The organism is Sphingomonas desiccabilis, assembly GCF_004135605.1.
GTDB lineage: Bacteria > Pseudomonadota > Alphaproteobacteria > Sphingomonadales > Sphingomonadaceae > Sphingomonas > Sphingomonas desiccabilis.
Genome location: NZ_SDPT01000001.1, coordinates 1,127,947 through 1,352,850 on the forward strand (window position 1 = coordinate 1,127,947; position 224,904 = coordinate 1,352,850).

The 224,904-nt window shown below is 67.4% G+C and carries 214 protein-coding genes, 3 tRNA genes and 2 riboswitches (2 of these 219 cut by a window edge); of the genes, 108 read left to right on the forward strand and 109 right to left on the reverse strand.

Annotation, left to right across the window (positions count from 1 at the left end):
- The 7 genes from nuoN to EO081_RS05455 form a co-directional block, all read left to right on the forward strand.
- Positions 1-1,400, forward strand: the 3' portion of a protein-coding gene (gene nuoN / locus EO081_RS05425; RefSeq protein ID WP_129340861.1) for an NADH-quinone oxidoreductase subunit NuoN. Its footprint begins 58 nt before the window's first position; only the last 1,400 of its 1,458 coding nucleotides appear in the window; the start codon falls outside the window, past its left edge; the stop codon is at positions 1,398-1,400.
- Positions 1,397-2,110, forward strand: a complete 714-nt coding sequence (locus tag EO081_RS05430) for a biotin--[acetyl-CoA-carboxylase] ligase (RefSeq protein ID WP_221215019.1) — start codon at positions 1,397-1,399, stop codon at positions 2,108-2,110. Before nuoN ends, EO081_RS05430 begins: the two co-directional genes overlap by 4 nt.
- Positions 2,111-2,150: 40 nt before the next feature.
- The gene (locus EO081_RS05435) at positions 2,151-2,939 is read left to right on the forward strand and encodes a type III pantothenate kinase (protein ID WP_129340863.1); all 789 of its coding nucleotides are present in this window, start codon (positions 2,151-2,153) and stop codon (positions 2,937-2,939) included.
- A 79-nt stretch (positions 2,940-3,018) separates the two neighbouring features.
- Positions 3,019-4,656, forward strand: coding sequence for a ribonuclease J (locus EO081_RS05440; RefSeq protein ID WP_129340864.1), 1,638 nt, complete (start codon positions 3,019-3,021; stop codon positions 4,654-4,656).
- A 5-nt stretch (positions 4,657-4,661) separates the two neighbouring features.
- Positions 4,662-4,922: a DUF1467 family protein gene (locus tag EO081_RS05445; protein ID WP_129340865.1), complete on the forward strand. Its 261-nt coding sequence runs from the start codon at positions 4,662-4,664 to the stop codon at positions 4,920-4,922.
- 330 nt (positions 4,923-5,252) lie between these two features.
- Positions 5,253-5,939, forward strand: a complete 687-nt coding sequence (locus tag EO081_RS05450) for a GNAT family N-acetyltransferase (protein WP_129340866.1) — start codon at positions 5,253-5,255, stop codon at positions 5,937-5,939.
- A gap of 56 nt (positions 5,940-5,995) precedes the next feature.
- A complete protein-coding gene (locus EO081_RS05455; RefSeq protein WP_129340867.1) occupies positions 5,996-7,240 on the forward strand; it encodes a S41 family peptidase in 1,245 nt (414 codons plus the stop codon).
- Position 7,241: 1 nt separating this feature from the next.
- Here EO081_RS05455 and EO081_RS05460 read toward each other — a convergent pair whose 3' ends face one another.
- The 8 genes from EO081_RS05460 to EO081_RS05495 all read right to left on the reverse strand — a co-directional run bounded on the left by EO081_RS05460 (position 7,242) and on the right by EO081_RS05495 (position 18,823).
- Positions 7,242-8,897, reverse strand: coding sequence for an MFS transporter (locus tag EO081_RS05460; RefSeq protein ID WP_240697603.1), 1,656 nt, complete (start codon positions 8,895-8,897; stop codon positions 7,242-7,244).
- Positions 8,898-9,157: 260 nt separating this feature from the next.
- Positions 9,158-11,449 (reverse strand): coiled-coil domain-containing protein, encoded by a 2,292-nt coding sequence (locus tag EO081_RS05465; protein WP_129340869.1) that lies wholly within the window; start codon positions 11,447-11,449, stop codon positions 9,158-9,160.
- A gap of 56 nt (positions 11,450-11,505) precedes the next feature.
- Complete coding sequence (locus tag EO081_RS05470; RefSeq protein ID WP_129340870.1) at positions 11,506-12,891, reverse strand: hypothetical protein; 1,386 nt, start codon at positions 12,889-12,891, stop codon at positions 11,506-11,508.
- 33 nt (positions 12,892-12,924) lie between these two features.
- On the reverse strand, positions 12,925-13,467 hold the full coding sequence (locus tag EO081_RS05475; RefSeq protein WP_129340871.1) for a CHAP domain-containing protein: 543 nt from the start codon (positions 13,465-13,467) through the stop codon (positions 12,925-12,927).
- Positions 13,468-13,540: 73 nt separating this feature from the next.
- Positions 13,541-14,197: a DUF6975 family protein gene (locus EO081_RS05480; protein WP_240697546.1), complete on the reverse strand. Its 657-nt coding sequence runs from the start codon at positions 14,195-14,197 to the stop codon at positions 13,541-13,543.
- Positions 14,198-14,356: 159 nt separating this feature from the next.
- On the reverse strand, positions 14,357-16,381 hold the full coding sequence (gene rpoD, locus EO081_RS05485; protein ID WP_129340872.1) for an RNA polymerase sigma factor RpoD: 2,025 nt from the start codon (positions 16,379-16,381) through the stop codon (positions 14,357-14,359).
- Positions 16,382-16,422: 41 nt separating this feature from the next.
- Positions 16,423-18,318: a DNA primase gene (dnaG, locus tag EO081_RS05490; protein ID WP_129340873.1), complete on the reverse strand. Its 1,896-nt coding sequence runs from the start codon at positions 18,316-18,318 to the stop codon at positions 16,423-16,425.
- Between the two features lie 49 nt (positions 18,319-18,367).
- Positions 18,368-18,823 (reverse strand): GatB/YqeY domain-containing protein, encoded by a 456-nt coding sequence (locus tag EO081_RS05495; RefSeq protein WP_129340874.1) that lies wholly within the window; start codon positions 18,821-18,823, stop codon positions 18,368-18,370.
- 141 nt (positions 18,824-18,964) lie between these two features.
- On the opposite strand from EO081_RS05495, the gene carA reads away from it, so the two are divergent.
- From carA to EO081_RS05530, 7 genes are all read left to right on the forward strand, one after another.
- Positions 18,965-20,161: a glutamine-hydrolyzing carbamoyl-phosphate synthase small subunit gene (gene carA / locus EO081_RS05500; RefSeq protein ID WP_129340875.1), complete on the forward strand. Its 1,197-nt coding sequence runs from the start codon at positions 18,965-18,967 to the stop codon at positions 20,159-20,161.
- The gene (locus EO081_RS05505) at positions 20,158-20,445 is read left to right on the forward strand and encodes a hypothetical protein (RefSeq protein WP_129340876.1); all 288 of its coding nucleotides are present in this window, start codon (positions 20,158-20,160) and stop codon (positions 20,443-20,445) included. Before carA ends, EO081_RS05505 begins: the two co-directional genes overlap by 4 nt.
- Positions 20,445-23,777: a carbamoyl-phosphate synthase large subunit gene (gene carB, locus EO081_RS05510; RefSeq protein ID WP_129340877.1), complete on the forward strand. Its 3,333-nt coding sequence runs from the start codon at positions 20,445-20,447 to the stop codon at positions 23,775-23,777. Before EO081_RS05505 ends, carB begins: the two co-directional genes overlap by 1 nt.
- 81 nt (positions 23,778-23,858) lie before the next feature.
- Positions 23,859-24,335, forward strand: coding sequence for a transcription elongation factor GreA (greA, locus tag EO081_RS05515; RefSeq protein WP_129340878.1), 477 nt, complete (start codon positions 23,859-23,861; stop codon positions 24,333-24,335).
- A 71-nt stretch (positions 24,336-24,406) separates the two neighbouring features.
- On the forward strand, positions 24,407-25,369 hold the full coding sequence (locus tag EO081_RS05520) for a glutathione S-transferase family protein (RefSeq protein ID WP_129340879.1): 963 nt from the start codon (positions 24,407-24,409) through the stop codon (positions 25,367-25,369).
- The gene (locus tag EO081_RS05525) at positions 25,366-26,232 is read left to right on the forward strand and encodes a pirin family protein (RefSeq protein ID WP_129340880.1); all 867 of its coding nucleotides are present in this window, start codon (positions 25,366-25,368) and stop codon (positions 26,230-26,232) included. The genes EO081_RS05520 and EO081_RS05525 overlap by 4 nt, the downstream gene beginning before the upstream one ends.
- 14 nt (positions 26,233-26,246) lie before the next feature.
- Entirely contained in the window at positions 26,247-27,257 is a 1,011-nt protein-coding gene (locus tag EO081_RS05530; RefSeq protein WP_129340881.1) for a 2-hydroxyacid dehydrogenase, read from the forward strand.
- A gap of 136 nt (positions 27,258-27,393) precedes the next feature.
- Here EO081_RS05530 and EO081_RS05535 read toward each other — a convergent pair whose 3' ends face one another.
- Entirely contained in the window at positions 27,394-27,636 is a 243-nt protein-coding gene (locus tag EO081_RS05535; RefSeq protein WP_129340882.1) for a hypothetical protein, read from the reverse strand.
- Between the two features lie 130 nt (positions 27,637-27,766).
- Between EO081_RS05535 and EO081_RS05540 the strand changes: the two genes are divergently transcribed.
- Positions 27,767-28,456, forward strand: coding sequence for an OmpW/AlkL family protein (locus EO081_RS05540; protein WP_240697547.1), 690 nt, complete (start codon positions 27,767-27,769; stop codon positions 28,454-28,456).
- A gap of 144 nt (positions 28,457-28,600) precedes the next feature.
- Here EO081_RS05540 and chrA read toward each other — a convergent pair whose 3' ends face one another.
- On the reverse strand, positions 28,601-29,791 hold the full coding sequence (gene chrA / locus EO081_RS05545) for a chromate efflux transporter (protein WP_129340883.1): 1,191 nt from the start codon (positions 29,789-29,791) through the stop codon (positions 28,601-28,603).
- 653 nt (positions 29,792-30,444) lie between these two features.
- Between chrA and EO081_RS05550 the strand changes: the two genes are divergently transcribed.
- The 4 genes from EO081_RS05550 (at position 30,445) to EO081_RS05565 (ending at position 32,483) form a co-directional block, all read left to right on the forward strand.
- Positions 30,445-30,651: a hypothetical protein gene (locus tag EO081_RS05550; RefSeq protein ID WP_129340884.1), complete on the forward strand. Its 207-nt coding sequence runs from the start codon at positions 30,445-30,447 to the stop codon at positions 30,649-30,651.
- 88 nt (positions 30,652-30,739) lie between these two features.
- Positions 30,740-31,465 (forward strand): hypothetical protein, encoded by a 726-nt coding sequence (locus EO081_RS05555; protein ID WP_129340885.1) that lies wholly within the window; start codon positions 30,740-30,742, stop codon positions 31,463-31,465.
- Between the two features lie 275 nt (positions 31,466-31,740).
- A complete protein-coding gene (locus EO081_RS05560; RefSeq protein ID WP_129340886.1) occupies positions 31,741-31,980 on the forward strand; it encodes a helix-turn-helix transcriptional regulator in 240 nt (79 codons plus the stop codon).
- Positions 31,977-32,483, forward strand: a complete 507-nt coding sequence (locus EO081_RS05565; RefSeq protein ID WP_129340887.1) for a hypothetical protein — start codon at positions 31,977-31,979, stop codon at positions 32,481-32,483. The genes EO081_RS05560 and EO081_RS05565 overlap by 4 nt, the downstream gene beginning before the upstream one ends.
- Positions 32,484-32,800: 317 nt before the next feature.
- Here EO081_RS05565 and ccoS read toward each other — a convergent pair whose 3' ends face one another.
- From ccoS to EO081_RS05610, 9 genes are all read right to left on the reverse strand, one after another.
- A complete protein-coding gene (ccoS, locus tag EO081_RS05570) occupies positions 32,801-32,989 on the reverse strand; it encodes a cbb3-type cytochrome oxidase assembly protein CcoS (RefSeq protein ID WP_129340888.1) in 189 nt (62 codons plus the stop codon).
- Entirely contained in the window at positions 32,986-35,133 is a 2,148-nt protein-coding gene (locus EO081_RS05575; RefSeq protein ID WP_129340889.1) for a heavy metal translocating P-type ATPase, read from the reverse strand. Before EO081_RS05575 ends, ccoS begins: the two co-directional genes overlap by 4 nt.
- On the reverse strand, positions 35,130-35,609 hold the full coding sequence (locus EO081_RS05580; protein WP_311720425.1) for a FixH family protein: 480 nt from the start codon (positions 35,607-35,609) through the stop codon (positions 35,130-35,132). The genes EO081_RS05575 and EO081_RS05580 overlap by 4 nt, the downstream gene beginning before the upstream one ends.
- Complete coding sequence (locus tag EO081_RS05585; RefSeq protein WP_129340890.1) at positions 35,606-37,153, reverse strand: 4Fe-4S dicluster domain-containing protein; 1,548 nt, start codon at positions 37,151-37,153, stop codon at positions 35,606-35,608. Before EO081_RS05585 ends, EO081_RS05580 begins: the two co-directional genes overlap by 4 nt.
- Positions 37,140-38,105, reverse strand: a complete 966-nt coding sequence (gene ccoP, locus EO081_RS05590) for a cytochrome-c oxidase, cbb3-type subunit III (protein WP_129340891.1) — start codon at positions 38,103-38,105, stop codon at positions 37,140-37,142. The genes EO081_RS05585 and ccoP overlap by 14 nt, the downstream gene beginning before the upstream one ends.
- Positions 38,098-38,262 (reverse strand): cbb3-type cytochrome oxidase subunit 3, encoded by a 165-nt coding sequence (locus EO081_RS05595; protein ID WP_129340892.1) that lies wholly within the window; start codon positions 38,260-38,262, stop codon positions 38,098-38,100. Before EO081_RS05595 ends, ccoP begins: the two co-directional genes overlap by 8 nt.
- Positions 38,259-38,993, reverse strand: coding sequence for a cytochrome-c oxidase, cbb3-type subunit II (ccoO, locus tag EO081_RS05600; RefSeq protein ID WP_129340893.1), 735 nt, complete (start codon positions 38,991-38,993; stop codon positions 38,259-38,261). Before ccoO ends, EO081_RS05595 begins: the two co-directional genes overlap by 4 nt.
- Positions 38,994-39,004: 11 nt before the next feature.
- The gene (gene ccoN / locus EO081_RS05605; protein WP_129340894.1) at positions 39,005-40,690 is read right to left on the reverse strand and encodes a cytochrome-c oxidase, cbb3-type subunit I; all 1,686 of its coding nucleotides are present in this window, start codon (positions 40,688-40,690) and stop codon (positions 39,005-39,007) included.
- Between the two features lie 98 nt (positions 40,691-40,788).
- A complete protein-coding gene (locus EO081_RS05610) occupies positions 40,789-41,088 on the reverse strand; it encodes a hypothetical protein (protein ID WP_129340895.1) in 300 nt (99 codons plus the stop codon).
- Between the two features lie 302 nt (positions 41,089-41,390).
- On the opposite strand from EO081_RS05610, the gene EO081_RS05615 reads away from it, so the two are divergent.
- On the forward strand, positions 41,391-42,002 hold the full coding sequence (locus tag EO081_RS05615) for a Crp/Fnr family transcriptional regulator (RefSeq protein WP_165284518.1): 612 nt from the start codon (positions 41,391-41,393) through the stop codon (positions 42,000-42,002).
- A 15-nt stretch (positions 42,003-42,017) separates the two neighbouring features.
- Here EO081_RS05615 and EO081_RS05620 read toward each other — a convergent pair whose 3' ends face one another.
- Positions 42,018-42,800 (reverse strand): TetR/AcrR family transcriptional regulator, encoded by a 783-nt coding sequence (locus tag EO081_RS05620; protein ID WP_129340897.1) that lies wholly within the window; start codon positions 42,798-42,800, stop codon positions 42,018-42,020.
- Between EO081_RS05620 and EO081_RS05625 the strand changes: the two genes are divergently transcribed.
- The 4 genes from EO081_RS05625 to EO081_RS05640 all read left to right on the forward strand — a co-directional run bounded on the left by EO081_RS05625 (position 42,793) and on the right by EO081_RS05640 (position 49,823).
- Positions 42,793-44,073 carry an efflux RND transporter periplasmic adaptor subunit gene (locus tag EO081_RS05625; RefSeq protein ID WP_240697548.1) on the forward strand — a complete coding sequence of 427 codons (1,281 nt, stop codon included), beginning with the start codon at positions 42,793-42,795 and terminating at the stop codon, positions 44,071-44,073. The genes EO081_RS05620 and EO081_RS05625 overlap by 8 nt on opposite strands.
- 3 nt (positions 44,074-44,076) lie before the next feature.
- Positions 44,077-47,307, forward strand: coding sequence for an efflux RND transporter permease subunit (locus EO081_RS05630; protein ID WP_129340898.1), 3,231 nt, complete (start codon positions 44,077-44,079; stop codon positions 47,305-47,307).
- A complete protein-coding gene (locus tag EO081_RS05635; RefSeq protein WP_129340899.1) occupies positions 47,300-48,748 on the forward strand; it encodes an efflux transporter outer membrane subunit in 1,449 nt (482 codons plus the stop codon). The genes EO081_RS05630 and EO081_RS05635 overlap by 8 nt, the downstream gene beginning before the upstream one ends.
- Before the next feature lie 94 nt (positions 48,749-48,842).
- Positions 48,843-49,823 carry an aldo/keto reductase gene (locus tag EO081_RS05640; RefSeq protein ID WP_129340900.1) on the forward strand — a complete coding sequence of 327 codons (981 nt, stop codon included), beginning with the start codon at positions 48,843-48,845 and terminating at the stop codon, positions 49,821-49,823.
- 75 nt (positions 49,824-49,898) lie between these two features.
- Here the strand turns inward: EO081_RS05640 and EO081_RS05645 are convergent, their stop codons facing one another.
- Positions 49,899-51,227 (reverse strand): MFS transporter, encoded by a 1,329-nt coding sequence (locus EO081_RS05645; protein WP_129340901.1) that lies wholly within the window; start codon positions 51,225-51,227, stop codon positions 49,899-49,901.
- A 111-nt stretch (positions 51,228-51,338) separates the two neighbouring features.
- Between EO081_RS05645 and cyoA the strand changes: the two genes are divergently transcribed.
- The 14 genes from cyoA (at position 51,339) to cobS (ending at position 64,226) form a co-directional block, all read left to right on the forward strand.
- A complete protein-coding gene (gene cyoA / locus EO081_RS05650; protein WP_206364347.1) occupies positions 51,339-52,463 on the forward strand; it encodes a ubiquinol oxidase subunit II in 1,125 nt (374 codons plus the stop codon).
- Between the two features lie 10 nt (positions 52,464-52,473).
- Positions 52,474-54,477 carry a cytochrome o ubiquinol oxidase subunit I gene (gene cyoB, locus EO081_RS05655; protein WP_129340902.1) on the forward strand — a complete coding sequence of 668 codons (2,004 nt, stop codon included), beginning with the start codon at positions 52,474-52,476 and terminating at the stop codon, positions 54,475-54,477.
- A gap of 2 nt (positions 54,478-54,479) precedes the next feature.
- The gene (cyoC, locus tag EO081_RS05660) at positions 54,480-55,109 is read left to right on the forward strand and encodes a cytochrome o ubiquinol oxidase subunit III (RefSeq protein ID WP_129340903.1); all 630 of its coding nucleotides are present in this window, start codon (positions 54,480-54,482) and stop codon (positions 55,107-55,109) included.
- Positions 55,106-55,474 carry a cytochrome o ubiquinol oxidase subunit IV gene (gene cyoD / locus EO081_RS05665; RefSeq protein WP_125959995.1) on the forward strand — a complete coding sequence of 123 codons (369 nt, stop codon included), beginning with the start codon at positions 55,106-55,108 and terminating at the stop codon, positions 55,472-55,474. The genes cyoC and cyoD overlap by 4 nt, the downstream gene beginning before the upstream one ends.
- The gene (locus EO081_RS05670) at positions 55,471-56,184 is read left to right on the forward strand and encodes an SURF1 family protein (protein ID WP_183947824.1); all 714 of its coding nucleotides are present in this window, start codon (positions 55,471-55,473) and stop codon (positions 56,182-56,184) included. Before cyoD ends, EO081_RS05670 begins: the two co-directional genes overlap by 4 nt.
- Entirely contained in the window at positions 56,174-57,451 is a 1,278-nt protein-coding gene (locus tag EO081_RS05675) for an ATP-binding protein (protein WP_129340904.1), read from the forward strand. The genes EO081_RS05670 and EO081_RS05675 overlap by 11 nt, the downstream gene beginning before the upstream one ends.
- Positions 57,448-57,978 (forward strand): response regulator transcription factor, encoded by a 531-nt coding sequence (locus tag EO081_RS05680; protein ID WP_125959992.1) that lies wholly within the window; start codon positions 57,448-57,450, stop codon positions 57,976-57,978. Before EO081_RS05675 ends, EO081_RS05680 begins: the two co-directional genes overlap by 4 nt.
- A 75-nt stretch (positions 57,979-58,053) precedes the next feature.
- Positions 58,054-58,659: a cob(I)yrinic acid a,c-diamide adenosyltransferase gene (cobO, locus tag EO081_RS05685; protein WP_129340905.1), complete on the forward strand. Its 606-nt coding sequence runs from the start codon at positions 58,054-58,056 to the stop codon at positions 58,657-58,659.
- Positions 58,660-58,714: 55 nt separating this feature from the next.
- A riboswitch (cobalamin riboswitch) is annotated at positions 58,715-58,899 on the forward strand.
- Positions 58,900-59,028: 129 nt separating this feature from the next.
- Positions 59,029-60,969 carry a TonB-dependent receptor plug domain-containing protein gene (locus EO081_RS05690; RefSeq protein WP_129340906.1) on the forward strand — a complete coding sequence of 647 codons (1,941 nt, stop codon included), beginning with the start codon at positions 59,029-59,031 and terminating at the stop codon, positions 60,967-60,969.
- 12 nt (positions 60,970-60,981) lie between these two features.
- Positions 60,982-61,527, forward strand: coding sequence for a hypothetical protein (locus EO081_RS05695; protein ID WP_129340907.1), 546 nt, complete (start codon positions 60,982-60,984; stop codon positions 61,525-61,527).
- Complete coding sequence (locus tag EO081_RS05700) at positions 61,524-61,934, forward strand: DUF1636 family protein (protein WP_183947825.1); 411 nt, start codon at positions 61,524-61,526, stop codon at positions 61,932-61,934. The genes EO081_RS05695 and EO081_RS05700 overlap by 4 nt, the downstream gene beginning before the upstream one ends.
- Positions 61,931-62,947 (forward strand): nicotinate-nucleotide--dimethylbenzimidazole phosphoribosyltransferase, encoded by a 1,017-nt coding sequence (cobT, locus tag EO081_RS05705; RefSeq protein ID WP_129340908.1) that lies wholly within the window; start codon positions 61,931-61,933, stop codon positions 62,945-62,947. Before EO081_RS05700 ends, cobT begins: the two co-directional genes overlap by 4 nt.
- 23 nt (positions 62,948-62,970) lie before the next feature.
- A complete protein-coding gene (locus tag EO081_RS05710) occupies positions 62,971-63,513 on the forward strand; it encodes a histidine phosphatase family protein (RefSeq protein WP_129340909.1) in 543 nt (180 codons plus the stop codon).
- Positions 63,510-64,226 (forward strand): adenosylcobinamide-GDP ribazoletransferase, encoded by a 717-nt coding sequence (gene cobS / locus EO081_RS05715; protein ID WP_129340910.1) that lies wholly within the window; start codon positions 63,510-63,512, stop codon positions 64,224-64,226. Before EO081_RS05710 ends, cobS begins: the two co-directional genes overlap by 4 nt.
- On the opposite strand, the gene EO081_RS05720 is transcribed toward cobS, so the two are convergent.
- From EO081_RS05720 to EO081_RS05730, 3 genes are read right to left on the reverse strand one after another with little or no spacing between them, the layout of a single operon-like run.
- Positions 64,203-65,666: a cobyric acid synthase gene (locus EO081_RS05720; RefSeq protein WP_129340911.1), complete on the reverse strand. Its 1,464-nt coding sequence runs from the start codon at positions 65,664-65,666 to the stop codon at positions 64,203-64,205. The two genes, cobS and EO081_RS05720, sit on opposite strands and share 24 nt — an antisense overlap.
- Positions 65,654-66,592, reverse strand: a complete 939-nt coding sequence (gene cbiB / locus EO081_RS05725; protein WP_129340912.1) for an adenosylcobinamide-phosphate synthase CbiB — start codon at positions 66,590-66,592, stop codon at positions 65,654-65,656. The genes EO081_RS05720 and cbiB overlap by 13 nt, the downstream gene beginning before the upstream one ends.
- Complete coding sequence (locus EO081_RS05730) at positions 66,585-67,352, reverse strand: aminotransferase class I/II-fold pyridoxal phosphate-dependent enzyme (RefSeq protein ID WP_311720439.1); 768 nt, start codon at positions 67,350-67,352, stop codon at positions 66,585-66,587. The genes cbiB and EO081_RS05730 overlap by 8 nt, the downstream gene beginning before the upstream one ends.
- A 287-nt stretch (positions 67,353-67,639) precedes the next feature.
- Between EO081_RS05730 and cobU the strand changes: the two genes are divergently transcribed.
- The 7 genes from cobU (at position 67,640) to EO081_RS05765 (ending at position 72,957) form a co-directional block, all read left to right on the forward strand.
- Positions 67,640-68,164: a bifunctional adenosylcobinamide kinase/adenosylcobinamide-phosphate guanylyltransferase gene (gene cobU, locus EO081_RS05735; protein ID WP_206364348.1), complete on the forward strand. Its 525-nt coding sequence runs from the start codon at positions 67,640-67,642 to the stop codon at positions 68,162-68,164.
- Positions 68,165-68,210: 46 nt separating this feature from the next.
- Positions 68,211-68,298, forward strand: a riboswitch (glycine riboswitch).
- A 101-nt stretch (positions 68,299-68,399) separates the two neighbouring features.
- Positions 68,400-69,785 carry an L-serine ammonia-lyase gene (locus tag EO081_RS05740; RefSeq protein WP_129340913.1) on the forward strand — a complete coding sequence of 462 codons (1,386 nt, stop codon included), beginning with the start codon at positions 68,400-68,402 and terminating at the stop codon, positions 69,783-69,785.
- Positions 69,786-69,825: 40 nt separating this feature from the next.
- The gene (locus tag EO081_RS05745; RefSeq protein ID WP_129340914.1) at positions 69,826-70,581 is read left to right on the forward strand and encodes a TlyA family RNA methyltransferase; all 756 of its coding nucleotides are present in this window, start codon (positions 69,826-69,828) and stop codon (positions 70,579-70,581) included.
- An 84-nt stretch (positions 70,582-70,665) separates the two neighbouring features.
- Positions 70,666-71,220, forward strand: a complete 555-nt coding sequence (locus EO081_RS05750; RefSeq protein WP_165284520.1) for a TspO/MBR family protein — start codon at positions 70,666-70,668, stop codon at positions 71,218-71,220.
- A gap of 20 nt (positions 71,221-71,240) precedes the next feature.
- Positions 71,241-71,540, forward strand: coding sequence for an accessory factor UbiK family protein (locus EO081_RS05755; RefSeq protein WP_129340915.1), 300 nt, complete (start codon positions 71,241-71,243; stop codon positions 71,538-71,540).
- A gap of 107 nt (positions 71,541-71,647) precedes the next feature.
- A complete protein-coding gene (locus EO081_RS05760; RefSeq protein ID WP_129340916.1) occupies positions 71,648-72,148 on the forward strand; it encodes a type III secretion system chaperone family protein in 501 nt (166 codons plus the stop codon).
- Positions 72,145-72,957, forward strand: a complete 813-nt coding sequence (locus tag EO081_RS05765; protein WP_129340917.1) for a pyrroline-5-carboxylate reductase family protein — start codon at positions 72,145-72,147, stop codon at positions 72,955-72,957. Before EO081_RS05760 ends, EO081_RS05765 begins: the two co-directional genes overlap by 4 nt.
- Here EO081_RS05765 and EO081_RS05770 read toward each other — a convergent pair whose 3' ends face one another.
- Entirely contained in the window at positions 72,958-73,449 is a 492-nt protein-coding gene (locus tag EO081_RS05770) for a MarR family winged helix-turn-helix transcriptional regulator (RefSeq protein WP_129340918.1), read from the reverse strand.
- 76 nt (positions 73,450-73,525) lie between these two features.
- On the opposite strand from EO081_RS05770, the gene EO081_RS05775 reads away from it, so the two are divergent.
- Positions 73,526-74,626 carry a branched-chain amino acid aminotransferase gene (locus EO081_RS05775; protein ID WP_129340919.1) on the forward strand — a complete coding sequence of 367 codons (1,101 nt, stop codon included), beginning with the start codon at positions 73,526-73,528 and terminating at the stop codon, positions 74,624-74,626.
- A 46-nt stretch (positions 74,627-74,672) separates the two neighbouring features.
- A tRNA-Gln gene (locus tag EO081_RS05780) sits at positions 74,673-74,747 on the forward strand.
- Positions 74,748-74,754: 7 nt separating this feature from the next.
- Here the strand turns inward: EO081_RS05780 and EO081_RS05785 are convergent.
- The 8 genes from EO081_RS05785 to EO081_RS17270 form a co-directional block, all read right to left on the reverse strand.
- A complete protein-coding gene (locus EO081_RS05785) occupies positions 74,755-75,861 on the reverse strand; it encodes a tyrosine-type recombinase/integrase (protein ID WP_129340920.1) in 1,107 nt (368 codons plus the stop codon).
- Entirely contained in the window at positions 75,845-76,099 is a 255-nt protein-coding gene (locus EO081_RS05790; RefSeq protein ID WP_129340921.1) for a hypothetical protein, read from the reverse strand. Before EO081_RS05790 ends, EO081_RS05785 begins: the two co-directional genes overlap by 17 nt.
- Entirely contained in the window at positions 76,096-76,389 is a 294-nt protein-coding gene (locus EO081_RS05795; RefSeq protein WP_129340922.1) for a hypothetical protein, read from the reverse strand. Before EO081_RS05795 ends, EO081_RS05790 begins: the two co-directional genes overlap by 4 nt.
- Complete coding sequence (locus EO081_RS16785; protein WP_165284522.1) at positions 76,389-76,535, reverse strand: hypothetical protein; 147 nt, start codon at positions 76,533-76,535, stop codon at positions 76,389-76,391. The genes EO081_RS05795 and EO081_RS16785 overlap by 1 nt, the downstream gene beginning before the upstream one ends.
- Positions 76,532-76,993: a hypothetical protein gene (locus EO081_RS05800; protein ID WP_129340923.1), complete on the reverse strand. Its 462-nt coding sequence runs from the start codon at positions 76,991-76,993 to the stop codon at positions 76,532-76,534. Before EO081_RS05800 ends, EO081_RS16785 begins: the two co-directional genes overlap by 4 nt.
- Before the next feature lie 113 nt (positions 76,994-77,106).
- Positions 77,107-77,442, reverse strand: a complete 336-nt coding sequence (locus EO081_RS05805; RefSeq protein ID WP_129340924.1) for an Ogr/Delta-like zinc finger protein — start codon at positions 77,440-77,442, stop codon at positions 77,107-77,109.
- Positions 77,439-77,930, reverse strand: a complete 492-nt coding sequence (locus EO081_RS05810) for a hypothetical protein (RefSeq protein WP_129340925.1) — start codon at positions 77,928-77,930, stop codon at positions 77,439-77,441. The genes EO081_RS05805 and EO081_RS05810 overlap by 4 nt, the downstream gene beginning before the upstream one ends.
- Positions 77,930-78,235: a transcriptional regulator gene (locus EO081_RS17270; RefSeq protein ID WP_129340926.1), complete on the reverse strand. Its 306-nt coding sequence runs from the start codon at positions 78,233-78,235 to the stop codon at positions 77,930-77,932. The genes EO081_RS05810 and EO081_RS17270 overlap by 1 nt, the downstream gene beginning before the upstream one ends.
- Positions 78,236-79,029: 794 nt before the next feature.
- On the opposite strand from EO081_RS17270, the gene EO081_RS05820 reads away from it, so the two are divergent.
- The 5 genes from EO081_RS05820 to EO081_RS05840 all read left to right on the forward strand — a co-directional run bounded on the left by EO081_RS05820 (position 79,030) and on the right by EO081_RS05840 (position 82,066).
- Positions 79,030-79,833: a tellurite resistance TerB family protein gene (locus EO081_RS05820; RefSeq protein WP_129340927.1), complete on the forward strand. Its 804-nt coding sequence runs from the start codon at positions 79,030-79,032 to the stop codon at positions 79,831-79,833.
- Between the two features lie 62 nt (positions 79,834-79,895).
- Positions 79,896-80,084 (forward strand): DUF6771 family protein, encoded by a 189-nt coding sequence (locus EO081_RS17005; protein ID WP_311720693.1) that lies wholly within the window; start codon positions 79,896-79,898, stop codon positions 80,082-80,084.
- 379 nt (positions 80,085-80,463) lie between these two features.
- The gene (locus EO081_RS05830; protein WP_129340929.1) at positions 80,464-81,177 is read left to right on the forward strand and encodes a hypothetical protein; all 714 of its coding nucleotides are present in this window, start codon (positions 80,464-80,466) and stop codon (positions 81,175-81,177) included.
- 402 nt (positions 81,178-81,579) lie between these two features.
- Positions 81,580-81,831, forward strand: coding sequence for a hypothetical protein (locus EO081_RS05835; protein WP_129340930.1), 252 nt, complete (start codon positions 81,580-81,582; stop codon positions 81,829-81,831).
- A gap of 31 nt (positions 81,832-81,862) precedes the next feature.
- Positions 81,863-82,066 (forward strand): hypothetical protein, encoded by a 204-nt coding sequence (locus tag EO081_RS05840; protein ID WP_129340931.1) that lies wholly within the window; start codon positions 81,863-81,865, stop codon positions 82,064-82,066.
- Between the two features lie 255 nt (positions 82,067-82,321).
- Here EO081_RS05840 and EO081_RS05845 read toward each other — a convergent pair whose 3' ends face one another.
- On the reverse strand, positions 82,322-82,618 hold the full coding sequence (locus EO081_RS05845) for a DUF6894 family protein (protein WP_129340932.1): 297 nt from the start codon (positions 82,616-82,618) through the stop codon (positions 82,322-82,324).
- Between the two features lie 438 nt (positions 82,619-83,056).
- On the opposite strand from EO081_RS05845, the gene EO081_RS05850 reads away from it, so the two are divergent.
- Positions 83,057-83,437 (forward strand): lysozyme inhibitor LprI family protein, encoded by a 381-nt coding sequence (locus tag EO081_RS05850; protein ID WP_129340933.1) that lies wholly within the window; start codon positions 83,057-83,059, stop codon positions 83,435-83,437.
- A 104-nt stretch (positions 83,438-83,541) separates the two neighbouring features.
- Here the strand turns inward: EO081_RS05850 and EO081_RS05855 are convergent, their stop codons facing one another.
- The 29 genes from EO081_RS05855 to EO081_RS05995 all read right to left on the reverse strand — a co-directional run bounded on the left by EO081_RS05855 (position 83,542) and on the right by EO081_RS05995 (position 105,514).
- Entirely contained in the window at positions 83,542-84,570 is a 1,029-nt protein-coding gene (locus tag EO081_RS05855; protein ID WP_129340934.1) for a contractile injection system protein, VgrG/Pvc8 family, read from the reverse strand.
- Positions 84,567-84,956 carry a phage tail protein gene (locus EO081_RS05860; protein ID WP_129340935.1) on the reverse strand — a complete coding sequence of 130 codons (390 nt, stop codon included), beginning with the start codon at positions 84,954-84,956 and terminating at the stop codon, positions 84,567-84,569. Before EO081_RS05860 ends, EO081_RS05855 begins: the two co-directional genes overlap by 4 nt.
- Entirely contained in the window at positions 84,956-87,556 is a 2,601-nt protein-coding gene (locus EO081_RS05865) for a phage tail tape measure protein (RefSeq protein WP_240697549.1), read from the reverse strand. Before EO081_RS05865 ends, EO081_RS05860 begins: the two co-directional genes overlap by 1 nt.
- Position 87,557: 1 nt before the next feature.
- Positions 87,558-87,683, reverse strand: coding sequence for a GpE family phage tail protein (locus tag EO081_RS17170; protein ID WP_129340936.1), 126 nt, complete (start codon positions 87,681-87,683; stop codon positions 87,558-87,560).
- Positions 87,684-87,691: 8 nt separating this feature from the next.
- Positions 87,692-88,003 carry a phage tail assembly protein gene (locus tag EO081_RS05875; RefSeq protein ID WP_129340937.1) on the reverse strand — a complete coding sequence of 104 codons (312 nt, stop codon included), beginning with the start codon at positions 88,001-88,003 and terminating at the stop codon, positions 87,692-87,694.
- 59 nt (positions 88,004-88,062) lie between these two features.
- Entirely contained in the window at positions 88,063-88,572 is a 510-nt protein-coding gene (locus tag EO081_RS05880) for a phage major tail tube protein (protein WP_129340938.1), read from the reverse strand.
- Positions 88,573-88,610: 38 nt separating this feature from the next.
- A complete protein-coding gene (locus EO081_RS05885; RefSeq protein ID WP_129340939.1) occupies positions 88,611-89,795 on the reverse strand; it encodes a phage tail sheath subtilisin-like domain-containing protein in 1,185 nt (394 codons plus the stop codon).
- Positions 89,796-89,806: 11 nt separating this feature from the next.
- Positions 89,807-90,160, reverse strand: coding sequence for a GPW/gp25 family protein (locus EO081_RS05890; RefSeq protein WP_240697550.1), 354 nt, complete (start codon positions 90,158-90,160; stop codon positions 89,807-89,809).
- Positions 90,161-90,165: 5 nt separating this feature from the next.
- The gene (locus EO081_RS05895) at positions 90,166-90,687 is read right to left on the reverse strand and encodes a phage baseplate assembly protein V (protein ID WP_129340941.1); all 522 of its coding nucleotides are present in this window, start codon (positions 90,685-90,687) and stop codon (positions 90,166-90,168) included.
- Between the two features lie 90 nt (positions 90,688-90,777).
- Positions 90,778-92,895 carry a hypothetical protein gene (locus EO081_RS05900; protein WP_129340942.1) on the reverse strand — a complete coding sequence of 706 codons (2,118 nt, stop codon included), beginning with the start codon at positions 92,893-92,895 and terminating at the stop codon, positions 90,778-90,780.
- A 1-nt stretch (position 92,896) separates the two neighbouring features.
- The gene (locus EO081_RS05905; protein ID WP_129340943.1) at positions 92,897-94,081 is read right to left on the reverse strand and encodes a gp53-like domain-containing protein; all 1,185 of its coding nucleotides are present in this window, start codon (positions 94,079-94,081) and stop codon (positions 92,897-92,899) included.
- On the reverse strand, positions 94,078-94,728 hold the full coding sequence (locus tag EO081_RS05910) for a phage tail protein I (protein WP_129340944.1): 651 nt from the start codon (positions 94,726-94,728) through the stop codon (positions 94,078-94,080). Before EO081_RS05910 ends, EO081_RS05905 begins: the two co-directional genes overlap by 4 nt.
- Positions 94,718-95,581 (reverse strand): baseplate assembly protein, encoded by an 864-nt coding sequence (locus EO081_RS05915; RefSeq protein ID WP_129340945.1) that lies wholly within the window; start codon positions 95,579-95,581, stop codon positions 94,718-94,720. The genes EO081_RS05910 and EO081_RS05915 overlap by 11 nt, the downstream gene beginning before the upstream one ends.
- Before the next feature lie 160 nt (positions 95,582-95,741).
- Complete coding sequence (gene arsH, locus EO081_RS05920; RefSeq protein WP_129340946.1) at positions 95,742-96,494, reverse strand: arsenical resistance protein ArsH; 753 nt, start codon at positions 96,492-96,494, stop codon at positions 95,742-95,744.
- A 40-nt stretch (positions 96,495-96,534) separates the two neighbouring features.
- Complete coding sequence (locus EO081_RS05925) at positions 96,535-97,821, reverse strand: arsenic transporter (RefSeq protein WP_129340947.1); 1,287 nt, start codon at positions 97,819-97,821, stop codon at positions 96,535-96,537.
- Positions 97,821-98,249 carry an arsenate reductase (glutaredoxin) gene (gene arsC, locus EO081_RS05930; protein WP_129340948.1) on the reverse strand — a complete coding sequence of 143 codons (429 nt, stop codon included), beginning with the start codon at positions 98,247-98,249 and terminating at the stop codon, positions 97,821-97,823. Before arsC ends, EO081_RS05925 begins: the two co-directional genes overlap by 1 nt.
- Before the next feature lie 11 nt (positions 98,250-98,260).
- Positions 98,261-98,593 (reverse strand): ArsR/SmtB family transcription factor, encoded by a 333-nt coding sequence (locus tag EO081_RS05935; RefSeq protein ID WP_129340949.1) that lies wholly within the window; start codon positions 98,591-98,593, stop codon positions 98,261-98,263.
- A gap of 113 nt (positions 98,594-98,706) precedes the next feature.
- Positions 98,707-99,375, reverse strand: coding sequence for a phage virion morphogenesis protein (locus tag EO081_RS05940; protein WP_129340950.1), 669 nt, complete (start codon positions 99,373-99,375; stop codon positions 98,707-98,709).
- Entirely contained in the window at positions 99,372-99,839 is a 468-nt protein-coding gene (locus EO081_RS05945) for a phage tail protein (RefSeq protein WP_129340951.1), read from the reverse strand. Before EO081_RS05945 ends, EO081_RS05940 begins: the two co-directional genes overlap by 4 nt.
- On the reverse strand, positions 99,836-100,054 hold the full coding sequence (locus EO081_RS05950) for a hypothetical protein (protein WP_240697551.1): 219 nt from the start codon (positions 100,052-100,054) through the stop codon (positions 99,836-99,838). The genes EO081_RS05945 and EO081_RS05950 overlap by 4 nt, the downstream gene beginning before the upstream one ends.
- A gap of 7 nt (positions 100,055-100,061) precedes the next feature.
- Positions 100,062-100,580 (reverse strand): hypothetical protein, encoded by a 519-nt coding sequence (locus tag EO081_RS05955; RefSeq protein WP_129340952.1) that lies wholly within the window; start codon positions 100,578-100,580, stop codon positions 100,062-100,064.
- Positions 100,580-101,164: a lysozyme gene (locus EO081_RS05960; protein WP_129340953.1), complete on the reverse strand. Its 585-nt coding sequence runs from the start codon at positions 101,162-101,164 to the stop codon at positions 100,580-100,582. Before EO081_RS05960 ends, EO081_RS05955 begins: the two co-directional genes overlap by 1 nt.
- Entirely contained in the window at positions 101,161-101,505 is a 345-nt protein-coding gene (locus EO081_RS05965) for a hypothetical protein (RefSeq protein WP_129340954.1), read from the reverse strand. The genes EO081_RS05960 and EO081_RS05965 overlap by 4 nt, the downstream gene beginning before the upstream one ends.
- Positions 101,506-101,507: 2 nt before the next feature.
- Positions 101,508-101,723: a tail protein X gene (locus EO081_RS05970; RefSeq protein WP_129340955.1), complete on the reverse strand. Its 216-nt coding sequence runs from the start codon at positions 101,721-101,723 to the stop codon at positions 101,508-101,510.
- On the reverse strand, positions 101,723-102,208 hold the full coding sequence (locus EO081_RS05975; protein WP_129340956.1) for a head completion/stabilization protein: 486 nt from the start codon (positions 102,206-102,208) through the stop codon (positions 101,723-101,725). Before EO081_RS05975 ends, EO081_RS05970 begins: the two co-directional genes overlap by 1 nt.
- Positions 102,205-102,414: a hypothetical protein gene (locus EO081_RS05980; RefSeq protein WP_129340957.1), complete on the reverse strand. Its 210-nt coding sequence runs from the start codon at positions 102,412-102,414 to the stop codon at positions 102,205-102,207. Before EO081_RS05980 ends, EO081_RS05975 begins: the two co-directional genes overlap by 4 nt.
- Before the next feature lie 265 nt (positions 102,415-102,679).
- Positions 102,680-103,444 carry a phage terminase small subunit gene (gene gpM / locus EO081_RS05985; protein WP_129340958.1) on the reverse strand — a complete coding sequence of 255 codons (765 nt, stop codon included), beginning with the start codon at positions 103,442-103,444 and terminating at the stop codon, positions 102,680-102,682.
- Positions 103,445-103,491: 47 nt separating this feature from the next.
- Entirely contained in the window at positions 103,492-104,589 is a 1,098-nt protein-coding gene (locus EO081_RS05990; protein ID WP_129340959.1) for a phage major capsid protein, P2 family, read from the reverse strand.
- Positions 104,590-104,647: 58 nt separating this feature from the next.
- Positions 104,648-105,514: a GPO family capsid scaffolding protein gene (locus tag EO081_RS05995; RefSeq protein WP_129340960.1), complete on the reverse strand. Its 867-nt coding sequence runs from the start codon at positions 105,512-105,514 to the stop codon at positions 104,648-104,650.
- Between the two features lie 173 nt (positions 105,515-105,687).
- On the opposite strand from EO081_RS05995, the gene EO081_RS06000 reads away from it, so the two are divergent.
- The 3 genes from EO081_RS06000 (at position 105,688) to EO081_RS06010 (ending at position 109,546) form a co-directional block, all read left to right on the forward strand.
- Entirely contained in the window at positions 105,688-107,517 is a 1,830-nt protein-coding gene (locus EO081_RS06000) for a terminase large subunit domain-containing protein (protein ID WP_129340961.1), read from the forward strand.
- Entirely contained in the window at positions 107,514-108,560 is a 1,047-nt protein-coding gene (locus EO081_RS06005) for a phage portal protein (protein WP_129340962.1), read from the forward strand. Before EO081_RS06000 ends, EO081_RS06005 begins: the two co-directional genes overlap by 4 nt.
- A 146-nt stretch (positions 108,561-108,706) precedes the next feature.
- Positions 108,707-109,546 carry a DNA adenine methylase gene (locus EO081_RS06010; RefSeq protein WP_129340963.1) on the forward strand — a complete coding sequence of 280 codons (840 nt, stop codon included), beginning with the start codon at positions 108,707-108,709 and terminating at the stop codon, positions 109,544-109,546.
- An 803-nt stretch (positions 109,547-110,349) separates the two neighbouring features.
- On the opposite strand, the gene EO081_RS06015 is transcribed toward EO081_RS06010, so the two are convergent.
- The 3 genes from EO081_RS06015 to EO081_RS06025 all read right to left on the reverse strand — a co-directional run bounded on the left by EO081_RS06015 (position 110,350) and on the right by EO081_RS06025 (position 112,047).
- Positions 110,350-110,604, reverse strand: coding sequence for a hypothetical protein (locus EO081_RS06015; RefSeq protein ID WP_129340964.1), 255 nt, complete (start codon positions 110,602-110,604; stop codon positions 110,350-110,352).
- Positions 110,605-110,914: 310 nt separating this feature from the next.
- The gene (locus EO081_RS06020; protein WP_240697552.1) at positions 110,915-111,628 is read right to left on the reverse strand and encodes a spermidine synthase family protein; all 714 of its coding nucleotides are present in this window, start codon (positions 111,626-111,628) and stop codon (positions 110,915-110,917) included.
- Between the two features lie 212 nt (positions 111,629-111,840).
- Positions 111,841-112,047 (reverse strand): cold-shock protein, encoded by a 207-nt coding sequence (locus tag EO081_RS06025; protein ID WP_129340965.1) that lies wholly within the window; start codon positions 112,045-112,047, stop codon positions 111,841-111,843.
- A 321-nt stretch (positions 112,048-112,368) separates the two neighbouring features.
- Here EO081_RS06025 and EO081_RS06030 point away from each other — a divergent pair, with 321 nt between their 5' ends.
- On the forward strand, positions 112,369-113,529 hold the full coding sequence (locus tag EO081_RS06030; protein ID WP_129340966.1) for an extracellular catalytic domain type 1 short-chain-length polyhydroxyalkanoate depolymerase: 1,161 nt from the start codon (positions 112,369-112,371) through the stop codon (positions 113,527-113,529).
- 452 nt (positions 113,530-113,981) lie between these two features.
- On the opposite strand, the gene EO081_RS06035 is transcribed toward EO081_RS06030, so the two are convergent.
- Entirely contained in the window at positions 113,982-114,731 is a 750-nt protein-coding gene (locus EO081_RS06035) for a helix-turn-helix domain-containing protein (RefSeq protein ID WP_129340967.1), read from the reverse strand.
- Between the two features lie 79 nt (positions 114,732-114,810).
- On the opposite strand from EO081_RS06035, the gene EO081_RS16790 reads away from it, so the two are divergent.
- The 6 genes from EO081_RS16790 to EO081_RS06060 all read left to right on the forward strand — a co-directional run bounded on the left by EO081_RS16790 (position 114,811) and on the right by EO081_RS06060 (position 126,410).
- Positions 114,811-114,885 (forward strand) — tRNA-Gln (locus EO081_RS16790).
- 674 nt (positions 114,886-115,559) lie between these two features.
- Complete coding sequence (locus EO081_RS06040; protein WP_240697553.1) at positions 115,560-118,994, forward strand: TonB-dependent receptor; 3,435 nt, start codon at positions 115,560-115,562, stop codon at positions 118,992-118,994.
- Between the two features lie 124 nt (positions 118,995-119,118).
- On the forward strand, positions 119,119-120,189 hold the full coding sequence (locus EO081_RS06045; protein WP_240697554.1) for a glycoside hydrolase family 43 protein: 1,071 nt from the start codon (positions 119,119-119,121) through the stop codon (positions 120,187-120,189).
- Between the two features lie 58 nt (positions 120,190-120,247).
- A complete protein-coding gene (locus tag EO081_RS06050) occupies positions 120,248-122,611 on the forward strand; it encodes a GH92 family glycosyl hydrolase (RefSeq protein WP_183947829.1) in 2,364 nt (787 codons plus the stop codon).
- A 22-nt stretch (positions 122,612-122,633) separates the two neighbouring features.
- Positions 122,634-124,064, forward strand: coding sequence for a glycoside hydrolase family 125 protein (locus EO081_RS06055; protein WP_129340969.1), 1,431 nt, complete (start codon positions 122,634-122,636; stop codon positions 124,062-124,064).
- Positions 124,065-124,082: 18 nt separating this feature from the next.
- Positions 124,083-126,410 (forward strand): GH92 family glycosyl hydrolase, encoded by a 2,328-nt coding sequence (locus EO081_RS06060; RefSeq protein ID WP_129340970.1) that lies wholly within the window; start codon positions 124,083-124,085, stop codon positions 126,408-126,410.
- Between the two features lie 81 nt (positions 126,411-126,491).
- Here the strand turns inward: EO081_RS06060 and EO081_RS06065 are convergent, their stop codons facing one another.
- Entirely contained in the window at positions 126,492-128,861 is a 2,370-nt protein-coding gene (locus EO081_RS06065; protein ID WP_129340971.1) for a GH92 family glycosyl hydrolase, read from the reverse strand.
- 329 nt (positions 128,862-129,190) lie between these two features.
- On the opposite strand from EO081_RS06065, the gene EO081_RS06070 reads away from it, so the two are divergent.
- From EO081_RS06070 to EO081_RS06085, 4 genes are all read left to right on the forward strand, one after another.
- The gene (locus tag EO081_RS06070; RefSeq protein ID WP_129340972.1) at positions 129,191-131,644 is read left to right on the forward strand and encodes a TonB-dependent receptor plug domain-containing protein; all 2,454 of its coding nucleotides are present in this window, start codon (positions 129,191-129,193) and stop codon (positions 131,642-131,644) included.
- An 89-nt stretch (positions 131,645-131,733) separates the two neighbouring features.
- Positions 131,734-131,979, forward strand: a complete 246-nt coding sequence (locus tag EO081_RS06075) for a DUF6356 family protein (protein ID WP_129340973.1) — start codon at positions 131,734-131,736, stop codon at positions 131,977-131,979.
- Between the two features lie 4 nt (positions 131,980-131,983).
- Positions 131,984-133,333 (forward strand): FAD/NAD(P)-binding protein, encoded by a 1,350-nt coding sequence (locus EO081_RS06080; RefSeq protein WP_129340974.1) that lies wholly within the window; start codon positions 131,984-131,986, stop codon positions 133,331-133,333.
- Between the two features lie 97 nt (positions 133,334-133,430).
- The gene (locus EO081_RS06085; RefSeq protein WP_129340975.1) at positions 133,431-134,681 is read left to right on the forward strand and encodes a DUF763 domain-containing protein; all 1,251 of its coding nucleotides are present in this window, start codon (positions 133,431-133,433) and stop codon (positions 134,679-134,681) included.
- Here EO081_RS06085 and EO081_RS06090 read toward each other — a convergent pair.
- The gene (locus EO081_RS06090) at positions 134,678-136,183 is read right to left on the reverse strand and encodes an ABC1 kinase family protein (protein ID WP_129340976.1); all 1,506 of its coding nucleotides are present in this window, start codon (positions 136,181-136,183) and stop codon (positions 134,678-134,680) included. The genes EO081_RS06085 and EO081_RS06090 overlap by 4 nt on opposite strands.
- A gap of 18 nt (positions 136,184-136,201) precedes the next feature.
- Positions 136,202-137,038, reverse strand: coding sequence for an endonuclease/exonuclease/phosphatase family protein (locus tag EO081_RS06095; protein ID WP_129340977.1), 837 nt, complete (start codon positions 137,036-137,038; stop codon positions 136,202-136,204).
- 62 nt (positions 137,039-137,100) lie between these two features.
- Between EO081_RS06095 and EO081_RS06100 the strand changes: the two genes are divergently transcribed.
- The 6 genes from EO081_RS06100 (at position 137,101) to EO081_RS06125 (ending at position 144,387) form a co-directional block, all read left to right on the forward strand.
- Entirely contained in the window at positions 137,101-137,682 is a 582-nt protein-coding gene (locus EO081_RS06100; protein ID WP_206364349.1) for a MarR family winged helix-turn-helix transcriptional regulator, read from the forward strand.
- Entirely contained in the window at positions 137,679-139,712 is a 2,034-nt protein-coding gene (locus EO081_RS06105; RefSeq protein ID WP_165284524.1) for an FUSC family protein, read from the forward strand. Before EO081_RS06100 ends, EO081_RS06105 begins: the two co-directional genes overlap by 4 nt.
- The gene (locus EO081_RS06110; RefSeq protein ID WP_129340979.1) at positions 139,709-139,933 is read left to right on the forward strand and encodes a DUF1656 domain-containing protein; all 225 of its coding nucleotides are present in this window, start codon (positions 139,709-139,711) and stop codon (positions 139,931-139,933) included. Before EO081_RS06105 ends, EO081_RS06110 begins: the two co-directional genes overlap by 4 nt.
- Positions 139,934-139,940: 7 nt before the next feature.
- A complete protein-coding gene (locus tag EO081_RS06115) occupies positions 139,941-140,876 on the forward strand; it encodes an efflux RND transporter periplasmic adaptor subunit (RefSeq protein ID WP_129340980.1) in 936 nt (311 codons plus the stop codon).
- Positions 140,873-142,315: an efflux transporter outer membrane subunit gene (locus EO081_RS06120; protein WP_129340981.1), complete on the forward strand. Its 1,443-nt coding sequence runs from the start codon at positions 140,873-140,875 to the stop codon at positions 142,313-142,315. The genes EO081_RS06115 and EO081_RS06120 overlap by 4 nt, the downstream gene beginning before the upstream one ends.
- A 95-nt stretch (positions 142,316-142,410) precedes the next feature.
- Positions 142,411-144,387, forward strand: a complete 1,977-nt coding sequence (locus tag EO081_RS06125; RefSeq protein ID WP_183947833.1) for a glycoside hydrolase family 2 protein — start codon at positions 142,411-142,413, stop codon at positions 144,385-144,387.
- A gap of 233 nt (positions 144,388-144,620) precedes the next feature.
- On the opposite strand, the gene EO081_RS06130 is transcribed toward EO081_RS06125, so the two are convergent.
- Positions 144,621-146,810, reverse strand: coding sequence for a family 1 glycosylhydrolase (locus EO081_RS06130; protein ID WP_129340982.1), 2,190 nt, complete (start codon positions 146,808-146,810; stop codon positions 144,621-144,623).
- Between the two features lie 157 nt (positions 146,811-146,967).
- On the opposite strand from EO081_RS06130, the gene glf reads away from it, so the two are divergent.
- Complete coding sequence (gene glf, locus EO081_RS06135; protein WP_240697555.1) at positions 146,968-149,340, forward strand: UDP-galactopyranose mutase; 2,373 nt, start codon at positions 146,968-146,970, stop codon at positions 149,338-149,340.
- Positions 149,341-149,389: 49 nt separating this feature from the next.
- On the opposite strand, the gene EO081_RS06140 is transcribed toward glf, so the two are convergent.
- A complete protein-coding gene (locus tag EO081_RS06140) occupies positions 149,390-149,701 on the reverse strand; it encodes a hypothetical protein (protein WP_129340983.1) in 312 nt (103 codons plus the stop codon).
- Positions 149,702-149,864: 163 nt separating this feature from the next.
- On the opposite strand from EO081_RS06140, the gene EO081_RS06145 reads away from it, so the two are divergent.
- Complete coding sequence (locus tag EO081_RS06145; protein WP_129341467.1) at positions 149,865-151,064, forward strand: multidrug effflux MFS transporter; 1,200 nt, start codon at positions 149,865-149,867, stop codon at positions 151,062-151,064.
- A 14-nt stretch (positions 151,065-151,078) separates the two neighbouring features.
- Here EO081_RS06145 and EO081_RS06150 read toward each other — a convergent pair whose 3' ends face one another.
- Positions 151,079-152,083 (reverse strand): lactonase family protein, encoded by a 1,005-nt coding sequence (locus EO081_RS06150; RefSeq protein WP_240697605.1) that lies wholly within the window; start codon positions 152,081-152,083, stop codon positions 151,079-151,081.
- A 175-nt stretch (positions 152,084-152,258) separates the two neighbouring features.
- Between EO081_RS06150 and EO081_RS06155 the strand changes: the two genes are divergently transcribed.
- The 7 genes from EO081_RS06155 to EO081_RS16795 all read left to right on the forward strand — a co-directional run bounded on the left by EO081_RS06155 (position 152,259) and on the right by EO081_RS16795 (position 162,017).
- Positions 152,259-152,864 (forward strand): TetR/AcrR family transcriptional regulator, encoded by a 606-nt coding sequence (locus EO081_RS06155; protein ID WP_129340985.1) that lies wholly within the window; start codon positions 152,259-152,261, stop codon positions 152,862-152,864.
- Between the two features lie 304 nt (positions 152,865-153,168).
- A complete protein-coding gene (locus EO081_RS06160) occupies positions 153,169-153,567 on the forward strand; it encodes an NADPH-dependent FMN reductase family protein (protein WP_129340986.1) in 399 nt (132 codons plus the stop codon).
- Positions 153,564-154,835 carry an efflux RND transporter periplasmic adaptor subunit gene (locus tag EO081_RS06165; protein WP_129340987.1) on the forward strand — a complete coding sequence of 424 codons (1,272 nt, stop codon included), beginning with the start codon at positions 153,564-153,566 and terminating at the stop codon, positions 154,833-154,835. The genes EO081_RS06160 and EO081_RS06165 overlap by 4 nt, the downstream gene beginning before the upstream one ends.
- A 79-nt stretch (positions 154,836-154,914) precedes the next feature.
- A complete protein-coding gene (locus EO081_RS06170) occupies positions 154,915-158,103 on the forward strand; it encodes an efflux RND transporter permease subunit (RefSeq protein ID WP_129340988.1) in 3,189 nt (1,062 codons plus the stop codon).
- 10 nt (positions 158,104-158,113) lie between these two features.
- A complete protein-coding gene (locus EO081_RS06175) occupies positions 158,114-159,505 on the forward strand; it encodes an efflux transporter outer membrane subunit (RefSeq protein ID WP_129340989.1) in 1,392 nt (463 codons plus the stop codon).
- 399 nt (positions 159,506-159,904) lie between these two features.
- Positions 159,905-161,815, forward strand: coding sequence for a hybrid sensor histidine kinase/response regulator (locus EO081_RS06180; RefSeq protein ID WP_129340990.1), 1,911 nt, complete (start codon positions 159,905-159,907; stop codon positions 161,813-161,815).
- A gap of 52 nt (positions 161,816-161,867) precedes the next feature.
- Positions 161,868-162,017, forward strand: a complete 150-nt coding sequence (locus tag EO081_RS16795) for a hypothetical protein (RefSeq protein ID WP_165284528.1) — start codon at positions 161,868-161,870, stop codon at positions 162,015-162,017.
- Positions 162,018-162,383: 366 nt separating this feature from the next.
- Here EO081_RS16795 and EO081_RS06185 read toward each other — a convergent pair.
- From EO081_RS06185 to EO081_RS06205, 5 genes are all read right to left on the reverse strand, one after another.
- Positions 162,384-162,459 (reverse strand) — tRNA-Glu (locus EO081_RS06185).
- Positions 162,460-162,885: 426 nt separating this feature from the next.
- Positions 162,886-163,479: a 50S ribosomal protein L9 gene (gene rplI, locus EO081_RS06190; protein ID WP_129340991.1), complete on the reverse strand. Its 594-nt coding sequence runs from the start codon at positions 163,477-163,479 to the stop codon at positions 162,886-162,888.
- Between the two features lie 12 nt (positions 163,480-163,491).
- Positions 163,492-163,716, reverse strand: coding sequence for a 30S ribosomal protein S18 (rpsR, locus tag EO081_RS06195; RefSeq protein ID WP_125959570.1), 225 nt, complete (start codon positions 163,714-163,716; stop codon positions 163,492-163,494).
- Between the two features lie 12 nt (positions 163,717-163,728).
- Entirely contained in the window at positions 163,729-164,145 is a 417-nt protein-coding gene (rpsF, locus tag EO081_RS06200; RefSeq protein WP_129340992.1) for a 30S ribosomal protein S6, read from the reverse strand.
- A gap of 148 nt (positions 164,146-164,293) precedes the next feature.
- Entirely contained in the window at positions 164,294-164,677 is a 384-nt protein-coding gene (locus EO081_RS06205) for an RcnB family protein (RefSeq protein WP_129340993.1), read from the reverse strand.
- Between the two features lie 171 nt (positions 164,678-164,848).
- Here EO081_RS06205 and fabD point away from each other — a divergent pair, with 171 nt between their 5' ends.
- The 5 genes from fabD to mltG all read left to right on the forward strand — a co-directional run bounded on the left by fabD (position 164,849) and on the right by mltG (position 169,296).
- The gene (gene fabD / locus EO081_RS06210) at positions 164,849-165,808 is read left to right on the forward strand and encodes an ACP S-malonyltransferase (RefSeq protein ID WP_129340994.1); all 960 of its coding nucleotides are present in this window, start codon (positions 164,849-164,851) and stop codon (positions 165,806-165,808) included.
- A gap of 14 nt (positions 165,809-165,822) precedes the next feature.
- The gene (fabG, locus tag EO081_RS06215; RefSeq protein ID WP_129340995.1) at positions 165,823-166,560 is read left to right on the forward strand and encodes a 3-oxoacyl-[acyl-carrier-protein] reductase; all 738 of its coding nucleotides are present in this window, start codon (positions 165,823-165,825) and stop codon (positions 166,558-166,560) included.
- A 102-nt stretch (positions 166,561-166,662) separates the two neighbouring features.
- Positions 166,663-166,899 carry an acyl carrier protein gene (locus EO081_RS06220; protein WP_125959575.1) on the forward strand — a complete coding sequence of 79 codons (237 nt, stop codon included), beginning with the start codon at positions 166,663-166,665 and terminating at the stop codon, positions 166,897-166,899.
- 131 nt (positions 166,900-167,030) lie between these two features.
- Positions 167,031-168,290, forward strand: coding sequence for a beta-ketoacyl-ACP synthase II (gene fabF / locus EO081_RS06225; protein WP_129340996.1), 1,260 nt, complete (start codon positions 167,031-167,033; stop codon positions 168,288-168,290).
- 37 nt (positions 168,291-168,327) lie between these two features.
- Positions 168,328-169,296 carry an endolytic transglycosylase MltG gene (gene mltG / locus EO081_RS06230; protein ID WP_129340997.1) on the forward strand — a complete coding sequence of 323 codons (969 nt, stop codon included), beginning with the start codon at positions 168,328-168,330 and terminating at the stop codon, positions 169,294-169,296.
- A 5-nt stretch (positions 169,297-169,301) separates the two neighbouring features.
- On the opposite strand, the gene EO081_RS06235 is transcribed toward mltG, so the two are convergent.
- From EO081_RS06235 to EO081_RS06275, 9 genes are all read right to left on the reverse strand, one after another.
- Positions 169,302-169,853 carry a nucleoside 2-deoxyribosyltransferase domain-containing protein gene (locus EO081_RS06235; RefSeq protein WP_240697557.1) on the reverse strand — a complete coding sequence of 184 codons (552 nt, stop codon included), beginning with the start codon at positions 169,851-169,853 and terminating at the stop codon, positions 169,302-169,304.
- Between the two features lie 8 nt (positions 169,854-169,861).
- A complete protein-coding gene (eda, locus tag EO081_RS06240; RefSeq protein ID WP_183947835.1) occupies positions 169,862-170,473 on the reverse strand; it encodes a bifunctional 4-hydroxy-2-oxoglutarate aldolase/2-dehydro-3-deoxy-phosphogluconate aldolase in 612 nt (203 codons plus the stop codon).
- A complete protein-coding gene (locus EO081_RS06245; RefSeq protein ID WP_129340998.1) occupies positions 170,470-171,438 on the reverse strand; it encodes a glucokinase in 969 nt (322 codons plus the stop codon). Before EO081_RS06245 ends, eda begins: the two co-directional genes overlap by 4 nt.
- Positions 171,439-171,479: 41 nt before the next feature.
- Positions 171,480-173,300, reverse strand: coding sequence for a phosphogluconate dehydratase (gene edd / locus EO081_RS06250; protein ID WP_129340999.1), 1,821 nt, complete (start codon positions 173,298-173,300; stop codon positions 171,480-171,482).
- The gene (gene pgl, locus EO081_RS06255) at positions 173,297-174,004 is read right to left on the reverse strand and encodes a 6-phosphogluconolactonase (RefSeq protein ID WP_129341000.1); all 708 of its coding nucleotides are present in this window, start codon (positions 174,002-174,004) and stop codon (positions 173,297-173,299) included. The genes edd and pgl overlap by 4 nt, the downstream gene beginning before the upstream one ends.
- 87 nt (positions 174,005-174,091) lie before the next feature.
- Positions 174,092-175,549, reverse strand: coding sequence for a glucose-6-phosphate dehydrogenase (gene zwf, locus EO081_RS06260; protein ID WP_129341001.1), 1,458 nt, complete (start codon positions 175,547-175,549; stop codon positions 174,092-174,094).
- 84 nt (positions 175,550-175,633) lie between these two features.
- Complete coding sequence (gene argC, locus EO081_RS06265; RefSeq protein WP_129341002.1) at positions 175,634-176,560, reverse strand: N-acetyl-gamma-glutamyl-phosphate reductase; 927 nt, start codon at positions 176,558-176,560, stop codon at positions 175,634-175,636.
- The gene (locus tag EO081_RS06270) at positions 176,557-177,414 is read right to left on the reverse strand and encodes an NlpC/P60 family protein (protein ID WP_129341003.1); all 858 of its coding nucleotides are present in this window, start codon (positions 177,412-177,414) and stop codon (positions 176,557-176,559) included. The genes argC and EO081_RS06270 overlap by 4 nt, the downstream gene beginning before the upstream one ends.
- The gene (locus tag EO081_RS06275) at positions 177,392-177,718 is read right to left on the reverse strand and encodes a MarR family transcriptional regulator (protein ID WP_125959725.1); all 327 of its coding nucleotides are present in this window, start codon (positions 177,716-177,718) and stop codon (positions 177,392-177,394) included. The genes EO081_RS06270 and EO081_RS06275 overlap by 23 nt, the downstream gene beginning before the upstream one ends.
- Positions 177,719-177,939: 221 nt before the next feature.
- On the opposite strand from EO081_RS06275, the gene secG reads away from it, so the two are divergent.
- Together secG and EO081_RS06285 are read left to right on the forward strand one after the other, a co-directional pair.
- Positions 177,940-178,308 (forward strand): preprotein translocase subunit SecG, encoded by a 369-nt coding sequence (gene secG / locus EO081_RS06280; protein ID WP_129341004.1) that lies wholly within the window; start codon positions 177,940-177,942, stop codon positions 178,306-178,308.
- Between the two features lie 94 nt (positions 178,309-178,402).
- The gene (locus EO081_RS06285) at positions 178,403-180,034 is read left to right on the forward strand and encodes a CTP synthase (protein WP_129341005.1); all 1,632 of its coding nucleotides are present in this window, start codon (positions 178,403-178,405) and stop codon (positions 180,032-180,034) included.
- A 114-nt stretch (positions 180,035-180,148) separates the two neighbouring features.
- Here EO081_RS06285 and EO081_RS06290 read toward each other — a convergent pair whose 3' ends face one another.
- Positions 180,149-180,634: an Hsp20 family protein gene (locus EO081_RS06290; RefSeq protein ID WP_129341006.1), complete on the reverse strand. Its 486-nt coding sequence runs from the start codon at positions 180,632-180,634 to the stop codon at positions 180,149-180,151.
- Between the two features lie 451 nt (positions 180,635-181,085).
- On the opposite strand from EO081_RS06290, the gene EO081_RS06295 reads away from it, so the two are divergent.
- The 3 genes from EO081_RS06295 to EO081_RS06305 are packed head-to-tail and all read left to right on the forward strand — an operon-like array spanning position 181,086 to position 183,502.
- Positions 181,086-182,336 (forward strand): lipoprotein-releasing ABC transporter permease subunit, encoded by a 1,251-nt coding sequence (locus EO081_RS06295; protein ID WP_129341007.1) that lies wholly within the window; start codon positions 181,086-181,088, stop codon positions 182,334-182,336.
- On the forward strand, positions 182,329-183,003 hold the full coding sequence (locus EO081_RS06300) for an ABC transporter ATP-binding protein (protein WP_129341008.1): 675 nt from the start codon (positions 182,329-182,331) through the stop codon (positions 183,001-183,003). The genes EO081_RS06295 and EO081_RS06300 overlap by 8 nt, the downstream gene beginning before the upstream one ends.
- A gap of 13 nt (positions 183,004-183,016) precedes the next feature.
- Complete coding sequence (locus EO081_RS06305) at positions 183,017-183,502, forward strand: glutathione peroxidase (RefSeq protein WP_129341009.1); 486 nt, start codon at positions 183,017-183,019, stop codon at positions 183,500-183,502.
- 6 nt (positions 183,503-183,508) lie between these two features.
- Here the strand turns inward: EO081_RS06305 and EO081_RS06310 are convergent, their stop codons facing one another.
- Positions 183,509-184,093: an HdeD family acid-resistance protein gene (locus EO081_RS06310; protein WP_129341010.1), complete on the reverse strand. Its 585-nt coding sequence runs from the start codon at positions 184,091-184,093 to the stop codon at positions 183,509-183,511.
- 104 nt (positions 184,094-184,197) lie between these two features.
- On the opposite strand from EO081_RS06310, the gene dnaE reads away from it, so the two are divergent.
- Positions 184,198-187,713, forward strand: coding sequence for a DNA polymerase III subunit alpha (gene dnaE, locus EO081_RS06315; RefSeq protein WP_129341011.1), 3,516 nt, complete (start codon positions 184,198-184,200; stop codon positions 187,711-187,713).
- Between the two features lie 3 nt (positions 187,714-187,716).
- On the opposite strand, the gene EO081_RS06320 is transcribed toward dnaE, so the two are convergent.
- From EO081_RS06320 to EO081_RS06340, 5 genes are read right to left on the reverse strand one after another with little or no spacing between them, the layout of a single operon-like run.
- The gene (locus EO081_RS06320) at positions 187,717-189,153 is read right to left on the reverse strand and encodes a M48 family metalloprotease (protein WP_129341012.1); all 1,437 of its coding nucleotides are present in this window, start codon (positions 189,151-189,153) and stop codon (positions 187,717-187,719) included.
- A 52-nt stretch (positions 189,154-189,205) separates the two neighbouring features.
- Positions 189,206-190,273 carry a PA0069 family radical SAM protein gene (locus EO081_RS06325; protein WP_129341013.1) on the reverse strand — a complete coding sequence of 356 codons (1,068 nt, stop codon included), beginning with the start codon at positions 190,271-190,273 and terminating at the stop codon, positions 189,206-189,208.
- 46 nt (positions 190,274-190,319) lie between these two features.
- On the reverse strand, positions 190,320-190,847 hold the full coding sequence (gene moaB / locus EO081_RS06330) for a molybdenum cofactor biosynthesis protein B (protein ID WP_129341014.1): 528 nt from the start codon (positions 190,845-190,847) through the stop codon (positions 190,320-190,322).
- A complete protein-coding gene (locus EO081_RS06335; RefSeq protein ID WP_129341470.1) occupies positions 190,837-192,570 on the reverse strand; it encodes a lytic transglycosylase domain-containing protein in 1,734 nt (577 codons plus the stop codon). Before EO081_RS06335 ends, moaB begins: the two co-directional genes overlap by 11 nt.
- A gap of 41 nt (positions 192,571-192,611) precedes the next feature.
- The gene (locus EO081_RS06340; RefSeq protein WP_129341015.1) at positions 192,612-193,346 is read right to left on the reverse strand and encodes a uracil-DNA glycosylase family protein; all 735 of its coding nucleotides are present in this window, start codon (positions 193,344-193,346) and stop codon (positions 192,612-192,614) included.
- 117 nt (positions 193,347-193,463) lie between these two features.
- Between EO081_RS06340 and EO081_RS06345 the strand changes: the two genes are divergently transcribed.
- From EO081_RS06345 to EO081_RS06375, 7 genes are all read left to right on the forward strand, one after another.
- Entirely contained in the window at positions 193,464-195,125 is a 1,662-nt protein-coding gene (locus EO081_RS06345) for an electron transfer flavoprotein-ubiquinone oxidoreductase (protein WP_129341016.1), read from the forward strand.
- 85 nt (positions 195,126-195,210) lie between these two features.
- Positions 195,211-196,743: a tetratricopeptide repeat protein gene (locus EO081_RS06350; protein WP_129341017.1), complete on the forward strand. Its 1,533-nt coding sequence runs from the start codon at positions 195,211-195,213 to the stop codon at positions 196,741-196,743.
- Positions 196,740-197,570 (forward strand): 4-(cytidine 5'-diphospho)-2-C-methyl-D-erythritol kinase, encoded by an 831-nt coding sequence (locus tag EO081_RS06355; RefSeq protein WP_129341018.1) that lies wholly within the window; start codon positions 196,740-196,742, stop codon positions 197,568-197,570. Before EO081_RS06350 ends, EO081_RS06355 begins: the two co-directional genes overlap by 4 nt.
- Positions 197,571-197,767: 197 nt before the next feature.
- Entirely contained in the window at positions 197,768-198,526 is a 759-nt protein-coding gene (locus tag EO081_RS06360) for an N-formylglutamate amidohydrolase (RefSeq protein WP_129341019.1), read from the forward strand.
- Entirely contained in the window at positions 198,523-198,891 is a 369-nt protein-coding gene (locus tag EO081_RS06365) for a hypothetical protein (RefSeq protein ID WP_129341020.1), read from the forward strand. The genes EO081_RS06360 and EO081_RS06365 overlap by 4 nt, the downstream gene beginning before the upstream one ends.
- The gene (locus EO081_RS06370) at positions 198,888-200,285 is read left to right on the forward strand and encodes an NAD(P)H-hydrate dehydratase (RefSeq protein WP_206364350.1); all 1,398 of its coding nucleotides are present in this window, start codon (positions 198,888-198,890) and stop codon (positions 200,283-200,285) included. The genes EO081_RS06365 and EO081_RS06370 overlap by 4 nt, the downstream gene beginning before the upstream one ends.
- Positions 200,276-201,472 (forward strand): class I SAM-dependent RNA methyltransferase, encoded by a 1,197-nt coding sequence (locus tag EO081_RS06375; RefSeq protein WP_129341021.1) that lies wholly within the window; start codon positions 200,276-200,278, stop codon positions 201,470-201,472. The genes EO081_RS06370 and EO081_RS06375 overlap by 10 nt, the downstream gene beginning before the upstream one ends.
- Here the strand turns inward: EO081_RS06375 and truA are convergent.
- Positions 201,462-202,211, reverse strand: a complete 750-nt coding sequence (gene truA, locus EO081_RS06380) for a tRNA pseudouridine(38-40) synthase TruA (protein ID WP_129341022.1) — start codon at positions 202,209-202,211, stop codon at positions 201,462-201,464. The two genes, EO081_RS06375 and truA, sit on opposite strands and share 11 nt — an antisense overlap.
- Positions 202,208-203,110: a methionyl-tRNA formyltransferase gene (fmt, locus tag EO081_RS06385; RefSeq protein ID WP_129341023.1), complete on the reverse strand. Its 903-nt coding sequence runs from the start codon at positions 203,108-203,110 to the stop codon at positions 202,208-202,210. Before fmt ends, truA begins: the two co-directional genes overlap by 4 nt.
- Before the next feature lie 54 nt (positions 203,111-203,164).
- Between fmt and recR the strand changes: the two genes are divergently transcribed.
- Together recR and def are read left to right on the forward strand one after the other, a co-directional pair.
- Positions 203,165-203,761, forward strand: coding sequence for a recombination mediator RecR (gene recR, locus EO081_RS06390; RefSeq protein ID WP_129341024.1), 597 nt, complete (start codon positions 203,165-203,167; stop codon positions 203,759-203,761).
- Between the two features lie 44 nt (positions 203,762-203,805).
- Positions 203,806-204,330 carry a peptide deformylase gene (def, locus tag EO081_RS06395; protein WP_129341025.1) on the forward strand — a complete coding sequence of 175 codons (525 nt, stop codon included), beginning with the start codon at positions 203,806-203,808 and terminating at the stop codon, positions 204,328-204,330.
- Positions 204,331-204,366: 36 nt separating this feature from the next.
- On the opposite strand, the gene EO081_RS06400 is transcribed toward def, so the two are convergent.
- Entirely contained in the window at positions 204,367-206,031 is a 1,665-nt protein-coding gene (locus tag EO081_RS06400; RefSeq protein ID WP_129341026.1) for a formate--tetrahydrofolate ligase, read from the reverse strand.
- Between the two features lie 149 nt (positions 206,032-206,180).
- Between EO081_RS06400 and EO081_RS06405 the strand changes: the two genes are divergently transcribed.
- Positions 206,181-207,575, forward strand: a complete 1,395-nt coding sequence (locus tag EO081_RS06405) for a DNA recombination protein RmuC (RefSeq protein ID WP_129341027.1) — start codon at positions 206,181-206,183, stop codon at positions 207,573-207,575.
- A gap of 49 nt (positions 207,576-207,624) precedes the next feature.
- Here the strand turns inward: EO081_RS06405 and EO081_RS06410 are convergent, their stop codons facing one another.
- From EO081_RS06410 to EO081_RS06445, 8 genes are all read right to left on the reverse strand, one after another.
- Positions 207,625-208,437, reverse strand: a complete 813-nt coding sequence (locus tag EO081_RS06410; RefSeq protein WP_129341028.1) for a TrmH family RNA methyltransferase — start codon at positions 208,435-208,437, stop codon at positions 207,625-207,627.
- A 17-nt stretch (positions 208,438-208,454) separates the two neighbouring features.
- Positions 208,455-208,727, reverse strand: a complete 273-nt coding sequence (locus EO081_RS06415) for an HPr family phosphocarrier protein (RefSeq protein WP_129341029.1) — start codon at positions 208,725-208,727, stop codon at positions 208,455-208,457.
- Positions 208,724-209,131 (reverse strand): PTS sugar transporter subunit IIA, encoded by a 408-nt coding sequence (locus tag EO081_RS06420; protein WP_125959611.1) that lies wholly within the window; start codon positions 209,129-209,131, stop codon positions 208,724-208,726. The genes EO081_RS06415 and EO081_RS06420 overlap by 4 nt, the downstream gene beginning before the upstream one ends.
- A gap of 22 nt (positions 209,132-209,153) precedes the next feature.
- Entirely contained in the window at positions 209,154-210,077 is a 924-nt protein-coding gene (gene rapZ, locus EO081_RS06425; RefSeq protein WP_129341030.1) for an RNase adapter RapZ, read from the reverse strand.
- Positions 210,074-210,502 carry an HPr kinase/phosphorylase gene (locus tag EO081_RS06430; RefSeq protein WP_129341031.1) on the reverse strand — a complete coding sequence of 143 codons (429 nt, stop codon included), beginning with the start codon at positions 210,500-210,502 and terminating at the stop codon, positions 210,074-210,076. The genes rapZ and EO081_RS06430 overlap by 4 nt, the downstream gene beginning before the upstream one ends.
- Positions 210,502-212,073 carry a sensor histidine kinase gene (locus tag EO081_RS06435; RefSeq protein WP_129341032.1) on the reverse strand — a complete coding sequence of 524 codons (1,572 nt, stop codon included), beginning with the start codon at positions 212,071-212,073 and terminating at the stop codon, positions 210,502-210,504. Before EO081_RS06435 ends, EO081_RS06430 begins: the two co-directional genes overlap by 1 nt.
- On the reverse strand, positions 212,042-212,749 hold the full coding sequence (locus tag EO081_RS06440; RefSeq protein WP_129341033.1) for a response regulator transcription factor: 708 nt from the start codon (positions 212,747-212,749) through the stop codon (positions 212,042-212,044). The genes EO081_RS06435 and EO081_RS06440 overlap by 32 nt, the downstream gene beginning before the upstream one ends.
- A gap of 97 nt (positions 212,750-212,846) precedes the next feature.
- Positions 212,847-214,664, reverse strand: coding sequence for a DUF885 domain-containing protein (locus tag EO081_RS06445; RefSeq protein WP_129341034.1), 1,818 nt, complete (start codon positions 214,662-214,664; stop codon positions 212,847-212,849).
- A gap of 124 nt (positions 214,665-214,788) precedes the next feature.
- On the opposite strand from EO081_RS06445, the gene EO081_RS06450 reads away from it, so the two are divergent.
- The 4 genes from EO081_RS06450 (at position 214,789) to EO081_RS06465 (ending at position 218,847) form a co-directional block, all read left to right on the forward strand.
- The gene (locus EO081_RS06450; RefSeq protein WP_129341035.1) at positions 214,789-215,565 is read left to right on the forward strand and encodes an ATP-grasp domain-containing protein; all 777 of its coding nucleotides are present in this window, start codon (positions 214,789-214,791) and stop codon (positions 215,563-215,565) included.
- Positions 215,566-215,630: 65 nt separating this feature from the next.
- A complete protein-coding gene (gene guaB, locus EO081_RS06455) occupies positions 215,631-217,088 on the forward strand; it encodes an IMP dehydrogenase (protein ID WP_129341036.1) in 1,458 nt (485 codons plus the stop codon).
- Between the two features lie 21 nt (positions 217,089-217,109).
- Positions 217,110-218,291: an RsmB/NOP family class I SAM-dependent RNA methyltransferase gene (locus EO081_RS06460; protein WP_129341037.1), complete on the forward strand. Its 1,182-nt coding sequence runs from the start codon at positions 217,110-217,112 to the stop codon at positions 218,289-218,291.
- Between the two features lie 34 nt (positions 218,292-218,325).
- Positions 218,326-218,847, forward strand: coding sequence for a tetratricopeptide repeat protein (locus EO081_RS06465; protein ID WP_129341038.1), 522 nt, complete (start codon positions 218,326-218,328; stop codon positions 218,845-218,847).
- A 6-nt stretch (positions 218,848-218,853) separates the two neighbouring features.
- On the opposite strand, the gene rsmA is transcribed toward EO081_RS06465, so the two are convergent.
- The 4 genes from rsmA to EO081_RS06485 all read right to left on the reverse strand — a co-directional run bounded on the left by rsmA (position 218,854) and on the right by EO081_RS06485 (position 224,413).
- Positions 218,854-219,681: a 16S rRNA (adenine(1518)-N(6)/adenine(1519)-N(6))-dimethyltransferase RsmA gene (gene rsmA / locus EO081_RS06470; protein WP_129341039.1), complete on the reverse strand. Its 828-nt coding sequence runs from the start codon at positions 219,679-219,681 to the stop codon at positions 218,854-218,856.
- Positions 219,682-219,687: 6 nt separating this feature from the next.
- The gene (pdxA, locus tag EO081_RS06475) at positions 219,688-220,710 is read right to left on the reverse strand and encodes a 4-hydroxythreonine-4-phosphate dehydrogenase PdxA (RefSeq protein WP_276319825.1); all 1,023 of its coding nucleotides are present in this window, start codon (positions 220,708-220,710) and stop codon (positions 219,688-219,690) included.
- Between the two features lie 11 nt (positions 220,711-220,721).
- Positions 220,722-222,086: a peptidylprolyl isomerase gene (locus tag EO081_RS06480; RefSeq protein WP_240697558.1), complete on the reverse strand. Its 1,365-nt coding sequence runs from the start codon at positions 222,084-222,086 to the stop codon at positions 220,722-220,724.
- An 83-nt stretch (positions 222,087-222,169) separates the two neighbouring features.
- Positions 222,170-224,413: an LPS-assembly protein LptD gene (locus EO081_RS06485; protein WP_129341042.1), complete on the reverse strand. Its 2,244-nt coding sequence runs from the start codon at positions 224,411-224,413 to the stop codon at positions 222,170-222,172.
- 176 nt (positions 224,414-224,589) lie between these two features.
- On the opposite strand from EO081_RS06485, the gene EO081_RS06490 reads away from it, so the two are divergent.
- On the forward strand, positions 224,590-224,904 hold the 5' portion of the coding sequence (locus tag EO081_RS06490) for a leucyl aminopeptidase (protein WP_129341043.1). It continues 1,161 nt past the right edge of the window; 315 of the gene's 1,476 nt are visible here — the first part of the coding sequence; its start codon is at positions 224,590-224,592; its stop codon lies beyond the right edge, outside the window.

The following is a 224,904-nucleotide window of genomic DNA, read 5'->3' on the forward strand; positions in this document are numbered from 1 at the left end:
CGATCGTGCTGATGCTCGTCGCCGCCTGGGGCGGGCAGCGCTCGACCCGCGCGGTCAGCATCGCCTCCGTCTTCGTCTTGGTGGGCGCGGGCATCGCGCTCATCGGTCCGGCCTCGTCGGGTGCGACCGCATTCGGCGGCATGTATCGTGCCGACGCCTTCGCAGCCTATGCGAAGGTGCTGATCTACGCCGCCTCGGCGATCGCGATCATGGTCGCCCCGCGCTTCTTCGCGCAGACGGCCGGCGATAACCTGAAGCCCGAATATCCGATCCTTATCCTGCTCTCGTGCACCGGCATGGGCATGATGGTGTCGGCGGGCGACATGCTGCTGCTCTACGTCGGCCTCGAGCTGCAGAGCCTTGCCGCCTATGTCCTCGCCAGCTTCATGCGCCGCGACACGCGCTCGGCCGAAGCGGGCCTGAAGTATTTCGTCCTCGGCGCGCTGGCCTCGGGCATCCTGCTCTACGGCATCAGCCTGGTGTACGGCTTCAGCGGCACGACCTTGTTCGTCGACATTGCCCAGGCCTATGCCGGCGACCTCGGCGGCGAGCGGTCGCTCGGCCTGCTCTTTGGCCTGGTGTTCGTGTTCGCGGGCATCGCCTTCAAGATGTCGGCCGTGCCGTTCCACATGTGGACGCCGGACGTGTACGAGGGCGCGCCGACCCCGGTCACCGCGTTCTTCGCCTCGGCGCCCAAGGTGGCGGCGATCGGCCTCGGCATGCGCGTCGCGATCGAGGCGATGGGCCCGGCGACCGCCGATTGGCGCCAGATCGTGATCTTCGCCTCGCTCGCGTCGATCGTGCTCGGTGCGGTCGCGGCGATCGGCCAGACCAACATCAAGCGCCTGCTCGCCTATTCGTCGATCAACAACGTCGGCTTCGCGCTGGTCGGCCTGGCGGCCGGCACGCCGGAGGGCGTCGCCTCGGTACTGTTCTACATGGCGATCTACATCGTCATGACGCTCGGCTCCTTCCTGGTGGTGCTGCAGATGCGCGACGTCGCGGGTCGCCCGATCGAGACGATCGCCGGCTTCTCCGGTCTCTCGCGTTCGCATCCGGGCCTCGCCGCGGCGCTCGCGATCATGATGTTCTCGCTTGCAGGCATCCCGCCGCTGCTCGGCTTTAATGCAAAGCTGGAGGTGTTCAACGCCGCGGTCCAGGCCGACCTGTTCGTGCTGGCGGTGGTTGCGGTGATCGGCTCGGTGCCGGGCGCCTATTACTACCTCCGCATCGTTAAGACGCTCTACTTCGATGCACCGGCAGAGGGCGTCGCCGTCCGCACCGATCGCTTCGAGGGCGGTCTGCTCGCGGCGACCGCCGTGTTCATCTCGCCGGTGGGCTGGTTCCTGCTCGCCCCGCTCGGCGCCTGGACCATGACGGCGGCACGGTCGCTGTTCTGACGACCATCCGCGTCGTCGCGGAGACCGGCTCCACCAACGCCGATCTGTCGGCGCTGGTCGGGGCCGGTCTCGCATCCGAAGGCCTGTGGCTGCGCGCCGAGCGCCAGACCGCCGGCCGCGGTCGGCTCGGCCGGCCCTGGGTCTCGCCTCCCGGCAACTGCTACGCCAGCACCGTCGTGTGTCTGCGCCCCACCGATCCGCCCGCCCCCACGCTCGCCTTCGTGGCGGCCGTTGCGCTGGACGATGCGGTGCGCGTCTATCTTCCGCAAGCGGCGGGGCTCGCACTCAAATGGCCCAACGACCTGCTGGTCGACGGCGCCAAGCTTTCGGGCATGTTGCTGGAGCGGGCAGGGGACGCGGTCGTGATCGGCATCGGCGTCAATATCGCCCACCATCCCGATCTCGCGGACCGCGCCACCACCAGCCTCGCCGCGCACGGTGCCCCGGTGGCGCCCGACGCGTTCCTGGAGACGCTGGCGGAAGGCTTCGCGCGCTGGCTCGGCCGGTGGCGCGGGGAGGGGCTCGCGCCCATCCGCCAGCGCTGGCTCGATCGCGCCCATCCGCTCGGCACTGCGCTCACCGCGCGCCTGCCCGACGGCGGCAGCGTCACCGGGCTGTTCGACGGGCTCGATTCCGACGGGGCGTTGCTGCTGCGCTTGGCCGATGGCACGCGCCATGCCATGCACGCAGGCGACGTGCTGCTGGCCTGACGCCCGCACGCCCGCCACGAACCAAAGGGTAGAAGCCGCCATGCTGCTCGCGATCGACGCCGGCAACACCAACATCGTGTTCGCGCTGATGGAGGGCGAGGCCATCCATGCGCGCTGGCGCATCGCGACCGATCCCCGGCGGACCGCCGACGAATATGCCGTGTGGCTGAGCCAGCTGCTCGCGCTGGAGGGCCACCAGCGTTCCGATGTCGACGGCGTGATGATCGGCACCGTGGTCCCGCGCGCGCTCCACAACCTCCAGGTGCTCGCCCGCAAATATTTCGGCACGGAGCCGGTGATCGCCGGCAGCGCCGCCGCGCCCTGGGGCTTCCCGCTCGATGTGGACGAGCCGCAGAACCTGGGCGCCGACCGCGCGCTCAACGTCATCGCCGCCCATGCCGAGCATCCCGGCGACCTGATCGTCATCGACTTCGGCACCGCCACCACCTTCGACGTGGTCGACTTCCGAGGTGCCTACAAGGGCGGCATCATCGCCCCCGGCATCAATCTCTCGCTCGACGCGCTGGTGACCGCGGCCGCCAAGCTGCCCCGCATCGCGATCGAGGCGCCGGCCGATTCCACCGTGATCGGCCGCAACACGGTCAGCCAGATGCACATCGGCATCTATTGGGGCTATGTCGCGATGATCGAGGGGCTGGTCGCCCGGCTGAAGCAGGAGATCGGCCGCCCCGTGAAGGTGATCGCGACCGGCGGCCTCGCCATCCTGTTCGAACAGCGCACGGCGGTGTTCGACGTGGTGGAGGCGGACCTCACCTTGCGAGGGCTGGCGATGCTGTGGGCAAGAACCCATATAGCCGCCGAAGCCTGAAGAGATTTTGCAAAGTGGCACCGGCACGGTCGGGCCCCTCGTCGCGGGATGGCGGCGAGTTACCTGAAGAAAGAACCCAGTGACTCCCGGAAACGAACTTTTATTTGTCGCGCTCGGCGGATCGGGCGAGATCGGCATGAACGTCAATCTCTACGGAACCCAGGGCAAGTGGGTGATGGTCGATTGCGGCATCACCTTTGCCGATCCGGCCTATCCCGGCATCGACGTGATGCTGCCAGACCTCCAGTTCATCGAGGATCGCCTGGACGACCTCGTCGGCATCGTCATCACCCACGGGCATGAGGATCACATCGGCGGGCTGCCCTACCTCGCCGCCGACCTCGACGTGCCGATCTACGCCACGCCGTTCACGGCCGGCCTGATCCGCGGCAAGCTCGAGGAAGAGGGCATCGCCGACACCGTCGAGCTCAAGGTGATCGAGCGCGCCGGCAGCTTCCGCGCGGGCCCGTTCGGCTTCCGCTTCGTGCCGCTCGCCCACTCGATCCCGGAGGCGAACGCGCTCCTGATCGACACGCCGCACGGCCGCGTGTTCCACACCGGCGACTGGAAGCTGGACAAGACCACCCTGGTCGGCGCAGCCTCTACCCCGGCCGAGCTGGAAGCGATCGGCGACGAAGGCGTGTTCGCGCTGGTCTGCGATTCCACCAACGTCCTCAACGACACCGCCTCGGGTTCCGAGGATGATGTCTATGCCGGGCTGCTCGACACGGTCGCCAGCGCGCGCGGCCGCGTCATGGTCACCACCTTCGCCTCCAACGCCGCACGCCTCTCGACGCTGGGCAAGGTCGCGCAGGAAACCGGCCGCGCCGTCTGCGTCGCCGGTCGCTCGCTCGATCGCATTCTGCGCGTCGCCCGTGCCACCGGCTATCTGACGGACTTCCCGGCGACTGTCGACTTCGACACCGCCATGTCGATGCCCCGCAACGAGGTGCTGATCATCGCCACCGGCGGCCAGGGCGAACCGCGCGCGGCCCTCGCCCGCGTGGCGGACGGCAGCCATCAGATCAGCCTGGAGCAGGGCGACCGCGTCGTCTTCTCCTCCAAGCAGATCCCCGGCAACGAGGTCGCGATCGGCCGCATCATGAACGCGCTTGCGTTGAAGGGTGTGGAGATGATCACCGATCGCCAGGCGCACGTCCACGTGTCGGGCCATCCCGGCCGGCCGGAGCTCGCGGCCATGTACAAGTGGATCCGCCCGGATCTGGTCGTGCCCGTCCACGGCGAGGCCCGCCACCTGGCCGAGCACACCCGCTTCGCGCTGGCGCAGGGCGTGCCGGATGCGATCACGCAGCAGAACGGCGACATCCTGCGTCTGGCACCGGGCAACCCGCGCCGCATCGGCCACGCCGTGGTCGGGCGGCTCGCACTCGATGGCGACGTGATCCTGCCGGCGGACGGCAACACCATCAACGAGCGCCGCCGTATCTCGCAATATGGCCAGATGTCGGTCGCCGTCGCGATCGACCGCCGCGGCAACCTGGTCGGCAACGCCGTGGTGCGCGCCCAGGGCGTGCCGGTCGAGGACGAGCGCGATCCCTTCCTGGAGGAAGCCGCCGACGCCGCCGAGGCGGCGGTGCGCAAGGGTGGCCGCGACCGTGAGAAGCTGCGCGAGCAGCTTCGCCTCGCCGTCCGTCGCGTGGCGACCCGCTGGACCGGCAAGAAGCCGATCGTGGACGTGCTGCTCATCGAGGCTTGAGGATTATGCGCTGGCAGTCGGCATTGGCGATCTACCTGCTGTTCTGGGTGCTCAGCGCATTCCTTGTCCTGCCGTTCGGCATGCGCACGGCGGAGGAGGCGGGCCAGCCGCATGTCCCCGGCCAAGCCGAAAGCGCGCCCGTCCAGTTCGCGCCGGGCAGGATCGCGCTGCGCACCACGATCGTCTCGGTGGTGCTGTTCGGGGTGTTCTACCTCAACTACATCTATGGCTGGCTGACGCCGGAGAACCTCGACTTCTTCAGCTAGGGGCGGTGCGCGGCGGCCCCCGCATACCGGCAGCCAACCGTGCTCCTGCCTACGCAGGAGCACGGTGTGACGCGAACGAGGGGGTAATGCTGCAGCACATTTCGCCGCAACCGGCCCCCACCTGGACCCCGGCCTCCGCCGGGGTACGATCACGGGCTAGGGCCGCGGCCAGATTCCGATCCCCGCAACTGGCCACCCGCTCAACCCCAAAGCCTAACCCGTACCCCGGCGAAGGCCGGGGCCCAGTTGCGATGCCGCCCGAAATTCGCGCCACGCCGGCCCCACGAGCCCGCTACCGACGCACCCCCCAGTGCGACTAAGCTCCGCCCCATGACGGCATCGCACCCCCTCGACCTTCCAGCCCTCTCCGCGCTCAACGGCCGCCACGCGCGCTTCGCCGTCCTCTACGGCGCAGTCCGCCGCTACCATCCCGACTATGGCGTCTTCGCCGCGCTCGCGGACGATGCGGAGCCGAGCCTCGCCAGCCTGGCCGCGCTGGTGATCGAGCACGGCGACGTGGCCCTGCTCCAGCCGGACGCGCCTCCACCGATCTCCGGCCTCGCGGTCGTGTCCCAGGACGTCGGCGTCCAGATGGTGGCAACGCAACTTACCGATGCGAGCGCCCCAGACGCCGCGCCCATCCCGCTCGGCGACGCCGACGCGCCCGAGATGCTCGCGCTCGCCACCCTCACCGAGCCGGGCCCCTTCTTCGAAAAGACCCACCAGCTCGGCCGCTTCGTCGGCATCCGCCAGGACGGCCGCCTCGTCGCCATGGCCGGCGAGCGGATGCAGCCCGACGGCTTCACCGAGGTGAGCGGCGTCTGCACCCATCCGGACCATCGGGGCCGCGGATACGCCGCGGCACTGATGCGCCGCGTCGCCACCGGCATCCTGGAACGCGGGGACACGCCGTTCCTGCACGCCTATGCCAGCAACCAGGCCGCCATCGCCCTCTACGAACGCCTGGGCTTCCGCCACCGCCGCGAAATCCTGATGACGCGCCTCACCGCGGCCTGAACCGCCCACTGACGCCGAGCTTGCCATTCCGCCGCCCCATGTCGGATGATCGCCCGATGGCCCATCTTCGCGCGACCGTTCCGCTGGCAGTCCTGCTGCTGCTTTCCGCTCCAACGGCCCGCGCGCAAACGACGCCCGCGGCAAAGCCGTTCGACGCCACGGCCGCCTGGGCCTCGTTCGAAACGCTGCTGCGGGAGCGCTACGGCTATTTCGACCGGCCCGGTATAGACGGCAACGCCATCCTCTCCGCCTTCGCCGAACAGGCCCGCCGGGCACCGGACGACAAGGCCTTCATCGACACGCTCCAGCTCGTCGCGCACAATTTCGCCGACCCGCATTTCGTCGTCGGGCCGCTCGATCTCGAGGACCGGGCGGTCATCCCCACCGCCTCGGACCTGTTCGGCAGCTATGACGGCACTACGTTCCGAATCCTCGAGGTGCGGGCCGACAGCGACGCACTCGCCAAGGACCTGAAGCCCGGCATGATCGTGCGGGCGCTGGACGGCCGCTCACCGAGCGCGGCGATCGAGGCCATCACCGGCCGCCCCTTCGCGACGCTCGCCCCGACCCAGATCGACTTCGCCTTCAACATGGCGCTAGCCGGCACTCGCCGGCGCCCGCGCACGCTGGAGGTAACCGACGGGCACCGCCGCCGCAGCGTCGCACTGGCGGCGACCACCGATCAGGCCAGGCGTGTCCAGGAAGGCCCGCTGCTGAGCGTGGAGCGGCAAGGCACGCTCGGCATCCTGCGCATCCACAACTCGCTCGGCGATCAAGCCTTGATCGCACAATTTGCGCAGGCGCTGGCGAGCCTCGCCGACACGACCACGCTGCTGATCGACCTGCGCAACACGCCCAGCGGCGGCAACACCAGCGTCGCGCGCGGCATCCTCGGCCATTTCGTCGATCACGAGCGGCCCTATCAGGTGCACGTCATCCCCTATGAGTCCCGCGTGCTCGGGCCGCCGCGCCGGTTCGCGGAATATGTCGCCCCGTTCGGGGCGCGCTACGCCGGCAAGGTCTATGTCGCCGGCGGCCGATGGACCGGCAGCATGGGGGAGGGGCTGATGATCGGCTTCGACGCGATCGGCGCCACCACCGTGGGCAGCGACCTCGGCGACCTGCTCGGCGCGCTGAGCAACGAGACGATCGATGGCTCCACCGCCAAGGTCGACCTCGGCACCGAGCAGCTCTTCACGGTCGACGGTCTCCCCCGCGAAGCCTATCGCCCCCGCCTGTACCTTCCCCGTGCCGAGCGCGACGGCAGCCACGATCCCGTGCTGGCGGCCATCCCGCGATAGGCTAGTCCCGCCCCGGCTGCGCGTCGAGCTTGCGGACCAGCGCGTCGAACATGTCGTCCGCGGGCGGCTCGAACGCGGCGTCCAGCATGGTGCCGACCGCCTCCTGGGCGACCTCCGGCGCGCGCGTGTCGCGGTGGCGCTCGAACAGCGCCTCGACCAGGAAGCGCGTCCCCTCCCGCGACTTGATCAGCGCGTCGGCGGGAAAGGCGAGCGCCTGGCGCACGCCCGCAACCGAGGAGGCGTTGCGCAGGTTGTAGCGCGCCGACTGGACGATGTGCTGGATCACCTCGCGCCGCTCGACCGAGCCGAGCTCCGTCACCACCGACAGCCGGTGGAGGGCATAGAGACCCAGCACCGCGGACAGGAGGAAGAAGAACTCCCAATGCACGATGCCCACGCCGAACAGTTCGGCGGTGCCGCTCGGGCTCGTCCACTCCATCGACAGGTGCAGCTTGCGCGCGGCGAAGAACTCCGTCAGCCAGCCGCCGACGATCGGCGCGGCGCCGGATGCCAGCGCCCCCACCAGCGCGTTGGTCGCCATGAAGCTGGTGGCCGCGCCCGCCGGGCTCAGCTTGATGACGATGTTGCCGGCCGCGAGCCCGACGCCGGCCTGGGCGGCACCCATCACCAGGTGCAGCGCCAGCAGATAGGCCGGTCGGGACAGCTCGCCGGTGAAGTCGTCGGCAAAGATCATCCCGGCGATGCACAGCAGGTAGAGGGGGGAGGCGACCGTCAGCACCGACTTGTTGGTGAACCGGTCCGACAGGCTGCCCCAGCCGCGCACCACCGCCGCATTGGCCAGCTGGCTCGCCACCGTCAGGGTAAGGACGAAGCCCACCGAAAAGCCCAGCTCGCGGACGAAATAGACGGTGAAGAACGGCGTCGCCAGGTTCACCGCGAATTGCCAGCTGGCCAAGTAGCGCAGCACCGAGCGGAAGTTGCGATCGCGCAGTGGCCGCAGCAACAACCGGCGCAGCGACGGCCGCCCGCGCCGTCGCCCCATCCACGGCTCGGGCACCTGCGCCAGCGCCGCGGTGCTCGCCAGCCCGCACAGGAAGCCGATCAGGTACAGCGCCACATAGACGCGATCGCCGCCCGGGTCCGATCGCCCCGCGCGCTGCAGCGCGAACGCCGCCAGCAGCGTCGCCACCGCGCCCACGACCGTTCCATAGAGGTTGCGGCGCGCGAAGAACGCCCCCAGCTGCTCTTCGGGCAGCAGGTCCCGCATCCAGCTGTTCCAGCTGCACGCACCCACCGCGTTCAGGCCGTAGTGAAGCAGCGCTGCGGCGACGAGCACGTCGACGGCGATGTTCCGGTCGGGGATCAGCGGAACCGCCGCATAGACCGGCAGCGCCAGCCGCGCGCCGAACACACAGGCGACCGAGATCAGCCGCCGCCGCCGCACCCGCTCCACCAGGGTCACGGCCGGCGCCTGGAGCATCTGGGTCAGCAGCGGGATGGCCGCGATCACGCCGATCTCGATCTCGCTCGCCCCGATGTGCAGCGCCAGCGCCAGCAGCACCACGCCGCTGTTGAGCGCGCCGATCGCGGTGGCGAAGGCGGCGTCGATCAGCAGGAAGCGCAAGCCGCGCTCGCGCGCTTCCGGCGAGATCGTCGCGCGGGGAACCAGAATGGTACGCAGCACCGCAGAAGGCATCGGCAACACCCCGCCGGCTTTGACTTGCAGACCCGGCTAGAGCGGAGGGCGGCCCCAGAAGTTGCATCGCGGCCGCGATATCGGCCACCGGCTGAGCGGCAAAACTGCCGCCGGAACGCGAGCAGGGGCTTTCCTACAGCGCCCGGCTCTGATCTGACTCGGCGGGCACAGGTCCCGGCGGCGGCCTTCCGGGGCCGTCCGCCGGAGATGTGGGGAGGGCGGTTCTTGGGCTAACTTTCGACTAACTTTCCGCGGCCGGCTCAGCCGCGCAGCCGCTCGATCGCCTGGGCGAGCGCGACGTAGAGCTTGCCCATGTCCGACGACAGCAGCGTCACGCCCAGCGGCGATCCGTCGCGCAGCGTCAGGATCTGGCGCAGCATCGCCTCGAAGTCGTGGATGTAGCGGTTCACCTGCTCGCGGAAGCCCGCATCCTCGTCATAGAATTGAGCGATCTCGCGCGCCTGGGCGGAGTCGATCAGCTTGACGGCGCGGCGGGTGAAGACGCCGCGGTCGCCCTTCAGATACGCGGCCCAGGCGGCGTCGGTCACTTCCTGCGAGAAGGCGCGGGTGATGTCGATCGAGGCCGAATGCATCGCCTCGATGAGCAGCGACACCCGGCGCGCCAGCGTGTCCGTGTCGGATGCCTCACGCTCCGCCTCATGCTCGGCGAGGCGCGCTTCCATGGCGGCGCTGGTCTCCGCGATCTGGCCGAGCTGCTGCGCCAGCCGGTCGGAGGCGCGGTGGGCAGCCTCGACCGCCTTGGTCGCAGCTTCGCCGAGCGCCGCGACCTGCTGCACCACCGCCCGGTCGATCGCGCGCGAAAGCGCTGCGGCGCTCTCGGTCTGGAGCCGCTTGGCTGCGGTCGGCACGATCCGGTCGAACGCGTTCTGCGCGTCCTCCGCAGTGCCGGTCGCGGTCGCGCGGATCTGCTCCAGCGCCTCGATCAGCTGGGGTGCCGCCTCCTCGGCGAAGCGCCGGGTGGTCGCAACCGTTGCGTCGACGATGACGTGAACGCCGTCCACGCGCTCGCGCCCCGTGTCCAGCGTCTCGGCCATGGTGCGTGCCGCGTCGTTCAGTGCCACGCGCTGGCCCTCGATCAGCGCGCCGACCCTTTCCACCGCCTGCTGCGTCGCCTCGGCGTCCTGCACCAGCGCGCGCACTTCCGGCGTGGTGCCGGCAACCGCGCCGCGCGTGACGGCGAGCCGCTCGTCCAGCCGCCCGAGCGCCGCCGGCAGCGTCTCGTCCAGCTCGCGCGCCGATGCGTCGAGCGCGGTCAGCAGCCGCTCGGCCGTGGCGATAACCTCCTGCGCGGTCGCGTCGCCGTTGCGCATCGCCGCAGTGGTCGAGCCCACCAGGTTGCGCAGCGCGTCGATCGCGCCCGCCAGCGCCTGGGCGCGCTCGGTGCCGGTCGCATGCAGCGTGGCGAAGCGCGCGTCGACGTCGTCGATGCCGTCGGCCAGGGTGCGCACCAGCGCATCGCTTTCGCGGTGCCGCTCGGTCAGCGTCGCGCCGATCCGCGCCAGCCCGTCCTCGATGCGGGCGATGCGCGCCTCCAGCGCCTCGCCGCCCTCGCGCGCCGTGCGCTCGATCGCCAGATGCTCGCGCTGGAGCCGCTCGATCGCCGCATCGCCTTCGGCGGCAAGCGCCGAGCGGGCGTTCTCGACGGCGCTGCCGGTCCGCTCCAGCACCGCCTCGATCATGTCGACCATGCTCCCCGCGACCGTCTCCAGCCGTGCGCCGGCAAAGTCGCCCGACGCCTCGATCCGCGCGAGATGCTGCGCCAGCCGTTCGGTTGCTGCCCCAGCTTCGGTGCCGGCGACGCGTCCGTGCTCCGCCAGCTGGACCAGCCGGGCGTCGAGCTCGCCCGCGGAACGGGCCGCGGCCGTCCCCGCACGCTCGACCGCCTCGGCGATCTCGCTGATCTCGGTCCGGGCATCCGGCAGCGCCTGCACCAGCCGCTGCAATCGCTGCTCGGCCTCGCGCGCGGTGCCGCCCAAAAGGTCGGTGTGCCGCTTCAGCGCCTCGCTCTCCTGCGCCATGCCGCTGCGGATCACTGCCAGCCGCTCGCTCGCATTGCCGGCGAGCGCCAGCAGCGTGTTCGCCTGTTCCGCCAGTTCGGCGCGATTCGCTGCCAGCCGCTCGGTCAGCGCCGCCACCGATTGCTCCAGGCGCTCGGCCTCGGCGCGCAGGCCGCTCGCCACGTCGCCGAACCGCCGCGCTTCCGCGGCGCTGTTGCGCTGGAAGACCAGCCACAGGATCGCCAGCAGCATCGGCGGGACGCACAGCGCCGCCACGAAGCTCGCGACCTGCGGCGGGAAGGGGCCGCTTCCCAGCCACGGTCCCGCCAGCGACACCATCAGCACCACCCACCCGAGTGCGAGCACCAGCACGACCGCCGGCACCAGCCAGCGCCGTGCCGACGGGGCTTCCGCCTCGGCCTCCTGCTGCACGGGGTCGAACGAGCGGTGCGTCTCGCCCGCATATGCCTGTACGTCTGGCGCCTGTTCGCCCGCGGTGCTGAAGCCGGAATCCATGGGGCGGGGCTGTAGCATTTATTGCGCCTGCGCAACACCAGCCCGGCCCTCGCCTCGGCGCGGTCGCAGGCGGATCAGTCGCGCCGCCGCAGCAGCTGCCAGTGGAGGCCGGAGAGCCCCCGGGCACGGCGCTCCGCCACCACCGCATAGGGCTGGCCGCACGCGCGGACATGGGCGGGAAAGGGGTGGTCGCCGTCACGGTCCACCAGCACGAACGGCGCGGCCGGGCAGGGCGCGACCCGCACCTCCAGCGGGTAGCCGCGTGCGGCCGCTGCGGCGTCCAGCACCGCCGTCTCCCGGTCGCGGTGCACCACCACCGTCGTGCCCTTGGGCGCGAGTGCTGCCATGGCGGCGATCGCCTGCCCGGGATCGCCACGCTGGTCCGCGATCAGCAGCCGGTCGGTCGCGAGCATCGCCATCGCTCCGGCGAGCAGCGCCACGCCGACCGCCGCCCGCGCGCGGGCACCCCGCCCGGCAAGCCGCGCCAGCCCCTCGCCCAGCCACAGCAGCAGCCCGACGCTGCCGACCAGATAATAGCGGGGCATCATGCTGTTGGGCAGCGCGAGCAGCGCCAGCATCAGCGGAAACGCGATCGCGCTCCAGAGGGCCAGGTCGCGCAGCGGGCTGCGGGGTGCGCGCAACAGCATCAGGGGGACGACCGCGCCCACCAGCGGTGGCAGCCCCAGCGTATAGTGGAGCAGCTGCGACAGCGCATGTGCCCAGCCGGCCCAGCTGTGCGGCTGTACCCCGCCCACGGCAAAGCCGGCCGCACTCCTGTGCGCGGCGAGCCACATCAGCGCGACGACGCCCGCCATCGTCAGCAGGGCAGGGCCGAAGACGCGCAGCATTTCGCGTGCCACAGTGCCGGGGCCGACGACGCGCCGCCGCTCGACCGCCGCCCAGCCGAGCAGCGCCGCCAGCCCGAAGACGATCGTCGCCTGGGCGAGCAGCCCCAGGCCCAGCGCCATCGCGAGGCTTGCGGCCTTCGGCGGTCGTTCGGGGGCGGCGAGCCAGCGGTCGACCAGCAGCACCGCGGTCACGAAGGCCAGCAGCATCGGCGCGTAGCCGCGAGCCTCCGAACCGTAGCAGACCAGCGCGGGCGAAAGCGCGAACAGCCCCGCCGTGATCGCCCCGGCCACGGGGCTGCGCCGCCAGCCGATCGCCGCCGCCACGCCGATGGTGAGCGTGCCCGACGCGATCGCCAGCGCCCGCTGGAGAAGCGGGGGCGCATCGAACCCCACCAGCTGCATCCACAGCGTGTTGAGATGGTGGTTGTTGTCGTGGTTGATGAGCCACAGGACGCCGAGCGGGGTTCCGGCGTCGCGCGCGAACACCGCCGACCAGGCCTCGTCCAGCCACAGCGCGCCGGTGCCCGCCGCGATGCGCAGCGCCAGGCCTGCCGCGATCGCTGTCGCGACGGCCGCAAGCGCCCAACGCGCATCCCGCTTCCACGCCCCCATTCGCGCCCCCCGGCTCAGGCTAGCGGGCAGCGGTCAGCGCGCATAGGCGTCGATCAGCGATCCTACGTAATCAGGGCTCTTGCCGCTCAGCTCGGCCACCGGCTTGTCCCCATAGATGAAGCCGTGGGCGGGATAGATGCTGCCGCCCAGCCCGTCGCTGTCGCGGTACCAGACCTTTACCTGCGTCCAGTCGTTTTCCGGGGAGACGTCGAACAGCGTCACGTCCTGCTCCACCTGTCCGCGCGTGCCACCGATTCGCGACCAGTTGGCGTGGGTGACCATCAGCACGCGCTTGTCGACGATCCGGCTGACCACCGCGACATGGCCGAGCCGCAGCCGCTCGGACTTGGCCATCGCCAGCACCGCGCCGACCTTGGGTACGTGGCCGCGTTCGTACTTGCCCTTCGCCTGGTCCCACCAGGTCCAGGCATCGCCGTAGATCTGCACGCCGGACGCGCTGCGGGCAAAGGGCACGCACTCGCCCGTATAGTCGAGCAGGGTTCGCGCGCCGGCGGGCAGCGTCGCGGTGACAGCAAGGGAGAGGCAGAGCGCGCCCCTGAGCATCGAAGCGAACATGGGGCCGTGGTAGCCCGGCTTCCTAACCTGTCGGTTAACGCGGGCGCAGGGACTCGCGCAAAAGCGCCCGCGGTCAGCCGGCGCGCGCTTCCGATCGGGCCTCCATCAGGTCCCAGAGCCCGCGGTGCTGGGCAAGCAGCTGTTCCACCCCGAACAGCATCGCGCGCTCGGTCGCCCGGTTGGCCGCGAGCATGGCGACGAGATCGGCGGTCGTGGCCGAGTCGGGGAGGGCAAGCGGCACCGGGTCCAGCCCCTGGCGGATTGCCGCCGCATCCAGCCCGGTCCGGATCGCCGGCCAGTCCAGCACCAGCGCGATCGCGGCGCCCAGCGCACAGCCACGCCGTTCGGACTGCGAAAGCATGTCGATCGCGTGGCGCTGCGCCGCAATCGCCGCTTCGGTATTGGCCTGGCCCGGCGTGCTCGGCATCGGCCCCGCCGCGGCGGCCAAGGCCACCAGATGGCCGCGTTCCTGTGCGAAGCCCGCCGCCGCCTCGATCAGCCAGTCGCGCGCGAAGTCGAAGTCGCTATGGGCCGCCGCATGTTCGATGACGCCGGGCTGGCGGCCGTGGAGGATGCAGAGGTGATGGGCGGCATCGGCGACGTCGCGCGGGTCGCACGCGTCCTGGGCGAGCGCCGCAAGTTGCGGCTGCCCGGCACTGCCGTCGCGCTTCGCCAGCGACGACACCATGGACCATGCGTCCGGCGCCGTCGCGTTGATCACCCCACCCACGGACCGGCCTCCTCCGTCGCGTCCACTGCCCCGGGGCCCGCCATGGCACCCGCTCATGCGACCGCCTAGCAGAAGGGCGTAAACAGACCGTGCATGTGGCGTCGGGCCGCCCCAAAAGAAAGACCCCGAAAAGCGCTGCTTTCCGGGGCCTTGTGGTGCTTACTGGTCGAGGAAGCTGCGCATCTTGCGAGACCGGCTCGGATGCTTGAGCTTCCGGAGCGCCTTTGCCTCGATCTGGCGGATGCGTTCGCGGGTGACCGAGAACTGCTGGCCGACTTCCTCTAGCGTGTGATCGGTGTTCATGCCGATGCCGAAGCGCATGCGCAGCACGCGCTCCTCACGCGGGGTGAGCGAGGCGAGGACGCGGGTGACCGTTTCCTTCAGGTTCGCCTGGATCGCGGCGTCCACCGGGATGATCGCGTTCTTGTCCTCGATGAAGTCGCCCAGGTGGCTGTCCTCCTCGTCGCCGATCGGCGTTTCGAGGGAGATCGGCTCCTTGGCGATCTTCATCACCTTGCGCACCTTCTCCAGCGGCATGGAGAGGCGCTCCGCCATTTCCTCGGGCGTAGGCTCGCGGCCCTGCTCGTGGAGGAACTGGCGGCTGGTGCGCACCAGCTTGTTGATCGTCTCGATCATGTGGACCGGGATGCGGATGGTCCGCGCCTGGTCCGCGATCGAGCGGGTGATCGCCTGCCGGATCCACCACGTCGCATAGGTCGAGAACTTGTAGCCGCGGCGATACTCGAACTTGTCCACCGCCTTCATCAGGCCGATGTTGCCCTCCTGGATCAGATCCAGGAACTGCAGGCCGCGGTTGGTGTACTTTTTGGCGATCGAGATCACGAGGCGCAGGTTCGCCTCGACCATCTCCTTCTTGGCGATGCGCGCCTCGCGCTCCGCCTTCTGCACCATGTTCACGATGCGGCGGAATTCGCTCAGCGCCATGCCGGTCTGCTGCGAGATCTCGGCGACCTCACTGCGGATGCGGTCCACCGACGCCGCCTCGTTCTCGGCGAACGCCTTCCACTTCTTGTCGAGGCTGGCGACCGAGGTCAGCCACTGCTCGTCCATCTCATGGTCGACATACTGCTCCAGGAACGACTTGCGCGGCACCTTATGGCGCTCGGCAAGGCGCAGCATCTGGCCGCCCAGCGCCGTCAGGCGCCGGTTGAAGGCATAGAGCTGGTCGACGAGATACTCGATCTTCGCCTGGTGGAACTGGACGCTCTCGACCTCGGCGGTCAGGTCCTCGCGCAGCTTCTGGTAGGTCGCCTCGTCGGCGGCCGTCAGCTCGGCACCCGTGCCCATCGCGTCGAGCCGGCGCGCCTGCATGCGCGAGAACTGCTCGTAGATCGCGGTGATGTTGGCGAACTTCTCCAGCGCCTGCGGCTTGAGCGTCTCCTCCATCTGCGCGAGGCTGAGGGTGTTGTCCTCCTCCTCGTCGTCGGAGTTGCGCGGGCCCCGGCGCTCGCCGTCCTCGTCGTCCGAAGACTCCTCTTCCGGCTCTTCCTCTTCCTTGAAGGACGGGCCGGTGCTCTTCTCGTTGATCTCGTCGCCTTCGTCGTCCTCGGCGGCTTCGACCTGCTCGGCAGACGGACCCTTCGACAGCATCGCGTCGAGATCCAGGATCTCGCGCAGCTGCATCGTGCCTTCGTTCAGCGCCTCGGACCAGCCGATGATCGCGTTGAAGGTGATCGGGCTTTCGCACAGCCCCAGGATCATCGTGTCCCGGCCGGCCTCGATGCGCTTGGCGATCGCGATCTCGCCCTCGCGGCTGAGCAGCTCGACGGCGCCCATCTCGCGCAGGTACATGCGGACGGGATCGTCGGTGCGATCGACCGTCTCCTTCTTCTTCGCCGCCTCGAACGCAGGCGCGGAATCGTCCTGCTGGTCGCCCGAATCCTCGTCGCCGTCGTCGGCGGCCTGCTCGGTCTCGCCTTCCTCGCCGGCTTCCTCGTTCTCGACGACGTTCACGCCCATTTCATTGAGCGCGGCCATGATGTCCTCGATCTGCTCCGAGGACATCTGGTCCTGCGGCAGCATCTCGTTGAGCTGATCGACCGTGATGTAGCCGCGCTTCTTTGCGCGCGCGATCAGCTTCTTGATCGATCCCTCGTTCAGATCGATCAGCGGCGCGTCGCCCGTCTCCATCGTGTCGTCGCCGCCACCGTTCGCCTTCGCCATCAATTGCCCTCGAAAAACCCGGACTGAAATCCGGCCTGATTCTAATCGTCTTCGTCTGCCAGCACCAGATTTGCAAGACGCGCCTTGAGCGCTTCCTGTTCCTGCACCAGCGCCACCTGACGCTCGAATGCGGTCTCATCGAGCCCGGCCTGCAACGCTGCCGTCGCCTCCGCCAATGCCGCATCCACCGCGGGACGCGTCACCAGAACGGCGATCGCCTCGTCCAGGTCCGCCACCGCCCGCGCTTCGTCGTCCCCGTCATGACGAGTGAACGAAAAGGGCAGGGTATCCGCCCTCAGCAGTTCGTTTGCGATGTCGTTGAAACCAGACTTCGCCAATATGGTACGAACTCCGCCGCTATCAAGTTGCCGGTCGGCAAGTGCCACATCGACGACTGCTTCGAACAACCGCCCGAGCGCGCCGTCGGCCAGGCGAAGCGATCCCAGCACCTCCAGGTGCCGGGCGATCTGCGCGGGGTGTCGGATCAGTCCGGCGACCACCGCCTTGGCGAGCACCGGGTCGATCCCTTGCGCGATCTGGCGCGCGGTGTCGGAGGGCGGGGGCTCGGGCGGACGCCAGCCGCCACGCTGCCCCGGCCGGTTGCCGCCGCGCGGCTGGCCGCCGCTGCCGCGCTGCCACGAACCCCCGCCGCCGCCCTGCCACTGCCGGTTCCGCTCGGGCGGCGCGAACGCCTCGTCGCAGCGGTTGCGGAACTCGGACAGATATTCGTCCCGCACCATCGGGTCGCCGATCGTGCGGGCAAGCTCGCCCAGCCGGCGCTTCAGGCCCGCGCGGTTCTCCGGCGTCGTCAGCGGTTCTGCGGCAAGCTCCTGCTTCCACAGCCGCTCGACCAGCGGCTCGGGTTCGCGCAGCAGCGTCTCGAACGCGCCCGGTCCTTTGCTGCGGACCAGGTCGTCCGGATCCTGTCCCTGCGGCAGCGTCACGAAGGAGAGGCTGCGGCCGGGCCCCAGCAGCGGCAGCGCGCGATGCGCCGCGCGGATCGCCGCCTTCTGCCCCGCGGCATCGCCGTCGAAGCACAGGATCGGCACGTCCGACATCCGCCACAGCCGTTCCAGCTGCGCCTCGGTCATCGCGGTCCCGAGCGGCGCCACCGCCTCCCCGAATCCAGCCTGGGCGAGGGCGATCACGTCCATATAGCCCTCGACCGCGATCACTCTGCCGGCCTTGCGCGCGGCGGCCTGCGCACGGTCGAGGTTGAACAGCGTGCGCCCCTTGTCGAACAGCGGCGTCTCGGGGGAGTTGAGGTACTTGGGTTCGCCGTCGCCGATCACGCGGCCGCCGAATGCGATCACCCGCCCGCGCGCATCGCGGATCGGGATCATCAGCCGCCCGCGGAACCGGTCATAGGGCGCCTTGTCCTCGACCTGGATCAGCAAGCCGGCCTCGACCAGCATCGGGTCGCCGAAACTTGCGAGCGCTTCCTTCAGCTTGCCCCTCGAATCGGGGGAGTAGCCCAGCCCGAAGCTGCGCGCCGTGCCGGCCGAGATGCCGCGCCGCTCCAGCGCCGCCCGCGCCTCGGCACCGGCGAGCCCGTGCAACTGCTCGGTGAACCAGCGCGACGCCTCTTCCATCGCGTCATGGAGGCCCTTGGCGCGCTCCGCCCGCTCGGCGGAGCGGCGGTCCTGCGCCGGCACCTCCAGGCCCGCCGCCTGCGCCAGTTCCTTGACCGCATCGATGAAGGGCAGGCCCTGCTGGTCGGTCATCCAGCGGATGGCATCGCCATGCGCCGAACAGCCGAAGCAGTGGTAGAAGCCCTTGTCGTCGTTGACGTAGAAGCTGGGCGTCTTCTCGTTGTGGAAGGGGCAGCAGGCGCGCCACTCCCGCCCCGCACGCTGGAGCTTCACGCTCTTGCCGATCAGCGCCGACAGCACCGTGCGGGCGCGCAGCTCGTCGAGGAACTGGGGGGAGAGGCTCATCGGTACGCGCCGCCGGCGCCCCCGCCGCCAGGCAGGGGCGCGCTTGGGCTCAGCCCGCCAGCGCCGCCTTCACCGCGCCCGACGCCTTGCTCATGTCGAGGTTCGCGGCATGGCGCGCCTTCAGCTCGGCCATCACGCGGCCCATGTCCTTCATGCCCGTCGCACCCAGCTCGGCCTTGATCGCCTCGATCGCCGCCGCCGTCTCGGCCTCGTCCATCTGGGCGGGCAGGAAGCGCTCGATCACCTCGACCTCGGCGGCCTCGGTCGCGGCGAGCTCCGGGCGGTTGCCCTGCTCGTACATGGCGATCGATTCGCGGCGCTGCTTCACCATCTTCTGCAGCACCTCGACCACCAGCGCGTCGTCGTCGGCGGGGGCGCCGCCGGTGCGCACCTCGATGTCGCGGTTCTTGATCGCGGACTGGATCAGGCGGATCGTGGCCGTGGTCTGCTTGTCGCCGCCCTTCATGGCGGAAACCAGCGCAGCCTTGATGGTGTCGCGAATCATCGGTTCTCTCGGTTCGTCGGAAAGCCGGGGAGGGTAGCCGGAACTCGCCTTCTTTAACAGATTGACGCGAGCGCCAGTGGGCCTTAGCCGGCAGCGCTTAGCGACATCGCCAGCACAACCTTTTTCAGGAGGATCGCCCTAGTGGCCGACGCCAAACCCATGCCCGCGCCCGAAGGAGCCACCGGCGTACTCGTTCTGGCGTCCGGTGACGTGTTGTGGGGCCGCGGCTTCGGGGCCGAGGGCGACGCCGTTGGCGAAGTCTGCTTCCACACCGCGATGACCGGCTATCAGGAGATCATGACCGATCCGTCCTTTGCCGGCCAGATCATCACCTTCACCTTCCCGCACATCGGCAACGTCGGCGCCAACCCCGACGACATCGAGGCGAACGATCCCCATGCGCTCGGCATGATCGTGCGCGAGGATCCGACCGCGCCGAGCAACTTCCGCTCGGCCGAGCCGCTGATCGCCTGGATGCGCCAGCACGGTCGCATCGGCCTCGCCGGCATCGACACCCGCGCGCTCACCCGCCGCATCCGCGTCGGCGGCGCCCCCAACGGCGTCATCGCCCATTCGCCGATTGGCGAGTTCGACATCGACGCCCTGCTCGAAAAGGCGCGCGGCTGGCCGGGGCTGGAGGGCATGGACCTCGCCAAGGACGTCAGCTGCGAGTCGCACTACGGCTGGCAGGGCGGCATCTGGCGCCTGGGCGCCGGCTACGACACCAGCGAGAACCCGGCCGACGAGGCGCAGGCGCGCGCCGTGCAGGCAAGCGCCGCACCGCACGTCGTCGCGATCGACTATGGTTCGAAGCGCAACATCTTCCGCAACCTGGTCCAGGCCGGCGCGCGCGTGTCCGTACTGCCCGCCACCGCCACCTTCGACGAGGTGATGGCGCAGAACCCGGACGGCATCTTCCTGTCGAACGGCCCGGGCGACCCGGCCGCGACCGGCGAATACGCCGTGCCGGTGATCCGCCAGCTGCTCGACACCGGCAAGCCGCTGTTCGGCATCTGCTTGGGCCACCAGCTGCTCGGCCTGGCGGTCGGCGCCACCACGACCAAGATGTTCCAGGGCCACCGCGGCGCCAACCATCCGGTCAAGCGGCTGGAGGACGGCGCGGTCGAGATCACCTCGATGAACCACGGCTTCGCCGTCGAGCGCGACAGCCTGCCCGCCAACGTCCGCGAGACCCACGTCTCGCTGTTCGACGGCAGCAACGCCGGCCTGGAGCTCACCGACAAGCCCGCCTTCAGCGTCCAGTACCACCCCGAAGCCAGCCCCGGCCCGCAGGACAGTTTCTATCTGTTCGAGCGGTTTGTGGGCATGCTGCGGTGACATCCATCGCTGCCCTTCTGCTCCTGCAAGTTGCGTTTTCGTCCGCGCCTCAGGCGGGTGGCGCAGCGCTGTCGCAAAAGCAGTTGGACGCTATGACTGATGTTTGCCGTGCGCCGCGTGGCTGGCTCAGGCACAAGGGGGGAAACGAGGTACGCTTCCTTCCTGATCCGGATGCCGAATACGACAAAGTAGATTGCGTGCTGAAGCAGCTCCGCGAGAGCCGCATCCCGATGAACCTAGGCTTCGTCGGGAACGAAGCGCTGCCCGAGACCGAGAAGAAATAATGCCAAAACGCACCGACATCTCCTCCATCCTCGTCATCGGCGCGGGGCCGATCGTCATTGGCCAGGCCTGTGAGTTCGACTATTCGGGCGTGCAGGCGATCAAGGCGCTGAAGGAAGAGGGCTTCCGCATCGTCCTGGTCAATTCGAACCCGGCGACGATCATGACCGATCCCGAGCTGGCCGACGCCACCTATGTCGAGCCGATCACGCCGGCGGTGGTCGCCAAGATCATCGAGAAGGAGCGCCCCGACGCGGTGCTCCCGACGATGGGCGGGCAGACCGCGCTCAACACCGCGCTCGCGCTGTTCCGCGACGGCACGCTCGACAAGTTCGGCGTGAAGATGATCGGTGCCGACGCCGACGCGATCGACAAGGCCGAGGACCGGCTGAAGTTCCGCGACGCGATGGACAAGATCGGCCTTGAAAGCGCGCGCTCGGCGATCGCGCATACCGAGGCGGAGGCGCTGGAGGGCCTGGAAAAGGTCGGCCTGCCCGCGATCATCCGCCCGAGCTTCACGCTCGGCGGCACCGGTGGCGGCGTCGCCTACAACAAGGACGAGTTCCTCAAGATCGTCCGCGCCGGCCTCGACGCCTCGCCGACGACCGAGGTGCTGATCGAGGAGTCGCTGCTCGGCTGGAAGGAATATGAGATGGAGGTGGTCCGCGACCGCGCGGACAATTGCATCATCGTCTGCTCGATCGAGAATATCGATCCGATGGGCGTCCACACCGGCGACTCCATCACGGTCGCCCCGGCGCTGACGCTGACCGACAAGGAATACCAGATCATGCGCAACGCATCGATCGCGGTCCTGCGGGAAATCGGCGTCGAAACAGGCGGTTCCAACGTCCAGTTCGCAGTCAATCCGAAGGACGGTCGCCTGATCGTCATCGAGATGAACCCGCGCGTGTCGCGCTCCTCGGCGCTCGCATCCAAGGCGACCGGCTTCCCGATCGCCAAGGTCGCGGCCAAGCTCGCGGTCGGCTACACGCTGGACGAGATCACCAACGACATCACCGGCGCGACCCCGGCCTCGTTCGAGCCGACCATCGATTACGTGGTCACCAAGATCCCGCGCTTCGCGTTCGAGAAGTTCAAGGGCTCCGAGGCCGTGCTCTCCACCGCGATGAAGTCGGTGGGCGAGGTGATGGCGATCGGCCGCAACATCCACGAGAGCCTGCAAAAGGCGCTGCGCGGCCTGGAGACCGGTCTCTCCGGCTTCAACGAGGTCGAGCGGCTGGTGGGGGCGCGTCGCGACCTGATCGAGGCCGCACTCGCCGTCGCCACCCCGGACCGGCTGCTCGTCGCCGCCCAGGCGCTGCGCGAAGGCTTCACCGTCGCCGAGGTCCACGCGATCGCCAAGTACGACCCCTGGTTCCTCGAGCGCATCGCCGAGATCATCGCTGCCGAGGACGAGGTGAAGCGCAACGGCCTGCCGATCGACACGGCCGGCATGCGCCGCCTCAAGGCGATGGGCTTTTCCGACAAGCGGCTGGCCAAGCTCGCGCTGGACTCGGTCCACCTGCGCGGCATGCAGCGCGGCATCGCGCAAGGCTCCGGCCTGATCCACGAGGTGGTGAAGGCGATGTCGGGCGGCGTGACCGAGGCGGAGGTGCGTGAGCATCGCCTGAAGCTGGGCGTCCGCCCGGTGTTCAAGCGCATCGACACCTGCGCGGCCGAGTTCGAGGCGAAGACGCCGTACATGTACTCGACCTACGAGGCGCCGACCTTCGGCGACCCGGAGGACGAGAGCCAGCCGTCGGAGCGCACCAAGGTCGTGATCCTGGGCGGCGGTCCCAACCGCATCGGCCAGGGCATCGAGTTCGACTATTGCTGCTGCCACGCCTGCTTCGCGCTGTCGGACGCGGGCTATGAGACGATCATGGTCAACTGCAACCCGGAGACGGTGAGCACCGACTATGACACCTCCGACCGCCTCTATTTCGAGCCGCTGACGGCCGAGGACGTGCTGGAGATCCTGCACGTCGAGCAGCAGAAGGGCACGCTCCTGGGCGTCATCGTTCAGTTCGGCGGCCAGACCCCGCTCAACCTCGCCAAGGCGCTGGAGGACGCAGGGATCCCGATCCTCGGCACCAGCCCCGATGCGATAGATCTGGCCGAGGACCGCGAGCGCTTCGCCGCGCTCGTCTCCAAGCTCGGCCTGCTCCAGCCCGCGAACGGCATCGCCCGCAGCCGCGACGAGGCGGTCGCGGTGGCCGAGCGCATCGGCTACCCGGTGCTGATGCGCCCCAGCTATGTGCTGGGCGGCCGCGCGATGGAGATCGTCGACAGCCAGCGCCAGCTCGACGATTATATCCAGACGGCGGTGCAGGTGTCGGGGGACTCGCCGGTCCTGATCGACCAGTATCTGCGCGATGCGATCGAGGTCGACGTCGACGCGATCAGCGACGGCACGGACGTGACGGTCGCGGGCGTGCTGCAGCACATCGAAGAGGCGGGCGTCCACTCGGGCGACAGCGCCTGCTCGATCCCGCCCTACAGCCTCTCGGCCGAGCTGATCGCCGAGATCGAGCGCCAGACGGTGGCACTCGCCAAGGCGCTGTCGGTCAAGGGGCTGATGAACATCCAGTTCGCGGTCAAGGATGGGCAGGTCTACCTCATCGAGGTGAACCCGCGCGCGTCGCGCACCGTGCCGTTCGTCGCCAAGGCGATCGGCGTGCCGGTCGCCAAGATCGCCAGCCGGGTGATGGCGGGCGAGATGCTCGCCGACCTGCCGCCGATCGACCGCAACATCGACCATATCGCCGTCAAGGAGGCCGTGTTCCCGTGGGGCCGCTTCCCCGGCGTCGATCCGGTGCTCAGCCCGGAGATGAAGTCCACGGGCGAAGTGATGGGAATTGATAGCGATTTCGCCACCGCCTTCGCCAAGTCGCAGCTCGGCGCCGGCATCACCCTGCCGGAACGCGGCACGGTGTTCGTGTCGGTCAAGGACAGCGACAAGCCGGTGATCCTGCCGGGCGCCCGGCTGCTGGTGGAGATGGGGTTCGCCATCGTCGCCACCGCCGGCACCGCCGACTATCTCGAAGCGGCCGGCGTGCCGGTCGAGCGCGTGAACAAGGTGGCGCAGGGCCGGCCGCACATCGTCGACCGGATCCTGGACGGCGACATCGCGTTGATCTTCAACACGACGGAGGGTTGGCAGTCGCTGCGTGACTCCGAGTCGATCCGCGCGTCCGCGGTCGCGCAGAAGGTGCCGTATTTCACCACCGCTTCGGCGAGCGTGGCGACGGCACAGGCCATCGCGGCGCTTTCGCGGCGCTCCCTTGAAGTGCGGCCGCTCCAGGCCTATTATTCGCAGCCGCACAACTGATCCCCAGAACAACAAGACAGCGTGCGGGCGGACCATTCGGGTCCGCTCGCGGGCAGGGGGCGTGAACGAAGGACCGCAACGATGGCGACCGTCGAAAAGATGCCGATGCTCCAGGAGGGCTATGAAAAGCTCATCCAGGACCTGAAGCGTCTCAAAGAAGAACGGCCGCAGATCGTCGATGCGATCGAGGAAGCGCGCGCGCACGGCGATCTGTCGGAAAACGCCGAATATCACGCCGCCAAGGAGCGCCAGGGCCAGGTCGAGGCATCGATCTCCGACATCGAGGACAAGCTCAGCCGCGCGCAGGTGATCGACCCGCGCGACCTGTCGGGCGACAAGATCGTGTTCGGCGCCACCGTCACGCTGCTCGACGACGACGACAAGCCGGTGAAGTACCAGATCGTCGGCCAGACCGAGGCGGATGCGAAGACCGGCCGCATCTCGTACAACTCGCCGCTCGGCCGCGCGCTGATCGGCCGCAAGGTCGAGGACGAGGTCGAGGTGTCGGTGCCCGCCGGCGACCGCTATTACGTGGTGTCCAAGATCGAGTTCATCTGATCAACCGGCCCGGCGGGCGGAGACGTTCGCCGGGCTCGCGCGTTCCGCCGGGGCAACCAGGAAGGAAACGCATGGGACTGCTCGTCGACGGCATCTGGCACGACCGCTGGTACGACACCGGCAAGACGGGCGGGCGGTTCGAACGCTCCAAGAGCCAGTTCCGCAATTGGGTGACGCCCGACGGCGCACCCGGCCCGACCGGCGAGGGCGGCTTCGCGGCGGAGCCCGGCCGCTATCACCTCTACGTCAGCCTTGCCTGCCCCTGGGCCCACCGCACGCTGATCGCGCGCCGGCTGAAGGGGCTGGAGGAGTTGGTTCCGATCTCGGTCGTGCACTGGCTGATGCAGGAGAACGGCTGGACGTTCGCCGCCGGCCCCTGCGTCACCGGCGATCCGCTCCACGGCGCCGACTATCTCCACCAAGTCTATACCGCCGCCGACCCGAGCTACAGCGGCCGCGTCACGGTGCCGGTGCTGTGGGACAAGCAGCGCGGCACCATCGTCAGCAACGAATCCGCCGACATCCTGCGCATGTTCGGCAGCGCCTTCGACGGCGCGGGCGCACGGCCGGGCGACTTCTATCCCGAACCGCTGCGGGCCGAGATCGATGCGCTCAACGAGCGCATCTACCACGACGTCAACAACGGCGTGTACCGCGCCGGCTTCGCGACCACGCAGGAGGCCTATGAGGAAGCGGTCGTCCCGCTGTTCGCCGCGCTCGATGCACTGGAGGCGCGGCTCGGGCAGGGGCGATACCTGTTCGGCGATACGCTGACGGAAGCCGATATCCGGCTCTTCACCACCCTCATCCGCTTCGACCCGGTCTATCACGGGCACTTCAAGTGCAACCTGCGCCGGATCGCCGACTATCCCGCGCTCTCCCGCTTCGTGCGCGATCTCTACCGGCTGCCGGGGGTGGCCGAGACGACCAACTTCGATCACATCAAGCGGCACTATTATCAGAGCCACGCGACCATCAACCCGACCGGCATCGTGCCCGTCGGGCCGGACATGACCCTGGAGCTTGGCGCATGACTGACCGCAGCCTGATCGCCGCGCACCTGGCGCACCGCGACGACATCGCCGATCTCGTCACCCGCCGCCCGTTGCCCGGACCCGGCCTGCCGCAGATCGATCCGTTCCTGTTCCTCAACCACCACGGCCCGCAGACCTACGCGCCCGGGAACCACGGCCTTCCGTTCGGTCCGCACCCGCATCGCGGGTTCGAGACGGTGACCTTCATCCTGGAGGGAAGCCTCGCGCATCACGACACCGGCGGCCATGCCTATGTGGTGGACGCAGGCGGCGTGCAGTGGATGACGGCCGGATCCGGCCTCATCCACGCCGAACTCTCCCCGCCGGAGTTCAAGCGGGACGGCGGCCCGATGGAGATCCTGCAGCTCTGGGTGAACCTGCCCGGCCGCCTCAAGATGACCGAGCCGCGCTACACCGGCGTCCAGGCGGACGCGATCCCGGTGCTGCCGCTCGGCGAAGGCAGCGACCTGCGCCTCGTCTCCGGCAGCTTCGCCGATGCGCAGGGCCCGGTGGACTCGCTCACCGGCGTCTTCATGTCCGTCGTATCGCTCGCCCCCGGAGCCGAGGTCCGCGTGCCCGCACCCGCCGACCGCAGCGTCTTCCTCTACGCCGTGCGCGGTGCCGTCACGATCGGCGGAACGCCGCTCCCGCAGTGGCATCTGGCAGAACTCTCCCACGACGGGGACACGCTTGCGCTCGCAAGCGAAGCCGGAGCGCTGCTCCTCTTCGGCCACGCCGACCCGATCGGTGAGCCGGTTGTCGCGCACGGCCCGTTCGTGATGAACACGCGCGAGGAAATCGTCCGGGCGATCCACGATTACCAGGCCGGCCGCTTCGGCGATCCCGCCGGCCTTCGCATCTGACAGGGGAGACAAGCATGCGCGTCGCGGTGTTCAGTACCAAGGGCTACGACCGCCGGTTCCTGGAGGCCGCGAACGAGAAGTTCGGCCATTCGCTGAGCTTCTTCGAGGCGCGCCTGGACGAGCAGACTGCGGTGCTGGCGGAGGGCCACGACGCGGTCTGCGTCTTCGTGAACGACCGCGTCGACCGCCCCGTGCTGGAGGCGCTGGCGAATGCCGGCATCCGCATCATTGCTCTCCGCTGCGCAGGCTTCAACAACGTCGATCTGCGCGCCGCCGACGCGCTGGAGATCACGGTCGTGCGCGTGCCCGCCTATTCGCCGCATGCGGTGTCGGAGTTCACGGTCGCGCTGCTGATGGCGCTCGACCGCAGGATCCATCGCGCCTGGGCGCGGGTGCGCGAGAACAACTTCGCGCTGGACGGGCTGATCGGCCGCAACCTCCACGGGCGCACGGTGGGCATCATCGGCACCGGCCGCATCGGCGCGCTCGTCGCGCGCGCCTTTCGCCTCGGCTTCGGCTGCGAGGTGCTGGCAAGCGACGTGACCCGCGATCCCGAGCTGGAAGCGATCGGCGTCCGCTACGCCGAGCCGGCCGAGCTGCTGCGCCAGGTCGACATCGTCAGCCTCCACTGCCCGCTCACGCCGGAGACGCGCCACATCCTGAACGCCGCCGCGATCGAGGCGGCGCGCCCCGGCCTCATCGTGGTGAACACCAGCCGCGGCGGCCTCATCGACACGTCGGCGCTGATCGAGGGCCTGAAGTCCCGCAAGCTCGGCGGCGTCGCCCTCGACGTCTATGAGCAGGAGGCCGACCTGTTCTTCGAGGATCTCTCCGACGAGATCATCCAGGACGACGTGTTCCAGCGCCTGCTGACCTTCCCCAACGTGCTGGTCACCGGCCACCAGGCCTTCTTGACCGAGGAGGCGCTGGAGGCGATCGCCACCACCACCCTCGACAGCCTCACCCGCGCGGAGGCCGGCGAACCCCTCCCGCTACGCCTGAGCGCAGAACTGGTCCGCGCCTAGCGTCGCCACGCCCGCCGTCCCGGCTCGGGCGAAGGGCGGGGCCGGGTGGGAGACGTCGCGCCGGTATCGACAGCCGCCGCAACCGGACCCCGGCCCTTGCCGGGGGGCGGCCGCTGCGCCGCAGCCTGCCCGGGTCTCACTCCGCGCCCTCGTCGTCCGCCCGCTTGCGCGTGCACGCTGCATGGCACGCGCCGGGGCATTGCTTGTTCGGCTCCGGCCGCTCGTCCCCGATCGGGATCGACACCGGTCCGCCATGACACATCGCCACCACCAGCACCCGGGCCGGCAGCACGCCTGCCGGCACCGCCAGCACCAGCGCGCTCGCGGCCGACAGCGTCGTGCAGGCAAAGCGGGCAAGGGGCGGGGCGCTGGTCAGCATCGCCCCTTCTCAATGCTCCCGCCTCCCGATGCCCACGTTGACGCCGCGCAAACACCGCTTTGGGCTGGATCAAAGCTGGCGGTCGGCAGCACTCCTAATCCGCCCTCACCCAATTTGAAGGAGACGGGGGATGAACAAGACGATGAAGGGCGCGATCCTCGCCGCTCTTGCAGCCGGTGTGGCGGCAACGCCCGCGGCAGCCCAGGACACCGGTCGCGTCGGGGTCGCGGCAGGCGACGTCCTGGTCCGCCTGCGCGGCATCGTCGTGGCGCCGAACGAGAAGTCGGGCAGCGTGCTTCCGGCGTTCCCGGGTGAAAAGGTCAGCGTCAACAACAGCTTCATGCCCGAAGTTGACGTCACCTACATGGCGACCGACAACATCGGCTTCGAACTGATCGCGTCCACCACCAAGCACAAGGCGTCCGGCCGGACCGGCATCACCGGCTCCCTCGGCAAGCTCGCCAGCACCTGGGTGCTCCCCCCGACGCTGACGGCCCAGTACCACCTCAACCCGACCGGCACCGTGCGTCCCTATGTCGGCGCGGGCGTCAACTACACGATCTTCTGGAACGAGAAGGCGTCGGGTTCGCTCGAGGCCGCGGTCGGCGAGACCCGGGTCAAGATGGACGACAGCTTCGGCTGGGCCGCCCAGGCCGGCGTCGACATCGACCTCACGCCCAAGGTCTTCCTGAACCTCGACGTGAAGTACATCGACATCGACACCACCGCCAAGCTCTACACCACCGCGGCCGGCCGCCAGAGCGTCAAGCTCAGCATCGATCCGCTGGTGTTCGGCATCGGCATCGGCACCCGCTTCTAAGGCTCTCCGCCCAGAGCGAGGGAACCCTGTTCCTCCACCTCAACCGACTGCCCGCGCAGGACGGAGAGGCGGAGGGGCAGGGTTTTTCCGGGTGCGACAACGCTGGAGTGGAAGACGAACCCCGCCGCAAGCGGCAGCACGGCGTCAGGAAAGCGCCAGCCAACCCGCCGCGCCGCCAAAGCCCACAAGTGCGAGCGGCAGCCAACGCCGCTTCAGCCGCCAGCTGACCAGCGCCGCGACCACGAAGATCGCCACTACCGGCAGCAGCCGGGGCGCTCGCTCCAGCGTGCTCGCGCCGAGTTCCAGGAAGGTCGCGGCGATGATGCCGACCACCGTCGCGGCGACGCTGTCGAGCACGCGGTGCAGGGTCGGGTTGTCGACCAGCGCCTCCAGCCGCTCGAATAAGAGGAGCGAAAAGGCAAAGGCTGGCAGGAACATGCCCGCCGTGATCGCCAGCGCGCCCGCCAGGCCTCCAGCGAGATAGCCCGCAAAGGTCGCAAAGATCACCAGCGGTGCCGGCAACAGTCCTGCCAGCGCCACCCCGTCGAGGAATGCGCCGTCCGCAAGCCAGCCGCGGCCAACCGTATCCTCGCGCACATAGGGAATGGCGGTATAGGCGCCCCCGAAGGTCAGGAGCCCGCCCTTCAGCCCCGCGACGAAGAGGGCGAGGACTCCGGCCGGGACGGCCGCGCGCGCGACTAGGGCGCCTTCGGGCGTCGCGCCCGAGTGGAGCACGATCCCTGCCGCGAGCGCCGCCAGCAGCACCGAGCCCAGGATCGCAACCGGCCGCCGGAGAAAGCCATGGGCAGCCCCCGCCGCCGCCAGCAGGATCCAGAAGGGCACGCCCGCAAGCGTGCCGACGAGGCCCAGGATCGCCAGCCCCATCAGCGTCCGGTCCACCAGGATATGGCTGCCGATCCGGTGCACGGCCCGCAGGATGATCGCCAACACCGCCGCCTGCACGCCCAGCAGCACCCCGGCGAGCTGCGCATCGCCCGCGATGAAGGCGGCATAGGCCCAGGCGCACAGCAGCATCAGCAGGAACCCCGGCAGCATGAAGCCCAGGCCGGCGAGCACCCCGCCGATGCGGCCGCGCGCGATCATGCCCATGTGCACGCACAATTCGTGCGCTTCCGGCCCGGGCAGCACCTGCATCACCGCCAGCAGGCGGTTGAAGCGGCTGCTCGAAATCCAGCCTTCTTCCTCCACCAACGCCTGGCGGATCATGGCGATCTGCGCGACCGGCCCGCCGAAGGCCAGCATCCCGAAGCGCAGGAACTTGGCGAACAGCTGGGGAAGGGTGATGGCGGGCGGCTGGGAGGATGGGGCGTGCATCGTATCGGCTCCTGGTCGCACGGGCGCGACTCCGGGAGCGGACTTGGACGACAACCGTCTGAACGGGCGTCCGCGAAAAAAGCCCGTGGCCCCATCTATGCACGATCGCGGCTGCAAAACAACAGCGGCTCCGGCGCGCGACTGCCGCATCCGCCGCAGCATCAGCCGGGGGGCGGGCGCCGAACCAGGCGGCAGGCGGATGAACGCCGACCAGCATCCGCCCAGTAGCCGAACCCGCGGAAGACGCGCTACACGGACGCCATGGCGGACGCGGGCGACCCAATCGTACGATATGTGGATCCTTCCGACGGGATGCGTTACTCGGTCCGGCGCCGGTCCGACGGGGCGTTCCAGGTCGTCCATGACGGAGCAACCCTGGAAGACGGGTCCCAGCCCTATTGGCTGGAAGATCGCGTACTCAGCGGGATCTACGGGACAGCCGAACTTGCCGAAGCCGAATTGATCCGCGTGACCGGCGGCCAATGGGAGCGAGAGGAAGGACCGGAAGCGCCCAAATAGCGGGCCGTCGTGCGGCATCGCTCTGAGGCCGATACTAGCCGATGACCTGCTTTGTGGAAGTCGCGGCCTCGGGATTCGTCGCCTTGGGAAGACAGGCACTGGACGATCGAGAGTTTTCGGGGAACGTAGGGGGCATGAAGACGCTCGCGCTGATATTCGGCATCCTGCTCGTCATCGCCACCTTCGTGTGGTTCTTCTATTTCGTGCCGCTGGGGTGTGGGATGAACCCGACCGGCTGCCGCGAGCGGTTCGAGGTCCTGAGTTCCATCGGCCTGCTCCACTTCTGGATGCCGCTGGCGGTGGCCAGCGGCGCGATCCTATACGGCGTCAGCCGCCGCTGATATGGCGCGCCTACGCTGGCTTGCGCTCCTGGCGGCCTTTCTGCCGTGGCCAATGGCGCCTGCGCCTGCCGGGGCACCTCCCACGCATATGGCCGCGACGGCCTGCGCCGCGGTCGATGACGTGGACAGCTGCTGGAAGGATGGGGTTCTCGCCGAACGGCGCGGCGATGCGGCGGCGGCGTTCGCCGCCTACGATCGCTCTTGCTCGGCCGGCTTGACGATCTACGGCTGCTACGAGGCCGGGAAGATCGCGTTTCTCAATCCCGCCTTGCGCGACTATCGGCTTGCGCGGAAGCGGATGGCGCGCGTGTGTGCCTCCCGCGATGTCGGGATGGGCCCCTATGGCTGCACCTATCTCGGAATCATGCAGCGCGACGGGCTCGGCGGCGAGCGACTGGCCGGGGAAAGCGCCTATTCCTTCGTACGCGCGTGCTTCACCCACAATGCCGACCATAATCTCGACGGCCGGGGCTGCGCTGCGCTTGGCGACGGTCTGCCCACTGCGCGTGTGATGGGCCGAAGCGACGCGCAATGGCCGCACGAGTATCTTCGCTACCTCGCCTATGCGATGGGCTGCACCGACGGGATGCCCGCGCTATGCGCGAAAGCGGGGGAGATCTACCGGGCGGGCGAGGCTGCGTCCGCGGACTGGCTGGTCTTGTGTGAGGACCCGTCGGCGCCACGAGCACCGGCGGGGACCTGTCAGATGCTCGCCGACCCCGCGCTCTCTGCCGAGAATGGCCAGCGGCAAATTCTGCGGCGCACCTTAGCGGGCCGCTTCGTGACCGTAACAGGACTGCCGGCCGTTCGATGAGCCGCCTCGCCCCGTGCCCCGGTGGCACGTCGGAAGCGGAGGCCGATCCACAATGGCAGCTGGTACCATCGCCCGCCCAGAAGCCGCCGTTGCGCTATCCACCCACAGTCGGCCGTTCCGCGCTCGAACCGGAGGCAGTCGTTGACGGGTTCGCGATCTGGTCCGGCGGGCCTGCCCGGGCCGGGGCCGAGCGACAGACGGAGACTATTGACCGTCCCCCCAATCTGTTGTGTAAAGACAACGACTCGTAACGGGGTCGGTGTTTAGGGAAGGCCATGCACAACAGGATCGCCGTCTTTCGGGCAGAACATGGGTTGTCGCGCCGACAGCTCGCGGAGGCGGTCGACGTGAACCCCCAGACGATCGGCTACCTCGAGCGCGGCGATTACAAGCCGAGCCTCGAACTGGCGCTCAAGGTCGCTGCGGTATTCGACGTCCCTGTCGAGCTGATCTTCTCGCTCACCCCGTTCGAAGCGATCGGGGCCAGCCTGCGGCGGATAGGAGTGGAGCAATGAGCGATCGGCAGCATCGTTTTCTGGCTTGGCTGGATCGGTCGGTCATGTGGACGGGCGTTCCCGACCTGGCGACGGGAACGCCCCGCAAGAGGCACCTCCGCTGGCCGCCGCTGCTTGCGCTGCTGGTCTCCAGCGGGGGACTGCTCTGGTGCCTTTTGCATCCCGGCCGCAGCTACTGGATTGGCTACACCCTGATCATGGTCGGCTTCTTCATCGCCAACCTGATGCCGATCTGGGGACCGCTGCGGCGCTTCAGCGAGCGCGCGGACGAGTTCGAGCGGCAGCAGCGGCGCGACTCGCTGCTCGTCGGCCTGGCGGCGGCGGCCGCGGCGGGCATCGGGGGCATATGGCTGACGGTCGGGATGTTGGCGATGGAGCGATGGCCGGCCACCGTTGCGCAGCAGGAACTGACCGCGCTCGCCTTCTACATGATGGCGCTGTTCAGCGCGGTGCCGACCCTGCACGCGAGTTGGCGCACCCGGCCGCTTGGCGAGGAGGAGTAGCCGCCAGCACAGGATGGCAGCCGGAAGAAGACCGGCTGCCTGCCACCCACCGGTAGCCGCCAGCACACGAACGGTCGTTCGAGGGTGCGCGACCTTGGTCCGGGACGGGCCCGTCGGGTTCGGCTCTGTCCTACAGCAGCGACGACGAGCTACGCTCCGCTCCCCCTGATCCGAAGGTCGGAGCGTTGCCGGAGCATGATCGCCATGAGGTGTGCGAAGAATACAGTCCGGGCCGGCGAGATGTCGCCTGGAAACGCTGCGCAGCATCGGCAAACGTGCCTTCCGCACCGGACGACAGGCGCGTTCTTGGACTAACCTTAGCCTAACTTTCCGCGGTCCGATCGCGCGTCGGGCGCCTCTGCGGGGGCTTCGTCGTCGATCAGAACCCGCATGGCGGCGCCGTCCATGTCCTCGAACTGGCCCGACTTCACCGACCAGAAGAACGCGCCCAGGCCCGCCAGGCCGAGCAGTAGCGCGATGGGGATCAACAGGGCCAGCCCGTTCATCGCGCAGCACTCCGCAACCGCAGCGCATTGGCGACCACGATCAGCGAGGATCCGGACATGGCGAGCGCCGCGATCAAGGGCGTCACATAGCCCGCGATCGCGAGCGGCACGGCCAGCACGTTATAGCCGATCGCCAGCGCGAAGTTCTGCCGCACCACCGCCATCGTGCGCCGCGCGGCGGCGACCGCCACCGGCACCGGCATCAGCCGGTCGCCCAGGAACAGCAGGTCCGCCGCGGTCTGGCCGACGTCGCTGGCGGAGGAGGGGGCGATCGAGACATGCGCCGCCTTCAGCGCAGGGCCGTCGTTGAGGCCGTCGCCGACCATCAGCACGCGGCGTCCGGATGCCGACAGCCGCTCGATCGCGGCGAACTTGTCGGCCGGCGACAACTCGGCCGTCGCATCGACCGCAAGCTGCCGGCCGATCGCCGCCACGGCCTGCATCCGGTCTCCGGACAGGATCGCCGGCGCGAGGCCCTGTCTCCGCAGCCGCGCGACCGCCGCCTCGGAATCGGGTCGCAAGGCGTCCTCGAAGCGGAGCAGCCGCGCCTGCGCGCTGCCCAGCACGAAGCCGGTGCTGAGCGCCGCACCCTCGGCCGGCTGCTCCGCGCCGACCCAGTCCGCCCGGCCCAGCCGTGCGCGCACCCCATCGACGTGCCCCTCGATCCCCAGCCCGGGCTGCTCGATCATGTCCGCGAGCGGCGCTGCCTCGACGCCCTCCGCCTCCAGCGCTGCAGTCAGCGCGCGCGACAGCGGGTGGCGGCTCGCGCGCGCCAGCGCCAGCGCGACCGGCTTCTCCTCGGCGGTGAGCGGCAGGGCGCCGAGCGGAGTGGGCCGACCCAGGGTCAGCGTGCCGGTCTTGTCGAACAGCGCGACGTCGGCTTCGGCGAGGCGCTCCAGGGCCGAGCCGTCCTTGATCAGCACGCCGGCCCGCATCAGCGCGCCGGACGCGACGACCTGCGCCACCGGCACCGCCAGCCCCAGCGCGCACGGGCAGGTGATGATCAGCACGGCGACCGCGATCAGCACCGCCTGGTGCACGCCGGCTCCGGCGAGCATCCAGCCCAGGAAGCTCAGCGCCGCCAGGCTGTGTACCGCCGGCGCGTAGAGCCGCGCCGCGCGATCGGCGATGCGGACGTAGCGCGACTTGGTGCCGCCCGCCGCCTCCATCAGCCGGGCGATGTCCGCGATCGCCGTGTTCTCGCCCGCAGCCGTCACCTTCACGATCAGCGGCCCGTCCATGTTGATCGTGCCGGCGAGCACCCGGCTGCCGGGTGCCACCGTCTCCGGCACGCTCTCGCCGGTGATCAGCGACCGGTCGACGCTGCTGGTGCCGCTCTCCACGACGCCGTCCGCTGCCAGCCGATCGCCGGCCGCCACCAGCATCCGCATGTTGGGGGCAAGCTCCTCGGCCGCGCGCCACTGCGGGACGTTCTGCTTGTCGAGCACCTGTGCCCCCGGTGCCGTCTGGCGCAGGAGCGCGCCCGCGCTGTCCTGCGCCCGTGCCCGCATCACGCTGTCTAGGAAGCGCCCCGCGAGCAGGAAGAAAAGCAGCATCACCGCGCCGTCGAAATAGGCGTCGTGGCCGCCGGTCGCGGTCTCGTAGAGGCTCAGCCCGCAGGCAAGGACCACTCCGATCGAGATCGGCACGTCCATGTTGGTGCGGCCATGGCGCAGCGCCGCCCAGGCGCTTCGGAAGAACGGGCGGCCGGCATAGGCGACCGCCGGCAGCGCGATCATCGCCGACAGCCAGTGGAACAGCTGCCGGGTCGCCCCTTCCGCGCCGGACCAGACCGACACCGACAGCAGCATGACGTTCATGGCGGCGAAGCCTGCGACGGCCAGCGCCTTCACCAGCGCGCGGCTCTCGCGGCTGGCGGCGCCGTCCGCTTCGCCCAGGAACGGCTCGGCCGGAAAGCCGATGCGGGCGATCGCCTCGCGCACCGCGCCGGTGTCGAGTTCGGGCAAGTGGGTGACGCGCACCCGCCTGGTGGTGAAGTTCACGCGCGCGTCGATCACGCCGGGCGTGGCGGCGAGCCCGCCCTCCAGCTTCGCGATGCAGCCGGCACAGTGCAGCGTCGGCACGCTGAACTGGCTCGTGGCGCAGCGCTCGGCCGCAAGCGCGGCGGGGGCCGGCGCGTTCATGCGCCGACCTGGTCGTCGAAGCGGGCGGTGTTGCGGCCTTCCCGAACCTCGATCCGGAGCAGCCAGCGCCCTTCCGGCAGCGGCTGTTGCGATGCGAAGGTGCCGCCACCGGCGTTCACGAAGTGGAGCTTCCGCTCGGGCGCGCGGCCCAGCGGGTGGATCGCCACCGCGTCCATGGTGGCGGCGTACAGCGGCCCCATCGGCGAACTGGTCGTGATGCGCAGGATCCGCCCCTCGTCGACCCTGGTCTGGAGCTTCCAGCCAAGGGCCTCCTGCGCCCGTGCCTCGGCAAGCCAATGGTTGAACTTCTGGCTCGCCACATAGCTGTTGTCGACCACCGTGCCTCCGAACGTGCCCACCGCAAAGCGAGCCATGACGACGTTCACCGCGATGATCGTGCCGAACATGCCCAGCAGGATCGCCAGCATGTGCCAGCCCGTGAAGCGGCGGGCGGGGGCGGGGCGGGGGCTGATCACTGTCCGGTCTCCGGGCGCTCGAAGAAGTTCTGGTCCATGTCCTGCCCGCCTTCCTGGTCCAGGGCGCGGACGGTGAAGGTCACGTCCTGGCGGACGGGTCCTTGAGCGGGCGCGGCCACGAAGACGCGGGTCCGCGTGACCTGGTCGGCCGGAACCTTCAGCCGGACGGCCGGGCCTGCGGTCTCACGGCTGCCGCCGTCGTTCCACATGGCGGCGCCCGTCAGCCCGGAGAGGCCGATCTCCACCTCGCGCGGGCGGTTCTCCATGTTGCGGACCTTGATCGTGTAGGTGTTGCGGATGCTGCCGTCCGACAGGCGGACGTAGAGCGGGTTGCGCGTCTGGCTGACCGACAGGTCGATCCGCGTGCGAGTCCCCAGGGCGAACAGCATGCCCATGCCGATCCCCGCCCACACCAGCGTGTAGAGGATGGTGCGCAGCCGCAGCAGCCGGCGCAGCGGATGCATCGGCTCGCCGCCTTCGCCCGCGATCCTCTCGTCCTCGGTGGTGCTGTAGCCGATCAGCCGCGGCGGCCGGCCGATCCTGGCCATGATCTGGTCGCACGCATCGATGCACAGCCCGCAGGTAATGCAGCCGATCTGGCTGCCGTTGCGGATGTCGATGCCGGTCGGGCACACCGCCACGCAGGCGTTGCAGTCAATGCAGTCGCCGATCCGCGGCGTCTTTTCCGGGTTGGCGGCGAGCGCCACCAGCGAGGGGATGCCGCCTTGCGGCTCGGCGCCCTGGTCCTGCACCTCCGGACGGCGCGGGGCAGGGCCGGCGCGCTTCAGGCCATGGGTGCGCGGCTCGCCCCGCCAGTATTTGTAGGTGACCAGCAGCGACTTCTCGTCGAGCATCGCGCCCTGGATGCGCGGCCACGGGCACATGTAGACGCACACCTGCTCGCGCATCAGCCCGCCCAGCACATAGGTGGTGCCCGTCAGGATCGCGATGGTCGCATAGGCGGCGATCGGCGCCTCACCGCGGACCACCTCGCCGAACAGCGTCGGCGCATCGTCGAAGTAGAAGATCCAGGCACCGCCGGTCGCAACCGCGATCAGCAGCCAGATGCCGTGCTTGGTGACGCGCTTGGCGATCTTGGCCGAACCCCAGGGCGCCTTTTGCAGGCGGATCTGGGCGTTGCGATCGCCTTCGATCGCGCGTTCGACATGGACGAACAGGTCGGTCCAAACCGTCTGCGGGCAGGCATAGCCGCACCAGGCGCGCCCCACTGCAGAGGTCACCAAGAACAGCCCGATCCCGGCCATGATGAGGAGGCCGGCCACATAGTAGAACTCGTGCGGCCAGATCTCGATCGAGAACAGGAAGAAGCGGCGGTGGGCGATGTCCACCAGCACCGCCTGGTCGGGGGCGTACGGCCCCCGGTCCCACCGCAGCCAGGGCGTGACATAATAGATGGCCAGGGTGACGGCCATCAGCGCCCACTTCAGCCGGCGGAAGCTGCCGTCGACTGCCTTGGGGAAGATCTTGGTGCGGGCCTCGAACAGCTTCTGCTTGGGGCCCGCGAGGTCGTCAGGGCTGGACATTTCGCGGTTGCGCGACCGGTGTGGCCGCCTCCGGGTTGGACGTGGCGGCAGCGACGGCTGCCGGGGTCTCGGGTACGAACGCCTCGCCGCCGCCCAGCGAATGGACATAGGCTGCGAGCATCTTGATGGTCACCGGATCGAGGCGATGACCCCAGGCGGGCATCACGCCATAGCGCGAGTTGGTGACGGTCTCCGTCAGCGTGTCGCGATCGCCGCCGTACAGCCAGATGCCGTCGGTCAGGTTAGGGGCACCGAAGTCGCGCATGCCCTTGCCCTGCGGCCCGTGGCAGGCGACGCAGTTGTTGGCGAACAGCGTGGCGCCGCGGCGGGCGGCTTCGCTCGGCTTCTCCTGATGGGAGAGGAGCCGAACGTAGCTCACCACGTCCTGCACCTCGGCGGGCTGGAGGATAGCGTCGCGGCCAAAGGCGGGCATCACCGACATGCGGGTCGCGTCGTTGCCGGGCTGGCGAATGCCGTTGGCGAGCGTCTGCTGGATGGTCTTGAGGTCGCCACCCCACAGCCAGTCGTCATCGTTGAGGTTGGGATAGCCCTTGGTGCCCGCAGCGCCCGCACCGTGGCACTGGACGCAATAAACCTTGAACGCGGCGCTGCCGCCGGCGACCGCCGCCTGGAAGAGTTCGCTGTTCTCCGGCAGGCGCTCGATCGGAATGCGGGCCAAGGCCTGCTCGATCGGCGCCTTGCGGGTGCCTTCGGTCGCCACCTCCTTGGCGAGCTGGCCGCGGCTGGACCAGCCCAGCACGCCCGCGGTGGCGCTGTGGACCAGCGGCCAGGCGGGGTAGAGCACGACGTATACCGCCGCGAAGACTATCGTCGCGAAGAAGGTGACCAGCCACCAGCGCGGCATCGGGGTGTCGAGTTCCTCGATCCCGTCCCATTCGTGTCCGACCGTGCTGGTGCCGGTCTTGTCGTCGATCCGCTTGCGCTCAACCATCGGAGCGGTCCTCTTCCTCGAAGATGCTGTGGGCGGCCTGGTCGTGGTGCTTCCCGGCGTTGCGGCGGAACGTCCACCCAACCAGCACGAGGAAGACCACGCTCATGAAGACCAGGCCGTAGCTGTCTGCGAAATGCCGCAGAGCGCTGTAGTTCACCGGGGCTGCTCCTGTGCCTCCGCCGACCGAAGATCGACGGTGGTGCCGAGCATCTGGAGATAGGCGACCAGCGCATCCATCTCGGTCAGCCGGTTGGGATCGCCGTCGAAGTCCCGGGCTTGCGCTTTGGGATAGCGGCGGGCGAGGTCGGCGGCGTCGCCGTCTGCGAGCGCCTGCTGCTGCAGGTCCTGCTGGGCCTTCTGGATGTCCTCGTCCGTGTAGGGGACGCCGACCCGGCGCATTGCGGTCAGGTGCTTGGCCATGTCGCCGGCGTCCAGGTCGCGCTCTGCCATGAAGGCATAGGGCGGCATGATCGACTCCGGGACGACGGAGCGGGGGTCTTTGAGGTGCTGGACGTGCCACTCGTCCGAGTAGCGACCGCCGACGCGGGCCAGGTCAGGACCCGTGCGCTTGGAGCCCCACTGGAACGGATGGTCGTACATGCTCTCGGCCGCCAGGCTGTAGTGGCCATAGCGCTCGACCTCGTCCCGGAAGGGGCGGATCTGCTGGCTGTGGCAATTGTAGCAGCCCTCGCGGATGTAGATGTTGCGGCCCGCCAGCTCGAGCGGGGTGTAGGGGCGCACCCCCTCCACCTTCTCGACCGTGGAGTCGATCCAGAACAGGGGCGCGATCTCCACGATGCCGCCGACGATCACCGCCAGGAAGGCGAGGACGCCCAGGATCGTGACGTTGCGTTCGATCTTCTTGTGATCGAGGAACTTGGAAGCCATCGTCCTTGTCCTTACTCGGCCGGAGCGGGCTGGGGGGTGCCGGCGGCGGGTGCCCGCACGACCGGGCGGTCCGCCTCGGGATCGAAGGCGGCGTCCGTCATCGGCGCCTCTTGGCGGAGGTCGCCCTTGATCGTCTTGTAGATGTTCCAGGCCATCACTAGCGAACCGGTCAGGTAGAACAGGCCGCCGACCATGCGGATCACGTAGTAGGGCTTCACGGCGGACACGACTTCGGCGAAGGCGTAGACGAGGTACCCGTCCTCTCCATACTCGCGCCACATCAGGCCCTGGGTGATGCCCGCCACCCACATGGAGGAGGCGTAGAGAACGATCCCCAGCGTCGCGAGCCAGAAGTGCCAGTTGACCATCCGGAGCGAGTAGAGCCGTTCACGACCCCACAGGCGCGGCGCCATGTAGTAGATCGCCGAGAAGGTGATCATGCCGTTCCATCCGAGCGCGCCGGAGTGGACGTGGCCGATGGTCCATTCGGTATAGTGGCTGAGCGAGTTGACCGACTTGATCGACATCATCGGGCCTTCGAACGTCGCCATGCCGTAGAAGGCCAGCGCGAAGACCATCATGCGGATGATCGGGTCGGTGCGGATCTTGTCCCAGGCGCCGTTGAGCGTCATCAGGCCGTTGATCATGCCGCCCCAGCTGGGCATCCACAGCATTACCGAGAACACCATGCCCAGCGTCTGCGCCCAGTCGGGCAGCGCGGTGTAGTGGAGGTGGTGCGGACCCGCCCAGATGTAGAGGAAGATCAGCGACCAGAAGTGGATGATCGACAGCCGGTAGCTGTAGACCGGGCGCTCGGCCTGCTTCGGCACGAAATAGTACATCATGCCCAGGAAGCCGGCAGTCAGGAAGAAACCGACCGCGTTGTGGCCGTACCACCATTGGGTCAGCGCATCCTGCACGCCGGCGAAGGCGGCATAGGACTTGGAGCCCAGCAGCGACACCGGCATCGACAGGTTGTTGACGATGTGCAGCATCGCGATGGTGATGATGAAGGACAGGTAGAACCAGTTGGCCACATAGATGTGGGGTTCGGACCGCTTCACGATCGTGCCGACGAAGACCGCCAGATAGCAGACCCAGACGATGGTCAGCCAAAGGTCGACATACCATTCGGGTTCGGCATATTCCTTGCCCTCGGTGATGCCGAGGATGTAGCCGGTCGCCGCCAGCACGATGAACAGCTGATAGCCCCAGAAGACGAAGTTCGCGAGCTTGGGCGCGAACAGCCGCGCGCGGCAGGTGCGCTGCACGACATAGAAGCTCGTCGCCAGCAGCGCGTTACCGCCGAACGCGAAGATCACCGCAGAGGTATGCAGCGGCCGCAGGCGGCCGAAGGTCGTGAACTCGTTGTTGAGGTTCAAGGCCGGGAAGGGGAGCTGGAGCGCAATGACCACCCCGACCAGGAACCCGACGACGCCCCAGAAGACGGTTGCGATCACACCCCAGCGGATTACGTCGTCGTAATAGCGGCTCCGCAGTGCCGAAGGCCCGGCGAACCGGCCGGGCAGAGCGTTGAAGTCCCCCTTGGCCATGGTGAGGAACGACGCGGCCAGCGCCGCGATCGCCATGATCCCCATGTGCACGGCGAAGCCGGCGTCGGCGGCGAGCGCCGCGCCGAACAGCGCCAGGATGGCCAGGAGCAACCAGGCCCCCGCATTTGTGATGATATTGTCCATGAGCCCCTCGCTCGAGCAGCCGATCCAGCTAACGGGGGCCCTCGGCTGCTCGGCCCCCTGCAACATTGATTTCCGTCAAGACCTGCGGCGCGGCTCGGCTAGGGCCGCTGCACCGTCACGTCCTGGGACTTGACCAGCGTGGAGAGCGTGCCGCTCGCGTGCAGGCCGATCAGAACCATCAGGCCGATCCAGGCCAGGTGGAAGATGATCACCGCCAGGATCGAACGGCGTGCTCGTCCCCGGCGGCCGACGGGACGGCTTCGGCCGGCGACGACGTCGTTGTCCAGCGTCTGTGACTCCCGCGCGAGCGTGTTGGCGTGCAGGAACGCGAAATAGCCCGACACTAGCGTCACCAGGATCAACAGGCCGTAGGTACCGGTGATAACTCCGATCGGCATGCGCAACTTCCTCCCTGCGCCAACAGTCCTGACGCAATCCGGGCGCCGGGAATCAGGGGTCCCGAATGGCACGGCCGAGAAGAGCGGGATTTGATGGCGGTCAAACAACGGGGTTTGACCCGTATCAAAGAAGCATTGCGTGCGGCTTTCTAGTTGCCGGACCGTCGGGAACGCCGCGGACAGATTGCGGCTGCTTGCAACGGGCGCGTCGTTTGGCCGCGCGGAGAAACGGAACCGCTGTGCCGAAATCTATGCCCAACTGCCGCTTGTTTGACGGGCTTTCGTACGAACTGGAGGCACTGTTGCGCCGTACTGCCACGCCGCGGAGCTACCGGGCCGGGCAGGTCCTGATGTTCGAGGAGGATGAGGCCGACCAGTTCCTGCTGCTGACGGACGGACGGGTGCGGGTGTGGCGGACGTCGACGGGGGGCACGGCCATGACCGTGCACATGATGGGTCCGGGAACGATGCCGGGCTGCGTCGCCGGGTTGCGCCAGATCCCCTATCCGGCGACCGTTACCGCATTGACGGACATCCGCGCGTTAAGCTGGCCGTCCGACCGGATGCGCCAACTTGTCGCCGCGCACCCGGCGCTGGCCGGCAACTTCCTTCAGATGATCGCCGAGCGCAACGAGGAGATGCTCCAGCGCCTTCACGAGGTGTCTACGCTGCCGGTCGCGCAGCGCGTGGCACGGGCGCTCCTGCGGCTCGCGGCGGACGGGGCGTCTGGCGGACAGGGGGTGCAGGTGGCGCTATCGCGTCAGGACCTTGCCGAACTCACCGCCACGACGCTCCACAGCGTCAGCCGGTTGGTAAGCCGCTGGCAGCGCGCCGGTATCGTCGCGGCCGGCCGCAAGCGGGTCCGCATTCTCGATCCCGAGCGCCTGGTTGCCGAGGGCGGAACGGTCGACTAGCCGCGCCGGCACGCTCTAGCAGGACTGGAGCATCGCCCGCGCGAAGATGCTCCAGCGCTCTTCGAAGCGCTCTCCGGACCCGCCGCTTCCTCCATCGGGCGAGGAGGACCTGCGGGCACCGCCGTCGATCAGATCGACCAGAACCTCGCAGATCCTGACGGAATCGCCCGGGCGGATGCAGCCGGCGGCCTGCGCTTCCTCTATCCGTTCGCGCAACGGCGCGTTCGCGACCTGCTCCCATTCCGTCAGCTTGCGACGCATGTCTTCCGAAAAGGCGCCTTCGGCCTGGAGGAAGGAGATGAAGGCGACGTCTTCGGGCGTCACGCAGCACTGGAAGAAGCGCTTGGTCGCGAGCTTCAGCGCTTGCACAGGGTCGTCCCCTTCGGCTCCGCCCTGATCGCCCCCGGCCTGCATTTGTCCTGCAAAGCGGGAGAGATCGCGCTGCACCACGGCGTCGAGCAACGCAGCCTTGCTGGGATAGCGGCGATAGATGGTGTGCTTCGTCACGCCGACCGCGCTGGCGATCTCATCCATCGAGGCGCCCGAGATGCCCTGGCGACAAAAGGCCGTGCGGGCGCCGTCCAGGACCCGGTCGTTGATCGCGGCCGCTTCCTCGCGCGTCGGGCGGCCGGCGCCCCGGCGTTCACCACATTTCAATTCAGTAGCTCCACGCTTTCCTCCGAACGATGTACACTGGTCAGCAAAAAAATACACGGCGCAGTTGATTTGTCGTTTTTGAGCGGTACAGAAATCCGCGCCTGCACGGGCTCGCCCTCTTGGAGAAACGTTTGTGATCATCGCCCCCTCCTTCGGCCGGCCCGGCCGGACGCTGGTCGTCGTCGCTGGTGCGCTTGCCCTCGCCTCTTGCGGCGGCGGTGCGGAGCAAGCGCCCGCGCCCCCGCCGCCGCTCGTGTCGGTGGTGACGATCCAGGCGCAGACCGTGCCCAACATCATCGAACTGCCCGGCCGCATCGAGGCGGTCCGCTCGGCCGAGGTTCGCGCGCGCACCGACGGCATCATCGAGCGGCGGCTGTATCAGGAAGGGACCGACGTGCGCGAAGGCACGCCGCTGTTCCTGATCGACCCGCGCGACAAGCGGGCGGCGGTGCAGCAGGCGCGGGCTGCGGTGCAGCGGGCGGAGGCGTCGCGCCTCAACGCCCGCCAGGTAGTGGATCGCTATCGGCCGCTCATCAACGAGCGCGCGGTGAGCGCACAGGAATATGAGGCAGCCCAGGCCACGCTCCGCCAGGCGGAAGCCGGCGTCGCCGACGCCCGTGCGGCGCTCACGCGTGCGGAGCTGGAGCTGAGTTACGCGACCGTGCGTGCGCCGATCAGTGGCCGCGTCGGTCGCGCCCAGGTGACTGAGGGTGCGCTTGCAAGCGCCACCCAGGCAACGCCGCTCACGACCATCGAGCAGTTGTCGCCGGTCTACGCCGTCTTCGCCCAGTCGAGCACCGAACTGCAGACGCTGCTGACCCGCGCGCGTAACGGTGAACTGAAGCTACCGACCCTCACGGGCGTGGAAGTCCGGTTGATCCTGGAGAGCGGCGAGGATTATGGGCCGGTCGGCCGGCTGAACTTCGCCGACCTGAGCGTCGATCCCGCCACCGGCAGCCAGGTGCTGCGGGCAAGCTTCGTGAACCCCGACCGCCGGCTGCTGCCGGGGCAGTTCGTGCGCGGCCGCCTGTCTGCGGGCACCGTCAACGGCTTCATGGTCCCGCAGCGCGCGGTTCAGATCGCCGGCAGCAACGCGAGTGTCTCGGTCGTTGCCCAGGACGGAAGCGTGAGCACGCGTCCGGTGCAGCTGGGCGGGCAGAGCGGCGCCAACTGGATCATCCGATCGGGCCTGAAGGCGGGTGACCGCGTGATCACCGAAGGCTGGCAGAAGGTACAGCCGGGCGGCAAGGTGCGGGTGCAGGGCGAGCAGCCCGCCGCAGCCGGCGCCCCTGGCGCCGCGGGGCCGGCCGGACAGGGCGGCGCTGCTGGACAGCCGGGCCAGGGCGGCACTGCCGCGCAGTCGGGGCAGCCCGGCCAACCGGGTGCCGCAAACGGCCCGGCATCGGGGCGCTGATCCATGGACCGCTTTTTCGTCTACAAGCCTGTTTTCGCATGGGTCATTGCGGCGTTCATCGCCCTGGCCGGCGTGATAGGGTTGATCGGCCTGCCGATCGAGCAGTATCCGCAGGTCGCGCCGCCGGCGCTGAACCTGGCCTTCACCTATAATGGTGCCGACGCCGAGACGCTCGACCGCAACGTGACTTCGGTCATCGAGCGCGAGATGAACGGCATCGACGGGTTCCTGTACATGAACTCGACCAGCCGATCGAACGGTACGGCACAGATCACGCTGACGTTCGAGAGCGGCACCGATCTGAACACCGCCCGCGTCGAGGTCCAGGACCGCCTCAACCGGGCCGAGCCGCGGTTGCCCGAAGACGTGCGGCGCCTAGGCATCCAGATCACCGACAACACCTCCGGCTTCCTGATGGTGGTCGCGCTGACCTCGAAGAACGGCACCATGCCGGTCGTCGAGCTCGGCAACTACGCCGCGAACAACGTCGTCAACGAATTGCGCCGCGTCGAGGGCGTGGGCGACGTGCAGCTGTTCGGCTCGCAATATGCGATGCGCATCTGGCTCGATCCGGAGAAGCTCGCCGGCTATGGCATCTCGCCGGCCGAGGCGCTGGCGGCGGTTCAGGAGCAGAACAGCCAGACGGCCGGTGGCGGCCTGGGCGAGCAGCCGATCACGCGCGAGACCGAGTTCAACGCGAAGATCGTCACGCAGAACCGCTTCAGCGACCCCGAGCAGTTCCGGAACATCATCGTCCGTTCCGACCCGAGCGGCGCGACCATCCGCCTGGGCGACGTTGCGCGCGTCGAACTCGGCGCCGAAAGCTATGGCTTCAAGGCGACCCTGAACGGCAGCGAGATCGCCGGCATGGGCGTGCAGCTGGCGGCCGGCGCGAACGCGGTCGCGACGGCAGAGGCCGTGCGCACCCGCATGCAGGAGCTCGAGGCGAACTTCCCGCCCCAGATGACGTGGCGGGTGCCGTTCGACACGACGCCCTTCATCAACGCCTCGATCGACAGCGTCATCCATACGCTGGTCGAAGCGATGGTGCTGGTGTTCATCGTCATGTTCCTGTTCCTGCAGAACTGGCGGGCGACGCTGATCCCGGCGATCGTGGTCCCGATCGCGCTCGCGGGCGCGTGCCTGGGGCTCTACCTCTTCGGCTTCTCCATCAATACGCTGTCGCTGTTCGGCATGGTGGTGGCGATCGGCATCCTCGTCGACGACGCGATCGTGGTCGTCGAGAACGTCGAGCGCATCATGGCGGAGGAGGGGCTCAGCCCCCGCCGCGCGACGGTGAAGGCGATGGGGCAGATCCGGGGCGCTATCATCGGCATAACGCTGGTGCTGATCGCCGTGTTCATCCCGATGGCGTTCTTCCCCGGTTCGACCGGCGGCATCTATCGCCAGTTTTCGGTCACGCTCGCCGTTTCGATCTTCTTCTCGGCCGTGCTCGCGCTCACGCTCACGCCTGCGCTTTGCGGGCAGCTGCTGAAGCGGGATCAGGCGCATCTGCCGGGCGAGCACCCGCCCGAGCCGAAGCCGGGCTGGCGGGGCATCCCGCAGCGCTTCTTCAACTGGTTCAACAACCGGTTCGGTCGCGCGACCAACCGCTACGGACGGACTGTCGGATCGATGCTGTCGCGTCCGGTGCGTTGGCTCGCCGTGTTCGCGGTCGTGCTCGTCATCACCGTGCTGATGTTCATGCGCCTGCCCGGCGGCTTCCTGCCGAACGAGGACCAGGGCTATTTCATGGTCAACTATGACGCAGCGCCCGGTTCCACGATGCAGCGGACCGAGGCGGCGGTGAAGACGACCGAAGCGTTCCTGAAGGAGCAGCCGCAGGTCCGCAACATCGTGTCCATCGTCGGCTTCAACTTCTTCGGCCAGGGTCAGTCGGCCGCGTTGTCGTTCGTCGATCTCCACCCTTGGGAGGAGCGCCCCGGCAAGGAGAACAGCGTCGACACCATCATCGGCAAGACGTTCGGCTTCGTGTCCGGCATCGCCTCTGCGACCGTGTTCCCGCTGAACCCGCCGCCGATCCAGTCGCTCGGCAACGCCACGGGCTTCTCGATGAAGATCGAGGACCGCAGCGGCACCGATCGCGCCGGCCTGCTCGCAGCACGCAACGCCATTCTCGGCCGCGCGATGCAGAGCAAGGTGCTGGCCGGCGTCCGGCCGGAAGGGCAGGGCGAGGCGCCGCAGCTCTACGTGGACATCGACCGGGTCCAGGCGCGCGCGCTTGGCCTCTCGATCGCGGACGTGAACGCGACGCTCGCGATCAGCTTCGGCTCGGCCTATGCCAACGACTTCAGCCGCGACGGCAACGTGCTGCGCGTCTATCTGCAGGCGGATGCTCCGCAGCGGATGAAGCCGGAGGATGTGCTGAACCTGCGGGTCCGCAATGCGACGACCGGCACGATGGTGCCGTTCTCCGCCTTCACGACCGTGCGCTGGACTTCCGGCCCGACCCAGCTGGAGCGCTACAACGGCTATCCCTCGATGACGATCTCGGGCCAGGCGGCTCCGGGCCAGTCGAGCGGGACCGCGTTGGAGGAGATGGAGAAGATCGCGGGCGAGGTGCTCAAGGGCAGCCAGGCCTATGAGTGGACCGGCACCGCTTACGAAGAGAAGCAGGCGGGTGGTCAGATCGGCCTTCTGCTCGGTCTCTCGATGGTGGTCGTCTTCCTGCTGCTGGCAGCGCTCTACAACAGCTGGCCGATCCCGTTGGCGGTGCTGCTAGTGGTGCCGTTCGGCGTGCTGGGCGCGGTGGTCTTCACCTCGCTGCGCGGGCTGTCGGCAGACGTCTACTTCAACGTCGGCCTGATCACGATCATCGGTCTGGCCGCAAAGAACGCGATCCTGATCGTCGAGTTCGCGATCGAGGACGAACAGGGCGACAAGACTGCCCAGGCTGCCACCGTAGAGGCGGCACGCCAGCGCCTGCGGCCGATCCTGATGACCAGCCTTGCGTTCATTCTGGGCATGGTCCCGCTGGTGATCGCGACCGGCCCGGGTGCGGCAAGCCGCCATGCGGTGGGTACGGGCGTGATGGGTGGCATGATCACCGCCACGCTGCTCGGCATCTTCTTCACGCCGGTGTTCTACATCGCGGCGAAGAAGTGGCTTGCCCGCGACCACGACTATGAGGCGATGGATGCGCGCGAGGAGGCGGAGGATGCCCGACGCCTTGCCGAGCGCAACGGCCGCGCCGGGGAGCCCCAGAATGCGTAAGCTCGTCACCGCCCTTGCGGCGACCACCATGCTCGCGGGGTGCAACTTCGCGCCCCAGTATCGCCAGCCGGTGGCACCCGTGTCCGGAACGTTCCCGGAGGCGGTCGCCGCCCCGGGAAGCCGCCTCGCGACTGAAATCGGCTGGCGCGAGTTCTTCGGGGACGCGCGGCTGGAATCCTATATTGCTGCGGCGCTGGCCAACAACCGAGACCTGGCGCAGTCGGTCGCGCGGATCGAGCAGGCCCGGGCGCAGTATCGGATCACCGATGCGCAGCGCTTGCCAGAGCTGGGGCTGCAGGCCCGCGGCACCCGCACGCGCACGCCGCTCAACTCGCTGGGGTTCGGCGACGCGTTGGGCGGAGGCGACGGCGAGGCGGCGGAGTCGCCCGACGCGATCGAAGTCACCCAGCTCAACGTGGGCGTGGCGGTCACTTCGTTCGAGCTCGATTTCTGGGGGCGCGTGCGCAACCTCAGCGAAGCGGCACGGGCGCGCTACCTGGCGACGATCGAGGCGGAGCGCGCCTTCCGCTTGTCGCTGGTGAGCCAGGTCGCCGCCACTTACCTGTCGATCCGCGCGGGTGAGGAGCGCATCGCGCTCGCCGAGCGCACGCTTGAGGCCCGTCGCGAAGGCTTGCGTATCGCGCGGCTTCGCATGGAGCGTGGCGTCACCTCGTCGGTGGACTTCGACCAGTCCACCTTGCTCGTGACCCAGGCGGAAGCGGAACTCGCCGAGCTGCGGCGGACCACTGCCCAGTCGGAGAACCTGCTGACGGTGTTGATCGGCGGGCCGCTGACGGGGCCGCTGCCGGAGGCGCTGCCGCTCAGCCAATCCGCGCAGTTCAGCGCGCTCGACCCGGGCCTTCCTTCCGCGCTCCTTGCCAACCGACCGGACATCCTCGGCGCGGAACTGCAGCTTCGTGCGGCGAATGCCGACATCGGCGCGGCGCGGGCTGCCTTCTTCCCGAACATCTCGCTCACCGGCAACTATGGCTTCGCGTCGCCGGATCTGGGAAGCCTGTTCAGCGGGAGCTCGCAGAGCTGGTCCTTCGGCGGTGCGCTCAACCTGCCGATCTTCGACTGGGGGCGCCGCGAGGCCAATCTCCAACTGACCCGGGCACAGGCGGACGAACTCGTCGCGGCCTATCAGCGGACGGTTCAGGAGGCATTCCGCGAGGTCGCGGACGCCCTCGTCGCGCGTCGACGCTACGCCGAGCAGATCGACGCGCAGACGCGCGCGGTGGCGGCGCAGCGCAGCCTCGCCCGTACGGCGCGGCTGCGGTACCAGAACGGCATCTCGATCTATCTCGAGGTGCTGGACGCGGAGCGCAACCTGTTCGCCGCCGAGCAGCAGTTGCTCGCGCTTCGCGCCGCGGAGCTCCAGAACGGCGTGTCGCTCTATGTCGCGCTGGGCGGCGGCCTTCGTGAGGTTTCCGCCCAGTAACATCGGGCGGGCTGCGGCCGGTCGACCATCCTGATTGCGGCCGGTGCGGGATCAGCCTCCCGCGCCGGCCGTTTTGTGTCCGGAGGAGATCAGCATGGAATATCGGAAGCTCGGCAGCACCGGCCTGGACGTGTCCCGCCTGTGCCTTGGCTGCATGACCTACGGCGTCCCCGACCGCGGAGCCCATCCGTGGACGCTGGACGAGGAACGTAGCCGCCCGCTGCTGCGTCAGGCGGTGGAGGCCGGGATCAACTTCTTCGACACCGCCAACGTCTATTCGGATGGCACGTCGGAGGAGATCGTGGGGCGGGCGCTCAAGGAGTTCACGCGGCGGGATGAGGTGGTGATCGCCACCAAGGTCCACGGTCGCATGCATGCGGGGCCGAATGGCGCCGGTCTCAGCCGCAAGGCCATCCTGCAGGAGATCGACGCATCGCTTCGCCGCCTGGGCACAGACTATGTGGACCTCTACCAGATCCACCGGTTCGATCCCGAAACCCCGATCGAAGAAACGCTGGAGGCGCTGCACGACGTCGTGAAGGCGGGCAAGGCCCGATACATCGGCGCTTCCTCGATGTATGCCTGGCAGTTCGCCACCATGCTCCACGTCGCCGAGGCGAACGGCTGGACGCGCTTCGCCACCATGCAGAACTACGTGAACCTGCTCTATCGAGAGGAGGAGCGCGAGATGCTGCCGCTCTGCGAGGCGGAGGGAGTCGGCGTGATCCCGTGGAGCCCGCTTGCCCGCGGGCGGCTGACGCGCCCCTGGAACGCGGAGACGGAGCGGACGCAGAGCGACGCTTTTGGCAGGAGCCTCTACGCGCACACTGCCGATGCCGACCGAAAGGTCATCGAGGCGGTGGCAGAGGTGGCCGCGGGCAGGGGCGTGCCGCCCGCGCAGATCGCGCTCGCCTGGGTGCTGGCGAAGCCGATGGTGAGTGCGCCGATCGTGGGTGCCTCCAAGCCGGGGCACCTGCAGGACGCGGTCGCGGCACTGGATTTTGTCTTGAGCGAAGACGAAGTCGAGCGGCTGGAGGCACCCTATGTGCCCCATGCCGTCGTCGGGTTTGCTTGATCGGGGACGAGAGACAAAGAAAAAGGCGGCGAGGACCGGGGCCCCGCCGCCTTTCTTTTGGTCCGGAGCACGGCCTCAGTCGAGGCGGCGAGCCAGTTCGCGGTTCAGGAGCAGTGCGATCAGCGTCGCGACGGCACCCGACAGCAGATAACCGCCGGCGGCGATCAGGCCGAAGGTCTCTGCCAGCCACAGTGCCGCGAACGGAGCGAAGCCCGCACCGAACAGCCACGCCAGATCCGACGTCAGGGCCGCACCCGTGTAGCGTGCGCGCTTCGGGAAGTTGCTGGTCACGGCACCCGACGACTGGCCGAACGACAGGCCGAGCAGGATGAAGCCCACGATCATGAACGCGGTCTCACCGGCTTCGCCACCGTTCAGCAGCATCGGTGCGACGCAGGCGAAGATCGCGATGGCGGCGGCGGTGTAGCCGAGCACCGAGCGGCGCCCGATCCGATCCGCCAGCAGGCCGGAGCAGACGATCGCCACCACGCCGAAGACGGCGCCGACCATCTCGATCACGAGGAAGCGGGTGACGCTCTCCTGCGTGAACACCGCGACCCACGAAAGCGGGAACACGGTGACCATGTGGAACAGCGCGAAGCTCGCCAGCGGCGCGAACGCGCCGATAATGATGTTCCGCCACTGGTTCTTGAGCGTCGCCGGAACCGGAGACGCGGTCAGTTCGCGCGACTTGAACAGCTCGGAATATTCCGGCGATGCGACCATGCGAAGCCGGGCGAACAGCGCCACGACGTTTAGCGCGAACGCCACGAAGAACGGATAGCGCCAGCCCCAGCTGAGGAAGTCCTCGCCCCCCAGGGTGCCGAGGAAGAAGGCGAACAGGGCGCTCGCCACGATCAGGCCGATCGGGGCACCGAGCTGCGGAACCATGGCGTACCAGCCACGCTTGTGCGGCGGCGCGTTGAGCGCGAGCAGCGAGGCGAGGCCGTCCCAGCTACCACCCAGCGCGAGACCCTGGCCGATGCGGAAGATGGCCAGCAGAACCGCCGACGCGGCGCCGACCTGCGCATAGCTGGGGAGGAAGGCCACCGACACCGTGGACGTGCCGAGCAGGAACAGCGCGATCGTCAGCTTGACGCTGCGACCATAGCGCCGGTCGATCGCCATGAAGATCTGGCTGCCGACCGGGCGGGCGATGAACGCCAGCGCGAAAAGGGCGAAGGAGGCGAGGGTCGCCGCGACCGGTTCCAGGTACGGGAACACGAATCGCGGGAAGACGAGCACCGAAGCGATCGCGTAGACGAAAAAGTCGAAGAATTCCGACGTGCGCCCGATGATCACACCGACGGCGATCTCTCCCGGGTGCACGTCATCATGGCCGCGGGAATTCACGACGCGGGCATCGCGCTCCAAGGGCGCGGACGAGGCATGGGCCTGAGCCATTACGTATTCAACTCTCCGAACGTTCGGCGTCCCGATAGGCTCCGGGGCGCCGAACGGGGATAGGACAAATTGTCCTATTCCGCATGTGCGAACGGAGGTCTAGGCGCGCCGATGATGTCCCGCCTATCGTCTTCCTTCGCCGCGCGATGCGGCCTGAGCCTGCCGCTTGCCGCACTCCTCGGAGGGTGCGACCTGGTGGTGCTGAACCCCTCCGGTGACGTGGCGCGTCAGCAGGGCGACCTGATTCTCTGGTCGACCGGTCTGATGCTGCTGATCATCGTACCGGTGATGGTGCTCACCGTCCTGTTCGCCTGGCGCTACCGCGCGAGCAACAAGGATGCCGAGTACAAGCCGGACTGGGATCACTCGATCATGCTCGAGCTGGTGATCTGGTCGGCGCCGCTGCTGATCATCATCGCGCTCGGCGCGCTGACCTGGACCTCGACGCACCTCCTCGATCCCTATCGTCCGCTGGGTCGCCTCTCGCCGACGCAGGCGGTGAAGGCGAGCGAGCGGCCGCTGGAGGTCGAAGTAGTGTCGCTCGACTGGAAGTGGCTGTTCATCTACCCGGAACAGGGGGTCGCGACGGTGAACGAACTGGTGGTGCCGGTCGGACGCCAGGTCCGGTTCCGCCTGACGTCCTCCAGCGTCATGAACGCGTTCTACGTGCCGGCGATGGCGGGTATGATCTACACCATGCCGGGCATGGAGACGAAGCTTCACGCCGTCCTGAACCGCCCCGGCCAGTTCCCGGGCATCTCCTCGAACTACAGTGGCGCGGGCTACAGCCACATGCGCTTCACCACCCACTCGGTGGACGATGCGGGCTTCGCGCGCTGGGTGTCGGAGGCAAGGGCGGCCAAGACGCCGCTCGACGCGGCAACCTATCTCAAGCTTGAGAAGCCGTCCGAGAAGGTGCCGGTGATGCGCTTCGGCGGCGTCGACAAGGGCCTGTTCGACCGCATCGTGCAGATGTGCCCGGATCCCAAGCGCCCCTGTGATACCCACAACATGGGGCATGGGGGCCAGCCGGGCGTGAATAACCGCCACGCGATGCCGGGCGAGCCGGAAGGCGCGCTCTTCAAGGGCAATGAGGAAAAGCACGGCGGTGACCACCAGTCGAAGCCGAGTGGCCCCGCCGAGGGTACGCAGAACCCCGGATCCGAGGCCAACCGCAATATGACCCAGCTCCTCCGCCCCCGCGTGCCGGGTGCGAGCGCGGCCGACCGCGCATAAAGGCCGAACCATGTCAGACAGCATTCTCAAGACAATCTTCGGGCGACTGACGCTCGAGAGCTTCCCGATCCACGAGCCGATCCTGCTGGTCACCTTCGCGGGGGTCATGCTGGGTGGTCTCGCGGTGGTGGGGGCGCTCACCTACTTCCGGCTGTGGGGCTATCTCTGGAAGGAGTGGTTCACCACGGTCGATCACAAGCGCATCGGGATCATGTACATCATCCTGGCGCTGATCATGTTCCTGCGCGGGTTCGCCGACGCGGTGATGATGCGTCTGCAGCAGGCGTTGGCATTCGGCGGGAGCGAGGGCTATCTGAACGCCCATCACTTCGACCAGGTGTTCACCGCCCACGGCGTGATCATGATCTTCTTCGTGGCGATGCCGTTCGTCACGGGCCTCATGAACCTCGTGGTACCGCTCCAAATCGGCGCGCGCGACGTGTCGTTCCCGTTCCTGAACAACTTCAGCTTCTGGATGACCGCATTCGGTGCGGCGCTCGTGATGGTCAGCCTGTTCGTGGGCGAGTTCGCGCGGACCGGCTGGCTGGCGATGGCGCCGCTGTCGGGGCTCGACTATTCGCCGGACGTCGGCGTGGACTATTACATCTGGGCCTTGCAGGTGGCCGGCGTCGGCACCTTGCTATCGGGCGTCAACCTGATCGCGACCATCGTCAAGATGCGCGCGCCGGGCATGACCATGATGAAGATGCCGGTGTTCGTCTGGACGTCGCTGGCGACCAACGTGCTGATCGTCGCGGCCTTCCCGGTGCTGACCGCGGTGCTCGCGCTCCTGTCGCTCGACCGCTACGCAGGAACCAACTTCTTCACGAACACCCTCGGCGGCAACCCGATGATGTACGTGAACATGATCTGGATCTGGGGCCACCCGGAGGTGTACATCCTGATCCTGCCGGCATTCGGCATCTTCTCCGAGGTGACCTCCACCTTCTCGAGCAAGCGCCTGTTCGGCTATACGTCGATGGTCTACGCTACCCTCGTCATCACGATCCTGTCGTACCTCGTCTGGCTCCATCACTTCTTCACGATGGGCTCGGGCGCGAGCGTGAACTCCTTCTTCGGCATCACGACGATGATCATCTCGATCCCGACGGGCGCGAAGATCTTCAACTGGCTGTTCACCATGTACAAGGGGCGCGTGCGCTTCGAACTGCCGATGATGTGGACGGTCGCGTTCATGCTGACCTTCGTGATCGGCGGCATGACGGGCGTCATCCTCGCGGTGCCGCCGGCGGACTTCGTCCTCCACAACTCGCTGTTCCTGGTCGCCCACTTCCACAACGTGATCATCGGCGGCGTGCTGTTCGGCCTGTTCGCAGGCGTGAACTACTGGTGGCCCAAGGCGCTGGGCTTCCGCCTCGACCCGTTCTGGGGGAAGGTCAGCTTCTGGTGCTGGGTCGTCGGTTTCTGGGTCGCGTTTGCACCGGTCTACATCCTGGGCCTGATGGGCGTCACCCGTCGCCTGCGCGTGTTCGAGGACCCGTCGCTCCAGATCTGGTTCATCATCGCAGGCTTCGGTGCAGCGCTGATCGCGGTGGGCATCCTCGCCATGCTGATCCAGTTCGGGGTGAGCATCCTGCGTCGTGACCAGCTGCGCGACCTGACCGGCGATCCGTGGGGTGGCCGTACGCTGGAGTGGGCGACCTCGTCGCCGCCGCCGGCCTACAACTTCGCGTTCACGCCGATCGTCCACGATCTGGACGCCTGGTACGACATGAAGAACCGTCAGGCGGCTCGTCCGACCGGTGGCTATCGCGACATCCACATGCCCAAGAACACGGGCGCAGGCATCATCATCGCCGCGTTCTCGGCGGTCTGTGCCTTCGGCCTGATCTGGTACATGTGGTGGCTGGCAGCACTTGGCCTGATCGGCGTCATCGCAGCGACGATCATCCACAGCTTCAACTATGACCGGGACTTCTACATCCCGGCCGAAGAAGTCACCGCGACCGAGGAGGCCTATGGCCGCCAGCTCGCCGCGGCAGGAGCAGCATAACGATGGCCGAGGCCACCATTCCGCCCGGCGCCGAGGCGCCGATGTTCTACGAGCTCGACGAGCATCATCACGACGCCGGGTCCAGCACCATGCTGGGCTTCTGGATGTACCTGATGAGCGACTGCCTCATCTTCGCGATGCTGTTCGCCTGCTACGGCGTGTACAGCGGCAGCCTGGCTGGCGGTCCCGGACCGCAGGAGCTGTTCGACCTGAAGCTGGTCGCGGTGAACACCGCGATGCTGCTGCTGTCGTCGATCACCTATGGCTTCGCGATGATCGCAGCCGGCGAGCAGAACAAGGGCGCCACCCTCGGCTGGCTGGCCGCGACCGGCCTGTTCGGCCTCGCGTTCCTGGGCATCGAGCTCTACGAGTTCTCGCACCTGATCCATGAAGGCGCGGGTCCGTGGCGCAGTGCGTTCCTGTCGGGCTTCTTCACGCTCGTCGGCACGCACGGTCTGCACGTCACCTTCGGCATCATCTGGCTGGTGGTGCTGATGGTTCAGGTGAGCCGCGGCGGCCTGATCGCGGCGAACCAGCGCCGGTTGCAGTGCCTCTCGCTGTTCTGGCACTTTCTGGATGTCGTCTGGATCGGCGTCTTCACCTTTGTCTATCTGTTGGGAGTGCTGCGATGAGCGCGGAACCCGTCGCCCATCACGCCAGCGGCGAAGCACATGGCTCGCGCCGCGACTATGTGATCGGCTTTCTCCTGTCGGTCGTGCTGACGGCGATTCCCTTCGCGCTAGTCATGACCAACGCCTTTTCGGATCCGCGGGTGACCGCGGGCATCGTGACGGCGATGGCGATGGTGCAGATCGTCGTCCACATGATCTACTTCCTGCACATGAACACCAAGTCGGAGAGCGGCTGGACGCTGATGGCGCTGATCTTCACGATCATCATTGTCGTCATCGTGGTCGCCGGCTCGCTGTGGGTCATGTACCACATGAACCTCAACATGATGCCCGAGATGGCGTCCGAGGCCATGGAAGCGATGTGAAGCAGCGTGTCGCCCGGCTTGCGCTGGGCACGCTGATCTGCCTGGTCTTCGCGGCGCTGGTGGCGCTGGGGATCTGGCAGCTGGAACGCCGCAGCTGGAAGCTGGCGTTGATCGCACAGGTGGAGCAGCGACTGCACGCTCCACCTGTCGCGGCTCCGGGGCCGGAGGCCTGGAGCACCATCGGCGACGGGGACGTGTATACCCGCCTGGTGGCAAGCGGCCGGTATCGACCCGGCGCAGACACCTTCGTGCAGGCCAGCACAACGCTTGGTCCGGGCTACTGGGTGCTGACGCCGCTCGACACGGGCAAGTTCACGCTCATGGTCAACCGGGGCTTCGTACCGCCGGAACAGCGCGGCAAGGTGGCCGCGCCCCAGGGGCAGGTCGCCGTGGAGGGGCTGTTGCGGGCGACGGAGCCCGGCGGGGGCTTTCTGCGCAGCAACGACCCGGCGCAGGACCGCTGGTACTCCCGCGACATCTCAGCGATCGCCGCGAAGCGCGGGCTGGAGAACGTCGCTCCCTATTTCATCGACGCCACCGAACCCCGATCCGGATGGCCACGGGGCGGCCTGACGGTGGTGCGTTTCCGGAACAATCACCTGGGCTATGCCTTCACATGGTTTGGCCTTGCCGCCGGCCTGCTCATCATGGTGGGCGTCGCCCGCCGCTGGGGGCGGGAGGTCCAGGAGGCGCCGCCCCATGACGCGTAGTATCGCCTTTCGCGCCGACGCCGACGCGGCAAGCCGGAACCAGCGGCTGCTGATACAGCTTCGCTGGATCGCGATCGGCGGGCAGCTGACGGCCATCCTCGCCGTGCACTTCGGCTTCGGGATCGCGCTTCCGCTGAAGCCCATGCTGGTCACCCTCGGGCTGCTTCTCGGCCTCAACCTGTTCGCCCTGTTCCGCCGGGGCAGGGCGACGACCAACCTCCAGATGTTCGGCGCGCTGCTGGTCGATGTCGGGGCGCTCACGGTCCAGCTCTACCTGTCGGGCGGCTCCACCAACCCGTTCGTGACCCTCTACCTGTTGCAGGTGGTCATCGGCGCGGTGCTGCTGTCCGCCTGGTCGAGTTGGGCGCTGGTGGCGATGACCAGCGTCGCGTTTGCGGCGCTTGCGGTGGTGCACCGGCCTCTGCCGCTCCCAGCGGCTCTGGCGAGCGACCTGTCGCCGGCGTTCATGACGGCGAACTGGTTCAACTTCACGCTGACCTCGATCCTGCTGGTGGCGTTCGTGACCCGCATGGCGCGCAACGTCCGCGATCGGGATGCCCACCTGGCCGCCATCCGCCAGCGAGCAGCCGAAGAAGACCACATTGTTCGCATGGGGTTGCTTGCGAGCGGCGCCGCGCACGAGCTCGGGACGCCGCTCGCGTCGCTTTCTGTAGCGCTCGGCGACTGGAGGCAGGAACCCGCGATCGCCGAAAGCCCGCGTCTCGCGGCGGAGGTGGACGAGATGCGCGACGAGATCGCGCGCTGTAAGAAGATCCTGGGCGGCGTCCTGTTCGCCGCGGGCGAGGTCACCGGCGAGGCGCCGGTACGCACGAGCTTGCGTCGCTTCCTGGAAGGCGTCGTTGCGGATTGGCGCGGGAAAGGCCCGGTGCCGCTTCGTTTCGAGAGCCATCTGGGTCCAGACCGACCGATCGTCGCCGATCGTGCGTTGGCACAGGCACTCACCAATCTCTTCGACAATGCCGCCGAGGCTGGCGCGGGGTCGATCACGCTGGCAGCCGTGATGGACGGCCCCATATTGGTGCTGGCGGTCCGCGACGACGGCCGTGGCTTTCGGGAAGATATGTTGGGCACCGTCGGACAGCCGTATCGCAGCAGCAAGGAAGCGGGCGGCCTGGGGCTGTTCCTCGCCACCAACGTACTGCGCACGCTCGGCGGTACGCTGGAAGCACAGAACCGGCCCGGCGGCGGCGCGGAGGTGGTGCTGGCGCTGCCGATCGCTTCGCTTGCGCTGGAGGACACCGAATGACCGACCGCAGGCTCCTGATCGTTGAGGACGACGCCGTCTTCGCGCGCACGCTCGCCCGATCCTTCGAGCGGCGTGGCTATCAGGTGGAGGTCACGGCGGACCTGGAAGATCTGGCGGGCATCGTCGATCGGTTCGCGCCCGAGTTCGCCGTCGTGGACCTGCGTCTCGGCGGGGCATCGGGCCTTGCCTGCGTCGAGCAGCTCCATGCAGCGGACCCGGAGATGCGGATCGTGGTGCTGACGGGCTTTGCGAGCATCGCCACGGCGGTGGAGGCGATCAAGCTGGGTGCCACCAACTATCTGACGAAGCCCTCCCACACCGACGAGATCGAGGCGGCGTTCGACCGGCCCGGTGGCGACGCTCAGGTCGAGGTTTCCGCTACTCCCACGACGATCAAGACGCTGGAGTGGGAGCATATCCACCAGACGCTGGCCGCCAGCGACTTCAACGTGTCGGAGGCCGCGCGGCGGCTCGGCATGCATCGGCGCACCCTCGCTCGTAAGCTGGAGAAGCGCCACCTTTCCTGATCCGGCCGCCTCGTCGCCTTGACGATCGCGGTGCGCAGCGCGACGGCGGGCGCGAGTTGCTGTCAGGAGAGTGGGTTGGAGCAGGACAAGGACGCGCGCCACAACGCCAGGATGCGCAAGGTACAGCTTGCGCGCCAGGCGATGATGGCGACCAAGACGATCGAGAAGGGGCTGCTGATCGTCCACACCGGGCCGGGCAAGGGGAAGACCACTGCGGCGCTCGGCATGGCGGTGCGGGCGATCGGACACGGCATGAAGGTGGGCGTGATTCAGTTCGTGAAAGGCGCGATGGACACCGGCGAGAAGGCGGTATTCGACGCGCTTTCCGATCACATCGAGTTCCGCCAGATGGGCGAGGGCTTCACCTGGGACACCCAGGACCGCGCCCGCGACATCGCCGTGACCCGCACCGCCTGGGAAGAGGTGAAGCGGATGCTGGAGAATCCGGCTTACGATATGGTGATCGCCGACGAGCTCAACATCGTTCTGCGCTACGACTATCTGCCGGTGGAGGAGGTGCTGGAGGCCGCTGCGGCACGGGGGCCTCGGCAGCATTTCGTCGTCACCGGGCGCAACGCGCCACAGGCGCTGATCGACATGGCCGACCTGGTCACCGAGATGACGCAGGTCAAGCATCCGTTCCGCGACGGGGTGAAGGCGCAGGCCGGGATCGAATTCTAACCGCGCAGCCAACGCCGGGCGCGGAGCGCGATTGACCGCGCCCGGTGGCGGAGCTACCGGGCGGCTTGCGACAGGTTCCCCGGTAACGGGGATGAAAAGGGAACGGGAAAACCCCGGCTGCCCCTGCAACTGTACGCGGCGAGCCACCGCGCCATACGCCATTGGGAGTGATCCTGAGAAGGCGGCGAGGACCGGCTGAGACCCGCGAGCCAGGAGACCTGCCTGACGCAGTCGTCCTTCGATCGGTCAGGGTGCGCCGAACGGACGGGGAAACCCGAGCGACGACATCGTCAGCCTGCATGCTTGCGGGGGCGAGGGCGTGCGCCCTCTCCCGGCAAGCAGCGGGCGTTGCATGTTGAAGGGGGTTTCATGATCCGAGTTCTTGCGCCGTTGCCGCTGCTGTTTTCGCTTCCCGCTTTTGCGCAGGAGGCGCCGATCCCGGATGCCGCCACTGCTCCGGCGTCCGACGAGGTCGTCGTCACCGCGACCCGCACTCCGGTCGCTGCCGATCGGGTCGCCGCATCGATCACGGTGCTCGACAAGGAAGCGATCGACCAGGCTCAGGACCTGACCGTGGCAGGGCTGCTGCTCCGCACCCCGGGCGTCAGCCTGTCGAGCAACGGCGGCTTTGGTACCGCCACCTCGGTCCGCATCCGCGGTGCCGAGGGCGACCAGACCGTCGTCGTGATCGACGGCGTCAAGCTGAACGATCCGTCGTCCACCGGCGGCGGCTATAACTTCGCGAACCTGTTGGTGGGTGACGCTTCACGCATCGAGGTGCTGCGCGGTGTCCAGTCGATCCTGTGGGGCAGTCAGGCGATCGGCGGCGTGGTCAATGTCGTCACCCCGCTGCCGCAGAGTGATTTGGAAGGCAGCTTCGACGTAGAGGCGGGGTCGCGCGACACCGTGAGCGCCCGAGCGGCGCTGGGCGGGCAGACCGGCCCGCTGGCGTGGCGGGTCGGTGGCCAGACGTTCACCACCGACGGTGTCTCGGCAGTAGCGCCGGACTTCGGAGGCCGCGAGGCGGACGGCTATACGAACCAAAGCGCGCAGGGCCGCGCCCGGCTCGAGCTGGCGACCGGCGTCAGCGCGGAGGTGCGGGGCTATTATGCCAATGGACGCGTGGAGATCGACGGGTTCGCCGGCGACAGCCTGGAATATTCGCGCAACCGCGAGTTCGTGGGATATGCGGGCCTGAACGTCGACCTTCTGGGTGGCCGTCTGCGCAACCGCTTCGGCTACGGCTATACCGACACCAACCGCGACAACTACGATCCGGCGCGCGACCGGCCCAAGACGTTTGACGCGGCAGGCCGGAACGAGCGGCTCGAGTATCAGGGCAGCCTTGCGATCGCGACCGGATGGAACGCCGTGTTCGGGATCGAGAACGAGAAGTCGCGCTTCCGTTCCGTTTCGCCTTCCGGCGCTTTGTCGGACCCGGTGCCGGAGCCGGCACGCGGCACGGCGGAGCTCACCGGCGTCTTCGGGCAGGTCAACGGCGTGGTGGTCGACGGCCTCACCCTGACTGCGGGGCTGCGGCAGGATGACCACAACCGCTACGGCAGCAAGACGCTGTTCGCCGGAGGCGGTGCCTGGGCACTTCCGGGGGGCACCGTTGTTCGCGCCAGCTACTCCGAAGGCTTCAAGGCGCCGACGCTCTACCAGCTGTTCTCCGAATACGGGAACCAAGCCCTCAACCCCGAGCGCGCGCGAAGCTGGGAGGCGGGGGTCGAGCAGCGCCTGCTCGACCGGGCGGTGACGCTTTCGGCGACGTATTTCGAGCGCCGGACCCGCGATCTGGTCGAATATATCGGCTGCGGCGCCACGCCGGACCCGCTCTGCGTCATCCCCGGCACCGACATCGCGCGCTGGGGCTATTACGACAACATCGCCCGCGCGTTCGCCCGCGGGGTGGAAGCGACCATTGCTGCCCGCCTGGGGTCGCGAGTGACGGCCGACGCCAACTACAGCTGGACCGAGGCCGAGAACCGCTCGGCCGGCAGCGCCTACGGCAACTGGTTGCCGCGGCGACCCCGCCACACGGCCAATGCGTCCGTGACCTACAGCCTGCCGAGTGGCGCGTCTCTGGGCGCGGCGCTGCGGTGGGCCGGCAAGAGCTTCGACAATGCGGCGAATACAACGCGACTGGACGACTATACGCTGGTCGATGTTCGGGGCGAGGTGCCGCTGAGCCCGAAGGTGCGGCTCTTCGCCCGGGTGGAGAACCTGTTCGACGAGAACTATGCCACCGTCTACCGGTACGGCACGCTCGGCCGCAGCGTCTATGCAGGCCTGCGCGGCCGCTTCTGAGGGAAATGATCGATGACGACACCCCGTTCTTCGCAAGCTGCATCGGCGCTCTGGATCCTGTTGCTGACGCTGGCGAGCGTTGCGACCACCCTGGTGTTCAAGTGCGCGACTCCGTTCCCGGCGCTTGCCGCCGTGGCGGCGGTGCACATGCGGGCGAAGGACGGGGTCTCGCTCGCGCTGCTGGCGTGGGCGACGAGCCAGCTCGTCGGCTTCTGCTGGCTTGATTACCCTCTCACCGCCAACAGCCTCGGCTGGGGTGCGGTAATGGGGGTGGCGGCGATCGCCGGCGCGCTTGCAGCCCATCGGACCGCCGCGGCGTCGGGGGCGGGGTTCCCCACCCGGCTCGCGCTGAGCTTCGTTGCCTCCTTTGTCGCCTTCAAGGGGATGATCCTTCTCGGGACCGTGGTGCTGGATGGCGGAACCGCAGCCTTCGCCCCAGACGTGCTGCTGCGCCAGCTGGCGCGCAATGCCGCGGTGCTCGGGGGCTTGTTGGTTCTCCATCGTCTGCTCACCGGCCTGGGCGTGCCGCCCGCGCGGACGGAGCGTGCGCTCGCATGATCCTGAAGCCCGCGGCCACGGGGCCGGCGATCGTGGCGTGCAACACCTGCCGCATTTCCGGCGAGGAGCAGGCCGGCGGAAGCGACAAGCGAAGCGGCGCCCGCCTGGTCGAGGCACTGAGGGCCGTGCAGGCGAGCGACCCGGTCTATGAAGCCGTGGCAGTCGAGGAGATGCCTTGCCTCTTCGCCTGCGGGGACTCCTGCACGGTGCATCTGCGCGCGCCGGACAAGGTCGGTTACGTGCTCGGGCGCTTCACCCCGGACGAGAGCGCGGCACGCGCAATCCTGGACTATGCGGTCCTGTATGCCGGCAGCGATGGCGGCCAGGTGCCCTATCGTGATTGGCCGGAGGGCGTGAAAGGACATTTCCTCACGCGCATGCCGCCCGCCGGCTTCGTGGTGGCATGAGCGGCTTCTTCGCTTCGGTCGCGGCGTTCGAAGCGGCGCTGGAAAGCTTGCGGGGCATCGATGCGGCGGCGCGCGACGCTGCCGCCGCCCGGCAGGACGTCCTCACCAAGCCACCCGGATCGCTGGGCAGGCTGGAGGAGATCGCGCTGTTTCTCGCCGGGTGGCAGGGGCGCGAGCGTCCTCGGATCGAGCGGGCGCGGGTAGCGATCTTCGCGGGCAATCATGGCGTGGCGGCGCGGGGCGTGAGTGCCTTCCCGTCCGAAGTCACGGCGCAGATGGTCGCCAACTTCGAAGCCGGAGGCGCTGCCATCAACGCCTTGGCCCATGCGGCCGGGCTGGAACTGGTCGTCGTCCCGATCGATCTCGACCGCCCGACAAAGGACTTCGTCGAAGTTCCCGCCATGTCGGCCGAGGAGTGCCTCGCGGCGCTCAACCTGGGCGCAGCCGTGGTCGAGCCGGGTCTCGACATGCTGGTGCTGGGCGAGATGGGGATCGCCAACTCGACCGCGGCGGCCGCGCTGGCGGCGGCGAGCTTCGGCGGCGGTGCCCGCGAATGGGTCGGTCCAGGTACCGGCGTCCATGGCAGCGCGTTCGAAGCCAAGGTTGCGGCCGTGGACGCGGCCCTAACCCGCCACGCAAAGGCAGCATCGGGTGCCTTCGACATTCTTCGGCGACTGGGCGGGCGGGAAATCGCCGCCATTGCCGGGGCGGTGCTCGCTGCGCGACAGGCAGGCGTTCCCGTGCTGCTGGACGGCTTCATCTGTTGTTCCGGGGTGGCCCCGCTTGCGGCGACCAACCCGGACATCGTCGGACACTGCCTCGCCGGACATTGCTCGGCCGAGCCCGGCCATGGGCGGCTCCTCGATCGACTGGGGCTCGACCCGATTTTGTCCTTGGGGATGCGGTTGGGCGAGGGGAGCGGGGCTGCGGTTGCGGCGGGCGTGGTGCGCGCCGCCATCGCCAGCCACGACCAGATGGCGAGCTTTGCCGAGGCAGGCGTCTCCGAGGCGTGACGGCCCCGATCGATCTTCACCTGATGCGCCACGGCGAGCCGGCGCTTGCCGGCCGGCTTCTCGGCAGCACGGATTGTGACGTTCTTCCGGCCGGAGTGCGGGCGTGCCGTTCGGCTGCGGCCGGGCTGGCGTTTAGCCGGGTGATCGCGTCCGACCTGCGTCGCTCGGCAGACTGCGCCGCGGCGATCGCAGCGGATAAAGACGTTGCGCTGCGCCTCGACAGCCGCTGGCGGGAGCTTGATTTCGGACGCTGGGATGGGCGGAGCCCGGAAGACGTGGACGCTACCGCGCTGCGCGGGTTCTGGGACGATCCGGATGGGGCGTCGCCGCCTGGCGGAGAGCGTTGGTCGACGCTCCTCGCGCGCGTCGCCCAGGCCCTGGAAGAGGTCGAGGATGCCAGCCTGATTGTGACCCATGCGGGTGCCATGCGGGCGGCTTTGGTCGCTGCGTGCGGCTTCGATCGGCGCCAGAGCTGGGCCTTCGACCTGCCTTATGCCTGTGTACTCTCGCTCCGCCTCTGGCGTGGCGAGGCACCAACGGCACAGATCCTGGCGCTGCGCCCGTGAAGGGGCTGCTGCTGGCGCTCGGCTTCCTTACCCGGCTTCCCGTTCCATCCGGGGCCGCCAGTCCCGAAGCGTTCGCGGCGGCGATCCGCTGTTATCCGCTCGTGGGGCTGGTGGTGGGGGCGTTCGTTGCCGGAGCAGGGTGGCTCGGGAATCTCGCGGACCCGTGGGTCGGCGCGCTGGCGGCGCTTGTCTGCTGGGTCGCCGTCACGGGCGCGCTGCATCTCGATGGTCTGGCGGACGTCGCCGACGGCGTCGGCGCAGCGCACGGCGACCGTAGCCGCCTGGTCGCGGTCATGGCCGACCCTCATGTCGGCAGCTTCGGGGTGGCGGCGATCGTGTTGCAACTGCTGGCCAAGCTGATTCTGCTCCATGGCGCAGCGAGCGCTGGGGGGCTTCCCCTGCTTCTGGTGCCGTTTGCCGCCCGCCTGGGCCCGCTCGCCTGGGCGCGCTGGCTCCGACCGCTCAAGCGGGCTGGCTTGGGCGCAACCGTGGCGTCGGCGGTCCGCCCGCGCGATCTCTGGGGCTGGGGAGCCGTGTTGGCGGCCGCATGCGTCGGGGCGCCTTTCCTGGTCGTCACGCCGCTGCTGATCGCGCTTGCCGCGGCCTGGTTCCGGGCGCGCCTGGGCGGGATCACCGGCGACGCTCACGGTGCAGGAATCGAACTGGTCGAGACCGGATTGCTGGTGGCGCTAGTGGCGATCGGCCAGGCCTGACAGCGCGATCAGCGCATCGACGTCCACGTGCTGCTCCAACTGCGCTGCGATGCTGTCGAGCGCGCGATCGACGGAAGCGCTGTGGTCCGGGCCGCTGCCTGCCACGCCGACCCGCGCGAGCCACGCCCGCCGTTGCGCGGCGACCCCCAGCAGACCATGCACATAGCTTCCGGTCACCAGACCGTCCGCGCTCACTGCGCCGTCCGGCCGCCCGTCGTCGAAGCGTACCGCCGGTCGCTCCCGGTCGGGCCCAAAAGTCCTGCCGAGATGCATCTCGTAACCCTCGAACGCGGCCCCGTTGGCGATCCCGCGCACTATGGCCAGCGCCTTTTCGCCGCCGAGCACGGTATCGACGGCCAGCAATCCCAGTCCCTCCACCGTCTCCGGCGGGCCCTCGATCCCGTCCGGATCGGCGATGCTGCGGCCAAGCATCTGGTAGCCGCCACAGAGCCCCAGGACCGGGCGCCCACGCCGATGATGCGCGCGTATGTCGATGTCCCACCCTTGCGCGCGCACGAAGCGGAGGTCGGCGATTGTTGCCTTGGAGCCCGGGAGGACGATCAGCGCCGCCTCTGCCGGGATCGGCATGCCCGGGGGCACCATAATCAGTTCGACGTCCGGTTCGAGACGCAGGGGATCGAGGTCGTCGAAGTTGGCGATGTGCGCCGTGATCGGGCAGGCGATCACCACGCGACCCGCGCCCGGTGCGTGGGATTGCTGGAGGACAACCGCATCCTCGCTCGGCAGCTTGGCCGCATCCGCGAGCCAAGGGACCACGCCGAAACCGCGCCACCCCGTCCGCTCCGCGATCGCACGATAGCCATCGGCGAAGAGAGCCGGGTCACCGCGGAACTTGTTGACCAGGAAGCCCTGGATCATCGCGGCATCCTCCGGGTCGATCACCGCACACGTCCCGACCAGCGATGCGATCACGCCCCCACGGTCGATGTCGCCGACGAGCACCACCGGGACCCCGGCGGCACGCGCGAAGCCCATGTTGGCGATGTCGCCTGCGCGCAGGTTGATCTCTGCAGGCGAGCCGGCGCCCTCGATCACGACGATGTCCGCCTCTGCCTGCAACCGACGATAGCTCGCCAATACCGCGTCGAGCAGGCCGTCGCGTCCCTGGCGCCACTGTGCGGCCCTGAGAATGCCGCGAACCTGTCCGCGCACCACCAGCTGCGAGGTGCGATCTCCCTGGGGTTTGAGCAGCACCGGGTTCATGTCGACGCTTGCCGGAACGCGTGCGGCCAGTGCCTGGGTGGCCTGGGCACGGCCGATTTCGCCGCCTTCTGCCGTGACCGCGGCGTTGTTGGACATGTTCTGCGGCTTGAAGGGGCGCACGCGCAGTCCCCGATTGGCGAGTGCCCGGCAGAGGCCCGCCACCAGCACCGACTTTCCGACGTCGGAGCCGGTCCCTTGCAGCATCACGGCACCCATGCAACGGCTCCTGCAACGACCCAGAGAAACAGACAGGCGCGGCGATAGACGTGAAGCGCGCGCCGGAGGTCGCGGGGTTGCGGGTCGGGGAAGGCGCCGCCGATCCATGGCTTCGTGGCGACAACGCCGTCATAGGCGATCGGTCCCGCGAGGCGTACCCGCAAGACGCCGGCCATGGCCGCTTCCGTCCACCCGGCGTTGGGCGAGGCGTGACGGTGCGCGTCGCGCAGCATGGTCCGCCACCCACGCCCCCCCACGATACAGAGAGCGACGCCCCCCAGCCGCGCCGGCACGAGGTTCGCGATGTCGTCGGCCCGCGCCGAGGCCCAGCCGAACGCGCGCCATCGCGGCTCCCGATGGCCGATCAAGCTATCCGCGGTGTTGAGCGCCTTGTAAGCCCAAAGCCCGGGCAGCCCCAGCAGCAGAAGCCAGAAGAGCGGTGCGGCGACGCCGTCGCAGAAACTCTCCGACAGGCTCTCGATCGCTGCGCGCGTGATGCCCGGCTCGTCGAGCGCCGCTGTGTCACGCCCGACGATCCGTCCCACGGCGGACCGGGCACCCGGCAGATCACCCCGAAGAAGGGCAGCGGCCACCGACCGGACGTGATCGTCCAGGCTTCGCTGGGCGAGGCCGGGTGCCGCGATCAGGGCGATGCCGACCCAGGCATATGGGCCTAGAAGCGTCCGGATCAGAGCCTCGGCGGCCCATGCGCCCCCCGCTGCGGCCACAATGAGCACGCCGGCCGTCACAACGCCTGCAAGCCGCTTGTCGCGCTCCGATCGCTCGGGCTCGTTCCACCGCGTTTCGCACGCACCGATCAGACGTGCGAAGCCGCCGACCGGGTGACCGACGCGCGCATAGAGCCACTGCGGCCACCCGACGGCAGCGTCGATGGCAAGGGCGAGCAGGGCGACGGGCTCAGCGATCGGTCAGTGCCCGATCGAGCCGGGTCACAGCCTCTGCATTCGCGGGCAAGCCGATCCGCAACCAGTCGGGAGCATAGTCGAAGGGCCGGGTTAGGATGCCACGCTGCGCCAGGTGCTCGAAGATCACCGGTGCGGCAGGGGTTTCGATCAGGCGGAACAACGGGCACGAGCCTTTAGGATAGAGGCGGTGTCGCCGAAGCGTCTCGTCGAGTTCCTCGCACCGGGCCGCCAGTCGTCTACGCGTCCCCAGGATCCAGTCGGTATCGGCGTAGGCCGCCGTGCCCAGCGCGATCGCGGGAGCGGATACGGGCCAGCTTCCGAGCTGCTCGCGCATTTCGCCGATGAGGTCGGCGGCCCCGGACACGAACCCCAGACGTAGCCCGGCCAGGCCGAAGAATTTCCCGAAGGATCGGAACACCAGGACCCGGTCTTCCGGTGCGAGACGAGGCAGCACGCTTGCTTCCGGCGCGGCATCGGCGAAGGCCTCGTCGATCAGCAGGACGCCGCCCGCCCTGCCGAGGCGGCGGGCGAGATCCAGCAGCCGATCGGGAGGCACGAGGCGGCCGTCCGGGTTGTTGGGGTTCGCCAGGAGCAGGGTACCGCCGCCAACCTCGTCGATCCTGTCCGGAGAGATAGCGGTCGAGCCGGGCAGCGCTGCCGCATGGGTCCGATAACCGGGCGCGACGTGACGGTAAGGGCGCGGCAATCCGAGACGGCCGAGCAGTCGTAGCCCGAGCTCGGTTCCGGGGAGCGCCGCCACCGGCAGGTGCCTGGCACCAAATGCCGTTCCGGCGGTCGCTTCCAGCCTTGCGAGCGCCTGGGCGGAAGGAAGCGCTCTCAAGTCGATGGTCGAAGCGCTCGGCGCCTCCCAGGCATCCGGATTGATCCCGGTCGAGAGGTCGAGCCATGGCCGCGGCGCATCCGGAAAATATCGCGCCGCCGCATCGAGGCAGCCGCCGTGGAACATCAGTGCGCGCAAAGCGAGGCCTCGACTTGGAATGCGGCGGCCTCCATCAGCATTGGCGAGGCAACAGGCAAGGGGGAACGATGCCCATCGACCAGACCTATCGCATCATGCTGGTGCTGGGCGGTGCGCGCTCGGGCAAGAGCCGCTATGCCCAGGCCGTGGCAGAGGCTGCCGGCGGCCGGCTGGTGTTCGTTGCGACCGCTCAGGCGTTCGATGCCGAGATGACCGATCGCATCCGCCGCCATCAAGCCGATCGCGACCATCGCTGGACAACGGTGGACGCACCGGTCGACCTTGCCGGTGCCATCTCTGCGGTGGATGCCGAGGACACGGTCGTGTTGATCGACTGCCTGACGCTCTGGGCCTCCAACCTGCTGCTCGGCGACGAGGATGGCGATGCGAGGCTGGCGGAGCTAGCCGAGGTTCTGGGCAAGATGCGCGCGAAGGTATTGCTGGTCGCGAACGAGGTCGGGCTCGGCATCGTGCCGGACAATGCGCTCGCCCGCCGCTTTCGTGACCTTGCGGGAACCATCAACCAGCGGATCGCCGCGATCGCCGACCGCGTCCACATGACCGTGGCAGGCATCCCGATCGTTGTGAAGTAAGGGCGATCCCCGCTTGACTTGCGTCGGGCGCCAGCGGAAGCATCGGTGCGACGACATGGGAGAGACCGGGTGCATCCCGGCGCCGAAGGAGCAACCGCCCCGGAAACTTTCAGGCAGAAGGACCGGTCGTCATCAACATCTGGAGAGAGGCGCGCTGGCGTCCGCCGACGGGATAGCATTCTCAGGCAGGAAGGACAGAGGGGGCATGGAACCGCCATGAGGCGGGGAGTTCATCATGCCCGAAGCCGCCTCCCAGGATACCCCCAGTGACCTGCGCCGTTCTATCAGCGTCACCGAATTGTTCACGATCGGGATCGGACCGTCGAGCTCGCACACCGTTGGTCCGATGCGCGCGGCGCACGCCTTCGCAGAGGCGGCTCTGGAGGCCCAATCTCCGGTGCGCGTGCGGTGTGAATTGTTCGGCTCGCTGTCGCTGACGGGGCGGGGGCACGCGACGGACAATGCGGTAGTCCTGGGTTTGGCCGGGCACTTGCCAGACGCGGTGGATCCCGACGCAGTGCCGCAGATCCTGCATTCGGTACATGCGGACGGGCGGTTGAAGCTGGGCGGGCGCGTCCCGATCGCGTTCAGCATGGAGGATGTCCTCTTCTCCCACGCCTTTCTCCCGGGGCACCCAAACGCGGTGCGCTTCACCGCTGTCGGAAGCGATGGCTCCGAGTTCACCCGGACGTATTTCTCCATCGGCGGCGGGGTCGTGGTGGAGGAGGGCGCGGGTTTGCAGATCGCCAATGCCGCGGTCGCGCACCCCTTTGCGTCGGGTGCCGAACTGCTCGAACTCGGACAGGAGACCGGGTTGTCGATCGGCGAGATCGTCCTTCGCAACGAGTGCGCCTGGCGGAGCCACGCGGAGACGGACGCGTTTCTGGACGCCGTCCGAGGGGCAATGCTTGCCTCCATCGAACGCGGTTGTGCCACGGATGGCATTCTTCCCGGGGGCCTGAACGTCCGCCGCCGCGCCAAGGGGCTGCACGGGACGCTGACGGCACGGAGCGACCGCGCTGCTCCTGCTTCGGTGATGGAGTGGATCAGTCTCTGGGCGCTCGCGGTCAACGAGGAGAATGCCGCCGGCGGGCGGGTCGTGACCGCGCCCACCAATGGGGCGGCGGGCGTGATCCCGGCCGTGCTCAAATATTATGAGAGCTTCGTCGAAGGAGCGACGCCGGAGGGCTCGCGGATGCTGCTCGCCACGGCTGCGGCGATCGGCTTTCTCTACAAGAAGCGGGCTTCGATCTCCGCGGCCGAAATGGGCTGCCAGGGTGAGGTCGGGGTCGCCTGCTCGATGGCGGCGGCCGGACTTGCGGCAGTGCTCGGGGGGACGAACCAGCAGATCGAGAATGCCGCCGAGATCGGGATGGAGCACAACCTGGGGCTCACCTGCGACCCGATCGGCGGCCTGGTGCAGGTGCCCTGCATCGAGCGCAACACGATGGGTGCGGTGAAGGCGGTCAACGCCGCCTATCTCGCGCTTCATGGCGACGGCAGCCATATCGTGCCCCTCGACGCGGTGATCGAGACGATGCGGCAAACGGGCGACCACATGCGCTTCGAGTATAAGGAGACGAGCCTGGGAGGCCTGGCGGTGAACGTCGTCGCCTGCTGACGGCTTGCCTGCGGAGGCCGTTCCGGTCCATTCGGCCGCCATGTCCAAGATCCGCGCCGACCAGTTGCTCGTCGACCGAGGCCTCGCCGAAAGCCGTACGCGCGCGCAGGCGCTGGTGATGGCAGGCCTGGTGTTCGTCGGCGATCGAAAGATCGACAAGCCGGGGCAGCAACTCGCGGACGATGCCGTGCTGGACGTGCGCGGGCGCGACCATCCCTGGGTGTCCCGTGGCGGCGTGAAGCTCGCCCATGGCCTCGACCACTTCGGCTGGGCGGTCGACGGCGCGGTTGCGATCGACGTCGGCTCGTCGACCGGCGGCTTCACCGACGTGCTCCTGACCCGCGGGGCGGCGCGCGTCTATGCCGTCGACAGCGGTACCAACCAGCTCGCCTGGAAGCTCCGCCAGGATCCGAGGGTCATCGTGCACGAGCAGACGAGTGCGCGGCTCCTCACGGACGCCCATGTCCCGGAGCCGGTGGACCTGATCGTCTGCGACGCGAGCTTCATCGCGCTTGCCAAGGTTCTGGACGTGCCGATGGGTTTCGCCAGGCCGGGGGCCCGGCTGCTCGCGCTGATCAAACCGCAGTTCGAGGCCGGACGCAGCGAAGTCGGCAAGGGCGGTGTGGTGCGAGACCCTTCCGTGCACGCACGCGTGTGCGACGAGGTGGCGGGCTGGCTGACCGGTCGCGGCTGGCGTGTCGAGGGGGTGACGCGGAGCCCGATCACCGGGCCCGAGGGCAATATCGAGTTCCTCATCGCTGCCCACGCGCCGGAGGAGGCGGGCGGTCCCGAATAGGGACACGGCCTGGGTGACGGCTCCGGCTTGCATTGCATCCGGCCGCACCGCAGACAACGCCACCGGATGAACAGGATTGAGCGCGTGAACGAGATCGCTTCCAGAGCGCAACTGCGTGCGGGCTTCCTGCGGTGGGCGATCGTGACCGTGCCGCTCGTCCTCCTGCTGGGGCTAGCCGCGGGCAGCCTGGTGCCGGCCGGATCCAAAAACGGCTGGTACGCCGCCCTGGCGAAGCCTTGGTTCACGCCCCCGGACTGGGCTTTCCCAGCCGCCTGGACGCTGATCTACGTGCTGCTGGGCGTGGCTTTGGCCATGGTGCTCGACGCGCGCGGCGCGCGCGGGCGTGGGATCGCCGTCAGCGTCTTTGTGGTGCAACTGGTGCTCAACCTAGCGTGGATGCCGCTGTTCTTCGGAGCGCATCGGGTGTCCGCGGCCCTGGCGTTGATCCTGGCGCTGCTTGTTCTGGTGGTGCTTACGGCCTGGCTGTTCGCCCGGATCCGCCGCCGTGCGGCGCTGCTGTTCGTCCCCTATCTGGCCTGGCTGGTCCTGGCGACGGCCCTCACCTGGGAGATCGATCGTCGCAATCCGGGTGCCGAAACCCTTGTGCCGGCGACCTCGTCTGCCCAAATGGCGATCTAGACGCGGGAAGGACCTGACACATGCAATCCGAAAACCGGATCTTCGACGATTTCGCCAAGTTCGTGAACGGTGCTGCCGGTACGCTGGCTGGCATGGCGCGCGAGGGCGAAAGCGCTGCGCGCGAGCGGGTGCGTGAGTTCGTCGGCGGTCTCGACTTCGTCAGCCGCGACGAGTTCGAGGTCGTGAAGGCCATGGCCGTGGCCGCGCGTGACGAGGCGGATGTCCTCAAAGCACGGCTGGAAGCGCTGGAGGCGAAGCTCGCCGCTGGAAGCAACCCGTCGGCGGCGGCTGAGCCGCTTGCCGGCGACAGCATCGGCTAACGGGTTTTCCCCAGCTTTCTGGGCCAAGCGGCGCGTGTCGACCTTGTGTCGATGCGCGCCGCTTGGCATTTCCGAACCATGACGACTGCCCATCCGGAAAGGACCTGATGCTCGACGAAGCCGAGGATGATCGCGACGCTGCCGCTCCGATCGACATGTTGGAGCGCTACTTCGCCGCGCACGGCTGGTCGCACCAGCGCGACGAGGACGAGATCGTCGCGAAGGTCAAGGGAAGCTGGACCGAGTTCGAGCTGCGCGCGATCTGGCGTGCGGACGACGGGGTGCTCCAGTTCCTTGCCTTTCCCGACGTGCGCGTGGCGGACGACCGTCGCGGCGCGATCTACGAGGCGATCGGGCTCATCAACGAGCAGCTGTGGATCGGCCACTTCGAACTGTGGTCGTCGAGCGGCATCCTGCTGTTCCGCCACGCGGCGATGATCGACGTCGAGGAAGCCGCGCTCTCGCTGGAGCAGGCAGAGGTTCTGGTCGACACCGCGATCGACGAGTGCGAGCGCTTCTATCCGGTGTTCCAGTTCGTGCTGTGGGGCGGCAAGTCCCCGCGGGAGGCGATCGCCGCCTCCATGATCGAGACGCGGGGCGAGGCATGAGCACGCCGCTCGCCGGACCCTTGTGGCTGGTCGGGTGCGGCAACATGGCGGGCGCGATGCTCCGCCGTTGGCTGGATACCGGCCATGTTTCTGCCGCCGACGTGACCGTCATCAATCGCAGCGGCTCGCTTCCGATCGATGGCATCCGCGTGGTGACGGAGGTGCCTGCGGGTGCACCCGCGCCGGCGACGGTCATGCTGGGCGTGAAGCCGCAGCAGATCGACATCATCGCCCGGACGGCACTTGCCCAGGTGCGCCCGCAGCTCCTGCTCTCGATCCTGGCGGGCGTCGAGAATGCTGCGCTTGCCGCACGGTTCCAGGCCGACGCCATCGTGCGCGCGATGCCGAACCTGCCGGTCTCGATCGGCAAGGGGGTGGTGGCGCTTCACAGCGATAGCACCGATGAGGTGCTGCGGGGTGCGGCGACGGCGCTGATGGCACCGCTCGGCACGGTGGAATGGATCGGCGAGGAAGGGCTCTTCGACGCGGTGACCGCGCTGTCGGGATGCGGCCCCGGCTTCGTCTTTCGCTTCATCGATGCGATGGGTGCGGCCGGCGCGGCGCTTGGGCTTCCGGACGACCAGGCGCGTCGCCTGGCGATCGCGACCGTCGAAGGGGCAGGCGCCCTGGCCGGCGGAGCGGATGCTTCGCCCGGAGCGCTGGCGGACCGCGTGGCAAGCCCCGGCGGCTCGACCCGGGAAGGCCTCAACGTGCTCGATCGCGAGGAGGCCCTCCGTCGGCTGATGCAGGAAACCCTGGCCGCCTCGGCGCGGCGAAATGCCGAGATGGCGGCCGCGGCGCGCGGCTGATCAGCGGTCGCCGAGCGCCCGAATGATGGGACGGTCGCTCTCGGGGATGAGGCTTTCGAGGACGGTCCAGAAGCCTGCAACCGCTTCGGGGCCGGCCGTCTGATAGGCCTTGGCCAGCCGCTCGCGGACGAGTTGATATAACCGGCTCTCCAGCGCCGCGCCCGCAGGCGTCAGCTTCAGCAGCCGCCTGCGCGCGTCGCGATCGTCGCTTCGGCTTTCCACCAGGCCACGTTCGGAGAGCTCCCCCAGCACGCGCCCCAGCGATTGCTTCGTGATCGCGAGCAGCCGCAGCAGTTCGCTCACCGACAGGCTGGGCTTGCGGGCGATGAAATACAGGGCCCGGTAATGCGCGCGCCCGAGCTTGTGTGCTTCCAGCTCGGCATCGGTCACGCGGGTCAGATTGGAATGCCCGAAATAGAGCAGTTCGAAGCCGCGGCGGATTTCCGTTTCGCGGAGGAACTGGGCCGAGGCTGCACGATTTGGGACAGTCATGTTGACCTGTTCTGCCAGTGGGCTTAGGCCACCGCAAGCCGGAACGGCACCGCGCCGTCCGATTGCGGAGCAGATCATGACCGACCAGTCCGAAACGCGCTTTCCTCTTACGCCGAACGCCTCGCCGCTCCCGGCCAGCGAGCGCGCGGAAAAGCTGGTGAGCCCGGGCTTCGGTCGCGTGTTCACCGATCATATGGCGATTGCACGCTGGTCCGACGAGAAGGGCTGGCACGACATGCGGATCGTGGCGCGCGGTCCCGTGCAGATGGATCCGGCCGCCGCCGTGCTCCACTATGCGCAGGAAATCTTCGAGGGTTTGAAGGCGTATCGGCTCGAGGATGGCGGCGTCGGCCTTTTCCGTCCGGAAGAGAATGCGAAGCGTTTCCGTCGTTCGGCACGCCGCATGGCGATGCCGGAGCTGCCGGAGGAGTTGTTCCTCGCGTCGTGCCGAGAACTCTCGCTGGTCGAGCGGGACTGGATCCCCGAGGGTGAGGGCGGAGCGCTCTACCTGCGCCCGTTCATGTTCGCGAGCGAGGTGTTCCTGGGGGTGAAGCCGTCCGCCGAATATCTCTACATCGTGCTCGCATCCTCGGTCGGCGCCTATTTCAAGGGTGGCGCGCCGAGCGTGTCGCTGTGGGTCTCCCAGGAGTACACGCGCGCGGCGCCGGGCGGCACCGGTGACGCCAAGTGCGGCGGCAACTATGCCGCCAGTCTGGTGGCGCAGGCGGAGGCGATCCGCCAGGGGTGCGACCAGGTCGTCTTCCTCGATGCAGCCGAGCGCCGCTGGGTCGAGGAACTCGGCGGGATGAACATCTTCTTCGTCTTCGACGACGGCAGCATGCTGACGCCGCCGCTGACCGGCACGATCTTGCCCGGTATCACCCGCGACTCGATCCTGCGCCTCGCCCGCAACCAGGGGATCGCCGTGCGCGAGGAGCGCTATGGGATCGACCAGTGGGAAGCCGATGCCCGCAGCGGCCGGCTTCGCGAAGCGTTCGCCTGCGGTACCGCAGCGGTGGTCACGCCGATCGGCAAGGTATCCTCTCCGCAGGGCAGCTTCTCGATCGGAAACGGCGGCCCGGGCGAGCGCACGATCGCGCTGCGCGACACGTTGGTGAATCTCCAGCGGGGCCGCGCTGAGGATCCGTACGGCTGGCTCGAGCGGATCGGCGCATAACCCTCTTTCCACCACGCCCGGGGCCGGTATAAGGCCCCGCGGCTGCTGGGGCGTCGCCAAGCGGTAAGGCAACGGTTTTTGGTACCGTCATACGCAGGTTCGAATCCTGCCGCCCCAGCCATCTGTTTTTATTCACTTTCTTCCCCTTTTTCGGTGTGCGCTTCGGGCGTGTTCCGCACCTCGTTCCGCAATTGCGCGTTGCGCGCTTCGAGTTTTGCGACCGCCGAATCGCTCAGCGACGCGGTCATCGCCTGGTAGAGATCGAGCATCCGGGCGACGGTGGAGACGGTCCAACCCAGCATCGCGGCGATTTCCGATGGCGTGGCACCGGCCTGCGCCAGGATCGTGCAGGCGGTGCCGCGCAGATCGTGGAAGTGGAGCCCGTCGCGGCCGGCCTTCACGACTGTCTCTCGCCAGCGATGATCGAAGTTGACCTTGCCCCACGGCTTGCCGTTGCGCGTCAGGATCGTCTTGGCGGTGCGCGGCTGCGCGTCGAGGAGCGCCTTCAGCGACTGAGTGACCGGCATGTCGATCATGCGCTTGCGCTTGGCTTGGCGCAGCCGGATGCGCTGGCCGTCGTACGCCGTCCAGGGCAGTTCCAGGAGGTCGCCCTTGCGCTGGCCGGTGCCGAGCGCCAGCTCGAACGCGAGCCTGATTTCAGGCTCGGCGACTTCCCGTAGTGCCGCGATGTCGGGCGGGAGCCACAGCTTGTCGGCGCGGTCTGCCTTGTAGACCTTCTTCGGGCGCGTCGCGTGGTTGTGCATCAGCAGGCCGCGGTCACGACCCCATTCGATGACGATGCGAAGCACACCCAGGAGGGCATCCGCCTGGCGGGCCGATGTCTTGGCGCGATCGTCGCGCCACTGGAGGAAACGCACCCGGATCTTCGGATCCTCGATCACCGCCAGCGGGTGATCGCCGAACCGCTCGCCGATGCGGAGCAGCGCGGCGTCGTAGTCGCGCTTCGTCCGCGGAGCGAGCTTCAGGTACTGCGGCGACCGCTGGTAGCCGTCGATGATAGCCTGGAGCGTGCCGTGCGTGCGGGCGATGCGGGGCGCCTGGATCGCGGCGTGGTAGGCGCGCATGAACGCGGGGGTGCCGGGCGCAAACTCCGCCGCCTCGTCGCCATCCTGCGGCTTCAGCGCGCCGAACCCGCGCAGGAAGTAGTAGGTCCGGCGGGTGCCGTCGGCGAGCTTCTTCCTGCTGGCGTAGACCCCCCTAAGCGGCACGCGCATGTTCCGCCTCCCACTGTTCGAGCGGTGAGAGGCTGTTCGTGCCGGTGTTCAGGCCAGCGTGACGATCGAGCAGCTGGTCGTGCGCGCGCACGTCGTAGCGGTTGGTGCCGCGCACGGGACCGGGCACCAGGCCCTTCTGCGCCCAGATGTCGTAGGTCGCGGCGCTGATGTGGCCGAGGTAGGCGCAGATGCCGGCTTTGCTCTGCAAGCGCGCCTGCGGGTCGAATTCCGCACTCATGCGGCATCCTTTCGATCTGCCAGATTGTCGCGGATGGTGGCGGCGTGCGCGGTGGCAGCGGCGGCATGACGATCGAGCGCATCGGCCATGGCGTGCAGGTCGGCGACGGCAACGCTGCGCGTGGCTTCGAGCTTGGCGCGGAAGGAGCGTTGCTCGATACCCAGTGCAGCGGCAGCGCGGGCGGTGCCGAACAGGTCGGCGGCGCCACGCAGCAGCGTGATCCGGCGGGCGCGGTCGCCCATGCCGAGCCTGTTTTTAGGCTCGGTCTGTCCCGCGACGTGCGGCGACATCACCGCACACCCTTTGCGTCGACGAACGTCTTCGCGATCAGCACCGGGATGCAGAGCATCGCCACCACGATGCCGCCGGCGATGACCAGGGCGCGCAGGGTGCGGCGGGTCATCTCCCGCCGCTTGAGCACGCGGCGGGCGGTCACAGGCCGTCTCCCGCGGGATCGCAGCGGGTGCAGCTGGTCGCCGTCGCCCAGCGGGGCATGTCGTGATCGTGGGTCGAGGTGCCGCAGCCGCGACACACGCGCGGATGGCGACGCGGGTCTGCATCAGCGAGCTGCTGGTAGACGTCGGCATCGAACGGCATCACCGCGGCGATCGCGTCGAGCGTTTCCCGCATGCGGGCGCGGACGCCCGGCGCCTCGAGCATGACCAGGACCGAGACGATGTCACCGCCGTCGGCCAGCATGCCGGCGGGCAATTCGCCGGCTTCCCACAACGCTGCGCGCAGACCGGTCAGGCGGACGGCGAGGTCACGGATCTCCAGACCGGCGGCCTTGCGGCGCAGGCGCAGATAGCCTTCTGGCGTCAGCGGTCGCGCGTCAGGGATGCGGGGCAGGAACCGCTTGCGCGGCGGCGTGGCGAATGCGTGACGGTGCAGCATGGGGCATCCTTTCGGGAACAGGGCAAAGCGGGGGCGATGCCGGCAGCGGGGTGCAAAGCCGGGGGAGCAGGTCAGTCGGGGAGGAGCGGGAGCGCGGCGGGTGCCGCGGCGGATCAGCCGCTCATGGGATCGGGCGCCTGGGCGGCGCTGGGGCCGTCCTCATTCGCCGGTTCGCGGGTGTCGTCGTTGGCCGGGACCGGCAGGCGCTTCGGCCCCAGGTTGCGGTTGCCGAAGGGCAGGTGGACGGCTGCGCTCGGCATTGCGCTGGGCACGATGGTGCGAACCGCCTCCAGCTGGGCGACGAAGGTGTGGCCGCAGCGGTGGTTGGTGCAGGCATAGTCCAGCTCACGCACCAGGCTGGTGACCTGCGCGCTGCTGCGGACGATCGCGCGCGATCGGCAGTGTGGGCAGTCGAAGGAAGGCTGGCGCGGACGCGCGGTACGACTCATCGGTGGGAACCCCCGGCTTTCCCGACCGGCCCCGCGCCGGTCTTAAGGAAACTGAACAGCCGGCGCTTGATGGCTGCGACGGCAGTCTCGGCCTCGTCGGCTTCGAGCAATGCGCGCTGCACATCGTTGGGGCTGTGACCGGCCTGGCAGACCGACAAACTGGCGGCGATCAGGTCACCGCATTCGCGGGCGGCGGTGGCCACCTCGCTGGAGAGCGCGCGAGCGCAGGCGGTGCGATCCTCGACCGTAATCTTGAGCTGCGCCGCATAGGCATCGTGCAGCGGCGCGTTCTCGCCGCCGGCAGCGATGTATGCAGCGTCAAGGGCGATTGCCTGGACGAAGCTGGGGCAGGAGGTCGTCGCCTCGTTCGTCCAGTCGCGGATACACGCGACCGAGCGGCCAGCGACCGCCGCCGCCGCCGGATAGCCGATGCGGCCGGCGATCTGCAGCACGGCGTCCGCGGCCGTGTCGGGGATACGCGGTGCCATCAGGGGCGCTTCCCATAGAAAGCGGCGTCTGCTTTCGACGCGACGACCGGTCCGCTTGGCTTTACGGCTGGAGCGTCAGAGGCGGAAACAGGGTCGGTGGGGTAGATGTCCGGACGCAGCGCATGACGAGGAACGCCGAAGGCAGCCTCCGCCTTGAGGACGTACTTCGCGGATAGGGGGCGCTTCCGCTTCAGCAAGTAAGAGATCAGCTGCTGAGAGGCGCCAGTTGCCTTCGCGAAGGCAGTTTGGCTGCCCGCCAAACCGACCGCACGCTTAAAAGCTTGGATGCTAGCGTCATGTTCCATGGCAATCGGCGTACAAACGATACAAGCAGAATACAAGCCGTTTGTACGACGCTTGTACAAATTTGTTTGTAAGCTCTAGCTGTGAGCACGGTTGAGGAAGAAGGCGCGTGGCTTCGCGCTCAGCGCCAGCGGCGTGGCTGGACCGCGGCTGATGTGGCTCGCGTAGCCGTTGAGCAGGCTGCCGAAGCGGGCGTTCCGATCTCGCTGACCCAACAAGCGGTGTCAGCTTTCGAGAATGGACGCCTTAAGACGGTACCCATGTGGGTCTCTTGGGTCCGGCGGGCCGTTGATGACGTGCCGGCAGGCGCGGCACCCGCAGCCGCGCAGGTAATCCCTATGTCAGTGATGCTGCCTAGTGAGGCCGCTTTGGCGCGCATGTTCGAAGGGCTGCTTCGGCCGCTCGATCGAACGGCGCCCGTGGACGAGCTCGCGCGAATTCTCGCTCAGCGGCTTCCAAATGGCCTAGCGCGGCTTGCAACCGCTCTTCCGCCCGAGGCGATGGCGCCAGAGACCGTTCCCGATGCAGCGCCTCCACCTCCCGCCACAGATCATCCCGCGTCCCAGCGAGGATCGCGCACATGACCTCGCAGCGTAGGCAGGCAAGCTCGCAGCCAGGGGCGGTTCGGAAGACGGGTTCGTTCAAGAGCGGCTCGATGAGTGTTCCTATTCCGTTCGCATTTGGCCATGCGAGGTCTTGTAGGAAAGCGGCGGCAAACACGCTGCCCGCGACGCGATGTTCGAACACGTCCTGGGGTGAAGCAGCGGGCTTCTAAGGGGCGACGATAGGGGGAAGCATGGGGGCACTTCAGGAGTTCGCGGTTAAGGAGGCGGTTCTGCCGCCTGGCCTCACAGCTTTGCTAGACTGCGAGGACGTCGACACGCTTCCCGACGCGCCGACAGATTCGGACGAACCGCAGGCGATTGCCGGGTTCATGTGCGTCATCGAATATGCGGATAAAGACGGTGCGGTCACCGAGCGTCTGATAACCTGCCGTCGCTATCTCACGATCGGCGGCAACGCGTCCGTCGGCGCGATCTGCGGCAACTCCAGGCGTTACAAGCTCTTTCGCTGCGACCGGATCATGGAGGTATGCGACGCGGAGACGGGAGCCTCGCTCGGCGACGGTTCCTATTTCGAGCGCTTTACGGTCAGCGCAGCCAAGCCGCTGGCGGATATGTGGGACACCACATCGCCGCGAAAGTCGCTGATCGTCGCCGGCTTGAACGTGCTGGCGTTCATGGCGCGATGCGACGGCCAATGGCACCCGCTGGAGACGCAGACGATCGAAGATTTCATCTGCTCGCTCTGGCTGCGGAAGGAGTGGGAAGGATCACCGCCGCTCGACCGGATCGTCGCGCACGCCCGCCGGCTCGCGCCCGATGGCGAGGTGTTTGAAAGCGCCATCCGGCAGTACGCCCATAGCAGCACCTCTCGGGCGGTGCTGACGCAGTACGTGCAGCGGGTGATCGCCGCCGATGGCGTGATCTGTGAGGACGAGCACCGGTGGGCGGCTTGCTATGCCGAGTGCATGGAGGAAGCTGTTGCAGCCGAGGCTGAGGCGCGGCGCGGCAAGCAATCAGTGGTTAGCCGCGTCTGATCGTGGGTGGCCACATAAACTAGCTTGCACGAATCGGAACAAGAGGAGAACATAGGGCCATGATGACGCCCGACTCCTCCAGCCTCGCCCACACCCTCCTCCATGCTCCGGGATGGGCCCGCATGGGACTTACAGCGCCTAATCAGCGCCTGCGCGAGCAAGCTGCGGCAGAGTTGGCTGAGACCATCATCGACGCCCTGGCTCGTCCGCAGGCGGCTCACGACGCACGGCAGATGCCGCTTCCGCTCTGAGGTGTCCGCTAATACCCGGCTGGACAGCCTGAGCGACCTAACAAAGCACCGTGCCAACCTGCGAGTCCGCTGCTCATGTGGTGCGGAGCATGTTTTCGACGCTGGCCGCTTCTGGCGGTACGCCATGCTCCGTTCCTGGAACACGCAGCTAGGCGCACTGGGTCACCACATCCGCTGCCGGGCTTGTGGAAAGCGCGGGCCGCGCCTCAGCGCCACCCCGCAGCCGCCAACCCTGGCGGATCCTTTTCCCCGGGACGAGGCTGCGTGGAAGGCTCTCCACCGGCGCCTAAGGGACTAAAGGCAGAGATTGGGTGGAAAGCTGACGATAACCTGCGGCTCCGAGCCAGGCAGGTGGTCGTCAAGCGGCACAAGAGGCTAGATGCATTTCAAGGGAAAGCGGCTTGACCCCTGGGCGAAACCGCTGCGATGGCGCAGCGGCATTTCGCGAAAAGGGGGGGGCACCGCAATGCACATTCATGTTCCGAAATTGGCGCATTCCGTGCGCGAGTTTCTGGTCGAGATCAGCACCATCACCGTGGGCATTCTGATCGCGCTGAGTCTGGAAGCAGGCGTGGAAGCTTGGCACCATCATGAACTGGTGGAGCAGGCCCGCGCCAATCTCCGCAGAGAACTCGATGACAACCGAAAAGGGTTGGCAAAGTCGCTGGCCACCGAGCGCAGTGCATTGCTGGGCTTAAACCGTATGTCTGCCATAATTGGGACGACTCTGGCGGGCAAAAAACCGGAGAGCGCCAGCATCGACATCAACATCGATTTCATCGAGATGCGGACTGCGGCCTGGGAAAGTACCGTTGCGACCCAGGCACTGACCCATATGCCGTATGAAGAGGCACAGACGCTTGCGCTCGCCTATTCCGCAAGCCGGACCTTCAATGGATTGCAGCAAGAGGCGCGCAAGCCATACATCGAGATGGCTGGCACCTTGGGTGAAGATCCCTCATCCATGAGCAAAGAGGAACTCCGCGAAGCGCAGCGTGCTGTCGGCATCAATCGGATGTACGTAACGGCAGCGCTGGCGACAGGGAAGGATCTGCTGGAGGTCTACGACCGGGCGTTAGAGAAACTGGACTGAATCGGCGGAAGCCTCGCTGCCGCAAGTCGCTGGAGCGAGCTTCTTCGTCCGATACGACAGCCGTGAACGTCCGCAACTCGGCGTTACCTGCCGTTGCCGGTCGGGGGTATCGGCGGGGTACAGCTTAGCGGTTGCGGCTCTCAGACCCAGGCTTTCTGCGGTGCCTACCTGGGCGCGGCGGAGGGTCTCTCCGCCGCGACCGGGGGGAAGGAGCCGGTCCGCCGGCGATCAGCTGTGGATACGATTTACCTTCCGGGGGGACTCACGGCTTGCTAGTTGCATCCCCATATAATTGTGGAGACGGGTCCGCCGCTATCGCTGCGCCCGCTGCTCGCGACAAGCGCCGGCTTGGTTGCCCTTCTCTCGGACGCCGGCCGCTCCGCGAATAGCCAAGGCACAATCATGAACACATCACAACCGGGTACAAACGTGCAGACGCGGTCGCGGGCTCTGAACTTGAATCTGTCTAAGGCGCGGATCGAGCAACTGTGCGCGAAGCATGATGCGGCGATCAGCGTGATCGAGCCGCTGCCGGGCGGTGGCACTCGCGTCGTGCTGATGAACATTTCTGACGCGGACGTTTTGCGTCAGGCGTGTTCGGGCAAGCTCTTGGCCCGAGACGTTCCTCGAACAGCCTTTTTCCGGGGTCGGTGAGGCTGCACACGAGCCAACCCCGATCGCTCCCTTGCTGGACAACATCGAAATGGAAAAGGTTCCAGTGCTTGAGCGGGCAATCGGATTGGCGCGCTCGGGCGGATGCACGTCGGTCAATCACGTGCGGCAGCTGCTGCGTCGCGAGGGTTACGCCGACGTGGCAGTGGGGCTCGCAGGCGCGGCTGCCAATCGGGCGATCATCGATGCACTGAGAGAGGCGCTCGGCCGGGGCTAGCGGCGTTCACGGCATCGTCTGCCGCTGCCTCGGCGAACTGCTGGGTCGGGCGAGAGCCTCACCTGGGGGTCCTGCCCGTGGAGCGTGAATGTCACGCCTGCAGAAAAGTTGGTGCTTTGGGAAACCTAGGTGAACGGCATTTCTGCACGAGCAGCCCCAGAGTAGGAGGCGAGGCGTACCGCTTTGCCAGTAGCGGCTCCTAGGGCTTGGTCCTCTGCAGTGTCCGCGGGCGCAGCGCTAAAAGCGTGTACGCAGCTAAGCTCCGGAACGTGGGATGCCGATCTGCGGCAGGAAATGCTGCGGCAAGCGGATAAGTTGCTCTGCGGCGGGCGCCATTGTCCCGTTGAAGGTCAGCATGAACAAGATAAGATTGTCCGCGTCAGTAACAACCATGCTCCACTCTTCAGCAGCCCAGAACTGATGGGCGTTATCCGCAATGAGAGCGCCTGCCGTTTGAACCGCCTGCAAACGCGCCTCGTGAGTGGACGCGAATTCCACCCCCACGCTGTCGCGTAGATCCTTGCCGTCATTGATGTGGAAGAAGTAACGCATGCGTGCTCCGTCTGTAGGCGGGAGCACACTTGTCTCTCAGTCGGTGCGGCCGTGACATCGCTCACCGATATCGACGATATGGTGCGCCATACGAGTGGAACAAGGTTCACCTGCAAGACGACCTTCGCGCCTACGCGCCGGAATCGCCCAGCGAACACCGAAACTGATGACGGTCTGTCTGGGGGTGCCGCTGGGGTATCGCTCGGCATCGCCCACTCTTGAACCGAGCTTTTCTGCGGTGCCTGCTGGATCACGGCGGACAGCATCTCCGCCGTGGAATGGCCGAAGGTGGGTGGAAAGCGGGCAGGCAGCTTTTGAGAGGTAGGGTGGCCCTAACAGCCGCCCCACAAAGACGGCATTCCGGCGAGCCACAGGTCCGTGGACAAGGTCCAAGTATTATCGCTAAGTATCCGCACGACCAGGCAGCAGGGAACCGCGATGAATCTGAAGATGATAGTGGCAGCGTCCGTTGTGGGTCTGGCTGGCACCTCAGTGCATGCCCAGGTCGCTCCTGCGGGTCTATCCGACCGATATACAGCATGCCACGCGCGGGCGGGAGATAACACCGTACAACAGGGCATCTGCGCGCAGTCTGAAATGGGATCTCAGGATGCTCGGCTGAATAAGGCTTATCAGGAGGTGATGCGTCAGCTCGCAAAAACTCCTGAAAAGCGCCTTGCTCTTCGCGCGGAGCAGCGAGCCTGGCTGAAGGCCCGCGACTATGAGTGCAAAGTTGATCAAGAGACGATCAACAGCAGCTGCTTGGTCATGAAGACGGCAAGCCGCGCGGACGAGCTGGAGCGCATGATCCGCTTCTAGGTTCTGTGATCAGCCGTAGCGGAGGGAGGTAGCTGCGCAGGTGCCATTTGGCCGAACGGCCGACATTGGGCACTTTCCGACGGTCAGCTTTATGGACGCACGGCCTAGCGATAGCTAATTTCGAGCTTCACCTGCGTCTGGAACCCTCGGTCGCCGAGCGCGTGAGACACCTCGCTTACGACCCAGCGCTCGGCATCGATTACGGGCTTGAAGCCAACGACGGTGACCGGCTGTTCTGGCTTCATGTCGGCGCGGCCGAGCGCGAGATTTAGCGCCAGCGTACGGGGCTGGCGGGCGGCACGGCTGCTCTCGGCCGTCGCCGCCGCCTGCGCGTCGGCTTCGTTGGCATAGGTGCGGGACAGCTTGCGGGCGCCGTCCGCGTTGCCCACCGTGACCGTCTTCTTCTTCGCGGCGGCGCGATCGTGCCAGCTGGCGGTGACGCCGGTCACTTCCTCCTGCTTCTGCACTTGGTAGTCGTGCCGATCGCCGTCGCGGCGGTGAATGGTCCGCGCGGGTAAGTTGACGCCGGAGATGGTTGCCGCCTTGCCGAGCGGCGCCAGCACCAGGTTCCCGCGCTTGATGGTGGCGGCCGCGTCGTGGTCGCGACCCAGGCGGCGCAGGAAGGCGAGGTCGCTTTCCCGGCTCTGCGCCTTCGTGGTGACCGCGATCGACGCCAGTGCGGGCGCACAGCGCGGCGTCAGCCCATGCGCACGGGCAACGTCGGCGACGATCGCGCCCAGCGTGGTGCCGCGCCAGCTGCGTTCCCGGCGCACGCGCATCGCGCCGGTGAAGTCAGCGGCACGGGCGCGAACGGTAATGACATCGGGCGGGCCGGTATGGGACACTTCGTCAACGATGAAGGTGCCCTTGTCGACCAGGCCAACCGTCACGTCGCTGCCCTGCTTCCATCCGAGCTGCACGCGGATCACGGCGCCGGTGCGCGGGAGATTGAAGGCGCCGTCGCTATCGTCGAGCACCAGGTCGAGCTGATCCGCCTCGTTCCCGCGCTTGTCGGTGATACCGAGCGAGATCAGGCGCGGGCGGTTTCGGTTGGCCGGCACGCGATCGCGCAGCCGCGGCGTGATGTCGACGCCGTCCACCTCGACGCGATAGTCGGGGATGTTGGCGATCATGCCGGCTGCTCGCTATCGACGCGTAGCAGCTCGATCTGGAAGTCGATCGCGCGCGGGGTGCCGTCGGCGAACAGGTGCTTGTGGCGTTCGTCGAGCGTCTGGATGACGAAGGCGCCGAAGATCATGCCGGCGCCGTCGACCAGTGGCCAGGCGTCTCCGCTGTCCGCCATGGTGCGCAACTGGTCGAGGTTCAGGCGGCCATCGCTCAGCTCGGCGTAGGCGGTGCCGGCGATCGAGACTGTTTCCTCCCCAGGACCGACGAACTGCGTCGCATCGCGCTGACCAATGCGCTGCGAGGTTGCATGGCGCCAGGCGGTACGGCGGGTCAGATCCTCATGGGCGAGGGTGTCGAGCGAGAAGGGGAACAGCCCCAAAGACATCAGCATCAGACGTTCCAATCTGCGTCATCGGCGAAGGCCGAATAGCTGTCAGCGCGGCGCGCGGCGTCGAAGCGGGCAAGCGCCTGCTCGACGGCGGTGGCGATCTCCTGCGGATCGCGGTTCGCGCCGTTGATGTTGATGGTGACCGCCAATGGCGCGGGCGCAGCAGCGCGTGGCGCTGCCGGCGGGCTGCCAGGGCCGGGCGCCCCGCCAGCCACCGCCAGTGCCGGGGTGGCGGCCGTCACCGCCAGCGCGCGGGTCAGGTCGCGCGACAGGCGCGTCATGCGGCCGACCGGCGCATCGGCGTCGTTGTCGATGCCGTTGTGCAGCCCGGCCATGAGGTGGCCGCCGTATGCCATGAACACGCGGGACGGGGAGTGGATGCCCATCGCCTTGGCAAAGGCGCCGCCGATCGTGGTGGCGACGTTGGTGATCAGCTTCAGCACCCAACCGACGCCGGAGAGGATTCCGCGACCCAGCCCTTGGATCAGGTGCAGGCCCATCTGCGAGAACCGGCCGACAAGCCCCCCCACAAGGTTCAAGGCGTTGTAGAGCGGCTGCACCATGGGGCCGACGATGGCGGCGAGGAAGGCGACGCCGGCCATGAAGCCGGCACGGATCCGGTCCCAATTGCCGTAGACCGCTTTCGCGACCAGCATCAGCGCGGCGACCGGCGGCATGAAGATGACCAGGGCGCCCAGCAGCAGGTTGCGGATGAACGCCCAGTTCGAGGTGAAGGTCGAGCGAATGCGCTCCCAGATGCCGCCGAAGAACCCGCTGATCGCGCCCCAGTTGTTGTAGACCTGGTACGCGCCATAGGCGAGCAGGGCGACGGCGGCGACGACGCCCAGGACGATACCGATCAGCGGCGCCATGGCGATGCCGGTCGCGGTCGACAGCGCGCCGAAGAGCGCCATCGGCCCCATCATCGCGGCATAGGCGAGCGTCAGGAGGGCGGCGGCGCCCATGAGCGCCGTGATTGCCACCGTCGCCAGGACGATCGCTTTGGTCAGCGCCGGGTGGCGTTGCGACCAGTCGCCCAGGCGGGAAGCCATGGCAGCCGCCTTGCCGAGCAGATCGTTCACGTTGGGCAGCAGCACGGTGCCGAGCTGAATGCCCAGCGTCTGGGCGTTGACGGTCAGCTGCTTGGTCTGTTCTTCGCTGTCGCGCAGGCGCTCGGCGAAATCGGTGTCGGTGGTGCCGCTGGCGCTCATCGCCTCGCTGCGGATCCGCCGATATTCCTCCATGTTCTGGATCAGCGGGCGGAGGCCCTGCTGCACCTGCGCATCCTCGAACAGGTAGCCCAGGCGTGACAGGTCGCCCTTCAGCGTCTTGTTCGTCAGCTCGGAGATCGCCTCGATCGGCGTTTTCCCCTCGGCATACATGCGCTTGAGCGCCTTCGGCAGATCCACGCCCATTTTCCCGAACGCGCGCACGGTCGCCGGGGACGTGATCTTCTGGAGGATGTTGCCCAGGTTGGTCGCGGCGCTGGCGCTGTCGCCTGCGCCCTTGCGCGTGATCTGAAGCGCGGCGGCGAGGTCGGAACCGGCAGCGACGCCCGTCTGTCCCAGCCCTTGATAGGCGGCCGACAGCGACGGGAAGTACTGCGCCATGTCCTTCACCTCGAAGGCGCCGGCCTTGCCCGCCGCCGCCATCGCGTCGATCATGCGGCCGGTGTCGTCGAGCGCGACCTTCAGGTTGTCGTGCGCGGCGAAGCTGGCGGCAGCGAGGTCCGAGATCTCAGCCTTGTAGGCGGTGGCCGCGCGGCCGATCGGCTGCATCATCGCGGTTGCCTGACGCGGATCGAGGCCGAAGCCCGACAGCGTATCGACGCCTCCCTGCATCGCCTCCGGCAGCTGGTTGGCGGCGCGTGCTGCGCGCAGCAGGTCGACTCCCATGCGCGCGGTCGCAGCGCGGGTGAGGTTCGCCTTCTGACCGATGTCGGTCATGGCCGATTCGTATTCCTGCGCGCCCTTGATGCCGGCGACGATCGGCAGCGCCATGGCGCCCGCGGTGGCGAGCATGCCCATGCCAGCGCCGGCGACATTGCTGGCCGTGCCCATGGTGCGGCTGAACCGATCGCGCGCTGCGCCCATGCGCTGCTCGCGGTTGGCCACGCGCTCCAGGCGGTGTTCCTGCTCGGCCAGCTCGCGATTGGTGTCGGCGTAGCGACTAGCGAGGTTGCGCTCGTAGCCAGCCAGGTCGCGGGTGTTGGCGCCGGCAGCCTGGAGTGCGCCGCGCAGTTCGCGCAGCTGCTGCACGTCGTGGCGGTGGCTGGTGGCGAGCTGTTCGGCAGCGCGCGTCGCTTCGGCAAACTCGCGCTTGATGGCGCGGGTGGGCTTGGCGGTCTGCTCGATCTCGCGGCCGAGCGCTGCCGCACGCTGTTCGGCCGCCCGCATCGCCGTTGCCGACGAACGCATGCCGGCGCGCAGGGTGGCGAAGCTGTTCAGCTGCTCCTGCTGGCGATCCAGCTCGCGCAGCCGCTCGCGGGTGCCGCGCAGTGCCTCGGTCGCGGCGCGCGAGCCGCCGGCGATGTCGCGCAGCGGCTTGGTGACACGGTCGCTGGCGGCGAGCAGCATGCGGATCTTCAGCTCGCGATCAGACACGTCACTTTTCCTTCTTGGGCGCGCGCTCGGCGGCGAGGCGGTGCCAGTCCATCAGTTCGGCGATCGACATGGCGGACATCGCCTGCAGGTCGGGCTGGCCGCGCAGCACCCACCAGATGTCCGCCATGACGGGTTCTACTCGGTCGGGGAGACCGCCTGCTTCGCGCTCGACGGCAGCAAAAAATCGAGCACCTCCAGGTGGAACTGCGTCAGGTCGGCGGGATCCATGGCGGCGAACTGCGGCTTGGTGAGCGCCGGCTTGGTGATGCGCCCCGCGAGCGTTTCGAGCGAGGTGTAGTCGCCCTGGATGAGCGGGTTGACGGACAGGCCGCGCATCTCGCCGGCACCGGGCTTGCGGACCTCGATCTCGGCACCGGCTTCGTGCGCGACGACACCAGCAACAGAAACGGCGGCCTGGAGGGCGAAACGGGAAAAGACAGCAGACATGGGATGATCCTAGATTTCGTGGGGGCGGGGTGGCCCCGGCGCGCGGCCGGGGCCGGGGATCAGAGGCGGCCGAGGGCGTTGCGCTGGGCTTCCATGCGGTCGACGCCGCCGATGCGCTCGATCGCGTTGAGGACGTCGATGTAGACCAGCTCCTCGCCGTCGCGGGTGAGCTGGTAGAAGACGACGGCGGTCTTGCCCTTCATCTCCGTATCTTCGCCGGCCTTGCTCTCGCCGAGGTCGATCTCTTCGTGACGGCCGCCGAGGATCGCTTCCCAGCTATGGACGGCGCCGGTGGCATCGTCCTGGGCCGCTGCGGTAAACCGCATCTGGATCCCTTCGAGCTGTTCGTGGCCGAAGCCCATGATCAGGTCGCGCACCCAACCGCCGCAGGCCCATTCGGCCTCCAGTGCCTCGCCGCCCATATCGACCTTGACCGGGCGGTCCATCCCGCCGCCGCGGAACTCCTCCAGCTTGCGGCCGAGCTTGGGGAGGGTGACCGAGGTATGTTCGGCAACCCAGCGGCCGTCGACGAACAGGTCGGCCTTCTTCAGTTTTTCGGGAAAGCTCATGGGGAAAATACTCCGGAGAGGGGATCAGGCGCGCGCGGTCAGGCCGCGACCAGGTCGGCGAAGTTGGCCAGGAACTCGTCCGTGATTTCCTGGACGAGGTTCAGCCGCTCCAGCGGGGGGATCGGCGTGTAGCGGTAGCCGATGGTCAGGATGCCGCTGCGCAGCTTGTCGACCGGGTTCTTGGCCGCATCGAACACCGCCTGGGCGCCGTAGATCACGCCCTCCAGCTTCATCGCGCGGAACTTGGCGTTGCACTGCTCGACGATGTCGCGCGCGAGGCCAGGGGTCAGCGGCTTGTCGATCGCCCAGACCAGGCCGGCGGCGATGGTGTCGGCGAGGATGTGGGCGGTGCGGGTTGCGGACTCGAAGGCGAAGTTCGCATCGCTGGAGGTGGTGCGCGAACCCCAGAAGCGCAGCTCGCCGTTGATCCGCACCAGGGTGGTGACGTTGGCGGCGTTCAGCACGTTGGCGTCGCAGTCGGGATCCTGAATGTCGAAGGTGACGTCGCGGGTGATGCCGACGACGCCGGCGCCGGCGGTGATGCCGGGCAGCGGCACGTTGGACAGCGTCTTGTGCCAGCCCTGCTCCTGGTCGATCCGGGCCCGCATGGCGACGGCATGGGCGGCGGCGTAGCTGGGCACGCTGGTGCCGTCCGCGCGACGCACGGTGACGTCCGGCCACAGCAGCATGAGCGCGCGCGAGGTGAAGCCGGAGGCATAGGCGTCGACGGCAGCGACGTCGTCGCCCAGCGCTTTGGCATAGGACATGCCGCGCAGCTTCTCGGCCACCTCCGCAAGGGCGGTGGTGACCTCGACATTCTCAAGGCCGGGGGCGGCGAGGATTCGCGGCTTCACGCCGGTGACCGCCTCGGCACTGAGCAGTGCCTGCATGCCGGTGCGCAGGCCGTTCGCGTCGGCGCCGATGATGGCTGCCTGCGTAGCGGCGGCATCCGCACCAGGTGCGACCCGCACCACGACGACGGGCGCGCGCACGGTAGCCGCGATTGCGGACAGGGTCGCGGCGAGCGTGCCGCCAGCGCCGGCCGCGACGATTGCGGCGTCGAGATCGCGCACCAGCACCGGCCGGTCGAGCGGGAAGGCGTCAGCGGTGGCAGCGGGCGCGGTCGCGACCAGGCCGATAACGGCGGTAGCCACGGTCGCGATGATGCGCGGCGCGTTGGAGATCTCGGTCAGGGAAATGCCGTGGTGGTAACGGTCGGCCATGGATGGTCCTTTCAGGAAGCGCGGGCAGAGCGAACGGGGATGGCGAGGGTGAGCGGGGCGCCGGCGCGGGGGCCGTCGAGGCGCTTGCCGACGATGCGGAGAACGGCGGCGCCGGCGGTGGCCCCGGTCTCGACGGTGATGCGCGTCGCGCGGATCCGCGGCTCCTGACGCTGCAGGGCGAGGGCGCCGGCGGCGACCAGCGCCAGGCGCGTGCGATCGTTCATCGGCTGATCGAGCAGCTCGGGGATGTGCGAGCCGTACCAGCGCCGGCCGACGCGGGTGCCGAGCGGCGTGGCAAGAATGTCCTGCACCGACTGGCGCAGATGCTCGATGCCCTCCAGCAGCTTGCCGGTGGCGGCGTTCATGCCGATCATTGCGGCGGCCCCGAGATCGCGCCGCCGGCCTGCACCTTGGTGTGGACGTGATCCTTCAGGCTCTTGCCGGCGCCGACGACGTCGTCGGTTGCGGTCAGCTTGCCGGCGATCTCGACGTCGCAGTTGATGCGGATCTTACCGGGCGCGATCGACAAGCTTGTGCCGTCGCCGAGTGCCACCATGGCTTCGCCCGCGCCGGGGTCGTAGCCGATCCAGGTGCCGTCCGAGAACGCGATGTGGGTGGTGTCGCCGCCGGGTGCCGGGTGCGCGTCGGAGAAGATGCCGGGCAGCACGATCGCGCGCTCGATGTCGCCCTCGGGCGAGAGCACCGCGACCTGTTCGCCCACGCTCGGGGGCGACCAGATCGTCGTATCGCCGGCACGGCCGGCGAGCCAGGGGATAGGGCCGCTTTCGAGATCGCCGATGGCGACACGGCACGTCGCGCCGACGCGTTCGATCACAACGCCTTCGCGCAGCAGGTCGCCGATCAGGCGGGGGGTGTCGACAGGTTCGGCCACGAAAACGACCATGCGCGGCCGGGCTGCGGCGTCACGGGGGCCGCAATCGTAGAGACGCACTCTACGATTGCGGGTCGGCAGACGATCAGGTCACAGCTTTAAGTTGGACGGCTTCACGGTGACCCAAGGGGAGCAGATGTAGATGTTGTCGCCGTTCGCGGGGTGGCGCACCCGCTTGTCCAACATCAGGCCGGCTACGGGCAGGGTCGGCTCCAGCGTGAGGTTCGCCAGGGCCGCGGCGTTGTTGTTGGTCTCATAGCTGCCGCTCGCGGGCGAGCCGTCGATCGCGCGGTTGAAGACCTCGATCGCCGGGAACAGTGCGCCCGTCGCGGCAGTCCAAAGCGGCCACCCGTCCTTGTCGAGCCCGGTTGCCATGTGGACGCCGATGCCCGCGCGCGAGTTGCTGCTGTCGTTCTCGAAGTCGAAATTGTGCGCATACAGCATGCGGAAGGGCTGGCGGTCGTTGAGTCCCGACAGCACCAGCAGCGAGCCCGTATGGCTCTGCCCCTTCAAGGCCGGATCGTAGCGCGGGCCGCCCAGGAGCGCGGTGCCGAGGCCGGAAAACTTGTAGGCGACGCGCATGTTCGCGTTCAGCGCCGGCGTCTCGCTGCTGGATCGGGAAAGGACATAGAGCGAGCCGTCCGGCAGCTCCGCGATGCTGCTTTCGCCCGGCTCGGGCCAGGTCATCTCGCCCGTGCCCGGATGCATGATCTGGGTCGTGGGGACGGTGCAGGTGACCAGGAAGGGCGCCGGCTTCCCCTCGATCCATGCCGGATCCAGCTTGATGAGCTTGATGCTCGACCCCGACCCGGAGTGCGGCGTCACCGTGTCGGTGTAGCGGAAGGGGAAGAACATGGCGCCTTTGTTCGGCGCGAGCTTCTTGACGATGCCCGACGAGTTCGGCGGCGCCGCATATTGCGCGCCCAGATAGTCGAGGCTGATGCAGTCGAAGTCGCGGAACGGAAGCGCCAGCTTGGTGCCGGCGGCACCCCGAAACTCGTCGGTTGCCCAGTCATAGTAGAAGGCGTGCACCGTGTCGGGCACCACGCCCTTGATCGAGCTATGCACGTGGCGGACCTTGAACAGGAACCAGTGCCGGCGGGTGGCCGGATCGTAGCAGGTCGACCAGTTGCCGCAGGCGTTCTCGCGCTCGACGCCGTCGCCGTCGACCGTGAAGCTGCGGACCAGTTCGACAGGCGGGGCCGCCCACAGCACGTCGAGGTTCGCATAATCGCCCCCGATCGGCACGATGATGCCGCGCCGGAACAGGCCCGGTGCCGGATCGTCGTCGCCGCCGGTGTTTCGGCGACCCTCGATCATTGCGAAGACCTGGATGCCTTCGCTGCGCGTCCAGGTCGGCTGACGCACATAGTTGGTGACACCGCGATGGGCAGCACTCCACACGGCATTGGCGTTGGCGAAGCCGATCCGCTGATCGAAGTTGGTCTCGGTCGTGTACTGGACGGCGCCGCCGTTGCGCACGACCTTCATCTCGGTTTCCAGCGCCGTGGTGCGCTTGCGCGTCGAGACTGCGACGTCGCGGACGCTGTTGCGTTTGACGACAGCGGACCAGCGCGGCGGCGCCGTCGAGGCCGAGACGGTCAGGACCGCACCGATATCCGGGCCGGGATTGATGGAGATCGTCAGGCTTGAGCCTGCAGGCTGATTGGCGAGGAGGTATGCCGCCGCGCCGCCAGCACCGCCGCCATGATGCGTGCCGAAGGTCCAGCGTTCGGGCAGATTGCGGTCGACGACCGCCGGATCCCAAACCCATGCATCCGCCGGGATGGTGTTTTCGCCGACGACGCGGGCGCCATAATGGCGCGCGAAGATCTTCAGCTGGGTGGGGCTGACGACTTGCGCGAGATAGGCATAGGCGTTGCCAGCGGTCACGCTGGCGTAGGTCAGTGACTGCAGCTGCCCGCCCTCGGCGACGATACGGCCGTCGAAGCGGGCGGTGTTGGCTGTCGCCACGCTTCCCGCTGCCACGGCACCGGGGCCATCGGTGGCCACATCGACAAAGCGATACTGCTCGAAGGCTGCCTGGGCGGCGGCGGCGTATTGGCGCGCTTCGGCGAGGGTCGGCTGCACGGCGGCGCTGGCAAGCAGGCCCATGCGGATCCGCTTGGTTTCGCCCCGGTCGAACACCACCACCGGTTCGTCGCCGGTCGGCTCGACCAGCTCGGGCAGTTCGGAGATCTTGGCCATGTCAGTACCCGATGAGGATGAGGGTGAAGCCGTTCACCAGACGGTCGTTCTGGTCGTCGGCCTGCAGCTGGATCACGCAGGACGTGCGGCCGGGCTCGCCGGCGATCTGCGGCCACGAGTCGCGGTTGTTCGCCGGCGCGCTGATGAAGGCGGTGGCGCTCGCAACCAGGCAGCGGTTGGGGAAGGCGAGCGGGTAGTTGACCGTCACCGCCGGTTCGTCCGCGAGGGTCGCGCGATAGTTGACCCACTGGACGATCAGCCCGCCTGGGAGCGTCCAATAGCCGTTCGCCTCCAACAGGTGCGCCAAGCCGCCGAAGCTCTCGGGCGTGACGGCGACATTGCCCGCCGTCCCATAGAGCAGCTGCTCGGGCGTGGCGGCCGGGACGGAGATCGTCTGGTCGGTGCCTAGGGCACCGCCGCCGAGCGCCAGGCCGGCGGTGTCGATGCGGCGGGTGAGCGGTACGCGGGCGGCGATCGAGGCGAGGACGTTGCCGATGCTCGCCGGGGTGAGCGCCTTGGTCGTGAGGGTACCCGCGTCCGCCTCGGCGGCGCTCGCCGCTTCCACGGTGATAGTGCGGTCGGCAGTCAGATCCCCGCCGCCCGTGGCTAACCCGGCGCCGGTGATGCGACGGCCGAGCAGTCCGCCCGCCCAACCGGCAAGCCGCTGCGCGAGCGTGCGCGGGGTGACGACGCGCTCCGCGTCCTCGCCGGCGTCGACTTCCTCCTGCGTCGCCAGTTCGACGACACCGCGGGTGGCGGTGGTCGCCGGCGGGTTGAGGAAGTTGGTGTCGCCGAACGTCAGCTGCTCGACGTTGCCGGTCGGGAAGGCGATGTCGATCGCGAGGTGCATGTCGGAAAGCGCCGACTTCTCGAACAGCGCTTCGTTCTGAGCATAGGTCGCGAAGAGCGTGCCATCGGCGAGGAACAGGCCGAAGCCGCGGACCGTGTAGGCGAGCGGATCCGCGTCACGCACGACCATGTGCACGACGTTGTCGCCGATCGCCTCGCCCGAGATGGTAGACACGCGACGGAACTCGCCCGGCAGCGCGGTGAGCGTGGGGGCCTCGACGAAGGCGCGATCGGAGAGGCCGACCGCGCTGATCGACAGATCGATGTCGTCGTCGACCTGGGCGGCGGTGAAGCGGGAATGGCCCGCCTGGGTGATGGTGAGGGCGAGCTTGCTCATGGGGCGGTGTCCAGAAAGGCGCCGGAGTCTTCCTGCAGCGGCTCGCCATCCTCGGTTTGGAGGTAGGCGGCCCAGGCCGGCGAGGTGTCGAAGTTGGCGGCCATGTCCTGGCGGACGGCGCCGGTGAGCCGGGCGACGCCCTGGATGCCGATCGCGCCCTCAAGCCCGAGCGTCTGCACCAGGCGGAAGTGCTCACGCGCCGGCTTCACCCGCGAAACTTCGCGGATGATGGCTTCGGCAAAGGCCGCGGTGGCGCGGCGGCCGCCGGGCTCCACGCCGTCACCGGCGATCGGCAGGCGGACCTCGAAGGTGTGCGGATCCGCGCGGGGCGCCGCCTGGTGCCATTCGACCAGGTGCAGCAGCTGGTCGAAGCGGCCCAGCACGGTCTCCACCGACGCGCGGGTGCCCTTGATCCGGTGCAGCGCGATCGACCCGGCGACGGCAGCGCGCTTCTCCGCTTCGCTCCAGTCGTCGTCCCAGCTGTCGACCGACAGGCCCCAGGCGAGCCACGGCAGCCACCGAAGCGGGATCCGCTGCGGATCTCCGAGCGCCTCGACCGGGAAGGGCACGTCGCCGATGCGCGCGGTCGCCGATTCGGCCGCGCGTTCCAGCGGGGTGGCGTTGGGAGGCAGCAGGCTAGGCGTCATAGCCGCCGTGGGCGATGACGATGTCGGTGCACCAGGCTGCCTGCGTATAGTCGCAGACGACGTCGGCCGTGGGAGCGGCCAGCACGACGCGCTGGACGCCGGGGACGGTCAGCGCAGCGTAGAGGCCGGACATGGTCACGTCGCGGCCTAGAAGCCGGCATTCGGCGAGATAGCGGTCGAGCTGCTCGCGGGCTGCGGTCAGCACCAGTGAGCGGTCGGGGCCGGCGAAGGTGTAGAGCGTGGCGTGGACCGCGAAGGTGCGGATCTCGGCGCTGGCGACGGTGACCAGGTCGCCGAGCGGGCGGACCTCGCGTGCGTTTACCCGCTCGCGGACGGCATCGAGCAGCGCGGCCGAGGCTGCGCCGTCGCCTTCCCGCGACAGCACCGTGACCCGAACCTCGCCGGGGGCAGGCGAGATGGCGCTCGCGTCCAGCACGCCGGGATCTGCCGACTTGGCGTGGTAGATATAGGCCAGCTCAGGGCCGGCGACGGAGAAACCTTCCGGCCCAAGCACGGCCCGCTGGCGCAGGGTGTCGTCTGCTTCGTTGGGCAGGCGGGTGACGCCGACCAGAGCCGCGAGGTGATCCAGATTGGCGCCGAGGGCGTAGGCGACCATCAGCTGGCGCGCGGCGTCGTTGGCACCTTGGCGCAACAGCAGCTCGCGGTAGGCGACGACCTGCAGCAGCTTCACGACCGGATCGCTTTCGACCAAGGCGTCGAAGGCCGGCAAGCGCGCGCGCAGGGACTCGACCAGCTCAGCGAGGATCTGCTCGAATGTCAGCTGCTCGACGATCGTCGGCGCTGGGAAGCGCGACAGGTCGATAGCATTGGAGCTGGCGGGGGCGGTGGACATCGCCGGCCATGTCGGCGGCGGGAGGTGACAGCGGCTAGGGGGCTGCAATCGTAGAGACGCACTCTACGATTGCGGGAAACGCCTCGTAGCTACCTACGCCGAAAATGCCCAACCTCGGCAATTCAGGACCCTTCAGCCCTGACCTAAAGCTGCCCTTCGTTCATCGTGAGCGTTGCGGCGCCGTCGCTATGCTCGACAGGTCGGTTGTCGCGTCGATCGGCACGCCGGCATCCTTCCGCTCCGAATACCGGTCGACTAGCTGAGCCACGTGCGGGCGCAGCAGGATCGTGAAGCGGACCAGCTCCTCCATGACGTCCACGATGCGGTCGTAGTAGCTGGACGGCTTCATCCGGCCGGCGTCGTCGAACTCCTCGAAGGCCTTGGCGACGCTCGACTGGTTCGGAATCGTCACCATCCGCATCCAGCGGCCTAGGACGCGCAGGGTGTTCACGCTGTTGAACGACTGCGATCCCGCCGACACCTGCATGACGGCGAGGGTCCGGCCCTGGGTCGGCCGCATCCCGCCCATTGACAGCGGCAGGTGGTCGACCTGCAGCTTCATGATGCCGGTGATCTGGCCATGCCGCTCCGGGCTGCACCACACCTGTCCCTCCGACCACATCGACAGCTCGCGCAGCTCGTGGACGGCCGGATGGTCGTCGCCGGCCACCTGGTCTGGGAGCGGCAGGGTCGAAGGGTCGAAGATGCGCGCCTCCGCGCCGAAGAACCGAAGCAGGCGCGCCGCCTCCTCGACGCACAGCCGGGAGTAGGACCGTTCGCGCAGGGAGCCGTAGAGCAGCAGGATCCGCGGGGGCGGGTCGCCTGCGCCTAGGCCTAGCGCGGGACGATCCAGCGCGTAGCGGCGATCGAGTGCGGGCAGGTGGTCGGGGTCGGTGAGGGTGCGGAGAGGCATCAGGCGGGGTTTCCGATGGAGTTCAGGGGGGGGCCGCGGCTCATCCGACGTTGATCCGGACCGCCAGTGCGGCGAGTGTGACCAGCAGCACGGGTACGGTCAGCGTCGCACCGACGCGAAAGTAGTAGCCCCAGCCGATGCGGATGCCCTTCTGTCCAAGAACGTGCAGCCACAGGAGGGTGGCGAGCGAACCGATCGGCGTGATTTTGGGGCCGAGGTCGCAGCCGATCACGTTGGCGTAGACCATCGCTTCCCTGACGGCACCCGTTGCATGGGTCGCGTCGATCGACAGGGCACCGACCAGGACAGTCGGCATGTTGTTCATGACCGACGACAGCAGCGCGGCGATGATGCCGGTGCCGAACGCCGCGCCCCAAACGCCGCCCTGGGCGGCGAGGTCGAGTAGACCGGCGAGATGGTCGGTCAGGCCGGCGTTCCGCAGGCCGTAAACGACCAGGTACATGCCGAGCGAGAAGATCACGACCTGCCACGGTGCGCCGCGCAGGACCTTGCGGGTCTCAATGACGTGACCGCGCCCAGCGATGGTGAGCAGCAGGACCGCGCCGGCTGCGGCGACGGCGCTGACCGGCACGCCGATCGGTTCGAGCAGGAAGAAACCAGCCAGGAGGGCGGCGAGGACGGCCCAGCCCGCCTTGAACGTGGCTGGATCTCGGATCGCGTCGGCCGGCGTGCGGAGCTGCGCGAGGTCGTAGCCGGTCGGCACGTCGCGGCGGAAGAACAGCAGCAGCACGACCAGCGTCGCTGCGATCGACGCGAGATCCACCGGCACCATCACCGAGGAGTAGTCGGCGAACCCGATGCGGAAGAAGTCGGCCGATACGATGTTGACTAGGTTGGACACGATCAGCGGCAGACTGGCCGTGTCGGCCACGAAGCCCGCCGCCATCACGAACGCCAGCGTCGCCTTGTCCCGATAGCCGAGCGCCCGCAGCATCGCGATGACGATCGGGGTCAGGATCAACGCTGCACCGTCGTTCGCGAACAGCGCCGACACGGCTGCGCCGAGGAGGACGATCAGGACGAACAGGCGTCGGCCGTGTCCGCTGCCCCAGCGGGCGACGTGCAGCGCCGCCCATTCGAAGAAGCCGGCCTCGTCCAGCAGCAGGCTGACGATGATGATCGCGACGAACGTCGCTGTCGCGTTCCAGACGATGCCCCAGACCACCGGCACGTCGGAGAGCGAGACCACTCCGGCGAGCAGCGCCACGGCCGCACCGCCCAGCGCGCTCCATCCGATGCCGAGGCCTCGGGGCTGCCAGATGACCAGCGTGATCGTGATGACGAAGATGGCGAGGGCGAGGAGCATCAGGCGACGCGGTGCCCGGAGGCGTCCACCACCTGTTCGCCATCCTCCTTGGCGAACGCGCCCCGCTGCGGCTCGGGCAGCAGATCGAGGACAGTCTCGGACGGGCGGCAGAGCCTCACGCCGAGCGGCGAGACGACCAGCGGCCGGTTGATCAGAACCGGTTGCGCCATCATGGCGTCGAGCAGGTCGTCATCGGTCAGCGAGACGTCACCGAGGCCGAGCTCAGCGTAGGGCGTGCCCTTCTCGCGCAGCAGATCCCGGGGCGTGATGCCGGCGCGGTCGATCAGCTCGACCAGCAGGGCGCGGGACGGCGGAGTCTTCAGATACTCCACGACGTGCGGCTCGATGCCAGCGTTGCGGATCATTGCCAGCGTGTTGCGCGACGTGCCGCAGGCGGGGTTGTGGTAGATCACGACGTCGACGGCCATGGCGCGTCCTTTCAGCAGCAGGGGGAGAGTTCGGCGAGGAGGGGCGCGGACAGCTCGGGCGAGCCGGCGCAGCAATCCTTGACCAGGAACAGCGTCAGCGCCCGCAGGCCATTGAGGTCGGCGCGGTAGATGATGGACCGGCTGTGCCGCTCGGAGCGCACGATGCCCGCACGGGCGAGGATGCCGAGATGCGCGGACATCGTGTTCTGCGGTACGCCGAGCTGGCGGGCGATCTCGCCTGCCGCCATGCCGCCCGGCTCGTGTCGAACCAGCAACCGGAAGACCTCGAGGCGGGTGCCTTGCGCGAGCGCGCCTAAGGCGGCGATGGCCGACTCGTTATCCATGCATCCAGCATAGCGGATATGAGCGCTTCTGCTAGGCCATCATTTTGAAATGGCAGCTACGCACTGCCACATGGCTGGAAGCGGACCAGCAGCTAACCACCCACGATCGGATCTCACACGCCGTCGACTAGCGAGGCAAGCAGCGCGTCCAGTACCATCATGCGATCCGCTTCGCTCAGGCCCAGCAGGGTTCGCCGCGCATAGCGCACCGGCTTGGCCTTCTCAGACGGCTTGTCGACCTGCCCGTGCTGGTGGATGCCGGCGACGCGTGCGGCCTGCCCGGTGAAGCCGACCCATGCTTCGGTGTCGGTGGCGGCGGTGCGCAGGTACCGGGCTGACGCGAGCTTGCGGAACATGGCCGCCCGGCGGATGTGCCCCTTGCGTCGCAGCTTGCCGGCGCTGGCGTTCTGCATCCCCGGCTCGAGCGGGAGGTAGCGATCGACCTCGTCGCGGTGGAAGGAACGGATGCCGCCGGCCTCAATGTCGAAGCCGGTCATCAGCGGGCCATCCCATACCCAGCTCTTCATGAGGACTTCGCGCGGGTTCGGGTCGCCCTTGGGGTAGAGGAAGCGCACCGTGTAGGCGCCGCGCGTGGGTTCCGGACGCTTGCGGCGCGGCGCGAACGGAGAGCCGTCCGGATCCTGCTGGCGGGCGATGCGCGCCCGCTGGCTCGCCTGCACCTTCTTCGCCACCGATCGCAGCAGCCGGCGGCGCGCGTTTGCGTCGACGTTGCGCAGAAGCGCGCCCGCCAGCTTCTCGATCTCGATCAGATCGTCGCTCATGGCGTCGAGGTGGTGGCGCTGTCGATCATGCCGGCGACCAGAGAGACACCGCAGACGTCGGGGAACGCGTCGGCGATGATGGGTTCGTCCAGGTGACGTGCCGACCATTCCGACTTGCCGACGCGGTCGACCAGGACGTTCTCGGTCAGCTCGATGTTGATCGAGACGTCGGCGCTGTTCGCGTCGAGCAGTTCCGATTCGAATTCGAATGGCTTGTAGGGTGGCTTGTCGAGCAGATCGGGCTGCTGCTCGGCGACCCAGGCGAGGACCGGCACCATCAGCGCGTTCACCTCGCCGGTATAGCCCTCGACCACGACATTCAGCGTATAGCCGTACTGGAAGGCGAGGTTGCGGCCGCGGCGGCAGGTGATGCCGCCACGGTCGATGTAGAGCTGCAGCTTCTCCGGCTGATCCTTCAGCGCGGTCGCGAGCAGCAGGCGGCGCAGGCCCTCCGGCTTCTTCACCGGCATGCCTCCGGATCGTGCCAGCGGATCAGGCGCACCAGCTGGTCGCCACGGTCGCGCACCGCGCGTGCCATGCGGATCGCGGCGGCGCGGACGCCGGCCGGCATCGTCGGCTGGGCATCGGTGGGGAAGCCGGCGGGCTGCTCGGGGCAGCGCAGCAGCTCGGCCGGCGGCGTGTCGCGGACGTCGACCGCGACCGGCACCGGCTGCGGCACGGGCACTTCAACGGCTCGGCGCGCGCAGCCCGGCAACGTCGTTAAGAGCAGCGAACCAAGCGCGATCGACGCGACCCGTGCCATCCGCTTGTGCATCGACTTCGGCATTTGCGATCTCCATTCGTTCGGTGGCGGCCTTGGCGGCTTCGGCCGCGACACGGGCGAGGCGGGCATCGGCCAGCAGCTTGCCGTCGTGTTCGAGCATGGCCCGCGCCAGGCGCTCGGCAGTGGCGCGGTCGGTCTCGCCCTTGAAGGCGACGGCGAGGTTGATGGCGGTGCGGCAGCGCTGGCCATCGGCGAAGGTGACCGTCACCGGCTTGCCCGACGTGTCGGTGCGCTGCTCGCTGCCGCCGGCATAGGGCGCACCGGCGCCCGCGCAGGTGACCTCGACCCATTGCGCGTAGCGGTCGCGCTCGCGGTCGGCCTCTGCCCACTGGACGTAGATCCAGGCGGCGGCAGCGCCGAGCGCGAGCAGGGTGAGCCATTCGCGGGCGCGGGCGAGCTTGGCGAGGGCAGCTGCGATCATCACGGATCCTTTCGGGGAGTGAAGCCGCGCAGGCAGATCGCGCGCTCGCGCTCGCGGCGGTTGACCAGGCCCTGCACGACACGGCCGCCGGCCTTGTTCCACATGGTCACGGCGTTGCAGCCCTCGGTCCAGCGCTTCGCCCGGAAGTGGCGGGCGGCGGTGGAGGCGCAGAACTTGGGGCCGCCGATGTTGTAGGCGAGCGACACGGCGGCGGGCGCTTCCCGCTCGCGGCCGTAGAGCTGGGGCACGCACGCGATGACTTCCTCGGCATGCGCGATCAGCTCGCGCTCCAGCATCGCCGTGCATTGCGCCTCGGTATAGCGCTGGCCGAGCCGGACGCCCTTCGTAATGCCGTCGCAGGCAGTCGGCACGCGGACGATATCGAGATAGGCGTCGAGGTACTGGCGGCCCGCGACGTGACGAATCTGCACGTCGCCGGCCGGCGCGACTGTGGCTTCGACGGTGCGGCCGCTTTCGAAGAACGGCGTCACCGTGAACAGCGCCAGCGCGCCGCCGATCGTACCGATCACGCCGGCAAGGGTGCGGCGCTTGGGCGCCGGGGCGGGGGTGCGCGTGTCGGTCACGGCTTGTCCTTTTGAGCGGGGAAGAAGCGGTCGCGGATCAGGGCGGGCAGGCTGCCGGCGACGTCGGCCGCGCTGGCGATGAAGCGCGGCGTGGATTTGAAGGCGACCATGCCGGCGCTGAAGCCGATGCCCTGCAGCACGAACGGGTCAAAGGCGTAGACCGCGCCGATGCCGCGCTGGGCGAACCAGCTGACGGTGGTGCCGGCGGCGAACTGGATGCAGCGCTCCGACCAGGTCAGCCCCTTCTCATGAGCGAGACTGACCGCGGCGCCGAGCGCGCCCGGCGACAGACCCGCGAGGAAGGTCAGGAAGGAGTCGAGGATGTCGGGAAGCTTGGACATGGTCAGTCCCAGAAATCGAGGAGCTGGCGCTCGACCGGCGCGGCCTGCGCGGCGGGCGGGACGATGACGGGCGTGCCGATCGGCAGGATCGCGCCCAGCGCGGCGAGGCCGGGATTGGCAGCGAGGACGGTGCCCAGCGCTTCCGGCCCCAGCGCGCGCTCGCGGTGCAGCAGCTGGTCGAGGGTGTCGCCCTGGCAGGCGTGAACCACGTCCGCCATCAGATCAGCTCGACCGTCGTGCGGGTGGTGCCGAGAATGTCGCGGATCGCGTGGACGGCGTCGCGGCGCAGCTCGCCAATAGACGGATCCAGCGCGGTCGCATCGCGGTCGCCAGCAGAGGTGGTGTCGAGATCTCGAAGCCGCTCGATCAGTTCGAGCTTGGTCAGCGCGCCGATCGCACGGCGGAAGGAGATGACCAGGCGGCTTTCCCCGTCGAACTTGCGAGCGGGCACGTCCGCCAGCGACTCATAGCCGGCGGCCGTCTGCCGCATCGCCCAGACGCCGATCTGGTTGTCGATCGAGATCAGCGCTTCAAGGATGGCGGCGCGCAGCCGCTCGGGCGTGACCTTCGCCACGTCGCCCAGGCGGTGTTCGCGGCGCAGCTGCGCCGGGTCAATTGCCGGGTACCAAGGGTCGTCGATGATCGCCTCGACGGTGTCCACGGCATCCGGAACGACCGAGCCGACGCAGCCGAAGCCAGTCATACGAGCAGCCGGGCGGCGCAGGCGGCGCCGATGAGGAAGAGGATCAGGCCGACCGCGCCGAAGATGGCGAACGCCAGGCGCATGCCTTGCTCGCCCAGGTCACGCCCGACCGCCACGCCGATGGCACCGGCGAGCGTCAGCAGCGCGCCACCGGCCATGGCCAGCACGGCAAGGATCGTGAGGCAGATGGCGGTGACGGGCAGCATCGTGGATCCTCGATGAAAACGGGGGTGGGGATCGGAGGATCGCGGCCCTCAGCCCGAAGGCCCTCCCGCGTCTTGCGATCCGCCCCCGCGCCGGGGGGGCAGCTGGTGGTCGCCGAAGGGCTACTCCGGCGAGGAAGAGAGGCTGAGCATATGAGCAGCCAGGCCCTTGGTGCGCCGGTCGTGACGGATGGAGGTGATCGCGGAGACGACGGAACCGCCGATCAACGAAATCAGCGCAGCGACGGTAAGCCAGTAGAGAAGCACATCAGGTCTCCGGGGTTTGCAGTTCGGCGACGCGCTTCGTCACCGCCTTGATGGTGGATTTCACTCCGACGCGGTCGTGCAGCTTCTGGGCTTCGTTCAGCGCGACCAGCGAGCGGCAGAGCAGGGGCAGCGCCTGTGCGTCGGCGCCGGCCTCGGCGGCGGCGCGCGCGGTGCGGTCCAGCTCGAAGCCGATCGCCTTCATGAGCTTGGCGCGCACCTGGTCGTGCATGTCGACGCCGTCGACCAGCGCTTCGATCTGCTCCAGCACCGCCAGGTCGAAGGGCTCGCCGGCGGCCTGCGCCTTGATGGCGGCCTCGGCCACTTCCTCCGTGATCAGCGTCGCGGCGGTGCGCTCATAGCGTTGGGGCATGGGAACGTCGTGGCGCAGGACATGCTCGATCAGGGGCATGGCGCCCGCGAAATCGCCAACGTCGATCTTCCAGACCATGATGGTCGGCAGCACGTCGCCGGACGCACCGGCACCGGCCTTGGCGGCGCCAGACAGCAGCCCTTCGATCCAGGGGGCATATTCCGGCAGCATCTCGCGCTTTGCGGCGATCTTCAGCGTGATCGACTGGATCTGCTTGAGCCGGCGCAGGTCGTGCGTCAGTCGCATTGCGACCTGGGCGGCGGCGGTCGACGCGGCGCGATCGACCGAGGGGGGCGCCACCGCCGGCGAACCGGCGGTGGCGGTGCCGCCCCCATGAGAAAGGGTCGCGGCTTGTGCGGCCAGGATGCGTGCCTGGTGGCGTCGAGCGAGGCTCATTGCGACTTTCCGGAAGGGGGCGGATCAGGTGCGGGCGAAGCGGCGGATCAGGCGGCCGGCTTCTTGCCCAAGACGATGTTCTCGACGAGCGCGGTCATGCCGTAGTCCTCGACCACGTAGCTCTCGTTCACCGACTGATAGTCGGCGATCTGCTCGAAATCGGGTTCGTCGCGCAGCTGGCGGCGGCGGCTTCCCTCCTGCACATAGATCGACAGGTTATCGAGGCGGGTGACCAGCAGCGCGTCGGCCGGGAAGAACGGCACCATGACCGCCGTCTTGCCACCCAGCTGCTTGGGCAGGGTCAGGATGCGGTTGCGCGCCTCCACCTCGGTCGGCGTGTTGCCGGCGGTGTTGATGAAGTTCGAGAAGTGGGCGTGAACCAGGTCGCGGCCGACGATCACGACCAGGTCGGTGTCGTCGCGGTTCCATTCGTCCAGCAGTTCGGTCGCGGCGTACACCAGCGCGTCGAGGTTGGCGAAGTCGGCATTCGCCTCGTCCGCATTGCTCCCGTCCGAGTTCACCAGCACGACGTCGTCGCCAGCGGCAACGTAGATCGCCTTCGTCGCGCCGTCGGTCAGGTCGCCGTCGGCAAGCACCTGTTCCGGCGCAAAGGTGCGGATCTTGTAGAGCCAGCCATAGTTGACGTCCTGCAGCAGCGGGAACGCCTCGACGTCGGTGTTCTCGGCGCAGGCGACGCCGTTCCAACCGATCATGATGCGGTCGCGGCCGTGCTGCTTGACGATGACGTCGCCCACCAGCGTCTGGAATTCGGGCTTGTGGCGCCACTGGTCGAGCTTGGCATAGCGGATCGCGACATCGCTGTGCGTGATCTCGCAGCGATACTTGCCGCGGTCGCCGGTGTCGGTCGGGTCGGTGGCGATGCGGCGCTTGCCGGTCTTCGGATCGGTGCGGGTGCGGCTCGCGATCGGGCGAGTGACGCCCACGCCGACCTTTTCGCCCTCCTGGGCGAGGACGGGCACGACGTTGATCTTCTGAAGGAACTCGCTGGAGAGCTGGATCACCTCTTCCAGCTTCTGTTCGATCGCGGGCGCGACCGAGAACTTGACGGTGGTGTCGGCGACGCCGTTCAGCGACGCCACCCGGGCGAGGAGGGCATTGAACAGCGGACGGGTCTGGTTGTGCATGGGGTGGCTCCGGGAAAGGCGCAGGCGGTGGGGGCGGGAAGGGCGGTTGAGCCGGCGATCAGAAGTCGGTCTGGATCTGGGCGCCGCCGCCGGTGGAGGGCTGGCGCGAGAACTGCTGCGGTGCTTCGGTCGTCTCCAGCTTGCCCTTGACCGTCGACAGCTCGGTCTGGATGCTCGCGATGGTGCTGTTGACCGGCGCCAGCGCAGCGGCGAGCGCCTGCGACATCGTCTCGCCCATCGCGGTCGCGAACGCCTGCAGGTCGTTGTCGTTGGCGGGCTTGGGCGGTTCGGCAGGGGTGGTGGGCGTCTCGGCCTGCTTGTCGTCAGGCTTGGCGAACTTTGCCGCGAAGCTGTCGAACATGCCCTTCAGCGACGACACCAGGCCGGTCGGATCGGCGGCATCGTCCAGTTCGATCGACGCTTCCTCGGCAGCGGTGAACAGGTTCGCCTTGTCCTGCTTGCGCGCGGCGAACGGGTTGGCGTCGCCCTTGCCGGCGGCGAACTGGAGCATCTCGGTGCCGAGGCTGGCGGGGTTGTCGGTGACCGCCAGGCCGACGAGGCCGGCCTTGCCGCTGCCGCCGAAGTTCGGCGAGATCTCGCAGCTGGTGAACAGCTTCTGCTTGGCGCGGTTGACCGACAGCAGCTGATCGTTGGGTTCGAGCTGGGCCAGGAGCGCGAGGCGCTTTTCCTTCTTGCCCGCGATCGACAGCTCGATCTCTTCCGTCTTGAGCGCAGAGACGGTGCCATAGTTGTTGAACGGCGGCTCGGGGCTGTAGCCGCGCAGGTGCTCGCAGTTGATGCAGGCGGTGTAGGTCGCCGGGTTGTAGCCGGCCGCCATCTGCTCGATCCAGTCGCGCTCGATGACGCGGCCATCGGTGGTGCCGCCTTCGACGGCGATGCGGAAGAACTTGCTCTTAGTGGCCATGGCGGTTCGGTCCTCGGGGTCGGTTCGATGATGCCGGGACATCGCCGGCCGTTTGCGAAGCCGAACAGGGACCGAAGGCGGGCCGCTTCTCAAGCGCGCGCAATCGTAGAGACCGTCTCTACGATTGCCGCCGCTCCGTTTGCCCGTGGAGGCGTGGCTAGGCTCGCGCCGCCATGTCGATCCTCGCCAACCCGCTTGCCCTGCATGCCGACCCGCTGACGCTTCCGGTCGAGGACCGCCGGCGCGCGGCGCGCAGCCTGTATTGGCGCGGGTGGGAGGTGAGCCAGATCGCCGAGGAACTGCAGGTGGCGCGCACCACCGTGCAGTCGTGGAAGGATCGCAGCAAATGGGACGATGCGCCCAGCATCCGCCGGCTTGAGGACTGCCTCGAAGCGCGATGGATGGTGCTGATCGCCAAGGACAAGAAGACCCCCGGCGACTTCAAGGAAATCGACCTGCTCGGCCGCCAGGTCGCCGCGCTGGCGAAGGTCCGCCGGTACGAGGAACCGGGCGGGCACGAAGGCGACCTGAACGACAAGGTCGCCAACCGTAACCGGGGCGAGCGCAAGCCCAAAGCGAAGCCCAACCACTTCACCGCCGAGCAGGCCGCCGAGCTGAAGGAGATCTTCCTCAAGCAGCTGTTCGGGTACCAGGAAACGTGGTGGGCGAACCTGTCGCGCCGCACGCGGATGATCCTGAAGTCGCGCCAGATCGGAGCGACCTATTATTTTGCGTTCGAGGCGCTGATCGACGCGATCGAGAGCGGCCGCAACCAGATCTTCCTGTCCGCTTCCAAGGCGCAGGCGCACCAGTTCCGCAACTACATCATCGGCTTTGCCAAGCTGGTCGGCGTCGACCTGAAGGGCGACCCGATGCTGATCACCAGCGCGCTACGCCCCGAAGGCGAGGCGGCGGCCGAGCTGCACTTCCTCGGCACCAACTTCCGCACCGCGCAGGGCCGCAGCGGCAACTTCTATTTCGACGAGTTCTTCTGGGTCCACGGGTTCGAGGAGTTGAGCAAGGTCGCCTCGGGCATGGCGACGCACAAGCACTGGCGGAAGACCTATTTCTCGACGCCGTCCACCGTCGCGCACCCGGCCTATCCGTACTGGACCGGCGAGCGCCGTAACCGGAAGCGGAAGAAGGAAGACCGGATCGAGATCGACGTCAGCCACGCGGCGCTTCGCGACGGCCGGCTGTGCGAGGACGCGGTGTGGCGCCAGATCGTCACGGTGCAGGACGCGATCGACAAGGGCTTCGACCTGGTCGACCTGGACGAGCTGCAGGACGAATATGCCGAGGACGAGTTCGCCAACCTGTTCGGGTGCGTGTTCGTCGACGACAGCCTGTCGGCATTCCGCTTCAACGACCTGATCCGGCTCGGCTGCGACAGCCTGGTCGAATGGGAGGATTTCGATCCGGAGGCGGCGCGGCCCTATGGATACCGCCCGGTTTGGGCGGGCTATGATCCGCAAAACAGCGAGGAAGGCGACAACGCCGCGCTGGTCATCATGGCGCCGCCGCTGGAGTCCGGCGGCAAGTTCCGGATCCTCGAAAAGCACCAGCTGCGGGGGCTCGACTTCCAAGAGCAGGCCGAGTTCATCCGGAACGTGCTGTCGCGCTACAACGTGACTTATCTGGGCATCGACGCGACCGGCGTCGGCGCCGGCGTCTACCAGCTGCTCGCCAAGCCGGAGAGCGGGATCCGCGGCGTCACCAAGATCGAATATTCGCTCGAGGTGAAGGCGGCGATGGTGATGAAGGCGCAGAACGTCGTGCGCCGGCAGCGCCTGGCGTTCGACCATTCGCTGCTCGACGTCGTGTCGTCGTTCATCTCGATCAAGAAGACGGTCACCACCAGCGGCCGGAACGTCACGTTCAAGGCCGGGCGCGGCGGGGACGACGGGCACGCGGACGTCGCCTGGGCGGCGATGCACATCCTCATCAACGAGCCGCTGGACGGCAAGGAAAAGCCCAAGGGCTCCATGGAGATCATCGAATGAGCAAGCGGACGCGGCGGATGTCGCGGCAGGAAGCGCGTGCGGCCTCGGCCGGCGCGATCGAGCCGGTGTCGACCGAGGTCGAGGCGTTCAGCTTCGGTGAGCCGGAGGCGGTGCTCGACCGGCGCCAGCTGCTCGACCTGCTGGAGTGCCCGCACAACAACCGCTGGTACGAGCCGCCGATCTCGCGCGATGGGCTTGCCCGGTCGTTCCGGGTGTCGCCGCATCATAGCTCGGCGATCATCTTCAAGCGCAACCAGCTGGTGGGGTCGTTCATCCCGTCGCGCTGGCTGAGCCGCACCGTGTTCGCCAAGCTGGTGCAGGACTATCTGGTGTTCGGCGACTGCTTTGCCGTGAAGGTGCGCAGCCTGTCGGGCGCGACGATGCGGATCGACTATTCGCCGGCGAAATACACCCGGCGCGGCATTGAGGCCGGTCGGTTCTTCTACGTGCCGGGCGTGCCCAGCGAGAGCGAGTTCGACCGGGGCAGCGTGGTTCAGCTGATGCAGCCCGACGTGAACCAGGAGATCTACGGCGTGCCCGAGTATATCTCGGCACTGCAGGCGGCGCTGCTGAACGAAGCGGCGACGCTGTTTCGGCGCCGCTACTATCTGAACGGCGCCCACGCGGGCTATATCATGTACGCGACCGGCGACATCGACGCGAACGACACCGACAAGCTGAAGGAGGCGATGCGGGGCGCAAAGGGGCCGGGCAACTTCCGGTCGATGTTCGTCCATGCGCCCAACGGCAAAGAGAACAGCATCAAGATCATCTCGATCGCGGAGGCCGCGGCCAAGGACGAGTTCCTCGGCATCAAGAGCGCGACGCAGGCCGACGTCATGGCCGCGCACCGCGTGCCGCCCCAGCTGCTCGGCATCGTGCCGGCGCAGGGCTCCGCGTTCGGCAATCCGACCGATGCGACCGCGATGTTCCGGCGCAACGAGATCAAGCCGCTTATGGCGGCGTTCCTCGACCTGAACGACGCCGTGGGGTTGCCCGCGGTGGCGTTCGAAGAGGAAGAGGTGGCGGCCCAGGCCGCGTGACCCGTTACCCCGCCCGGCTTCGGCCTGGCGGGGGTTCTCCGGATGGCAGTCCGGCAAACCGACGAGACCCAGCTCGCCACGACCAACGGCCATCCCGCACCCGGCATGTCGCCAGGCGCGAACCCCATAAGGCGAGCTTTTTACCCGTGTATCCAACAAACGTACGTCCCGTCGCACCTGCAGCCGGCTATATCGGCGGCAAGCGCAATCTTGCGTCGCGGCTCACCGCGATCATCGCCCAGGTCGAGCATGACGGCTATGCCGAGCCGTTCGTAGGCATGGGCGGCATCTTCCTGCGCCGCCGGTCGCGGCCGAAGGCGGAAATCATCAACGACGTGTCGGGCGACGTCGCCACGTTCTTCCGCGTGCTGCAGCGGCATTACCCCTACTTCATCGACATGCTGCGCTTCCGCGTGGCGAGCCGCAACGAGTTCGAGCGGCTGAAGGCGCAGGCGCCCGAGACGCTGACCGACCTGGAGCGGGCGGCCCGGTTCCTCTACCTGCAGCGCCTGGCGTTCGGGGGCAAGGTGAACGGCCGGCACTTCGGCGTCAGCTCGGGGCAGGGTGCGCGGTTCAACGTCACCAAGCTGGAGCCGATGCTGGCCGACATTCACGAGCGCCTGGCCGGCGTCGTGATCGAGCAGCTGGGGTATGCCGAGTTCATCCGCCGCTATGACCGCGCAGGCATGCTGTTCTATCTCGACCCGCCATATTGGGGATGTGAGGACGACTATGGCCAGGACGTGTTCGGCCGGGCCGACTTCACGGCACTGGCGGACCAGCTCGCCGGCATCAAGGGCAAGTTCCTGCTGTCGATCAACGACACGCCGGGCGCGCGCGAGGTGTTCGGCCGGTTCCACCAGGCGCAGCTGCCGGTGACCTATACGGTCGGGGCAGGGGCGGCGAAGCAGGTCAGCGAGCTGGTGGTGGCGAACGTCGATGCGACCGCGCTATGCTCGCCGCGTGAGGCGGCCAACAACAACTGATCTGGAAGCGGCGGTGATCGGGGTGCTGATCGTCGCCGCCGCGATCGCCGCGATTTTGGGCTATATCTGATTGCGGTGTTGCACTGCCAGCAGCTGCGCGCCAGCAACGCAGCAACAGCGGCTAGAGTATCGTTCCCGGGATAACCCGGAGACGCAGGCGGCGCATCATTGTCGCGATCTCCTCAGGATCTCGTTGTAGCTGCTCAGCAATCGCTTTCACGGCAGCCCCTTGTTGAAGTTGATCCCGAAGCTGAGTGATGTGGGTCTGTGTCCACCGATGATGCGAGTCCATAGATCGTCCTCAAAACGATGAGCGTCGAGCAGTACGTGAAAGCCAAGGTGCTGGGGGGGCGCCGGGCTCAATCTTCGACGTGGAAGCCTCGCAGAACGCTGGAAACTACGTAGGCCCGCGTGGAGAAGGTGCCGACCGTTCGGGCGCTCGCTCCAGGCAGACCGCTTACATATAAGCCAGCTATTCAGGGGCAGGGACCTAGGCCTTCGCCGATGTGAGACGCTTAATTGCGGGCCGCTTCCCGTAGCCGGGCTGCATTGCGGCCCGTTCCTCTGCCTCGCCGATCCCCCGGATCAGCTTCCGCCATATCGTGTGCGCCCGGCGATGGAAGGCGCGGTCACGCTCACTCGTCGCCGCTTCTGCAGCGGCCAGACTTGCTTCGGCTTTGCTCGTATATTCTTCGAGTTTTGTCATCGACTGTCCTGCGCATGGCTTCCGGCTCAGGGGGCGATCGATGCCCGGGCCCAGATAGCATGAAAGATCGGGGATCGTGTCCGTCTGGCCGAAAGGCTCAGGCGAAGCCCCGGTCCGGGTTTTCGCTCAGGCTGCGATCCTCCGCGTTCGGGAGGGCGGAGGGAAGCATGGGGCCGCGCGATGCTGCGCTCTTGAGCCTGCGAGCGTCGGCGCGCTCTGCCGCAGTGGCCTCTTCCGCCCATGCGGCGGCGGCGATGTTGGCGATCTGTCGGCTGTTCTCGAGGGGGGCGGCAGCCGCAATCGCCAATTGGCGCGCCTCCTGCGTGCGGCAGAATGCGAGTGTAAGCGACATCATAGTTCCTTCGCCTGAGCGAGGTCACTGACCACGAGAACGGATCGATCGCAACGCCACGTGCCGTATGCCGCATCAGCGCCAACTTCGTTCTGGAGAAGTGCTAAACCCCCTCGTGAGGGTGTCAGATCGAGCATGATCATTTGCAGCTCCGGCTAGAGCGGGAGCACAAACCAGCTCTCAGTCGCATCCATGCTCGTTGCGGGCGGCGCGATGGATCCGAGATGGGGAGCCGGCTGCTCTGGCGCCAGAGGCATCGCCGAATAAAGACGCCGACGGGCGAGGCTGCAAGGCGGGTCGGAGCGCTCGATCACCCAAGCCGCGTAGCGAGCCAGATAGTGTGCGGCTGCCCCTGATCGTTTCCGCCCGCCTCCACGCGAGCGACCTCCACCTCGAACCCCGCCTTGGCAAGCCGGGCAGTGAAGTCGTCGTCGGGATAGGCTGACCAGACTGCCAGGACGCCGTCGGGGCGCAGGGCGCTTCGGGCCGCACGCAATCCCCAGTTGCAGTAGAGTCGCTCGTTTGCGAGATTGACCAGACCCTCGGGTCCGTTGTCGACGTCCAGCAGGATCGCGTCAAAGCCGCCCGGCTGTTCCACGATCATGTCGTGAACGTCCTTAATCTCCAGCGTCACTCTGGGATCGCGCAGCGAGGCACCCAAGATGTGCGCCAGGGGACCGGCGGCCCATTCGGCAACTTTCGGCACGAGCTCGGCCACGACAATCGTTGCGGCTGGCGGGAGCGCGGTCCTTGCCGCACGAAGGGTAAACCCCATCCCCAAGCCGCCGATCAAGACCCGCTGTGCGCGAGTGCCAAGGCGATCCAAAACCAAGGTCGCGAGTGCTTCCTCCGATTGGAAGGCCCAACTACCCATCAACTGTTCATCGCCGTAGAGGATTTCATAATCTACGCCGTGGCGGACCAGGTGCAGATGTCCGCCGCCGGGGATGTCGGCGACATCCACCAGAACGCCCCAACCGCTGCGGTCGACCGTGGGAACTTCAGCCGTGTTCAAGCCGGCCAAGTTCAGATGTCACCCCGGGAGGGGAGTGCGGTCGCGAAGCGGCGATCTATGTTCGAGACTTGTCCGCTACCGTCACGACCATCTGCGAGCGCTGTGGCTTTGGCGGCCATCTTCTGTATGGCCTGGCGGCGGTTACGAAGTGCAGTCATGCCTGGCTCCTGGAGAGCGGAGGAAAGGTGGCGGAAGCCGCACAGGCTTCCGCCAGTTGCCAATCAGGCAGCTTGCAGGTTTACGGCGGAAGTTTTCCCGCGCCGATCCGTTTCCATCTCGTACGAGACGCGCTGATCCTTGTTTAGCGTCGACATGCCGGCGCGCTCGACGGCAGAGATGTGGACGAAGGCGTCCCCGCCTCCGCTTTCGGGCGTGATGAAGCCATAGCCCTTGTCGGCATTGAAGAACTTCACGGTTCCGGTGATCATAGGGATATCCTTTGTCCCATGTATAACGGGCGTGCACCAACAACGGGGCATCCCGGCGTCTTGCGGCTAGAAAGGGACAAGGGGAGGCCGGAGCGGCCCGATATCCGTCAAATGCGACGTCAGCACTCCGTATATGGGGACTTATTCGGGAGAAAGAAAGCGGCATCTAAGGCGACGTGTCCGGGAGGCCCTTTTTACCTCAGCCGGATGTAGCCGCACGGCAGGCGGGCTTGTTCGCAGAGGCGTGGTCCCCACCTATGCTGCGATGCAGCAAGCTGGTTCAATCCTCCTCGCGCAGACCACTCCATCAAGGATGCTGAGATGCGGAACCTCTCCGACACCATCAAACGGCTTGCCACGACGCGCAACGCGACGGACTTGCATTGGAACGTCAGCGGCCCGGATCGGCTGACCGATCTGTCGGATTTCGGCTCCAATCCTGGGAATCTTCGGGCTAGGTTCTACGTTCCGGAGGCGCTTGCGCACAATGCGCCGCTGGTGGTGGTTCTTCACGGATGCACGCAGAGCGCGGGGGGCTATGATCTGGGCTCGGGATGGTCGCAGATGGCGGACCGCTTCGGCTTCGCGCTTCTGTTCCCCGAGCAGCAGCGCGCCAACAATCCCAACCTGTGCTTCAACTGGTTCTCGCCGGAAGATACGGCGCGCGGGTCGGGCGAGGCGCTCTCGATCCGGCAGATGGTCGACACCGTCTTGCACAAGCATCGGATCGACAAATCGCGGATTTTCGTGACCGGGCTTTCGGCGGGCGGCGCGATGACGTCGGTGATGCTTGCCACCTATCCGGAGGTATTCGCGGGCGGAGCGATCATCGCTGGCCTCCCTTTTGGCTGCGCCCAAACAATGCCTCAAGCCTTCGATCGCATGCGCGGCCACAAGATTCCTGACCGGGCAGAATTGGCGGAGCTGGTCCGAGGTGCCTCGGATCATTCCGGCAAATGGCCCACCGTTTCGGTATGGCATGGCACCGCCGATAGCACCGTCAACGCGGCCAATGCGGCGGCGGTTCTCGAGCAATGGTGTGCGCTCCACGGAGTCGGGCCCAGACCGAGCCGGACCGAGTCCGCCAGGGGATATCCGCGGCGGGTCTGGTGCGACGCGGAAGGGCGCGAGGTGATCGAGGAGTACAGCATCACCGGCATGGGGCACGGGACCCCGATTGAGGTGTCGGGCGACGAGGGTTGTGGGAAGGAAGGGCCTTTCATGCTCGAGGCGAGCATCTCTTCGACCCGCCATCTCTGCCGCTTCTGGGGATTGGACTGCGCGGCCGACAGCGAGGCGCCCCTTGATACGTCGGCCCGCTTCGCTTTCCGCGAGCTTGCTCCGGCAGCTGACCGGTCTGGGGCGGAGGTGGGAACTCGCGCCCGTGTCGAGCCGCAGGGCGTCAGCCACCCCGCGCCCACCATCGAGGGTGTCGGCAAGGTGATCGAAGATGCGCTTCGCAAGGCCGGGCTTATGCATTGAATGAGTGTCTGCGTCTCCGGGGCGTAGCCCGCGTCCTGCGCCACAGAGCGATGCCTCGCGCGGCGGGCCGGACCTGATCCTACGACCCCAATTTACGCGCAGAGAACCCCTCCTCGCCTGCGCTCTTTTTGTGGCGCTTTCGACGCAACCATCACGCCTCGGCGCCTACAGCGACAAAGCGCCCTGTACGAGGGTACTCTCGCGCGCTGATCGCGACGCAGATCGACGCAGCCAGCCTGTCCGCGAGGGTGACAGGCCGGATCTGCTGGCACGGTCTCTGCTCGTCCCCGTCGCCGAGCCCACGTGGCGGCGCAAGCCGCCGCGACCGACAGTCGCAGCTGGGCGGTCGGTGGCGGGTGGCAGTGCCGCATGAAGGGTAGGGGACAATCAAAGCGGCGTATCGCGCAGCGATTCCTCTTCAGATCTTATTCTATCCGCGGGTAGTCGGCAGATTATGAACTCGCGCTCGACATAGCTGCGTCGCGCCGGTCGATTGCGCGGCCCATCCTGGCGAGGATTGCGGCGCACTCCGGGTCGCTGGGGACGGTCGGGCGGGCAGGCTTGGGAGCGCTCTTCAGCTTGCGGGTCGCGATGGTCAGCAGGTTCTGGAACGTCGACTTGGCCTCGGTTACCAGTTGCTCTGCCCACGCGAAAAAGTAGGCGTTGGAGGTTTGCTCCAACTGTGGACCGGCCTGACCTTCAGCGCCCTCCTTCGTCTTGGTGCGGCGGACCCAGCAGATGAAGCCGAAGCGGCGCAAACGATGCAGCGACGCCTTCACGAAGCCGAGGCTCTTCCCGGTCTCGGCAGCGATCGTCGCGTATGTCGGGTATAGCTGGCCCGTCATGTGGTTGTAGCGGTCGAGCATGTACCAGAGGACGGCCCGGTCATCGCCATGGAGCCGATGGTCAACAGGTGGCACGTCGTCACCAAGCCCCGCGCGACGATCGGCGCGCGCTTTAGTCAAGGCAATGGAGTGCGCCCGATACAGGCGGTCGAACGCGCCCAGGGCCGCGCCCTTGATCGCGCCCCAGTGCTTGCGGCTTCCGCTGCCGTGCCGGTGAATGCGCCAAGGCTGTGCCTTTGGCGATGCTTCGTGGTAGCTTTGACGGCGGACCGGGTCCGTCGCGGCGCCTTCCTTACGACAGCCAGGGGTGCGGCTGAGAACGCCGTTTGCGATGCTCGCGAACAGGTTGGCGCTCACAGCGCGACCGTCGTTTTGCGTTCCGCAAACGGATCGTAAGTGGCTGATTTTGCGAGGCCGGATTTTGCCGCGTTCCGCAGCGAGCGGCGTAGGTCAACGCGCTTCAATGCGGCTTTTGGTACCGTCATACGCAGGTTCGAATCCTGCCGCCCCAGCCAACGCCGGTGAGAGCACGCCGGCCGGACAGTGAGACTCCAGTTGCCAGACGCATCGTCGAGGCGCTCGAAATAGGATGCGCCCGCGAGCTGGCATTGCCTAGCGTGCTCGGGACTGGATGAAGAGGCCGTCACCGCCGCGAAGCGCAGGTCTCCTGAGAGCGTCCCATCGTCGGAAACGTAGCGGCTGTTGCCGAACGCACAGGAGTCGTCGCCGCGCAGATCGGCGTGGACGACGATGCAGCCCCATCCGCGATGTCGTCCGCGGTGCCGAAGATAAAGGTGCCGGGTGCGCGGATGGTGCCTTCGACCTCGTCACCATTGAGCCGCCTGCCAGGATCGCTATGTCGTTGCGGCGTTCGACCAGGCTGCCATCGGCAACCGCGCTCGAAGGAAGTGGCCGACGAGTGCAGGGCCGTCGTTGATGATGCTACCGCAGCATACCGCCGTCTGGTGGAACGGGCGGAATTGGCGGCCGTGGTAAGCGTTCAGCTCTCCTCGAAAATGGTGCTGGCGGCAGCAAGGGCGGCACGGACCGGCCGAAGTATGCTTGCCGGCCGTAAAGGCGAGCGCACAGCGGCGGGTCACCGGAAGACGGCCGCGGCAGTGTCTTCACTGCCCCAGGGAGTCGGCGGACACCGCTGTTCGAAGGGTGGGGGAAACGCTTGCCGGGATGATTCCCTGGCGTGGTGATGATGAACAAAGCAGCCAGCCTGTCTGCGAGGGCAGTATGGCGGGTTCGCGGGCGCGGTTTCTGCGCGTTCTCGCATGTGTGGCTCCACGCGTAGCGGAGTCGGAGAGGCATGACTTTCTCGAGAGCGTTCTATTCTGCTCCTTCGGTATCGCTAACAACTCTCACCTCCAGCCCGACGCGTCAGTTCGACTGCTCGCCGATCGCGATATCATCCAATTGACAATTTGCTTTTTGTATCCTGTTATCCCCGTCAGGGCGTCGAGAGGGGAGGTTTCTTCCGGCCGGACGTTCGCAACGAAAAGACTAGCAGAGGGCGTCGCCGCCCTCGGGACCAGGATGGGGATGGAGATGAACGCTCATAAGCTTTGTCGGTCGACTGCACGCACGCGTTCCGGATTGGCTCGCCACCTGCTGGTGTCTGCGAGTGTGATCGTCGGCATGGGCGGCGTCGCGCATGCGCAAGACCTCAGTTCGACCCCGCCATCGGGACAGTCCGCCGATCGCGACACAAGCGCTTCACAGGCCGAAACACAGACGACAGCGCAGGACCAGATCGCCGACCCGAGTGCTGCGGCAGCACAGGAGGACGCGGGCGCTGGCGGTGAGATCCTGGTCACCGGCTACCGCCGTTCGATCGAGCAAAGCTTGACGCAGAAGCGCGAAGCCAACGCGTTCGTGGACGTGATCACTGCCGAGGACGTCGGCAAGTTCCCGGACAAGAACGTCGCAGACTCGCTGCAACGCGTCCCGGGCGTGATCATCGATCGCGACGGCGGCGAGGGCAGCCGCGTGAGCATTCGCGGCCTTAGTTCCGACCTGACCCTCACCGAACTGAACGGCAACTTCATCGCGTCCGCGGACAGCGGAGATCCGTCGCGCTCGTTCAACTACCTGCTGCTTCCATCGTCGCTGATCGGCAGCGTTGAGGTGTTCAAGTCTCCCGAAGCCCGGCTGGACGAAGGCGGCGTCGGTGGCGTGATCATCAACCACACGCGCGAACCGTTCGATCTGGAGCCGTGGTCCGCCAGCTTTTCGGCCGAAGGCACCTATGCCGACGTGACGGAGAAGGTGGAGCCGAACCTTACCGGTCTGGTTTCCTGGCACAACGATGACAAGACCCTCGGCTTCCTGGTCGGCGCCACCTACCAGGTGCGGACCAATCGTACCCTAAGCTCTTCTGCCAGCAGCTGGCAGTGGTGGACCGACGACAAGGCCAGCCAACCTGCAACCGACGTCAACGGCAACGGTTTCGCTAACGACGCCGCGATTTCCTATTGGAATAGCGGCGCGAACGCGGGGACGACGACCCGCGACGGTCGGCACTACAGCGGATACTGGGCGCCCCAGTCGGTGGGCACCAACATCTTCGAGCAGGAGCGCAAGCGGCTCGGGATCCAGGCCACCGCACAGATGCGGCCGTTCGACAATCTCGAGATCACCGCCAATTACTTCCGGTTCCAGCTCAACGGCGACTATACGAGCAATACGATCAAGATCCCGGAGTGGGGCTACGGCAATTTCTTCACCGACGCGACGTTCGACCGCAGCGGTACGATCCTGACGGGCGCAAAGTTCGAGGTGCCGCCGGAAGGTACCGGCTGTCGCGTCCCGGGTAATCTTTGTACCATGGAGACTCCGGCGCCGCAGAACACCTATGTTCGTGAGAAGAGCGTCTCCAATACCTATGACGCGCGCGGCACCTGGGAGCTCGATCGGCTGAAGGTCGACTTCGTGGTCGGCAAGACCAAGGCGAAGGGCGGGCCGTCCTTCCAATTCTTTGCGCAGGCGAAACCGCGCAACGGCACCGTCAACGGCAACGAGCTCAGTGCCTGGAATTTCACGGATCAGTCGATCGCGATGCAATTCTCGCCTGACGTGCTCCAGAACATGCTGAACGGCGTGGCGCAGATCGACCTCGGATCGACCGGCTCGGGATTCACGAACAGCACGATTTCGCAGCGTTACGCGCAGGTGGACGTGACGCGGAAGTTCGATTCGCCGTTTCTGGACTCGTTCCAGGTCGGCGCGAAGTGGCGCAGCGGCCGGATTCATCGCGAAACGGGCCGCTTCGAATGGTATTCGGACGCCGCGAACGAGCTACGGTTCCAGGACACGCCTGGCGGCGCGCTCGCCCTGCCCGAGTTCTTCTATCCCAACTCGCTGGGCAACATTGCTGGCGGCTTCGACTCCACCGCCTTTCCGGCGATCAACATCCAACGGTATGTCGAGTATCTCAACGACACCTACAATGGCCCGGTGCGCGTTCCCGAGCCGCAGAACCTCTACAACATCGAGGAGCGAATCTGGGCGGGTTATGCGCAGCTGAACTTCAAGACCAGCAATGTCCGCGGCAACATCGGCGTCCGCGTGGTCAACACGAAGCAGGACGGCGTCTCGACCGACCAGCTCATTTACGAAAACGAATATTGCGTGAATGGTCCGCTCGGCGCGTTCGACCCGAACAAGCCCAAGGGTGAGGACGGGAACTGCCTGGTGATTCCGGAAAAGGATCGTCAGGATCGGGTGTTCAGCCCGAATGTCGAAGGCAAGAGCTACACGGACATCCTGCCGAGCTTCAACATTTCTTGGGATGTGACGCCCAACCTGCTGCTGCGTGCGGCGGCGTCGAAGGTAATCTCGCGGCCTGGCTATGGCGACTTGGCCGGCGCACGTTCGCTGTCGTTCAATTCCGATGCGTACGTGTTCGACCGCGCGGAGTTCGGCGCGCGCCCTGGGTGGTTCGGCAACGGCGGTAACTTCGCCCTCAAGCCGTTCAACGCATGGCAGTATGACGTCGGCGTGGAATGGTATTTCCGTCCGGGTTCCGTCGTTGGTGCGACCCTGTTCCGCAAGGATGTGTCGGACTTCATCGTGCCGGTCGTGATCGATCTGGCGCAGGAGGTCGCCGGAGAGACGGTGACGGTGCAGCAATACGCCACTCAGGCCAATGGCACGAGCGCGGTGTCGCAGGGCGTCGAGGTCTATGCGCAGCATACGCTCGACTTCGGTCTCGGCGCGCAGGTGAACTTCACCTACAACGACACCTCGCAGGCGGCGGTGACGCTGAACGGCACCGACGTCGGCGAGTCACCGCTGGTCGGAAGCGCGAAGACCCAGCTCAATGCATCCGTGTTCTATGAGCATGGCCCGATCCTACTGCGCGCGTCGTACAATCGTCGCGGTGAGGTCGTGCGCGGGCTATCCTCGGGCCTGAACGTCTACGACGACCCCTATGAGCAGGTCGATCTCAATGCCGCGTTCGAGGTGTTCGAGAACTTCCAGATCACGGGCTCAATCATCAATCTGACCAAGTCCGAGCAGCGGCAGCATCTGGGCAACGATACAAAGGATCGCTTCATCTCGAACGAATATGCAGGACGTCGGGCGTATCTGGGGTTTGCGTACAAGTTCTAAGGTTCGGCTTTGCCGTTCAGGGTGGCTCCCGACGGAGCCACCCTTTTTAGCTTCGGATGACACCACAGGGCTGGGCATCTTGCGCGGCGCGGAAGGCGGTTCACCCGATAGGAAGGAGGATGTTTTGCAACGCTTTGGCGTCAAATGGCTGCTCGCAGGTGCGGCGCTCATCGCAAGCGGCAGCGCGATCGCGGAGAACCCGATCGTGCCAGGCTGGTATGCCGATCCCGAGGCACGGGTGTTCGGAAACCGCTACTGGATCTATCCGACCTATTCCGATGACTGGGGCAAGCCGGACGTGTCGCCCAGCTTCACCCCGCATCAGCAGGAACTGCGCAAGACCAAGACGGTCCGGCCGTCCTACACCCAGCAGACGTTCTTCAACGCCTTCTCGTCCCCCGATCTGGTCAACTGGACCAAGCACAGCCACGTCTTCGACGTCGCGAACGCCGCCTGGGCCGGATATGCGATCTGGGCACCGTCCGTGATCGAGGCGAATGGGCGCTACTACATGTTCTTCAGCGCTAACGACATCCAGAGCGATGCCGAAACCGGCGGGATCGGGCTCGCCGTCAGCGACAAGCCGGAAGGGCCGTTCAAGGACGCGCTCGGCAAGCCGCTGATCGGGGCCTTCCACAATGGCGCGCAGCCCATCGATCCCTTCGCCTTCCGCGACGACGATGGACAGGTGTACCTGTTCTACGGCGGCTGGAAGCATTGCAACGTCGTGAAGCTGAGCCCCGACATGAAGTCGCTGGTGCCCTTTGCCGACGGTACGAACTACAAGGAGATCACGCCTCCCGGCTATGTCGAGGGGTCGTTCATGATCAAGCGGAACGGTACCTATTATCTGATGTGGTCGGAAGGCGGCTGGACCGGGCCCGACTATAGCGTCGCCTATGCCACCGGGCCGACGGCGACGGGACCGTTCAAGCCGATGGGCAAGATCCTTGCCCAGGATTTCCGCATCGCGCGCGGGGCGGGCCACCATTCGGTGATCAACGTGCCGGGTACGGACGAGTGGTACATCGTCTATCACCGCCGCCCGCTCGGCGACGACAAGGGCGAGCATCGGCAGGTGGCAATAGATCGAATGGTCTTCGAGCCGGACGGCAGCATCCGCCCGGTCGCGATGACCAACGAGGGCGTCAAGCCCCGACCGCTGACGGCGCCTACCGCTGCGCGCAAGAACTGACATCAAGAACTCAGGCCCGCGCCGAGGCGCTGGCGACAGGACACCCAGGGGAGAGACCATGACCACCACCATCGCAAAGGCGCTGAGAGGCGCTTCCGCGGCGCTGCTTGTGACGACGGCGCTGGTGCCGGGGGCAATGCCCGGCACGATGGCCGCCGTGGCGCAGGACCGCGCGCCGGCCGCCGAGGCGCTGGTCGACCTGGTCAATCCGCTGATGGGCAGCGATTCCAGCTATGAGCTGTCCTACGGCAACACCTATCCGGCGGTTGCCGTCCCATGGGGGATGAACTTCTGGACGCCGGTGACGGGCAAGATGGGCAGCGGCTGGGGCTACACCTATTCCGCGCACAAGATTAACGGCATCAAGCAGACGCACCAGCCCAGCCCCTGGATGAACGACTATGCCGCCTTCGCACTGTTCGCGGAGACGGGTCCGCTGAAGGTCAAGGAGGAGGAGCGCGCCTCCTGGTTCAGCCACAAGGCGGAGGACAGCCGCCCGTATCGCTACAAGGTCTATCTGGCCGATTACGACGTCACCGCGGAGGTGACGCCAACCGAGCGCGCGGCACAGTTCCGTTTCACCTTCCCCAAGGCGGATGACGCGCACATCATCCTGGACGCGTACAATGGCGGGTCGATGGTGCAGATCGATCCGGTGAAGCGCCGAATCACGGGCTATGTCCGCAACAACCACGGCGGCGTGCCGGACAATTTCCACAATTACTTCGTCGCCGAGTTCGACCGCGACTTTACCGTGTCGCGCACCTGGGACGACAATGGACAGGTGACTGCGGACCGCACCCGCGAGGGCGACCATGTCGGCGCGGTCGTGAGCTTCAGGACGCGCGCGGGCGAGCAGGTGGGCGTGAAGGTTGCATCCTCGTTCATCAGCCCGGAACAGGCGGTCCGGAACCTGGAGCGGGAGATCGGCCGCGACAGCTACGACCAGACGGAGGCGAAGGCCAAGCAGATCTGGGAGAAGGAGCTCCGCCGCGTCCAGGTGAGCGATCCGAACCTCGACAATCGCCGGACCTTCTACTCGGCGCTGTGGCGGATGCTGCAGTTCCCGCGCATGTTCCACGAGACGGACGCGGCCGGGAAGACCGTCCACTACAGCCCGTATGACGGCAAGGTGCACGATGGCGTGCTCTACACGGACAACGGCTTCTGGGACACGTGGCGCGCCGTATTCCCGTGGTTCGCGCTCATGTACCCGGAGCGCGACGCAGAGATCATGCAGGGGCTGGTCAACACCTACAAGGAATCCGGGTGGCTGCCGGAATGGGCGAGCCCGGGGCATCGCAACGTCATGATCGGCTCCAACTCGGCGAACCTGATTGCCGATGCCTATCTGAACGGGGTGCGCGGGTTCGACGTGGAAACCTTGTACGAGGCGATGGTCAAGAACGCGACCACCTCGGAAGGACGCCCGACCGACAAGCGCGGGAACGTCGTGAATGCCGTAGGCCGCGAGGGCGTCGAATATTACAACCGCCTCGGCTACGTGCCCTACGACGTGGGCATCAAGGAGAATGCCGCGCGTTCGCTGGAATATGCGACCGCCGACTTCTCGCTGTCGCGACTGGCGCAGGCACTCGGCAAGAGCGAGGATGCCAAGAAATACGCCCAGCAGGCGCAGAATTATCGCAAGCTGTTCGATGCGCAGAGCGGCTGGATGCGCGGGCGCAACCAGGACGGAAGCTGGTCGACGCCGTTCAACCCGTACAAGTGGGGCGACGCCTTCACCGAAGGCAACTCGGTGCATTACAGCTGGTCTGTGATGCAGGACGTGCAGGGCCTGGTGGACCTGATGGGCGGCGACCAGAAGTTCGTCGAGCGGCTCGACTCGGTCTTCACTACGCCGCCGGTCTTCGATGACAGCTACTACGGCCAAGTCATCCATGAGATCCGCGAAATGCAGATCGTGAACATGGGCCAGTACGCCCATGGCAATCAGCCGATCCAGCACATGCCGTACCTGTACAACTGGGCAGGTGCTCCTTGGAAGACCCAGCACCACGTGCGCAACGTGCTCACCAAGCTCTATTCCTCGGCACCCGACGGCTATCCCGGTGACGAGGACAATGGCCAGACTTCGGCCTGGTATGTATTCTCGGCAATGGGCTTCTATCCGGTGACGCCCGCAGTCGGCGAATATGCCATCGGGAGCCCGCTGTTCCGCACGGTTCGCCTGACGATGCCGAACGGCAAGGTGCTGACGATCGACGCGGTGAACAACAGCGCCGAGAACGTCTACATCCAGTCGGCGACCTTCAACGGCAAGAAGTACGACAAGTCATGGCTGTCGCGTGAGGCGTTGCAGCAGGGCGGCACCCTGCGCTTCGTGATGGGGTCTAAGCCGAACAAGGCTTGGGCGAGCAGCAAGGGGGCTGCTCCCTTCTCCATGAGCGCGCCGAAATAAGAGAATGAGAGAGGATATGCAGATGAACCTGGGCCGACGCGACGTGATGATAGGCGCCGGAGCAATGGCGCTCACCGCTGCCGTTCCGGCGGGGGCGCAGGGCACGAAGTTCATGAGCAAGCGGCCGCCGCGCGCGCAGCGCCGCTTCGTGAGCACCGCCGTGGAGGCGGAGATCCGCCGGGTGAAGGCGAAGATCGCGGACCCGGAAATCGCCTGGCTGTTCGAGAACTGCTACCCCAACACGCTCGACACCACGGTTCAGACCGGGGTGGTGGACGGCAAGCCCGACACCTTTGTCATCACCGGCGACATCGACGCGATGTGGCTGCGCGACAGCTCGGCACAGCTTCAGACCTATGTGCATCTGGCTAACAAGGATGCCGGGCTGCGCCGGATGTTCGTGGGCGCCATCCAGCGCCAGGCGCGCTGCATCCTGGTCGATCCGTACGCCAACGCCTTCATGCGCGACACGACGGCGACGTCGAACCTGGGCGCACGCGACGACATCACGGAGATGAAGCCGGGCGTTGCGGAGCGGAAGTGGGAGATCGACTCCCTTTGCTATCCGATGCGCTTTGCCCAGTCCTATTGGGCGGTCACCCGCGACAAGACGCCGTTCGATGACTTCTGGGCACGCGGCATGATGAAGGCGGTCGCGACCCTCAAGGAGCAGCAGCGGCTGGAGGGGCCGGGACCCTACCGCTTCCAGCGGAACCACCCGTCGCCGACCGAGACGCTGATGTTCGACGGCTATGGCGCGCCGACGCGGAAGGTCGGGCTGATCCACTCCGGCTTCCGCCCGTCCGACGACGCCTGCGTCTTTCCGTTTCTGATCCCGTCCAACCTGTTCGCGGTGTCCGCGCTGACCATGCTGGCGACGGTGCTGAAGGAGGCCCGCGGTGATGCCGCCGCTGCCGCCGAATGCCTGGCGCTGGCGTCGAGCGTGCGCCAGGCGCTCGACCAGCACGGTAAGATGTCGGACGGAGAGGGTAGCGAGGTCTGGGCGTTCGAAGTCAACGGCTTCGGCGACGCGATCTTCATGGACGACGCGAACGTTCCGAGCCTGTCGGCGCTGCCGCTGCTGGGTGCCGCCGATCGCAACGATCCTCTGTTCCGGCGCACGGCAAAGCTCGCCTGGAGCCCCCGCAACCCGTATTTCTTCGAGGGTACGGCGGCCAAGGGCATCGGCGGGCCGCACATCGGCATGGACATGATCTGGCCGATGTCGATCATTACCCACGCCTTCAACAGCGACAACGACGCCGAGATCCGCCAGTGCCTGCAGTGGCTGAAGACCACGCACGGCGGCACCGGCTTCATGCACGAGAGCTTCCACAAGGACGATCCGACGAAGTTCACCCGCACCTGGTTCGCCTGGGTCAACGGACTGTTCGGGGACCTGATCCTGGACCTGGAGCGCCGCAAGCCTGCGCTTCTAGCCAGCCGCTACTGACCCCCTGAGGAACTTGTCATGATCGTTACCAGTCGCCGGAAGATGCTTGCCGGCAGTGGCCTCGCCGCATTGGGCGGCGCGGTGCCGGGCGTCGGCTGGGCACAGGCGCCCGCTGCCGGCAAGGCGGATGTGTTCGTCGGCACCGGGGGGCACGGCCATACCTTTCCGGGCGCGTCGCTGCCGTTCGGGATGGCGCAGCTGAGCCCGGACACCGACAACTCCCGCTGGGACGCGTGCTCGGGCTACCACCGGACCGATGGCTCGATCATGGGGTTCAGCCACACGCACCTGTCGGGCACCGGCATCGGCGACATGCTCGACGTTCTGGTGGTGCCGACCCGGGGTCCGCTCAAGCTCAAGCCGGGCAAGCTCGGCGATGCGGACCTCGGCTATCGGCAGCGCTTCTCCGATGAATATGCGGAGCCCGGCTATTATCGGGTTCGCCTCGAATCCGGGGTGCTGAGCGAGCTCACGGTGACCGAGCGGTGCGGCATCGGCCGCCATCGCTTCCCGGCGGGGCCGGGGCATATCCTCGTCGACTTCACGCACATGATCCTCGACGTCTGGGATAAGGGGGTCCTGCTCGAGAATGCGTCGCTCGCCTGGGGTGCCGACGGCGTGCTGACCGGCAGCCGTCAGGTGAACCGGTGGGCCAAGGGACGGCACATCCACTTCGCGATGCAGTTGTCCCGCAAGCCGGACCGCATCGAGTTCTTTGGGGACGATGACAAGCCGGCGCCCAAGGGTGCGAGCGGCGTCACGGGCGGCAAGCTCAAGGTCGCGCTGTTCTTCGACGATGCCGGCGGCGAGCCGATCCTGATCAAGACCGGCCTTTCGGCGGTGGCGCAGGAGGGCGCGCGGGCGGCGCTGGCGGCCGAGGTCCCCGGCTGGGACTTCGACGGCATCTGCGCCAAGGCGCGCCAGACCTGGGCGAACGAACTGCAGCGCGTGCGGGTGAAGGGCGGCACCGAGGCGCAGCGCACGATCCTGACGAGCGCGCTCTACCATGCGTTTCTGGCGCCTACGCTCTTCACGGATCGCGACGGCCGCTATGTCGGCCTCGACCGGGAGGTGCACCAGACCACCGCGGACTCGCCGGCGTTCAGCACCTACTCGCTCTGGGACACCTATCGCGCGCTTCACCCGTTGATGACGCTGGTTCAGCCGGAACGCGCTGAAATGTTCACCCGCGACCTGATCCGGCAGACCGCCGAGAGCCCCTATGGCCCGCCGGTATGGCCGCTCCAGGGGGTAGAGACCGGCTGCATGATCGGCTGGCACTCGGTTTCGGTGATGGCCGAGGCGAAGGTGAAGGGGATCGAGGCGGACTATGCGGCTGCTTGGCCGAACATCCGTCGGCGGGCGTTCGACCCCAGCTTCAAGGACAGCGACGCTTCGCTTGGCCGCGAGCATTACTATCAGCTCGGCTATATTCCGGCCGACAAGGTTTGGGAGTCGGTCAGCCGCACGCAGGAATATGCGTACGACGACTGGGCGATGGCGGTTCTTGCCGAGGCGGCGGGCGCGGCCGAGGATGCCACGGCCCTGCGTGCGCGGAGCCGCAACTACCGCAACGTGCTGGACGCCTCGATCGGGTTTGCCCGGCCGAAGTTCTCCGACGGAAAGTGGTGGGAGGCATACGACCCCGTCCAGATCGGGCACATGCCCAAACCGTGGTGGCGGGATTATACCGAGGCGAACGGCTGGCAGGCGACGTTCCTGAACCAGCACGACGTCTATGGCTTGATCGAGCATGTCGGCGGAGATGCGGCGTTCGAGAAGAAGCTCGACAGCTTCTTCAACGCGCCTTCCACCCTGCCGGACAACGCGCCGCCCGACATTTCCGGATTGGTCGGGCAATATGCCCATGGCAACGAGCCGACGCACCACGCCGCCTATCTCTACGCCTTTGCAGGCGCGCCGTGGAAGACCCAGGCGATGGTGCGCCGGCTGCTGACCGAGATGTACAAGGACGATCCGGACGGCGTCATCGGCAACGACGACTGCGGCCAGATGAGCGCATGGTTCGTGTTCAGTGCGCTCGGCTTCTATCCGGTCGACCCGGTGAGTGCCCTCTACGTGTTCGGCTCGCCCCTGTTCGACGAGGCGGAAGTTTCGGTCGGAGAGGGCCGGACGCTGCGGGTGCGGGCGACCGGCAACGCGCCGGGGAACCCCTATGTCCAGTCGGTGCGCTGGAACGGCAAGCGCTGGAGCCGCAACTGGATCTCGCACGCTGAGTTGCAGAAGGGCGGCAGCCTGGAGTTCGAGATGGGGCCGAGGCCCTCGCGGTTCGGGACCGCCAAAGCCGATCGGCCGCCCTCCTTCGGACGCACCGCTGCCGGATAAAAAAGGCCCCGGAAGATGCGATGGCATCTTCCGGGGTAATGTTGCCGCTGGGCAGAGGGGAGGGGGCCAGCGGAACCTGGTTCAGGGAGCCGAACTCATCGACGGGGGCACGTCGGCGGGGCCGCTGCCCCACTTCGGGTTCGGCCGTGCGCCCATGGTGAGGACGAGCGTCGCCCCATCCTTCACATCGGCATGGCGAAACCACGGCTTCGTCCAGGTACGTCCGTTCAGGGTCGCCGACTGGATGTAGAGGTTGGTGGCCGAGTTGTTGCGCGCCACGATCTCCAATGCCTTGCCGTTGCCCATCTGCAGCTTCACGCTGTCGAAGAGAGGGCTCGACAGGATGTACACGTCGCTTGACGGATCGACCGGATAGAAGCCCATCGCCGTCAGCGCGTACCAGGAGGACGTCGCGCCCTGGTCGTCCATCCCGGCATAGCCATAGCCGGAGGCATCGCTGCCGTAGAGCGTGTCGAGGATGCGCCGGGACAGCGCCTGGGTCTTCCAGGGCTGGCCGCTCCAGGCGTAGAGGAACGGTGCCTGCTGGTCCGGCTGGTTGCCGTGGACGTACTGGCCGACCATCCCTGTGCAGTCGCGGCAGATCCCCTTCGGTGTGTAGGGCGTGCTGAAGAACTGATCGAGCTTGGCGTTGAACGCGTCGCGTCCTCCCAGCAGGTCGGAGAGACCCTGCACGTCATGCGGCACAAGCCACAGCGTCGACCAGCCGGACGCCTCCTTCATCATGAAGTTATAGTAGGGCTCCTGCGGGTCGAACGGCGCGATCCAGGAACCGTCGGCGGTGCGGCCGCGCATGAAGCCCGTCGTGCGATCGAAGACGTTGCGGTAATTGGCGGCACGCGTGCGGAACAGCCGGGCATCGTCCGGGTGCCCGAGCATTTCGGCCAGTTCGGCCATCGCGTGATCGTCCCAGGCATATTCCAGGGTCTTGGCGGTGCCTGCCTTGCCGCCCGAATAGGGAGGGCTGGGATTCTCCTCCGGCACGATGTCGGAGATCCAGCCGTTCTTCTGATACTCGGCCAGGTAACCACGGGGGCCCTTGGGGTCCGTGGCGTTGCGGCGGAGGAACTCATAGGCGGCCGCATAGTCGAACGGGATGCCCCGCCGCGCCGCACCGAGGTACAGGAACACGGCGTTGTCGCCATGGAAGGAGGTGTTCATGAACCCGCGCTCGCGGGCCATGTCGAGCTCGGACTGCATGATGTCGCGTACGACTTCCGGCTCGAGCAGCTCCAGCAGCACGATCTGGTTCCTGCCCGTGTCCCAGAAGGGCACCGGACCGTATCGATCGTAAGTCGCCGTCTGCATCCTGCCTTTGCTGTCGGCGAAATTCTCGCCCTTCCGCGCCATCAGGCGCGGGCTCGCAAAGGACTGGAACAGCGTGGAGTAGAAGAGCATCCGCTGCTTGGGTGTGCCGCCGGTTACCTGGACCTTGTTCAGCAGCCGGCCCCAGGCCTCCCGTGCCTGCGCACGCATGCTGTCGAAGTCCCAGCCCACGTTCTCGGCACGCAGGCGCCGCTCGGCGTCGGCGTAGCTGGGCCCATGGGCCATCCGAACCAGGATCGGGGCATCCGCACGCGCCGTGAAATCCAGGTATGTGCCGGCATAGCTGCCCTCGATCCGGCGGGCATCGGGCACCACGTCCTTGTCGCCGATCCCATAGCCCCGGTTGTCGCCAGCGGACTTCCGGAAGGTGCCGAACCGGGAGAAGGGGTGGGAAAACTCCGCGACGAAATAGCGTCCGTCCGGAGCGTCGTGATCACCGCGCCGGGCAGCGATGCCGCGAACCATACGGTCGCCGACGATCTCCACCTCACCGCCTCGCAACGGGAGGTTGAGGATGATGTGGGCGCGATCCGTGGTCGGAAAGGTGAACCGCATCAAGCTGGTCCATTGGCTGGCGGTCAGCTCCGCGCGCGTTCGGAAACTGTCGAGGTAGACCGAGTAATAGCCCGGCGCAGCGACTTCCTTGGCCTTGTCATAGGAGGACTGGGTGTAGACGGGGGGAACGGTCCAGTCGCCGACGATTGGCATCAGGATCGGCTGGGCGCCGCCCCCGTAGGTGGCGCCGCCACCCCCGGTGAACCCGACCATGGTGGGGTTCGGGTAATAATAAGGGGTCGCGACACCGGTGGGATAGGTGTGTTCGATATTGACGTTGACCGGCGCTGCCTCGACGGCGCCGTGCGGAAGGCGCGCACCTGGGGAGGTGATCCCGGAATATAGCGGCTCGCCGGGGGGCGGGGCGTTCCCGATCAGCTCCTTGCGATCCAGCGGGGCGGTGCCAACGAGGGGATTGGCCTCGTCCACCGGCTCGCGTCCGTTCGAATGTGCGATCGCAGCCACGTCGCCGCCGATCAGCATCGCGGCAGTCGCCAGGAGGCTGCGGCCGAGTTTTCCGCGCCAGACGGATGACGAAGTTCGGACGCGCATGGAAACCTCCCCGTTTCGGCATTCTCGCAATCGGGACGGCCGTGTTCGGCTTCAAAAAGGCCCGACCGGAGCAGCGTCCATTAAATAAAACATATTGTCAAATAATTCTGGTCAACCTCTGAAATCCCGTCATCGCTCTGGGAATTCAAAGAAAAGCTTGCGGGTTCGATAGCAGGTATCGCGCCACCGCGCCGCCAGACGGGTCTAGGGACACCACTCGCAGGGCCGCCCAACGGAGAGGCCCCGCTGGGTGCCTCTTTGCTCCACGAGAGGTGCCTCCGCATCGTGTCACCCGGCCTGTCGGCGCGGTGATCAACAAAGGGGTTCCCATGTCTCGTCTTCGCGCAGCAGGCCTGCTTACCGTGTCCCTTCTTGCACTTGCTTCCGTGCCCGCGGGCGCCCAGCAAGCTGCCACCCCGGCCGATGGGGCGGAAAACGCCCCTACTGCGGGCGCCTCGACGCCAGCGGACGAAGGGAACGAGATCATCGTGACCGGTACCCGTGCGGAAGGTCGCACGCGGCTCGACAGCGCTTCGCCCGTGGACGTGCTGAGCGCCGCGAGCCTCCAGCGCCAGGGAACGACCGAGCTCGGTGCGGCGCTTGCCGCGGTTGCGCCTTCGATCGACTTCCCGCGTCCGGCGGCGAACGACGGAACCGACGCCATCCGCCCGGCGACGCTGCGGGGGCTGTCGCCCGACCAGACTCTCGTGCTGATCAACGGGGTGCGCGGCCATACGTCCGCGCTCCTGAACACCAACGGCACCGTGGGGCGCGGCTCTGCCGCAGTCGACCTGAACACCATCCCGGTAACGGCGCTCGATCGCATCGAAGTGCTGCGTGACGGCGCATCTGCACAATATGGATCGGATGCGATCGCTGGTGTCGTCAACCTGCGCCTGCGGGAGGCCCGCGAAGGTGGCGGCGCGTCGGTGACCTACGGCTTCTACGATACCCAGATCGACACTGCCCGCGGCAGCCGTCACACCACCGGTGAGCCGACGGTGACGGCTTCGCTTTGGCAGGGCATCGGCTTCGGCAGCGACGGTTTCCTCACCCTTTCGGGCGAATATACCAAGCGCGAGCCGACCAACCGCGCGGACTATGATCCGCGCGTGACGCCGAGCCGCATCACCGGCCGCTATGGGGATCCCGAGGTGGATCAATATTCCATCTTCGCCAATGCAGGGACCTCACTCGGCGAGACTTTCCAGCTCTACGGCTGGGCCGGCTATCAGAACCGGGAATCCGAAAGCGCGGCCTTTCCGCGACTGCCGGGCGTCACGTCCGGGTACAGCAATGCCGCCTCCATCTACCCCGACGGCTTTCTTCCGCTGATCAACAGCAAGTCGCGCGACCTCAACTCGGCGGTGGGCGTGAAGGGCGAAGTCGGCGGGTGGAACCTGGACCTGAACGTCAGCTACGGGCGCAACGAGATCGAGTTCCGCACGCGCAACTCGGCGAACTTCTCCTATGGTGCCGAGACGCCGACCGACTTCTACGATGGCGCACTGGTCTACGATCAGTGGGTCGCCGGCCTGGATGTCGCGCGCAGCTTCGACGTCTTCCAGTCGCTCAACGTCGCCTTCGGCGTCGAGGGGCGCCGCGAGGGCTACAAGATCGAGGCGGGCGAGCTTGCTTCCTACGGTTATCCGACGCCGGATTATGCGGGCGGTGCAGCCCCGGGAGCGCAGGGCTTCGGCGGCTTTTCGCCCCTGAACGAGATCGAGCGCAGCCGCCGCAACGGCAGCATCTATGCCGATGTGGAAGCGCAGGTGACCGACAAGCTGCTGCTTGGCATCGCCGGGCGTGCAGAGAAGTATTCGGATTTCGGCTCAACCGTGAACGGCAAGCTGTCGGCGCGCTATGACGTGGCGGACTGGCTTGCGCTTCGCGGCACCGCTTCGACCGGCTTCCGCGCACCGTCGCTGCAGCAGCAGTATTTCACGCAGATCGCACAGGTGGTGCAGAACGGCGTGCCGGTGCAGACCGGGACCTATCCGTCGGTGGATCCGGTTGCCCGGGCGCTCGGCGGACTGCCGCTCGATGCCGAGAAGTCGACCAATCTTTCGGCGGGCTTCGTGGTTCGCGCCGGCGGCTTCGACTTGACGGTGGACGCCTATCGCATCCACATCCGCGACCAGATCGGCCTTTCCGAGAATATCAGCGCCGGGACGCCCGGCACGCCCAGCTACAACCCGGAGGTGGCACGACTGCTACCGGACGGCGTGCAGGCGGCGCGCTTCTTCATCAACGGTTTGGCTTCGACCACCAAGGGCATCGATGCGGTCGCGCATTATCGCCTGCGGACTGCGGCCGCCGGCAGCTTCGACTTCACGCTCGCCGGCAACATCAATGACGTGAAGGTGACCCGGGTGCCGACCACCACGTCGACCCTCGACCCGGCGCCGACGCTGTTTGCCCGAACCCGCATCCTGTCGCTGGAGGAGGGCACTCCGCGTGAGAAGGTGACCGGCACGATCGACTGGTCGCTCGACCAACTCGGCGCCCTGGCGCGCGTCACTTACTATGGCGACGTCACCCAGCCGGGCTCGACTGAGGCGAACGACGTGCACACCGGCAAGCGCGCGATCACCGACCTGGAGCTTCGCTATCAAGCGACCAAGGGTGCGCAGTTCGCCCTGGGCGTGAACAACCTGTTCGACGTCTACCCGGATCGCATCATCCCGGCGAACAACAGCACCGGCGTGCTGGGCTTCCCCTACTACTCGCCGTTCGGCTTCAACGGGCGGTATCTCTACGCGCGCGCCGGTTTCAACTGGTGAGCCCCTGCCGGGCCGGGCTGCGCGCCCGGCTTGGCGGAACCGTACAGCCGCCCTATGCGCTTCTCCCATCAACGGAGTGGGAGTAGGTGATGATCGGGCGGCTGTTCACGGATCATCCCCGCAGCGTCGGGGAAAGCTATGCCGAACATGCGCGTACGGCGACGCATTTCGGCCTCGCAATGCTGAAAGGCGGCGCGGCCTGTCTTGTACACGCCCTGGTTCCCGCCTGGTTCACCCGCACCGGAAGCAACACAGTGCGGCAGCTGCATGCCGAGATGACCCGCCGCAATGCCGCGGCGGCAGCCGAAGGTTCCGCGCTGGTCTACGAGATCTGAGCGCGTGATCCGTCATGTCGCGATCGTCGGCGCGGGCTTCTCCGGCACGCTGCAGGCGATCAACCTGCTGCGCCACGGGGGGCCCCGCGCAACCCTGATCGAGCGTGCGCCCCGTCCCGGCCTCGGGCTCGCCTATGGCGCCGCGCATCCGAGCCATGTCCTCAACGTCCGCGCTTCGAACATGAGCGCCTTCCCGGACGAGCCGGATCATTTCGTGCGCTGGTTGGAGCGGCGCGGTGTCCCGGACGCACCCGCGGCCTTCGTGCCGCGGCTGACCTACGGCACCTATCTCCGCGAGCTGCTCGACGAGGCGCAGGCCCGCGCCGGTGACCGGCTGCGGATTGTCCAGGGCGACACGCTCGATATCCTCGAGAACGGCGACGTCCGCGTGCAGCTGGCGGATGGCTCGAACATCGTTGCCGATGCAGCAGTGCTCGCCGTCGGCAACCTGCCGCCCCATTCGCCGCCTGGCCTGGATCCGGCTGCGCTTTCGACGGAGCGCTACAAGGGCGATCCCTGGGAGCCCGGCGTCGGAGCGGGACTTTCCGGCGAGGATACCGTCCTGGTCGTTGGCACCGGCCTGACCATGGTCGACGTCGTGCTGATGCTCGACGCGCGCGGCTTTACGGGCCGCATCGTTGCACTCTCACGGCGAGGGCTGCTGCCGCGGCGGCATGCCGCCCCCGCTGTTTGGGAAAAGATCGTCGAGAAGCCCGCAGAGACCGGGGCGAAGCTGGTGTACAGCGTACGCGAGCGTGCCCAGGAGGTCGGCTGGCGGAACGCCGTTGATGAGCTACGCCCCTACACGCAGGCGCTGTGGGCGCAGGCGACGGTGGCTGAGCGCGCACGGTTCCTGCGGCACCTGCGCCCATGGTGGGACGTGCACCGCCACCGGCTCGCTCCCGCGGTCGCGGACCGGCTGGCCGATCTGCAGGCGAGCGGGCGATTGGACGTGATCACCGGCAAGACGCTCGGGTTCGAGGAGGTCGGCGAAGGCGTCGCCGTCCGCTACCGGCCGCGCGGGGAAGAGGCGGAACAGCGGCTCCAGGTTCAACGCATCATCAACTGCACCGGCCCTCAAGGTGATCTGCTGCGTACCAGCGAACCGCTGTTGCGCAGCCTGGTCGATCGCGGCGCGGTGCGTCCGGACCCGGAGCATCTGGGTCTCGACGTCACGGTCAGCGGCCAGGTGGTGCGGGCCGACGGCTCGGCGAGCGAACGGCTGTTCGCACTCGGCCCGATGACACGTGGCGCCTTCTGGGAGATCGTCGCGGTGCCGGATATCCGCCGCCAGACCTGGGACGTGGCGCGGCGGCTGTCGAACGCGCATTGGGTGGGCGGGGAGGGCTTGTAGCTCCTGCCGGGAGCGAGGCTGTTCCGCGTTCGTTCTTGACATGCTACGGTGGTGGCATGCTCGCTCACGTCTCCCTGCACTTTCCGAGTACCTGCCGGTGACGCGCCGTGCCGGAAGCGCCGATCTGCCGCTGCACGGCGGCAGGGTGCCGGCTTGGCTCGGCCAGCGGATGACGAAGCTCGGCGCGGTCATCGTCGAGGCGATCGTTCACGAATATGGCCGCGACGAACTGCTCCGGCGGCTGGCGCACCCGTTCTGGTTCCAGTCGTTCGGGGCGGTGATGGGGATGGATTGGCATTCCTCCGGCATCACCACGAGCGTCCTGGGAGCGCTCAAGCGCGGGCTGGCACCGCTTTCCGGCGAACTCGGGATCCACGTCTGCGGCGGCCGTGGGCGCCATTCCCGGGGCACGCCGTCCGAGCTCGCGGCAGTCGGTGAGCGGGTGGGCCTGGATGGCGGAGCGCTGGGTCAGGCCAGCCGGCTCGTCGCCAAAGTCGACAGTGCCGCGGTGCAGGACGGGTTCGACCTCTATCTGCACGGCTTCATCGTCACCGACGACGGACGCTGGGTGGTGGTGCAGCAAGGAATGAACGGGGATCGCAGACAGGCACGCCGGTACCACTGGTTGTCAGAGGGGATCACCAGCTTCGTCGATGCTCCCCATGCTGCCATCGAGGGACGGGGGCAGGGGATGATCGTCAATCTGGCCGACCGCCGCGCGGCACCCTCCCGGCAGCGCCAGCTGGATGTGCTCGCGACACTCGGTCCGGACGGGATCGTGCGGGAGTTGGCTCGGATGCAGCCCGTCGAGCCCGCTGCGCCGGCACAGGGCCTGCTGCCGCACCTGGTGATGCCGGATCATCATGAGGTGCGGGCCGAAGACATCGTCGCACGGCGGCTCCACGGCAATCTTTGCGCCGCGGCAGATCGCGCGCCGGTCGATTTCGCCGACCTGCTGCTGTCGCCGCGGGTCGGCGCAAGAACGGTGCAGGCGCTCGCGATGGTGGCGGAGGTGGTACACGGCACGCCTTGCCGCTTCACCGATCCCGCGCGCTTCTCTCTCGCGCATGGGGGCAAGGATCGTCACCCCTTCCCGGTCCCTACGCGGGTCTACGACCAGAGCATCGCGGTCATGAAGCGCGCGGTCGTGAAGGCGAAGCTCGGAGCGACCGAGGAACTCGCGGCGATCCGCCGCCTGGACGCGGAGTCCCGGCGCCTGGAGAGGGATGCTACCGGTCCATCGGTGGAAGCGTTGATTGCTGAGGAACGCCGTTCAAGCCATGACTATGGCGGCCGCAGTGTCTTCGGGTTTGAACCGCCGTCTGCGGGTGAGGCGGTCGCGGGTTAGGCCAGCAGCATCGCGCCACCGATCAGCATCGCGCCGGCGATGATCGCGCCGCCGATCCAGCGCGAACCCGCAAGGATTGCGGCTCCTGCATCCTGCGGCGCCTGCGCGGGTTCCGCTTCGAGGCGTCGGATCGCGGCGCGCAGCAATCGCGGGGCATCGCTCCCGATCTTGCTGAGTTCCCACGCGAGCGCCTGAAGCGTGGGCAGCCAATGTTCGGGCGAGAGCCGCGCCTGCGCGATCCGGAGCGACGAACGCTGCATCGCCGACGAGAGATCGAAATCGGGTTGGATCGCCGTGAGCACCCCATCGATCGTCGCCAACGCCTTGAAGATCAACAGCAGGTCGGGGGGCATCGTCATGCCCTCGTCGCGCATCAACGGCAGAAAGTCCGCAACCATCGCGCTCAGGACGACACGGCCGCCACCATGACGCACGATCAACCGCTCGGCTGCGGCCTGGACGCGGTCACGCGGCACGGCGCTGCCGGCGGACCAGGTCGCGAGGACGTCCGCCAAAGCGGCGGGATCCCCAGCGTTCAGCGACTGGGTAAAGGCGATGAACTCCTCGCGGCGCCGCGGGGAGACATGGCCAATCATGCCGAGGTCGAGCAACGCGATCCGGTTGCCGGGTAGGCACAGCAGGTTGCCTGGGTGCGGATCTGCATGGAAGCGCCCGTTCACCAACACCATGTCGAGCACGATGTCGGCGCCCAGCGACGCTATCTCCGCCGGATCGATGCCGCCTGCCAGCAAGCTGTCGCCATCCCGCGGCGGGATCCCGTCGATGTAGTCCATGACCAGCAACGCTTCGGAGGTCCAGGCCCAGTGGATCTCAGGCACCACCACCCGCGGATCGCTTGCGAAGTCGGCGCGGAGCCGGTCGGCGTTGCGGCCTTCCCCGGTGAAGTCGAGTTCCTCCAGCACGGCCTCGGCGAGCTGGCGCGTCATGGCGGCGGGCGCGAAGCGCTTCGCCTCGGCACTCGCGGCTTCCGCTGCCGAGGCTAGCTGGGCGATCAGCCGCAGGTCGGCTTCCATGCGCGGACGGATGTCCGGCCGGCGGATCTTGAGAACCACGGGCTTGCCGTCTTTCAAGGTCGCGCGGTGGACCTGTGCCATGGAGGCGGCCGCCAATGGCTCGGGATCAAAGTACGCGAACGCAGTCTCGGGGGATTGGCCGAGCGCCGCTTCCACCGCGGGACGCAGGGTCTCGAAGGGCAGGGTAGGAGCGCCGCTGTGCAGGTGCTCCAGTTCCGCGATCCATTCCGGGGGCAGCAGGTCGCCGCGCGTGGCGAGGATCTGGCCGAGCTTGACGAAGGTGGGGCCCAGCGCCTCCAGCGCAAGTCGCGTGCGGCGCGGAAGCGTCTGCGGATTCTCGACCTCGCCTTCGTTCCGCTCCAAACCCAACCGAGCAAGCAAGACCCCGAGGCCGAAGCGCGAGGCGATCTGCAGGATCTCTGCAAGCCGCCCGCGATCGCGGGCGGCTACCATCAGGGTCTTGATCATGCCGGGCTCTCCGTTCGCTTATCGCTCGAACGCTACCGTCGCCATCACCGGGAAGTGGTCGGAGGCATAGGTGGTGCCCTCGTGATGGGTGTCCACGGTCGCGTCCTTGACCTGGAAGCCGCGGACGAAGAGATAGTCGATGCGCTTTTTCCCGACGCCCGTGAAGTCGTGGAAGGTGAGCTCGGGACCCTGCTTGCGCGGGGCGGCCGTCCAGGCGTCGGTGAGGGCCCTGGAGAAGGTAGCGTAGACGCCGCTGTCCGGTTCTGCGTTGAAATCGCCCGCCACGACGAGCGGCAGGTCCGTGGCGATGGCGGGGAGGCGCGACAGGATCAGGGCAGCGCCGCGCTCGCGCGCCTGCGCGTCCTGGTCCCGGTGCGGCAAATGGGTGTCGACGAAGACGAAGCGGCGCGGCTTGCGGCCGAGAGTCTCGAACACACCCCAGGTCGCCATGCGCGGCAAATCGGTACCCCAGCTCATGCTGCCGGGCTGTTCGGGCGTGTCGGACAGCCAGAAGTCGCCCTGCGTCACCAGCCGGAGCCGGTCGGTACGGTAGAGGATGCCCATGTGCTCATCCGCGTGAGCGCCCCGTCGATCACGGCCGAACCACCGATATTGAGGCAGGGCACGGACCAGATCGTCACCCTGCCGCTGGTGCAGTTCCTGGGTGCCGATCACATCGGGCTGGGTGTCGCGGATCGTCGCCACCATCACGGGGCGCCGCGCTTCCCACCGCGTCGGACCCTCGTCGTAGTAAAGCCGGACGTTGAAGGTCATCACCCGCAGCGAAGAAGCCGGCGCGCACGCGGCGACTGTGGCGAGCAGGAACAGGGCTATGCTCCGACGCAGGATCGACATCTCTCTCATTCTCCCCAAGTGTTTCTCGTCGTTTCCCGATGCGGTGCGATCACGTCAACAGCATGACCGTCATCGACGATGCGCCTCCTCGCGCTTCGAGCCCGGCGAGCGCCTCACGCCGCATTGCAACAAAATGTTGCTGGGACGGCTTTCACTTAGTTAGCTTTCTAACTATCTGGCACCCCATGCCGGATCAACAGCTGCAACGCGCGTTCACGCACCGCCTCATGCCCCTTGCGCGCGCCTACCGGCGCTACATCGACAGGGGGCTCTCCTCGCTCGAGTTGTCGCACACCACGGCGCTCGCGGTGATGCTGATTGGCCGCATGGGCGGCGGCCGCCGGCAAGGTACGCTCGCGGACGAATTGGGCCTGGAAGGAGCCTCGCTGGTACCGTTGATCCAGCAGTTGCTGCAGGCAGGGCTGATCGACCGCCGACCCGATCCGGAGGACGGCCGCGCGAAAACGCTGCACCTCACGGATACGGGCCAAAGCCTCGCCGCAGAGGTCGAGGAACGTTCGGCAACGCTGCGCGATCGCGTCTTCGCGGGGATCCCGGACGGGGATGTCGAGGCCGCGTTGCGGGTCATGGATCGGATCGCGGCCGTGCTTCAGGAATGCGCGGACGGAACGCCGGCGGCATGACGATCGGCGTTCGCCAGCTGGTGTTCTCTGCCAACGCCTTCGCAGGCGCGTTGCTGGCGCTCTTTCTCTCCTTTGCGATTGGCCTGGAACGCCCGTTCTGGGCGATGGTGACCGTGTATATCGCGAGCCAGCCGCTGTCCGGCGCCTCGGTTTCCAAAGGCGTCTTCCGCTTGATCGGTACCGCGGTCGGGGCGGGCGCCGCGGTGGTGATGGTGCCGGCGTTCGTGAACGCGCCGGTGTTGCTGACGCTCGTGATGGCCCTGTGGGTCGGCGGCTGCCTGTTCGTCTCGCTGCTGGACCGAACCCCGCGCTCCTATCTCTTCATGCTGGCAGGCTATACCGCCGCCTTTGTCGGCTTCCCGGCCGCAGGTCACCCGGAGCAGGTGTTCGGCACCGCAGTTCTGCGCGCCCAGGAGATCGGGCTGGGCGTCTTCTGTGCGATGCTGTTCCATTCGATCGTGTTCCCGCTGAGCGTGGGCGACGCGGTGCGAGATCGCCTGCGCGACATCCTGGCGGATGCGGAGCGCTGGACCGCCGATGCCCTCGCCGGCATCGTCACGCCCGAAACCGAAATCGAGCGCCGACGGCTCGCGAACGACACGACCGAACTCCATCTGCTCGGCACCCATCTACCCTACGACACCGCCCGCGTTCGTCCCGAACGTGGCACGTTGGCGGCGCTCCAGGACCGGCTGGTGCTGTTGCTGCCCATGGCTTCCGCGATGGAGGACCGCATCATCACGCTGCGGAGCCTGCGGGCCCTTCCGGAACGTCTCGAACGACTGGTCGAGGACGTCCGCTGTTGGGTCAAGGATCCGGCCGCGGCCGATCCAGACGCTCTGCGCGACCGGGCCGAGCAGCTTTCGAGCGACGCGGCGCGGCGGCACGATTGGGAGGCACTTCTCCAGGCGAACCTGGCGGGGCGATTGGGAGAACTCGTCGTCCTGCTTGTAACCATCCGTTCGCTCGCGCGGGCGATCCGCTTCCCCGACGAGAAGCTGCCGGAGGGGGTGCGACAGACCATCCGGGCCGCACGCCCGCGCAAGTTCCACCTGGACCATGCGCTGGCGCTGCGGTCCGCCTTCGCCACTGTGCTGGCGATCGTCGGCTGTGCGACATTCTGGATCTTCAGCGGCTGGCCGGACGGCGCAACCGCAACGATGATCGCGGCGGTGATGTGCTGCTTCTTCGCGGCCATGGATGACCCGACAGTCGCGCAGCGCGGTTTCCTCTACGGCACCGCGGCGGGTATCCCGATCGTGGGTCTGTACCTGTTCGCGATCCTGCCGATGATCAGCGGCTTCCCGTTGCTGGCACTGGCGCTTGCGCCGCTGTTCCTGCCGCTCGGCGTCGCCGTCGCGTTTCCCGCGCTTGCCGGTGCCACGATGCCGCTCGTGGTAGGGATCGCGGGAGGGCTGGCCCTCAACAACAATTACGGGCCGTCCGACTTCGCGACGTTCGTGAACAGCAACTTCGCGCTGTGCGCCGGCGTGCTGGCGGCGATCTTCGCCACCCGGCTGGTGCGCGTGCTCGATCCCGCGGCTGCAGTGCTGCGGGTCCTGCGCGCCGGCTGGCGCGACCTGGCCGATGCAGCGGAAGGTCGTGCGATCCGCAGTCCGGCCGATTGGACCAGCCGCATGCTCGACCGGGTGGGGCTGATCCTGCCGCGCCTGCCGCGCGCGGCCGCGGACCTGAGGCTCGCCGGCACCGACGCGCTTCGCGACCTGCGCGTGGGCCTGGGTGTGCTTCAGGTCCGGGAGGCGGCGCGAACCACCCCCGCGGGTGCCGGTCGTGCCGAAATGGAGAGGCTGGTCGCCACGTTGGGGCGTCATTTCCGGCGGCTAGGCAATGGCGCAAGCGAGCGTCCGCCGCTGATGCTGCTTGGGGAGATCGACACGGCACTGGCGCTCGTCCTCGAGGAGCCAACCGAAATGCCCGGCCGTGAGCCGACGCTGCACGCGCTTGTCGGCCTGCGCCGCAATCTCTTTCCCGACGCCAGCGCCTGGCAACCGGAGGCCCTTGCCGCATGAACGGCCAGATCGACATCAACGGCATCTATGTTCACCCGCTGCTGATCGCGGCGATCGTCGCCTATGCGGTGTCGCTCCCGATCGAATGGGCCCTGGCCCGTGTCGGCTTCTATCGCTTCGTCTTCCACCGGGGCTTGTTCGACTTCGCCCTGGTCGTCGTTCTGTGGGGGCTGATCGCGGCCGCCTTGTCGAACGGCACTCCCTTCGCGCTTTCCTTCTGAGACCGTCATGAAACCCGTCATCATCCTTCGCGTCCTGATCACCCTCGCCATCGTTCTCGCCGCCTATTTCGTCGGGGAGGCCTTGTGGCGGCATTATGAGGAGGATCCCTGGACTCGCGACGGCCGCATCAGCGCCGACGTGGTGCAGGTCGCGCCCGACGTGTCGGGCCTGGTCACCGAGGTGCTGGTGCATGACGACCAGGAGGTGCACGCGGGCACGCCCTTGTTCATCATCGACCGGCCCCGTTACCAGCTGGCTGTGAAGCAGGCACAGGCAGCGATCGCGGCGCAGCGGGTACAGATCGCCCAGGCCCAGCGCGAGGCGCGCCGCAACCGGGTGCTGGGGGACCTGGTTCCGGCAGAGGAGCGCGAGCAGGGGGACGCGAAGGTCGAGCAGCTGCAGGCCGAACTCGCCCGCCTGCAGGTTCAGCTGGAGACGGCGCGGCTCAACCTCGCCCGCACCGAGGTCCGCTCCGGCGTGGACGGGACCATCACCAACTTTGACCTCCGGCCCGGCGACTATGCCACCGCTGGTCGTGCGGAGTTTGCGATCATCGACCGCAAGTCCATCCATGCGGTGGGCTATTTCGAAGAGACGAAGCTTCCCCGGATCGCGGCCGGGGATCGGGTGCAGGTGCATCTGATGGGCGAGCAGCGGGTGATCGAGGGCCACGTCCAGAGCATCGCCAGCGGCGTGGACGATCGCGATCGTACCGCGGGAGACAAGTTGCTCCCGAACGTCAACCCGACCTTCAACTGGGTGCGCCTGGCGCAGCGCGTGCCCGTGCGGATCGCGCTCGACCGGGTGCCGGCCGGTCTGTCCTTGGTTGTGGGCCGCACCGCGACGGTGAACGTGGTCCATCTCGAGTCGTCCGCGGGCTCTCGCCGCGGCACCGTCACGGGCTCGCCGCAACGTCGCGCTGCCACGGAGAAGACCGCATGAGGCCGCTGATGCTCCGAAGGCTGCTTTCGCTCCTCGCCAGCGTGGCGGCAGCGGCCTGTGCGCCTGTCGGACCGAACTATCACCGTCCCGAGGCGGCGATCGCCGAGCGGCCGTCTGCCAAGGCTCCGTTTCTGAGCGGGAACGAGCCCGCCTTTGCCGAAACCGCAGTGCCGCAGGATTGGTGGCGCCTGTACCGCGATCCGGTGCTCGACAGCCTGGTTGCGGAGGCGATCGCCGCCAACACGGACCTGCGCGTAGCGGCGGCCAACATCGCTCGCGCCCAGGCGCAACGGACCATCACCGAGGATGCGCGCGAGCCGCGGACCGAACTCGGCGCAGGGATCTCCCGCGCCATGCCCTCCGCGCAGGAGGAGCTGATGCCGGGTGAGGCTTTTCCCTCCTTCTGGGTCTATTCCCTGGAGGCATCCGCGAACTACCAGCTCGACCTGGCGGGCCAGATCCGCCGGGCCATCGAGGCGGCGGATGCCGACGTGGCGGCGACACAGGCGGCATATGACGCCACCCGCGTCACCGTCGTCGCGCAGACGACGGCGGCTTATGTGGAGGCGTGTGCCGCCGGGCATGAGATCGGGGTGGTACAGCAGGCCCTCGATCTGCAGCGACGCAGCACCGAGCTCACCCGGCGGCTGGTCCGCGGCGGACGCGGCAGCACGCTCGACGTGACGCGCTCCACGGCTCAGGAGGCGCAGGTGCGTGCCAACCTGCCGACGCTGATCGCCCAGAAGCAGACAGCGCTCTTTCGTCTGGCGACCCTCACCGGCAAGCCGCCGGCAGAGTTCGACCGCAAGGTGGCGGCCTGCGGTCGGGAACCGCAGCTCGACCGGCCCATCCCGATCGGGGACGGCGCGGCGCTGCTGCGCCGCCGCCCCGACGTCCGGCGCGCGGAACTGCTGCTGCGCGCCGCCACTGCGCGGATCGGGGTGGCGACCGCGGACCTGTATCCCAAGATCAGGCTGGGCGCCTCGCTTGGCTCGGCCGGGCTCGCCGAGTCCTTCCTTGCGTCGGACACGTTCAAGTTCGGGATCGGTCCGCTCATCAGCTGGGAGTTCCCGAACCGCAAGCGCGTGCGCGCGCGCATCGGCATGGCCGAAGCCGACGCGGATGCGGCCTATGCTCGCTTCGACGGCGTGGTGCTCACTGCATTGCGCGAAGTGGAGACGGCACTCACGGTCTATGCGCGCGATCTCGACCGGCGGCGCGAACGTGAGGATGCGCGGGGCCATGCTGCCCAGGCCGCGCGCGACGCGCAGACGCTGTTCCGTGCCGGCCGACAAGGCTTTCTGCCAGTCCTGGATGCCGACCGCGTCCTGATTTCTGCCGAACAAGCGCTGGCGGCGCAGGAAAGCCGCATCGCGGCGGACCAGGTGCGCTTGTTCCTGGCGCTGGGGGGCGGGTGGCAGGCCCAGCCGGCCGTCTGAAGCGGCGCCCGGAGGCGCTCCATCGTAAATATAAGATAATTGCAGTCGCCTCTCTGGACCGATGCCGCTAGGCTGAAAAGAAAAGGGAGGATTTGATGGCATTCTTGCGTGCTACCTTGTTCCTGGGATCCGCTCTCGCCTTCGTAGGCGCGATGCCGGCCACAGCGCAGCGGACGGTTCCCGCCGCTCCGGACGCGATCGTCTACAAGACCGCGCTGACGACGAAGTGGGGGCGGGAGGTGACGCCCGAGAACGCGTGGCGCAGCTACCCGCGGCCGCAGCGGGTGCGGGAACGCTGGCTCAACCTCAACGGTCAATGGGACTATGCGATCGCGAAGGCGGGCACGCCGCAGCCCACGCAGATGCAGGGCAAGATCCTGGTGCCGTTCCCCGTCGAGTCGAAGCTTTCCGGGGTGCAGCGTCCCGTGCTGCCGGACGACCGGGTGTGGTATCGGCGGAGCTTCGCGGTACCCGCGGACTGGGCAGGGCAGCGCGTCCTCTTGAACTTCGGCGCCGTCGACTATGAGGCAGCCGTCTGGGTGAACGGCGCCTATGTGGGAGGGCACAAGGGCGGTTCTGCGACGTTCAGCTTCGACATCACCCCGCACTTGCGCAACGGCGACAACGAACTGGTGGTGCAGGTTGCGGACCCGACCTCCGACGGCACGCAACCTCGCGGTAAGCAGACGTTGGCGCCGCAGGGTATCTGGTACACGCCGGTCAGCGGCATCTGGCAGACGGTTTGGCTGGAGCCGGTTTCCGAACTGCACATCGCGGATGTTCGCGCCACACCCGACATCGATCGCGGTCGGCTGGAAGTGGATGTCGCGCTCAACCGCTCTGCCAACGACACCGATGCGGTGCGCCTCACCGCCAGCAAGGATGGGAGGATCATTGCGAGCACCATCGTGCGCGCCAACCGGCATGCAAGCCTGCCGATCCCGAATGCGCATCTCTGGTCGCCCGACGATCCGTACCTCTACGATCTTTCTGCGGAGCTTGTGACGGTCAAGGACCCCTATGCCGGAGCGAAGGAACGGACGCGCACCGCCTATGACGCGCGGTTCACCGAGCGTGAGCGGGCGACCTACGCGCAAGCTCAGGTGGTCGGGGCGCCCGTGGATCGGGTCACCGGGTATTTCGCGATGCGCAAGGTCTCGATCGGACCGGGGACCGTGCAGGGGCAGCCGGCAATCTTGCTGAACAACAAGCCTCTCTTCCAGAACGGAACGCTTGACCAGGGCTGGTGGCCGGACGGCCTGCTCACGCCTCCGTCCGAAGAAGCGATGGTCAGCGACATCGTCTTCCTGAAAAAGGCGGGCTTCAACATGCTGCGCAAGCACATCAAGGTGGAGCCGGCGCGCTTCTACCATGATGCCGACCGGCTCGGCATGCTGATCTGGCAGGACATGCCGTCCGGCGGCGACGAGGATCAGTTCGTCACCGGATCGAGCAAGGGCCAGGCGGTGCTGTCGTCGACCGAGATGACGCAGTTCCAGCAGGAACTTGCCGCGATGATCGGGGATCTCCGTTCCTTTCCCTCGATCGTGACCTGGGTCGTGAACAACGAGGGATGGGGACAATATGACTCCACGACCCTTGCGAAGCTGGTGAAGGGGATGGATCCGAGCCGGGTCGTGAACGCGGACAGCGGCTGGCTCGACGTCGCGCCGGATGTCTCCGACGTGGTCGACATCCATACGTATGAGGACAAGCCCAACGTTCCCCCGCGCTCCAGCACTCGCGCCATTGTGATCGGCGAATATGGCGGCATCGGGCTTCCGGTGACTGGCCACGTTTGGCGCGCCGGTAAGCGCAACTGGGGATACCAGGTGGCCGCAGATAAGCAGGATTATCTGAAGCGCTATCGCGTCAAGTTCGACGAGATCATCCGCCAGGCACGCGAGGAGGGATTGAGCGCGGCCGTCTACACCCAGACCACCGACGTGGAGGACGAAATCAACGGCCTGCTGACCTACGACCGGGCCGAGTCGAAGGCTCCCGCCGAGGAGCTTGCCCGCATAGCCGCCCCGCTCACCGGCGCGAACGTAGACCCGTATCAGGGCCATTGACCCGCGCCGGGCGGCACCGGGGGCTCGCCCCGGTGCCGTGCGAATGCGGGTCCTGGTGCAGGCGGCGCAATGCCGCAACACGGGCGGATGGAAGCAGCGAACCTTGCCGGATCCGGGCAGAGTGGCGGCTTGCGGATCAACGTCAGCCACTCTTCCGCTTGCAGGTCGGCGGGCGGCGCGTCGGGGCGAGCGCCTTCGCCACGCCCGCTCCACGTCCTGCATCCGCGAGGCGATCAGCCGACGACCCGCACCGGTCGCTGAGCGGAAGCTCTCAGCGCAGACCTCTCGCGGACAAAGCGCTGGATCGCATCGTCGAGCGAGCCGAGCGGCGCCCCTCGTTGTGTGGCGAGGCCAACGGCGCCCGGCCGGGGTGCCCGCCAATCCGGAAGCGGGCCCGTGATCGCCTTCACCCGATCGGCGTCATGGCCTGCACAGGTCGCGATCCGCTTTCCGAACTCGGCCCAACTCAGCACTTCTCCGTTGCTGAGGTGCCACAACCCCGTTGCGCCATCGATCAGTAGGTCCAAAGCGGCGTCGACCAGCTGCGGTACGTAGCTGGGAGTGACGACGTGGTCGCGCGCGGCATCGAAAGTGCCACCCGCCTCCAGGGTGTCCAGCACCGCTTGTGCAAAATTGAAACGGTCGTGCGGGGAGAAGAAGGCCGCGGTGCGGACGATCAGCGCATTGTCCAGGCCGGCGCAGCCTGCCTCCATCGCCGCCTTGCTGCGCCCATAGGCGTTGAGCGGCCGCACCGGATCTGACTCGACGTAGGGTCGGTCCTGGTCGCCAGCAAAGACCAGATCGCTGGAGAAGCCGAGATATCCGATCCCGCGCTCGGCGCATGCTTGTGCCAGTGCCACGGCACCCGTCGCATTGGAGCGATGGCATGCCTCTTCGTCCTCTTCGGCGGCGTCGACACGGACCCAGCCGGCCGCGTTGACGACGGCCCACGGGGCAATCTCGTCCAGCGTTCGCCCGAAGCTTTGGGGCCGCTGGAGGTCGATCAGGCTGCGATCCGAAAGGACATAGGTGATGTGCCGGGCGCTACAGGCGCGCGCGAGTGCCTGGCCCAACGTACCCGTAGCGCCGAGGATCAAGAGTGGCGGAGTCGCAGGGCCCGCGTCGTGCCGCCGTGTCGTTCCGGGGTGCGGCAGCGGCGGGTGCAGCAATCGCTCCGGCCGCCGCCACCAGCCGGCTTGCTGTGCGAGCGGGTGGCGAGGGGCACCAGTTGGAAATCCGCGCCAGAGTGCGGCCAGCGCGGTAGGTCGCGGCGTCCCGCTCGATACGTCGAAGACGCCGGGCTCATAGCTTCCGGAGCCGGTCAGCAAAGTGTCCCAGCCATGGCTTCCCAATAGAGACCATGCCGTGACCGCCCGAAGGTCGCCCCCAAGCTCGCGCAGGGCACAGGCCGTGTCCCAAGCTTCCGCCGCCCAGCGCAACTGCTCCTCGCGGGTGCAGCCGTTGTGTACCTCGGTGATCGCCACCGGAGTGTGATAGCGTTGCCAGGCCTCGCGTACGGCGCCTGCGAGCCCGGCCGGGGGCGGGTCTAGGACGCGGATCGCTTCGGTGTCGGCATAGGCTAGCCGCCCATTGCCTCCATGGGTGGACGGCGGATAGCACTGCAACCGGTGGTCGAGGAACCGATCGCTCGTGAGATAGTGGTTCACCCCGACGATGTCGGGCGGGCAGGGCGCATCGGCGATCGCCTGCAGCCGATCGCCCAAGCCGAAGACGGCGATACGCTCCCATAGCGGGTGGTGCCGCGTCACTCGGCCGAACAGCAGATCCCAGCCCGCCCACCGCCGGAGATTTTCGAACGCTGCCTGTTCGGTGAGGCGGGTGGTCGCATAGGCGCGCCCGAGGTCATCCGTCTGGATCAGCTGAGCACCGGGATTGACGCGACGCACCGCCTGCATCGCCAGCCGAACGCCGTCTATCTGGTTGAGCAGCGCCAACCAGAAGGAGCCTTCATCTGCCGCGTGAGGGTACCAATGGCCGTACAGGGCCGAAAAGCGTGCAGTGGTCAGGGGTTCGTTGACCGGGGTCCAAGCCTCCAACCAGGGGTAGCGTTGCGCCACCTGACCGGCGAAGCGCGCGAGACCGGGCGCGAAGCCCGGATCGAGAAGGTTGGTGCAAGGCGGTCCGCTGCCGTGATGGACCAAGCCGACGATCGGCCGGATACCGAGGGCGCGGAGCCTGCCGAGCCGTTCGTCGGACCAGCGCCAGTCGGCGCCGTCAGGGCCCCTTGGCGCCACCCGCTCCCAAAGCACAGGATACCGGAGCGCCTTCAGGCCGAGCTCGGCGAACCGGTCGAGATCGGATGAACGATCGTGGTGGCCGCTCAGCCGGCACTGATCGAGGTACCCGTCGCGCGTACGGTTCACCGTGCATTCGACACCACCCCAGAGCTCGATGTCCGGCATCCGGCACCTCTCGAAACGTCCTCCGGCAACGGCCCCGGCGGCGCATCGTTCCCGCCGATCATGTTGATCTATGTTGCCGGGCAAAGACTTAGTGGAACATTCAGCGCCAGCGAAGGTTTCCGATAAGTTACCCAGAGTAGATATATAGGGGGCGCGCGTGAACGAGCAGGTGCCGTCGGGAGCCGACCTTCCGAAAAATCCCCCTGAACCGACCGATCGTCCTACGTTGATCTGTTTCAGTCATTTGCGATGGGCGTTCGTCTTCCAGCGGCCGCAACATCTGATGACCCGCTTTGCCGCCACGCATCGTGTCCTCTTCTGGGAGGAGCCGGAGTATGTGCCGGGCATCGGTAATGCGCGCCTGCGCCGCAGCGTCTGCGAGGGTAGCGGCGTGGAGGTGCTGACGCCGGAGATCGACGACGCTTCACGCGGGCAGGACGAGGATGGGCAGCTCGCGGCCTTGCTGGATGCGGCGCTTGTCGGCACCCGCGCCGGCATCGTCCGCTGGTACTACACGCCCATGATGCTTCCGTTCTCGAAGCAGGTGCAGGCCGACTGTGTCGTGTACGACTGCATGGACGAATTGTCGGCGTTCAGGGGCGCTCCGCCTGAACTGCTCGAACGTGAGCGGGCGCTGCTCGAAGCGGCCGATCTTGTCTTCACAGGCGGCACGAGCCTCTACGAGGCGAAACGCGATCGTCATTCGAACGTGCACGCATTCCCCTCCAGCATCGACGTGCCCCACTTCGCGCGAGCACGGAACGGCGGCTCGGAATCTGCGGACCAGGCGGCGATCCCCGCGCCGCGGCTCGGTTTCAGCGGCGTCATCGACGAGCGCATGGACCTGGCTCTGCTGGCCACGATCGCCGATGCTCGTCCGGATTGGTCGCTGGTGGTGATCGGGCCCGTGGTGAAGATCGGCGAAGGCGAACTGCCTCGTCGTCCGAACATCCATTATCTGGGTTCGCAGCCCTATGCGGCACTGCCGGACCACATGGCCGGTTGGGACGTCGCCCTGATGCCCTTCGCGATCAACGAGGCGACGCGGTTCATCAGTCCCACGAAGACCCCGGAGTATCTGGCTGCGGGGTGCCCCGTGGTGTCGACAGCGATTACCGACGTCGTGCGCCATTATGGTTCGTTGTCGGCAGTGCAGATCGCGGAGACCCCCGGCGCGTTCGTGGCCGCCTGCGAGGCGGCCATGCAGTTGCGCCGGGAGAGCGGCCGTTGGCTGGAGGAAGCAGATGCGCTGCTCGCACGCACCTCGTGGAACAGCACCGCGTTCGAAATGGCTGCCCTGATCGCCGCGGAGATCGCGGCGCGGCGGCGGATCGAGCCGGTTGTTTCCCCGACCACATGGCCTGCATCCGAGGACCGCTACGACGTGATGGTGGTGGGTGCCGGGTTTGCCGGCGCGGTTATGGCCGAGCGGCTCGCTGCCGATGGCGGAAAGCGGGTGTTGGTGGTCGACCGCAGGCCGCATGTGGGCGGCAATGCCTACGACCGCAAAGACGATGCCGGCATTCTGATCCACCAATATGGACCGCACATCTTCCACACCAACTCGCAGGAGATCTTCCAATATCTCTCCCGCTTTACCGAATGGCGGCCGTATGAGCATCGCGTGCTCGCGTCGGTGGACGGCCAGCTGGTGCCCATGCCCATCAATCGTACGACGCTGAACGCGCTCTACGATCTGAACATGCAGAGCGACGAGGAGGTGGCAGCGTTCCTGGCCGCCCGCGCGGAGCCTGTCGTGCCGATCCGGACTTCTGCGGACGTGGTCGTCTCGCAGGTCGGCCGGGAACTCTACGAGACCTTCTTCCGCGGCTATACGCGCAAGCAATGGGGGCGGGACCCTTCCGAGCTCGACAAATCGGTCACCGCGCGGGTGCCGACCCGCACCGGCACCGACGACCGCTATTTCACGGATCAGTTCCAGGCCATGCCGCTGGAAGGCTACACCCGCATGTTCGAGCGGATGCTGGACCATCCCAATATCGACCTGCTGCTGGGTGTCGACTACCGCGAAATCCGCGATGCCTACCCGCACGACCATCTGGTCTTTACCGGCCCCGTGGACGAATATTTCGGCTATCGGTACGGCAGGCTTCCCTACCGGTCCCTGCAGTTCGAGCACCGGACGCTCGACAAACCCTGGCACCAGCCGGTCGCCGTCGTGAACTACCCGGACGAGGCGGTACCCTATACGCGGGTGACCGAATACAAGTACCTGACCGGGCAGGAGGCAGACCGCACCAGCGTGACCTTGGAGTATCCGAGTTCGACGGGGGATCCCTACTATCCGATCCCATGCGAGGAGAACCAGGCGCTCTACAAGCGATACGAGGCACTCGCTCTGGCGGAGCCCTCGGTCAGTTTCGTCGGACGGCTCGCGACCTACCGCTATTACAACATGGACCAGGTCGTCGGGCAGGCGCTGGCGACCTATCGGCGCCTCGGCGGAGCCCGTGCGATGCGGCAGGCGCCGGAACACGCCGTCGCTCCACTCGGCCGCACTGCAGCTTGAACAAGGGCTGCCGATTGCCGTCGTCAGCGAATGCCGCTCCGCGCGGGCTTTATCCGACGACCCGAGCTTCACCGATGATCCGCTCCTCCCACAACAGGAAGCTGCCCGCTTCCCGCAGGCGGGCAGCGGCTTGCTCCCCCTCGGCGAACATCCAGCCAAAATACCCGTTCTCACCCGGACGCAGGACGACGCTGTTGAGGAGTGGCCAGCCTTGCCAATGGCGCTCCTCGGGCGCGTCTGCCGGCACGCAGGCGCAGGACCAGCCGACTTCGATCGCACTCGCGCGGCCGCCCCGTTCCGGCGGGTACAGGAAGACCGTTGCCACCAGATCCTGTCGTGCTTTCCAGGGGTTGAAGCGCATGTCGCGATCCTCTGAGCAGAGCGGCTAGAACCAGGATCATGCGCCACGGGTACACAGCGGGAGAAGAGGCTTCTCGTCCACTTCGTTCGCCCGCCACCGCTTGTTCTTCGTCCACGCCTCGTCGATAGGCACCCGCATGAAGCCTCATCCTGCACCCGCCGGCATGCACCCGCGAGAGTTCGTCGCCTTCATCGCGGCGGTCATGGCGGTCAATGCGCTGGGCGTCGACCTGATGCTCCCCGCGCTTGCAGACATCGGCCATGACCTGTCGGTGAGCACGCCCAACCATCGCCAGTGGATCGTCACCGCCTATATGCTTGGCTTCGGCGCCGGGCAGCTGGTCTATGGACCGCTCGCCGATCGCTTCGGACGCAAGCCGATCCTGGTGTGCACCTTGGCCGGCTTTGTTGCCGCGGCCATCTTCGCCGCCGGATCGGTGACCTTTGTCGGCCTGCTCGGGGCACGGTTGCTGCAGGGGCTGATGTCCGCCTCCACCCGCGTGCTGGCGGTCGCCATCGTCCGCGACGGGGCATCCGGGCGCCAGATGGCGCGCACCATGTCGATCGCCCAGATGATCTTCTTCCTGGTGCCGATCCTGGCACCGACGCTGGGGCAGGCGCTGCTTGCCTTCGGACCCTGGCGTTTCATCTTCTACGCGCTCGGCGCCTTCGCCGCGGTGGTGCTTGCCTGGACGTTGGTGCGGCTGCCGGAGACGCTGCCGCTTGCGCGGCGGGTTCCGATGTCGCTCGGCGCCCTCCGCCAGAGCTACCGGCTGACCCTCACCAATCGTTTCTCGATCGGCTATGCGATCGCCGCGTCGCTTACCTTCGGTGGCATCCTGGCGTTCGTATCCTCGGCGCAGCAGATCTTCGTCGACGAGTTCGGAGCAGGGGAGCGCTTTACGCTGCTGTTCGCGCTGTGCGCCTTCGCCATGGGCGTCGCGTCCTTCGCGAACAGCCGGCTGGTGGAGCGGCTGGGTACGCGGCTCATCTCCCAATCCGCAGTGCTCGCCCTCATCACCCTGTCGGTCGTCCACGTGATCGTGATCGAGGCCGGTCTGGAGACACTGACGAGCTACATCGTGTTCCAGGCACTGAGCATGACCTGCATCGGCCTGTGTGGCTCCAACTTCGGCGCGATGGCGATGGAACCGGTCGGTCACATCGCCGGAACCGCGTCGTCGTTGCAGGGCTTCATCACCAGCCTGGGCGCCGTCGTCGTGAGCCTGGCGATCGGCCAGTCGTACAGCGGGACGACCTTGCCGCTAGCGGTCGGCTACCTCGGGATCGGGCTGGCGCTGATCGCGATCATCTATGTGATCGAAGGGGGCCAGTTGTTCCGCCCGCGCTTGCCCGCGAAGTAAGGAGCGCGTCCGCTTCACGGCCACGACGCGCCGAGGAACGCGGCGCCGGGCAGCTCTGCCTGGCCAGCGGAAGGGCCAGGGCGTCCGGTTCCGTCGAGCGGGAGGATCGTGACGCCGCCCGCCTTCTCGTGCGCCACGAGCAGCTTGTCCTCGAGCAGCAGCAGGAAGCGAGGGGAGGTGCCACCGCTGGGCGTGTGCCCGAGCAGCCTGACTTCGCCCTCCGGATCGACGGCGAAGCTCGCCACGCTGTCATGGCCGCGATTGCTGACGTACAGGCGTGTTCCGGCCGGGTTAAGTGCAACCGCCCCGCCGAGGCTGTCGGGTGCGGCATCCGCCGGCAGGGTCGACAGGATGTGCTGCACGGAGAGCGTCCCGCTCTCCTCGATCTTGAGGACGGTCAACGTGGACGCGAGCTCGCTCACCAGGAACGCCACCGGGAGGATCGGGTGGAACGCGAGCTGGCGCGGACCGGAACCCGGTGGCGCGGCATAGGCGACACTGGGCTCGCCCAAAGCACCTGTGGGCGCATGGGTGGGAAAGGCGAGGATCTGATCGGTCCCCAGGTCTGCGGCATAGAGGCGGCCATCAGGCGCGAAGCCGACCCAATGGGCATGTGGCCCTTCCTGACGTTCCACGTTCGGTCCTTGGCCCTCGTTCTGGTGGATCGCGGGTGGGCCGACAGGCAGGCCCTCCCCATCGAGGCGGTACATCGCAACCGTCCCGCTCCCGTAGTTGGCGATCGAGAGCAGGCGACCGGAACGGTCGAGTGCCAGGTGGCACGGGCCGTGGCCGCCGGACGAGAAGGAGGCGACTTCCCGCCAGTCTGTATCGGCATCTGCTAGGGTAACCCGGTCCGCCTCCTCATCGACGAGATACCAGAGTCCGGTGCCTGGCCGGCGGATGCCTGCGGAGACGTTGGCGTACGCCGCCAGGTTCGGACCGGCCTCCAGGCCCTCGCCCGTGATCGTGAGGCGGCAGAGCCCGCGTGCGCCCGGCTCCTGGTAGCCGCCCGCGAACACGTGCAATCCGGAAACTTCGTCAGCTGGCGACCCGACCATCCCATCCTCCGATTCGCTGTGCGATCTTCATGAGAAAAGGCGCGGCGCCGCTGCGGTTCCGCTTCCGACTTTTTTGCAGGGCCAGGCCGGGGAAGACGCTGGTTATTTCCGTCACACCCATTATGTACCGACCATTATGAAACTTGGCTGTTCCGCAAAGGGTCGTCCGCGCGAGTTTGATGCCGACACGGCGCTTGCCGCCGCGCTGCGGGTCTTCTGGAGCAAGGGCTACGAGGGCGCGTCGCTTACCGACCTCACCGAGGCGATGGGGATCACGCGTCCCAGCCTGTACGCCGCATTCGGCAACAAGGAAGCGCTCTTCAAGATGGCGCTCGACCTCTACGAACGCGAGAAGCTCGACTATATCGGCGAGGCGCTGAAGGAGCCGACGGCCCGGAAGGTGGCCGAGCATCTGCTGCGCAGTGCCCTGGAAATGCAGATGAGCAATTCCGATCCCAAGGGCTGCATGGGCGTGATCAACGCCGTCGCCTGCGGCGTGGAAGCCGAGTCGATCCGTGCGGAGGTGATCCATCGTGGCCGAGTCGCCAAACAGGGCCTGATCGATCGGTTCGAGCGGGCCAAGGCAGAAGGTGACCTGCCGCCCGATACCGATGCCGTTGGGCTGACCAGCTATCTCACCGCGATCATGCAGGGATTGGCGGTTCAAGGCGGAGCTGGTGCCTCGTGCCGGGACCTGAAGGCGCTGATCGATACCAGCCTTTCGATGTGGCCTGGGGCGTAAGCCGGTCACGTCGTTCGCTCGGCTCTTGCAAAAAATACCGCACGGTATGAAAAGGCTCTTGACCGTCGTCGCCGCGTTTCTATACTGTACGGTATAGAAGATAAAGGCAGCGTTGCGCGGGGAACAACCCCGGTGGTGACTTCAGCAGATTAGACCAACGGACCGGACGAGACGCCGCAGGAGCCTCTCCTGCGCGACAGGCCGGGCCGTGCCCTTGGATGATAGAGACCGACAAGCCGGCGGAGGCGTTCCGCGCGGCACAAGGGCGTGCGCCCGAGCTCGGTCCAGCAGGAGGAGACGAGTGATGGCGTATATGAACTTCACGGAGTTGCAGGGTGCTCCTGTTGCTGTGCCGGCCGATGTGGCCGCCGCAGTGGGCAAGGTCGGCTTCTCTGCACTCGAATGGTCTGTCGTGGCGATCGCCCAGAAGGATCGACTGTCCACCCTGGCGACACCGGGCCGCCTGTCGATCGCTCTTGGCACTCTGTTCGGCAATCAGAGCGGAAGCGCCCGGCTCGCGGACCCGCGGTTGGAGGCGCTGCGCCGGCTGTCCGTACTCGCGTGGCACCACGGCCATGCCGTTCCGCGCCACGAAATCCGCGCATTCCACCAGGCCGGCTTCACGCCCGAGCAGTATGAGACTCTGCTCGGCAGCATCAGCCGTGGCCGCTCAGCCCTGAACCAGGGAAGGCGTACCCGATGAACATGATTTCCCGAGTTGAAACTGAAGAGGCTTCGCGAGCAGGCTTCGCGAAGCGGTTCCGCCGCTTGCCGTTCTGGCAGCGCGCGGGCGTCGTTGCGCTCCCGATCGCGCTGGTGGTCGGCAGCACCGGCATCGCATTCAAGGATGCCCCTGCCGCGCCGGCTGCTCCGCCGGCCCCGGTCGTCACCGTGGCCCCGCCCTTGGTCCGCGACATCAACGAATGGGACGACTACGTCGGTCGGTTCGAGGCGAGCCGCGCGGTCGAGGTCCGGCCGCGCGTCGCCGGTGCGATCACGGGCGTGCACTTCACGGATGGGGCGGTCGTCCGCAAGGGACAGCTGCTCTTCACGATCGATCCTCGGCCTTTCACCGCCGCACTCGCGGAGGCGCGCGCTGGCCTTGCAAGTGCCCAGAGCGATCTCGCGCTGGCGCGTGCGGATCTCAGCCGTGCAGAGCGGCTGGTCGAGGTGGACGCCGTCTCCAGAAGCGATCTGGAGCGATTGCAGGCGCGCGTTCGCGCTGCGACGGCTGCCATGGCCGCGGGGCAGGCTCGCGTGCGCAGTCGCGCCCTGGACGTCGAGTTCACCCAGGTGCGAGCGCCGATCTCGGGTCGCATCTCGGACCGCCGTGTCGATCCGGGTAACCTGGTCGCGGCCGGAGAGGGGCAGGGCGGCTCGCTTCTGACGACGATCAACGCTCTGGATCCGATCTACTTCACCTTTGATGGCTCGGAGGCGCTGTTCCTCAAGACCAAGCGCGCACGGGAGGCGGGTGCGGCCGCGTCGCCGGTCGAGATCCGGCTTCAGGACGAGGCCGACTATAAGTGGAAGGGGCGGCTGGACTTCACCGACAACGGCCTCGATCCACGGTCGGGCACGATCCGCGGGCGTGCGGTTCTGAGCAATCCGGGATTGTTCCTGACACCGGGGATGTTCGGCAACATGCGCCTGTCCGCCGGGGGAACGACGCGCGCGTTGATGGTTCCGGATGAGGCGATCCAGACCGACCAAGCGCGCAAGCTCGTGCTCACCGTGGGTGCCGACGGGACCGTCGCTCCCAAGCCGGTTGAACTCGGGCCGGTGGTCGACGGCCTGCGCATCATCCGCTCCGGCCTCACGCCTCAGGACAAGGTGGTGATCGCAGGCACACAAATGGCCATGCCTGGTGCCAAGGTTCAGCCGAAGCCCGGCAGGATCGCGCCCGATGCATCCGCGCAGCAACCCACCTTCACGGCACCGGTCACGGGCGAGGCAACCTTCGCCCGGTGACCCGTCAGCCGCCGGGACGCCCCCAACACCCGGCGGCTGACACCTCCAGTTTCTGATCTCTTGCACGAGGAGTGGCCCGATGCGCCTCTCGCGGTTCTTCATCACGCGCCCGATCTTCGCGGCGGTCATCGCGATCGTGATCACGATCATCGGTGCGATCGCCTATCTGGCGCTTCCGATCTCCCAATATCCGGACATCGTCCCGCCGACCGTCACGGTCACGGCGAGCTATCCTGGCGCCTCCGCCGAAACCGTCGCCGAAACCGTTGCCGCGCCGATCGAGCAGGAGATCAACGGCGTCGACGATATGCTGTACCAGTCGTCGCAGTCGACCGGTGATGGCAACGTGACGATCACCGTCACCTTCAAGTCGGGCACCAACCTCGATGCCGCGCAGGTGCTGGTGCAGAACCGCGTCGCCGTCGCCGTGCCGCGACTGCCCGAGGAGGTGCAGCGCCTCGGCGTGGTCACGCGAAAGACCACGCCGGACTTCCTGATGGTGGTCAACCTGATCTCGCCCGACAACTCGGTCGATCGCAGCTATATCTCGAACTACGCGCTCACGCAGGTCAAGGACCGGCTGGCGCGCATCGAGGGGGTGGGCGATGTCCGGATGTTCGGCGCCCGCGACTTCGCGATGCGCGTCTGGATCGATCCTGGCCGCGCCGCGGCACTGAACCTGACCGCGGGCGATATCGTCCAGGCGCTGCGCGCACAGAACATCCAGGTCGCCGCTGGCACGCTCGGTCAGCCCGGCTCCACGCCGACTGGCAACGCGTTCCAGCTCAACATCGAGACTCAGGGTCGCCTGAAGGACCCGGCAGAGTTCGGCCGGGTGGTCATCCGCACCGACGCCGATGGACGCCAGGTGCGCGTGAGCGACGTGGCGCGCGTCGAACTTGGTGCTGCCGACTATTCGTCCAACACCTATCTGTCGAACCAGCCGACCGTCATCCTCGGCGTGTTCCAGCGTCCGGGATCGAACGCCCTTGCCGCCGCAACGGCGGTGGAGGACGAGCTCGAGGCGATGTCAAAGGACTTCCCCAAGGGTTTGGAATACCGCGTCATCTACAATCCGACGGAGTTCATCTCCCAGTCGATCGACGCGGTCTACCACACGCTCGGCGAGGCGGTGTTGCTGGTCGTGCTGGTCGTGATTGTGTTCCTGCAGAAATGGCGGGCGGCGATCATCCCGGTGGTTGCCATCCCCGTGTCGCTGATCGGCACGATGGCGGTGCTGCTGCCGCTCGGCTACTCGCTCAACAACCTTTCGCTGTTCGGCCTGGTGCTGGCGATCGGCATCGTCGTCGACGACGCGATCGTCGTGGTGGAAAATGTCGAGCGCAACCTGTCGCGCGGCATGTCCCCGCTGGAGGCTGCGCGCACGTCCATGGACGAAGTGTCCGGCGCGCTGGTTGCCATCGTGCTGGTGCTGCTGGCGGTGTTCCTGCCGACGCTGTTCCTCAACGGGCTGTCCGGTGCCTTCTACAAGCAGTTCGCGGTCACGATCTCGGTCGCGACGGCAATCTCGCTGCTGGTCTCGCTGACCCTCTCGCCCGCTCTCGCGGCGGTGCTGCTGACCGGGCACGAGGGAGAGCCCAAGGGTCGCATCGGTCGGATGACCAGCCGTGCGGCGGACGCCTTCAATCGGGGCTTCGATCGCTTGAGCCACGGCTATAGCCGTCTGACCCGGGTGCTGGTCACGCGTCCGAAGCGCATGATGGTGACCTATGCGGGGCTGATCGCAGCCACGGTCGCGATGTTCTGGGTGACGCCCGTCGGCTTCATCCCGGCGCAGGACCAGGGCTACTTCCTGACCGTCATCCAGTTGCCGCCAGGCTCCTCCCTCGAACGCACGGACGAGGTGATGCGCAAGGTCGTGGCCCGCATCCTGCCGATCAAAGGCGTCAAGGGATCGGTGATGCTCGCCGGCTTCGACGGACCCTCACAGACGCTCGCGCCCAACAGCGCGGCCGCCTATGTTCCGCTGCAGTCCTTCGAGGAGCGCAAGAAGCTCGGCGTCACCTACGCCGGCATCATGGACGAGGCGCGCAAGCGTACGGCCGACATCAACGAGGCGATGCTGCTGGTCGTCCCGCCGCCGCTGATCCAGGGGATCGGCTCTGCCGGTGGATACCGGATGATGATCGAGGATCGTGGCGAGCACGGCTATGCCGAACTGGGCAAGACGGCGTTCGACTTGATCGGGAAGGCGAACCAGACGGAGGGCCTGCAGCAGGTCTACACCTTCTTCAACACGGCCACCCCGCGCGTTTTCGCCGATATTGATCGGCGCAAGGCGGACCTGCTGGGCGTGCCGCCGGAGCGGGTGTTCGAGGCGCTGAACGTCTACCTCGGTTCGGCCTTCGTGAACGACTTCAACATGTTGGGACGCACTTATCGCGTCACCGCTCAGGCGGACGCACCGTTCCGCACCACCGAAGCGGACATCGCCAATCTGAAGACGCGCTCGAACTCCGGGGCGATGGTGCCGATCGGCTCCGTCTCTACCTTCGAGAACAAGACAGGGCCGTATCGCGTCACGCGCTACAACCTCTTCCCCGCAGTGGAGGTCGATGGCGACACTGCGCCGGGATACAGTTCCGGCCGCTCGCTGCTCACGATGGAGAAGCTCGCGAGCGAGCTGCCACCGGGCTACGAAGCCGAGTGGACCGGCATCGCGTTCCAGCAGAAGATGGCCGGCAGCACCGCGGGCCTGGTGTTCGCGCTCGCCGTGCTGTTCGTCTTCCTGGTGCTCGCGGCCCAGTACGAGAGCCTCACGATGCCGCTGGCGATCATCCTGATCGTGCCCATGTGCCTCCTGGCGGCCATGGCCGGCGTCAATCTGCGAGGAATGGACAACAACGTCCTCACCCAGATCGGTTTGGTGGTGCTGATCGCGCTTGCCGCCAAGAACGCGATCCTGGTGGTGGAGTTCGCAAAGCAGGCGGAGGAGCAGGACGGGCTTTCGACCGTGGAGGCAGCGGTTCGCGCCGCGCACGATCGACTGCGGCCGATCCTGATGACCTCTTTCGCCTTCATCCTGGGTGCGGTGCCGTTGCTGATCGCAAGCGGGGCCGGGGCGGAGCTCCGCCAGGCGTTGGGTACGGCGGTGTTCTTCGGGATGATGGGCGTCACTGCCTTTGGCCTGCTGTTCACGCCGACCTTCTACGTCGTGTGCCGCGCGCTGGGCGACCGCATCGCCCGCGTTCGCTCCCGCAAGGCTGCGGACCGCGACGCCGCACCTCACTTCCAGCCCGCTGAATAAGGAGGGCCCGATGCGTTCGATCCTGATCACCACCTCGGCGCTGGCGCTTGCCGCCTGCGCCGCAGGTCCCGACTATGCGGCACCCAAGCATCCGCAAAGTGCAGGCGGCAGCTTTGTCGCCGCAAGCGCCGTCGTCACGCCAGAGCCCGTGAAGGGCGATTGGTGGCGGCTTTACGACGATCCCGTGCTGGACCAGCTCGTCGCGGACGCCCTGGCGGCCAACACGGATGTTCGAGCCGCCGCCGCCCGCGTGGAGCGTGCGCGTGCGCTCTTGCGCGGGGCCCGCGCGAACCAGCTTCCCCAGGCCACCCTCGGTGCGGGTGCGAACTACGGCCGGACGCCCGAAGTGCAGCGGGTGCCCGGACTGGCGCGCGAAAACTGGCAGATCGATGTCGGGCTGAACGTCAGCTACGAAGCCGACTTGTTCGGACGCCTCTCGCGCAGTGTGGAGGCCTCGCGAGGGGATGTCGGCGCAGCGCTAGCCGATGCAGAAGCGGTCCGCGTGGCCGTGGTTGCCGAGACCACCCGTGCCTATGCCGATGCCGCTTCTGCCGCGGAGCGTCTGAAGGTCGCCGAGCATATCGTGCGACTGCTCGACCAGTCGCTCGACCTGACCGAACGGCGTCGCAGCGTCGGCGAAGGAACGCGGCTCGACACTGCGCGCATCGGCGCTCTGCGGAACGAGCGCCAAGCGCAGGTGCCCACGCTTCGAGCGGAGCGCGACGCGGCGCTGTTCCGCTTGGCCCTGCTGACCGGCCGTGCCCCCGCTGACCTCCCGCCAGTTGCTGCCGCGCGGGTGACGACGCTGCGGTTGAACCAGCCGATCCCGGTGGGCGACGGAGCTGCACTGCTCGCCCGGCGGCCGGACGTTCGGGCAGCCGAGCGACGGCTCGCCGCTGCGACTGCGCGCATCGGCGTGGCGACGGCAGACCTTTACCCGCGGATTACCCTCGGCGCGTCCGGCGGCTCGACCGGCACCGATATCGGCGACGTCTTTGGTGCGGGACCGCTACGGTGGCTGGTGGGCGGCTTACTCAACTGGGCGGTGAACCCGGGGCCCGCACGAGCCCGGGTCGCGGCGGCCGAGGCGGAAAGCCAGGAGGCCCTCGCGGACTTCGACGGTTCCGTCCTTCGGGCCTTGCAGGAAACGGAGACGGCGCTGTCCGCCTATGGCAATGCGCTGGATCGGCGAACGGCCCTTCAGGCAGCGCGCAACGAAGCGGAAGCCGCCGTGACCATCGCGCGGGCCAGGCAGCGCGAAGGCGACATCGACTCGCTTGCGCTCCTCGACGCCGAACGCACCTTCGCGGACGCGGAAGCCACATTGGCCGCCGCGGACGCCTTCATCGCCGACGCGCAGGTTGACCTCTTCCGCGCGCTCGGCGGCGGCTGGCAGGTGTGAGGTTCGGTGCGTAGTGCGTTCACCTAACATCAAAACTCCGAGCATCATGCGCAGGGAAGGCAGGACGGCGGGGTGATCTTGCCGTCCTGGATCGTAGATGGAGACGCGTAGGGGGCGTTCTGCAATCCTCCGGCGGCCGCATCCGGTGCCTGGCCTCGGTGTCCGATCGCAGGCAGCCGAGGCGCCGGCTTTCAGGCTCTGGCAGCTCAGATTACCGTGCGCGTGCGGCGGCGGCCGGCGCCTGCCACGCGCCAAAACAGACCCTGGCACCGTTCGCGTGGCGGCTAGATCCTCCCAAGTGGGAAGTTACAAGCGGGTGCGTAACGAGCTTGATTTCCCGGTACGTTTGGCTTCAAGCACCCCAAGTCGCGGGGGCGGTGGTGATGCTTAGGATTTGGAATGGCCGCATCGGCGTTTGAGGATCATGTCGCAAATCGGCGGTTCGAGCTGCTGGTACAGTCCGTTACCGACTACGCGATCTACATGCTCGATCCGGAAGGCCGCATCGTAACCTGGAACGCAGGTGCCGAACGCTTCAAGGGCTATTCCCCCGGGGAGATCGTCGGCGAGCATTTCTCGCGCTTCTTTACGCCGGAGGACCGAGAGGCCGATCTGCCGGGCCGAGCGCTGCGGATCGCGGCGCGGGAAGGGCGGTTCGAAGCCGAAGGCTGGCGCGTCCGCAAGGATGGAGAGCGTTTCTGGGCGCATGCCGTGCTCGACCCCATTCGCACCGAGGACGGATCGTTGCTCGGCTATGCCAAGATCACGCGCGACATCACCGAGAAGCGCCGGCTGGAGCGGGCTAGCTACGACAGCGAGCTGCAGTTCCGGCTGCTCGTCCAGGGCGTCCGGGACTACGCGATCTACATGCTGGATCCTACCGGCAGGATCACGAGCTGGAACTCGGGCGCGCGCGCGATCAAGGGCTATGAGGAGGCAGAGGTGCTGGGCGCGCACTTCTCGCGCTTCTACACCGAAGAGGACCGCGCGCGCGGCGCTCCGGCGGCGGCGCTGGCGACGGCCCTGCGCGAGGGGAAGTTCGAGGCCGAGGCGCAGCGCGTGCGAAAGGACGGCTCGCTGTTCTGGGCGCACGTGCTGATCGATCCGATCTATAATGGGGCCGGGCAGCATGTCGGCTTCGCCAAGATCACCCGCGACATCAGCGAGAAGGTCCGCGCTGCCGACGAGCTCCGACAAACCCAGGCTGCCCTGCTCCAGTCGCAGAAGCTTCAGGCGCTCGGCGAGTTGGCAGGCGGCATTGCCCATGATTTCAACAATCTGATGACCGTCATGCGCGGGTCCGCCGACTTTCTCTTGCGGCAGCCGGACCTGCCGGTCGAGAAGCGCAGCCGCTATCTGCATGTGATGCTCGAAACCGCCGAGCGGGCGACGAGCCTCACCTCCCAGCTCCTTGCCTTTGCCCGGCGCCAGCCCCTGGAGCCGGAGGTGATCGACCTCAGCGTTCGCCTGGATGCCCTTGGCGAGATGCTCCAGCGCACGCTTGGAAGCCAATACGACCTGCAGCTGGACCTGCTTCCCGCGCTGTGGCGGGTCGAAATCGATCCGACCGGCCTGGAGACGGCGCTTCTCAACGCGGTGCTGAACGCGCGCGATGCGATGCCGAATGGCGGCCGCATCACGATTTCCACACGGAACTGGCCTACGTCGAACGGCGACATGGTTCGGCTGTCGATCAGCGACACGGGCGAAGGCATCCCCCCGGATCGTCTGGAGCGCGTCTTCGAGCCGTTTTTCACCACCAAGCCTACGGGGAAGGGGACCGGGCTCGGCCTTTCGCAGATCCACGGCTTTGCCGTGCAGTCCGGCGGCGCCGTCGACATCGACTCCCAGGTCGGGACGGGAACCGCGGTGCACATGCTTCTGCCGCGTACGGACAAGGCCGCTCGCGACGGCGTCGACGCCGCCGGGGATATCTCGATCCCGCACGGGTTGCGGGTCCTGCTGGTCGAGGACAGCGAACACGTCCGCTATTTCGCCCGCCAGCTGCTCGAGGACCTCGGCTGCGCGGTCACCCAGGCGTGCGATGGCGAAGAAGCGCTGTCGCTGCTGCAGTCAGATGGGTTTGACATCATCTTCTCGGACATCGTGATGCCCAAGCTCAGCGGCCTCGAACTCGCGCAGCGCGCCAGGGAACTCGGCTACTCGCTGCCGGTGCTGCTCGCGAGCGGCTACAGCAGCAAGCAGTTCATCCCTGCCGACGAGCGGGAGTTTCCGATCCTCCGCAAGCCCTACAAGCTGGAGACGTTGGCGGCGGGAGTGAAGCAGCTGTTGGAGAAACAAGCCTCCTGATACAGGCGCTCCTGCTCTTGCCGCCTCGCCTGGCCCGTCATAGCCTGCGGCAATGACGAAGTTCACACCTGTCGGCGCTCTGATCCTTTTCTGGTTCATCGGCATCGTGATCGGCGACCCTGGCCTGTGGTTCCCGCTCGGGTTCCTGGCAATGGTGGTGGTCGCGATCATCCAAAAGAAGCGGGGCGCATCGCCACCCTGAGCGCTGCATTGTCGGTCTTCCGCTGGGCCCCCGCCTACGGTCCGGCCAACCGTTGCGCCACAATCCAAGCCCGCCTGTCTACTCGCCAGGCGCTTGGCGGCCGCAGTTCGAGTTGCCGGAGCAACCGCTCGCGAGGCCGGGCGGCCGGTGGTGACTGTCAGCGACCGGCAGTCGATCTCGTCAGGCACTTGGGCCGCGGTTCGAGGGCGCTGACGGGCTGCAGCGCAGCGACGTGGAACCGACGTTCTTGGATTGCCAGATCATGCGCAGTGAGCACCACCACGAAGGAAGACTCTGGTCAGGTTTGATGAGGGAGCGCAAGCGGACACGAAAAGAGACCCTACAGCAGGGCGTTTCGCTCGATGATGGTGACCCCTACGGGACTCGAACCCGTGTTTTCGCCGTGAGAGGGCGACGTCCTAGACCGCTAGACGAAGGGGCCAATCGCTTGGTGAGGTGGCCGTTTACGGGCGGGGGTCGGAGGCGTCAAGCAGGTATTCCGAGGTTTCGGAACTTTCTGATAACCCCCTGTATACGCACACCAAATTGTCCGAACCCACCGAGCGATCGTCGTCGATGCAGACGTTGAACGGGTGGCGCTCCGCGTCCCCGGTTCACGTTCTGGAAACCTTTTGTCCCGCGGCGCATTGAACCAGCGACAACCTTGTAGGTGATGTACGATGTTCAAATTCATTCCCGTGGTCCTGGCGTCCGTGCCGCTGGTGGCGGTGGTCAGCGCCTATGTGATGGTGCACTGAGCCGCTGCCGGAAGGCGAGCGCTCGGCTTCCGCGGAGAACAGGCAAAAAGAGAGGGCCGCCGGGGAGTACCCGGCGGCCCTTCCTGTTTTCGGCGTTGCCGCGAGAAGCCTTAGGCTTCCTCGCCCTCGGCCGGCGCTTCGTCGCGCGCGATCTCGCCCGGCTCGGCGTTCGGGTCGTAGTCCTCGGTGAAGCCGGCGGTGTCCTGCTCGAACATCGCAGCCATCACGTCGACGCCCTGGGCCTGCATTTCGGCCTCTTCCGGCGAACGTGCGACGTTGACCTTGACGGTCACCGCGACTTCCGGGTGCAGCGCGACGCGGACTTCGTGCAGGCCGATCGCCTTGATCGGGCGGTCGAGCACGACCTGTGCCTTGTTGACCTTGTGGCCGTCGGCAACCAGCGCCTCGACCAGGTCGCGCACCGCGACCGAGCCGTAGAGCTGGCCGGTGTTCGACGCCTGACGGATCAGGGTCACCGAAACGCCCTCGAGCGTCTTGGCTTCGGCCTGTGCGTCGGTGCGGCGCGAAGCGTTCTCCGCCTCGATGCGCTCGCGATTGGCTTCGAAGACCTTGCGGTTGGCTTCGTTGGCGCGCAGCGCCTTCTTGCGCGGCAGGAGGAAGTTACGGGCGAAGCCGTCCTTCACCTTCACCACGTCGCCGATGTGGCCGAGCTTCTCGACCCGCTCCAGCAGAATGACGTCCATGTCGGGCGCTCCTTACTTCACGATGTAGGGCAGCAGGCCCAGATGGCGTGCGCGCTTGATGGCCTGGGCCAGTTCGCGCTGCTTCTTTGCGCTCACCGAGGTGATGCGCGACGGGACGATCTTGCCACGCTCGGACACGAAGCCCTGGAGCAGACGGACGTCCTTGTAGTCGATCCGGGGAGCGTCCTTGCCCGAAAAGGGGCAGCTCTTGCGGCGGCGGAAAAACGGTCGTGCCATGATGATGCTCCTTTACGCTTCTTCGCGGCGCGGGGCGCGGTCTTCGCGCGGACCACGATCGTCGCGGTCGCGGCCACGACCACCACGGTCGCCACGCTCCGAACGCTCGCTCTTGCGCATCATCACGGTCGGGCCGTCTTCCAGCTTGTCGACCTTGACGGTCATGAAGCGGATCACGTCCTCGTTGATCTGGGTCTGGCGCTCAAGCTCGGCGACCACGCCTGCGGGCGCGTCGATCTCGAGCATGACGTAGTGCGCCTTGCGGTTCTTGGCGATCCGGTAGGCGAGCGAACGCAAGCCCCAGGTCTCGGTCTTCACGACCTTGCCGTTGTTGTCTTCGATGATCTTCGTGGCGGTTTCCGCCAGCTGGTCCACCTGCGCCTGTGCCAGATCCTGGCGCGCAAGGAACACATGCTCGTACAGAGCCATGCTGCTTACCTATGTTGGTCGATCGCTGACGCCGCCCCGTGCGACGCCCCTCCGACTGTCGTCCATAATCGAACGGGGGCGGAAAGGACGTGCCTTCCACCCCCGAGGACCCGTGCCTGTACCGCAAAAGCGGCGAAAGGCAAGGTGTTTAGTTGGCGAGCGCGCCGCCGATCACTGCGCCGATCAGCCCGCTGGCGAGGGCCACCAGCACCGCGTCATTGCCGGACTGCACCCACTGGTAGCCGCTGGGCGGCGCATAGAGCCGGCCGCTGCGGCGATAGTCGATCTGGCGATAGTTGCGGGCGTAGCGGCTGTCGAACCGTTCGCCGCGCTGCCAGTTGCGGACATTCCGATACTGCTGGCGGCCGCGCTGCTGCTGATAGTGGGTCTGCGGCGTGCGGGTCACCTGCTTCTTGACGACCGTTGTCCGCTCGACGGTGCGGTGCGGCCCATGGTCCGAACGCTGCGGCGCGGCCATGGCGGGCGTCGCGAGCAGCGAAGCGGCGACGGCGGCTAGAACGAACTTCTTCATGGAAACCTACTCCTTCATCACCCTCAGTGGCGATGAAGGCAATTTGGGGGTCGGCTGTCGCACGCGTTTGTCGCCGATGTGGTGAAATGGTCTCAATCTGTCGCGGCGCTTGGGCTTGCGTTCATCTTGGTGCTCGGCCTAACCGGCGCCTCGAGATTCAAGGAGAGGCACGTGCGCGCTTTCATCTTTCCTGGCCAGGGAAGCCAGTCGGTCGGCATGGGGGCGGCGCTCGCTGCCGCCTCGCCCCATGCCCGCGAGGTGTTCGGAGAGGTCGACGAGGCGCTCGGACAGAACCTCTTCCGGCTGATGAGTGAAGGCCCCGCCGACGAGCTGACGCTGACCGAGAATGCCCAGCCCGCGATCATGGCAAACGCGATCGCGGTCCTGCGCGTGCTGGAGAAGGAGGGGGGCGTCCGCCTGGCCGAGAAGGCCGACTTCGTCGCCGGCCATTCGCTGGGCGAATACACGGCGCTCTGTGCGGCAGGCGCGTTCGACCTTCCGACCGCCGCCCGGCTTCTCAAGCTGCGCGGACAGGCGATGCAAGCGGCAGTGCCGGTGGGTGAGGGCGCCATGGCTGCCCTGCTCGGCGTGGATCTGGAAAAGGCGCAGGCGATTGCCGGCGCTGCTGCCGACTCCATCCTGGCGGAAGGCGGCCCGCAACTCGTCTCGACCGTCGCGAACGACAATGATCCGAGCCAGGTGGTGATTTCCGGTCACCGGCAGGCGATCGAGCGCGCGGTGGCGCTGGCGAAGGAAATGGGCGCCAAGCGCGCGTTGCTGCTGCCGGTTTCGGCGCCCTTCCACTGCCCGTTGATGCAGCCGGCGGCGGAGGCGATGGAGAATGCGCTGCTGGACGCGGATCTCCGCGCGCCGCTGGTGCCGGTCTATGCCAATGTCGATGCCGTGCCGATCGCGGACCCGGGCGCCATTCGCGTAGCATTGGTCCAGCAGGTTACCGGCATGGTGCGCTGGCGCGAGTCCGTGCTGGCGATGCAGGATGCCGGGGTGAGTGACTTCGTGGAACTTGGCGGCAAGGTGCTGGGTCCGATGGTCAAGCGGATCGCACCCGACGCGACCACGACCAGCGTCGTGACCATGGACGATATCGAAGCGCTCGTAGCGCGCCTTTGAACAGGGATCAGGATATGTTCGATCTTACAGGCATGACCGCGCTGGTGACCGGCGCGTCGGGTGGCATCGGTTCGGCGATCGCGAAGGCGCTGGCGGCGCAGGGCACACGTCTCGCGCTGTCGGGCTCCAACCTCGAGAAGCTGGAGGCGTTCAAGGCCGAGCTCGGCGGCGACCACGTCGCGCTCCCCTGCAACCTTTCGGATGGTGCCGCCGTGGACCAGCTCGTGCCGCAGGCGGTGCAGGCGCTGGGCAAGCTTGACATCCTCGTCAACAACGCCGGCGTGACCCGCGACAACCTGGCGATGCGGATGAAGGATGACGAATGGGATCAGGTGATCCGAGTCAACCTTGAGGCGGCGTTCCGCCTCGCCCGCGCCGCCGCCAAGCCGATGATGAAGGCGCGCTTCGGCCGTATCGTCTCGATCACGTCGGTGGTCGGCCAGACCGGGAACCCCGGGCAGGCGAACTATGCCGCTTCCAAGGCGGGTCTGGTCGGCTTGTCGAAGGCGTTGGCGCAGGAACTGGCGAGCCGCGGGATCACGGTGAACTGCGTGGCCCCCGGGTTCATCCGCTCGGCCATGACCGACGTGCTGCCCGACGCGCAGAAGCAGGCGCTGCTGGGCAAGATCCCGGCCGGCGACCTGGGCACCGGCGAGGACATCGGTGCGGCCGTCGTCTATCTCGCCAGCCGGGAGGCGGGCTACGTCACCGGCCAGACCTTGCACGTCAACGGCGGGATGGCGATGATCTGACGTCCGGCACGCTCCGGCGCGCCGGGGCTCTTGCCAGCGAACGGACGCCGTTCTAGGTGCGTTCAGGAATTCGCGTTACTGCATTTGAAAGAGGAACAGGGAATGAGCGAGACCGCCGATCGCGTGAAGAAGATCGTCGTCGAGCATCTGGGCGTCGAAGCCGAGAAGGTGACCGAGGACGCCAGCTTCATCGACGACCTGGGCGCGGACAGCCTCGACATCGTCGAGCTGGTCATGGCGTTCGAGGAAGAGTTCGGGGTCGAGATTCCGGACGACGCCGCCGAGAAGATCACGACCGTCAAGGACGCGATCGCCTACATCGACGAGCACAAGGGCTGAGCCCTGCCGGCCCGGTCGCACTGACGCGACGGGGCCGCGGCTGACGCCGATCCAGAACGGCCCTCCGTCCCGCCGCGACAAGCGAGGGGCGGGGGGCCGTTCGCATTTGAGAGCACAGACGGAGAGTTGCCATGCGCCGCGTAGTCGTGACCGGGCTCGGCCTCGTCACCCCGCTGGGTGCCGATGTCGAAACGGCCTGGAAGAACATCATCGCCAGCAAGTCTGGCGCCGCCACCATCACCCGCTTCGACGCCACCGACTTTCACAGCAACTATGCCTGTGAGGTGAAGCCGGCGGACCATGAGTATGGCTTCGACCCGAACAAGCGCGTGGATCACAAGGTCCAGCGTCAGGTCGATCCGTTCATCGTCTATGGCATCGATGCGGCCGGACAGGCGATCGAGGACGCCGGTCTCACCGACATGAGCGAGGAAGCGCGGTATCGCGCCGGCTGCTCGATCGGCTCCGGCATCGGCGGCCTTCCCGGCATCGAGAGCGAATCGCTCGTGCTCGCCGCCAAGGGGCCGAAGCGCGTCTCGCCGCACTTCGTCCATGGCCGCCTCATCAACCTCATCTCGGGCCAGGTTTCGATCAAGTACGGCCTCATGGGCCCGAACCATGCGGTCGTGACCGCCTGTTCGACCGGCGCCCATTCGATCGGCGACGCCGCACGGATGATCGCGATGGACGACGCGGACGTGATGCTTGCGGGCGGCGCCGAAAGCGCGATCTGCCCGATCGGCATCGCCGGCTTCGGCCAGGCGCGTGCGCTTTCGACCGGCTTCCGGGACGACCCCACGAAGGGCAGCCGTCCCTACGATCGTGATCGCGACGGCTTCGTCATGGGCGAAGGCGCCGGCGTGGTGGTGCTCGAGGAATATGAGCACGCCAAGAAGCGCGGTGCGAAGATCTATGCCGAGGTGATCGGGTACGGCCTGTCGGGCGATGCCTATCACGTGACGGCGCCGCATCCCGAAGGCTCGGGCGCGTTCCGGTCGATGGAAATGGCGCTGCGCAAGTCGGGCCTCGCGCTGTCGGACATCGACTATATCAACGCGCACGGCACCTCGACGCCGCTCGGCGACGAACTCGAGCTCGGCGCGGTCCGACGCCTGTTCGGCGACGCCATGGGCGGTCTTTCGATGAGCTCGACCAAGTCGGCGATCGGCCATCTGCTCGGCGGCGCGGGCGCCGTGGAGTCGATCTTCTGCATCCTCGCCATGCGCGACGGCATCGTTCCGCCGACGCTGAACCTCGACAATCCGAGCGACAATTGCGCGGGCGTGGACCTCGTCCCGCACGTCGCCAAGGAACGCAAGGTGAAGGCGATCCTGAACAATTCGTTCGGCTTCGGCGGGACCAATGCCTCGCTGGTGATGAAGGCGATCTGATGAACGGCGCATCGCCGCACCATGGAACATGCGGCTGATGCGCCGTCCGGGGTGCCTAGGAATGGCGCTCGCGCTGGTGTTGCTGGCTGCCCTGTTCGGGGTGGCCAGCAGCTGGACCGGTTCGGGCCCCGCAGAGAAGGACCTGGCCGTGGTGGTGCCGAGCGGCGCCACCCTTTCGCGTGCGGCGACCGAGCTGGAGAAGGCAGGGGCAATCGGCTCGGCCGATCGGTTCCTGCTGTTCGCGCGGGTGCTCGGCTCCGACGCTCCCATCCGCGCGGGCGAGTATCAGGTTCCGGCGCACGCGAGCCAATCGGACGTGCTGGAGCTCCTCCAGAGCGGCAAGGTCATCCAGCGCCGTGTCACGGTGCCGGAGGGCATGCCCTCCGTACTCGTGCATCAGGCGCTGATGCGGGCGCCCCATCTCACCGGGTCGGTCGCCGTGCCCGAAGAAGGTAGCGTTCTGCCGGACAGCTACAATTATCAGCGCGGCGACACGCGGCAGCAGGTCCTCGACCGTATGCAGAAGGCAATGCGCGAGTACCTCGCCACCGCCTGGAAGCGGCGCAAGCCCGCGGCTGCGGTCCATAGCCCGCGTGAGGTCCTGACCCTCGCTTCCATCGTGGAGAAGGAGACCGGCAAGGCGGCCGAGCGGCGCATGGTTGCGGCCGTCTACAGCAATCGGCTCAAGCAGGGCATGCCGCTCCAGGCGGATCCGACCGTCATCTACCCGGTGACCAAGGGGCGGCCGCTCGGCCGCCGGATCCTGCGATCGGAACTGAGCGCGAAGAATGGCTATAACACCTACGCGTCTCCCGGACTGCCGGTCGGTCCCATCGCCAACCCGGGGCGGGAGTCCATCGATGCGGTGCTCAATCCCGCCGCGACCAGCGCGCTCTACTTCGTCGCGGACGGTACGGGCGGGCATGTGTTCGCGGACACGCTCGAGCAGCACAATGCCAATGTGCGCAAATGGTACGCGATCCGCCGCGCCCGCGGGGAAATGTAGGTCGCCTAGTTCGGCCTCTCGGCGCGCATGACCCGTCGGCGTACTTCCGCGGTAAGCGCCTCCATGCTGTCCACCTGGCGGATGCCGTAGCGTTCGGCAGTGATATCGACGTTGCCCTTGCGCCAGAAGCCGGGTGGACAGAGAATGATTAGCTTCCCCGATCGCGCGTGCAGCCCCATCTCCAGCAAGCTGACGGGGCTCTGGGTACCGGGTGCGAGATAGAGAACGATCACGTCGGCGGACTCAAGCGCGCCAAGTTCCCACTCAACCTGTTCGCGGAAGTGGGGCTCGCTTGCTTCCGGCTTCCAGGCCGGGTTCCAGCCGGCTCGGCGGGGATTGAGGATCGTCACATCGAGATCCCCGAGCCTTTTCACCAGCTCGGCCTGCCAGTCCGCCGCCTTGCCCATGTCGATGCTGCCGGCCAGGAACACGCGCGGGTGCGCATGATCCTGCGGGAGCGACGCGGGGGACGTAATCAACCGCGGCTGGGCCGCCGGGGCCGTCCCCGAGAGGACGACCGCGAGCGCCGGCAGCAGTGCGGACAGCAGGCGACCCACGCCTGATTTCAGCGCTTCAGCTCGGCGGCCGCACGTGCCTTTGCCTCGACTTCTGCCATCGTGCCGGTCGCGAGCCAGCTACCGCCGACGCAGAGCACCGGATCGAACGCGAGCCATTCGGGAGCGCTGGCAAGCGTGATGCCGCCGGTCGGGCAGAAGCGCGCCTGGTAGAAGGGGGCGGCGAGCGCCTTGAGCGCCTTGAGTCCGCCCGACGCCTCTGCCGGGAAGAACTTGAAGTGGGTAAGGCCCAGGTCCAGGCCGCGCATGATGTCGCCCGCATTGGCGATGCCGGGCAGGAACGGCACGCCGCTCTCGAGGATCGGCGCCGCGAGCTTTTCGGTGAGGCCCGGCGAGACGATGAACTCGGCACCGGCGTCGACCGCGTCCTGGAACTGCCCCGGGTTCACCACCGTGCCTGCGCCGACAATCGCTCCGTCGACCTTCTTCATCTCGCGGATCGCGTCGAGCGCGGCCGGCGTGCGCAGCGTCACCTCCAGCGTACGGATGCCGCCGCGCACCAGCGCCTCGGCGAGCGGGCGCGCGGTGGCGGCATCGTCGATCACCAGCACCGGGATCACGGGCCCGGCGGTCATGATCGTCTGGATGGCGGGAAGGGTCATCGTGCGTGCTCCTGCGCAAAGGCGGCCGCGGCACCGAACAGGCCGGGCTGGGGATGGGTGATGATCTTGACGGGAATGGTGTTCATCAGCTGCTGGAAGCGACCCTTGGCGACGAAGCGCTGGGCGAAGCCGGATTCGATCAGCCGATCCTTGAGGCGCAGGCCGAGTCCGCCGGCGATCACCACGCCCGTCGGACCATGCGCCAGCGCGAGATCGCCTGCGACCCCGCCCAGTGACACGCAGAAGCGGTCGAGCGCGGCGACCGCCAGCTTGTCTCCGCCTTCGAACGCCAGCTGCCACAGCTTCTTGTCGTCGAGGTGGACGTAGGGCTTGCCCTCGATCTGGGCCAGCGTCTCGTAGATGTGAACGAGGCCTGGACCGGCGCACACGCGCTCCGCCGACACGCGGGTATAGGTCGGGCGCAGGCGGCGGATGATCGCGTCGTCGATCTCGTCGAGCGGCGCATAGTCCTGGTGCCCGCCTTCGGTCGCGATCACGTGGTATTCGCCGTTGCTGCGATATACCTGCGCCACGCCGAGACCGGTGCCGGGCCCGCAAACCGTCAGCGAGCCCTGCTCCGGGAGCGGCACGTCGGGTCCGCACAGATGCACATAGGCGCCGCCATCGAGTTGTCCGACCGCATGGCCAATCGCGCCGAAGTCGTTGATGAGGGTGTAGCGGTCGACGTCCAGCCGGTCCTTGATGAGCGGCGGCCGGATGATCCAGGGATTGTTGGTCAGCTTGATGAGTTCGGGGTTGATCGGCGATGCGAGGGCGATCGCCGCCGCCCGCGGAACCGGGCGGTCCAGCTGCTCGGCAAAGGCTGCCCATGCGAGCGGGAAGGTGGCGTGTTCCGCCACCTTCTGCGTCACCGGTTCCCCGAGGTGGACGACGCGGCCTCCCTCTACCTCGGCAATGGCGAAGCGCGCGTGCGTGCCCCCGATATCAACCGCAACGACTTCCATTCCGCATCCTCTCCCTGAGCCCGGTTCCTCGCGGGTCGTTGTCAGAAGCCCGCCATCGCAAGCATCGCCGAGGCGCCGGCCTCGGCCTCGCTGGCGCCGTGGCGCATCAGCGCGAACAGCTCACGGCCCGTACCCTCGGCAGGGGTCGGTGCGGGCGCCAGTTCGCGTGCGTCCCACTCGGCCGGATCCACCAACACGGTGAGCACCCCCGCTTCGGCATCCAGGCGGACGATGTCGCCGTCGCGCACCTTGCCGATCGGACCGCCGCCCAAGGCCTCGGGCGACAGGTGGATCGCACATGGCACCTTGCCGCTCGCGCCCGACATGCGGCCGTCGGTGACGAGCGCCACGCGAAACCCGCGGTTCTGGAGCACGCCCAACGGCGGGGTCAGCTTGTGCAGTTCCGGCATGCCGTTGGCGCGCGGACCCTGATGGCGAACGACCACCACGACGTCGCGGTCGAGCTCGCCGGCCTTGAAGGCTTCCTGCACCTGCGCCTGGTCCGAGAACACCCGCGCCGGTGCCTCGATCGTCCAGCGATCGCGCTCGACCGCCGAAACCTTGATGCAGGCGCGGCCGAGGTTACCCTGGAGAATGCGGAAGCCACCCTCGGGCGAGAATGGCGCATCGACGGTCCGGACGATGGCATCATCGCCGGAACGCTCGCCATGTTCGCGCCAGACGAGCGCCTCGGCTTCAATTTCGGCCTTGCGGCCGTAGGCGGCCATGCCGTCCTTGGCGACCGTCATCACGTCGCCATGGAGCAGGCCGGCCTTCAGCAGCTCCCGTATCACGAAGCTCGGGCCGCCCGCATCCTCGAACATGTTCACGTCCGCAGCGCCATTGGGATAGACGCGCGCGAGCAGCGGCACGGTCTTCGACAGGCGATCGAAATCTTCCCAGTCGAGCACGATCCCGGCGCAGCGCGCGATAGCGGGGAGGTGGATCAGGTGGTTGGTCGAGCCGCCGGTCGCCAGCAGCACGATGGCGGCGTTGACGATCGCCTTTTCATCGACGCAGCGGCCGAGCGGGCGATAGTCGTCGCCATCCCAGCCGATCTCGGCCAGGCGGTGGACGGCGGCGCGGGTCAGTTCCTGGCGCAGCTTGGTGCCCGGGTTCGCAAAGGCTGCGCCGGGAACGTGGAGGCCCATCGCCTCCATCATCATCTGGTTGGAATTGGCGGTGCCGTAGAAGGTGCAGGTGCCCTTGCCGTGATAGGCGGCGATCTCCGCGTCGAGCAGTTCCTCGCGCGTCGCCTTGCCCTCCGCATAGCGCTCGCGCACCGCGGCCTTGTCCTTGTTGGCGAGGCCCGAGCGCATCGGACCACCCGGCACCATCACCATCGGCAGGTGGCCGAAGCGCAGCGCGCCCATCAGCAGGCCGGGGACGATCTTGTCGCAAATGCCGAGCAGCGCCGCGCCCTCGAACATGCCGTGGCTGAGCGCGATCGCCGTCGACAGCGCGATCGTGTCGCGGCTGAACAGCGACAGCTCCATGCCCGGATAGCCTTGGGTCACGCCGTCGCACATCGCCGGCACGCCGCCGGCCACCTGCGCGGTAATGCCGGCCTCGCGCGCCCAGACCTTCATCTGTTCCGGATAGCGATAGTAGGTGGCGTGCGCGGACAGCATGTCGTTGTACGCCGTGACGATGCCCACGTTCATGTTCTTGGCCGGGCGCATGAAGTCACGATCTTCATCCGTGCCCGCATAGCCGTGCGCGAGGTTCGCGCAGCCGAGCATCGGGCGGTCTACGCCGCCCTCCCGCTCTCGCTCGATCAGCGCAAGATAGGCTGCCCGGCTGTCGCGCGAGTTGGCGATGACGCGGTCGGTGACCGCCGCGATTTCGGAGTGCAGCGTCATGATTCGCTCCAATGCACGTCGACCGGCAGTTCGACTTCGGACAGCACGCGCCCGATCGGCAGCGTCGAGCCTGCGCCCTCGCTGATCGCGCGCTCCAGCACCTCGCGCTTCTTCGCGCCGCTGATGGCGATCATCAGCGCGCGCGAAGAAGCGATGGCGGAATGGGAAAGGGTGACGCGAGCGACCGGTGCCTCCGGCGGAAGCGGATCCGGCATGACGCCGAGCGCACGGCGCTCCTTCGGGCCCTGCAGCGCTTCATCGAGATCGGGTCCGGGGAAGATGGAGGCAGTGTGCCCGTCCGTGCCCATGCCCAGGAGGCAGAGATCGAGCGGCCAGTGCACGTCCTGAAGGCGGGCATCCGCGGCCCGGCCTGCGGCGCGATAATCGGCTGCCTTTTCGCTGGTCAGCGGCAGCACGCGCGCACCCTTGGGCAGGAACACCTTGGCGATCCCCGTCACGTTCGACAGGTCGTCGCCCATCGGCACGAGACGGTCGTCGGTCGGGACGATCGTCACCCGCTTCCAGTCGAGCTTGGCCTTTGCCAGCTTTTCGTAGATCGGCAGGGGCGTCTTGCCGCCCGGCAGCGCGATCACCGCCGCGCCGCGGGCATCGATCGCGCTTTCGATGATGAACTGCACGTCACCGGCGACGGCGTCGGCCATCTCGGCCGCATCGTCATATTCCCACCATTCAATCTCGGTCATTCGATCATCCTGCTTGCCAGCCGCCAGCGCAGGACCGGAGCTGGTCCTGCGCTCCTCTCCGAACCAACGGAGCGGGGCGGGGAAGGTTCACTCGTTCCACGTAACCCCGTCGCGCTCGGTCAGCGCGACGCTGGCGGTGGGGCCCCAGCTGCCAGAGGCGTAGGGCTTGGGCTTCATGTCGTTCGCCTTCCAGCCCGCGCGGATCCCATCGATCCAGGCCCACTGCGCTTCGACCTCGTCGCGGCGCACGAACAGCGTCGGATCGCCCTCGATGAGGTCGAGCAGCAGGCGCTCATAGGCGATGCGGCGACGCGTGCTCGCAAAGGCAGTGGTGAGCGAGAGGTCCAGCGGCACCTCCCGCAGGCGGATGCCCTCGCGGTCGAGGCCCGGCTCCTTCGCCATCACCAGCAGGCGGATATACTCCTCCGGCTGGAGACGAATGACCAGCGTGTTGGGCTGAAGCATGCCGCCGCGCTCGGCAAAGATCGAGTGCGGCACCGGCTTGAACTGGATAGAGATCTCGGACTGGCGGGCCGCCAGCCGCTTCCCGGTGCGCATGTAGAAGGGCACACCCTGCCAGCGCCAGCTGTCCACATGCGCCTTCACCGCGACGAAGGTCTCGGTGGTGGAGGGCTTCTCGAGCTCGTCGACATAGCCGCGGACGATCTCGCCGTTCACGGCACCGTCGCGATACTGACCGATCACCGTTTCCGACTGAACCTCGGCCGGGCCGATCGGCCGGAGCGAACGCAACACCTTCACCTTCTCGTCGCGGATGGCGGTGCCGTCGAACCGCGCCGGCGGCTCCATCGCGATCAGCGCGAGCAGCTGGAGCATGTGGTTCTGGACCATGTCGCGCAGCGCGCCGACATCGTCGTAATATCCGGCGCGCCCCTCGAGGCCGACCGTCTCGGAGACCGTGATCTGGACGTGGTCGATGCCGCGGGCATTCCAGATCGGCTCGAACATCGCATTGCCGAAGCGCAGCGCCAGGATGTTCTGGACCGTTTCCTTGCCGAGATAATGGTCGATCCGGAAGGTGCGATCCTCGGGAAAGGCTTCGGCGACGATGTCATTGATCTCACGGCTCGACTTGAGGTCGTTGCCCAGCGGCTTCTCGAGCCCGATCCGCACGTTCGAGCCGGCGAGACCCGCCGACTCGAGGCCCTTGATCGTTGGCGCGAACAACCAGGGGGCGGTGGACAGGAAGATCGCGAGCCCGCCGGAGATGTCGCCGAGCTTCTCGGCGAGCCCGGCGAAGCCTTCGACCTGGGATGCGTCCATGGCATGATAGTGCAGGCGGTCGAGAAAGCCTGCGACCGCCGCCTCGTCCTGCCGGTCGGCGGGGAGGTGCTCGTCCAGCGCCGTCTTCGCAAATGCGCGATAGCCGGCGTCGTCATGGTCGTGACGTGCGGTGCCCGTGATGGTGAGCCCCTCCGGGAGGAGCCCGTCGGCATGAAGGCCGTACAGCGAAGGCAGCAACATGCGCTGCGCCAGGTCGCCCGTGGCCCCGAACAGCAGCAGCTTGCCGACCGGCTGTCTCATAGTAACTCCCTTATTCTAGCTCCGGCCCTGCGATAGCCGGCCCGCTGCGGCGCGCAACCCGCAGGATCGCCAAATGGCTGCGCTTTAGAGGACCAATCCAGCGCCGGGATCGAACCCGGCCATGATGTTCAGGTTCTGCACCGCAGCTCCCGCCGCCCCCTTGCCGAGGTTGTCCAGCGTCGCGACCAGCCGCATCTGCCCGGTCTCGGCATTGCCGAAGACGCGCACCGTCAGCCGGTCCGATCCGGCATTCTCCTCGATGGACACGGTCAGCGCCTCTGCCGAGCCGACGCGTACCACCGGAGAGCCGCGATAGGCCTCCTGAAGCGCTGCCTCGATGGCTGCGAGCGTGGGGCGGGGCGCCATGGCGTGGAGCGGTAGTGGAACCTCCACCACCATCCCGCGATAGGTGTTCGCGACGGCCGGCGTGAAGATCGGCGGAACCGCAAGCCGCGCATGGCGCTGCATCTCGGCGACGTGCTTGTGGCCGAGCGCCATGGCATAGGCACGGAACGCAGGCGGATCGGGCTGCTGATACTCCTCGATCATCGAGCGGCCGCCGCCGGAGAAACCGGAGACGGCATTCACGCTGACGGACCAGTCGTGCGGGATGAGGCCGGCCCGTACGAGCGGCCGCACCAGCGCAAGGAAACCGGTGGGGTAGCAGCCCGGGTTCGCGACGCGCGCGGCTTCGGCTATGAGGGCCGGCTGCGCGGGTTCCAGTTCCGCCATTCCATAGACCCAGCCTTCCGTCGTCCGATGGGCAGTGGAGGCGTCGATCACCCGCGTGCGGTCGTTCTCGATCAGCGACACCGCTTCGCGCGCCGCATCATCGGGCAGGCAGAGGATGACGAAGTCCGCATCGTTCAACGCTTCCCGGCGGGCAGCCGGATCCTTGCGCCGGCTGTCGTCGAGCGTCAGGAGGATGATCTCAGGACGTCCGGCCAGCCGCTCCCGGATTTCGAGGCCCGTGGTGCCGGCGGCACCGTCGATGAATACGGTGGCGGTCAAGGCTGTCGCCTCCGGACGACAGGGCCATGGGTGGCGATCAGTGCCTCGATCGGCGCACGCACGGCAGCGTTCGTGTCGACGTGAACGGCGTTCTGCGCATCCGCCACGACCGCTGCATGATCCTCGAAGAACAGGATTTGTCCGCGTACGAAGGGTGCAGTCTCGGCCAGGTTCATTCCCATTTCGGCCGACTGGAGATCCAGGAAGCGCGGCGCCTGGATGCCGGCGAACCAAAGGGCCAGAAAGACCAACCCCGCGGCATCGAGGCCGGCGCCGGAGCGGCCGCCCGGACGCGCGGGAGCACCCACCAGGCACTCGGCTGCGGTCGCGATGTCGAGAGAAAGGGCGTTGAGCGGCAGCAGCGCGTCCGCGTCGACATAGCCACCGTCCACTTCAAACGCCGATTCGCTGGAACGGATCGCAGCCACGCAGTTCCCCATCGCCAGCGCGCCGAGGCTGCTGCTGTCGCGCGAGGGCAGCGCCCGAACATTGGCGCTTCGCACCGCGACGATATGGGTCGGGGCCCAAAATGCGGTGAAGGCGTCCGCGTCGACGAAGCCAACGCTTCCGTCGATCGGCGACACGCCCCAGATATGGTTCCCGGAGAATTCCAACGCGTCGAAGGGTTCGCCGGCAAGTATCTCCGAACGCACGCTTTCAGGAGCGCCAGGCTGCGCCAGAACGGGCGTGCTGCGCCCCGCGGTCCGTGGCACCGACAAGGCGTAATGCGGCGCAAACACGCGCTTGGCGAGCCGAATGTCGGCAAGGTCACGGCGCGCGGCATCGACACGTGCGTCCAGGATCGAAGAGCGTCCCGCGAGCGAAAACCGGCTACGCGGTTGCCCTTCGGGCAACGAGCTCGCTGACTCGATCGTCCGCGAGGAAATGCCCGAACTCTGCAAGAAAATCTGCCCCTTCGCTGGTTTGTGCGACGAAGATGTTCCGTTTGTCGGCCTCGTCGCGCTGGCGGCGCAGATAGCCGAGGGTGCCCAATCTGTTCAAGGCGCGCGTGACGACCGGCTTCGAGACGTTCAACGCCCGCGCCAAGCCGCGTACCGTATGAGGGCCGGGTTCGAGATAGACAAGCAGCATCAGCGCCATCTGGCGATTGGTCAGGTCGGGTTCACCGGACCGGACGTAATCGACCAGTCCGCGCATCCACCTCCCGAGCGAGTTCTCGGAGAACGGTTTCACGTTTTCTCCCATGACGTTATGCTTCGTCCGCGCTGGAGCTGACCGGGAGATGAACGCCCTTGGGAGGGGCAAGTTTCCCGCGTGTCGCGAAATGTTACGGGGGCGTCGATCCGTTCCGGTTGATCCCCCGCCTGCGCTCGCCTATGTCGCCGCCATCCCAGAAAAATTCGGATCGCTGTCCCGACATGTTCACCTTCCTGCTCGTCGTTCATGCCATCATCGCTGCGCTCCTCGTGACGGTGATCCTGATGCAGCGTTCGGAAGGGGGCGGCCTGACCACGGGCGGCAGCCCGTCGGGGCTGATGTCCGCGCGCGGCGCCGCCGACTTCCTGACCCGTTCGACTGCGATCCTGGCGGGACTGTTCATCGCGATGAGCATCCTGCTCGCCGTGCTGGCGGCTACGCGACACGATGCGATCGACACATCGCTCGCCCGACCGGCGGCACCAGCGGTCGCTCCTGCGGCACCGACCGCTCCGGCTGACGCAGGTGCGCCCGCGAACCTCGCGGCTCCGGCTCCGGCCGAGAACGGCGCGGTTCCGATCGCCCGCTAACCTCCTTCTTTCAAACCATCCGTCGCTTTTGTTGAGCGCGCGAGCCATCGCGCGCTTGCGCAGCACGGCTGCTACACGTTAGGCGTTTCCTCCCATGGCGCGGTATATTTTCATCACCGGCGGCGTGGTATCGTCGCTCGGCAAAGGACTCATGGCAGCCAGCCTCGCGGCGCTGCTTCAGGCGCGGGGCTACAAGGTCCGCATCCGCAAGTTCGATCCGTATCTGAACGTCGATCCCGGCACGATGTCGCCTTATCAGCACGGCGAAGTCTATGTGACCGATGACGGCGCTGAGACCGACCTCGACCTTGGCCACTATGAACGCTTCACGGGCGTGGCGGCGCATCAGTCGGACAACGTCACCTCGGGCCGCATCTATCAGCAGATCATCACGCGGGAGCGGCGCGGCGACTATCTGGGCGCAACCGTCCAGGTGATCCCGCACGTCACCGATGCGATCAAGGCGTTCGCCCAGGCGGATACTGACGACCTCGACTTCGTGCTGTGCGAGATCGGCGGCACCGTCGGCGACATCGAATCGCTGCCGTTCATCGAAGCGATCCGCCAGTTGAAGAACGAGCTGGGCCGCGGCCAGGCGATCAGCGTTCATGTGACGCTGGTGCCCTATATCTCGGCCGCCGGCGAGCTGAAGACCAAGCCGACGCAGCATTCGGTGCGCGAGCTGGCGGCGCTGGGCGTGCAGCCGGACGTGCTGGTCTGCCGTTGCGAGCAGCCGTTGCCGGAGGGCGAGCGCGCCAAGATCGCGCTGTTCTGCAACGTCCGCAAGGAAGCCGTCATCCCGGCACTCGATGCATCCAGCATCTACGCGGTGCCACTCCAGTATCATGGCGAAGGCCTCGACTCCGAGGTGCTGCGCGCCTTCGGGATCGAACCGGGCGAGCCGCCCAGGCTCGATCGCTGGTCCACGATCATCGAGCGCCTTTCGAACCCGGAAGGCGAAGTCACCATCGGCGTGGTCGGCAAGTACGTGGGCCTGCCCGATGCCTACAAGTCGCTGCACGAGGCGCTGGTTCATGGCGGCATCGCCAACCGGGTGAAGGTCAACGTCCGCTGGCTCGACGCCGAGCTGTTCGAGCGCGACGAGGAGACCATCGCCAGCCAGCTCGAGCCGATGCATGCCATCCTCGTCCCGGGCGGCTTCGGCGAGCGCGGGTCGGAGGGCAAGATCGCCTCCGTGCGCTTCGCACGCGAGCGCGGCGTGCCGTTCTTCGGCATCTGCCTCGGCATGCAGATGGCATGCGTCGAGGCAGCGCGCGACCAGGGGATCGCCAAGGCATCCACCACCGAGTTCGGCGCGACCGAAGAGCCCGTGGTGGGGCTGATCACCGAGTGGATGTCCGACAAGGGCCTGGAAAAGCGCGAGGCCGGCGGCGACCTTGGCGGTACGATGCGCCTTGGCGCGTACCCAGCGAAGCTTGCCGGCAACAGCGTCGTCGCATCGATCTACGGTAGCACCGAGATCAGCGAGCGGCATCGGCACCGGTACGAGGTGAACACGCACTATCGCAACGTGCTGGAGCGCGGCGGCCTGGTGGTGTCGGGCACCTCACCCGACGAGACGTTGCCGGAGATCGTTGAGCGCCCCGATCATCCGTGGTTCGTCGGCGTCCAGTTCCACCCGGAGCTCAAGTCCAAGCCGTTCGATCCGCACCCGCTGTTCGCCAGCTTCATCGAAGCCGCCGTACGGCAGTCGCGACTCGTCTGAGCGCGGCGCCGACGCATTGCGTCAGCCCCACACATGCAAAGGGCGCCCGGGCCATCGCCCGGGCGCCCTGCTTCGGCGCGCAAGGGAGCAACGCGCCTTAGTCGGTAGACCGGATCAGGCGGCCTGTGCCTCCTGATGGTCGTCGGCCGGACGGTGCTCCACGGCCGGAGCCGCACCCGTCGAGACCGCAATCTTGCGCGGCTTCATCGCTTCCGGAACTTCGCGGACCAACTCGATCACGAGCAGGCCGTCGGCGAGGTTGGCGCTTTCCACCCGCACGAAGTCGGCGAGTTCGAAGCGACGCTCGAAGCTGCGATTGGCGATGCCGAGATGCAGGAACGCGCTGCGCTGCGCGTCGGTCTCGGCTGCCTTCTTGCCCGTGACCAGCAGCATGTTCTGCTGGGCGGTGATGTCGATCTCCTCGGACTTGAATCCGGCGACCGCCAGCGTGATGCGATAGCGGTCCTCGGCCACGCGCTCGAGGTTGAACGGCGGGTAATTTTCCGACGAAGCCTGCCGGGCGGAAGCCTCCAGCATGTCGAAGAGGCGATCGAAGCCGATCGTCGAACGGCGATAGGGGGTGAAGTCGAACTGGCGCATGCAAATCCTCCAATGAGCAAGTTGCTTGTCTGGGATGCCGGAATCTTCCGGCTCCCGAGCGACCCCGAAGGCATCGCTCATCAAGGAATTTGGTAAAGCGAGATGCTCTTTCAAGGGATCGAAAAGATCCCAAAACGACAAACGCTCGGACCGTTTCCGATCCGAGCGCCTGCGTGACGATCGCTCGTCAGCCCCCTTGTCAGCTTTCCGCCCGCGCGCTGCTTCCCCTTAAGGACAGCGGGGCTTGAAAGCCTCCCCGAACCACGGCCTGTTTGCCTGCGTTTCGTGAGGACTTGCTACGTCGCGCGCCGGACCTTGTCACCAGCTTGCGCCGCCCTCCCAAGAGAATCGCTTAACCGTGTGTTCATTCGGCAACAGGGCAGATTGCCTCTCTCCGCCACCCCACCTACAGGCGTGGTAATCCATTTCTCCTGCGGGACCTGCCCAGCCGATGCTCCTGTCCAGCTACGAGCGCATGATCGCCCGACGCTACCTCCTGCCCGGAAGGGGAGAGGCGTTCATCGCCCTCGTTGCCGGGATCAGCTTGATCGCCGTGATGCTGGGCGTCGCCGCCCTGGTGATCGTGATGAGCGTGATGAACGGTTTTCGAGCGGAGCTGTTCGACAAGATCGTGGGGTTGAACGGCCACGCAGTGGTGCAAGGCTACAACGGCGTGCTGCGCGATTGGCGCCAGGTGCTGGACGATGCACGCCAGACGCCTGGCGTCACCTCGGCAACCCCGCTGATCGAACAGCCGCTGTTCGCGACGCTGGAGGGCAGGTCCGATTTCGTGCTGGTGCGCGGCATGCAGGTGCCTGACATCCTGGGGAATCCGACGATCCGCGACAATGTGAAGGCCGGCGCGCTCACGTCGCTCGTGCCGAACAGCGGCACGGTCGCGATCGGCTCCAGGCTCGCCGAGTCCCTTGGCGCGAGCGTTGGCAGCGACATCTCGATCATCAACCCGCAAGGTCCGGCGACGCCATTCGGCACCGCGCTCCGGATGGTGAGCTATCGCGTCGGCGCGATCGTGGAAGTGGGCGTCTATGACTATGACAAGGCGTTCGTCATCATGCCGATGGAGGACGCGCAGACCCTGCTGATGCTCGGCGACGGCGTGAACATGGTCGAGATCAACACCGTCGATGCCGATCGCGTCGAGCGCATCCTGGCGCCTCTGGCCGACAAGGTGGGTGCGCGCGGACGGCTGGTCGACTGGCGTCAGCTCAACTCGCAGCTGTTCGAGGCGCTCGCGGTCGACCGCATCGTCACCTTCACCGTTCTGTCGATCATCATCCTGGTGGCCGTGTTCAACATCCTGTCCTCGCTGATCATGCTGGTGCGCGCCAAGACGCGGGACATCGCGATCCTGCGGACGATGGGGGCGAGCAGGGCGAGCCTGTTGCGCATCTTCATGACCGTCGGCACGACCGTGGGGGCGCTGGGCGTCGGGGCAGGGCTCGTCCTTGGTTTCGTGTTCCTCCACTTCCGTCAGAGCGTTGTCGGGTTCATCGGGCTCGTCACGGGCCAGAACATCTGGGACCCGACTGTCCGCTTCCTGACGACGCTGCCCTCGAAGGTCGATCCGGTGGAAATCACCGCCATCTCCATCGTCGCGCTGCTGCTGGCGTTCCTCGCCACGCTGTACCCGGCCCTGAAGGCCGCCAACACTGATCCCGTGCAGGTGCTCCGCTATGACTGATCCCGTCCTGCAGACTCAGGGGCTGCGCCGCAGCTTCACCCAGGGCGAACAGACGATCCACGTGCTGCGCGGCGTCGACCTGCTGGTCCAGCCCGGGGAGATCGTCGCCCTGCTCGGGCCGTCTGGGTCGGGCAAGTCGACACTGCTCCAGGCGGTGGGGCTACTCGAAGGCGGATTCGAGGGATCGATCCGGATCTCGGGCGTCGAAGCGGCGCGCCTGGACAGCCCCGGACGCACGGCGATGCGGCGCGAACGACTAGGCTTCATCTACCAGTTCCATCACCTGTTGCCGGACTTCAACGCCGTCGAGAACGTGGTCCTGCCGCAGCTGATTGCCGGAAGCGATCGGCAGAACGCGGAGGCACGCGCGCAGGCGCTGCTGACGGCGCTGGGACTCGGCCACCGACTGGGGCATCGCCCCAGCCAGCTGTCGGGCGGCGAACAGCAGCGGGTGGCCGTCGCGCGTGCCTTGGCCACGCAGCCGGCCCTCGTGCTGGCGGACGAGCCTACCGGCAATCTGGACGAGGCGACCGCCGATGTGGTTCTGGCCGAGTTCCTGCGCCTGGTGCGGCACGAGGGGTCCGCGGCGCTGATCGCCACCCACAACGAACGCCTCGCCCAGCGGATGGATCGCGTCGTGCGCCTGCACGAAGGCAAGTTGGACTGAGCAGGAGCTGGACATGACCACGATCACGGATCTTCCCGTCACGCGCGCGGACGGCAGCGTCGGCACGCTCGCCGATCACGCAGGCAAGGTCCTGTTGATCGTGAACGTGGCGTCCAAGTGCGGCTTCACGCCGCAATATGAGGGACTGGAGGCGCTGCAACGTCGCTATGCCGACCGCGGCTTTTCGGTGCTGGGGTTCCCGTGCAACCAGTTCGGCGCGCAGGAGCCCGGCGATGCCGCGGAGATCGCGAGCTTCTGTTCCCTGACCTACGACGTGACCTTTCCGCTCTATGCGAAGATCGACGTGAACGGGGAGAATGCCGCGCCACTGTTTCGTGCTCTTTCAGCCGAGGCTCCCGGTCTGCTCGGCAGCAAATCGATCAAGTGGAACTTCACGAAGTTCCTGGTCAACCGGTCCGGACAGGTGGTGGAGCGCTATGCCCCCACCACCAAGCCCGAAGCGCTGGCCGCCGACATCGAGCGTCTCCTCGACGCCTGAGGTCCCTCAGCGGGGTGCGTCGAAGGCGGGTGCTCCCGCCCGATGGCGGATGCCACTGGCGATCGCGGTGACCCCGCCCAGCAGGAAGCTGAAGCCCAGGATGTAGCCTGGCAGCGTCAGGGCGGAAAACGGCACGGTGGCCAAGATCAGGATGGCGAGCACCAGGTTCACTGCGCCCAGCACCAGCATGAGCGCACGGTGTTGGCGAAGCTTCAGCCCCCAGCGGATTTCCATCAGGCCGCGCACCGCAAGCCAGATCGCGACCAGCAGGGTCAGCGAAATCGCGCCGGCAAGGGGGCGGAACATCAGCATCAGCCCCACGATCAGCGACAGAATGCCATAGGCGATCGAGTAGCCGCGGACGTCGTGTCCCCGTCCCGCGAACCCCGCGACCATGGCGAGGACACCCGAAATCAGGAAGAAGCTTCCGATCACGATCGTGACGGCGATGGTAGCCGAGAAGGGCCAGGCGAAGGCAAGCAGTCCGAGGATGGCGGAGGCGATGCCGTACAGGAGGATCCATCCCCAGCCTGCGCCGGTGCGGGGCATGGCGCCCGCTGGATCCTCGGGTGAAGTCCGGAAGTCAGTCATCGCGCGTCTCCCCGTTCGGTTCGGACCAGAAACGGTGCGTCTGGGCGGACGTTCCGTGACCGGCACGCTGGAAGAATCATGCGATCTGGGCTAGGCCCTCCACCATGCCGCATTCCGGGTTCGTACCGCTTCGCACCTTCTCCTCCTTCACCATGCTCGAAGGCGCGATCGACCCCAAGCTTATCGCGAAGAAGGCGGCCAAGCTCGGGTTTCCCGCGATCGCGCTGAGCGATCGTAACGGCCTCTATGCGGCGATGGCTTTCTCCGATGCCTGCAAGGCAGAGGGTGTGCAGCCGATCATCGGCACCCTCCTTTGCGTGGCTCGACCTGTTCCGGAGGGGGTGGAACCGCCACTCGACTGGCTCGCACTCTACGCGCAGGACATGCGTGGCTATGAAAACCTTTGCGCGCTGGTGTCGAAGGCGCATCTCGACCGACCCGTCGAGATCCCCGCGCATGTGCCGATATCAGCGCTGGAGGGGTTCACCGACGGCCTGCTCGCGCTGACCGCGGGAGGCGAGGGAGCGCTCGCGCGTCTGTTTGCCGAGGGGCAAGAGGCAGCCGCCTTCGCCTATGCGGACAAGCTGGAGGCGCTGTTCCCCGGCCGGCTCTTCGTGGAGCTGTGTCGCCGGAACGAGGAGATTGAGCAACGGGCGGAGGCGGCGCTGCTCGACTTGGCTTACGACCGCAACCTGCCCCTGGTCGCGACCAATCCCTGCTGCTTCGCGGATCCCGATTTCCACGAAGCGCACGACGCGATGCTCTGCATCGCGAGTTCCAGCTATGTCGCAAGCGAGGACCGCCAGCGGAGTTCTCCCGACCTCTGGATGAAGCCTGCGGACACGATGCGGGGACTGTTCGAGGACCTGCCGGAGGCGATCGCGAACACGCTGGTGGTGGCGCAGCGCTGCGCCGTGGCTGCCCCGAAACGCAAGCCGATCCTTCCCAGCCTTGCCGGTGATCGCGAGGGCGAGGCGGCGCGGCTGCGGGAAGACGCCTTCGCCGGGCTCGTCGCGCGGCTTCGCAAGATCGTGGAACTGGAGGACGGAGAGGGGCCCGAACTCGACGAACCAGCCTTGCGCGCCCGGTTCCCGGAATATTTCGATCGGCTGGAGTTCGAGGTCGGCATCATCATTCAGATGGGCTTCCCCGGCTACTTCCTGATCGTTGCGGACTTCATCAAATGGGCCAAGGACCACGACATCCCGGTGGGTCCGGGTCGTGGTTCGGGCGCGGGTTCGGCGGTCGCGTGGGCGCTGACGATCACCGATCTCGATCCCATCAAGCTCGGTCTGCTGTTTGAACGCTTCCTCAACCCGGAACGCGTGTCGATGCCCGACTTCGACATCGACTTCTGCGAAACCCGGCGTGGCGAGGTCATTCGCTACGTCCAGGGCAAGTACGGCCGCGATCAGGTGGCGCAGATCATCACCTTCGGTAAGCTGAAGGCGCGCGCGGTGTTGAAGGATACCGGTCGCGTGCTCCAGATGAGCTACGGCCAGGTCGATCGGCTCGCCAAGCTGGTCCCGAACCACCCGACCGATCCGTGGACGCTGGAACGAGCGATCAACGGCGTCAGCGAACTGGCGCACCAATATGAGCGCGAGGACGATGTCCGACGCCTGCTCGACCTGGCGATGCGGCTTGAGGGCCTGCCACGCCACAGCTCCACCCACGCCGCCGGCGTGGTGATCGGGGACCGGCCGCTCGCGGAGCTGGTGCCGTTGTACCGCGACCCTCGCTCCGACATGCCCGTCACCCAGTTCGACATGAAATATGTCGAGGGCGCGGGTCTGGTGAAGTTCGACTTCCTGGGCCTGAAGACGCTTTCGGTCCTGAAGAAGGGCGTGCAGCTTCTCGCCAAGCGCGGCGTCACCGTCGACCTGGACAGCCTGCCGTGGGATGACGAGGGCGTCTACGCGCTCCTCCAACGCGGTGAAACGGTCGGCGTGTTCCAGCTGGAATCCGAAGGCATGCGCCGCACCCTGACTGCCGTGCGCCCGACCAACTTCGGCGACATCATCGCGCTCGTCTCGCTCTATCGGCCGGGTCCGATGGACAACATCCCGAGCTTCGGCGCGCGCAAGGCGGGCCGCGAGGAAATCGTCTATCCGCACGACCTGCTCGAGCCGATCCTGAAGGAGACCTACGGGATCTTCGTCTACCAGGAACAGGTGATGCAGGCCGCGCAGATCCTCGCCGGCTACAGCCTCGGCGGCGCGGACATGCTGCGTCGTGCGATGGGCAAGAAGGTGCAGGCGGAGATGGACGCGCAGCGCTCGATCTTCGTGGAAGGCTGCGCCAAGGTGAACAACATCCCCGAGGCGAAGGCCAACGAGCTGTTCGACTTGATCGACAAGTTCGCGGGCTACGGCTTCAACAAATCGCACGCGGCCGCCTACGCGCTGCTCGCCTACCAGACGGCCTGGCTGAAGGCGCATTACCCGCACGAATTCTTCGCCGCTTCGATGTGCTTCGACATGGCGCAGACGGACAAGCTCGCGATCTTCGTCGACGACATGAAGCGGCTGGGCATCGCCTGCCTGGGCCCCGACCTCAATGCGAGCGAGGCGGAGTTCGACGTGCAGCCGCACGGGGACGGACTGGCGGTCCGCTATGCGCTCGCAGCACTCAAGGGTGTCGGCGAACGCGCGATGGAGCTTCTGGTCGAGGAACGCCGGGCAAACGGGTCTTTCAAGACGCTGGATGACTTCGCCCATCGCGCCGACCCGCGACTGCTCAACAAGCGCCAACTGGAGACGCTCGCGTCTGCAGGTGCGTTCGACAGCATCGTGCCGGATCGTGCTGCGGTGGCGGGAGCTGCCGAGACCGTCCTGGGCGTGGCGGCGCGGACGCAGGAGAACAAGCTGAGCGGCCAGGGCGGTCTGTTCGGGATGGGCGGCGGGGCGGCCGAGCCGGCGATCCGGTTACCGGACGCACACTGGTCGATGACGCAGGCGATCTCGGCGGAGCGCGAGGCGTTCGGGTTCTACTTCTCTGCCCATCCGCTCGACCGCTACGCCCATCTCGCGAAGGTCCATGGCGCGCGAAGCATCGCTGCGCTGGCCGATACGCCGGTGCCGGAGGGCGGGCGCTCGGGTGCTACGGTCGCCGCACTGGTGGAGGATGCACGCTGGCGTACGTCCGCGCGCGGCAAGCGGTACATGATGGCGACCCTGTCGGACGCGAGCGGCCAGTGCATCGCCACCTGCTTCGAGGATGCTGCCGCCGACGCGCTGGAGGAAGCCAGCAAGCTCGGCGGGTGCGGCCTCATGACGCTCGAACTCGATCGTCGGCCCGGAGACGAAAGCGCACGCGTGACGGTGAAGGCGGTGAAGCCGTTCGAGGCGTTGGCCAACAGCGTCCGACTGACCCTCGAACTCAAGGTCGAGGACGCCACGGCGCTGCCGGCGCTGGCGACCCTGTTGGCCGGGCACCGGGGTGCGCGCGGCGAGGTGTGGGCCGAAGTCGCCGCAGCAGGTGAGACCACCGCGCATCTGCTGCTGGGGCGCGACTATCTGCTCGACGGGGAACTCACCAGCCACGTCGAACGCCTGCCGGGGATCACCTCCGCCAACCTGCGCGCGGCCGACTCGAAACGGCTGGCGGCCGTCGCCTGAAGCTCAGCCGGCGACGACGAGCTTGACCAGCCGCCCGGGCGTGAGCGTGGGCGTGTCCTCAAGACCGTTGAGGGTCACAAACCGCTCTCGCTGATAGCTCGGATAGGCCATCTGGCGCGCGAGGCTGTCGATCGTGTCGCCGGCTTTCACCGTCACGATGCGGATCCGCTTCCCCTTGATCGCGGCGGCTGCCTGAGGGGACAGTTGCGCCACGCTAGACACCATGCTCGCAAAGGCGCCGAGGCGATTGCCCGAGGGCGTCACCACGAGAAAGTAGTAGGTGGCGGACGGAAAGCGATACGCCACGACGGTCGCATCCACCGCACGGCCGTTGCTGCTGGCGGAGACGGTGCCCTGCACCATCTGAAGCCCGTTCACCTCGCTGGTCCGCAGTTCGACACCGGACGTATCCCGAGCGCCAAGTTCGCCCAGGCGCGCTCGCACGAAGCCCGGCAGGTCGCCGGTGGCGGCCGCGGCCCGGAACTGCGCTTGTCCGCCGGTTCCCGCGACCGTCACCGCATCGGTGCCGTTGTCGATCTTGTAGCCTGCGGGGGCGGTGAACTGCAGCCGCAGCTGCGGATGGCGGAAGGTCTGGCCGTCGATGATGCCCTGTGCCGGATTGTCGTCATAGGGAAGGCCATCGAGCATCCGCAAAAACGCCGTGTCCTGCACCTTCGAAGCGGGGGCGGCGCGCACCTGCTGTGCAAGCTGGCGCGCGCGGGCGACACGATCCTCGCCGTTGGGATGGGTGCTCGCCCAGGTCGGCACCGCATCGGCTTGGCGGCCCTCGATCCGGGCGGAGAGGGTCTGGTCGTCGTTCAGCTGGCGAAGCATCGCGGACATGCCATAGGGGTCATAGCCCGCGGCGGTAGCGTAGCGGACCCCCAGGCCGTCCGCCTCATATTCCTGCGAGCGACTGAACCCCAGGGTGTAGAGTTGGGTCCCGGTGCTGGCGATGCGACCCAGGACGTCGCTTCCGGTGAGCCAGCCCACGCCGGCCGAGAGAAGGCCGCCCAGGGTCGCACGGGTGTTGCGCTTGTTGGAATGGCGTGCGGCGACATGGCCTACCTCGTGCCCGAGCACCGCTGCGAGTTCAGCCTCGCTGTTCATCAACGCCAGCAGCTGGCGCGTGACATAGACATAGCCGCCCGGGATCGCGAACGCGTTTTCGACCGGCGAGTCCAGCAGGGTGACCGTGAAATCGCCTTGCGCGTTCGAGAGCCCGGACTGGACGGCCACCCGCTTGCCGACCCGTTCCACGAACGCCGCTTGAGGCCCCGTATAGGCACCGCCGAACTCCGACAGCAGTTGGGGATGGGCCTGGGCACCCTGAGCCTTGTCGGATCGGGAAATGGTTCGGGCGGTCTGTGCCGAGGCAGGAAGCGTCGGCGTCACGATCAAGGCGGTAGCGACCGCCGCGGCAATGCAGGTACGGGTCATAGCGTCTCCGGGGTGCAGAGCGCTCGTAAGCCCGAGCGGTTCCCTCGCGCCATCAGTCGAACAGGTCGCCCTGCGGCCCCCTGGGCCGGTGAAACCGATCGCAGTTGAGCGGCGCACGCCCGCGTTCGAGACCGTAGCGGCGGATCGCAATGCGGAACCGCACGCGCATCAGTTCGGCCCAGGGGCCGGAACCCTGCATACGCGTGAAGAAGTTCGGGTCGTTGACCCGGCCGCTGCGCAACGACCGGATGATCGCCATCACCTTTTCGGCACGTTCCGGGAAATGCGTGTCGAGCCAGGCCCGGAACAGCGGGGCGACCTCCCACGGCAGACGGACGGGGAGGAAGAAGGCGCCACACGCACCCGCGGCCGCCGCCTGCTCCAGAATGCGCTCCAACTCGCCATCGGTGATCGCGGGGATCACGGGAGCTACGGAGACGGAACAGGGAACTCCGGCTGCGGACAGGGCGGTCACCGCGGCAAGTCGCTTGCGCGGGTGCGGCGCGCGGGGCTCCAGGGTGCGGGCAATCACAGGGTCGAGCGACGTGATGGACATCGCCACGGAGACGAGGCCCTTCGTCGCCATCGGGCCCAGTAGATCCAGATCTCGCACGACCCGGTCCGACTTGGTGGTGATGGTCAAGGGATGGTCGCATTCCGACAGCACCTCGATACAGGCACGCGCGATCCGCCAGTCCGCCTCGATCGGCTGATAGGGATCGGTGTTGGTGCCGAAGGCGATCGGCCGCACCTGATAGCCGGGCTTCGAAAGTTCGGCCCGGAGCAGCGCAGGCGCATCCGGCTTGGCAAACAGCCGTGTCTCGAAGTCGATGCCGGGGGAAAGATCGTGAAAGGCATGGCTCGGCCGCGCGAAGCAGTAAATGCAGCCGTGTTCGCAGCCATTGTAGGGGTTCACCGACCGATCAAAGCCGATGTCCGGCGACCGATTGTAGCTGATGATCGTGCGGGGCGTGAGCAAGCCCACGCTCGTACGCACCGGCGGCGGCGCGCCATCGACCAGCTCGCGGGCATCCAGCCAATCGCCGTCCGCCTCCCGCTCAGGCAGGTTGAAGCGGGTGCTGGTGTCGTTGATCGTTGCGCCACGGGCGGTGCGAGCCATGGCAGGAGAAGAACATAAGCGGAACGCGGAATCAAGCCTGCGGCAATCAGCGCTCGCGCAGGCGGGGCATCAGCTCGACGAAATTGCAGGGTGTGTGGCGGCTATCCAGTTGCGAGGCGAGGATGCCCTCCCAACCATCGCGAACCGCTCCGGTGGAGCCGGGCAGGGCGAAGACGTAGGTCCCCCGCGAGACGCAGGCGCAGGCGCGGGACTGGACCGTCGAGGTTCCGATCTTCGCATAGCTCAGCCAGCGGAAGAGCTCGCCGAAACCAGGGATCATCTTGTCCGCAACCCGCTCCACCGCTTCCGGCGTGACGTCGCGTCCGGTCACGCCCGTGCCACCCGTCGTCAGGATACAATCGATCTCCGGATCGTCGATCCATCCGTGCAAGCGGCCGACGATCGCCCCGACGTCGTCGGGAACGAGCGCGCGATCGGCAAGGACATGGCCGGCCTCGCTCAACAGCGCCACAAGCGTGTCGCCCGACCGGTCGTTGGCGAGCGTCCGGGTGTCAGAAACCGTCAGGACAGCAATTCGGACAGGAACGAACGCGCGCGCGAGGTCAATCGGCATGGGCGACTGACGAGCGGCCGTTGCTGCTGAGGCGCACCGCGCCGCCACCCTTGGCTCCGGGGAATTTGGGCCACATGCCCTGGGCGAGCGCCGCGCGGCTGGCAGAGGTTTTACCCTCCTGCTTTTCGTACATCCAATAGTTGCGCAGCACCGACATCACATAGCCGCGCGTCTCCCAATAGGGGATCGACTCGATGTAGAGCAGCGGATCTCCGCCGTCGTGCGCTTGCAGGTCCCAGGCATGCACCGGGCTGGGTCCGGCATTATAGGCGGCGATCACCTTCGGCAGCAGTCCTCCGGTCGCCTGCATGTCGCGCAACTTTTCGAGATAGCTTTGACCAACCTCGATGTTGGTCGACGGGCGCGCCAGGGCAGAGCGGTCGATCGTCACACCCTTGGCACGGCCGAAGTCGCTCGCCGCCGCCGGCATGATCTGCATCAGGCCAAAGGCGCCCGCGGGGCTCACCACCTGCGGGTTGAACTTCGACTCCTGCAGGGCGTGGGCATAGACCAAGGCCTTGTCCACGCGCCAACCACCATCCGGGGTCCAGTTCGGCGCGGGGTAGCGCGCCTCCATGATCGGCCTCGTGCCCGCAGGGCCGTTGTGTGACAGCCACAGCTGAGTCCCGGGCAAGTTCATGCTACCCGCGACCCGAGTGAGGGCGGGATAGTCGCTCGCGTCGCCGATCTTGGCCTGATGCCGCAGCACCTGGTCCGCCAGTGCCGCCTCGCCGATCTCCGCAAGGGCGGCCGCCACGCGCACGTTCGGCCGCCGCTCCAGTGCCTGCCAATCCGCCGTCACCCGTTCCGGTGCCGACTTGCGGTCGACCATTCCCAATGCCTGACGGGCAAGCAACCCGTAGTAGGTTTCACCATATTGAGCCGCGCTCTGCAGACGTGGCTGCACCAGGTCGGGGCGGCCGCAAGCGATGTCCGCTCGCGTGGCCCAATAAAGGCCGGCGGAGCGCAGCTCGGTATCGGTGGCGCGGCGTGCGACATTCCCGAACGCCACCTGCGCTGCGGCGCAGTCCTTCTGCCGCCAGGCGGCGAGGCCCTGTGTCCAGTCGGCCTGGGCCGCCCATTCGCCTTGTCCGGTCTGGGCGGATCTCGCGACACGGCGAGCATTGCTGTCGTCGCCCGCCACGAAGTAAATCCAGGCCACGCGTTGCTGCCATTCCGTCAGCGCCTCGGGCGTGAGTTCGCCCGCGCGCTGGTTGAGCAGCGCTTCGGCCGAGGGGCCATCGTCCAGCTTCACGAACGGCTTCATGGCGACGGCAAGTTCGGCCGCCACCTGGTCGCTTCGGATTGCCCGGGTCCGGACCCGCGTCGGGGCGCCATCGAACCAGGTCATCCGCTGCTGGGTCGGCAGCGGGGGCAGCGACGTCGCACCGCGAAGCTGCGCGAGACGGGCAAGCTGTGGCGCCTCCGGCAGTTCCGGCGCCTCCGCCAGAAGCGCAAGCAAGGGCTCGAGCGCGACCTTCGGCGAGTTGTGGGCGGTATAGAGTTCGGCACGGGCGATCGCGTGCAGCGGCCCCGGCTTGAGCGCGTCGAGCTGAAGCTGCGCATCCGCCCAGCGCGCGTTGCGGATCGCCTCGAACACCGATCGATACGCCGCACGTTCTTCGCTGCTCAGCTGGCTGGGAACGCCTTCGGCGCCGGCCTGCCGCACGCTTCCCCGCGCCGGGATGCGACCTTCGTCGATTTCATCGGCCTGAGCCGCCATAGGAGCCGCCGCCAACAGGGCGCCGACCGCAAGAGCGATTTTCACGCGTCGTTTTCCTCGATCAACAGCTGCAAGTCGCGCCAGGCCTCCGCCTTGCACATCGGCCGCTCCAGAAGCACCCGCGGGTGGTAGGTAGCAACCGCCTTGCACGCCAGATTGCCATCGTTGAGCGCTTGCGAACAATCTCCGTTGGTGCCGCCGTTGGTGCCGAGCACCGCACGACTTGCCGTCTGCCCCAGAAGCAGCAGCCGCTTCGGCCGCACGATGCCGACAAGGTGGCGGGCCAGCGCCTCCAGCTCCGTGGCGCTCGCACGGGGCACGCGACCGGCAAGCGGGCGAGCCACGCAGACGGAAGCGAGCAGCGTCTGTTCCCGGCTGATACCGATCGCCGCCAGCATCCGATCGAGCAGGCGCCCCTCGGTTCCGGCCAGCAGGTGTCCGGCGATCCCATCCGCTTCCTCGGGCACGTCGGTCAGCACCATCAGTGTCGCTGTCGCCGGATCGCCGCTCGGGCCGACCCGCGCGGGCGCCCATCTGGCGTCGGGAGCCAGGTCTCCCATCCGATAGGCGACGAATTCCGCGTAGGTCGCCGGATAGCCCGGCAGCGGCTCTGCGGCGGGTGCTGCGGGTTGCAGCGAAGCGGGTGCCGGCCGCTCCTCCGGAACCAGCCAGTCGCGCGGCAGTTCATCGACCAGCGTGTCGACGCCGGCCTCGACCCACCAGTCGAGTGTGCTTGCCGCGGCGTTTCGCCAATCCAGATGCTGATCCGCCCCCATCACCCTATATAGGCCACCGGGTTGACGCCGCGGTCAATCTGAATGAATTCCCCTGCCGACAAGGCGTTGCAGGTACGCGACGACACGGTGCCGCGGCGAGACTGGGAGTAGGAGTGCATGAGCGAGCGGGAATCGATGCCCTATGACGTCGTGATCGTCGGCGCGGGCCCCGCAGGTCTGTCCGCGGCGATCCGGCTGAAGCAGCTGGCGAATGGCGCCGGCCGTGAGATCGCGGTCTGCGTCCTCGAAAAAGGTTCGGAGGTCGGCGCGCACATCCTGTCGGGGGCGGTGATCGATCCGCGCGCGCTGGACGAGCTGCTGCCCGAATGGCGCGAGCAGGGCTGTCCGCTGGCCGAAGTGCCGGTGACGGAGAACCACCATTGGATCCTGAACGCCACCGGCAAGACGGAGATGCCGCACTTCGCGCTGCCGCCCTTCATGTCCAACGAGGGCACCTATACCGGCTCGCTCGGCAGCCTGTGCCGCTGGCTTGCCGAGCAGGCCGAGGGGCTGGGCGTCGAGATCTTCCCGGGCTTTGCCGCCGCGGAGGTGCTGTTCCACGAGGATGGATCGGTCAAGGGTGTCGCGACGGGCGACATGGGCGTAGCGCGCGACGGCACCCGCAAGCCGGACTGGCAGCCGGGGCTTGAGCTCCATGCGAAATACACCTTCCTGGCCGAGGGCGTGCGCGGGCACCTCAGCAAGCAGCTGATCCGCACCTTCGACCTCGCCCGCGACGCGCAGCCGCAGGTCTATGGCATCGGCATCAAGGAACTGTGGGACATCGCGCCCGACAAGCATGTGCCCGGCCGCGTGATCCACACGCAGGGCTGGCCGCTGTCCGAAACCCGCGGCACCAATGGCGGCGGCTTCCTCTATCACCAGGCAAACGGGCAGGTGGCGCTGGGCCTCGTCACCTGGCTGAACTATTCAAACCCCTATCTCTCCCCCTTCCATGAAATGCAGCGCTGGAAGACCCATCCCGAGATCGCGAAGATCCTGGAGGGCGGCAAGCGCGTTTCCTATGGCGCGCGCGCGATCAACGATGGCGGCTGGCAGTCGGTACCGAAGCTCGTGTTTCCCGGCGGTGCCCTGATCGGCTGCTCGGCAGGGTTCGTGAACGTACCCCGGATCAAGGGCACGCACACGGCGATGAAGACCGGAATGCTCGCGGCCGAGGCTGCGTTCGACGCCATCGTCGCCGATCGCGGCGGCGACACGCTCGACACTTATCAGAGCGCCTATCGGGCCAGCTGGGTCTACGAGGAGCTGCGCAAGGTCCGCAACGTCGTGCCGCTGGTCAAGAAGTTCGGCGACTTCGTCGGATCGGGTCTTTCCGGCATCACCATGTGGGCGGAGCATTGGGGCATGCGCATGCCCTTTACCCTGCGCCACCATCCCGACCATGAAAGCCTGTGGCGCAAGGATCAGGTCCAGCCGATTGCCTATCCCAAGCCGGACGGGAAGCTGACCTTCGACCGTCTCTCCTCGGTGTTCCTGTCGAACACCAACCATGAGGAGGATCAGCCGGTCCACCTGACGTTGCGCGATCCCGACGTTCCGATCGACTACGACCTGCCCATGTTCGACGAGCCGGCACAGCGCTATTGCCCCGCCGGCGTGTACGAGGTCGTGGAAACCGAGGGCGCCACGCCGCGCTTCGTGATCAACGCCCAGAACTGCGTCCACTGCAAGACCTGCGACATCAAGGACCCTACGCAGAACATCAACTGGGTGGTGCCCGAAGGCGGGGGAGGGCCGAACTATCCCAACATGTAAGCGCCTGCTGCTGAGCGCCGTCGCTTCAGCGGGTGTAGCCGTTGCGTCGCCTGCGGCCGCTGCCGAGGAGAACCTGCCCGCCTATGTGCGTGCGCGCGCGGCGGATGCAGACGGCGCGGTCGATGCGGCTGCACGCTATTATGCCCTCGCTCTCGCTGCCCGGCCCGGCAGCGAAGTGGTGGCAATCCGCGCGTATCGCGAGGGGCTGGCGAGCGGCGACCTTGCGCTTGCCCGCAGATCGCTGGCGGTGCTGTCGCGCGCGGGCGTCGCGCCCCCCGACGCCGCTGTCCTCGAGTTTGCGGACGCCGTGGCCGCTCGCCGCCGCGATCGTGCGGCAAGCGCCGTGCAGAAGCTGGGCGACAGCCCGCTCGAGTTCCTGCAACCGGTACTCGCCGCATGGCTTGCCGTGGATGGGAAGAACCCGGAAGTCGCGCTGCAACTCGCCTCGCGAGAGGGCGATGCGCTCGACCGGCGCTATGCCTCCGAGAACCACGCGTTAATCCTTCTCGCCACCGGCCGCACGGCAGAGGGGTTGGCGGCGGTGCATGCGCAACTCGGTGCGCTGCGGGAGGATCAGCAGTTCCGGCTGGCGGCCGCATCGCTGCTGGCGGGGCACGGAAAGCGCGATGCCGCGCAGGCGCTGCTGGCGGGAGGGGATCCGGTGCTCGTGCTGCACCGCGAGCGGCTTGGGCGCGGGCCGAAAGACGACGCACGGTTCGGCGCCTCGCGCTTTCTGGTACGGGTAGCGAACGATCTCGCTTCCGAGGAAACGGCTCCGCTGGCCATTGCGCTCGCGCGTGCGGCCCTGATCCTCGACCCCGCCTTCGACGGCGCGCGGATCGCGCTTGCCGAGGCGTTGTCGCAGGAGGGCGCCGCCGCCAAGGCGCGCGAGGCTTTGGCGGCAATCCCCGCGGGAAGCCCCTTTGTCCGCGAGGCGCGGAGTGCGGAAGTCACCGTGCTGGCGCGCGCTGGCGATGAGGACGCGGCCGTCCGCACGGCGACCGCGCTTTCGTTCGAACCCGGTGGCAGCGGCGAGGACGCACGGCGGCTCGGCGATCTGCTTGCGGAGCGTGCCCGCTTCGCCGAGGCGGCTGCCGCTTATGCTGTCGCGATCGAGCGGGAAGGCGCGCCGCCGAATTGGGCGCTCCTCCTCCAGCACGGGGCCGCGCTGGAGCAGGCGGGCCGTTGGGATGCGGCGCTGCCGGCCTTGCGTCGGGCTGTCGAGATCGCCCCGTCGGAGCCGCTGGCACTCAATTATCTGGGCTATGCCCAGGTCGAGCGGAACGAGAACCTGCCTGCAGCGGTCGCGATGCTGGAACAGGCGCGTCGGCTCGCTCCGGAGGATCTGAACATCGCGGACTCGTTGGGGTGGGCCTATTTTCGGCAAGGAGATGCCGCCCGCGCTCTACCGCTTCTGGAAGAGGCAGCCCGTGCGAACGACGTGAGCGGGACGGTTCAGGAACATCTGGGGGATGTGCTCTGGCGCCTCGGCCGGCGGTATGAAGCACGCTACGCCTGGTCTGCCGCCCGCCTGGACGCCGACGAACCCATGGATGCGCGGCTGGCTGAGAAGATCTCGCGAGGACTGGCCGCGACAGGGGGGACTCCGCGCTCATGATCCAGGAAATTGCGCGCGCGAAGCTCAACCTCGCGCTTCATGTCCGACATCGCCGCTCCGATGGCTATCACGCGCTGGAAACGCTGTTTGCGTTCGTGCGCGACGGCGATCTGCTGACCCTCTCGGATGCCGAGACGGATCGCTTCGCCATCACCGGTCCATTCGCAGCCACGCTCCAGGCGGAGAGCGACAATCTCGTCACGCGCGCCCGCGATCGCTTTCGCCTGACCTTCGGCGACGATCGACCCTGCGCGATCCTGCTCGACAAGCGGCTCCCGGTCGCGTCGGGCATCGGCGGCGGATCGGCAGATGCGGCAGCCGCGCTGCGGGCGCTCGCGACTCGCGCGGGGGTCCGGCACGACGATCCGGACCTGCTTGCCTGCGCGAACGTGCTCGGCTCGGACGTACCGGCGTGCCTGCTCAGCCGAACGGCGATCGGTCGCGGGCGCGGCGAGGATCTCGTGCCGGTGGACGGCCTCGGCGGCGTTCCTGCCTTGCTGGTGAACCCGGGCGTGGGCGTCTCCACCGCAGCGGTCTTCGAGCGCTGGGATGGCGTGGATCGCGGCTCGATCGGCAGCGGCGACCTGCTGGAGGTCGCCCGTTCCGGCCGTAATGACCTGGAGCCCCCGGCCCGATCGTTGGCACCTGCCATCGACGGCGTGCTGGCCGTTCTTGCACGCCAGCCCCGCACCCATATGGTGCGGATGTCCGGTTCGGGCGCGACTTGCTTCGCCTTGTTCGAGGACGCACCCGCGTGCGCGGCGGCAGCCGAGGCGATCCGGAGCGCCGAGCCCGGGTGGTGGTGTCTCGAAACGGCACTGATCTAGGCGAGAATCCCACGGCGGGACGGCGTGCCGCGGCAGGCGCGGATATTGCAGGATTGCAGCCGTGGCTCGGCTCGGGCCTAAGCGGAAGGCGGATCAGACGCCGTCAGCGGACGTCCGTGGATGGCCCCTGCCACGTGCAGGCGCCATCCTCCCGTCCGGGGGGTGACAGCCGGCCGTTCCTGGGGCAGGTCGCTGCCATGTCAGACTGCAGTCCTGCCGCATCCTCTTCCGATCCGAACCATCTGCCGGCCGCCGAGCGGATCGACGGGGCCGCAGGCGGCGTGCTGCTGCTGTGCGATCATGCGTCGAACCACGTTCCGGCCGACATCGGGCTTGGCGTGCTGCCGGCCTTGCTGGACCTGCACATCGGCTATGACATCGGCGCGGCCGCGCTGACGCGCAGCCTTGCGTCGCGTCTGGCTGCACCGGCGGTCCTTGGCACCGTTTCCCGGCTCGTGATCGACCTCCATCGGGAGCCGGATCACGAGAGTCTGATCCCGGCGTTGAGCGATGGCCATGCGATCCCAGGGAACCGGGAGGTCGACCGACCCGCGCGGGTGGAGCGGTTCCACATTCCCTATCACGCCGTGATCGAACAGGCGGTGCAGGACTATCGGCCCGAGCTGGTCGTGGCGATCCACAGCTTCACGCCGCGTCTCGCGAGCGATGGCCGCGAGCGCCCCTGGCAGGTGGGGATTCTCTACAACCAGGACACTCGCGCCGCGCATCCCGCGATCCGGATGCTTCGAGAGCGCGGCTTGGTAACCGGGGACAACGAGCCCTATTCCGGGCGCGAGCTCAACGCGACGCTTAACCGCCATGCGGAGGCGCATGGGATCCCGAGCATGTCCGTCGAAGTTCGCAACGACCTAATCGGAGATGCGGACGGTGTCGCCGAGTGGGCGACGATCCTGCACGACGCCATCGCGCGGGTTCATGCGGAGCTCGCGCAATGAGGGCGGTGTTCTGGCGCTGCGGCGGCATCGGGCTTTTGTCGCTCATGCTCGGCGCGTGTGGAGACGAAGGCCCGTCCGATCCACCGCGCGGCTTGCGGATCGCCTGTGCGACGGGTGGTGCGCAGCTGGCGCAGACCTGCTTCGTGGAACAGAGCGAAGCACCGCAAGGATTGGTGTTGACGGTGCGACGTGCCGATGGAGGCTTTCGGCGTCTTCTCGTGGCCGAGGACGGGAGCGGTGTCACTGCTGCCGACGGTGCCGATCCGGCCGTCGTGCACTTGCGGTCGCCCAACGAGATCGAAGTGGAGATCGGCGACGATCGGTTCCGCCTGCCTGCACGTGTCGACGGAGGGAAGGCAGCATGAGGATCGTGCCTCCAGCTGCCCCGATCCTGCGTGCGGAACAGATGCGGGCTGCCGAGCAGCGCTGCTTCGGAGCCGGCGTGTCCCAATCCGAACTGATGGAGCGCGCCTCACTGGCGGTCGCGCGGGAAGTCGCCAGGCTGGGCGCCGGGCAGCCGGTGCTGGTGCTTGCCGGACCCGGCAACAACGGCGGCGATGCCTACGGGGTCGCCAGATTTCTGCGGGACTGGGGCCATGACGTGGCGGTTGCATCGATCGGCCGCCCCGCCAGCGGCGCTGCGGCAGAGAATGCTGCGGCATGGCACGACGAGGTGGAGAGCCTGGAGCAGGTGAGCCCGAGGCCCGTTCTGGTCGACGGTCTGTTCGGTACCGGCATGTCGCGCGCGCTGGACGCTCCCGTAGCGGCCCAGCTGGCACGGCTCGTTGCCGCCGCCTCTGTGTCGGTCGCGATCGATCTCCCCTCCGGCATCGAGACCGACACCGGCCTCGACTTGGGCGCTCCGGGCGGGATCACGGCCACGGTGGCGCTCGGCGCGCTCAAGCCTGCGCATTTGCTCGGTGCCGGCCTTTCCAAGTGCGGCCACGTCCTGCTCGCCGACATCGGCGTAGAGGCGGCCACCGAATGGCGGAGCATCGCACGTCCCAGGTTGGAGGCTCCGGGACCACAGGCGCATAAATACGGTCGCGGCCTGGTCGTCGTCGTCGCCGGCAGCATGGCCGGGGCCTCTCGTCTCGCGGCGCGCGCAGCGCTCCACGGCGGCGCGGGCTACGTGATCCTGGCGGCGCCGGAACCCGCCTCCGGCGCCCCCGACGCGATCGTCCACCGCACGATCGACGGCAGGGATGCGCTTGCCGAACTGCTCGCAGACCCGCGTATCGGCGCGGTGGTGATCGGGCCCGGCCTCGGCAGGGACGAGGCGGCCATGAACCGTCTTGAGGTGGCGATCGGCTGCGAGCGGGATCTGGTGATCGACGGAGATGCACTCAGCCTGCTGGGCAAGACGGCTGCCGAACGTCTGGGCACCCGCAAGGCTTCGACGCTGCTCACACCGCACTCGGGCGAGTTCGCGCGGATGTTCGAGGCCGCCGGCAGCAAGATCGAGGCAACACTTGCCGCCGCCAAGAGCAGCGGCGCTACCGTGATCCACAAGGGAGCAGACACGGTGATCGCTTCGGCCGGGGGCAAGGTGGTGGTCGCATCCGCGGCGCCTTCGTGGCTGTCGACCGCCGGAACCGGTGACGTCCTGGCGGGGCTCGTCGCCGCCCGCCATGCCGCGGGCGGCAGCGCGGACGAGGCCGTGTGGCTGCACAGTCGCGCGGCGCGACGTGCCGGCCCAGCCTTCGCAGCCGACGACCTGATCGCCCAGATCCCTGCTGCAATGGGAGAATGCCTGTGAGCGGCGATCTGATCGTGCGCGTGGCGGCGCGAGGCGAGGGCATCTCCGCCGATGGCCGCCACGTTGCGTTTGCGGCCCCTGGCGACCGGCTTCTCCCAGACAACAGCGTTGTGCCCGGACCCCATCACCAGGCGCCACCCTGCCGGCATTTTCCGGCGTGCGGCGGCTGCCAGCTGCAGCATCTCGACGAGGAGAGCTATGCGCTGTTCGTGCGCGATCGCGTGCTTGGCGCGCTTTCGACCCAGAACCTGGCGACGGAAGTCCGCCCCGCGCTTGTCTCGCCGCCGCGCACCCGGCGTCGCGCAACGCTGCATGCCGAGCGTCGCGGACGTCAGGTGTTGCTTGGCTTCACCGAGACGGGCAGCCACCGCATCGTCGACATGACGGAATGCCACGTGCTGCTTCCGGAGCTGTTCGCGCTGGTCGCACCGCTGCGGATGCTGCTGGCGGCCATGCTGGGAGAGCGCCGCGCGGACGTGCATCTGGCGCAGACCGATCGCGGCGTGGACGTCCTGATCACCGGTGCCCTGGGCGACAAGCTCGCTGAACTGGAGGCGCTGACCGGCTTTGCGGAACGGCACGGCCTTGCCCGCCTGTCGGTGGATGATGGCTATGGTCCGGAAACCCGGTGGGAGCCGGAGCCTGCGACGATCAGCTTCGCAGGCGTGCCGGTCGCGCTTCAGCCGGGTGCCTTCCTGCAGGCTACGCGAGAGGGCGAGGCAGCTTTGGTGGCGGGAGTGAAGGATGCCGTCGGGAGCGCTCCGATCGTTGCAGACCTGTTCGCCGGACTGGGCACTTTCTCGCTCGCGTTGGCAGAGCGCGCCAAGGTGTATGCGGGCGAAGCCGCGCGTGAGCCGATCCTGGCGCTGAAGGCCGCCGCCTCCCGTGCCGGCCGCCCCGTGTTTGCCGAGCATCGGGACCTCTACCGCCGCCCGCTGGCGCCCGCCGAACTCGATCGCTTCGCTGCCGTCGTGATCGATCCTCCGCGCGCCGGCGCTCGCGAGCAGGCCGCGGCGATCGCCGCCAGCAAGGTTCCGGTGGTGGCCTATGTGTCATGCAATCCCAGCAGCTTCGCACGAGATGTGAAGACGATGTGCGAGAGTGGGTATCGCCTCGACTGGGTACAGCCGGTGGGCCAGTTCCGCTGGTCCACCCATGTCGAGCTGGTGGCGCGGCTTACCCGTTGATCGGGTACACGGCACCGGTGAAGTAGAGTCCGTCCGGTGGCGCGTTGAGCCCAAGCCGGGACCGGTCGCGCGCGGCAAGCACCTCATGGACCTGCTCCGGACGCCACCGCCCTTGCCCCACCAGGGCAAGGCATCCGACCATGGAACGAACCTGGTGGTGAAGGAACGAACGGGCGGCCGCGTGGATGAGCACCCGATCACCACGCCGTGCGACGTCAAGTCGATCCAGGGTCCGCAGCGGGCTCTCCGCCTGGCAATGGGCGGAGCGGAACGTCGTGAAGTCGTGCCGTCCGACGAGATACCGCGCCGCGGCGTGCATCGCGTCGGCATCGAGGGGTTGCGGCACTTGCCAGGCGAGACCGGCTTCCCAGGTGAGCGGCGCCCGTCGGTTGACGATCCGGTACTCATAGGAGCGGCCGACGCAGGAGAAGCGTGCGTGCCAGTCGTCTTCCACCGCCTCGCACGCCAGGATCGCGACGGGTTCCGGCCGAAGATGCGCGTTGAGCGCCTCCATGAGACGGAAGGGCACGATCGCCTTCTCGATCTCGACATGCGCCCGCATGGCGAGCGCGTGTACGCCCGCGTCCGTCCGACCGGCGGCGTGGACGGCGACCTGCTCACCGGTGACCCGCCAGACGGCTTCCTCGATGGCCTGCTGGACGCTGGGCCCGTGCGATTGCCGCTGCCACCCCATGAAGGGCCGCCCGTCGAATTCGATCGTCAGTGCGAACCGGCTCACGACAGCAGCGTACCGGCGGGAATGGGGAAGCCACGCAGCAGCTCGGCAGCAGCCATGGCGCCGCGACCGGCACGCTGCAGCAGAGTGGGCCGGATGGCGCCCGTGCCGCACGCGATCGTAAGTCGCGCATCCAGCACGGTGCCGGGCGCGCCGCTCTTGTCCGAAGTCTCCGCCGCGAGGACCCGGAAGCGCTCGCCACCGAGTTCGAAGAATGCCGTTGGGGCGAACGCCCGGACCTGCCGTTCCACCGCATCCGCAGCCGCGTCGAAGCGCAGCCGCGCCTCAGACTTGTCGAGCTTGGCGGCGTAGGTGATCCCAGTTTCCGATTGAGGAACAGGAGGATAGGCATCGATGTTGCCAAGCACTTCGACCATTGCTTCGCCGCCCAGTTGCGCCAGTCGATGGGTCAGTTCGGCGGCCGTTTCGTTGCCGACAGGCGTGCGTAGCTCATGCCGTACCGGGCCGGTGTCCAGCCCAGCTTCCATCTGCATGATGCCGACGCCCGTCTCGGCGTCGCCGGCCAGGATCGCCCGCTGAACCGGTGCAGCGCCCCGCCAGCGCGGCAGCAGCGAGGCGTGGACGTTCAGGCAGCCGAGCCGCGGCGCATCCAGGATGGCCTGCGGCAGGATGAGCCCATAGGCCGCAACCACCGCTACATCCGCGCGTAGGGCAGTGAATTCCTCCTGCGCTTCGGCAGTGCGCAGCGTGGTCGGGTGCCGGACCGGGATCCCGAGCGCTTCCGCTCGGGCATGGACCGGCGTTGGGGTCGGTGCCTTACCACGCCGGCCTCCTGCACGCGGCGGCTGTGTGTAGACGGCGACGATTTCGTGCCCGGCAGCCACCAGTGCGTCCAGGATCGTGACCGCGAAGCCGGGCGTGCCCATGAAGATGATGCGCATCCGCGCTCTCGACACGCTAGCGGCGCGGCACGCAACCCCCTATCTGTGCCAACGATGGCTTCCCCAGAGATCGAGGCGCTGACGCAGGCGCTGTCCCGGCTGCCGGGCCTTGGCCCGCGCTCCGCGCGCCGCGCCGTATTGCACCTCATCAAGAAGCGCGAAACGGCGCTGGTTCCGCTGCTTGGTGCCCTGGAACGGGTGAGCGAGCGGCTGTCCACCTGCTCGATTTGCGGCAATGTCGACACCAGCGATCCCTGCGCCATCTGCGTCGACCCGCGGCGGGATGCGCGTGCGCTCTGCGTGGTGGAGGAAGTGGCAGACCTGTGGGCGCTGGAACGCTCCCGTCTTTTTCCGGGTCGCTTCCACGTCCTCGGCGGGCGACTGTCCGCGCTCGAAGGCGTGCGCCCGGAGGATCTTGCGATCGACCGGCTCGTCGCCCGCGTGGCCGACGGCGGCGTGGACGAGGTGGTGCTTGCGATGAACGCGACGCTGGAGGGGCAGACGACCGCGCATTATCTCGCGGAGCGGATCGAGGCCTATCCCGTGCGGATCACCCAATTGGCCCACGGCTTGCCGGTAGGCGGCGAACTGGATTATCTGGATGAGGGCACCCTGGCTCAGGCCTTGCGTGCGCGACGCCCCGTGGTGTGAGCGCATCGCTTGACGGGCGGAGGGTGCTTACCTAGCTAGCGCCCATGGCCATCCTGCCCATCATCGAGATCCCCGATCCGCGCCTGCGGCTGATTTCCACCCCCGTGGATGCGGTCGACGACGAGGTTCGCACGCTCATCGCCGACATGTTCGACACGATGTACGACGCGCCCGGCATCGGCCTGGCGGCGATCCAGGTTGCGGTGCCCAAGCGGGTGCTGGTGATCGATCTGCAGGAGCAGGAGGATGAAGAAGGCAAGCCGGTCAAGGAGCCGCGCGCCTTTGTGAACCCCGAGATCCTCGAAACCTCCGACGAATGCTCCCTCTATAAGGAGGGCTGCCTGTCGATTCCGGACCAGTTTGCGGACGTCGAGCGGCCCGCACGCTGCCGCGTACGCTGGCTGGACGAGCAGGGGGCGGAGCATGACGAGTGGCTCGAGGGGCTGCTCGCGACCTGTCTCCAGCACGAGATGGACCATCTGAACGGGGTGCTGTTCATCGATCACCTCTCGCGGTTGAAGCGGGAGATGGTCATCAAGAGGCTCAACAAGGCGCGCAAGGCCGCCTGATCGCCGCGGCGGGCCAGGGGCCCGCCGTCCGTCACCTCACGACAAGCCGTCGATCTGTCCCGCCGCGTTCACGCGGATACCCTCCGCTGCGGGTACGCGCGGCAGACCCGGCATGGTCATGATCTCCCCGCAGATCGCCACGACAAATCCTGCGCCTGCGGCAAGGCGCACTTCGCGCACGTGGACCACATGGCCCGACGGCGCGCCCAGCCGGGTCGGGTCGGTCGAGAAGCTGTATTGCGTTTTCGCCATGCAGACGGGCAGGTCGCCGAAGCCGTCCGCCTCCCAGCGACGAAGCTGCGCGAGCACGCTGGCGTCGGCCACGGCCTCCTCGGCGCGGTAGATCCGCTTCGCGACCGTGTTGATCTTGTCGAACAGGCTCAGACGGTCGTCATACAGCGGCATGAATCGGGCAGAGCCCGAGTCCGCCAGCGCCGCGACCGCTTCCGCCAACTCGCCGGCTCCCGCTCCTCCATCGGAGAAGTGGGTGCAGACCACCGCCTGGCACGCCTGTGCCGCGGCGATCGCGCGCACGGCCGCGATCTCTTCTTCCGTGTCCGAAGCGAAGCGGTTGATCGCAACCACCGCCGGGACGCCAAACTGGGCCAGGTTCTCCAGGTGGCGCATCAGGTTCGCGCCGCCCCGGTGCACGGCAGCGACGTCCGGAGCCGCGAGATCGGACTTGGCGACGCCGCCGTTCATCTTGAGCGCCCGCACGGTCGCCACGATCACCACCGCGTCGGGTGCGAGTTCGGCCATCCGGCACTTGATGTCGAAGAACTTCTCCGCGCCCAGGTCAGCGCCGAAACCCGCTTCCGTCACCACATAGTCGGCGAGGTCGAGCGCCGTGCGCGTCGCGATCACCGAGTTGCAGCCATGCGCGATATTGGCGAAGGGGCCACCATGGACAAAGGCTGGGGTGCCCTCCAGCGTCTGCACGAGGTTGGGCTTCACGGCCTGGGCAAGCAGCGCCGCCATCGCGCCCGCCGCATTCAGGTCGCGCGCCGTGACCGCGCGGCGGTCGGCAGTGTAGCCGACGATGATGCGGCCCAGGCGCGCTTCCAGGTCGGCGAGATCGCTCGCCAGGCACAGGATTGCCATCACCTCGGAAGCGACGGTGATGTCGAACCCGGACTCCCGGGGATAGCCGTTGGTGGCGCCACCAAGGGAGTGCACGATGTCGCGCAACGCACGGTCGTTCATGTCGAGGACCCGCCGCCAGCTGACGCGGCGCACGTCTAGCCCCAGGGCATTGCCCCAGTAGATGTGGTTGTCGATCATGGCGGCCAGCAGGTTGTGCGCGCTGGTGATTGCATGGAAATCGCCGGTGAAATGGAGGTTGATGTCCTCCATCGGAACCACCTGCGCATAGCCGCCCCCGGCGGCCCCGCCCTTGGTGCCGAAGCAAGGCCCCAGCGATGGCTCGCGCAGGCATAGCGCAGTGCGACGGCCGCTGCGCGAAAGAGCGTCGGCAAGTCCGACCGAGGTCGTGGTCTTGCCTTCGCCAGCAGGCGTGGGATTGATCGCCGTGACCAGGATCAGCTTGCCGGTCGCATCCCGCTTCGGCAGCGCGTCGACTGCGACCTTGGCCTTGTGGTGGCCATAGGGTTCCACCGCCAGGGGCGGGATGTCGAGCTTCGCCGCCACCTCCGCGATCGGAAGCAGCGCTGCGGCACGGGAGATTTCGATGTCGGTCGGCATCGGTGCGGCTTAGGCGACCGGCACCACGGCGGGAAGGGTGGTTGAACGATCTCGGGTGCGGTTCGCCCGGGGAGCTGCCGATGTTCTGCTTGTGACCTCTTCGGTGACCGCGTAAGTTCCGGGTTCGTTCGCGTAAGGGGCTTGAGTAGATGGACGCTGTGGTTCTGCTGGTGACCGTGCTGGCGATGTTCGTCGGGCTCGCGGTCGGCTGGTTCCTGGGGCAGCGCGGCATCGCCGAGGCGCGGAGCGAAAAGGACCGTCGAGAGGCCGACTTCAAGGCGGCGATTGCGGACCTCGCCCTGGCAAGCGAGCGCGCGAGAGAGGCCGGCGCGCTGCGTCAGGAGGTGGAGGCACTGCGTCATGACCTTCAGACGGAGCGGGTCGAACATGCGAGGCTGAAAGCGACGGCCGAAGCGTTCGACGAGCGTCTCCGGGAGTTCAAGGACGCGCGCGAAGCGATGGCGGCGCAGTTCCGCGAGACTGCCCAGGTGATGCTCGACGGGGCGCAGCGAACCTTCCTGGAGCGGGCGAGCGAGCGGTTCCAGCAGGCTGGCGATACCAATGAGATGAAGCTGAAGGCGCTGCTCGCACCCGTCGAGCAGACGCTGCAGCGCTATGAGCAGAACGTCAGCAAGGTCGAGGGCGAGCGCAAGGAGGCGTATGGCAACCTCGCGGGTCTGATGGAGGCGATGCGCATCGGGCAGGAGTCGGTGAAGAGCGAGGCGGCGAAGCTCGTCAATGCGCTCCGCTCCGCTCCGAAGGCGCGCGGGCGCTGGGGGGAGCAGCAGCTCCGCAACGTCCTGGAGACCTGCGGGCTGGCCGAGCACACCGACTTCGCCATGGAGGTGAGCGTGGAGAGCGAGGGCGGGCGGCTCCGCCCGGACGCCATCGTTCGGGTTCCCGGCGGCAAGAGCCTGGTGATCGACGCCAAGGTGTCGCTCAACGCCTATCAGGACGCGCATGGCGCGCTCGACGAACGCGAACGGGCAACCCACATGCAGGCGCACGTGGTGTCGATGAAGACGCACATCACGCAATTGGGAGCGAAGTCGTACCAGGCGCAGTTCGATGACACGCCCGACTACGTCATCATGTTCGTGCCGGGCGAGCACTTCCTCTCGGCGGCCCTGGAGCATGCGCCGGATCTTTGGGACTTCGCCTTCGATCGTCGGGTGCTGATCGCCACCCCGACCAACCTGATCGCAATCGCCCGAACGGTGGCGGCGGTATGGCGGCAGGAGAAGCTGGCTGGCGAGGCTCGGCAGATCGCCGAGCTGGGCAAGGAGCTCCACACCCGCCTCTGCACGATGGGGGCACATGTCGCAAAGCTCGGCAAGAACCTGGAAACCGCGACCGGCGCCTACAACGCCTTCGTCGGCAGCCTGGAGTCGCAGGTGCTGACCTCCGCCAAGCGGTTCGAGACGCTCAATATCGATACAGCGGGTAAGACGCTCGACCCGCTGCCCGTGGTGGAGCAGGCCACCCGACCGCTCACCAAGCTGGCAGCGGTCTTGCCGGCAGCGGAAACCGAACCGGCGGAGTGAGGCGCTTGCGCCGTGCGGCCGGTGTCACCGGCGGCACGGCGACAGGCGACTAGCGGGTCCCCGGCTGCTCCAGGCGGTCGAGCACGGTGTAGGCCATCACCGCGGTCGCGACGGCCGCGTTGAGGCTGTCCGCCTTGCCTCGCATCGGGATCTTGACCAGCAGGTCGCATTCCGCGGCCATGAAGTCGGGCATGCCCTGCGCCTCGTTGCCCGTCAGCAGGAATGTCGGTGCCCGATAGGCGGGCGCGCGGTAGTCATGCTGCGTGTCGAGGCTGAGCCCGACCAGTTGGCCGGGCCCCGACCGCAGCCAGCCGCGGAACTCGTCCCATCGCGCCCGGGCAAATGGCACGGTGAAGATCGCGCCCATGCTCGCTCGTACGGCTTCGACCGAGAAGGGGTCTACGCAATCGTCGAGCAGGATCACGCCGCCTGCACCGGTCGCGTCCGCCGTTCGCAGGATCGTGCCCAGGTTCCCGGGATCCCGCAGCCGCTCGGCCACCAGCCACAGCGGCGCGGTGTTGCGATCCAGCCGATCGAGCGAAGCCGGCAACTCGTCATAGACGCCGAGCACCGCACCCGGATTGTCCTTGCCCGAGAGCTTGGAGAGGATGTCGGCATTCGTCTCCACCGCCTCGCCGCCCGCAGCTTCGCAGGCGGCGACCAGCGGCCGGACCAGTGCATGCTCGGCACTCGCGCGCGTGTAGAACAGGTAGCGGGGCAGGTGGCCGACCTCCCGCGCCTCCGTCAGGATGCGGAGCCCCTCGGCGAGGAACAGCCCCTCGTCCCGGCGGTGCTTCTTGTCGCGAAGGGTGCGGACCCGCTTCACCAGCGGGTTCGAAAAGGCGGTGATTTCTCTGGGCATGGCAGCAGAAGCGAGGATCAATCCTCGCCGAAACGATCCTCGACGAGTGCGACCATCTCGCCGACCACGCGATCGGCTCCCGGCCCGGTGGCGCTGATCACGATCGTGTCGCCCATGGCCGCGCCCAGCATCATCAGGCCCATGATCGAGGTCGCGGTGACCTGCGTGCCGTCCTTCTCCACCGTGAGCGAGATCGGCTGGCTGGAGGCCAGGGTCACGAACTTCGCACTGGCGCGGGCATGCAGTCCGCGCCGATTGGCGATGCGGACTTCACGGCGAACTTCGCTCATGCAGCAGCTTCTCCAAGCACTTCCGAGGCGACGGAAATATACTTGCGCCCGGCGTCGCGCGCGGCCGCCACGGCCTCAACGACCTTCATCGTCTTGCGCGCGCCGCCAAGGCGGATCAGCATCGGCAGGTTGATGCCGGCGATCACCTCGATGCGTCCCGTTTCCATCAGCGAGATGGCAAGGTTCGACGGGGTGCCGCCGAACAGGTCGGTCAGCACGATCACGCCGTTGCCGTCGTTCACTTCCTCGATGCCGTGCGCGATGTCCGCGCGGCGTTCTTCCATGTCGTCTTCCGGACCGATGCAGACGGTTGCGATCCGTTCCTGCCGGCCGACGACATGCTCCATCGCGACGACGAACTCTTCTGCGAGCCGCCCGTGCGTCACGAGTACCAAGCCGATCATTTCTCTCGAGCCCCCGAGCGATTCATGGAGCCTGCGGTGCATCCTCCAGCGAGTTCTGGGGAATTGTTCCCAGGTCGCGGTGGGTCACCGTGGGCGAAAATCCTGCGTCGCGCAACCATGACGCCATCCGTTCTGCGACGTGGACCGAACGGTGTCGCCCCCCGGTACACCCGAACGCGACGGTAACATAGGCCTTTCCTTCGGCGCGGTAACGCGGAAGAAGGGTGGCGAGCAGCGTTTCGATCGCCTGCATCGCCGCTGGATAGGCCGGATCCTCCGCCACATAGGCGGCGACGTCGGCATCCTGTCCCGTTCCGGGGCGCAGTTCCGGAACCCAATGCGGATTTTGCAGGAAGCGCATGTCCAGAACGATGTCCGCGTTGCGCGGCAGTCCTCGCGCAAAGCCGAACGAAAGCACCGACAGCGTCGGCTCCCCATGGCCGGAGGTCGAGTACGTCGCGCGGACCTGCTGCGCCAGGTCGGCTGCGGACATGTCGGTGGTGTCGACGAGTTGGCTTGCCCAGCGGCGTAGTGGCGCCAGAAGCTCCCGCTCCCGCGCAATGCCGTCGCTGGCCGGCCGATCGAGGGCGAGCGGGTGCCGCCGCCGGGTCTCCGCATAGCGGCGCTCCAGTTCGGTGCTGGCACAGTCGAGGAACAGCGTGCCGATGTCGCGCCCGCCTTCCTCGTTCAGAAGCTTGATGCGGCGGACGATGCTCTCTGCGTCGAAACCCCGGGTGCGCGAACCGATGCCGATAGCCAGCGGCTGCCCGCCCTCCCGGTGGGTGACGGGTTGTTCCGTCGCGAGGAGGCGATCGAGCAGGAGCAGCGGCAGGTTGTCGACCACCTCCCAGCCGAGATCCTCGAGTGTCTTGAGGACGGTCGACTTGCCCGCACCGGACAAACCGGTGACGAGAAGAATGCGCTGGGGCTCGTTCCGCCCGCTCATGCCGCGCCCGCGAGCATACGAAGCGCGAGCTCGACCTTGATCGGGGCCGAGGGTTCGAGGGCGGGGAGTGCCACGAGCGGGATCTCGACCCCGGCGATGCACCGCTTCTCCGGGGGTTCGGGAAGCCGCTCGGGAGTGGGCTCGATGCGGACCATCATGGCGACGGGTACCTCGTTCCGGAACGGCAGACAGACAATGCCGATCCCACGCACTTCGATCCGCCCCGCGATCCGTTCCGGTGCGCGACCGATCAGGCGGGCGCCCTGCACCTCAAGCACCGTATAGTCGTCGCTGACCAGCTCGGCGCCGCGGTCCACCAGGCGGAGCGTCAGGTCGGACTTGCCGGCGCCGGACTCCCCCTCGATCAGCACGCCACGGCCGCCGATCGCGACACAGCAGGCGTGGAGTGTCTCGGCAGCGGTCATCACGCCGCCACCTGCGGCAGGCGCACCACGAAGCGGGCACCGCTCAGACGGTCTTCTCGGGATTCGACGGCGATCATGCCTCCATGCCCTTCGACAATGGTGCGCGCGATGGCAAGGCCCAGTCCCGAGTGGGTGCCGAAAGCCTCGCTCGCAGGGCGGACGGAGTGAAAGCGCCGGAAGATCGCGTCCCGTGCTTCCTCGGGCACGCCCGGGCCCTCATCCTCGACGCGGATGACGATGGAGCCGTCCTCCGCAATCGCGGACACGGTGACCAGCCCTTCGTCCGGGGAGAACGACACCGCGTTGTCGAGCAGGTTCTCGAACACGCGCTCCAGCCGGGCGCCTTCTCCCGAGACCGACAAAGGGCCGTCGCTCAGCCGGTCGAACCGCACGCGCACCCCTCGGATCGGTTCACGCTCGGCACGCAGGCCCACCAACGCGTCCAATAGGGCCGCTACATCGATCGGCTCGAACTTCGCGCGGCTCAGCTGCGCGTCCAGGCGCGAAGCGTCGGAAATGTCGCTGATCAGGCGGTCCAACCGATGCACGTCGTCGCGCATGATCGCCATCAGCCGTTCCTGCAACGCCGGATCCTTGACGTGATCGAGGCTGTCCATCGCAGAACGGAGCGACGCCAGGGGGTTCTTGAGCTCGTGGGTCACGTCCGCGGCAAAGGCTTCGGTCGCATCGATTCGCGCGCGGAGGGCGCCGCTCATGTCGGAGAGCGCGCGCGCGAGCATCCCGATTTCATCACGTCGATACGGCAGACGCGGCACCACAACCTCGCGTGCCCGGCCCAGACGGACGCGCACCGCTGCACGCGCCAGCAGGCGGAGCGGCTGTACGATCGTGCGCGCGAGGAACAGGGAGAGCAGCACGGATACGAGTGCCACCACCAGCAGCACGACGCTCAATCGCAGGCGTTCGGCGCGGACGGTCTGGACGATGTCGCGAGCATCCGCGGTCGAATGCAGCGTGACGCCGGCGGCGAGCGGGGCGGCCGCGGTAATCACGGGCGAACGATCCGGTGCGCGCCAGACGGTTGCGGCGGCTCTTCCACTGGTGGCCGCGCCAACCACCTCCGGCCATTCCAGCCCGTCTGCCTTGCCCCGCTCCCGGTAGAGCGGCGCGCGTCGGGTGCCGGCGACGGTGTCGATCATCGCGTCGAGCGCCCGGGCAACGTCCTGCTGCCACGGCTCCTTGTCGGGATCGCGCAGCCGGAAGTTCTCCACGCCCGCCGTCCGGCTATCGAAGCGCTCGACACCGGCCGCATCATAGACCCGCAGCCGGGCCCCCTGGGCCCTTGCCATCCGCAACAGGAGCTGGGTCCGGACATCGGGAGTGACGGCGCGCACCGCTTCACCGGTGAGGGCAATCTCACGCTCGGCCTGGCCGACCCGCTCGTCGAGGATGCGCGCCCGAAAACTGTCGAGATAGAAGAAGCCGCCAGCGACCAGCGCCAGGGCGAAGATGTTGACGAAGAGGATGCGCGGGGTCAGCGATACCCGCCCCGACCGGCGGGGCGTCAGCGCTTCCCCCTCACTCCTCCGAAAAGCGGTAGCCGGCGCCATAGAGCGTCTCGATGGCATCGAATTCGTTGTCTACCTGCCGGAACTTGCGACGGATGCGCTTGATGTGGCTGTCGATGGTCCGGTCGTCGACATAGATGTCGTCCTGATACGCTGCATCCATCAGCTGGTTGCGCGTCTTCACGATGCCGGGCCGCTGTGCCAGCGTTTCGAGGATCAGGAATTCGGTCACCGTGAGCGTCACGACCCCGCCGTTCCAGATCACGCGATGGCGTGCAGGGTCCATCGAAAGACGACCGCGGACCAGGACAGGCTGCGGAGGATCCTCGTCCGCACCGAGCGCGGCCGCGGGCGCCTCCGCGCGGCGGAGGATCGCCCGGATCCGGGCGATCAGCAATCGCTGCGAAAAGGGCTTCGCGATGTAATCGTCGGCCCCCATCGCGAGGCCGAGGGCTTCGTCGAGTTCGTCGTCCTTGGATGTCAGGAAGATCACCGGGACCTGGCTCTTCTCCCGCAGGCGCCGCAACAGTTCGAGCCCGTCCATCTTGGGCATCTTGATGTCCAGCACCGCGAGGTCCGGCGGATTGTCGATCAGTGCCTTCAGCGCCGCTTCGCCGTCCGAATAGACGCGCGTCGCAAACCCGTCCGCCTGAAGGGCGATCGAGACCGAGGTCAGGATGTTGCGATCGTCATCGACGAGCGCGATCGTCGCCGTCATCGCTGATCCTCTGGTTCCGCTGCCATCCCCTCGCGGTATCCCAAAGAGATGGGAGGCTCAACCTCGCCCGCTTTGCGACGCCGCCGCGAACGCGGGGTCACCCCCGCGCCTTGGCTATGAAGCCGTCGATGTTCCGCTCCAGCACCGTCATCGGAACGCCTCCTCCGGTGATCACCGCGTCGTTGAACCCACGGAAGTCGTAACGGTCGCCGAGCGCCTGCTGTGCCTTGCGCCGGAGCCGGTTGATCTCCGAATGGCCGACCTTGTACCCGCAGGCCTGCCCCGGCCAGGAGCAATAGCGGTCTACCTCGCCGCTAACCTCCTCGACGCTTGAGCCATTGGTCGTGGCGAACCACCGGATCGCCTGCTCGCGCGTCCATCGCTTTGCGTGAAGTCCGCTGTCGACCACGAGCCGGCAGGCGCGGAAGGCGATCGACTGCAGGTAGCCGAGCCGCCCCACGGGATCGTTCTCGTAGACGCCGAGTTCGTCACCCAGCTGCTCGCTGTAGAGTGCCCAGCCTTCGGAAAAAGCGTTGAAGCCCAGCAGCGATCGGATGAGCGGCAGACGGAACGTATATTCCCCCTGCCAGACGTGCCCCGGTATGGCTTCATGGTAGGAGAGGGTGGGAAGCGCGTACCGCGGCCAGATCGCGGTCGTACGGAGGTTGATCCACAGCTTCCCCGGAACGCTGCCGTCGATCGACCCCGGCCCACCATAGGCACCGGGTGCCCCGGCTTCCTCCACCAGGGGAATGCGGCGGACCTCCGCGCGGCCCGGAACCAGCGTATGGAAGGCCCGTGGCATCCGCGCGCGCATGTCCTGGATGCGATCGGTCAGCAGCGCGATGATTTGCTCGCGACCCCTGTCATCGTTCGGGAACAGAAAGCGCGGGTCTTTGCCCAGTGCCGCCATCCGCTCGCCGACAGTCCCTTTCGTATAGCCGAGCGGCTTCAGAATCGTATCCATCTCCGCCTGGAGCCGCGCGAGTTCCTCGCGGCCCATCGCGTGGACGTCGTCGGGGGTCATGTTGGTCGTCGTGGAGGCGCGGAGCGCCCAGGCGTAATAGGCGTCGCCAGCCGGAAGCTTCCAGACCCCGGCGTCGCTCGTCGCCTTCGCCCGCTGTTCCGTCAGCGCTGCCTCCTGGCGGAGCAGCGCGGGTCGAACCTTCTGCTCCAACACCTGCGCCACCGCCTTGGCGTCCGCACCCCCGATCTTTCCAGTGCGGCTGGCATAGCTCTTGTAGAGATCCCACTCGGTCACCGCCCCGGCATGGCTCTTGCCGATCTGGACGAGCGTCTTGTCGAGCAGGAAGTCGGGCGGGATCACGCCCAACGCCGTTGCCGCGCGCAGCCGTTCGGTCTCGCCGTCGAGCTGAGCAGGATAGGCCTCGACGCGGGAGACGAATGCCTCGGCATCGGCGCGGGTCTCGATCCTGTGATCGCTGTCCAGGAAGCGCGGGGTATCGAGGTATGCTCCGACGTTCTGCACGACCACATAGGGCGTGTTGCGCCAGCCCCCGATAGCGACGTCGCCATAGGGTTGGGCGAAGCCTTCGAGCGCGGTCTCGAATGCGGTGCGAGCAACGTCGACATCGGTGTGCGTGGCCGTCGAGAGCTGCGCCATGTCGATCGCCTTCAGGCGACGAACATGATCCGCGAGGTGCTGGCGCAGCTTCACCTGACCTGCCGGGGAGCGGTCACCAAGGCGGGACTTAAGCGCCGCTCGCTTGCCTGTGTCGATCCCGAGCCCGGATGCAGTTTCGGGCATGTCCGCCATCAGCGATTCCGCGATCTGCGACAACAGCGCTTCCGCCTGTGCGTCCGCGCCGGTCGCGGCCAGGGCGACATTCGGGAGAGCTTGGGTCGCGGCGGCCGCCGCGCCGGCGGCCAGAAGTTCGCGGCGGGACAGGGACATGCAGGCTCCTCAAGGGCAACAGGTATCCGAAGCAGCATTGCCGGCCCCGGCTTGGAATCGAGCCGCTTTGCTAGCATGACGAGGTCATGAAGAAAGCCCATCTCGCCCTGCCGGACGCACCCGTATGATCCGCGTGCTGTTCGGCGAGCATTCCACGCAAGCGCCGGCAATCGCCCGATACATCGACCGTGGGCGGTTCGAGCCAAGCTTCGCGGACCTCGCTTCTGCGGACTTCGCGGCGTTCGACCTGGTGGTGCCGCTCAGTGTTGCACAGATCGCGCAGGCGCGTCCGGCGAACTTTGACGGCGTTCGCCGCGCGGTGCTGCCAAGTTCGGATCTCGTGGCGCTGTGTGACGACAAGCTGGCATGCAACCAGTGGCTGATCGAACATCGCTTCGAGGCGAACGTCCCCGCGCTGTTGGGGGCTGAGCCGGAGTGCTTTCCCTATATCCGCAAGTCGCGCCACGGGAACTTCGGGGCGGGCTGCGTAATGGTGCGCGGTGCTGCCGAGGCAGCGGCGATCGGCGGCCTTCAGGAGGGCTCCTTCCACCAGCGCGCCGTGCCTGGCGCTGACGAATATGTTCTGCACCTGCTGCGCATCGACGGGGAAGTCCGCTTCCAGCTCTGTTATCGCTATGACATGGGAACGCCTCTCGCCGTGCGGGGAGGAGCGCAGGCCGCCAAAGCGACTGTCCCCGCCGATCCGGGTGACGCGCTACCGCTCTGCTGTGCCATCCTGGACGCGATGGAGTATGAGGGCACCTGCTGCTTCAACTACAAGCTGGAGGACGGGCAGCCGCAGATCCTGGAGATCAACCCGCGTTTCGGCGGATCGCTGGTCGGCGAAGTGAGTGCCTATCTTCAGGCGCATGTCGACGCACTGGAGCCAATCGCCCCCTAGCGCGGCGGGATGACCTTGGTTACATGGGCCGCCAACTTCCGACTCCCGCAGGATCTGGCGCCCCCATGGACATCCCTCTCGGTCTCACCTTCGACGACGTTCTCCTGTACCCGGCAGAATCCGACGTTCTGCCCAGCCAGGCGGACACGCGGACTCAGGTGACCCGCGGCCTCGCGCTCAACATCCCCGTGTTGTCCTCGGCGATGGACACGGTGACCGAGGCGGACATGGCGATCGTCATGGCGCAGTTGGGCGGCATCGGCGTGCTCCACCGAAACCTCGACATCGAGCAGCAGGTCGCCGCCGTGCGCGCGGTCAAGCGCTTCGAATCGGGCATGGTGGTGAACCCGATCACGATTCTGGCCGACGCGCCGCTTGCCGAGGCGCAGGCGCTGATGCAGCGCCACCGCATCAGCGGCATTCCCGTGACGGACGCCTCGGGCAAGCTCGTCGGCATCCTGACCAACCGCGACGTACGCTTCGCCGAGAACCCGGCGCAGCCGGTGTCCGAGCTGATGACGCGCGACAATCTCGCGACGGTTCCGGCCGGCGTCAGCCAGGAGGACGCACGCCGCCTGCTGCACCAGCGCCGCATTGAGAAGCTGCTGGTGGTGGACGAGGCGTATCGCTGCGTCGGCCTCATCACCGTAAAGGACATCGAAAAGGCGGTGACCTATCCGTCGGCGACCAAGGACGGATCGGGGCGCCTCTGCGTTGCCGCAGCCACGACGGTCGGCGACAAGGGCTATGAGCGCACCGCCGCGCTGGTCGATGCGGAGTGCGACCTGATCGTGATCGACACCGCCCACGGCCACAATCGTGAGGTCGCGCGCGCTGTCGAGCGGGTGAAGAAGCTCTCCAGCTCTGTTCAGGTGATCGCGGGCAACGTCGCGACTGCCGAAGCAACGCGCGCGCTGATCGACGCGGGCGCGGACGGCATCAAGGTCGGGATCGGCCCGGGCTCGATCTGCACGACCCGCGTGGTCGCCGGCATTGGCGTGCCGCAGCTGACGGCGGTGATGGAGTCGGCCAAGGAAGCGCGCAAGTCGGGCGTCCCCGTGATCGCCGACGGCGGCATCCGGACTTCGGGTGACGTCGCCAAGGCGCTCGCCGCCGGTGCCTCGGCCGTGATGATCGGCTCGCTGCTCGCGGGTACCGAGGAAGCGCCGGGCGATACGTTCCTGTACCAGGGCCGTGCGTACAAGTCGTACCGCGGCATGGGTTCGGTGGGCGCGATGGCCAAGGGTTCGGCCGACCGCTATTTTCAGCAGGACATCAAGGATCAGCTCAAGCTCGTGCCGGAAGGCATCGAGGGCCAGGTCCCCTACAAGGGTCCGGCGCGCGACGTGATTCACCAGCTGGTCGGCGGCGTGAAGGCGGCAATGGGCTATACCGGCTCGCGCACGCTTCCGGAGCTGCAGGAGCGCGCGCGCTTCGTGCGCATCACCGGTGCGGGCCTGAAGGAAAGCCACGTCCACGACGTGACGATCACGCGTGAAGCGCCCAACTATCCGACGCGCTGATCCAACGGCGGGAACAGGCGCATGACACCGGCGGCGCGCGCGCAGGCAGCGATCGACCTGCTCGACGCGGTGATCGAGGCTGCGCGCAGCGGCGGCGCGGCGGCGGACACGATCGCGCAGCGTTTCTTCGCCGCGCGCCGCTACGCGGGGTCCAAGGACCGGCGCGCGATCCGTGCGCTTGTCTGGGAGGCGATCCGAAGCTTCGGCGAGCGGCCGGCCAGCGGGCGTGCGGCCATCGTCGCGTTGGCCCGGGAGCGTCCGGAGTTGGCGGAGTGCTTTGACGGTTCCGCGTACGGGCCGGCTTCGATCCAGGCGAGCGAACCGGAAGCGGTGACGGCGCTCGCGCCTGCATGGCTGATCGACGCGCTCGCGGCTTCCGACCTAGACACGAAAGAAGTCGCTGCGCTCCTGGAGCGGGCGCCGGTCGATGTTCGGGTCAATCGGCTGAAGGCGGATCGCGCCTCGGTACAGGCGGAGATCGGCGGCGAACCGTTGCGCTTCGCGCCGGATGCCCTTCGGCTGGGTACCGATGCGCCGGTCGAGCCACTGCCCGCCTGGCGAGAAGGCCGCATCGAAGTGCAGGACGCCGGCAGCCAGATCGTCGGCAGCCTCGCGGGTGCAAAGCCCGGCATGTGCGTCGTGGATCTTTGCGCAGGAGGGGGCGGCAAGACCCTTTCGCTGGCGGCTACGATGGACAACCACGGGCGGATCGTGGCGAGCGACACCGACCGCCCGCGGCTGTCGAAGCTACCGGAGCGTGCCGCACGCGCTGGCGTCACGATCGCGGAGACCCGGCTGCTCGACCCCAAGCGGGAAGCCGCAGGATTGGCGGATCTGCACGAAAGCGCCGACGTGGTGCTGGTCGACGCGCCCTGCTCGGCAACCGGGACATGGCGACGCAATCCGGAGGCGCGATGGCGGCTGACGCCCGAGCGGCTCGACCGCTTCGCGGAGGTACAATCTCGTCTGCTCGACGTCGCGGCGCAGTTGGTGCGCCCTGGCGGGAGCCTCACCTATGTGGTCTGTTCCCTGCTTGATAAAGAGGGGCGGGATCAGGTTGCGGCCTTTATGGGCCGACACCCGAGTTGGTCGGCGTCGGCACTCCAAGCGATCGCGGGACGGCGGCACGGCGAGGGCCTGCGCCTGACGCCGGCGCACGATGGCACCGACGGCTTTTTTGTCGCGAGGCTTGCCCGCGCGTGATAGCCGTGCAGTCGTGACGCTAACGGAGAAGATCATGCGCCTCACCACTCTGACGGCGGCAGCTGCGCTGGCGCTCGTCAGCATCTCCACGTCGCTGAGCGGTCAGCGTCCGGACGACCAGATCAATCCGCGTTCGATGGCGCTGCTGCAACAGGGGGAGGCCGCACGCGCGGCCGGACAATTGGACCGCGCAGTCGGTCTGATCGAAACCGCCCTCGTCGTCGACCCGCGCAACCGGCAGGCCTTCAACGTCCTCGCGGAGATCGCCCGGGCCCGCGGCCTGCCCGGCCAGTCGATCCGGCTCTACCGCGAGGCATTGGCTCTAGAGCCGACGGACCTGCGGGCGCTACGCGGGCAGGGCGAGGCGCTGGTCGCTAAAGGTGCGATGGTGAAGGCGCAGGAGAACCTGGCGAAGATCCGGAAGCTGTGCGGCAATGACTGCACCGACGCGACCGCTCTGGCGGCTGCGATCAGCAAGGGGCCGCCAGCCACCGCGACGGCCCAGCAATCGGTTACGCCTGCTCAGCCTTCGACCGTAACCCCGGCAAAGCCGTAAGATCGATCAACCGGCCGGCGCGTCGAGTGCTCGTGCCAGGGCGACGAACTCGTCCACCCGAACCGTTTCCGCACGCCGGGTGACGTCGATCCCGATGCGCTCGGCCGCGTCCAGTGCGCCAGCGACCGGCTTCAGGCTCTGCCGAAGCATCTTGCGCCGCTGCCCAAAGGCCGCAGCGGTGAGCCGCTCCAGCGTCGCCATCCGCGCGCCTTCCGGCATCGTGCCGGGAAGGATGTGCACGACGGCCGACATCACCTTGGGCGGGGGCGTGAACGCGGAGCGATGAACCGGCATTGCGATGCGTGCTGTCGATCGCCACTGCGCGAGCACCGCCAGGCGTCCGTAGGCCTGCTCGCCCGCCTGCGACACGATGCGCTCCGCAACCTCCTTCTGAAACATCAGCGTTAGGCTCTGCCACCAAGGAGACCAGTCGGAGGAAAGCCAGCCGATCAGCAGGGCCGTGCCGACGTTATAAGGCAGGTTCGAGACGATATGTGGGCGCCCCTCGAACAGAGCGGGCGCATCGATCTCCAGCGCATCCCCCTCGATGATCCGGAGCTTGCCCGGATAGGCGGCGGACAGTTCCTCAAGCGCCGGGATGCAGCGGTGGTCGCGTTCGATCGCCGTCACCTGCGCCCCCGCCGCGAGCAGGGCGCGTGTGAGCCCGCCCGGTCCCGGGCCGACTTCGAGCACTTCCTCCCCCGCAAGATCGCCCGGCACTCGGGCAATGCGGGCCAGAAGCTGCCCGTCGAACAGGAAGTTCTGGCCAAGCGCCTTGCTCGCGCTCAGACCGTGGCGGCGGATAACCTCCCGTAGCGGGGGCAGCGTGTCCATCGGGTGCTACTGGCAGGCGCTGGAGCGCCGCACGGCTGCGGCCTGTGCAGCCATGCGGATCGCGGCGATCATCGCTCCCGGCTCGGCCTCGTTGCGGCCGGCGATCCCGAATGCGGTGCCGTGATCCGGCGAGGTTCGCACGATCGGCAGGCCGAGCGTCATGTTCACGCCCTCGTCGAAGTGCAGGGTCTTAATCGGAATAAGCGCCTGGTCGTGGTAGAGGCAGAGCGCCACGTCATAGAGGGCACGCGCACGCGGGTGGAACATCGTGTCCGCTGCAAACGGACCAACGGCGTCGATACCTTCCGCCTGCAGCTGCTCGATGGCAGGCATCAGAAAGTCGATCTCTTCACTGCCGATGGCACCGCCTTCTCCGGCATGCGGATTGAACCCGGCAAAGGCCAGGCGCGGCTTCAGGATGCCGAAGTTCCGTTGCAGGCCCCGAGCCGTGGCGCGCGCCTTGGCGACGATCAGCTCGATGCTGATCGTGCTCGCAACGGTCTGTAGCGGGATATGCGTCGTGATCGGCACGACCCGCAGCGTGGGACCCGCGAGCATCATCACGGCATTCTCATGCGCCACGCCGCACCGTTCCGCGACGAACTCGGTCTGGCCGGGGTAGGTGAAGCCGATGTCGTAGAGCTGCTTCTTGGAAACCGGCCCCGTAACCACCGCGCTGGCGGCTCCCGACCGGGCCAAGCCGGCGGCCAGCTCCAGCGACTGGAGGGCGCAGCGCGCGCCGTCGATATCGGGCGCTCCCGGGACAACCTCGCCCGCGTCCGCCGCTGCGATCACCGGAAGCCCCTGGTCGAAAGCTCCGGTCGCCTCGTGCGGGTCGCTGATCGGGACGACGGGACCATCCCAGACCTGAGTCACCGCACGCGGGTCCCCGACGGCGAAAAACGCCGGGAGCATGTGCGGCGCCCGAGCGCTCCAGGCCTTCGCAATGATCTCCGGACCGATCCCGGCCGGATCGCCCATCGAGACGGCCAGCGGGGGGACGTCGGACGGCCGCTGGCTGGGAGGCACCGTAGTAGAGATCAGCGATACTCCACAATCGCGTCGCGACGCAGGTCGCGCAGCATGCGCTGGGCGCGGAGATTCACGCGCTCCTGCTCGACCTGCTGCTGCACGGCTTCCGCGGACGGGAGGCTTGCGGTGCGGCTGTCGTCGCGGCCGCAGAGCACGAGCACGCGGACACCTTCGGTCGGGCTGCCGAACGGCTGGGTCGCTTCGCCCACCTGCAACTTCACCATCAGTTCTTGGAGCGCGGGCGGAAGGTCACGGACGCGAACCGAGTCGTTGTCGACCACTTCCACGCCGAGGTCGCTCGCGACCTTGCCGACTTCGCCGCAGCCGCGAATCTTGCTGGTAGCCTCGGCGAACTGCGCCGCGAGCTTGGCTGCCTGTGCCTGGCTGGTGCCGGCGGGGAAGTTCTTGGTGAGCTGGCGCAGGCTGAGGCGTGCATCGCGGGGATCCGCCATCAGTACCTGCCGCTTGTCGGTCAGATACAGGATCGAGAAGCCGCCGGGCGTCTCGATCGGTCCCGCGATCTGGCCCACTTCCATGCCCTGCGCCGCTTGGGCGAGGGGGGCCGGCAGGGTGGCGAGGCGGATCCAGCCGAGGTCTCCCTGCACCGCGCGGGTAGACGCTTCGGAGAAGTTGGAGGCAAAATATTCGAACGGGGCGCCCTTGCGGATCTGCTCGATGATCTTCCGGCTGGCGTCGACCACTTCTGCTTCCCGGTCGGGTGTGGCGGAAAGATAGATTTCCTTCAGGTGATATTCGTCGGTGCCCTTGGCCGCTTCCAGACGGTCCAGGATCGCCTTCACCTCTTCGTCGCCCACGTTGATGAACGGTTCGACACGGCTGCGCAGCAGGCGGCTCCAGGCGAGTTCGCCCTCGATCTGGCGCTTCATCGACTTTTCCGACGAACCGACCTGACGCAGGTAGGCCCGCATCTCGTCCGGTGTCCGCTTGAAGTTGCGCGACACCCGGGCAAAGCCCTGATCGATCTCCGTCGTCGTGACGGTGATGTCGTTGTTCTTGGCCTCCTGGATCTGCAGCGTCTCGTCGATGAGCTGACGGACGATCTGCAAGCGCAGCTGGTCGCGGTCTTCCGGGCTCAGCTTAATGTTGTTGAGTGCCACCACAAGCGCGATGCGCTGGTCGACGTCCGTGCCGGTCAGCACCGCATTGTTCACGATCGCCGTCGCCTTGCGGACGTTCGGATCCTGCTTGCCGAAGATCGTCGGGTTCTGCGGAAGATTGAGATTGGCTGCGGGGCTCGCCTGGTCGTCGGGCACGGTCTGCGCCGAAAGGGTCGATGCGGTCGCCGCACCGGCGAGCAGCAGCAGCGTGGCGGCGTTCCGAATCCGGCGCCCGTTCACGAAATTCTTGATCACCTGGTGTTCAACCTCATCAACCATCCGGCGCGACAGGGGCACGATCCAGCGCTCGCCTTGCCCGCACGTCCCTGAACAGGGGCTTAGCGGCCCAGGTTCTTGAATGCCAGCGTCAGCAAATAGCTGTTGCCGCCGCGCGCATCACCATTGTCCTGATAGTCCCGCTTCCAGGTCGCTCCCAGTCGCAGGCAGTCGTCCTCGTAGGTGAGGCCGATCCGATGGCGGATCGGGTCGAACCCGTCCGCGGCGGAAAGAACGTCCTCGCTCCGATCGGTGAGATCGACGGTCGCGGAGCCGAACACGGACCAGAAGCGCGCGAACTGCACGCGGGCACCGACACGCGCTTCCTCGCGGTCCTGCAGATCCTCGACCGCGTCGATGTCGCGGTTCAGACGAAGGTAGCCCAGCAGGAGGTACGTCTGGCGCGATCCGATCGTCGCGTCGACTTCGTTGCGCCGGACGGCCAGCCCGTCCTTGTCCAGGCGGTAGCGGTGGGTGAACTGCACGAAGTCGCGGAAGCGGACTTCGGTGCGGCCCACGATGTCCGACAGGCGGTCGTCGAGGCCGGTGCCGTCCGGCAGGATCGTCTCGCGCTTCGAGAGACGGTAGCTTTGACCAACCGTCGCGTTGATCTCCACGCCCGGCAGGTTGAGCGCGTAGTCCACGCCATAGGTGAAGCGGGTCGAATCCTCGAACCGATCATAGCCGGCGAAGCGGTTGAGCGCGAAAAGATTGGAGTCCTCCAGATCGACCGCGCGGGCGTCTTCGTTCGGGAGGGAAAGGTTGGCGATGTGCGGCGACACGACGGCCTGGAACCGGGGCGTGATCCGCTGGGTGCCGCCGAAGACCTCGCCGACGAAAGGCCACTGTACGTCGACCGCCAACGCGCCGATCGCGCGGGTGCTCACGCCCTCATCGCCGCGGTAGCTGGCGATCGTCGTTTCCAGCGTGTCGTTCGCATTGTAGACATCGCCGCGAGCATAGGCGGTGAACGTTACCTGCTGTCCCCAGTCGGTGACGCGTCGCAGGTCCCATTGCGCAGAGGCAAAGGCGCGCTGCGTATCCTGACCCTCCTGACGGAACAGCGCCAGCGTGTTCGCCTGAAGCTGCAGGACGCCGCCGGCGACCTCCTGAATGCGCCGCCTGTAGTCGATCGCGGGAAGCGCGACCGGCTGCATCTTCTGATTGTCGCCGGTGCGCATCGTCTGCACCGCCCAGCCGTCGATGGAGAAATAACTATTCTCGTCGATCCGCTCGACCTTGATGTTGTTGCGCAGCCGATCCTCGCGGGAGATATCGTAGCGGCGCAGGAAGGTGTCGTCGCTTTGCAGGCGTAGCGACCCGCTGACGCTCCAGTTCGGGTCCAGCTGGAACCGGCCCACGGCGTCGATATAGCCGCGGAAGGATCGCTCGCTGTTCACCGTCTCGCCGCTGTCGAGAACCTCGTCGCTGCGGCGACCGTAGGTCCCATAGCCGATGACCCGCAGCGCGCCGGTCTCGGTCAGCTGCCGGTACTCCGCCTCCAGCATCGGCAGGACCGAAGTGAAGACGTGCGGCGTGACGGTGAGGTCGCGGTTCGGCGCGAGCGCGAAGTAATAGGGGACGGCCACCTCGACACCGTTCACCCGATCGATGCGGAAGGAGGGCGTGAGCACGCCACCGGCACTGCCGCCGCCGACCGAATGGCTGAAGGCTGGCAGGGGGATGCCCGGCAGGCTGAACAGCTTCAGCTGCGCACCGGAATAGCGAATGCGGTGGTCCGCCGGATTGTAGGTCACGCGGACGGCGGTGATCTGCCAGGACGGCTGTTTCGGACAGCCGTTCGAATCCGTGACGGCACAGGGGCTGTAGGCGGCCTGCTCGACCTGGATGACGCCACCGGCGTCCCGACTGCCGCGCTGGGCGGCGATGCGGCCGCCCTCGTCCAGCACCACCAGCATGTTCTGGATCATGCCGTCCTTCAGTGAGTCGGTCAGCTCGATCCGATCGCCATAGGCGGTGTCACCCTGCGGGTTGGTCACTGCGATGTTGCCTTCGGCCATCACTTGGCCGGACTTCCGGTTCCAGCTCACGCGATCGGCGCGTAGCCGGTCTCCCTGCCGGAACATCCGTACGTCGCCAGTGGCCGTCACCACGTCGGCCTCGCTGTCATAGTCGAGCCGGTCCGCGGTGAAACGGATTTCGTCCTCTGCAGCCGGCGCCGCCGCGGCTTCGGCCGGCGGCGGCGTGACCGGACGGTCCTGAAGATCCTGGGCCCTGGCGGAGGCGCCACCGAACGCCAGCCAGAACTGCACCGCACCGGACAGGAGGAGGACGCTACGCTTCACCTAGAACTACTCTCCATGCGGCGGCCGAGGCTCGCGGGGCGATCCATGAACCGGCCCTATCGCATCCGCATTCGGGAACCGCAATCGCCCTCCAGTCGCTTTGCGTGCGTGGCGCGCCTGGCCTAAGGGTGCAGCCTCGCCGTCCGGCGCCCGATTCCACCACAGGGACATTATCGATGCAGATCCGTTTCATCTCCTCGCGGCCCGCAGACGCTGCGGCGCTGGTGCTGCCGGTCGGGAAATCAGGCATTGCCGCGCTCGGCGACGCAGGTCTGGAAGGCACCACCGCAGCGCTGGTCCGGGGCGCGGCGGATGGCGCCCGGTTCGATGGAGAGCCCGGAACGATCGCCGAGATTTTCGTCCCGCAGGGGGACGGGGCTGCGCGCGTGATCCTGCTCGGCACCGGCAGCGGAGGCGAGGCGGATCTGGAGCGTGCCGGGGGTGCCTTGACCGCTCGATTCCTGACCGCGGGCATTCCTGCGCTGGTGATC

What these genes read in the sequence shown, in the direction of transcription:
- dnaG (WP_129340873.1), bottom strand. Translation starts at nt 18,318, where the DNA reads ATGAGCCTCTCCCCCCAGTTCCTCGACGAGCTGCGCGCCCGCACGGTG.
- EO081_RS06220 (WP_125959575.1), top strand. Translation starts at nt 166,663, where the DNA reads ATGAGCGAGACCGCCGATCGCGTGAAGAAGATCGTCGTCGAGCATCTG.
- EO081_RS05915 (WP_129340945.1), bottom strand. Translation starts at nt 95,581, where the DNA reads ATGTCCACCGCCCCCGCCAGCTCCAATGCTATCGACCTGTCGCGCTTC.
- EO081_RS05680 (WP_125959992.1), top strand. Translation starts at nt 57,448, where the DNA reads ATGACCGACCGCAGGCTCCTGATCGTTGAGGACGACGCCGTCTTCGCG.
- EO081_RS06305 (WP_129341009.1), top strand. Translation starts at nt 183,017, where the DNA reads ATGACCACGATCACGGATCTTCCCGTCACGCGCGCGGACGGCAGCGTC.
- EO081_RS05785 (WP_129340920.1), bottom strand. Translation starts at nt 75,861, where the DNA reads ATGCGCGTGCCGCTTAGGGGGGTCTACGCCAGCAGGAAGAAGCTCGCC.
- EO081_RS06460 (WP_129341037.1), top strand. Translation starts at nt 217,110, where the DNA reads ATGACACCGGCGGCGCGCGCGCAGGCAGCGATCGACCTGCTCGACGCG.
- EO081_RS05455 (WP_129340867.1), top strand. Translation starts at nt 5,996, where the DNA reads ATGGCCCATCTTCGCGCGACCGTTCCGCTGGCAGTCCTGCTGCTGCTT.
- EO081_RS06310 (WP_129341010.1), bottom strand. Translation starts at nt 184,093, where the DNA reads ATGACTGACTTCCGGACTTCACCCGAGGATCCAGCGGGCGCCATGCCC.
- EO081_RS06005 (WP_129340962.1), top strand. Translation starts at nt 107,514, where the DNA reads ATGAGCAAGCGGACGCGGCGGATGTCGCGGCAGGAAGCGCGTGCGGCC.
- EO081_RS05565 (WP_129340887.1), top strand. Translation starts at nt 31,977, where the DNA reads ATGAGCGATCGGCAGCATCGTTTTCTGGCTTGGCTGGATCGGTCGGTC.
- cyoD (WP_125959995.1), top strand. Translation starts at nt 55,106, where the DNA reads ATGAGCGCGGAACCCGTCGCCCATCACGCCAGCGGCGAAGCACATGGC.
- EO081_RS06370 (WP_206364350.1), top strand. Translation starts at nt 198,888, where the DNA reads ATGAGGATCGTGCCTCCAGCTGCCCCGATCCTGCGTGCGGAACAGATG.
- EO081_RS06325 (WP_129341013.1), bottom strand. Translation starts at nt 190,273, where the DNA reads ATGGCTCGCACCGCCCGTGGCGCAACGATCAACGACACCAGCACCCGC.
- EO081_RS05535 (WP_129340882.1), bottom strand. Translation starts at nt 27,636, where the DNA reads ATGCTGACCAGCGCCCCGCCCCTTGCCCGCTTTGCCTGCACGACGCTG.
- cobT (WP_129340908.1), top strand. Translation starts at nt 61,931, where the DNA reads ATGAGCGGCTTCTTCGCTTCGGTCGCGGCGTTCGAAGCGGCGCTGGAA.
- EO081_RS05810 (WP_129340925.1), bottom strand. Translation starts at nt 77,930, where the DNA reads ATGGCACCGCGTATCCCCGACACGGCCGCGGACGCCGTGCTGCAGATC.
- EO081_RS06110 (WP_129340979.1), top strand. Translation starts at nt 139,709, where the DNA reads ATGAACGGCCAGATCGACATCAACGGCATCTATGTTCACCCGCTGCTG.
- carB (WP_129340877.1), top strand. Translation starts at nt 20,445, where the DNA reads ATGCCAAAACGCACCGACATCTCCTCCATCCTCGTCATCGGCGCGGGG.
- EO081_RS05630 (WP_129340898.1), top strand. Translation starts at nt 44,077, where the DNA reads ATGGACCGCTTTTTCGTCTACAAGCCTGTTTTCGCATGGGTCATTGCG.
- EO081_RS06075 (WP_129340973.1), top strand. Translation starts at nt 131,734, where the DNA reads ATGATCGGGCGGCTGTTCACGGATCATCCCCGCAGCGTCGGGGAAAGC.
- EO081_RS06155 (WP_129340985.1), top strand. Translation starts at nt 152,259, where the DNA reads ATGAAACTTGGCTGTTCCGCAAAGGGTCGTCCGCGCGAGTTTGATGCC.
- arsC (WP_129340948.1), bottom strand. Translation starts at nt 98,249, where the DNA reads ATGGCCGTCGACGTCGTGATCTACCACAACCCCGCCTGCGGCACGTCG.
- greA (WP_129340878.1), top strand. Translation starts at nt 23,859, where the DNA reads ATGGCGACCGTCGAAAAGATGCCGATGCTCCAGGAGGGCTATGAAAAG.
- fmt (WP_129341023.1), bottom strand. Translation starts at nt 203,110, where the DNA reads ATGCGCATCATCTTCATGGGCACGCCCGGCTTCGCGGTCACGATCCTG.
- EO081_RS05645 (WP_129340901.1), bottom strand. Translation starts at nt 51,227, where the DNA reads ATGGCTCAGGCCCATGCCTCGTCCGCGCCCTTGGAGCGCGATGCCCGC.
- EO081_RS06040 (WP_240697553.1), top strand. Translation starts at nt 115,560, where the DNA reads ATGATTCCCTGGCGTGGTGATGATGAACAAAGCAGCCAGCCTGTCTGC.
- EO081_RS06105 (WP_165284524.1), top strand. Translation starts at nt 137,679, where the DNA reads ATGACGATCGGCGTTCGCCAGCTGGTGTTCTCTGCCAACGCCTTCGCA.
- EO081_RS16795 (WP_165284528.1), top strand. Translation starts at nt 161,868, where the DNA reads ATGACGAAGTTCACACCTGTCGGCGCTCTGATCCTTTTCTGGTTCATC.
- EO081_RS05720 (WP_129340911.1), bottom strand. Translation starts at nt 65,666, where the DNA reads ATGGGTGCCGTGATGCTGCAAGGGACCGGCTCCGACGTCGGAAAGTCG.
- EO081_RS06025 (WP_129340965.1), bottom strand. Translation starts at nt 112,047, where the DNA reads ATGATCACCGGAACCGTGAAGTTCTTCAATGCCGACAAGGGCTATGGC.
- EO081_RS05845 (WP_129340932.1), bottom strand. Translation starts at nt 82,618, where the DNA reads ATGCGTTACTTCTTCCACATCAATGACGGCAAGGATCTACGCGACAGC.
- EO081_RS05770 (WP_129340918.1), bottom strand. Translation starts at nt 73,449, where the DNA reads ATGACTGTCCCAAATCGTGCAGCCTCGGCCCAGTTCCTCCGCGAAACG.
- EO081_RS05835 (WP_129340930.1), top strand. Translation starts at nt 81,580, where the DNA reads ATGAACACATCACAACCGGGTACAAACGTGCAGACGCGGTCGCGGGCT.
- EO081_RS06170 (WP_129340988.1), top strand. Translation starts at nt 154,915, where the DNA reads ATGCGCCTCTCGCGGTTCTTCATCACGCGCCCGATCTTCGCGGCGGTC.
- EO081_RS06125 (WP_183947833.1), top strand. Translation starts at nt 142,411, where the DNA reads ATGGCATTCTTGCGTGCTACCTTGTTCCTGGGATCCGCTCTCGCCTTC.
- EO081_RS05940 (WP_129340950.1), bottom strand. Translation starts at nt 99,375, where the DNA reads ATGAGCGACGATCTGATCGAGATCGAGAAGCTGGCGGGCGCGCTTCTG.
- EO081_RS05740 (WP_129340913.1), top strand. Translation starts at nt 68,400, where the DNA reads ATGCCCGAAGCCGCCTCCCAGGATACCCCCAGTGACCTGCGCCGTTCT.
- EO081_RS06165 (WP_129340987.1), top strand. Translation starts at nt 153,564, where the DNA reads ATGAACATGATTTCCCGAGTTGAAACTGAAGAGGCTTCGCGAGCAGGC.
- EO081_RS05620 (WP_129340897.1), bottom strand. Translation starts at nt 42,800, where the DNA reads ATGATCACAAACGTTTCTCCAAGAGGGCGAGCCCGTGCAGGCGCGGAT.
- EO081_RS06205 (WP_129340993.1), bottom strand. Translation starts at nt 164,677, where the DNA reads ATGAAGAAGTTCGTTCTAGCCGCCGTCGCCGCTTCGCTGCTCGCGACG.
- cyoA (WP_206364347.1), top strand. Translation starts at nt 51,339, where the DNA reads ATGATGTCCCGCCTATCGTCTTCCTTCGCCGCGCGATGCGGCCTGAGC.
- EO081_RS05790 (WP_129340921.1), bottom strand. Translation starts at nt 76,099, where the DNA reads ATGAGTGCGGAATTCGACCCGCAGGCGCGCTTGCAGAGCAAAGCCGGC.
- EO081_RS05700 (WP_183947825.1), top strand. Translation starts at nt 61,524, where the DNA reads ATGATCCTGAAGCCCGCGGCCACGGGGCCGGCGATCGTGGCGTGCAAC.
- EO081_RS05635 (WP_129340899.1), top strand. Translation starts at nt 47,300, where the DNA reads ATGCGTAAGCTCGTCACCGCCCTTGCGGCGACCACCATGCTCGCGGGG.
- EO081_RS06065 (WP_129340971.1), bottom strand. Translation starts at nt 128,861, where the DNA reads ATGCGCGTCCGAACTTCGTCATCCGTCTGGCGCGGAAAACTCGGCCGC.
- EO081_RS05970 (WP_129340955.1), bottom strand. Translation starts at nt 101,723, where the DNA reads ATGGCGGACGTGGTTCACGCCTGCCAGGGCGACACCCTCGACCAGCTG.
- EO081_RS06405 (WP_129341027.1), top strand. Translation starts at nt 206,181, where the DNA reads ATGGACGCTGTGGTTCTGCTGGTGACCGTGCTGGCGATGTTCGTCGGG.
- EO081_RS17270 (WP_129340926.1), bottom strand. Translation starts at nt 78,235, where the DNA reads ATGGAACATGACGCTAGCATCCAAGCTTTTAAGCGTGCGGTCGGTTTG.
- EO081_RS05755 (WP_129340915.1), top strand. Translation starts at nt 71,241, where the DNA reads ATGCAATCCGAAAACCGGATCTTCGACGATTTCGCCAAGTTCGTGAAC.
- ccoO (WP_129340893.1), bottom strand. Translation starts at nt 38,993, where the DNA reads ATGGCTTCCAAGTTCCTCGATCACAAGAAGATCGAACGCAACGTCACG.
- EO081_RS05820 (WP_129340927.1), top strand. Translation starts at nt 79,030, where the DNA reads ATGGGGGCACTTCAGGAGTTCGCGGTTAAGGAGGCGGTTCTGCCGCCT.
- EO081_RS06360 (WP_129341019.1), top strand. Translation starts at nt 197,768, where the DNA reads ATGTCAGACTGCAGTCCTGCCGCATCCTCTTCCGATCCGAACCATCTG.
- EO081_RS05995 (WP_129340960.1), bottom strand. Translation starts at nt 105,514, where the DNA reads ATGGCCACTAAGAGCAAGTTCTTCCGCATCGCCGTCGAAGGCGGCACC.
- EO081_RS05610 (WP_129340895.1), bottom strand. Translation starts at nt 41,088, where the DNA reads ATGCCGATCGGAGTTATCACCGGTACCTACGGCCTGTTGATCCTGGTG.
- EO081_RS05520 (WP_129340879.1), top strand. Translation starts at nt 24,407, where the DNA reads ATGGGACTGCTCGTCGACGGCATCTGGCACGACCGCTGGTACGACACC.
- fabF (WP_129340996.1), top strand. Translation starts at nt 167,031, where the DNA reads ATGCGCCGCGTAGTCGTGACCGGGCTCGGCCTCGTCACCCCGCTGGGT.
- EO081_RS06450 (WP_129341035.1), top strand. Translation starts at nt 214,789, where the DNA reads ATGATCCGCGTGCTGTTCGGCGAGCATTCCACGCAAGCGCCGGCAATC.
- rplI (WP_129340991.1), bottom strand. Translation starts at nt 163,479, where the DNA reads ATGGACGTCATTCTGCTGGAGCGGGTCGAGAAGCTCGGCCACATCGGC.
- EO081_RS05475 (WP_129340871.1), bottom strand. Translation starts at nt 13,467, where the DNA reads ATGTTCGCTTCGATGCTCAGGGGCGCGCTCTGCCTCTCCCTTGCTGTC.
- EO081_RS05880 (WP_129340938.1), bottom strand. Translation starts at nt 88,572, where the DNA reads ATGAGCTTTCCCGAAAAACTGAAGAAGGCCGACCTGTTCGTCGACGGC.
- cyoB (WP_129340902.1), top strand. Translation starts at nt 52,474, where the DNA reads ATGTCAGACAGCATTCTCAAGACAATCTTCGGGCGACTGACGCTCGAG.
- EO081_RS05955 (WP_129340952.1), bottom strand. Translation starts at nt 100,580, where the DNA reads ATGATCGCAGCTGCCCTCGCCAAGCTCGCCCGCGCCCGCGAATGGCTC.
- EO081_RS06415 (WP_129341029.1), bottom strand. Translation starts at nt 208,727, where the DNA reads ATGAGCGAAGTTCGCCGTGAAGTCCGCATCGCCAATCGGCGCGGACTG.
- def (WP_129341025.1), top strand. Translation starts at nt 203,806, where the DNA reads ATGGCCATCCTGCCCATCATCGAGATCCCCGATCCGCGCCTGCGGCTG.
- EO081_RS06445 (WP_129341034.1), bottom strand. Translation starts at nt 214,664, where the DNA reads ATGTCCCTGTCCCGCCGCGAACTTCTGGCCGCCGGCGCGGCGGCCGCC.
- EO081_RS05875 (WP_129340937.1), bottom strand. Translation starts at nt 88,003, where the DNA reads ATGTCTGCTGTCTTTTCCCGTTTCGCCCTCCAGGCCGCCGTTTCTGTT.
- EO081_RS06400 (WP_129341026.1), bottom strand. Translation starts at nt 206,031, where the DNA reads ATGCCGACCGACATCGAAATCTCCCGTGCCGCAGCGCTGCTTCCGATC.
- ccoP (WP_129340891.1), bottom strand. Translation starts at nt 38,105, where the DNA reads ATGGTTGAGCGCAAGCGGATCGACGACAAGACCGGCACCAGCACGGTC.
- EO081_RS05550 (WP_129340884.1), top strand. Translation starts at nt 30,445, where the DNA reads ATGAAGACGCTCGCGCTGATATTCGGCATCCTGCTCGTCATCGCCACC.
- rpsF (WP_129340992.1), bottom strand. Translation starts at nt 164,145, where the DNA reads ATGGCTCTGTACGAGCATGTGTTCCTTGCGCGCCAGGATCTGGCACAG.
- EO081_RS06275 (WP_125959725.1), bottom strand. Translation starts at nt 177,718, where the DNA reads ATGCGCGGACTGGTCGATTACGTCCGGTCCGGTGAACCCGACCTGACC.
- EO081_RS06245 (WP_129340998.1), bottom strand. Translation starts at nt 171,438, where the DNA reads ATGGAAGTCGTTGCGGTTGATATCGGGGGCACGCACGCGCGCTTCGCC.
- EO081_RS05555 (WP_129340885.1), top strand. Translation starts at nt 30,740, where the DNA reads ATGGCCGCGACGGCCTGCGCCGCGGTCGATGACGTGGACAGCTGCTGG.
- EO081_RS06115 (WP_129340980.1), top strand. Translation starts at nt 139,941, where the DNA reads ATGAAACCCGTCATCATCCTTCGCGTCCTGATCACCCTCGCCATCGTT.
- EO081_RS05760 (WP_129340916.1), top strand. Translation starts at nt 71,648, where the DNA reads ATGCTCGACGAAGCCGAGGATGATCGCGACGCTGCCGCTCCGATCGAC.
- EO081_RS05470 (WP_129340870.1), bottom strand. Translation starts at nt 12,891, where the DNA reads ATGGGGGCGTGGAAGCGGGATGCGCGTTGGGCGCTTGCGGCCGTCGCG.
- EO081_RS05435 (WP_129340863.1), top strand. Translation starts at nt 2,151, where the DNA reads ATGCTGCTCGCGATCGACGCCGGCAACACCAACATCGTGTTCGCGCTG.
- EO081_RS06465 (WP_129341038.1), top strand. Translation starts at nt 218,326, where the DNA reads ATGCGCCTCACCACTCTGACGGCGGCAGCTGCGCTGGCGCTCGTCAGC.
- EO081_RS06100 (WP_206364349.1), top strand. Translation starts at nt 137,101, where the DNA reads ATGACCGTCATCGACGATGCGCCTCCTCGCGCTTCGAGCCCGGCGAGC.
- mltG (WP_129340997.1), top strand. Translation starts at nt 168,328, where the DNA reads ATGCGCCGTCCGGGGTGCCTAGGAATGGCGCTCGCGCTGGTGTTGCTG.
- EO081_RS06430 (WP_129341031.1), bottom strand. Translation starts at nt 210,502, where the DNA reads ATGACCGCTGCCGAGACACTCCACGCCTGCTGTGTCGCGATCGGCGGC.
- EO081_RS06440 (WP_129341033.1), bottom strand. Translation starts at nt 212,749, where the DNA reads ATGACGGCGACGATCGCGCTCGTCGATGACGATCGCAACATCCTGACC.
- cobU (WP_206364348.1), top strand. Translation starts at nt 67,640, where the DNA reads ATGCCCATCGACCAGACCTATCGCATCATGCTGGTGCTGGGCGGTGCG.
- EO081_RS05765 (WP_129340917.1), top strand. Translation starts at nt 72,145, where the DNA reads ATGAGCACGCCGCTCGCCGGACCCTTGTGGCTGGTCGGGTGCGGCAAC.
- EO081_RS06345 (WP_129341016.1), top strand. Translation starts at nt 193,464, where the DNA reads ATGAGCGAGCGGGAATCGATGCCCTATGACGTCGTGATCGTCGGCGCG.
- EO081_RS05585 (WP_129340890.1), bottom strand. Translation starts at nt 37,153, where the DNA reads ATGTCCAGCCCTGACGACCTCGCGGGCCCCAAGCAGAAGCTGTTCGAG.
- EO081_RS06175 (WP_129340989.1), top strand. Translation starts at nt 158,114, where the DNA reads ATGCGTTCGATCCTGATCACCACCTCGGCGCTGGCGCTTGCCGCCTGC.
- EO081_RS05640 (WP_129340900.1), top strand. Translation starts at nt 48,843, where the DNA reads ATGGAATATCGGAAGCTCGGCAGCACCGGCCTGGACGTGTCCCGCCTG.
- EO081_RS06090 (WP_129340976.1), bottom strand. Translation starts at nt 136,183, where the DNA reads ATGATCAAGACCCTGATGGTAGCCGCCCGCGATCGCGGGCGGCTTGCA.
- rpoD (WP_129340872.1), bottom strand. Translation starts at nt 16,381, where the DNA reads ATGGCGAAGGCGAACGGTGGCGGCGACGACACGATGGAGACGGGCGAC.
- EO081_RS05830 (WP_129340929.1), top strand. Translation starts at nt 80,464, where the DNA reads ATGCATTTCAAGGGAAAGCGGCTTGACCCCTGGGCGAAACCGCTGCGA.
- EO081_RS05675 (WP_129340904.1), top strand. Translation starts at nt 56,174, where the DNA reads ATGACGCGTAGTATCGCCTTTCGCGCCGACGCCGACGCGGCAAGCCGG.
- EO081_RS06180 (WP_129340990.1), top strand. Translation starts at nt 159,905, where the DNA reads ATGGCCGCATCGGCGTTTGAGGATCATGTCGCAAATCGGCGGTTCGAG.
- EO081_RS06335 (WP_129341470.1), bottom strand. Translation starts at nt 192,570, where the DNA reads ATGGCGGCTCAGGCCGATGAAATCGACGAAGGTCGCATCCCGGCGCGG.
- EO081_RS05775 (WP_129340919.1), top strand. Translation starts at nt 73,526, where the DNA reads ATGACCGACCAGTCCGAAACGCGCTTTCCTCTTACGCCGAACGCCTCG.
- EO081_RS06355 (WP_129341018.1), top strand. Translation starts at nt 196,740, where the DNA reads ATGATCCAGGAAATTGCGCGCGCGAAGCTCAACCTCGCGCTTCATGTC.
- EO081_RS05690 (WP_129340906.1), top strand. Translation starts at nt 59,029, where the DNA reads ATGATCCGAGTTCTTGCGCCGTTGCCGCTGCTGTTTTCGCTTCCCGCT.
- EO081_RS05710 (WP_129340909.1), top strand. Translation starts at nt 62,971, where the DNA reads ATGCGCCACGGCGAGCCGGCGCTTGCCGGCCGGCTTCTCGGCAGCACG.
- EO081_RS05860 (WP_129340935.1), bottom strand. Translation starts at nt 84,956, where the DNA reads ATGCTGATGTCTTTGGGGCTGTTCCCCTTCTCGCTCGACACCCTCGCC.
- EO081_RS05575 (WP_129340889.1), bottom strand. Translation starts at nt 35,133, where the DNA reads ATGAACGCGCCGGCCCCCGCCGCGCTTGCGGCCGAGCGCTGCGCCACG.
- pgl (WP_129341000.1), bottom strand. Translation starts at nt 174,004, where the DNA reads ATGACCGAGATTGAATGGTGGGAATATGACGATGCGGCCGAGATGGCC.
- EO081_RS05465 (WP_129340869.1), bottom strand. Translation starts at nt 11,449, where the DNA reads ATGCTACAGCCCCGCCCCATGGATTCCGGCTTCAGCACCGCGGGCGAA.
- EO081_RS06285 (WP_129341005.1), top strand. Translation starts at nt 178,403, where the DNA reads ATGGCGCGGTATATTTTCATCACCGGCGGCGTGGTATCGTCGCTCGGC.
- eda (WP_183947835.1), bottom strand. Translation starts at nt 170,473, where the DNA reads ATGACCCTTCCCGCCATCCAGACGATCATGACCGCCGGGCCCGTGATC.
- arsH (WP_129340946.1), bottom strand. Translation starts at nt 96,494, where the DNA reads ATGCCTCTCCGCACCCTCACCGACCCCGACCACCTGCCCGCACTCGAT.
- rpsR (WP_125959570.1), bottom strand. Translation starts at nt 163,716, where the DNA reads ATGGCACGACCGTTTTTCCGCCGCCGCAAGAGCTGCCCCTTTTCGGGC.
- EO081_RS06120 (WP_129340981.1), top strand. Translation starts at nt 140,873, where the DNA reads ATGAGGCCGCTGATGCTCCGAAGGCTGCTTTCGCTCCTCGCCAGCGTG.
- edd (WP_129340999.1), bottom strand. Translation starts at nt 173,300, where the DNA reads ATGACGCTGCACTCCGAAATCGCGGCGGTCACCGACCGCGTCATCGCC.
- EO081_RS17005 (WP_311720693.1), top strand. Translation starts at nt 79,896, where the DNA reads ATGACGCCCGACTCCTCCAGCCTCGCCCACACCCTCCTCCATGCTCCG.
- EO081_RS06410 (WP_129341028.1), bottom strand. Translation starts at nt 208,437, where the DNA reads ATGCCCAGAGAAATCACCGCCTTTTCGAACCCGCTGGTGAAGCGGGTC.
- ccoS (WP_129340888.1), bottom strand. Translation starts at nt 32,989, where the DNA reads ATGAACGGGCTGGCCCTGTTGATCCCCATCGCGCTACTGCTCGGCCTG.
- EO081_RS06420 (WP_125959611.1), bottom strand. Translation starts at nt 209,131, where the DNA reads ATGATCGGCTTGGTACTCGTGACGCACGGGCGGCTCGCAGAAGAGTTC.
- EO081_RS06365 (WP_129341020.1), top strand. Translation starts at nt 198,523, where the DNA reads ATGAGGGCGGTGTTCTGGCGCTGCGGCGGCATCGGGCTTTTGTCGCTC.
- EO081_RS06000 (WP_129340961.1), top strand. Translation starts at nt 105,688, where the DNA reads ATGTCGATCCTCGCCAACCCGCTTGCCCTGCATGCCGACCCGCTGACG.
- EO081_RS06095 (WP_129340977.1), bottom strand. Translation starts at nt 137,038, where the DNA reads ATGTCGATCCTGCGTCGGAGCATAGCCCTGTTCCTGCTCGCCACAGTC.
- EO081_RS05980 (WP_129340957.1), bottom strand. Translation starts at nt 102,414, where the DNA reads ATGCTGCCCGTCACCGCCATCTGCCTCACGATCCTTGCCGTGCTGGCC.
- EO081_RS06300 (WP_129341008.1), top strand. Translation starts at nt 182,329, where the DNA reads ATGACTGATCCCGTCCTGCAGACTCAGGGGCTGCGCCGCAGCTTCACC.
- EO081_RS05540 (WP_240697547.1), top strand. Translation starts at nt 27,767, where the DNA reads ATGAACAAGACGATGAAGGGCGCGATCCTCGCCGCTCTTGCAGCCGGT.
- EO081_RS05745 (WP_129340914.1), top strand. Translation starts at nt 69,826, where the DNA reads ATGTCCAAGATCCGCGCCGACCAGTTGCTCGTCGACCGAGGCCTCGCC.
- chrA (WP_129340883.1), bottom strand. Translation starts at nt 29,791, where the DNA reads ATGCACGCCCCATCCTCCCAGCCGCCCGCCATCACCCTTCCCCAGCTG.
- moaB (WP_129341014.1), bottom strand. Translation starts at nt 190,847, where the DNA reads ATGCCGATTGACCTCGCGCGCGCGTTCGTTCCTGTCCGAATTGCTGTC.
- EO081_RS05495 (WP_129340874.1), bottom strand. Translation starts at nt 18,823, where the DNA reads ATGATTCGCGACACCATCAAGGCTGCGCTGGTTTCCGCCATGAAGGGC.
- EO081_RS05530 (WP_129340881.1), top strand. Translation starts at nt 26,247, where the DNA reads ATGCGCGTCGCGGTGTTCAGTACCAAGGGCTACGACCGCCGGTTCCTG.
- EO081_RS06015 (WP_129340964.1), bottom strand. Translation starts at nt 110,604, where the DNA reads ATGTCGCTTACACTCGCATTCTGCCGCACGCAGGAGGCGCGCCAATTG.
- EO081_RS05965 (WP_129340954.1), bottom strand. Translation starts at nt 101,505, where the DNA reads ATGTCCAAGCTTCCCGACATCCTCGACTCCTTCCTGACCTTCCTCGCG.
- EO081_RS06060 (WP_129340970.1), top strand. Translation starts at nt 124,083, where the DNA reads ATGATCGTTACCAGTCGCCGGAAGATGCTTGCCGGCAGTGGCCTCGCC.
- EO081_RS06290 (WP_129341006.1), bottom strand. Translation starts at nt 180,634, where the DNA reads ATGCGCCAGTTCGACTTCACCCCCTATCGCCGTTCGACGATCGGCTTC.
- EO081_RS05525 (WP_129340880.1), top strand. Translation starts at nt 25,366, where the DNA reads ATGACTGACCGCAGCCTGATCGCCGCGCACCTGGCGCACCGCGACGAC.
- EO081_RS05805 (WP_129340924.1), bottom strand. Translation starts at nt 77,442, where the DNA reads ATGAGTCGTACCGCGCGTCCGCGCCAGCCTTCCTTCGACTGCCCACAC.
- EO081_RS06145 (WP_129341467.1), top strand. Translation starts at nt 149,865, where the DNA reads ATGCACCCGCGAGAGTTCGTCGCCTTCATCGCGGCGGTCATGGCGGTC.
- guaB (WP_129341036.1), top strand. Translation starts at nt 215,631, where the DNA reads ATGGACATCCCTCTCGGTCTCACCTTCGACGACGTTCTCCTGTACCCG.
- cyoC (WP_129340903.1), top strand. Translation starts at nt 54,480, where the DNA reads ATGGCCGAGGCCACCATTCCGCCCGGCGCCGAGGCGCCGATGTTCTAC.
- EO081_RS05795 (WP_129340922.1), bottom strand. Translation starts at nt 76,389, where the DNA reads ATGTCGCCGCACGTCGCGGGACAGACCGAGCCTAAAAACAGGCTCGGC.
- rsmA (WP_129341039.1), bottom strand. Translation starts at nt 219,681, where the DNA reads ATGGACACGCTGCCCCCGCTACGGGAGGTTATCCGCCGCCACGGTCTG.
- secG (WP_129341004.1), top strand. Translation starts at nt 177,940, where the DNA reads ATGTTCACCTTCCTGCTCGTCGTTCATGCCATCATCGCTGCGCTCCTC.
- EO081_RS05990 (WP_129340959.1), bottom strand. Translation starts at nt 104,589, where the DNA reads ATGCACAACCAGACCCGTCCGCTGTTCAATGCCCTCCTCGCCCGGGTG.
- EO081_RS05905 (WP_129340943.1), bottom strand. Translation starts at nt 94,081, where the DNA reads ATGAGCAAGCTCGCCCTCACCATCACCCAGGCGGGCCATTCCCGCTTC.
- EO081_RS05855 (WP_129340934.1), bottom strand. Translation starts at nt 84,570, where the DNA reads ATGATCGCCAACATCCCCGACTATCGCGTCGAGGTGGACGGCGTCGAC.
- EO081_RS05890 (WP_240697550.1), bottom strand. Translation starts at nt 90,160, where the DNA reads ATGAACGCCGCCACCGGCAAGCTGCTGGAGGGCATCGAGCATCTGCGC.
- EO081_RS05900 (WP_129340942.1), bottom strand. Translation starts at nt 92,895, where the DNA reads ATGGCCAAGATCTCCGAACTGCCCGAGCTGGTCGAGCCGACCGGCGAC.
- EO081_RS06340 (WP_129341015.1), bottom strand. Translation starts at nt 193,346, where the DNA reads ATGGGGGCGGATCAGCATCTGGATTGGCGAAACGCCGCGGCAAGCACA.
- EO081_RS06140 (WP_129340983.1), bottom strand. Translation starts at nt 149,701, where the DNA reads ATGCGCTTCAACCCCTGGAAAGCACGACAGGATCTGGTGGCAACGGTC.
- EO081_RS05560 (WP_129340886.1), top strand. Translation starts at nt 31,741, where the DNA reads ATGCACAACAGGATCGCCGTCTTTCGGGCAGAACATGGGTTGTCGCGC.
- EO081_RS06055 (WP_129340969.1), top strand. Translation starts at nt 122,634, where the DNA reads ATGAACCTGGGCCGACGCGACGTGATGATAGGCGCCGGAGCAATGGCG.
- rapZ (WP_129341030.1), bottom strand. Translation starts at nt 210,077, where the DNA reads ATGAGCGGGCGGAACGAGCCCCAGCGCATTCTTCTCGTCACCGGTTTG.
- EO081_RS05885 (WP_129340939.1), bottom strand. Translation starts at nt 89,795, where the DNA reads ATGGCCGACCGTTACCACCACGGCATTTCCCTGACCGAGATCTCCAAC.
- EO081_RS05445 (WP_129340865.1), top strand. Translation starts at nt 4,662, where the DNA reads ATGCGCTGGCAGTCGGCATTGGCGATCTACCTGCTGTTCTGGGTGCTC.
- EO081_RS06050 (WP_183947829.1), top strand. Translation starts at nt 120,248, where the DNA reads ATGACCACCACCATCGCAAAGGCGCTGAGAGGCGCTTCCGCGGCGCTG.
- EO081_RS06030 (WP_129340966.1), top strand. Translation starts at nt 112,369, where the DNA reads ATGCGGAACCTCTCCGACACCATCAAACGGCTTGCCACGACGCGCAAC.
- EO081_RS06295 (WP_129341007.1), top strand. Translation starts at nt 181,086, where the DNA reads ATGCTCCTGTCCAGCTACGAGCGCATGATCGCCCGACGCTACCTCCTG.
- recR (WP_129341024.1), top strand. Translation starts at nt 203,165, where the DNA reads ATGGCTTCCCCAGAGATCGAGGCGCTGACGCAGGCGCTGTCCCGGCTG.
- EO081_RS05695 (WP_129340907.1), top strand. Translation starts at nt 60,982, where the DNA reads ATGACGACACCCCGTTCTTCGCAAGCTGCATCGGCGCTCTGGATCCTG.
- EO081_RS05450 (WP_129340866.1), top strand. Translation starts at nt 5,253, where the DNA reads ATGACGGCATCGCACCCCCTCGACCTTCCAGCCCTCTCCGCGCTCAAC.
- EO081_RS06070 (WP_129340972.1), top strand. Translation starts at nt 129,191, where the DNA reads ATGTCTCGTCTTCGCGCAGCAGGCCTGCTTACCGTGTCCCTTCTTGCA.
- EO081_RS06435 (WP_129341032.1), bottom strand. Translation starts at nt 212,073, where the DNA reads ATGGCGCCGGCTACCGCTTTTCGGAGGAGTGAGGGGGAAGCGCTGACG.
- EO081_RS05800 (WP_129340923.1), bottom strand. Translation starts at nt 76,993, where the DNA reads ATGCTGCACCGTCACGCATTCGCCACGCCGCCGCGCAAGCGGTTCCTG.
- EO081_RS05460 (WP_240697603.1), bottom strand. Translation starts at nt 8,897, where the DNA reads ATGCCTTCTGCGGTGCTGCGTACCATTCTGGTTCCCCGCGCGACGATC.
- EO081_RS05975 (WP_129340956.1), bottom strand. Translation starts at nt 102,208, where the DNA reads ATGACTGGCTTCGGCTGCGTCGGCTCGGTCGTTCCGGATGCCGTGGAC.
- EO081_RS17170 (WP_129340936.1), bottom strand. Translation starts at nt 87,683, where the DNA reads ATGGCGGACATCTGGTGGGTGCTGCGCGGCCAGCCCGACCTGCAGGCG.
- EO081_RS06130 (WP_129340982.1), bottom strand. Translation starts at nt 146,810, where the DNA reads ATGCCGGACATCGAGCTCTGGGGTGGTGTCGAATGCACGGTGAACCGT.
- zwf (WP_129341001.1), bottom strand. Translation starts at nt 175,549, where the DNA reads ATGAGACAGCCGGTCGGCAAGCTGCTGCTGTTCGGGGCCACGGGCGAC.
- gpM (WP_129340958.1), bottom strand. Translation starts at nt 103,444, where the DNA reads ATGAGCCTCGCTCGACGCCACCAGGCACGCATCCTGGCCGCACAAGCC.
- EO081_RS05925 (WP_129340947.1), bottom strand. Translation starts at nt 97,821, where the DNA reads ATGCTCCTCGCCCTCGCCATCTTCGTCATCACGATCACGCTGGTCATC.
- EO081_RS06320 (WP_129341012.1), bottom strand. Translation starts at nt 189,153, where the DNA reads ATGACCCGTACCTGCATTGCCGCGGCGGTCGCTACCGCCTTGATCGTG.
- EO081_RS06160 (WP_129340986.1), top strand. Translation starts at nt 153,169, where the DNA reads ATGGCGTATATGAACTTCACGGAGTTGCAGGGTGCTCCTGTTGCTGTG.
- dnaE (WP_129341011.1), top strand. Translation starts at nt 184,198, where the DNA reads ATGCCGCATTCCGGGTTCGTACCGCTTCGCACCTTCTCCTCCTTCACC.
- EO081_RS06375 (WP_129341021.1), top strand. Translation starts at nt 200,276, where the DNA reads ATGCCTGTGAGCGGCGATCTGATCGTGCGCGTGGCGGCGCGAGGCGAG.
- ccoN (WP_129340894.1), bottom strand. Translation starts at nt 40,690, where the DNA reads ATGGACAATATCATCACAAATGCGGGGGCCTGGTTGCTCCTGGCCATC.
- fabG (WP_129340995.1), top strand. Translation starts at nt 165,823, where the DNA reads ATGTTCGATCTTACAGGCATGACCGCGCTGGTGACCGGCGCGTCGGGT.
- EO081_RS05910 (WP_129340944.1), bottom strand. Translation starts at nt 94,728, where the DNA reads ATGACGCCTAGCCTGCTGCCTCCCAACGCCACCCCGCTGGAACGCGCG.
- EO081_RS05935 (WP_129340949.1), bottom strand. Translation starts at nt 98,593, where the DNA reads ATGGATAACGAGTCGGCCATCGCCGCCTTAGGCGCGCTCGCGCAAGGC.
- EO081_RS05850 (WP_129340933.1), top strand. Translation starts at nt 83,057, where the DNA reads ATGAATCTGAAGATGATAGTGGCAGCGTCCGTTGTGGGTCTGGCTGGC.